We start from the raw sequence: 230686 nt of genomic DNA on the forward strand, positions 1-230686 counted from the left end.
CGGCGAGGATAAGTCCCATCATTTTGGTAATTACCATCATGACGTTGGTGCCGATTATTTTTACAATGCGTTCACCTGCAATAAAGAGGAGATAGGTGATATAACATATAAAAGCGTAAATAGCTATTACAATAGCCAGGTGTGTAAGATCTTTGGCGGCAGAATAACTCATGGAAGTAGTGATGGCGCCGGGACCAGCCAGCAGCGGCATGGCCAGTGGGGTAATGGCTACGCTGATGCCCTGATCTGCTTTTACAGTTTGCGCACCCAGTTTAGGATTTTCTGATTTAATCTCTTTTTCTCCGCGCACCATTTCATAACCAATCACAAAAACGAGTATACCACCCGTCACACGCAAGGCCGCCAATGTAATTCCAAATACATGGAAGATGAGTTTACCCGCTACACTAAAAACAAGAATGATGCAAAAGGCAATGAGCACCGACTTGGTGGCAATGTTGCGCTTTGCTTTCTTGTCCATGTTGGAGGTCAGCTCCATAAAAACGGGGATGGCAGAAATAGGATTGACGATTGCCAGTAATCCCATGAATACCGTTGTTGCAAATGCAATGTAATTATCAAATAATGCCATCATATCAGCAATATAATAAATTTTATTTACCAGCTAAATAAGAATTAAAGAATTCTTTTATGCCCGTAAACGGGGGAGCTGCCAGTTATTTCTTAAACTCACGAGTCGTATCCCGACTATAACGGCAACGGCTATACTTTTTGAGATATCTCCGGGGATACCGGTATAGTGACCGGCCAACAGGTATAAAATGCCACCTGCAATAGAGGCGGCAGCATATATTTCACGGGTAAAAAGAATGGGTTGTTCGCCACAGATGACATCACGGAGCAGCCCGCCGAAAGTACCGGTAATAACGCCTAACGCTACACATACGGGCATAGGTAACCCCGCAGCGATACCTTTGTTGATACCGGTGATGGTGAACAAGCCCAAACCAATGGCATCGAATGTACTGAGAAGGCGGGTGAGTTTTTTTACATAAGAAAAAAACAAAGCGGCAATAATGGCGGCTACTATAATAGCCGTGTTGCTTAACTCATCTGTCATCCAGGCAACCGGTGTTGCCCCGATTAACAGATCACGTATCGTACCGCCGCCGATGGCTGTAATAAAAGCCAGCGCCAGTAAGCCAATAACATCGTATGATTTATTGATAGCTGCTGTTGCGCCCGAAACAGCAAATGCAAAGGTGCCTAGTAATTCTAATCCCTGAATAAAGGTGAGCTGCATTCTCCTTGTCTTGATTTGCGGTCGAAGATAAGAATACTTTAAATCATCATATGAAAATTCTAGTAGTCAAAGGCAGACTCCCCACGCAAGGTGCGCTCAATCTGATCACTCAGATCTCGGCTAAATCCTTCTACTTCAATTTTCGGATGATGGTCCAGGTAAATAAGAAACCGCCCGGTTTCATTGGTCACCAGGTCATAAATATCTTCCAGTAAGGCACAAAGGAGTTTACGGGTAGTTTCCGCAATCAGCGCCAATGAGCTATCTTCGAATTGCAGGTACTCACGGTTTTTATAAGATAAGGCTATCTGAATCATAACTGATGGTTTTTCTGTAGGATTTAGTGGACCGGTTATTTTCTCGCTAACCGGTTGGTTTTCATTATTTAATTATTAATTCTAACATAAAAATAGAAAAAAAGAAATACATAAATTCCAACTAAAGGGTGATTTTTTATCCACATTGCCTAAAAAAAATAAAATATATAATATCTTCCGAAGTTAACCGCCGACACATCTACATAACCATTCTCATATTGTTGATTTTTTTTCTTTTATAATTTGGCTACCATTGCACATTATTCTTACATAATGAAGAAACTAACATTAGTCCTCGTTTTAATTGTATGCTACTATCTCCCTATGCAGGCCCAGCCAGGCAAGGGCATGAGATGGAGCCTGGATGGGAAGTCCTTCTACAAGGCCACTCCCTCAGGTATTGAGTCGAACCCTTTAACCGGGGAAGCTCCCACGGTGAAAATTCCTGCAGCCGCTTATCATGGCCTCGCTTTGAAGGATTTTTATTTTTCGGCAGATGAAAAAAAGATACTGCTGTACACCAATTCAAAAAAAGTTTGGCGCTATGAAACCCGCGGTGATTACTGGGTGCTTGATATCGCCTCCGGAAAATTGCAACAGCTGGGCAAGCAACAGCCCGCCTCTTCACTGATGTTCGCCAAGCTTTCTCCTGATGGAAGCAAGGCCGCTTATGTAAGCGGACATAACATTTTTGTAGAAGACCTGCAAACCGATGCCGTAACGCCTATCACCACGGATGGTACCCGCCGCTTTATTAACGGTACTTTCGACTGGGCCTATGAAGAGGAATTTGGTTGCCGCGACGGCTTCCGCTGGAGCCCCGACGGTAAAAGCATCGCCTACTGGCAAATTGATGCGACCAAGATCCGCGACTTCCTCATGATCGATAACACTGATTCTATTTATTCCTTCACCGTGCCCGTAGAATATCCAAAAGCAGGTGAAAGTCCTTCTGCCTGCCGCATTGGCGTTGCAGATATACAAACTGCTAAAACAACCTGGATGCAGGTTCCCGGCGATAATCAACAACATTACATTCCCCGCATGGAATGGGTGCCAGGTAAAAATACCCTTATCATCCAGCAGCTGAACCGCAAACAAAACCACAGCAATGTAATGTTGTGCGACGCTGCTACCGGTAAAACACGTACCCTCTACCAGGAATCAGACAGCGCCTGGATAGATGTGAAATCACGCTGGGACGATGATAACATTGCCGGATGGGACTTCCTGAAAGGCAATAAGTCGTTTATCTGGGTAAGCGAACAGGATGGCTGGCGTCATCTGTATAATATTAATACAGAAGATGGAAAAGCTACTTTGCTCACACCAGGCAACTATGATGTAATCAGCATCGCTAAAATTGATGAAGCGAATAACGTCATCTATTTTTTAGCTTCTCCCGAAAACCCTACCCAACAATATTTGTATAAGGTAGCTTTAACAGGTGGTAAAGCAGAACGTATTACCCCTGCTAACCAACCGGGTAGCCATGAGTATAAAATTTCTCCGTACGGCGCCTGGGCCCTTCATGATTTCAGCAACGCCTATACTTATCCGGTAAGTGAAAGCGTACAGCTGCCAGCGCACAAAAGCAGCAACAATGCAGTGTTGAACGCTATCACCAAATCGGCTGATGCTCCTAATAAGCCGGAATTTTTCCAGATCACTACGGTGGATGGTGTTACGATGAGCGGCTGGATGAGCAAACCGGCTGATTTCAACGCAGCTAAAAAATATCCGGTGGTATTTTATGTATATGGTGAACCTGCGGGTGCTACATCGCTGGATGCTATTGGCGCAGGCCGTAACTTCCTGTATGATGGCGATATGGCAGCAGATGGCTACATCTACGTCAGCATGGATAATCGTGGCACACCATTGCCTAAAGGCAGTAAATGGCGTAAATGTATTTACCGTAAAGTAGGACTGATCAACGCCAGAGATCAGGCGATGGCGACCAAAGCGCTGATGCAGAAATATTCGTTTATTGATCCTGAACGCACAGCAGTATGGGGCTGGAGCGGTGGAGGTTCTATGACATTGAACCTGATGTTCCAGTATCCGGAAATTTATAAAACCGGTATTGCTATCGCTGCAGTAGGCAACCAGCTTACGTATGATAACATCTACCAGGAACGCTACATGGGGTTACCGGAAGAAAACCGCGAAGACTTTGTAAAAGGTTCGCCTATTACTTATGCGCGTAATCTGAGTGGTAATCTGCTGTACATCCATGGTACCGGCGACGATAACGTACATTATCAGAATGCGGAAATGTTGTTGAATGAACTGATCAAATATAACAAGCAGTTCCAGTTCATGGCGTACCCTAACCGTACACACAGCATTTCTGAAGGTCCTGGTACTTTCCAGCACCTGTCTACTTTATATACCAATTACCTGCGCACGCATTGTGTGCCGGGAGCGAAATAAGCCATTAGCTTTTGGCAAAATGCCGTGAAGATCATTATATGTTGGTCTTCGCGGCATTTTGTTTAAAGCTAATCGCTAAAAGCTTACCTTTGCCTCCCTAAATAGAAAAATATGTCCAGGACGGGTATTATTGGTATACTGGCAGTGTTGCTGGTAATTGCGTGCACTTTTTTGCCGTGGTCTTATGTAGAAAGCAGGCATCTGACATTTACCGGTATGAATGGAGCCGGCTCCAATTACGGAGAACCAGGCAGGTTGAGTATCATTTTATCCGTATTGGCAATTGTTATTTTTGTGATAAAGAATAGATGGGTATCGAGGATTAACCTGTTTATTGTAGGGTTTCTGGTGGCGTGGACATTCAGAAATCTTTTGTTGTATTCCCGTTGCGAGATAGGGGAGTGTCCTCAACCGGGAATGGCCTTGTATGTATCACTGGGCGCTGCTTTGGTGGCATTTGCCTGCGTGTTGTTTACTCGCTCGCCTAAATGAGATAATAGTAATTGATTTTATATAGATGGTGTCAGGAGATTTTCCTGACACCATTTTTTATTTTCAGAAGATGGTTTTGTGCAGTATCCATGCGCCTGCCAGCACACCGGCGCCCATGATCCAGTAACGCAATACGATGGGTAAAGGACGTTGAGCGGTGATTCTGGCTTTTATAAAGCTAAAAGCAGTTAATCCCAGGAAAACCAGCATGATGCTGGTTTGTGAGGCAGCGGGGAAGTTTTCGTTGGAAAAATAAGGCCCCAGTGACAACGCACCACCCACCCAAAAAAAGAAGCCGGTCAGCAATGCATGTCGTATGGCACGGGAACGCTTAAACGTAGTTTCCACTACCTTTTCCTGCTCCAGTATCTGTTCCCAGGTTTGGGCATCTTTCTCCATTTCCTGTTCTATCTGAGCAATGGTACCTGCATTAATATCGAGCCGTTGTAGTTTGGATCTTTCCTGGTCAGATAGCAGGGCGCTGTCGTGTTGTGCATCCCCTTTATTAGCGTGGAAAGCGCCGATCATCACCAGTATGCCACCTATTGCCCAAATGAAAAGATGCAGCGTATAAAAGCTTTGCACTTCAATGGGAAATACCTGGATCACCTGTGTAGCAAAGAACAACAGGAAAAGCCCATCGGGAAAACCGATTAAAAAGTCTGTTTTCCATCCGGAACTCCGGATGGCTTTTTGTGATGCTATCATACTACAATAAACTAGCTGAAAGCCTGTTCCAGGCTTCTTTTGATGATCTGCACGCACTCAGCAATCTGGCCTTCGTTGATGGTCAGTGGTGGTGCAAATCGTATTTTATCTCCGTGTGTTGGCTTGGCCAGCAGGCCATTCTCTTTCAATGTTAAGCACAGATCCCAGGCGGCTTCCGGATCATCATGCTTGATGATGATAGCATTCAGTAATCCTTTACCCCGTATGGTGGTAATATAGGGAGATTGCAGATCCTGCAGACCTTTGCGCAGCAATGCCCCCATCGCGGCTGCATTCTCTGCCATTTTTTCGTCTTTGAGTATTTGCAGGGAAGTGATGGCTACTTTACAGGCCAGCGGGTTGCCGCCGTAAGTAGAGCCATGTTCACCTGGTTTAATGGTGAGCATGATTTCATCATCCGCCAGCACGGCGCTTACCGGTAAGGTGCCGCCAGATAAGGCTTTTCCGAGAATGAGAATATCCGGACGTACATTTTCATGGTCGCAGGCCAGCATTTTGCCGGTACGGGCCAGTCCTGTCTGGATTTCATCTGCGATAAACAATACGTTGGCATCCTGGCAATATTGTTTTGCTTTGGAGAGGTAGCCTTCATCGGGCACCATCACGCCTGCTTCTCCCTGTATAGGTTCTACCAGGAAGCCGGCTACATTTTTATCCTGTAACGCTTGTTCCAGCGCGGTTAAGCTGTTGTACGGAATCACTTCATAACCTGGCATAAACGGGCCAAAGTTATTGCGGGCAGTAGCATCAGTGCTAAACGAAATAACGTTCAGCGTACGTCCGTGGAAGTTATTGGAGCAGACAATAATTTTTGCTTTATTTTCCGGAATGCCTTTTACCATATAAGCCCAGTGACGGCATAGCTTCAGCGCTGTTTCCACCGCTTCCACGCCGGTATTCATCGGCAATACTTTATCGAATCMGAAATAGGCAGTTATGTATTGCGCATATTCTCCCAATAAATCGTTGTGAAACGCACGGGAGGTAAGGGTGAGCTTTTGCGCCTGAGCAATCAGGGTCGCAATGATTTTAGGATGGCAATGTCCCTGATTGACCGCAGAATATCCGGATAAAAAATCATAATAACGTTTGCCGTCCACATCCCATAAAAAAACGCCTTCGCCCCGGTCCAGTACAACCGGTAACGGATGATAGTTGTGGGCACCATACTGTTCTTCCAGCGCCAGGTAATGTTGAGACTTTTCGCTTATCGTGTAGGATGGTATCATAATAAGCCAAAAGTACGGGAAATTTATAGAAAGCCGAAAGCATAAAGCATAAAGCAAAAAGCTATTGCAGCGAGTGATTGAAGCGTATCAATATCCGCAGTGAGCACTCGCTGCAATAGCTTTTTGCTTTATGCTTTATGCCTTCAGCTTCTTTACCAGGTCGATATACTGCTGCATCGCCGCATCCTTGCCGGTACCTTTCAGTGCTGCCCACGCTTCATATTTGGCTTTGGCCACAAAATCAAATGGGTTAGCCGGGGGATCAATATCTACATCGCCGGTGCTGCCTTGCTTATACAAACTGTATAACTGCAACAAAATTTCATTGGAAGGTTTTTCCGCCAGTGTTTTACTGTCTGCCAGTGCCTGTTCGAACTGTTGAGTGAGTTCCATATTCGCTTAATTTTAAAATTTAACAAAACGGGTTAGTGCCTTCATTTTTCCCTTATGTCTATAAAGTTGAGCATTATAAGTTAATATATCAAAAAAAGCCGCTGGTCTTCTTCCTATCTCCCTAAAAACCAAACAACAAAACATAATCACTAAACCCATTAACTAATGAACTAATTTCAATACCTTTGCCCGCTGAAAAGGTTTCGTGTAGTAAATTTGCATCAGGCCTAAGGAACAGCAAAACATCATATGAAGAATATTCGCAATTTTTGTATCATTGCCCATATTGACCATGGTAAAAGTACCCTGGCAGACCGTTTATTGGAATTTACAAAGACTATTTCCGACCGTGATATGCAGGCGCAGGTACTGGACGACATGGACCTTGAACGTGAAAAAGGAATCACCATCAAGAGCCACGCCATTCAGATGAGCTACACCGCTAAGAACGGGGAAGAATATATTTTTAACCTGATTGATACTCCCGGTCACGTGGATTTCTCCTACGAGGTATCCCGCGCACTGGCCGCCTGCGAAGGCGCATTGCTGCTGGTAGACGCCGCCCAGGGTATCCAGGCACAAACCATCTCCAACCTTTACCTGGCACTGGAGAACGACCTCGAAATCATTCCTGTCATCAACAAAATTGATATGCAGGGCGCTATGATCGAGGAAGTAAAAGACCAGATCATCGAACTGATTGGCGTAAAAGGAGAAGATATCCTGCTGGCATCCGGTAAATCCGGTATCGGTATTGAAGAGATCCTGGAAGGTATCGTTAGTCGCATTCCAGCGCCGAAAGGTAGCAACGACGCACCTTTGCAGGCATTGATCTTTGACAGCGTTTTCAACTCTTTCCGCGGTATTATCGCTTACTTCCGCATCTTCAACGGAACCATTAAGAAAGGAGATAAAATCCGCTTCTTCAACTCCGGAGAAGAATACTTCGCTGATGAGGTAGGTATCCTGAAACTGGGATTAGCCCCCCAGAAAGAAGTCTCCACTGGCGACGTGGGATATATTATCACCGGTATCAAAAGCGCCAAAGAAGTAAAAGTAGGAGATACCATCACCTTATCCAACAACCCTTGTGAAGAGGGAATCAACGGCTTCCAGGAAGTAAAACCAATGGTATTTGCGGGTATTTATCCGGTAAATACAGAAGACTTCGAAGAGCTGCGCGAATGTATGGATAAACTGCAACTGAATGACGCCTCACTGACCTATGAGCTGGAAACCTCACAGGCGCTGGGCTTCGGCTTCCGTTGCGGATTCCTCGGTATGCTGCACATGGAAATTATCCAGGAAAGACTGGAAAGAGAATTTAATCAAACCGTGATCACTACCGTTCCGAACGTAAGTTTCATTGCACATACGACCCGTGAAGGTACCATCATTGTAAATAACCCGAGTGAAATGCCCGATCCTACCAAACTGGATAGAATCGAAGAGCCTTTCATCCGCGCGCAAATCATTACCAAACCCGAGTATATCGGTAACATCATGACCCTCTGCCTGGGCAAACGTGGTAACCTCCTTAACCAGAGCTACCTCACTACCACCCGTGTAGAGCTGATGTTTGAAATTCCGCTGACAGAAATCGTATTCGATTTCTACGATAAGCTGAAAAGCCAGACCCGTGGCTACGCTTCCTTCGACTATACGCCGATTGGTTTCCGGGATAGCGATATCGTAAAAATGGATATCCTCCTGAACGCTGATAAAGTGGATGCATTAAGTGCGCTGATCCACAGAAGCCGTGCACAGGATTTCGGTCGTAAGCTCACCGAGAAACTGAAAGAACTTTTGCCACGTCAGCAATTCCTGATCGCCATCCAGGCTGCTATTGGGGCTAAGATTGTGGCGCGCGAAAACATTAGTGCGATGCGTAAAGACGTAACCGCTAAATGTTATGGTGGTGACATCTCCCGTAAACGTAAGCTCCTCGAGAAACAGAAAGAAGGTAAGAAACGTATGCGCCAGATCGGTAACGTAGAAATACCACAGGAAGCATTCCTCGCAGTGTTGAAGCTGGACGATTAATACCGTTCTTCATTATATTTTTAATTAGCGAAGATGAAAGCGTAAATTTTGCTTTTATCTTCGCTAATTTTTTTTATAATCATTGATCAAAAACCAATCACCCATGCGTTCCTTAGTACTGACATTAACTATTGCCGCTTTATCATTTTCCGCAAAAGCCCAGCAATCAACAACTCCGCCTGCAGCTGACCAGGTAGTAAAAGAAGCCTGTACTGCAGCTACCAAAAAACATAAAAAAGTATTTGTGCTCTTTCATGCTTCCTGGTGTGGCTGGTGCCACAGAATGGATACCGCTATGAATGATGCATCTGTTAAAAAAGCATTTACAGATAACTACGAAATCCGTCATATCACGGTATCAGAAAACGGACCAAAGAAAGTACTGGAAAACCCGGGCGGTACTGAATTACTGGCGAAGTATCATGGCGATCAGCAAGGTATCCCTTTCTGGGTGATACTCGATGCAGATGGCTCTTTCATTGCAGATAGCCGCCTGGCCGATGCCAGTGGTAAACTGCAGAATGTGGGTTGCCCTGCACAAAAAGAAGAAGTCGATTACTTCGTGGGACTGCTAGAAAAAACCTCTAAAATGAAACGTGGAGAACTGGAAGCAGTACGTACCCGTTTTGCTAAAATAGCGCCACAAGCTGCCCATTAATCATGATCCACAGCAGGCAGGTAATACTATGAGGAGATGTGTTACCGTAGTCACCTGCCTGCTGCCGGAAACCACTCCCTATTATATCCTGCACGTTTTATCGCTATTTTTCTGATGGCATAAAAATTTGTGGCACGCGGATGGTTTTATAACTGGGTGAACTGTTTAACAGATCATCTGTTATACCCTTTAAACCTTACCGTATGCGAAAATGGCTCAGGATCTCCCTTATTACCTCCGGCGTATTGATAACCCTGCTGTTGTTGTTATTCCTCGGTATGACCTGGTACATTCATGCCAACAAAGCGAACTTCCTCAAGCAAATTACAGGGCAGCTTAACGAGCGGCTGAATGGTACTATCACCATCGAAGACATTGAACCTTCCGTGTGGAAAAGCTTCCCCAATGTATCTATCGGCCTCAAAAAAGTAGTATTGCAGGATAGCCTCTGGCAGCAGCATCACCATGCCCTGCTGGACGTTAACTATATTTTCGTACGGGTAAATACGTTATCACTGCTACGCAAGCACGTAGATGTAAATGAGATCACCTTACAGGATGGGAAAATCTATCTCTATACCGACACCTCCGGGTATTCCAATACCTATGTATTGCAAAACTCCGGGGGAGAGAAAAAGAAAAAAACAACTTCAAAAGATGCCAATATCGAACAGTTGACCCTGCGCAACATAAGTTTCATTATCGATAATCAACAAAAATTCAAACTATTTAACCTGGATATCAATCGCCTGGATGGGAAAATGAAGTCGACCGACAGCTCCATACAATTTACCATGCTGTCTGATATCCTGTCTAAAAGCTTCGCCTTTAATACCAACAAAGGCAGCTATCTGAAAAACAAAAAAATGCAGTTGAACCTGTCGGTCATCTTTAATAAACGCACTAAAATACTCATGGTTCCTTCCCAGGAAATCAGGATAGATGACCACCCGGTGCAGATTGCCGGGCAATTTGGATTTGGAGAAAAACCACCGCCTTTTCAGTTAAAAATCACGGCCAACCAAGTGTTGCTGCAGGATGCGGCAACCTGGCTACCGCCCAATATCAGTACCAAATTAAGCAACATTACCCTCACCAGGCCGCTGGATGCCGAGGCTAACCTCGACGGGCATATGAAATTCAGGGATACCCCCAAAGTGGTCATCACCTGGAAAACCACCAACAACGTACTGGTGACGACCATGGGAGAGTGGACCAACTGTAATTTCACCGGTAGATTTAATAACGAAGTGTTGCCCGGACAAGGACATACTGATGAAAATTCCTCGGTCAATCTTTTCCAGCTAAACGCTACACTGGCGGGTATTCCCATCAAAGTAGATACGATCCGGGTGGTAAATTTAAAGCAGCCATTATTACACGGACATTTCCGCTCAGATTTCCAGCTGGTACAACTCAATGACGCTGCGTCAGACGGACCTATTGTTTTCAAGTCAGGTAGCGCCAACCTGGATTTGTTTTATACCGGGCCTGTGTTGAAAGATGACAATACACCTTCCTCGCTGCAGGGTGTAGTAGCCGTAAAGCAAGGTGCATTTACTTATGGGCCCCGTAATTTATCTTTCCACAATGCCAATGCCACGCTGCGTTTCACAGGACAAGACCTGCAACTGGAAAATATACAGGTACAAACGGAAAAGAGTAGTCTGCAAATGGATGGCGCCATCAAAAATTTACTGAACTTATATTTTACTACACCGGATAAAATAGAACTCACCTGGAACATCCGTAGTCAACTGGTAGACCTCAATGAATTCAAGAGCTTCCTTGGTGTAAGGCAAAAGGCGAAGCCTACTAAAAGCCAGCAGCAGGCTAAAATGGGACGGGTATCCAGGCAACTGGATGTGGTGCTGGCTTCCAGCAATGTAAAGATGAATGTGCAACTGGATAAGGTCATCTATCAACGGTTTGCCGCGCAAAACGTAAAAGCTGGTGTGGAGCTCACCAATGAAGATATTTTGTTAAAGCAAATTGCATTGCAGCATGCCGGAGGTAGTATACAGATGGCTGGCACAATGCACCAGCAGGGGAATAATAATAATTTCAAGATAGATGCCACTGTGAGCAATGTAGGTATCAGTCAATTATTTTATGCCTTTAACAACTTCGGCATGACGAGTCTTAAATCGGATAACCTGAAAGGGAATGTGTCTGCTAAAGTAAATCTGAAAGGAAATATACTGGACAACGGTTCGCTGGCGAAGAATTCCTTATATGGGACTGTTAATTTTAACCTGAGAAATGGCGCCCTGATTAACTTTGGGCCACTGGCCGACATCGGTAATTTCGCATTCCGCAAAAGACATCTGGATAGTATCATGTTTGAAAACCTGAGTAATACCTTCCAGGTAGCCGGCAACAAAATCATGATTCCGCCTATGCAGATTGCGTCCAGCGCCATTAACATCGATGTAAACGGTGTATACGGCATTGATGGAGGCACTAATATTAACCTGGATATTCCGTTGCGTAATCCCGCCAAAGACGCGGATATTACCGATAAAGAAGAGAAACGCCGCCGTAGCCGTAAAGGGATTATTATCCATTTACGCGCGGTATCAGATAAAGATGGAAAGGTGAAGATTAAACTGGGAAAAGGAGATAAGGAAGTAACGGGAAATGCCACCGATATTGATACCGGAGATTAAAACGAATGAGGCCATGTAGTACAAAACTACATGGCCTCAATACTATAACTGATAACAACTATTGACCAACTGTCTGAAACGCCTGCTCCATATCGCCCTGGATATCACTGATATGTTCTATACCCAGTGAAACGCGCAACACACCTGGAGCTACACCTGCTTTTCTTTGTTCTTCTTCACTCAATTGCTGGTGCGTGGTAGTAGCCGGATGAATGATCAGCGTTTTGGAATCGCCAACATTCGCCAGGTGGTAAATTAACTTCAACGACTGTACGAATTTATCTGCAGCTTCCCTGCCACCTTTGATCTGGAAGCTCAATACGCCGCCAAAGCCGTTTTGCAGGTACTTCTGCGCCAATGCGTGGTATTTATTGCCAGGTAATCCGGGATAGTTCACAGAGGCTACCTGTGGATGCTGTTCCAACCATTGGGCCAGTGCCAGTGCATTATCAACGGTGCGTTGTACGCGCAATGATAATGTTTCCAGTCCCTGAATGAACAGGAAAGAGTTCTGTGGCGCTAATGCCGGTCCCCAGCTGCGTAAGCCGGCCACGCGTGCGCGTATGATATAGGCAATGTTACCGAACGGGCTGTGATCTCCAAATACTTCCCAGAACTTCATGCCATGGTAAGCTTCGTCTGGTTCACTGAATTGTTTGAACTTGCCATTGCCCCAGTTGTAGTTACCGCCGTCTACAATGATACCGCCAATGCTGGTACCGTGGCCACCAATCCATTTGGTAGCGGCTTCCACTACTACGTTGGCGCCATGTTCCAACGGGCGGGCCAGATAGCCGGCAGCGCCGAAGGTATTGTCTACCACCAATGGAATATCATGTTTGCGTGCAATGGCGCTTATTTTTTCAAAGTCAGGAATGGCAAACCCGGGATTGCCAATGGTTTCCACATAAATGGCTTTGGTGTTTTCATCTATCAACGCTTCAAAGCTGGCCGGGTTGTCAAGATCCGCGAAGCGGGCTTCTACACCAATGCGTTTGAAGCTTACTTTAAACTGGTTAAAAGTACCACCATACAGGTAAGAAGAGGTAACGAAGTTATCGCCGGGCAACAGGATATTGTGCAGGGCAATAAATTGCGCCGCCTGTCCGGAAGCCACTGCCAATGCACCAACACCGCCTTCCAATGCTGCCACTCTTTTTTCAAATACATCCGTGGTGGGGTTCATAATACGGGTGTAGATGTTGCCAAACTGCTTCAGCTGGAAAAGATCCGCGGCATGTTCTGCACTGTCGAAAGTGTAAGAAGTGGTTTGGTAAATAGGTACTGCCGCCGCATGTGTAGTGCCTTCCGGTTGATAACCTGCATGTACCTGGAGTGTGTCAAAATGTAATGGCTTAGTGGACATAACCTGTAAAATTTTAAGGTGGGGAATAAAAGTCTACAAATATAGTAGACTAATTTTAATAACAAAACTTTTTGTGAGATAATCGCAGAAGATATAAATATTAATGATATTTTGATACTTAAACCGCAATAAAACTTTTCATGTACAGTAGAATAATAGTGGCTTTAACGCTAATGCTGGCAAGTATTTCCGCCATAGCACAGTCTGATACACCTTTTATTTTCCGGATAAATCCTAACGTAGTGCCGTTAGACAATGCGGCCGAGTATCAGGATCTGCTGAAAAGTTTACATGGTTTTCTCAGTACCAAAAATGAGGATCTGCACAAGAATAACTATTGGCTTTTATCAGATTTTACTACTTATCCTGCCCCTTACAAGGATTTATATTATATAGAGATGAGCAGCAAATATCAGGATGCCTTGTTCTACAAACCAGTGTTGGTGGGTATTCAGGTACTTTCACCGGCAGGTAGCTATCTGCTGAGTCTGGCGTTTATTAGTCAGCATGAAAGCGATGCACCCGTGCTGCGCGCCATCTACCGCATTGCTGTAGTGAAAACACCGCAGGGATTCCGTTTTAAATATGCATTACCAGTGCTTACTGCCCATTGGAAAACGACCCGGATGAAGGAAGTTAATTTCGTGTATTCGGCTACGTTAGATTCCGCTGCAGCAGCGAAAACGGTGGCATTCAACCATGAACTGGCCCGTCGGTTTGGGGTGGCGCCGATTGCGTTTACATACTATAAATGCGTGGATCGCGGAGAGATGTATCGTATCCAGGGCTGGGATTATGAAGCCAGAGTGATGGCTGATACCACCGGGGGACTCGCAGAAGCCGACAGACGGATTGTCTTTAGCGGCAATAACAGCGAATGGTATCCGCATGAAATCGTTCACCTGTATATTAACAGTATTTACGCGGCTACCCTGAGTCCTGCTATCAGTGAGGGATATCCGACTTACCTGGGCGGAAGCGGCGGAAAATCACTATCCTGGCACCTGCAACACCTGGCCGGTTTTTATGCCCAACATCCCGAACGTAACATCATGGCCGATATGGAATCGGGCTACGATGTAAATCACCAAAGCACCGTGAGCTACGTAATAGGGGGGCTGATTTGCCAGCTTACGGACCGGCAATACGGCTGGAAAGGTGTTAAGAAATTATTAAGCGCCGGCAAACAATATGACGATTTCTACAAGGCGGTGGAGGGTTTGCTTGGGGTTAACAAAACTAATTTCAACGATTTTATCCGCCAACAATTTGCACCATACAATAAAAAATAATATCTTCGGTAGCTATATTTGCTCTTATCAATCGCTAAAATAGCTTTATGCTTTATGCCTTCAGCTTTTGGCTAATTTAAAAAATCGTGTTTCCGTGAAGAAGCACAGTTGACCAATGTTATTAACTATTACGACTAAACGTTACCCCGCCACTGACCTTGGCTATCTCCTGCACAAGCATCCCGCTAAAGTACAAACAGTAGAACTGACAGCTGGTAGTGCACACATTTTTTATCCTGAAGCTACAGATCATTCCTGTACAGCCGCGTTATTGCTGGACATAGATCCGGTGAAACTGGTGCGTCGCAACGGCGGAGGGCAGGATTTTGCACTGGAACAGTATGTGAATGACCGTCCCTATGTGGCCTCGTCTTTCATGAGTGCCGCCATTGCTCATGCATATTCTTCCGCTATGAACGGACGTTGCAAAGACAAGCCCCACCTGGTGGATGAGGCCATGCCCTTTGAAATCACGTTATCCGTTTTACCGGTAAAAGGTGGAGAACCTTTACTAAGGCAGTTTTTCGAACCATTAGGATACGAAATATCTGTACAATCCTATATCCTGGATGAACAATTCCCCGAATGGGGGCAGAGCCGCTACTTTAATGTTACGCTGCGTCATACATTGCCACTGAAAACCATTCTGAGTCAGCTATACATCCTGATCCCGGTTTGCGATAATGACAAACATTATTTCGTAGGCGGGCATGAAATAGAAAAGCTCATGGAAAAAGGGCAGGGCTGGCTGGATACCCATCCCAGCAAAGAATTTATTACCCGTCGCTATCTCCGGAATATCGGAACTCTGGCCAAAGAAGCGCTGGGTATGATTATGAAGGAAGAAGTGCTTCCGGCGGAAGTAAAAGAACCGAAGGAAAAAGTACGCCTGCACGATGTTCGCCTGCAAGCAGTGCGCGACCTGCTCCTGGACCTGGGCGTGAGTTCCGTAGCAGATATGGGATGCGGTGAAGGAAAGTTGCTACGCTTACTCATGGAAAAGGCAGCTTTTAAACGCATACTGGGCATGGATGTCAGCTATCATGCACTGGAAATTGCCCAGTCCAAATTAAAGATAGACCGCCTGCCGGAGCAACAGAAAGCAAGGATACAACTTATTCATGGCTCGCTGACGTACCGGGATAAACGCTTATCAGGGTTTGACGCCGGCGTATTGGTAGAAGTGATCGAACACCTGGATTTGCCGCGTTTACAGGCGTTGGAAAAAGTAGTGTTTGAATATGCCCGCCCGCAGCACATCATCATTACTACTGTGAATGCGGAGTATAACGTAATGTATGAGAAACTGGGAGCTGGCGCTTTCCGGCATTCTGATCACCGCTTTGAATGGACCCGTGCCGAATTCGAGGAATGGGGCAACCGTATAGCCGAACAATTTGGTTATATTGTAAACTACAGGCCTTTGGGTGAAGTAGATGAAGTATTGGGAGGACCCAGTCAACTGGCGCTGTTTAAAAGATAATTTATGAAAGAAGAGATATTAGCGAAAATAAAAGAACTGGAACAATTTCACCAGATAAAAATATTATACGCCTGCGAATCCGGCAGCCGCGCCTGGGGCTTTCCGTCGCCGGACAGCGACTATGACGTGCGTTTTATATACACCCGGCATAAGGATACTTATCTGAGCATCACCGAGCAACCGGATGTTATTGAACCGGAGATTGACGAGGTACTTGATTTAAGCGGATGGGATATCCGTAAAGGGTTGCAGCTTTTTCTGAAATCCAATGCCCCTTTGTATGAATGGTTGCAATCGCCTATTGTATACCAGGTGGCAACAGATTTGAAACAAGAGTTAACCGGTTTAATGGATAAATATTTTTCACCGCGGTCGGGTTGTCATCACTACCTGTCTATGGCCTATAACACGTTCACCAACGAACTGGAAGGAACGGAGGTGAAGGTGAAGAAGTACTTCTATGTGTTGCGTCCCATGCTGGCCTGTCAATGGATACTGGCCGGTAAAGGCGTTCCGCCGATGGAGTTTGCTACTTTGCGTACGTTGATTACAGATGCCGCCATACAGGCCGAAATAGATCACTTACTGGAAGTGAAAGTGAAATCAGACGAGCAAACCACTATCGCACCTGTACCCGCACTGCATCAGTGGATAGCAGGTGTGCTGGATCAATGTAAAGAGATGTCGCGTGAAATGCCGGCGGTAAGGAATAATACCACTGAGTTGGATGTGCTTTTCCGGAAATATATTTCGTATGACTTTTGAGGCATTGCAACAACAACGGGAATGCATCCTGCTGGAGTGTGTCAGTGGTAGTCGCGCCTATAACCTGCAGCTGCCCACATCTGACCGGGATATCAAAGGCATCTTCATATTGCCGCAAAAACATTTGTATGGAATGACCTACACCCCGCAGGTATCCAATCAAAGCAACGACGAAGTTTATTTTGAAATAAAACGTTTCCTCGAGTTATTGGAGAAAAATAACCCCAATATACTGGAGCTGTTAAACACCGGCGCCGATAACCAACTATACCGGCACCCTTTGATGGATCTGATAAAGCCGGCTGATTTTTTGTCCCGGTTATGTCTGGAAACATTTGCGGGTTATGCCAATATGCAGATGAAAAAGGCAAAGGGACTGAATAAAAAGATCAATCAGTCGTATCCTGCCGAAAGAAAATCCGTGTTTGAGTTTTGCTACGTTATAGCAGGTGGTCAGAGCGTATTGTTACGTGAATGGCTACACGAAAGGAACCTGCAGGCAGAAGACTGCGGACTGGCACGTATCCATCATTTCCGCGATGTATACGCGTTGTATCACCAGCAGCAGTTTGATGCCGGCGTTACTTTCAGAGGTATCTTTTCCGGTGCAGACGCCAACGATGTACAGCTGAGTGCTATTCCAGCGGGACCTGATCCATTGGCGGTTATGCAGTTCAATAAGGATGGTTATACGGTGTACTGCAAGGACTTTGCGGCTTATCATCAATGGGAAGCGCTCCGTAATCAGGAACGGTATCGTCATAACAAAGAACTGGGTGCGGATTACGACAGTAAGCACATGATGCATACTTTTCGTTTGTTAACGATGGCAGAAGAAATTGCCCAATATAAAGAAGTGCGTGTATTCAGACACGACCGTGATTTTCTCCTGCGTATCCGCAATGGTGAATTCACTTACGATGCGCTGATAGAAATGGCTACCCAAAAATTAGATCACATGCAACAGCTCTATGCAGCGTCAGATCTTCCGGATCATCCTGATCCGGCACTGGCAGAAGCGCTGTTGGTTAGAATAAGAGAAGCATATTATGGCTCGAAGAAATAGTAAATTATCACATATCTCTATACCAGAATTATCATTGGTATTATTAATCGGTCCTTCAGGGGCCGGTAAGTCCACATTTGCCCGTCAGTTTTTTAAACCGACAGAAATTATTTCCTCCGACGTATGCCGTGGGCTTATCAGCGATGATGAAAATAACCAAAACGTATCTGCTGATGCGTTTGAGCTGGTGCGCTTTATAGCTGCCAAGCGTTTAAAGCTGGGATTGCTCACCGTCATTGACGCCACCAACGTGCAGCCGGAATCCCGCAGGCAATGGGTGCAGCTGGCACGCGAATACCATGTGCTGCCTGTGGCTATTATATTGAACATGCCGGAAGACGTATGCCAGGGAAGGAATGACCTGCGCAGCGATCGCAATTTCGGCCGGCACGTGATCCCGCAGCAAATTGGTCAGCTGAAGCGCGGGCTCCGGAATCTGCGGGAGGAAGGCTTCCGCCAGGTGTTTGAGTTGCGCTCTCCGGATGATGTGGCGGCGTTGGAAACCATTACACGCTCACCACTTTATAACAATAAGAAAGACGAACACGGACCATTCGATATCATCGGCGACGTACACGGCTGCTATGATGAGTTATGCAACCTGCTGGAAACCCTCGGCTATGAAGTGGACCGGGAAAATGCCACTCTGATCAGTTCGCCACTGACTACTAACGCAGATGGATACACGCGATATCGTAAGCCCGTTTTTGTGGGGGACCTCGTAGACCGCGGTCCTAAATCGCCACAGGTGCTGCGTTTGGTGATGCACATGGTCAATAATGGATTGGGCTTATGTGTGCCGGGTAACCACGATGCCAAGTTGCTGCGCTACCTGAATGGTAAGAACGTGCAGCTCAGACATGGCCTGGAACAAACCGTTGCACAGCTGACCAGCGAAACACCGGAGTTCCTGGAGTCCGTGAAATCATTTATAGATGGGTTAATCAGCCACTATGTACTGGACGACGGCAAACTGGTAGTTGCCCATGCCGGCTTGAAGGAAAGCATGCAGGGACGCGGCTCGGGCGCTRTAAGAGAGTTTTGTTTGTATGGAGAAACTACCGGAGAAACAGATGAATTCGGATTGCCGGTGCGCTATAACTGGGCACTGGAATATAATGGCCGCGCCATGGTGGTATATGGGCATACACCTGTGCCGGAAGCGCAATGGCTCAATAATACCATCGATATCGATACCGGCTGCGTATTTGGAGCTTCTCTGACAGCACTGCGCTACCCGGAAAGAACCCTGGTATCTGTGCCAGCCCTCGAACAATATGCCGTGCCTGCGCGTCCTATTGGCTACAACGCCAACAGCGTACTGAGCGTACAGCAACAGTATGATAGCGTGTTAAATATCGAAGATTTCATCGGCAAAAGCATCCTGCAAACGCGTTATAGTCATAATGTCACCATCCGCGAGGAGAACAGTATTGCTGCGCTGGAAGTGATGAGTCGTTTTACGATTAATCCTAAATGGCTGATCTATCTGCCGCCTACCATGTCGCCGGCGGAAACCAGCCAGGAGGAAGGATTGTTGGAGCATCCGGCAGAAGGGTTGCAATATTACCGCGAAGCGGGTGTAACACAGGTGATTTGTGAAGAAAAGCACATGGGCTCCCGGGCAGTGGTGATTGTTTGTAAAGATGAACAAGTGGCGGAGCGTAGGTTTGGTGTTACCGGAGAAGGTAACGGAGTTATCTATACGAGAACGGGCCGCGCTTTCTTTGCCGACAAGCAGACCGAACAGGATTTTCTGGCGCGTATCAATGCGGCATTGATCAGCACCGGCTTTTACGACACCTTTGATACCGACTGGGTATGCCTGGATGCGGAGCTGATGCCCTGGAGCGCCAAGGCTCAGGCCTTATTGCGTGATCAGTACGCGGCTGTAGGTACCGCTGCCGGCAAGGCTCTGCCGGAAGTAGTATCAGCATTGAATCAGGCCATCAGCAATGGTGCCCCTGCACAGGCATTGCTGGAAAAATATACAGCGCGTCTGGAGCAAACCACTAACTATGTAAAGGCGTATCGTCAGTATTGCTGGCCGGTAGATTCCCTCAGCGACTATAAGCTGGCGCCGTTTCATATCATGGCCACGGAGGGGAAAACCTGGTTTGACAAGGACCATGAATGGCATATGTCGGCCATAAAGGATATTTGTGCCGGAGATGAACAATTATTGCTGGCTACGCCTTATCTCTTGGTGGATATCGGTAATGAAGACAGTGAGCAGGCGGCCATCAACTGGTGGCAGCAACTGACAGCCGCCGGAGGAGAAGGGATGGTGATAAAGCCATATACCTTCCTCAGCAAAGACGATAAAGGCCTCATACAACCCGCCATCAAGATCCGCGGTAAGGAATACCTGCGTATCATCTACGGACCGGAATATGATGCGGCCCAAAATCTGGAGCGACTGAGGGTGCGCAAACTGTCTGGCAAACGCTCCCTGGCATTGCGGGAATTTTCGCTTGGATTAGAAGCCCTGGAACGATTTGTAAATAAAGATCCGTTACAGCTGGTACATCAATGTGTATTTGGTATTTTAGCGTTGGAGAGTGAACCGGTAGATCCGCGTTTATAAAGAAACAATTGCGTTTAAACATCTTTCTACATTTAAAAATAAAACTATGAGAGCCGTAGCCGTATCAAAATTCAAAGACATACCAGTGGTCATGGATCTGCCGAAACCGGCTGTGAGACCGGGAACCGTCCTGATCAAAGTCGCCGCTGCCGGGATGAATCCCTTCGACTGGAAAATGGTTGATGGTATTATGGATAATGGGAAAACGCCACACCAGTTTCCATTAATCATGGGCGTAGATGGCGCTGGTACGGTGGAAGAAGTAGGAGAGGGCGTTACCCGCTTCAAGAAAGGCGATAAAGTATACGGACAATTTATTCATATGCCTATTGGTGAAGGCTCTTACGCAGAATACGCCATCGTACCGGAGAAATCAGGTATTACATTGGCGCCGGCTAGTCTTTCCGCCGCGGAAGCCGCTGCAGTGCCTACTTCCGGCATGACGGCCCAGCAATTGGTCGATAAACTGGACCTGCAGGAAGGGGATTCCTTACTGATTAATGGCGCTACTGGCGGCGTTGGCTCTTTCGCTGTACAACTGGCCGCTGCACAAGGCATTGTGGTGATTGCCACCGTTGGTGATGAAGCAGGTGCTGCGCGTATGAAGAAGCTGGGCGCCGCAGTGACCATCAATTACAAGGAAGCGCCACTGACAGAACAGGTGAAAGCAAAGTTCCCCGGTGGACTGGATGGCTTGATTGATATGGTGAGCGATGGCGCTGGTTTTACCGCTAACCTGGATCTTTTAAAATCAGGCGCAGGCGCATTGACCACCGTTTTTGTGGCAGATGAAGAAGCGCTTAAATCAAGAAACATTCATGGAGGTAATTTCGAAACCCAGGGTAGCGCAGCTTCGCTGGATACGCTGTCGCTGATGATAGACCGTGGTGCACTGAGTATTCCGGTGGAAGCAAAAATAACGCTGGAGGAAGCGCCTGCGGCAGTAGCATTGAGCCGGCAAGGAAAGGGCGTGGGCAAAACGGTTATTGTTATGCAATAAATAATGAATTGGTGCCGTAAACAATTGTTTACGGCACCAATCACTTTAAATATTTACCGTCGCCTTAAATATTTCGGCGCCATTATCTGTACTGATTTCATAAGTAGCCCCATACACCGTGAATACGCACTGTCCTTTTTGCAAAGCCAGTGTATCATCTCCTTTCACGGTAGCGTTACCACTGATAACAATTAATATTTCCGCTGCTTTTGCCTGGTGCTGGTATACCTTTCCCGCTGGAATATCAATCTTACTTACTTCAAAATCCGGTGCAGGAGAAGGGTAAATTCTCTCCAGTCCGTCTGCGCTGACATTGCCTTTAATGATATGTGGTTGTACGCMTTCGAAGCGGGTATGTTTCAGCAATTCAGGTACATCCACATGTTTTGGCGTTAAGCCACCACGCAGAACATTGTCTGAATTAGCCATCAGCTCTACATTCTGACCTTCCAGGTAAGCATGTGGAATGCCTGCATCCTGGAATACAGCATCACCGGCTTGTACCTGCATGATGTTGAAGAAGTAGATAGAGAAGATGCCCCTGTCAATTTTGTCCATGCTGCCCGGATCATTTAATACGGCGCGTGCGGCCCAGAAACCTGGATCTGTTTTAGACAAACGATTCGCTTTATAGTCAGGGATCATACGATCTGTCAATGGCCGGAGAATAATATTCACCAGCGATTGCGGCATCTCCATTACATTTTTATACAAACCGTAGTAACCTTCTTTTTCGTATATGCTTACCAGTGAGGTGAACTCCGGAATAGTAGTTAATACCTGTTGCAATTGTTCGTGTGGCAAGAAGCCATGCAGCAGGTAAAACTCGCTCAATGCCACCATAATCTCCGGTTTATGGTTGTCATCTTTATAGTTACGATTAGGGGCATTTAAAGGAATACCTTCTGCGTTTTCTCTCGCAAACCCTTTCTCTGCTTCGCTTTTCGTTGGATGCACCTGGATCGATAACATATCTTTTACATCCAGTATTTTAAACAGGAAAGGCAGCTCTTTAAATTTTTCCCATACGGCAGGGCCGGTAATATTGGCGGGGTCTTGTTGTATGAGTTCATTCAGGGGCAGTGTTCCGCTGGCAGTAGTGATGAGAGAGGGAGCACTAGGATGTGCGCCCATCCAATATTCTGCACTGGGTTGATCTGTAGGAGCAATGCCTAACAGCTCCGGAATGTATTTATATCCGCCCCATGCATAATGCTGTACTTTTCCTTCCAGTCTGAATACGTTCATATATGGTTATCTGTTTTACTTGTTAATTATCAGAGAATTGATAAATTTATATGCGTGCAAAAATAGGTGTTAAGTGGTACATTTCAGGCACCACTCGAAAAGTAAATATTTCCGGAGATGTATCATACTGATTGTTTGTTTTAATCTAACCCATATCCCTCATGGAAAATCATCTGACGCTGGGCCGGCAAGGCGAAAACATAGCACAGGCTTATGTTCAGCAGCATTGCACTTTGCTGCATGTGAACTGGAAATCAGGCCGCCGGGAAATAGATATCATCGCCACAAAGAACAATATCATTTATTTTATTGAGGTGAAAACCCGCCGTAGTGCACGCTTTGGCTGGCCGGAAACCGCGGTGAACTTTCGCAAGCAGGCACACATACAGGACGCTGCCAGTGATTATTTGTGTCAATTCCATTTACATCCAGCTGCTATCCGGTTTGATATTATTGCGATTACTTTTTCGGGAGAAACATATGAGCTGATGCATTTCCGGGACGTGTTTTAAGGAGCGGAAGGCAGAAAGCTGAAAGCAAAAAGCGATTAGCGCGAATGAACAAAGCGTACTTTATTAATATCCGCAATAATCATTCGCGCTAATCGCTTTTTGCTTTCAGCTTTCTGCCTTCCGCTCCATTAACCAGTTATTAACAAAAAAACGCCTGTATTTATTCTTTAATAAATATCATATACTATATCTTTGCACTGCTTTTAGAACCAGCCCCTGAGTTGTTATATACCCCCGGTATTCCGGTAGATTTCAGGTCATCATTTTTCTCTGAAAAAACTAATACACTGGTGTGTTCACCAATGTAGATGGTTTATTTATGCAGCAACAGAAAGTGAGCCGCCGGCAAAACCAGTAACAAATGAAGTGCAGGGAAATAGAAATTAATACAAATACGGCGTTTGTTTAACCACGGCATTATCGCCACTGAAACGCAAGATCGCAGAGAATTGCTTTCGGGAGTCAACATTTTAAAAAGCTCCGTCCAATGGGACGGAGCTTTTTAATTTTATAGCTTACCACAAACCGGTATAGTTGTGTGGTGTAATGGCTTTCAGTTCTTTTTTGAGGGCAGCGCTGATTTTCAGGCCATCCACAAATTTGTGCATGCTTTTCTGGGTGATCTGTTCACCGCCACGGGTCAGCTCCTTCAGTGCTTCATATGGCTGTGGATAGTTCTCACGTCTTAAAACGGTTTGAATCGCTTCTGCTACTACCGCCCAGTTGTTTTCCAGGTCGTCTTTCAACTTAGCTTCATTCAGGATCAGTTTACCTAATCCTTTCTGAATAGATTTGGTCGCCAGCAGGGTATGACCGAATGGCACGCCCAGGTTACGTAACACGGTGGAATCGGTTAAGTCGCGTTGTAGACGGGATATCGGCAGTTTGGCGCTCAGGTGCTCAAACAGGGCATTGGCCAGTCCCAGGTTACCTTCTGCGTTTTCGAAGTCAATAGGATTCACTTTATGCGGCATCGCAGATGAACCTACTTCATTCTTTTTGATCTTCTGTTTGAAGTAATCCATGGAAATGTACGTCCATATGTCGCGGCAGAAGTCCAGCAAGATGGTATTGATGCGTTTCAGGGCATCAAATTGCGCTGCAATGTTATCATAATGCTCAATCTGCGTAGTATATTTCATACGTTGCAGGCCCAGCGTGGTATTCACGAATTTCTCCCCGAATTTTTCCCAATTGATTTTAGGGAAAGCAACGTGATGCGCGTTGAAGTTACCAGTAGCGCCACCAAACTTCGCTGCAAACGGAATTTGTCCGAGCAGGTTTACTTGTCCTTCCAGTCGCTCTACAAACACCAGGATTTCCTTACCAAGAATGGTAGGAGAAGCCGGTTGTCCGTGGGTACGGGCCAGCATAGGCACTTTCATCCAGCCTTGTCCCAGTTTTTTCAGTTCCAGGATCATATTGGCCAGTGCAGGCATATACACGTGTTCAACTGCATCTTTCCAGAGGAGTGGGGTAGCGGTATTGTTCACGTCTTGTGAAGTGAGGCCGAAGTGTACCCATTCCAGTTTGTCTTCCAAACCGAGGTTTTTCAGTTCATTCTTCAGAAAATATTCCACCGCCTTCACATCGTGATTGGTAATTTTTTCTGTGTCTTTGATCAGTTGCGCGTTCTCGATGGTAAAGTCCTGGTAAATTTTACGCAGGGCAGGGAACTTGGCTTTGGGCAGCGTAAACAGCTTCTGCTCAGAGAGCGCAATAAAATATTCCACCTCTACCATCACACGGTAACGGATCAACGCAAATTCAGAAAAATAATTGGCCAGCTCGTCCAGTTGCTTGCGATAGCGCCCGTCCAGCGGAGAAATGGCAGTTAATGGTTGTAGTTGCATAATGTATGTATTCCAGTATTACAATTAACAGGTTTATCGGCTACAAGTTCTCTCTGAATCCCGATTTACAGGACAACAATTATTCATTTGGAACTTGTTAACCGGGATTTAGTTACTTTTGCAGCTTCAAAATTACTGAAATTGGAACGGAAAGTAAAAGTTGCGGCTGTAAGTTATTTGAATACGAAGCCTTTATTGTATGGATTCAGGAATCATCCGGTGATGGATATGATGGAATTATCAATGGATTATCCGGCTAAAATAGCCCAGCAGCTGATAGATGGGGAAGTAGACGTGGCGTTGGTCCCGGTAGCTATTATACCTAAATTAAAGGAATATCATATCATAGCAGATTATTGTATTGGCGCGGAAGGCCCTGTTGCATCTGTTTGTTTATATAGCGATGTACCCTTGAACGAAATTAAACGCATTTACCTGGACTACCAGAGCCGTACTTCTGTAGCCCTGCTCAAAGTACTGGTACGCGAACACTGGAAACTGGACGTGGAATTTGTGAATACCAGCGGAGATTACCAGGATAAAATTAAAGGAACAGACGCCGGACTGGTCATAGGGGATCGTGCCCTGGCCCAGCGTAAGGTGTCTCCTTATATATATGACCTGGCGGAACACTGGATGCGCTTTACCAGCTTACCATTTGTATTTGCTGCCTGGATCAGTAATAAACCGCTCCCGACTGCCTTTACCAAAGAATTTAATGAGGCCACCGGCATCGGTATTAAAAATATTCCTGCCGTAGTAGCAGAAAATCCTTACGACATCTACGATCTGGCTACCTATTATATCCATAATATCAGTTACCCATTCACACCCGCTAAGCGGCAGGGAATGCAACGGTTTCTGGGATATTTGCTGGAAGAGCAGAAAGCGTAAAGCTAAAAGCACAAAGCTATTGAAGCGATTGACCGGGGTGGATCTTGTTTTTCCTCCTTGATCAATCGCTTCAATAGCTTTGTGCTTTTAGCTTTCCCCTTTCGGCTTTTTTTAAGTATCTTCATGGTTCGCACTCTTTCTGCTTAAAAACAATCTACGCTCATGAAAATTGGTATCCTTGGAAGCGGTCCGGTAGGACTAACCCTTGGCAAAGGCCTTATTGAAACGGGACATGATGTGACGATTGGCACCCGCAACCCATCTCGGGAATCATTGCAGCAATGGATAAAAAAGCAACGCAAACAGGTCATGGCAGGGACTTTCAGACAGGCCGCCGAATTCGGTGAACTACTACTGATCTGCACCAGTTGGATCGGTACCAAAAAAGCCATTGAAGCTGCGGGTATCTGGAACTTTAAAACCAAAACAGTAGTAGACGTTACCAATCCGCTGGATGGCAAAGGACCTGATGAAAACGGACGACTGACCTTTACCATCGGCCATAATAACTCTGCGGGTGAACAAATACAAGCCTGGCTGCCACCAGATGCCAACGTCGTAAAGGCCCTCAGTTGTATTGGTCATGAAAAAATGTTGCTCCCCGAATTCAAGGAAGGGTCGCCCACTATGTTCATAGCAGGTAATAATAGAGAAGCAAAAAATGAAGTGACACAGTTATTGCATCAGATAGGCTGGACTGATATTGCAGATATGGGCAATATTGAAATGAGCCGAAGCATAGAACCCCTCTCTCTCTTATGGGCCGCCTATGGATTTTTAAATGATAGCACCGGGCATGCATTTAAGCTGCTCAAGAAATAAATAGGAATAAAAACAGCGAAGACCGTTATCAAATAACGGTCTTCGCTGTTTTATAAGGACTGATAACTATTTTACTTCTTTAGTGTGGATATAGAAGTTTTTATCTACCTCAAAAAGCTTCCGATCACTCAACGTGATATTGGAACTACGCCATAACGTTGTACCCGGATATATTAATTTATAGCCATTGTCGCTCAGCTTCACCTTTACCGGCATATTGAAATCCTTTACATCAGATACCCAGCGGTATTGCAGCTGTTGCCCGGCGAAACGGTATTCCAGCGTAGGGATGGTGGTGTGACGCAGGTATTGATCAAATACTTTGCTCAGATTCATCCCCACTGCGTTGCTCATATATTCTTCTATCTGCTGGGTAGTCACCGTTTGATGGTAAAATGTTTTATTGAGTCCTCTCAGCATTTGCCGGAAGGCTTCATCATTTTCCATGATCTGCCGGATGTTGTGGATCATGTTAGCACCCTTGTAATACATATCCCCGCTGCCTTCCGCATTTACGCCATAAGGCGCAATGATCGGCTCATCATTCCGGATATTTTTCCGGATGCCCTGCACATATTCCGTAGCCGCTTTAAGACCATATTGACATTCGGTGAACAGGGTTTCAGAATAATTGGTAAAGGATTCGTGTATCCACATATCTGCGAGGTCTTTGCTGGTAATGCTGTTGCCGAACCATTCATGCCCGCTTTCATGTATCACCAGGAAATCCCATTTCAGCCCCCAGCCGGTGCCGGAGAGGTCTGTGCCTTTATATCCCATCTTGAAGTTGTTGCCATAAGCCACCGCACTTTGGTGTTCCATACCCAGGAAAGGGGTTTCTACCAGTTTGTAGCTGTCTTTATAGAAGGGATATTTGCCAAACCAATATTCAAAACATTTCAGCATCGGCTTAACTACCTTGAAATGTTCCCGGGCTTTTTCTTCATTATAGTCCAGCACCCAGTAGCTCAGGTCCAGTTTACCGCCTTCGCCGGAGTAGCTGTCTTTTATTTCGGTGTAGTTACCAATGTTTAGTGCAACATCATAGTTGTTAATCGGGTTGCTTACATACCATATATAAGTATGCGTGCCATCGGGGTTGTCAACGGTTTTTTTCAGTCGTCCGTTGGAGATATCTATCAGATCATTGGGAACAGTTACGTTGATCGTCATGTCTTCCGGTTCATCGCTCTGGGTATCTTTATTAGGCCACCATACGCTGGCGCCCAAACCCTGTACGGCTGTGGCTACCCATGGGCGGCCTTTTTCATCTTTTGACCAAACTATACCACCATCCCAGGGTGCGTTCTTTGCCCGGTGTGGTTTGCCACTATAGAAAACAGTGATCTGTTTCTTTTTATCTTTTGTTTGTGGTGCTATGATTTTTATAAACCAGGCATTACTGTCACGGGTAAACGATAATGACTTTTTATCCTGTAACACACTATCGATGACCATCGGATATTGCAGGTCTATCTGCATAACGGAATCTGGTTTCAGTACTTTATAAGTGATAGTATTGAATCCGGAGAAGGTACTGTCGTCCATGTTCACCTGCACATGCAGGTCGTAGGTAGTTACATCCCACCAGGCCCGGGCGGGAGTAATAGTGCCTCTCAGCGTGTCCGCTCTGCTGAATTGGTGTTGGGCCGCTACGGTGAATGTTACCAGGAGGGCTATACAAAGCATTGTGATGCCGCGCATATTTATTCGTATATTTTAGCCTGAAAGATATTAATTTACTGCCAAATGAAAAGTTGTTATTGTCAGGCGGTTATAATCAGATGTTGGGTAGCCTTATTAGGGAGCTGGCTACTGTGGTCCTGTGGCAGTCCGGAGAAACAGCAGTTGTCTGTATTCCGCTACAACAGCACCAATAGTATTGCCAGTCTTGATCCGGCATTCGCTAAAAGTCAGGAAGTGATATGGGCGGTAAAGCAGTTATACAATACCCTGGTAGAACCAGACAGCAACCTGGTGATTCGTCCTTCGCTGGCGAAGCAATGGCGGGTATCAGCCGACCATCGCACCTATACGTTTGATCTCAGAACGGATGTTTATTTTCATGATAATGAAATTTTCCCCGGCGGCAAGGGCCGGCGAATGACGGCGCAGGACGTGGTCTATAGCCTGCATCGTATCATGGACCCCGCCACGGCTTCGCCGGGCGCCTGGATCTTTAACGGCAAACTTAGCGCCGATAGCGGTTTCCGGGCACTCAATGATTCCACTTTTGAACTAATCTTGTATCGCCCGTTTCATCCGGTGCTGGGCATCCTGAGCATGCAGTACTGTTCCATTGTACCGCATGAAGCCATTGAAAAATACGGGAAGGATTTCCGTAGTCATCCCTGTGGTACCGGGCCTTTCCGCTTTTTCCTGTGGGAAGAAGGACAGGCATTGGTATTGCATCGCCATCCACATTATTTTGAGAAAGATAGTACTGGCCACCAGCTGCCATATCTCGAAGCGGTCCAGGTCAGCTTCCTGGAAAGCAAAGCGGCGGAGTTCCTGTTGTTTCGCCAGGGTCAGCTGGACTTCATGAATGATATCGATGCCTCCTTTAAAGATGAGGTGCTCACTAAACAGGGCCGCCTCAGAAAGGAGTGGGAGGGTAAAATGGTACTGAATAAGCATCCTTATCTGAACACGGAATACCTGGGCTTTCTGGTCGACGAAGAGAATCCGTTGGTGAAAGCATCGCCTACTCACCTGAAAAAGATACGGCAGGCTATCAACTATGGTATCGATCGTACGAAAATGATGACGTACCTCCGTAATGGTATTGGCACCGCTGCCATGGCTGGTTTTGTACCAGCAGGGCTGCCATCATTCGATAGCAGCAAAGTAAAAGGGTATCCCTTTAACCCGGCGCTCAGCAGGCAGCTATTAAAAGAGGCGGGATATCCGCAGGGGCAGGGGCTGCCAGTGATCCGGCTATTGTCTATCCCTATCTATGCTGATCTGGCCAACTATGTAGCCAGCCAGTTACAGGAAGTTGGTATCCGTATACAGGTAGAGATTGTACAGAAAAGTTTGCTGCTGGAGCAAACGGCCAAATCGCAGGCGCTATTTTTCCGCGGCAGCTGGATTGCTGATTATCCCGATGCGGAAAGCTACCTGGCGATGTTTTATAGTAAAAACCCGGCGCCGCCCAATTATACCCGTTATAAAAATCCCACGTTTGATGTACTCTATGAAAAATCTCTGGAGGAAAACAACGACAGCCTCCGCTATGTGGCCTATCAGGCGATGGATAACTTGATTACTTCAGATGCCGCGGTGGTGCCGCTTTTCTATGATGAAGTGGTGCGGCTGGTACAACCGAATGTATCCGGGTTTTCAGGTAACGGTATGAACCTGTTGGAGTTACGCTGGGTGAAAAAACACTGAAATTTTAAATTAATTTAACATTTCATTGACCATAGGGGTTTCTTTTTTGTGTTTATTACCGTCTATTTAGCTTACCTTTGGCGCTTATTTGTCACTTACATTAAAAACAGAAATGACGGCGATCCTGATATTCTTTTGTGTGCATTGGTTCTTTTCCTTGTTCTTCCACACATTCTATCTACACAGGTATGCATCTCACCAAATGTATACTACCAGCAAATTCTGGGAACGTTTCTTTTATTTTAGCACCTGGTTTTTCCAGGGTTCATCATACCTGATTCCGAGAGCCTATGGCGTTATGCACCGCATGCACCATGAGTTCAGCGATACCGAACACGATCCGCATTCTCCACACTTCTTCAAAGATGTTTGGGGTATGATGGTACAAACCCGCAAAATCTACAATGGTTTTGTAATGCGTACCAATGAAGTAGATCCTAAATTCCTTGCAGAACCATTACCAGAATGGGATGCCATGGATAAATTCGGTGACCACAACATTACCCGTTTCCTCTGGATGGGAGCCTACGTTGCATTTTACGTAGTATTTGTACCAGCAGGCATGTGGTATCTCTATTTACTGTTGCCTATCCACTTCCTGATGGGACCCGTACAGGGCGCGATCGTTAACTGGTGTGGTCATAAATATGGCTATCAGAATTTTGATAACAGCGACCACTCCCGGAATACTTCTCCATGGGGTATCATCCTGATGGGAGAGTTGTTCCAGAATAACCACCATAAGTTCAAGGACAGTCCTAATTTCGCTAAGAAATGGTATGAACTTGATCCAAGCTACCAGGTAATGAAATTGTTGAACTTTGTAGGTATCATTAAGCTGAAACCAGCCATGATTACACCTGCACAGTTGAAGAACGCGAAAGCGGCATAGTACACCGTACAATCAATCTGTTACAATAAAAAAAGTGCCTTACCGTAATGGTGAGGCATTTTTTTTGAGCAGAAAGCAAAAAGCGTAAAGCAAAAAGCTATTGTAGCGAATGAAGAAAGCGTAATGTCCGCTCTGATCATTCGCTACAATAGCTTTTTGCTTTTTGCTTTTCGCTTTCTGCTATTTAATCGTTGCCAGTAACTTTTTGTTCAGCGTTACATAGTCATCGTTTTTAGCGGCAGTAGCCAGTTCGATCGATTTCTTTGCGGCTTCTTTTGCTACGGCTACATTTTTAGCCTTTGCATTGATACGTGCTTTCTGATACCAAACCCAGAATGCGTCAGGGCTTTGGGTAGTGGCTTCGTTGATCCATTCTACTGCTTTGTTCAGGTCTTTACCATTCTCAAAGTAGTATACTGCTGCCTGGTAGTAAGGCTTTTTATCGGACTGCATAGCTTCATTGATCTGAGCTGTGATTTTATCGTCGATATCAGCAGTGATGGTAACGGGTACTTTGGTTTTGTCCCAGCCGAGGGCCAGTACTACAGAATTGGAACGTACATTTTCAAAGCCGATGGTGAAGCTTTCCTGGGTGAAAGGAGCAGCTACAGGTTTTACCTGTACACGGGCAATATCATTTTCTGGTTTGTAGGCAGCAGGGCTGGTAACATCCAGGCTGCTGGTCAGAATGATGGTCCAGGATTGTGCGCCGGGAATAGACAGTAAACCATATTTACCAGCTTTCACGGCAACGCCGCCAAACTTAACATCTTCGCCGAAAGTGATGGTAGTAGCGCTGTTAGCACCGGTTCTCCATACTTTACCATAAGGTACGAGGTCGCCCATGATCACACGGCCGTTCTTCTGCGGACGGGAGTAGCTCAGCTCTATATTGGATAAAGCAAAGTCTTGTTTAATGGTTTGCGTTGGGCTGGGCGCAGGCATTTTAATGCCCTGTGCCAGGGTAGTGCCGGCATACAGCAGCAGCATCGCGCCTGCCGTAGCAGCAAAGGTTTTAATAGTTCTCATGATTAGGTGGGTATTTAAATCTATTCTATTAATCCGTTTCGGAAAGCGTACAGTACTAATCCAACGCTGTTTTTAACGTTGATTTTTTCTAATAATTTTTGACGGATGCCTTCTACAGTACGGGGACTCAGGAAAATCTGTTCAGAAATTTCCTGGGTGGTGAGCTCATTACAGATTAGTTTCAACACCTCCTGTTCCCGGTCATTTAATTGTATTTCATTTTTAAGCGTAGGCTTAAACTGTTGTTTGTTTTTGTGTAATACTTTTTTAAGAAGTGCCAGGTTTACATTTTCATTAAAGTAGAATCCTTTATCGTAGGTGGTGCAGATGGCTTCGTATATCTCTTCAGGTTCTGCGTTTTTCAGGAGATAGGCATTGGCGCCGTTTTCCACGAGATGGACAATGAAGTTGTCATCTTCATACATGGTGAGTATGATGATTTTTACATCAGGATATTTCTCTTTTACTTTAATGGTGGCTTCAATGCCATCCATATTCGGCATTTTAAGATCCATCAGGATCACATCCGGTTGTTGTGTTTCCATGATTTGCAACAGGTGCAGGCCGTCATCAGCTTCAAAGATGAAGCTGATATTTTCATATGGAGTAAGCGTGTTAATCACTCCACTGCGAAAGATTTTATGATCATCCGCAATAGCCACTTTTATGTGTGCCATAGGTGGACAGTTAGAAGATTTGCTATTATTTTATTGAGAATAAATTACTATAAGTCATGCCGTTACAAACACAACCGGATGGCAATTTAGTAATAAAACAACATAAGTATCAACTATTCTGTGTGGGCGCCTGATAATTCTCTACACTAATCGAAGCAATAGTTCCTTGTGGTGTTCTGGGAGTGAAGGTAATATTTCCACCGATAATATTCAGACGGCTTTCAATATTCTTGAGTCCCAGGCTGCCGGTTTTCTTGCGGGAATCGGCCATGGACGTAATCAGGGCCCCATTACCATCATCTTCCACGTTGATGGTCAACAGGGAAGGCGTGGTTTGGTAAGTGATCAGTATTTCAGTGGCCTGGGCATGTTTCAGGATATTATTCATCAATTCCTGCACCACACGGTATACGTTCAGGGCTTTTTCMCGGTCTACTGTTTGCCCGTTGCCAGCAGTTTTGAAGTTGATCTTTACCTGTTTGTTTTTGTTCATCAGGTTACAGAACGAATCCAGGGCGTGTGCCAGCCCAAGATTATCCAATGCCTGAGGGTGGAGGCTTTGAGAGATGAAGCGCAGCTGCTGAATAATAACGTCGGCAAATTCMTTGGTTTCTTTCAGACGTTCCGTTTCTCCATTGCCGGTTTTAAGTAGGGGAGCCAGTCCTCCGAGGTTAAGTTTTAATACAGAAAGTTGTGCGCCTACCTCGTCATGGAGGTCTTCGGCAATACGTTTACGTTCCTGTTCCTGACCCTGGAGGACTGCGATGAGGCGTTCCCGTTGTAGCTGAAGGTCTTTATCACGGATAACAAGTTTATGTTGGATAACCTGTTTTTGTTGTAACATGACCAATATAATCACAATGACGCCAAGCATTAACATTACTGTAGTGCCAATTACAATAATATCAACTGTCTGCATATCTCAATTTTTTAAGTTTTGAGAGGCCAATATACAGAAGAATCATGGCTATAATACCAATGATATTATTTATAGTAAGAATTGTTGAAATTATTCGGCCTCTGGGGTCTGGCGCTAAAACTTTTTGAAGTATGTTATAGCTGATGTTAAACAGGAATACAGTACAATAGTATAGGAAAATAGCGGAGTTATACCAAAATGCCGGTAGGGTGTCAATATATATGGAGTTTTCAATCAGTTCTTTATCATTTAACATCTGCCAAAAGAAGATAGCACCGTAAATGAGAATTACAATTGACTTTACACCAGCGGAGATAGAGTTATAGGTGTAAAATCCTTCAAACACAAAAATATCCAACACAAAAACGAGGGCAACAAAAACAGGCATTATTTTAATAATAAGCTGAATGGTTCGGTTTTTTATGCATGTAAGGTAAAATAGAGAGATGATTACAAACTGCGCAAAATGCATGAAATTAAAGAACAGCATATTATTCAACAGGAAATGACCCAACAGATCACTCCCTATGGCAAATATGATACTGCTGATAATATAGTAAAATATCCATCGGGATGGATGGTCTAACAGTTTGTATTTTAGAATGAAGGGGATCAAAATTAATAGTTCGATCCCCATCATAATATAATAACTGATCCAGAATAAATTATCCACGAGATTTCTTTATTATTATGGTCTTTTTCCTGAACAGTATTGTGGACATGGCACACCCTGATCAAGTATTAATGCCATTGTTTTGGCAACTGCGCCTGTCGCTGTTGGTGGTGTTTCAACTGGAAGAATATCATCTCCCTCTTCGTTTACTGCTACCAGCACCATTTTCTTCTCTTTCCGACCATCACCGTCAACATCTATTTTAATACCGTAGTAAATTCTAAGCGCTGTTGCACCAGGTTGATCCAATAACTCCAATATCTTATCCTTGCCAAAGCACATCGCTTTAACATGTGGTTCCATGGATTTCTGGTTTGCATGATCTGCATCATGATTGCCGGTAAGCTCATTCATTTCATCAAGTGAAATGTAGCCTCCTGTATCTGAGGCAATCGGCCTCTTGTAAGAATCGCTCATAGTGGGTAAGTTTTAGTTTGCGGTAAAATTATTATAAATTATTACATATACAAATATAGGAGGGAAGCCGCTCTAACACCAGTTGATCTTGTATTATTAACGCTGATTCAGTGTGCTGTTATGTTCTATCGTTTTTTTGCTACTCGCTGAAAATGAAGTAATCACGTAGACTTAACGTGAAAATGCGTATATATACGCATCCTCTCCGGAGCACTGACGTTATTTGAATGTAGCCATTGCGTTCAACAAGATAATATCCTTTAATATAGTTAACTGTTTGTTGGGAGATGATCAATTTTAGCTGTAGTCAACAGCTCCACGTATTTACTATAAGAACATGCGTAGTTCTACGCATTCCTTTTTTTCAGGTTTTAAACGCTTGACTGCTCCTTTAAACTTCTTAATCTTTGTATGGTCAACGGCTTAGTAGTCTATTGTCGTCAGAAAAGTTAAACAGTAAATTGGCCTTTCTACCTTGTTTGTCGTTTTGGATTAGTATATGCAGAATCATTTCATCGGGTGATGCTCGTTAACCCCTTTTTTTTTCTTACAAAAATAAAATTATGAGTTACCTATTAATCGGAAACATCTCTGCACTAATTTGTAATGATTGCATTGAGCCATTGGCCAACGCACGCATTCGCGTTTATCTGCCGGACATACAACAGCGGGCAGCTTACCAGCCTTCTGGTATTTTTAACGATATGAAACCCTTATCCGCCAAAGACGTGCTGATGAAAGCAGATCGGCTGCTGGCAGAAGCCACCCTGGATGATAAAGGGAATTTCACACTTAACTGGGAGGAAGTACATCTTTTCACGGAGCCACTGGAGCTGGATCTTTGCCTGGACCAGTTACCGGGAAAAAATGGTAGCCGGCAATCCCGCAATTTCCACCTCAGTAATGTGGTGCTACATTGGAAACGTAACAGTAACGGCTATGTAGGGGCATATGCGTATGTAATCCCCGCTGCCGCCTGGCATAATATTTACGCCAACGCTGGCGCCTGGGTAATTACCGGTGTAGTAAAGCCGTACCTCGGTGCTGCTGGACAGTCACAACTTAAAATAGAGGCCTACAATGCCCTCAACGGACAAATGATTGGGCAAGCCAATACAAATGAAGAGGGCCGTTACTTCCTGCATTTCTCCCGGCGGCACCTGACCAATGGAGTGATGCAAACCGTGATACCAGGCCGCAAAAACCTGGGACCAGATGTGTATTTTAAAGTTTACAGAAACGGACAAATGTTGTGGGCGGAAGATGAGAGAATGTCGCAAGCCCGGGACCGCCGGGATCTGGGACCCTGCAGCAATGTCAATATTATTTATAAACCCTCTAAGGTGAGAAGAGCTTCCAGCCAGATCGGTAGCTGGTTAAGCGACATGATCACCCTCACGGGCCCACGAAAAAAGAAGAGTGATAAATATCGTTTGCTAACCCACTACAGCTTATTGTAAAAGTGTATTGAAAGTTCGAAATTTTGTGTGTGTTGTTTGTAAATCCCTTCGTTAGTTTATATGTTCAGAGGTTGACCCACTTAAAAGGCAGAACACAGCTATCTTTCCCCGGATAGCTGTTTCTTTTTTACCCCTGTTAAAACCTTGGATGGAAACGTTGCAAAGTATCCCTTAAATATTCCCGGTCCAGGTGGGTATAGATTTCTGTGGTGGTAATACTTTCATGGCCCAGCATTTCCTGCACGGCCCGGAGATCAGCCCCGCCTTCCACCAGGTGGGTGGCAAAGGAATGCCGGAAGGTATGCGGCGATACATTTTTATTGATCCCGGCTTTTTTGGTGAGCTCCTTAATGACAAGGAAAATCATCACCCGACTCAGGGCGCTGCCGCGGCGGTTCAGGAACAGGGTATCTTCCTGCCCGTATTTAACGGGCAACTCTATACGAACATTTCTCCGGTAGATATCTATTTGTCGCATGGCATCTTTGCCAATGGGTACCATTCTTTCCTTGTTGCCTTTACCTATTACGCGGATAAATCCTACGTCCATATGCAACTGGGTAATCTGCAGGTTGATGACTTCACTCACCCGGAGGCCGCAGCTATACATCGTTTCCAGGATGGCTTTGTTGCGGTGTCCTTCGGCGGTGTCCAGTGGTATCTGGGCAATGATGCGTTCTATTTCTTCAAACGTGAGTACATCTGGTAGTTTGCGTAATACTTTAGGGGCTTCCAGTAGTTGGGTGGGATCTTCCTGTGCCATGTCTTCCAGGAGCAGGAACTTATAAAATGCTTTCAGACCGGAAATGGTACGGGCCTGGGAGGTAGCGGTCATCCCCAGTTGGGCAATCCATTGTACACAGCCCTGCAGTTCTTCCAGGGTGATGTCCTGGGGGCGGAGTTTCTCTTTACCTACCGCCATGAGATACTGCTCGAGTTTTTCTACATCCCGCAAATATGCTTCAATGGAGTGGTCGGACATGGACCGCTCTAATCTTAAATACCCTTTAAACAACTTCCGGAATGATTGCCACATAGAAGGGCAAGTTAGAAAGATTTAAGGTAAACAACGCCAACGGCTATCTGAAATGGTAATATTCCATCAGTATTTTCAGGGCAAAAACAGGGGAGTGGTTTTTATTTAAAGTGTTGCTACTGGTAAAGTAAAATAAATAATTGATAATGAATTTAGTAAGATGAGATAAAAATGGTGGTTTTCTGATTAAAAAAACTGCTTTTCATGGCTTTTTCCGGGCTCACATTTCTATTAAAAATCATGTGTTTACGACTATTTGGCAGGAGAACGCATTTGTTGAAGGTGTTGCTTTAGATAAATCTGTATAATGTATTATAAATCAATTAATTGAAGTGTATCTAAAATAAAAATGGCCGGCGTTTATAAGCGCCGGCCATTTTTCATCAGTGAAATGATGAGGACTAGAATTTTTCCAGACCGCTGAAGAAGAAGTTACCTTCAATAGCAGCGTTCTCATCAGAGTCAGAACCGTGAACTGCGTTACGGCCAATTGACTCTGCATATTTTTTACGGATGGTACCTTCTTCTGCATTTGCAGGGTTGGTAGCACCAATCAGTTTGCGAAAATCTTCAACGGCGTTGTCTTTCTCCAGGATAGCTGCTACGATGTGGCCGCTGCTCATGAATTCTACCAGTTCACCGTAAAATGGTCTTTCCGCATGTACTGCATAAAACTCACCAGCTTTAGCAGTAGATAACTGCGTCATTTTCATGGCTACGATGCGGAAACCTGCAGCGTTGATCATGTTCAAAATGCCGCCAATGTGCCCGTTTGCTACTGCATCAGGCTTGATCATAGTAAATGTTCTGTTGCTCATATAATGTTTAATTCCGAATTACAGATTAGGCCGCAAAAGTAATTACATTTTCTTTAGTGGTAAAAAATTTTGAAATTCTGCCTCAAATAAAGATCTTCGCACTTCGTTTTCTGTTTCAACCACTTGTTGTGATTGGAAATCAACTCTTAACATTACAGTTTTTTAATGAAGCCGATCGAGGAAATTAAGCCTTTGCTGGAAAGCCCTAAGAAAGTGGTAATCACGATGCATCAGAAGCCAGATGCGGATGCCATGGGATCTTCCTTAGCAATGTATCACTATTTAGTGCAGAAAGGACACCAGGTAACTGTAATCTCACCCACCAACTTTCCTGATTTTTTAAAGTGGATGCCCGCAGCTGATCTCGTTATAGACTACGAATCTTCTATGGACCGCGCCATCGAAGCACTGAAAGGTATTGACCTCCTGTTTTGCCTGGACTTCAATGCCCTTTACCGCACCAAAAATCTGGCCCCCCACCTGGAAAAACTGGATTGTATCAAAATCCTGATAGACCACCATCTGGAGCCACATCCCAATTTCGACTATGGGGTGAGTGATACCAGTGCCAGCTCTACCGCCCAATTAGTTTATGAAACTATATATAAATTGGGAGATGAGCAGTATATTAACCTCGAAATTGCACAGTGCATCTATGCCGGTACTGTTACCGATACAGGTTCCTTCCGCTTTGCATCTACCTCTGCTGCCGTACACCGTATGGTGGCTGATCTGATGGACAGAGGACTGCGCCACGAGGTGATTCATCAGGCGATCTATGACAATTTCCTGGAAAACCGCCTGCGCTTCCTCGGCCATAGCCTGTTGAACCGCATGGAGGTATTCTATGAATATAACACAGCGATGCTGGCTATCCCGTATTCAGATCTGAAAAGATTCGATCTGCAAACCGGGGATACGGAAGGACTGGTGAACTTCCTCCTGTCTATTCAAGGTATCAAAATGGCAGCATTGATCATCGACAGAAACTCAGAAGTGAAGTTGTCGTTCCGCTCCAAAGGCGATTTCGACGTCAATACCTTCGCCCGCAGATATTTCGACGGTGGTGGACACTTCAACGCATCCGGAGGCCGCAGCGTGGACTCACTGGAAAAAACCGTTGACCGGTTCATTAAGGCCGTTGAGGAAAACGAGGACCTGTTACAATAAGCTTTACATAACGTATTTCAACCTACTAATACAATCAAATGAAAAAAAACAATCAGTTATTAGTTGCAACTGCAGCTTTAGGCTTACTGGTAGCCAGCTGTGGTACTGGTGTTAAAAAAACACCGGGCGGTATTGAGTATATCGTTCACAAATCCGGCAGCGGCCCACAACTGAAATTGGGTGATACCGCCCTGTTGAACGTAACTCAACGGATCAATGATTCCCTGTTGGGTGAATCGCGTAAAATGGTTGGAGCTCCTATTCCAGTATTGGTGGATAAGCCAAAGAACAAGTTCGATCTGATGGAAGGTATCGCTCTCCTGCACGAAGGTGATAGCGCTACATTCATTATTCCATGGGATTCATTACCTGCTCAGGACCGTCCTCCATTTGGTAAAAAAGGAGATAAGCTGAAAATTACTTTTGCTGTAGAAGCTAAATACTCTGCTGCTTCTCAGAAAGAAAAAGATGAAAAGCTCATCAAAGAATACCTGGACAAAAACAAAATCAACGCTACTAAAAACGCTGCTGGTGTATACGTAGCTGTTACCCAGGAAGGTACCGGTAATGTGCCTAACGCTGGTGATACCGTTTATGTACACTACACAGGTAAACTGCTCAGCGGTAAAGTATTTGATTCCAGCCAGGATTCAACTATGCGCCCAGGTATGCCGTTAGAACCAATTAAATTCCCTATCGGTCGCGGTTTCGTGATCAGAGGTTGGGATGCTGGTTTAGCTGGTCTGAAAAAAGGCTCCAAAGCTACCCTGGTAATTCCTTCCGTATTAGCTTACGGCTTACAAGGTAGTCCTCCAGTAATTCCTGGTAACTCTATCCTGGTATTTGACGTACAGATGGTAGATATTAAACCTGGTGGTCCTGAAGTTGCACCTCCTGCTGCACTTCCTGCACCAGCTCCAGCTAAGAAAAAATAAGACAGCCATTAGCTTTTAGCTGATAGCCGTTAAAGATAAAAGGAGATCGGGGATTACCCCCGATCTCCTTTCTTTTTATAGCGACCAATAAAAAAGGAGATCAGGTCTATAACACCTGATCTCCCTTTATTATCTATCGGTTGATCTCCGCTGCATTTGCTAATAGCTAACCGCTAACTGCTAACCGCTATTCTCACGCATATCCGTCAATCAACACCTCATATAACTTTACTTTGAGGTCTTCCAGCGACACATCCTGGGTAAGCACCCCATCCATCGCATAAGACACGGTGCCCCGTTCTTCCGACACAATAATCGCCAGGTTATCACTATGCTCTGTAATACCCACGGCTGACCGATGGCGTAAACCAATACGGGTAGGCAGGTTGGGGTTTTCAGATACCGGCAGTATTACTTTGGCCGCCAGGATTTTATTACCCACTATAATCAGCGCGCCGTCATGTAACGGGCTGTGTTTCTCAAAAATACTTTCTATCAGCTTGGCACTCACATTCCCATCAATGGGGATACTGGAGGCGGAGTCGAACTTCAACCGGTAAGTGGTGGCAATCACGATCAATGCACCCGTAGAAGTGCTTTGCATCCGGCTTACTGCCACAATCAGTTCATTAATAATATTTTCTTCTTCTTTATAACTTTTAAACTTATCAGGCAGGAATAGCTTGGTCAGAAAACTATCCTTACTCAAAGGGGTCTTTTTACCCAGCACCAACAGAAACTTGCGTATCTCCGGTTGAAAAATGATAATGATCGCGATGATACCTACATTGATAAAGTTTTGTAAGATGCTGGTCAGAATCGGCATCTGCAATGCCCGGACCAGGAAATACGCGGCATATACCATCAACAACCCAACGAAAATATTGAAAGCAAGACTACCTTTTAATAAACGATATAATTGAATGATTAAAAAAACAACAATCAGCAGGTCCAAAATATTCAGCCAGCGAAACTCAACTCCATAAAATTGTATTACGTCCTTCATAGTTGTAAAAATAGCAAGATTTAATTAGCCTTTCATTTTCTCCATTATCCTTACTGCTTCCACAGCAGCTTTAACGTCATGTACCCTTAATATATGTGTACCCTGTTGCAGGGCAATAGTATTCAATACGGTGGTGCCATTCAATGCCTCTACCGGCGTAATATCCAGCAGTTTATAAATCATCGACTTCCGGGAAATGCCCGTCAGCACAGGTACGCCCAATATGTCTTTAAACAGGTGCAGGTTTTTCAGCAGCGTATAATTATGCGCCAGTGTTTTTCCAAAACCAAAGCCCGGATCTGCAATGAAGTCTTTGATGCCGGCCGCCCGTGCTACTGCCAGCTTTTGTTTTAAATAATCCAGTACTTCACTGACAACATCCTCGTAATGCGGCTGCTGCTGCATCGTTGCAGGCTTCCCCTGCATGTGCATTGCAATATAGGGCACCTGTAAGCGTCCCACTACCGGGATCATTTGTTCATCCATATCGCCTGCACTCACGTCATTAATAATAGCGGCGCCGGCATGTACCGTTTTTTCTGCTACAGCTGCGTACCAGGTGTCTATGGAAATAATAGCGGTTGGAAAGCGGTTCAATATAGCATGAATAGCTGGTAATAAACGATGTAATTCTTCATCGGCCCCAATTACTTCGGCTCCGGGTCGCGTGCTTTGTGCGCCCAGATCAAGGATGGTAGCGCCTTCTTCCAGGTGTTGCTTTGCTTTTTCTACTACCTGGTGCAGTTCATGCATACGGTTGCCTTCATAAAAAGAATCGGTGGTAACATTAATAATCCCCATTACCACAGGCGTAGAAAGCGATAATAATTGTCCCCTGCAATTAATAGCGGGAGCAGATAATGTATGGATATGGTCTGGTTTCATCTGATGATATTAAGCAGTTAGCGTGCAGGCGTTGTGCCTGATTCTCATATAGTTCAGGCCTTTTACCCGAAATTCTTTATTTTGCCTGCAAATCTATGAAGTTAAATCAATCATTTTCGAATTTAGGAATTTAGTGCTTTAATCCAATCATCAATTTGACTGCAACAGCACTGCATTTCACGTTCATCATTTTTAAAGAAGCATGAACAGGGATTGTCCTTATCTTCACAGATTACAATTAACCATTAAACTATTTTATGAAGATTATCCTGAACCTGTTGCGTATAATCGTTGGGGTGTTGTTCATTTTCTCGGGTCTTATCAAGGCTAATGACCCATTGGGCCTGAGTTATAAGATGGAAGAATTTTTTGAGGTATTACATCTTACCTTTTTGTCTCCCTATTCCCTGGCATATTCAATACTAATGAATAGCTTCGAAATAATTGCTGGTGTGGCATTGCTGGTGGGATATCGTATGCGCATCTTCTCCGTGTTGCTGCTCCTACTCATCATCTTCTTTACTTTCCTCACCGGGTATGCACTGTTCAGTGGCACCATCCGCGAATGTGGCTGCTTCGGCGATTGTATCAAACTTACTGCCACTGAAACTTTCTGGAAAGATGTGGCCCTGTTGGTGATGATCCTCGTGATTTTTATTTTCCAAAAACAAATTGAACCGCTGAAGGGCGCCGGTATCGTAGTACTGCTGGCTACCATCTTCTCCCTCGGTATTCAACGCTATACTTTGCAACATCTTCCGGTGTTTGACTGCCTGCCTTATAAAGTAGGTAATAATATTCCGGAGAAGATGAAACTACCACCAGGCGCTACGCCAGACGTATTTGAGATGGTGTTTATTTATGAAAAAGATGGCCAGAAGAAAGAATTTACCGCCGACAATTATCCCTGGTCAGATAGCACCTGGAAGTTTGTAGACCGTAAAGACAAACTGATAAAGAAAGGTAACGCTGAACCAGCTATCAAGGATTTCATCCTGACGGATCTGGATGGGGTAAATCAAACGCAGGCCATTCTTTCAGAAACCAAACCGGTATACCTGTTCCTGGTACAAAATGTACAAAAAGCAGGCAGCGGCTGGGATGAGAAAATAAAAGCGCTCCAAAACAAATGGAAAAATCAGGAAGTCGTAATATATGGCGTAACTGCTTCTACCAAAGAAGAAATAGCGGCCTTCAAACAACAACACGGACTGGAGTTTCCTTTCGTGCAAATGGATGGCGTAGCCATTAAAACGGCCGGTAGAAGTAATCCTTGCCTGATGCTGCTGGATAAAGGCACTATCAAAGGGAAATGGCATTATAACGACATTCCTTAAGAGCTATTAGCCGTTAGCTATTAGCTGTTAGCAAATGCAGCGAAGGATTTTGCTAATTTGCCAGCCGCTAAAAGCTAACTGCTAAAAGCTAACTGCTAAAATCTATCTATGCTTCGTTTCCTGTTGCGCAAATCTGGCTACGGCATACTCGTACTATTCGGTGTAGTAGTGCTGGTGTTCTTCCTGTTCAATGTATTACCCGGCGATCCAGCCCGGTTAACTCTTGGACAGCGGGCCGATGTGGCGTCACTGGAAAACGTAAGAAAAGAATTGCACCTCGACCAGCCGGTAGGGGTGCAATTTCTTTTTTATCTGAACGACTTGCTCCCCTTTGGAATACATACCACCAGTGAGGCAACAGAAAATCTGCACTATGTAACGTTGGCGCATATATCAAAAGAGAAAATACTGGTGCTGAAAGCACCTTATCTCAGGCGCTCCTACCAGGGGAAGAAGCCCGTTGGAGAAATTTTGATGGAAGCTTTGCCCGGTACCTTGCTGTTGGCGGTGGCCGCAATGTTATTCGCGACGATCGTCGGCGTGGCGATGGGAGTACTGTCGGCCGTGAAACAAAACACCTGGATGGATACAGGAGCTGTATTTGCCAGCGTAGCCGGTATTTCGGCGCCTTCTTTTTTTGCAGGCATTGTATTGGCGTATCTCTTTGGCTTCGTATGGAGCGATTATACCGGGTTACATATGACGGGCAGCCTGTTTGATATTGACCCATTCAAAGGCCGGGTATTAAACCTGCGCAACCTGGTGTTGCCAGCTATTACGCTGGGTATTCGCCCATTGGCCATCATTGTGCAGCTTACGCGCAGCGCCATGCTGGATGTATTGCACCAGGACTATATCCGGACGGCGTATGCCAAAGGATTGTCTAAATCACGGGTGATCTGGCGACATGCGTTGCCGAACGCCCTCAATCCCGTTGTTACTGCTATTACTGGTTGGTTTGCCGAATTATTGGCCGGCGCCTTCTTCGTAGAATATATTTTTGGTTGGAAAGGCATTGGTAAAGTCACCGTAGATGCCCTCGACAAATTCGATTTCCCCGTAGTCATGGGGGCGATATTACTCACAGCAGCCATTTTCGTATTAGTCAACCTGCTGGCGGATCTGCTCTACACGATCATTGATCCGAGAATTAAGCTGGATTAAGCACTTTCCCATCTCCCTAAAATATTTTTTTAATTTCTTGTAACATCCGCATTTTACAGTCGTCTTCTTTTCAAACGCACTATTCTGCATGTCACTAGACCGATTTCTCACACAGGTGGTTCCAGTCCGGCAAAAGCTTTACCGCTTTGCATTCCGCCTGTTGGGCAATGAGGAAGACGCGCAGGACATCACCCAGGATGCCCTTATGAAAGTTTGGGGTATGCAGGAGAAAATGGCGGAGTTGCAAAATATGGAAGCCTGGTGTATGCGGATTACCCGCAACCTGGCACTGGACAAAATCAAGTCCAGAAAGTATCGGCTGGCAGATGAGCTGGACCGGGCAGGGGAGCTGCCCGCATTGCAGCAACAGAGTCCACATGCCGCCGCAGAACAGAACGACGTCATGGAGAAAGTACATGTTGCGATCAATGGCCTGCCCGAGAAATACCGGACCATTCTGCAACTGCGGGATATAGATGGACATTCTTACCAGGAAATTGCCGACATATTGGATATAGACATGAATGATGTTAAAGTGAATTTGCACCGGGCCCGTAAAACGGTACGGGAGAAACTTCAAAATCAGCAGGTATATGGATTATAACAGGATTACTGCCATAGTAGAAAAGTATTGGGAGGGGGAAACAACCCTGGAGGAAGAAGCATTGCTGCGGGAGTTCTTCAGTACTCCTCACCCTGATTTACCGGAAGCGTTGCTGGAAGCAGCCCCCATGTTCCAATATTTCCAACAGGAAGCAGTGAGGGTATGGGAAGCACCACCGGCAAAGGTAGTGCCGCTATCGTCTTCGCCATTCCGCCACTGGATGAAGTATGCCGCCGTACTGCTGGTAGCTGTGGGGATCGGTTATGCCGTAAAGCAACAGGGCCACCGGCAAGAGGAAGTTACCATTGCCATGAAGCAACAGGAACTGAATGATCCGCAAAGAGCATTGGATGAAACCAAGAAAGCATTACAACTGCTGGCAAAGAACCTGAACAAGGGGACTTCCAAAATGCAAAAGCTGGCTTATTTCAATGATGCTACCGCGTTGGTAGAAGGAAAAGACTAACCACACCATTATAAAACCGGATATAAACAACGAAAAGATGAAACGATACCTTTTATTATTAATGGCGGTCTTTGCCAGCTTCCACCTCTCGGCGCAGCAGGGGAGCGTTATTGACCGCTTTTTCCAGAAGTACGAAAGTGACCGCAACTTCACAGTGGTCAGCATTACACCGAAGATGTTCAGCATGTTTGCTAAAGTAGATCCCGGTGATGCCGACGCGAAAAACATGATGCGGGTTATTCAGAAATTAAAAGGACTGCGCATCCTGGCCAAGGAAAATACGAAAGACGGGCCACGCCTGTACAAAGAAGCTGCGGCTTTTCTTGGCAGCGACTTTGAAGAACTGATGACGGTGCGTGACAAAGACAGCGACCTGAAATTTATGGTGAAGGAAAATGCGAAAGGGACCATCAGTGAGCTGGTGATGCTGGTGGGTAGTTCCAATGAGTTTATGGCCATGAGCCTCATCGGCGACATTGACCTCAACGAAATTTCGCTGATTGCCGGATCTGTAAATATCCAGGGCATGGATAAGCTGAAAAACATTAAGAAGAAATAATTTCAAAATTAACTGCCATGAAATCATTTATTATTGCTGCCGGTTGTGTCCTGTTATCCGCCTCGGCTGTGAGTGCGCAAGACAGATGTTTACGTGAATTCCGTAATAAACACAGGGCCGGCTCTGAAGTACATACTGTTTCTATGGGAGGTGTTAGCCTGAAACTGGCCGGCTGGTGCTTATCCTTTGCAGATGATGATGCAGATGCCAAAAGTGTGAAGCATGCGCTGAAAAATGTGCAGAAAGTAAAAATATACACCATCTCTAACGTGAACGGTAGTACGGTAAGCGGGGAAGATATTGCAGAACTGAAAAGCAACCTGCAACGCAATGAACATTTCGATCTGCTGATGGAAGTAAGAGAGAAAGGAAACCTGGTACACGTACTCAATCGGGGCAACGACGATGAGCTGGGTAATGTAGTAATGCTGGTGCAGGATCAATCAGATTTTGTGATTGTAAATCTGCAAACCACTTTAAAAATGTCCGACGTTAATAGCCTGATCCGTCAGTTTGCCTCCAACTGATCCCTTTTACCTGATCATCACTTCTTTTACAATGCTCTCTCCAAGCATTTCATTCACCAACTTGATGATCTTGTCTTTAGAATAAGTCAATTCCTGTTTTAATGGCGCCACTGTAGTGGTAACAATCAGTTTATGATCAATAAGCTGGATGCTCTGTGTGTAGCGCGCAATAGTTTTGCCCATTAATTGCTCCCAGTTATCCTGGATGCGTACCTCCATCAGGCGGGGTTTCATCCTGCTTTTGTTCATAAATTCCCGGAGTGCATCTCCAATACTCGTTGTTCCGTGGCGCATCCGGCAAAGCTAAGTTTTTTCAGGGATTTTTTTGCGCAAATGCGTAAAGAAGCAAGGCTTTTTTACGCATTTGTGTTATCACTATTTTGCGTAGTTAGGGAGTTGCCTACTTCAATGAGCTGCAACGCCTGGTCAATGCCCGCGAAAGCTTGCCGGAGGCGGTCGGCGTGGGTATCTGTAATAAATACCTGCCCGTAGTTATCGCTGGCAACCAGGGCTATGAGGCGGGTCACGCGTTCCTGGTCCAATTTTTCAAACACATCGTCGAGCAGCAGGAGCGGAGGGAATTTTTTATGTTGACGGATTACATCATATTGGGCCAGCTTCAGGGCAAAGAGGAAGCTTTTACGCTGTCCCTGGGAGGCGCTGGTTTTCATGAGGTGATCATTTAACAGAAAGGAGAGGTCGTCGCGATGAATGCCAGTGCTGGTGCGTTGCAGTTGCATATCGCGGTAGCGGGCATTATTCAGCTGCGTGGCATAGTCTTCTTCCTGCAGGGTACACTGGTATTGGATATTGACTACTTCGTGGGTGCCGGCAATATAATCGTACAGCTCCTGTACTTTAGGGATAAAGGTCTGAAGGAAGGCTTTCCGGGTTTCATACACTGGTACACCGTGCATCACCAATTGCAGGTCAAATACATCGAGGAGGCTATCCTGGTTTTGGCCGGTGGCCGCCATGTTTTTCAGGAGGGTATTCCGTTGTAATAATATTTTTTGGTAGATGATGAGATGATCGAGGTAGTCAGGATACAGTTGGGAGAGCAGGCTATCGAGCCATTTGCGTCTTTCTTCGCTGCCGCCGAGGATGATTTCTGCATCGTCGGGGGCAATCATTACCGCAGGGAACTGCCCGATATGACGGGAGAAGCGGTCGTACTTATCATCGTTGAGGCTGATTTCTTTTTTGCCTTCTTTTACGGTGCAAATGATTTTTTCTGCCTGTTGGTTTCTTTCGAGGTAGCCTTCCAGCCGGAAACCATTGGTTTGGTAGCGTACATTCTGGCTTTCATTGCTGGTAAAATAGCTGCGGGTGAAGCAAAGGTAGTAGATGGCGTCCAGCAGGTTGGTTTTACCGGCGCCGTTTCTGCCGGTGATGCCAACGATGCGATGACCGAAGGAAAACGTCTCCTGCGTGTAATTTTTAAATTGAACGAGCGATATTTTATTAATATAAAGCAAAGAAAAAGGTTATTTGTAAATAATAATATGCGAAAATTATCAATTGTATAACTGATAAAAAACCGCACTAATGGGAACTCCGCTGTGATTCCCTTGCAAATAAATGCAAAACTGTTTGAAATTGATGAATTTGCATAATTTAATAGGAATTGGAATTCATATTTATATTTTAGGATTTTCCTGTTATATTTGCGAACAAATTTAGAAAGAGTGCAAACTAAAACAGACGTGAAGACGAAATTCACCAAAGAGACATATCTGTACTGGTATGAATTGATGCTTTTGCTGCGCCGCTTTGAAGAAAAGACAGGCCAATTGTACGGGATGCAGAAAATCCGTGGCTTTTGTCATTTGTACATAGGACAGGAAGCAATTGCTGCAGGTGCGATGACAGCTACCAAGCCGGAGGATAAATTCATCACAGCTTATCGTGATCATGCGTTGGCAATTGCGAAGGGAATTTCCGCTAAAGCTTGTATGGCAGAACTGTATGGTAAAGCAACCGGTTGTTCGAAAGGAAAGGGAGGCAGTATGCACTTTTTCTCCAAGGAACATGGGTTCTTCGGTGGCCATGGTATTGTTGGTGCTCAGATAGGTACAGGTGCCGGATTGGCGCTTGCGGAGCAATACAAAGGAACAGACAACGTGGTGTTGTGTTTCTTCGGTGATGGTGCTGCCCGTCAGGGTATGCTTCATGAGACCTTTAACATGGCCATGACCTGGAAACTCCCTGTGATTTTCATTTGTGAAAATAACATGTACGCCATGGGTACTTCCGTAGAACGTACCTCCAACGTATTGGATATCTATAAGTTGGCCGATGCTTACGAAATGCCTGCCGATTCTATCGACGGTATGAGTTGCGAAGCAGTACATGATGGCGTGGAAAGAGCCGTAAAGCGTGCCCGTGAAAAAGGCGGTCCTACTTTACTGGAAATCAAAACTTACCGCTACCGTGGTCACTCCATGAGTGATCCGGCTAAATATCGTACTAAAGAAGAACTGGAAGAGTACAAAGAGAAAGATCCAATCAGCGAAGTACTCAGAGTGATTCAGAAAAATAAATGGGCGACCGAAGCTGAAATCGAAGCTATCAACGAACGCGTAAAAGTAGAAGTTGATGAGTGCGTAACTTTCGCAGAAGAGTCTCCATGGCCGAGCGATGATGAATTACTGAAAGATGTTTACATTCAGGAGGATTATCCTTTCATCGTTGACTAAAGCTTTTAGCCATTAGCAGTTAGCTTTTAGCTAATGCAGCGGAAATAGCATAATATTGTTATTCGCAGCATTAGCTAAAAGCTAACTGCTAATGGCTAACTGCGGTTTCGATACCTATTTAATAACTAAGCAATCAATCACAATTACACCTTTACAATGGCAGAAACTAAAGATAAAGCCACCGTGCCTCAACCTGCAAAAAATGATTTTGACCTGGAGAAATCCATGCACAAGGCAGAAGACTTCTTCTATAAAAACAAAAACGTTATTTCTATTGCCGTATTAGCAGTAGCAGTAGTGGTAGGCGGCTTCTTCGCCTATAACCGTTTCATTAAAGCACCAAATGAAAACAAAGCACAGGAAATGGTTTTCCATGCGCAAAACTACTTTGCAGTAGATTCATTCAAACTGGCACTGAACGGTGATGGTAATAATTATGGTTTCTTACAGGTAGCGGATAAATACGGTAGCACACAAGCTGGTAACCTGGCTAAATACAGTGCAGGCGTATGCTATATCCGTCTGGGTGAATTCCAGAAAGGTATCGACATGCTGAAATCCTTTAGCTCCAACGATCTGCTGCTCCAGCCAACCGCTTATGGTCTGATGGGAGACGCTTACATGGAACTGAATAAAACTAACGACGGTATCGAATCTTACAAGAAAGCCGGTCACTACAATGATAATGAGCTGACTGCCCCTGTTTACCTGTTCCGCGCCGGTTTGGCCCTGGAAAAAGCTGGTAAAGCACAGGATGCTGTTGCTATCTATAAAGAAATTAAAGAGAAGTTTCCGCTGACTAACGAAGGTCGCGAAATGGACAAGTACCTGGCAAGACTGGGTGATGTAAAGAACTAGCAGTTAGCTTTTAGCTTTTAGCAGTTAGTGTGCTTAGCTGACTGCTAAAAGCTAAAGGCTGGTAGCTTAAAGCTAAAAGAATATGTCCGATCACAATAAGAGCTTACTAAATGACGCTGGCATTCTCAACCTGGAGGATGCCAGTGTTGTTATGGTGTATACCGAATGGAATGACGCCATCGTGAATGAACTGGTAGCAGGTTGCGATAAAGCCCTCGACCAGTATCGTGTTACTAAAACAGAGAAAGTACTCGTACCCGGTGCTTTCGAATTACCTTACGCCTGTAAACAATATTGGGAAACCACCAAAGGCACCGGCAAACAGCCTGGCGCTATTATTGCTTTCGGTTGCGTGATCCGTGGCGAAACACCTCATTTTGATTACGTGTGTAAAGCAGTAACAGAAGGTATTCTTCAACTGAACCTTCAGTTACCCGTTCCTGTTATATTTGGCATACTGACAGTAGACAATGAACAGCAGGCATTAGACAGACTCGGAGGCGCTCACGGTCACAAAGGAGAAGAAGCCGCTATCACAGCGTTGAAAATGATTGCATTGCAAAGAAAGTTAGCCAACAGCTAACAGCTAAAAGCTAAAGGGCATATGAATGTACAGCTATTTATACCGTGTTTTGTAGACCAGTTGTTTCCGGAAACCGCCTTCAATATGGTGAAAGTACTGGAGAAACTAGGTTGTAATGTGATGTATAACACGGAGCAAACCTGTTGTGGTCAACCAGCCTACAATGCCGGATACCAGGATGAATGCAGAACAGTAGCCACCAAGTTTGTAAAGGATTTTAAAACCTTTGATTACATTGTTGCTCCCAGCGGTTCCTGCACCGGTTTTGTACGTAACTACTATGGGAAATTGTTTGATAACTCAGCTGCTCACAATGATGTAAAACTGCTGAAGAAAAATCTCTTCGAATTCACTGAATTCCTCACAGAAGTATTGCATGTAACGGACCTGGGTGCTACACTCAACGGGGTAGGCACTTACCACGATGCCTGTGGTGCGCTGCGGGAATGTGGTATCAAAGAAGGTCCGCGTAAATTACTGGAAAAAGTAAAGGGACTGGAATTGAAAGAGATGAATGATAGTGAAGTGTGTTGCGGATTTGGGGGTACTTTCTCCGTGAAGTTTGAACCCATCTCTATGGGCATGGGAGAACAGAAAGTCAACAATGCGCTGAACAGTGGCGCCGATTACCTGATTTCAACGGACCTGTCGTGCCTCATGCACCTGGATGGTTATATCCGCAAGCATGGCTCCAATGTGAAAGTAATGCACATTGCAGATGTACTGGCCAGCGGCTGGTAACGTGAACAGCTAAACGCTATTTATTATTACCCGAAAACTCTACATGATATGAACTATTGGTTGGTGAAATCGGAACCATTTAAATACTCCTGGGAACAGTTTGTAAAAGATAAAGTGACTTTCTGGGATGGGGTACGTAACTACCAGGCGCGCAACAACCTCAGAGGGATGAAGAAGGGCGACCAGGTACTGTTTTATCACAGTAACGAAGGCATGGAAATCGTAGGTCTTGCTACTGTAGCCAAAGAAGCTTACCAGGACCCCACCACACCAGATCCAAACTGGGTAGTGGTAGACCTGAAGCCCGGGAAAGCATTCAAAAAATTTGTGACGCTGGCAGAAATGAAAGCCGATAAAAGGCTGGCGAATCTGTCGCTGATCCGCCAGGGACGCTTGTCTGTATGCGATGTGAAACCGGAAGAATTTGAAGCCATTATGGAAATGGGTGGCATGAAAAAGTAAGTATTTGATTACATCATAAGCACGAAGGGTATCTTTCTTACAGGAAGGTACCCTTCGGTGTTTTTAGGAAGGCGGTTATGGAATTTTAAGAAGACGGACATCTTATCCCAAACTGCGCCATATGAAATATTCCTTTTTGCTGATGTTCAGCGCCACTGTATTGATTTGTGCCGGATGTAATAGTCGGTCTAAAGCACCCGTTTCGCGAAGTATGACAATTGCTGAAGTGAAGCCCCCTAATGAAGAAGCTTCAACGGATGAGAAAGAGCTGTTGGCAGCACCCGATGATAATAAATATACCGCCGCGGTACCCATCTCCCAAAAAATTATCAAAAATGGCAGGCTTTCTTTTGCTACCTCCGATTTCGATGCATGTAGAAGTCGTATAGTCGATACCGTTAAGAAATACGGGGGCTATATCGCCAATGAAAATCAGGCAAACGGACGTTTGCAATTGCGTAATGAGCTGGAAATAAAAGTACCGGCCGCAGTATTTGAACAATGCCTGGAAGCGCTGACAGGAGGCGCATCGCGGATAGATGAAAAAAGCATTACCTCTCAGGATATTACTGCGGAATATGTAGACATCGATGCACGCATGAAAGCGCGGCTGGCCGTAGAGCAACGGTATCTGCAGATATTGCAGCAGGCAAAAAAAGTAGAAGATATATTGGCTGTAGAAGCGCAGTTGAAAACTATCCGGGAAGATATAGAAGCAGCCAAGGGCCGCCTCCAATACATGGATCACCATGTGGCCTATAGCAGCATACAGCTTACTTATTATCAAACATTAGCCAATTCAGATCCGCAGGCGCCGGGATTTTTCCGGCAGTCGTGGTTATCCCTGCAGGAAGGCTGGAATGGTATTTTATCGTTTGCGCTGGGAATATTAACTGTATGGCCTTTGCTGCTTGGTATTGTTTTTCTTGTTATTTTTATAAGACGAGGAATAAGAAAATGGAAATTAAAAAAGGCCATTGCCCAAACCCCAACTAACGTAAACCTATAAACGAATTAACATGAAACCAAGATTGGTGGTGCTGACCGGAGCCGGCATCAGTGCAGAAAGCGGCCTCCGGACCTTCCGTGATACAGATGGATTATGGGAAGGCTATGATGTGTACGAAGTGGCCTCTCCGAAAGGCTGGGAAAAGAACCCGGCACTGGTACAGGAATTTTATAACGGTCGCCGTAAAGATGTAATGGCGGCCCTGCCCAACGCCGCTCATACCGGACTGGCGCAGCTGGAAGAAAAATTCGATGTACGGATTATTACCCAGAATATCGACGATCTGCACGAACGCGGCGGCTCCAGCAGTGTACTACACCTGCATGGAGAAATTTTCAAAATGCGCAGCGTGATCAACGATGAGCTGATCTATGATATCAGAGGCGATATCAAAATGGGCGACCTGGCCGCTGACGGCGGACAATTACGTCCGCATATTGTGTGGTTCGGGGAAGCGGTTCCGATGATTGAAAAGGCCGTACAGGAAGTACAGGCGGCGGATATTTTCGTGGTAATTGGTACGTCTTTGCAGGTGTACCCTGCGGCGAATCTTTTACAATTTGTAAAGTTCAGAACGCCTACCTATTTCATTGACCGTAAAATTCCGGTGATTGAATCCGGTGTGAACCAGTTCCGCATCGAAAAGCCCGCCACTGAAGGCGTACAGGAATTACTTCAACTTTTATAAAAAGAAAAACCTCCCCGCTCTGGGGAGGTATCACAAGTCCTTGGTGCCCGATAGAGTCCATCATAGGAAAACAATAACTTTCGCTTTATTCAAAGCTTTCCTCAAATCTGATATCGTACTCTTCTAATTCTTTTAGAACGGGGTTATAAATTTCCGGCATCACCGGTATTTGTAAGCCTGTAAGTGTTACTTTTTCCTGGAGTATGAGTTTTGCCATGATACCCAGTGGCAGGCCCACTGTTTTTGCCATGGCAGTATGTATATTGTCTTCACCCTGTACAATCATGTAACTATGCATCCTGGTGGCCATATTGCGGCGTTCGAACTCAATTTCATGCATCATTACAATCATGTCCTTGTCAGCCGGTTCCATTTTTAATTTGTTCTCTACGAGGAATTGTAGGATGTCCGCATTGGTTTGCTCCCCTAAATTTATGACATCTGTACTTAATAACCCCATAAATTTTAGCTGGCGGAGAACTTTCGATTTGGCGCTCACGCTCAGAAACTGGGCGATATTCTCTTCCGGGGTACCTGTTTGTTCCGTAATACGGGCGGTGGTCCATTGGGACCAGGTGAGGTGATCGGTGGCTATTTTAGTAGTGTCTTCCGTTAAACCCAGCTTTATCAGTGCATTCCAGCCTTCGCAGAAGTCGGGGTAGCGGAGAGTGGCGCGCATAAAGGTAGCCAGTTCTTCGAGTTTATACACTTCCATATAGCCGAGAGAGTCGCGGTTGGGGTAGAAGGCCAGTTTCCCTAAACCAGGTACCTGTATGGTTTTGGTATGGTCGAAGAGGTGTTCGTAGGCGACTTCTTTTACCTTTCCTTTTTCTTTATAGGTAGCGCCGGAACTGCCTGCCAACACAATGTTGCGGGCATTCCAGGACACTTTATACTGCCAGGGATTGTCGTTGCTATCCGGTGAAATCAGGCCACCACAGTAGGATTTAAAGGAAAATATCTGGCCGCCTTTTTTCTCAATGGAATGAATGAGTTTCATGGCGGACATATGGTCTATACCGGGGTCCAGGCCCATTTCGTACATAAAAAGCAATCCGGCTTTTTCTATTTCAGGCTGCAATTTTCGTACTTCCGGATCTATATAGGAGGCGGTGAGCAGGTTTTTTTTAGCTTCCAGGCAATCTTTTGCTACGAGGATATGCAGGGAGGCAGGCAGTAAGGAAATGACGAGATCCGTTTCCCGGATCAGTTGTAATCTGGCGGTATGGTCTTTAATATCAAGTGCCGTAGGCGTTGCGTAATATGATTTTCCTGTTTTGGACTTGATAAGCGACAGGTCGTGATCGGCTACGGTAACATGCCATTTTTGTCTGGGCGCATTTGTTAACAGATAATCAATCAGACTGGTGGCCGATTTTCCGGCGCCAAACAACAGTATGTTCTTCATGGTGTTCTTTAGAAAAGTGATTAAGAATCAGGGGAATAACAGCTCTTTTGATACTAATGTTCGAATTTAAAAGCCCATTCGGATTTATTCTTATTATATATATGTTTTCCGTTGATTCGACGTATTGATTTTCAGTTGGTTAGAAACAAATACTTTGCCAATATTTATATTCTAATATATTAAACCAGCTTAACATATTGCGGATAAATTAAAATCAGGGTAATTATCTATAACGTAAATGGAATATAAATGGTTGTCATTCATTGATTAAATCAATCATATATCGATCTTGCAATATAATCGTTAATCCCTATGGTCCTTTTTATTCACATTTCTTGATTTTTAGGTCAAAATAAGGGCTGAAATGGCTATATTTGCCTTTATCTGTTTTGAGCAGAAAAAACTGTAAATCAACACACAAAATGACAGAGCATACGGAAAATCAGCAGGAAGGGAGAATTGTCCAGATAAACATCGAGGAGCAGATGAAAACGGCTTACATAGATTACTCTATGTCCGTGATCGTTGGACGTGCCTTGCCCGATGTAAGAGATGGTTTGAAGCCTGTACACCGCCGTGTTTTATTCGGAATGAATGAACTCGGGAACCACAGTAACAAAGCCTACAAGAAATCAGCGCGTATTGTGGGTGAAGTAATGGGTAAATATCACCCTCACGGTGATGCTTCCATTTACGACACCATTGTACGTTTGGCGCAGCCCTGGAGTATGCGCTATCCGATGGTGGATGGTCAGGGTAACTTCGGTTCGGTGGATGGCGACATGCCGGCAGCGATGCGTTACACGGAAATCCGTCTGCAGAAGATTGCAGAAGCCATGTTGGAAGACATTGAAAAAGAAACAGTGGACTTCACCAATAACTTCGATGATACCCTCGAAGAGCCTACTGTATTACCCACCCGTATCCCCAATCTGTTGGTAAACGGTGCTTCTGGTATCGCTGTAGGTATGGCCACCAACATTATGCCGCATAACCTCAATGAGGTAGTGGATGGTGCGATTGCCTATATCGAAAACAGAGATATCACGATCGAAGAACTGATCAAACATGTAAAAGCACCTGACTTCCCAACAGGCGGTGTTATTTACGGTTTTGAAGGCGTTAAGCAGGGTTTTGAAACCGGTAGGGGCAGAGTAGTGGTAAGAGGTAAAATCACCTCAGAAACGGCTAAAAATGGCCGTGAAAAGCTGGTGATTTATGAGCTGCCTTATCAGATCAACAAAGCCGTGTTGCACCAGAAAATTGCACAGCTGGTAAACGATAAAATTATTGAAGGCATTTCCGATGTACGTGACGAAAGTGATCGTGAAGGGATGCGACTGGTAATTGATCTGAAAAGAGAAGCCATCTCTAATGTGATCATCAACCAGTTATTTAAATATTCAGAACTGCAAACATCTTATGGTATCAACAACGTGGCACTGGTAAAAGGCCGTCCGCGTATCCTGAACCTGAAAGATATGATTGCGGAATTCATCGACTTCCGTCATGAAGTAGTGGTAAGAAGAACCCGCTTTGACCTGCGTAAGGCAGAAGAAAAAGCACACATCCTTGCCGGCTACCTGATTGCACTGGATCATCTGGACCAGGTGATTGCCCTGATCCGCGCTGCGGCCACTCCGGAAGTAGCAAAAGATGGATTGATGAGCGAATTCGGATTGTCTGAAGTACAGTCGAAAGCCATACTGGAATTGCGTTTACAACGTTTGACCGGCATGGAACGCGATAAGATCCGCGCTGAGTACGATGAGATCATGAAACTGATCTCTTACCTGAAAGATGTACTGAACGATGAAGCTTTACGTATGAAAATCATCCGTGAAGAACTGGAAGAAGTGAAGAAGAAATTCGGTGACGAACGTAAAACAGAAATCCAGTACCTCGCCAGCGAAATGAGAATTGAAGATATCATTGCAGAAGAAGACGTGGTGATCACCATTTCTCACCTGGGTTATATCAAACGTACCTCTGCTTACGACTATCGTCAGCAGAAACGTGGCGGACGTGGCGCCATCGGCGGTAAAACACGTGACGAGGATTACATCGAACACCTGTTTGTGGCCTCTACGCACCATACCATGCTGTTCTTCACGGAAAAAGGCCGTTGCTACTGGCTGAAAGTATACGAAATTCCGGATGGAGAAAAGAGCGGTAAAGGACGTGCCATTCAGAATATGATTCAATTGCCGGCTGATGATAAAATCCGCGCTATCATTGATATCAAAGACCTGAGCGATAAGGACTTTATCAACAATCACTATATCGTACTTTGTACCAAGAAAGGTATCATCAAAAAGACCATGGTGGAAGAATTCTCCCGCCCACGTCAGAATGGTGTAAATGCCATCACTATCAATGAAGGCGATGAGCTGCTGGAAGCCAAACTGACGACTGGCGACAGCCAGATCATGATGGCCATTCAGAGTGGTCGTGCCATCCGCTTCCCTGAAGCAACCGTACGCGACACCGGTCGTGGTGCGATTGGTGTAAGAGGAATTGAGGTGGATAGCGACAACGACGAAGTGGTTGGTATGGTTTGTGTGAATAAGGAGGACGATCAGAAAACAATTCTGGTAGTGTCTGAAAAAGGTTTCGGTAAACGTACCAACATCGAAGAATATCGGATTACCAATCGTGGTGGTAAAGGGGTGAAAACCATCAACATCACGGAAAAAACCGGTAACCTGATTGCCGTCCTCGATGTAACGGAAAAACACGATCTGATGATCACCTGTAAGTCAGGTATCACCATTCGTATGGCCGTTGCCGATATTCGGGAAGCCGGTCGTGCCACACAAGGTGTGCGTTTGATCCGACTGGATGATAATGATGAAATAGCTGCTGTAGCACGCCTGGATGAACAGGAAGAAGAAGTAGAAATCCTGGAAGGCGAAGAAGGTAGTGAAAACGCCGCTGTAGCCACAGAAGATCAGGCACCTGATCAGGCATCTGAAGGAAATGATGCTGCTCCCGAAGAAGCGGACAGCAATGATGCCGAAACTAACGAATAACTAATCCAAGCAGGCAACTTACCTTGATAGACAAGCAGTTGCCTGCTTCTAATAAAAAGTATAGCCAGCTCTAGTGGTAACCCGGTTGCTGGTTGTATTATTATTTATTAGGAGCACCATACTCTTATTGTAATCAGCAACTAAAAAAACAAAAGCATGAAAAAATTATTGGTCTCTCTTCTCTTTTGCACGGCCGGTCTATCGGTAATGGCACAACGTGCAAAAGTTAGCAGTGCGGATGAGAACCTGAAGAAGCAGGATCTGGAAAAAGCTAAAGCGGATATTGACGCGGCGTTACAGAATGATAAAACCAAAAACGAGGCTAAAACATGGCTGGTAGATGGTAAGATCCTTGAGGCAATGGGCACCAAGCAAAAAAATGCTGCACTGGCAGGTGAAGCTTTTTCCGCTTTCAAAAAAGCGCTGGAAATTGATCCTAAAATGAAAGAGGCGGTTCTCGAAATGAACCAACCCCTGTTTAACGTATATGCTACCATCGCTAACGCTGGTTACGCTAACCTGAACGAACAGAAATGGGATTCCTCTCTCATCAACTTCAAACACGCCTTTGAAGTAGCTGACTTCTACAACAGCAAAAACTTAGGTGGTTCTATTCCTACCGATACTGCGCTCACTTTCTACGTAGGTTACGCTGCTAACCAGGCAGGCAAAAAAGATGACGCTTTCACTTACCTGAAAAAAGCAGTAGACCTGCAATTCAAAGGTGAACCAGCACTCTACGTTATCCTGGGTCAGCTGTACGAAGAAAAAGGTGATCAGGCTAACTGGCTGAAAACCATCGAAACCGCTAAAGCTGTATTCCCTAAGGATAAACGTTTTAACGATATGGAAATGGCTTTCTACAGCAAAACCGGTAAGACAAACGAATTACTCGGTATGCTGGAAAAGAAAATTGCCGATAATCCAAGCGATGAAGCTGCGGTACTGGACTACGCTATCCGTGTAGACAACCTGGCTAATCCACGCGATGAGAAAGGTAACGATGCTCCTAAACCAGCTAACTACGAAGAACTGATCGGTAAAGCCGAAGCAGCTTATAAGAAAGCGATCGAAATGAACCCTGCTGATGCTACAGCTAACTTCCAGCTGGGTGCACTGTACTTCAACCGCGCTGTTGTGTACAACAAAGATCTGAACGCACTGGATAGCAAACAACAGTCTTCTCCTAAAGCCAAAGAATTGCAGGGTAAAGTAGAAGGTCTGATGAACCAGGCATTGCCTTTCTTCGAAAAAGCGGATGCTGGTTTCACTGCGAAAGGCAGCAGCCTGGAGCAAAGCGACAAACAAACCTACGAAAGCTGCTTATATGCTTTGCAGAAGATCTATGCGATCAAAAACAACACTGCTAAAGTAGAAGAAGTGAAGAAGAAACTGGATGGGTTGAAATAATAGCACCCACTATACATATTTTGTAAAAGAGTCTGCCGCAAGGTGGACTCTTTTTTGTGGAGCATAAAGCAGAAGGCATAAAGCAAAAAGCTATTGAGGCGATTAATAAGAGCGAGTATACTAATTACTTATCCGCTTTTATTAATCGCCTCAATAGCTTTTTGCTTTGCGCTTTTAGCACCACAAAAAAATCCCGTCTACCTGAGGCAGACGGGACAAATAACTCAAACGCTGTATGGCTTAAATTATGCTTTTTTAGCTGCAGGTTTAGCTTCAGCTTTCTTAGCAGTTTTAGCAGCTTTCTTAGTAGTGTCAGCAGCAGGTTTTGCTTCAGCTTTAGCTTCAGTTTTAGCTTTTTCTTTCTTAGCTGGTTTAGCAGCAGGAGCTTGTGCGAAAGAAGCAGCAGAAATGCTCATTACCAGTACAGCGGCGATCAGGCTTTTTTTCATGATAATTGTCTTTTTAAATGATTAGATGATGAATGTTATTGTTATAATTTCTATTGTAAAAATACATCAGCCAGGCAGGTGTTAACGGCAGGTTTCGGTGAATCGGGAATTACTGTCGTTGAACAGGGAAAAATGTACGGTAATGTGTAAACGGAGCTAGAGTAAAATATTGATGGCCTCCTGTACAGCCTGTATACACAGGTGTTTCAGGGTATTAAACTGACCGGCTACTACCTGGGGATGGTAGTTGTTTTCCTGCAGCTTTTCCAGTGGTTCCAGGATAGGATAGAGGTGGGTTTCCAGTCCTATAAAAGATACCGTGGTTTTCAGGTTATGGGCGTTGGCACGAATGGCCGGGATGTCTTCTGCAACGACTGCTTTTTTAAGGAGCGACAATTCTTCCGGGAGCTGTGCAATGAATTGTTCCAGCATGGTTCTTTCAAAATTGAGGTTACCATTTGAAAGATCGTGGAGGTAGTGCATATTCAGCAGTTGTTGGGAAGTGCCGTTTTCATGCGCATGCACGGGTAGTTCCCGTGGGGGCAACTTGCCGATGTATACCTGGATCATCCGGTATAATTCGTCTTCTACAATGGGCTTCGAAATATATTCATTCATCCCCATCTGCAAACATTTCTCTCTTTCTCCTGCCATGGCATGGGCCGTCATCGCAATCACAGGGATGGTGGAATGCAATTCATTGCGGATGGCTTGTACTGCCGAGTAGCCGTCCATTTCCGGCATTTGAATATCCATCAGTACCAGGTCGTAATGCTGCTTTTCCAGGGCTTGTAAAACCTCTTTACCGTTATTGACAATTTTAAATTGCAGCTGCCAGCTACTGAGCAAATGGCGCAGCAGGTTCTGGTTCATTTTGTTATCTTCTGCCACCAGCAAACGTACATCCGGATGCAGGGGCAGCTGGTCGTTATCCGTGAAATAGGTATTCACTTCTTCCGACAGCGATTCCCCTAAAGTGTAGGGGAGTTCTACTTTAAAGGTAGCGCCTTCTCCGGCTTTGCTTTCTACTGAAATAAAACCGTTCTGTAATTCTATGAGTTGCTTTACAATGGTGAGGCCCAGGCCGGTGCCGCCGAATTTGCGGGTGGTAGAGGCTTCGGCCTGATTAAAGCGGTCGAAAATACTATGTAATTTGGAGGCGTCTATACCGATGCCGGTATCACTAACGGTAAACAATATACGCACTGAATTTTCTTCTGCCCAGATCTTGGTTACATGAATGCGAACTTCGCCTTCGTGCGTGAATTTAACGGCATTGCTGGTAAGGTTAATGAGTACCTGGGTCAGTCGCATTACATCTCCATATAAAATATCCGGTACTTCCTCATCAATGGTGACCGATAACTGGAGATGCTTTTCTTCGGCCTTGGGTCTGAACATGGTATTCACACCGTGCAGTACGCTGCGCAAGCTAAAAGAAGTTGCTTCTATGCGTATCATACCGGATTCTATTTTAGAAATATCCAGTATGTCATTGATGATTTCCAACAGGCTTTGTCCGGCATTTTCGATGGCGCCAACGTATTCTTTTGATTTATCGTTGAGTGGTTGTGCTTTCAGCAGATGTGTGAAGCCCAGCACGGCGTTCATTGGTGTACGGATTTCATGGCTCATATTCGCCAGGAACTGGTCTTTTACGGCGGCCAGCTTCTTTTCCTGTTGCTGTGAGGCATCGAGGGCTTCAATGAGTTGTTCCTGCCGGTGGATACGGCTGGTAATATATAAGAAAGCCAGCAGGCTGGTTAAGCAGGCAAAGAATACCAGTACGGTTCCCCAGCTTTGTGCTTTTTGGCCGCTGCTGTCGATCAGGTGGGTGGTGCGGTTTACTTCTGTTTGCCGGGTGGTATCCAGTTGCCGGATAATGCTGGTAATGGCTTCACCGAGTCGTTTCCCTTTCTGGTTATTGATCATTCTTTCAGCAGCCCATTTTCCATTGCTGTAAAAGGTATCCAATACCATCAGGTTAAAGTTGTTCTTCTCATCCACCAGATAATTGAGCTGGGTGAGGAGTTTTTCGGTGCTATCGTTTTTGATGATTTTATTAATCTCTTTGAGGTCGGCTTTGATGATGGCAATTTCTGCTTCGATGCCGGTAATATGGGTGGTATCCTGGGAAATAACGGCCCCGCGTACTTTGCTGTCGGTTTTGGCCATATTGGTTTGCAGCTTCTGCAGCTCATTTTTTACATTCAGTTCCTGCAGGAGTTGTTCGTTGCCTTTGATCAGCTTGCGGATGTTGTTGGAAGAATTAAACTGCAGCACAACAAATAACACCATTCCCGTAATGAACAGGCCGAGAAGGTAATATTTGATTTTTTTTGGCTGCATGACAGTTTAGTACATATAAACGCTGATATAGGAATGCCGGTTCATTAACGAAGGAATAAAAGTAGGAAATTATTCCGTAGTTCTTCAGACATTTAGCCTCAGAGCATCACTACTCTGAGGCTAAAGATCCTTACAATTCAATTCAGTAACGAATTGTGATTATTTTGCTTTTGGTGCAGCTGGAGTTGCAGCAGGTTTTGCTGCATGGTGATGATGATGTTTTTTATGAGCAGGAGCTTTCGCAGATGCTTCTTTCTTTACTTCTTTTTTAGTAGGTGTTGTTGTTTGAGCAAAAGATGATGCACTCATAAACAACATAGCTGCAGCGATGATAATACCAAACTTTTTCATGGTTGTATACTTTAATTAGTGATCAATTGTTTGACGACCTAAAGATACATCCACCTTACCCGTGGTTACACAACTTATGGCCCAACAGGCAGCAGCTATCGGTCAAAAAGGAGAAAGTGTCGTTGAGTTACAGCAGGTTCAGTTTATTATTCAGGGCGGAGCGGTATGCATCCGCCACTGGGATGGCATTCTTTTGAATAAGAATGGTCCCGTCTTCTATAGATTCGATTTTGTCAAGCGCTACAATATAGGAGCGGTGTACCCGCATAAATTTGCCAGCAGGCAGCTTTTCTTCCAGCGCTTTTAAAGTAGTATGGATGGCATGGAATTTCTGTGGTGTATTGAGTTTTACATAATCGCCCATGGCTTCCAGAAACAGGATGTCTTCTGTCCGGATTCTCTTTAACACGCCATTATCCCGGATGAAAACAAACTCGGTATCGGATACCTGTATTTCCCGGCTGGTGCTATCCATGATTTCCCGGGCTTTTTCGATGGCCTGAATAAAGCGGGCCGGTTGTACCGGTTTGATCAGGTAGTCGGCTACATTTAATTCAAAAGCTTCTACCGCGTATTCGGTTTTTACGGTGGTAAAAATGATCACAGGGCGTTTTTTGCCCAGGTTGCGGGTGAGCTCCAGGCCACTCATGCCTGGCATTTCAATATCCAGCAATAACAGGTCTACTTTCTCTTTCTGCAAAAGATTATAAGCTTCCATGGCGCTGCTGCATTCGCCCACTACCTGCAGTTGCTCTACATGGCTGGCAAGCTGCCGCATGGCCGTACGGGCCAGCTTATTATCATCTACTATCAGGCAATTCATGCGGCTAATTTAAGTACAAATCATAATATAAAATCATCTCAGCCGCAACTATGATGCAGTTTTTTTCGGGAGAGTTATACTTTTAATTTTTACATTTGTACACATGAGGTGGTTGCTTTATATATTTAGCTGTTACATACTGTTGCTGTCGTGCATGCCCTGCACCGACAACAATGGCATTACCAGCACCTCCAAAGCACCTGCTGCACTACTAAGCACCTCTCACCACCACGAATCATCGCAACCGGATTTTTGCTCTCCTTTATGTATATGCAGTTGCTGTAATGTACAGGTAACACCGGGTGCCCCTCTAACCGTTTATTTTTATGTACAACAAGCCGTCATCGACTATCCTGTGATGCCGGTTAATCCACTTCCTTCTTCCTTCGATAACATCTGGCAGCCGCCCCAGCTGGTTTAATACGGTTTTACGGAATGTTTTTGCTATGAGCATATCCGCATCACTATAAGATGCAGATATGGTTCAGGTACTTCATTTTTATTACTTATTGAATCAATCATGCTGGATAAGATTATTCGTTTCTCTGTGAGGAACAAATTGGTTATAGGTATCCTCACGCTTATATTAGCGGCTTGTGGTATCTACTCACTGTTACGCCTACCCGTAGATGCGGTACCGGATATTACCAATAACCAGGTACAGGTCATTACCCAATCGCCTTCTTTGGCCGCCCAGGAAGTAGAAAGGCTCATTACCTTTCCCATCGAACAAACCATGGCCGTGATCCCCGAACTGGCGGAAGTACGGTCTATTTCCAGGTTTGGGCTGTCGGTGGTGACGATTGTATTTCATGACGACGTAGATATTTACTGGGCCAGGCAACAGGTCAACGAAAAGCTGGGAGAAGCTAAAAGCAATATTCCACCAGGGATAGGTACACCTGAAATGTCGCCGATTTCCAGTGGATTGGGAGAAGTGTACCAGTATGTATTGCACCCGCAGAAAGGCTATGAAGATAAGTTCAATGCCCGGGACCTGCGCACTATACAAGACTGGTACGTACGGCGACAGCTGCTGGGTACGCCCGGTGTAGCGGAAGTCAATAGCTTTGGCGGTTTACTGAAGCAGTACCAGGTAACCCTGAACCCTGACAAGCTGCGTAGCTACCAATTGAGTATTGCCGATGTATTTAATGCCCTGGAGCGCAATAATCAGAATACCGGTGGCGCGTACATCGATAAAAAGCCCAACGCTTATTTTATTCGTAGCGAAGGGTTGATCGGCGGACTGGCAGACATAGAAAAGATTGTTATTAAGAATATTCCTAACGGACTGCCGGTATTGGTAAGAGATGTAGCTGCTGTGCAGATCGGCGATGCGGTGCGTTATGGGGCGCTCACCCGTAATGCCAGTGGAGAAGCGGTAGGCGGTATCGTGATGATGCTAAAGGGAAAGAATTCCAAGGAAGTAGTGGAAGCCGTGAAAACGCGCATTACGCAGATACAGAAAACATTGCCGCCGGGTGTGGTAGTAGAGCCTTTCCTGGACAGGAGTGAATTTGTGGGCAGGGCTGTGGGCACGGTACAGAAGAACCTGATAGAAGGTGCACTGATCGTGATTTTCGTGCTGGTGCTATTCCTCGGCAACCTGCGGGCGGGGCTGATTGTAGCCTCCGTTATCCCTTTGTCGATGTTGTTTGCAATCTCCATGATGTATTTGTTTGGCGTATCCGGTAATCTGATGAGCCTTGGTGCTATTGACTTTGGGCTTATTGTGGATGGTGCAGTAATTATCGTGGAAGCCACGCTGCATCACCTGGCGGGTAGAAACAAAACGAAAGGATTGCTGCGATTGTCGCAGGCGGAAATGGATGAAGAGGTATATGATTCCGCCAGTAAAATACGTAGCACAGCTGCCTTCGGCGAAATCATCATCCTCATCGTATACCTCCCTATTCTGGCATTGACAGGGATTGAAGGAAAGATGTTCCGCCCTATGGCGCAAACAGTTTCTTTCGCTATCCTGGGAGCATTTATATTGTCCCTCACTTATGTGCCTATGATGTCGGCTTTATTCCTCAGTAAAAATGGGAAGAATAGGGTCACCATTTCAGACCGGATGATGAACTTCTTCCAGCGTATATACGATCCCGTTATCCGGGGTGCATTACGTATAAAGGCTGTGGTAACAGGTACGGCCATCCTGTTGTTTGTAATAGCATTATTTGTATTTAGTAAGATGGGGGGAGAATTTATTCCTACCCTGGAAGAGGGCGATTTCGCCGTGGAAACGCGTTTGCTCACAGGTAGCTCATTGTCGGAAACCGTTGACAAAGTAAGCCTGGCTTCGGGGATATTAATGAAAAAGTTCCCGGAAGTAAGAGAGGTGATTGGTAAGATCGGTGCTGCGGAAATTCCAACGGACCCCATGCCAATGGAAGCTTGCGACCTGACCATTTTGCTCAAGCCGAAGAAGGAATGGACCAGCGCCCGTTCGCGGGAAGAGCTGGCGAATAAAATGCAGGAAGCACTGGAGGCGATTCCTGGTGTGAGCTTCGGCTTTAGTCAGCCTATCCAGCTTCGGTTCAATGAGCTGATTTCCGGCGTGCGACAGGATGTAGGAATCAAGATATTCGGAGAAGACCTGCCTACACTGGCGGGCCTGGCAGAAAAGATTGGCGCCATTGTAAACCGTACACCCGGCGCCAAAGACCTTTACGTAGAACAAACCGATGGGTTACCACAAATTGTGGTGACGGCCAACAGAGATAAAATAGCCCGCTACGGGCTGGACATTGCCACCATTAACCAGGCTATCAATACCGCATTTGCGGGGCAGAGCGCCGGGCTGGTGTATGAAGGAGAAAAACGTTTCGAGTTGGTACTCCGGCTGGAAAAGGAAAGTCGTCAGCAACTGACGGATGTACAGAATCTTTACATCACCACACCTTCCGGCAACCAGGTACCGCTGGCAGAAGTGGCCGACATTAGTATGACTACGGGACCTAACCAGGTACAGCGGGAAGATGCCAAACGTAGAACTATTGTAGGTTTTAACGTTCGTGGCCGCGATATTACCAGCGTAGTGGCAGACATTGAAAAAGCGATCGGCAAAGAGGTGAAACTGCCGGCAGGATACTTTATCCGTTATGGCGGACAATTCGAAAATCTGAAAGAGGCGAATCAGCGTTTATCCGTGGCCGTGCCTGTGGCCTTGCTGCTTATTTTCGGATTATTGTATTTCACTTTCCACTCCATCAAGCAATCGTTACTCATCTTTACCGCGATCCCGATGTCGGCCATAGGCGGGGTGTTTGCACTCTACCTGAGAGGATTGCCTTTCAGCATTTCCGCCGGGGTCGGCTTTATTGCCTTGTTTGGCGTAGCCGTGTTAAATGGTATTGTGTTGATAGGAGAGTTTAACCGGTTGAAGCAATCCGGCTTGACGGATCTGAACAGCATTGTACTAAATGGAACGGCTACACGCTTACGACCGGTGCTGATGACCGCCTTTGTGGCCTCGCTTGGCTTCTTACCGATGGCACTGGCCACCAGTGCGGGTGCGGAAGTACAGCGTCCATTGGCCACCGTAGTCATTGGGGGATTGATTACTTCTACCTTGCTCACCTTACTGGTATTACCTTGTTTATACCTCTATTTTGAAAAAGGGCTTTCAAAACAAAAGTTATGATGATCAGAATATTTTTCTTTTTACTGCTACCGTTTTCTGTGTTGGCGCAAACATCGCCCATTACGATAGAAACGGCTGTGCAGCAGGCGTTGCAGCAAAATAAAGGATTGAAATCTGCCGGCGCCTCTGTGGATTATTACCGCAAACTGGTGGGTACCAGCGGAGAATTGCCTAAAACGGAAGTGAGCCTGCAATATGGGCAAACCAATAGTTATGTGTCCAGTGACAATAACTATACGGTTTCTCAAACCATTCCGTTTCCTTCGCTGTTTGGCGCTAAGCGCCAACTCAATAATGCCCAGGTAGATAAAGCCGTGTGGCTGAAAGCAGCTACCCAAAATGAGCTGATTTACCAGGTGAAACAGGTATATGTGCAATTGCTGTATCTGCAGGAAGTAAGGGCATTAATTGTACACCAGGATAGTTTGTTTACAAAACTCGTACGCACCGCTGATCTCCGTTACAGAACCGGGGAAAGCAGGATGCTCGAAAAGATAGCCGCAGAGGGCCGTTTGAATGAAGTACGTAATACCCTGCGGCAGAATGAAGCGGATACAAAGATCTATATGGCCCGTTTACAGGCACTGTTAGGCGCCACCGGGGAGTTGACTATTACAGAACGCGCCATTCCGGAAGCCAATTTGTTATTGAGCAGCGATTCCGCAGCCGTGACTGCCAATCCGCAACTGCAATACCTGAAACAGGAAATTGCCATTGCCGAGAAGCAACAGAAAGTGTTCAAGGCAGCGATACTACCGGATATTACGGTGGGCTATTTTAACCAGTCGTTTATTGGCAACCCGTTGAATGCTTCCGGTTCACCTTTGGCCACTAATAGTAATCGTTTCCAGGGATTCCAGGTAGGACTGGCATTGCCGCTGTGGATGGGGCCCCTGAAGGCCAAAGTGAAAGCAGAGGAAAAGCTGCAACAGGTGGCCAGCCTGCGTTATGAAAATAATGTGGTGMAACTGCAGTCACAGTATGAACAGGCCGTACAGCAATTCGTGAAGAACCGCAATAGCCTGGAGTTTTATCAGCGTACTGCTTTGCCCAATATGGAATTGTTGTTGAAGCAATCAGAGAAATCATATAGCAGTGGCGACATTGGCTATGCTGAGTATTTCCTGAATCTGGAACAGGCCCTGGCAGCACAGCAAGGTTATCTGTTGGCAAGAAACGATGTAAAACAAGCGGAATTATACATGGCTTTCCTGGCTGGACAGCCGTAAGCCGCGCTGAATAAAGCCTTCACAGGCGGATGTCCAATTTATTTAAAACGATCCATTATGCAACTAGTTAAGAAATATATCCTGCTCCCTGTTATCACATTGGCCGCTGCTATGCTGGTAGTTTCCTGTGGTAGTAAATCTAAAGTCGGCGAAGCCGCGGATACCCATGATCACGAAGAAGAAACCGGTGTTGTTGAATTAACCGCCGAACAATTTAAGACGGTGGGAATCACCTACGGCAAATTGGAAAACCGCCAGATCAGTGGCGCCTTAAAAGTGAATGGGCTGTTGGATGTTCCACCACAGCAACAAGTGAGCATTGCCGTACCCATGGGTGGTTTTATAAAGCAAACGGAGCTTTTGCAAGGGATGCGGGTAAAGCAGGGAGAGGTAATTGCGGTACTAGAGAACCTGGACTATATACAGCTGCAGCAGGATTACCTGGAAACCAAAAGCCAGCTGGAATATGCCAACAAGGAATATGAGCGTCAACAGGAACTGTCGAAGGAAAACGTGAACGCGCTGAAAACCTTTCAACAGGCCAAGGCAACGTGGCAAACCCTGCTGGCCAAGGAAAATGGACTGCGCCAGAAACTCGGCATGCTGAACGTGAATATCCCGGCGCTGGAGAAGGGAAATATTCAGCGGACCGTGAATGTGGTGAGCCCCATCAGCGGCTACGTTACCCAGGTAAATGTAAACCTGGGCCAGTTTGTAACACCGGCGGATGTGCTGTTTCGGATAGTGAATACTGCGCATTTGCATGCGGAACTGACCGTATTTGAGAAAGATATTCCCAAGCTTAAAATAGGACAGCTGGTGCGTTTTACGCTGGCAAATGAAACAAAACAGCGGGAGGCTACCATCCACCTGATAGGCCGGGAAATCAGCCCGGAAAGAACGGTGCGGGTGCATTGCCACCTGGAGCAGGAAGATACGCAGCTGTTACCAGGTACTTATCTACAGGCACTGATTGAAACCGGCGGCGGGAATGTGAAAGCATTGCCAGATGCAGCTATTGTGGGTTTTGAGAACAAGTCGTATGTATTCCTGAAACAGCCCGGCTCCGATAGCACTTTCCATTTCAAGATGCAGGAAGTGCAGAGAGGCAACACCGAACAAGGATACACCGAAGTGACGTTACCTGCCAATGAATTGGATGCTGAAGTAGTAGTGACCGGGGCCTACGACCTGCTGGCCAAGATGAAAAACAGCGGAGAACATGAAGGCCATTAATACCCGGGGTTTCATCTCTTTAAAATTTAAATAATTTCATATATTTGAAATTATTAATTGATAAGAAGATGAATTATTTAAGATGGCCTATACTAGTGATTACACTGTTGCTCTGCCGGTTCGCAGTTGCCCAGGTGCCTGTAGTAACATTGGGACCTGCCTTTGAAGAACCAGGAGATGGTTGGGATAAGCTGATGCAGCTAAAGAACGGAAACACCGTGTACCTGCATTTTTCTAAGAAAGGAGGGCTGTCGGTATCTTTATACAACGCGCAGCGCGAGTTAATCGTTACCGATACCGTACATACGCAACAGTGGAACAGCAATGATCTTGAGTCGACCGAAATAGACGGCATCTATGAAATAAACGGGCAACCGGTGATCTTCCTGCAGCAATTGGTAAAGTATAACCCGGTCTTATACCGGTTGGTACTGGATGCCCAAACGGGCAAATTGCTGCGGGAAGATAAGCTGGGGGAGCTGCCTTCCGTACAGCATCGCAGTGTATTTGTGGATGATAACCTGGCCTCACATGATATTTATGTAGAGAAAGATCCCAACAGCGACTACTACGCCGTAGCCTTCTTTTCCGGCGCGGCGATTCAAAAAAACGATAGTATTCACGAACGTGTTCAGGTGCTGCATTTCTCACCTGCACATGAAATGATTCACCGGGGCTGGCTATACGTAGCAGATACTTCGTATAGCTATTTCAGTTATATCAATATGGCAGTAGCCGGCCGGGAACATGTATACCTTGGAACCGTTGCTTTCAATGCCAAACGTGGTGATGGAATTGCCGCACCCAAAGTCCTTTTCTCCATGTTGTCACCCGACTCCGTAACTTTTTCCCATCATGTGCTGGATTACTCTATTGGTGCAGGGAACGTAGGCGGATATATTCAAACAGTACCTGGCGCCGCATTGGTGCGGATGTTATTGTATATCCCCGCAAAGCAGAAGGAGGGCGGCAGCGGTATTATCCTGAATACTTTTCAGGCAGCCACCGGTAAGCTAAAGAAACATATGCAGCTGGCCTTTCCCGAGCTGGCCCGCAATGTAGAAATTAACCTGGGCTACAAGGAGCCGTATAAAGGTACACCACAACGGTTACTCCTAAACGAAGATGGCAGCAGCACATTGCTCATGGAAAATCTTTCTTTCTTTAAACAAGGCAATTCGCAAATCAATAAGCTCCATACCAATCTAGGTGATATTGGGATTGCCCAGCTGGATACGATGGGCAGAGAAAACACTACCATGGCGGTTTCCAAGTACCAGGTGATTACGGGGATGTGCGAGCCTTTTCAGCTGCAACGTCGTGCTAAAAGTGAATGGGTGTTCCGTAACAAAATTGCAGCGCTGAATACCAATACCTGGTTATCGTACGACTATATTTCGCGGCCCGCCGCCTCGTTTGTATTGTTCAACGACTACCTGCAATATCTTGATACCGGTGGGTCAGACAGGGTGCGTAAACCGCTGAAGTTTGCCGCAGATGCTAATTTCGTATGCTATCGTTTTTTTAACGGTAAAATGGAAAGACTTTATTTGTTTGGTATGCCGGAGGTCACCAAGGGATATGCGTGTATGATGGGAGCGGCGGATTATAATGCGCAGAGCGCGAGTTATGCGACGGTACTGGTTTCCCGCAAAGGAACAGAGAGAACCGCTCAAATCGCCTGGATAAAATTCTAAATGATAGCTTCCGCGTTGCTTCAATAACGGCAGCGCGGAAGCTATTACAACTCACTCCATCCTGCCGGTATTTCCCCCAGGCGGAATTGGTTCACCGCATTATGCGCCAGCCGCGTAGGCTCCGGCAAGCGATAGCCCCGTATGCATTGTTGTATAATATGCAGGCTTCCAGGAACATCCGTAAGATGTCCGGGAGATACAAAAATCGGTTTGACGTTATTTTTACTGCGTAGTACATTTCCCAGTACTTGCCCCTGCTTATCGGTGAGTGGCGTATAACTTCCTTTCTCTGGCGCCGGTTCTTCATAATTACCAAACAACTTTTTCTTAGCACTGCCAATGGTGGGCAGGTTGGTTAATACCCCGAAATGCGTGGCAATACCCACGCGGCGGGGATGCGCAATGCCATGGCCGTCTACCACCAGGATATCCGGTTTGATGGGCAGTTGCTCCCAGGCATCCAGCAGGGCCGGTACTTCCCGGAAGGCCAGAAAGCCGGGTACATAAGGAAACCGTACTTCTTTTTTTACGAGACTGTAGCCTACGGGCACGAGGGAAGGAAACTGTAACAACACAATACCAGCGTATACGGTAGTACTGAATTTATTGAAAGAAATATCCGCGCCGGCGATATAATTGACAGGATCAGTGTGCGGAACTATTTGTATCTGGTTTTGCATGTCCCGTTGAATGCGCGTGGCTTCCGGTACGGTGAGGTCATCATAGTTAATCATGGATATCGTTATTTAAAAGGCTACTCAGAACAGGGAGAGCTGATCTCCGCTTTGAGGTGTTGCTGGTTTTACCGCTTTCCCAAAAACGGTTCTGCCACCGTATTGCCAGGAGTTTTGACGTTCCTGTTCAATAACTTTTTCAAAATTGGCATTCGGCTCAAAGTCTGCTTCTATTTGCCGGGAGAGTACAGATAATTTCCGGATGGCATCTTTTTTTTCTGACTCACCCACTTTAGCCTTGTGCAGGGCGTCTTTAAGTGTCTGGATGGTTTCGTCATAAATGCGGGTGGGGACCGGAAAAGGATGGCCATCCTTACCTCCATGGGCAAACGAAAACCTGGCCGGGTCTTCAAAGCGGGAAGGGGTGCCATGAATGACCTCACTTACAAGCGTCAGTGATTGTAACGTTCTCGGGCCTACGCCTTCGAGCATCAGCAGGGCTTCAAAGTCGGCCGGATGCGTGTCATGCGCCAGCGCCAGCACGCTGCCCAGTCTTTTCAGATTTACATTTTCTGCTCTCACCTCATGGTGGGAAGGCATAATAAGGTGTTTAATCTCCGGCAGCAGGTCTACGGGCTTCTCAGTGGTGAGTTGCAGTATCCCTGCTTTGGTGCTATCGGCCAGGAGATCCGTCAGGTTGAGGATTTGTCCCTGGTTACGTCCGTATATAAAAGTGTGTGGTGCCGTGGTAAAGGACTTAAACGAGGTAGAATGCCAGTGATAGCGCCTCGCCATGCTGCTGGCGTCGTTCATGCCTTGTTGCACCACGGCCCATTCKCCCTCATCGGATAAAATAAAGGAATGCAGGTACAGCTGGAAGCCATCCTGGATAGCGGTGTTATCTACCTTTGCAGTGAGCTTACTGCTATATACCAGTTGATCGCCGGGAAGGCCTGTTTTATGTGCAATGGCGATGAGTTCTGCCGGGGTTTGTTTGCTATGCCGGCCTTTACCGCCACAGATATAGATACCCAGTTCTGCAGAACGGGGATTGATGGCTTTTTTAAGTGCGCCCATGACGCTGGTAGTGATGCCAGAGGAATGCCAGTCCATTCCTAATACACAGCCTAATGCCTGAAACCAACAGGGATCACTCAGCCGCTTTATCACTTCACCTTTTCCATAATCGGTTACAATAGCCTCTACAATGGCGCCGCCTAAAAGGCTCATGCGCTTTGCCAGCCAGGGTGGTACCTGACCATAGTGTAAAGGCAGATCTGCATATGATGGCATATTATTTCATTAAATACACTTTATAATGGGTTCGACTGCACCTGGTACTGGAAGATGCTTTTGTTCTGCAGCAAAAAGGCATCCAGTTGTTCCATTTTGCTGCGATGACCCCGCACCGCGTAATTTACCTCTATCATATTTTCCTTTCGCACCACCAGCAGTTTCCGGTACTTCAGCTGAAAGCTTTGTAGGATATTTTCAATATCGGTGTGTGGAAATTTCTCTTCATAAAAATATAAAGTGTACAGTCGTTTATCATTTATGGTGGCAATACTTCTTTCTACAAACTCCAGCAAAAACAACACTATTAACGAACCAGCGAGTGCTGCGGCTGCCAGCCAATACTGGCTCATACCTACGGCCATACCTATGGCCGCGGCAATCCAGATCGCTGCTGCGGTAGTAATACCGTCTATGGTGTAGTCGCCTTTGAAAATGACGCCTGCACCAATGAAACCTACGCCGGTAAGGATGTTGGAGGCTACACGGTCGGGCGAGGAGGGAAACCCCAGTTCTGCAGAGAGAATCGTAAATACCGCACTACTCATACATATCAGCGTCATGGTACGCATGCCTGCTGCTTTTCGTTTGTATTCTCTTTCAAGTCCCAGTAATGCTCCCATCACCAATGCGATCAATATCTTCAGCAATTGATCTTCTTCTATGATTTGCAAAACATGTTTCATGCGGTGGAAAATATATTGTTACAAATGTAAGGGTTGGCACAATTCTTTCCAGTAACAAAAAAGTAACAAACAATTAAAGTGTTTGTACCAAAAACTATAAAAGCAACGTTTAGTAACCATAAATTTATTTCGTAATGGAACCCATTTTTTATAAGACCTGTATCGTGTTATGCATCGCCGGTGTACTGAGTATCTTCCTTTTTTCATGTAGTGGTTCAAGAGAAGCGGGTCGTGAAGCTGATTCAGCTGCGGTGGCGATACCCAAGGTAGATAGTACCAGCGTTGTTCCGGTGGATACCACCAAAACAAAGCGGGATACCGCCCATTTATAAGTGGGCTGCCCAAATGCGGCGAGGAGCCATTTATCCCCGTGAGGGCTCTTCCCGGTGTGGTACAGGAACAGAAGATTCATCCAAAAACAGATCACGGCGTCCCTAAGCCCGTGATACAACGCCTCCGGATTTGTACGGTAAGTCCAAACCCGGAGGCGTTATAAATTTTTATCCCGCTTTTTCAATATATTTGATTCCTGTTCGTCTACCTCTATATAATCAAGCTATATCCGAAAAATGCAACATGAAAACGAGCTGGGAGCCTCCTCACCCAAACAACCCATTAAGCTGGCATCCCTGAGAAAAACATTCCGCCTGTTCCGTTATGTAAAACCTTACTGGCCCGAATTTGCACTAGGCTTACTTTTCCTCCTCATCTCCAGTTTAGCCGGATTGGCGTTTCCCAAACTGTTGGGCAACCTGGTAGATCCTGGCAGCAATGTAAACCTGATGAATGGCCTCAATAAAGCCGGCGTAATGCTGGTGGCCGTGTTAGTAGGACAAGCCATCTTTTCCTTTTTCCGTATAATATTATTTGTTAATGTAACAGAGAAGACCCTGGCCACCCTTCGCCAAACCATTTACAGTCACCTGATCCGCCTTCCCATGAAATTTTTTCTCGAAAGAAGGGTAGGTGAATTGAGCAGCCGTATATCGTCGGACATTTCCTTATTGCAGGAGACCTTTACCACCACCCTGGCAGAATTTATCCGGCAAATGATCATCATTGTTGGGGGCGTAGTCATTTTGCTGATTACTTCGCCCAAGCTCACCGCCTTTATGCTGGCCATTTTGCCGGTGATGATGGTGGCGGCTGTGTTCTTTGGGAAATTTATCCGCCGCTTCTCCAAACAGGTACAGGAGCAGGTAGCAGCTTCCAATACGGTGGTAGAAGAAACCTTACAGGGTATTTTGAACGTGAAAGCGTTTGCCAACGAGTTTTTTGAAATCGCCCGGTACCGGCAACGCACCAACGAAGCTGCCCGCATCGGTATGAAAAGCGGCAAGTATCGTGGCGCCTTTTCATCGTTCATCATCATGGGTATTTTTGGCGCGCTGGTAGCCGTTATCTGGAGAGGCGTTTCCATGGGTATGCCTACTTCGTCGCTATTATCCTTTGTATTGTATTCCCTGTTTATAGGTGGCTCCATTGCCGGACTCGCAGAGGTATATACCAACCTGCAAAAGAGTATTGGCGCTACGGAGCACCTGCTGGAAATCCTGGATGAACCAGAAGAAGCGATATCGCCGGTTGCGGAAATTGCACCGGAAAATCAGCTGGATGGTCAGATCAGCTTCCGTAATATCTCTTTTCATTACCCGTCCCGTCCGGATCTTACCATCATGAACAACGTATCGTTTGATGTATACGCTGATCAGAAAATAGCCCTGGTGGGGCCCAGTGGCGCCGGTAAAAGTACTATTGTATCCTTACTGTTACGGCTATACGATCCTGTAAGCGGTAGTATCCTGTTCGATGGAAAGGAAAGTACGGCGTTCCCTTTATCAGAATTGCGCGCTCAGATGGCCGTAGTGCCGCAGGACGTATTTCTTTTCGGTGGTACCATTGGTGAAAACATTGCCTATGGTAAGCCCGGCGCCTCTGTAGCAGAAATGGAGGCCGCTGCCAAACAGGCCAATGCCTGGGAATTCATACAGCGGTTCCCGTTAGGGCTAGAGACCGTAGTGGGAGAACGCGGCATCCAGCTTTCTGGCGGACAACGGCAACGCATCGCTATAGCCAGAGCCGTACTGAAAAATCCGCGGATACTCATTCTCGATGAAGCCACATCTGCGCTGGATTCTGAGTCCGAGCGACTGGTACAGGATGCATTGGATAAACTCATGGAAGGACGCACCTCTATTGTGATTGCACACCGGTTGGCCACCATCCGCGAAGCAGATAAAATCATTGTGCTGGATAAAGGACATATTGTGGAAGAAGGTACGCACAGTGAATTAATAGGACTGGATGGATTGTACAGAAGCTTGAGTGATATGCAGTTTAGCAGCTAAGCGGATTTTGTCTGTGGGCAGGATTAAACTGATTATACTGATTTCCTGATATTATTTTTGATTTTGTAAGATTTAAAAAGATAAGGGGAGATATAAGCATATACTTATATCTCCCCTTATCTTTTTAAATCAAAAAAGTAAAAATCAGTATAATCAGTTTAATCCTGCCCACAGACAAAATTCGCTCACATATACGGTTTCATCTCCTCGTCAATATCTTTCCGCAGGTCCATCAGTTTTTTCGCATAACCTTCCATCTGTATTTCATTGTCGGTGTGCGGAATCCATTTGGGTACTGAAATGGTTTTACCGGTATCGTCTACCGCGGCGAAAACCATGACACAGTGGGTGGTTTTGGTTTTCTGTTGTTGTCGTGGATTGCCTGCAAATACATCAATGGAAATATGCATGCTGGTGTTACCGGTATAAATGATGCTGGCGTTGATTTCTACCAGGTCGCCGATAGCGATAGGTTTGAAAAAGCGGATGCCTCCCACATATACGGTGACGGCGTAATTTCCGCTCCAATTGGCCGCACAGGTATAACCTGCCTGGTCAATCCATTTCATAACCGAGCCTCCATGTACTTTTCCGCCGAAATTTACGTCAGAAGGCTCGGCCAGGAAACGAAGGGTGATCGTGTGATAAATAGAGTCCATAACTGTTGTTTACGAACTACAAATTACGAATTAATAGCCATCACCGCCCCCCATATCGCCGTTGTTCTCTTTGGACTTATTATTTTTCCGTTTGAACAGATTCATATCCATTTTGCCAAAACGCCAGGTGGCATTCAATCTCAGCTCACGGGAAAGTCGTTTACGATAGTTTTCCTGCTCTGAAAAAGAGGTAGTGGTATAAGACAGGTTACGATCTGTATTGAAGATATCGTTAATACCGAGGGAAATGGACAAGGCTTTATTTTTCAGCATGTCTTTCTTAACCGCGGCATCCATAGACCATTTCGGTTCCCTTTCTCCCTGTGGTAAAATTTGTTTAGACTCATACTCTGCACTTACCTGGAACGTGAGATTCCATGGAAGTTTGGTGTTACTGTTTAACTTACCGAACCAGGTAATACCCTGGTTAGATAAATTGTTACCATTGGTACCGGTAGCATCAATTTTGGTTTGCGCCAGGTTGATGTTGGTAGTCAGGTCCCAGATTTTTGTGAGCTGACTTCTCAGCGTAAACTCCGCGCCATAAGAGTTCCGGGTGCTCGCATTGATAGGATAGGAGAGCAGTACATGCTGCGACTGTCCATTCAATTGCAAGGTGGTATCTACATAAAAATCAGTAATAGCATTGGTGGTATTACGATAGTATAAAGATACCAGCAGGTTGTGTTTATGTGCAAAGTCTTTCAGGTACGACAGCTCAAAAGAATTGGTAAACTCTGGTTTCAGATCCGGATTACCGGTGCTGGCGCTTTGTCCGCTGTAGTCGATGGTAGGTAACAGATCCCGGAACCATGGGCGGCGTATGCGGCGGCTGTAGTTCAGCTGTACTTCATGATCTCCTTTAAATTTCTGCGAGAGGAATATGCTGGGGAAAAGGCTTACCGGGTAGCTGATCTTATAGGAAGATTTTTCGCCCAGTCTTGTTTCTCCGTCATAATTAGATTGCTCCGCGCGTAAACCTACCTGGTAGCCGAAGTTATCTTTGGCGCCGGTATAGCTTACATAGCCCGCATTAATTTGTTCCTGGTAGTGGTAGTTATTGGAGAGGGCAGAATCCAGGGTGAAATCACCTGAAGGATAGTTCTGTCCGTAGGTATTTGTGAAGTTATCAAATCGACGGGTATTGCTGCGCAGCCCCATTTCAATTTTTGATTTTTCGGTCAGCGGCCTTACGTAATCTATCTGAGCGGTGAGATAGGTAGTTTTCCCTTCACCGCTACCATTGCGCAACTCCGGCTTTTTAGGATCATAAATCGGTTTGCCGGCCAGGTCGTGGTACTGGAGGGAGAATCCGGAACTGTTGTCGCCGGTGGCGTGGTTATACGTAAAATCAGCGGTCAGTTCTTCGCCTTCTTTTGCAAACGTATGCTTATATCCCAATTGGGTAGTGTAGTTACGGAAACCATTCAAGGTGTTGTCAATACCCGTAGCATAGCGTACTTTCTGGCGATTGGCATCCAGTTCATTGACGGTTTGTTCATTGTATTTATTGAAATTACCTCCGGTAATATTCTCTGAAATAGTAATGGTGTTGCGGTTATCGATGAACCAATCGAACCCGATGCGGCCTGTCTGGAATTTGCGATAGAAGTCGCCATCTTCCAGCTGTTCGGTATAGGTAGTAGTATCTTTACCTATATTTTTTCTGAACAGGCGGCTGGTCATAGGTGATTTACGATTACGGACATTGTAGTTGATGAAGAAGTTAAATTTTTCCTGGCGGAGGTTGAAGTCCACGCCACCGTTGGTGCTGCCGAGGGAAGAGGCGCCCGCATTAACAGATCCGTTGATACCTGCCTTTTTATTCTTTTTGAGTACGATATTTAAAATACCACTCATGCCTTCCGCGTCATATTTGGCGGAGGGGTTGGTGACCACTTCAATATTCTGAATGGCATCCGCCGGGATCTGATCCAGCGTCAGTGTAGACGGGCGCCCATCAATGAAGATGGTAGGCGTACCATTACGAACGGTCACGTTGCCATCGATGTCCACATTAACAGAAGGTACCTGTTTTAATACGTCTGTCGCGGTACCACCAATGCTCGACAAATTCTTATCTACGTTAAATACTCTTTTATCGATGGCCATAGTGAAGGCCGGCTTTTCGCCAACTACATTCACGGCAGCGAGTGATTTGACATTCGCTTTCAGCTTGATATTCCCCGCATCCAGGCTGGTTGTTTTAGCAGAAAGGGTAGCTGATTTATAGATCGTTTCGTAGCCAATGAAATTAATCTTGAGAATATATTTACTCAGCGCAATGTTTTCGAAACTGAAGTCTCCGTTAGTTTTGGAGAGCATACCGGTTTGCACAGACGAATCCGGACGGAGCAATGCCACAGATGCGTACTCAATAGGTTTGCCGGTTTGTGCGTCGAGCAGTTTACCATAAATGATTCCGGTGCTGGCCGAGGGGGCCTTGCCTCCTCCTCCTGGGTGTTGCGCCATAGTGGTAGAACAACATAACAATAGCCAGCCTGTAATTAGCGATACAATTTTTCTCATAATAGCTTCCAACAATTTATAGCGGGAGTAAAATTAGTTTTTATGTAGCAGGAAATGCCTTTTTTTGGGATGAAAGGTTGAATGGAATCCTCTACAGTCCGCTGTTTCAACTACAGAATTGAGCAGAATTGTTTGTGGTGGCAGGTTATGGAGTACGTGCGGAAAAAATACCCAATTGTTAATTAGTGTTAAGCTGGTTGTATATCCGGTGTAACGGCATGGACGCCAATATGAAGCATACGTTAAATTTTGTGGATAAAAAAGGGGCCAATACAAGTTTATCTTTTCCATTGTAACGGAGAGCAACGTATCTTTACAGCCCGCTGTTGCGTTATTTTAATTTTTTTATATGCATAAGGATTACCGACCGGACTGGGATATTTATACGTGTCATATTGAAGAAAGTCCAGCAGTAATAGGCCTTGACCTTGATCTGAGACGATTTGCGCCATTAAAGGAAAAGCCGAATGCCATATATATAACCGTGTATCTGAATCATCCACGTGAAGACGGATTTCCGCAAAACGATGAATTTGCCATCATGGGTGAAATTGAGGATAGTTTGGTAGAACAGCTACAAACTAAACTGGATGCGCATTTCGTTGGCCGTACTTTTTCCAATGGCGTACGTGATTTTTATTTCTATGCAGGCACTACTTTGCTGCATGATAAATTCATCGCGGATGCCATGATTGATTTCCCGAATTACCGCTATGACTATGGGGTGAAGGAAGATAATAACTGGGAATTATATTTCGATTACCTCTTTCCTGATGTATATGAATTTCAGCGTATACAAAACAGGAAAGTATTGCGCATGCTCCAACAGCATGGTGACGTTCCGGAAAAAGAACGCCCAATAGAACACTGGATACACTTCAGAACAGAAGAAGATAAAGTGGCTTACTGGGAACATATTAAAGAAAATGGCTTTACACTGGCCAGAGAAGATAAAACCGATAACCCGGAGTTCCCGTATAAATTATGTATTTCCCGCCCGGACAAAGCCAGCGAATCCATTATTGATAGCGTGGTGATGAGTCTCTGGGAACTGGCTCAACAGGTAAATGCTGAGTACGATGGTTGGGAAACCAGTATCGTAAAATAGCAGTTAGCTTTTAGCAGTTAGCTTTTAGTAAATGCAGCGAAGATAAACACTACCTGTTCTTCGCTGCATTTATTAAAAGCTATTTTTTTAACATGCCTGCAAGCAATGATATTGCAAACAGTATGAGGAAAATAAAGAACAATATTTTAGCGATACCAGCGGCGCTGGCTGCAATCCCACCAAAGCCGAAAATAGCAGCAATAATCGCTACGATAAAGAAAATAAGTGCCCAACGTAACATAAGCAATGCTTTTAAGGTGAACAATGTGAACAGCAATTGACGGTTAGTTATTTGTAACTTTCCTGTTGATTGTTCGTTCAATTAGCATTCCAGTTTTATTCGTTCAGGCGGCATTAGGTGTTTTAACTAAAAGCTATTGCTGTTGTACAATAATTGCTGTAGTTGCAATTTCATTTTTTTTCGATATAATTGTTGCCTGCTGCTAGCCTTGATGAACGATCTCAAAATATGGCCTACAATAACTGTCTTATGCTGGTTGATTAGCCTGCATTGTCCCGCGTTTGTATACGCCAGGGGGCAGCAGTTCCCGCACGCGGGAGATACGATCCCTCATAAGACGGGAGGTGGTTTGTTTAAAAAGATCGGGGAATACCGCGATTCTATCCGGAATAAAGACTATCGTCATACGCTGATTAAGCGCATTACCAAACAGGACGAACCCGCTCGCTCCAATGACAATGATAGTACGATCATTAAAAGTGAGGCATATTTTACCCCATTTGCGGGCAAAGTGATCAGAAATATCTACTATAGAAAGGTAAAGGTATTTGGTCCCAGCAATATCAATGATACCACCTTCACCTCCAGCATGAAATTAATTCATCTGGCTAACCGCCTGCATTATGACTCCAGGGAATGGGTCATCCGGCAATCGTTGTTTTTCAGGGAGGATCAAATGTTAGATCCTTTTGAGATGGCAGATAATGAGCGTTACCTGCGTAACAGGCCATTCATTCAGGATGCCCGGTTGTATGTGCGGAATTTGAGCGGTGACTCACTGGATGTGGAAGTAGTGACCAAAGACCTCTTTGAATACGGTGTAGATTTATCGCAGTTCAGCGCCACAGATATTCGCGCCAGTGTATCCAATAACGATTTGTTTGGTGCAGGCCAGGGACTCAAAGTGGGGATGCAATGGCGATCGGACTATTCTCCCACCTGGAATACCGAGGTACGCTATACGAAATATAACGTGTTTGGATCATTCATAGATATGAGTTTAGGCTATACCACGCTGAATAACTATGCCCAGCTGGATACGAATGCCTTTGAAGGAGCCGTTTTTATTAACTTCAACCGGCCTTTGTATCGCAATGCTGCCAAACTGGTAGGAGGGTTGTCTCTGTCTAAAAACTGGTCTATCAATATCAGGGGCGCCTTGCCCGCACCAGGTGACACCGCCTTCCGGGAATATAATTATTCGACGATAGATGGCTGGATAGGCTATAACTTTATCAATAACTATAAGCACGACGGTACCATTGGCCGAAAGCCCAATTTCGCCGTGCTGGCCAGGCACTATAATTTATCTTTCCAGCGAAAGCCGGACCAGGAGCGGTATAAGGATGACCCTATCTACAATAATCACCGTTTGTATCTTCTCGAGTTGCAAGCCTATCGGATTGATTATTTCAAAGCGCATTATTTCTTCGGCTTTGGCCGTACGGAAGATATTCCCCTGGGGTACAATGTCAGCGCCACCAGCGGATGGGAAAGCTGGAAGGGCCGGCGACGGCTGTATACAGGGATGGAAGCACAGAAATTCTGGATTACCCGGCATCAGGGGCTTTTCAATACGACTATCGGACTGGGTACTTACTGGCTGAGATCTACCACCGAAGATGCGGTTATGCATGCCAGACTGGAATATTACAGTCGCCTGATCAATATCCGTAAATCCCGGTTCCGGCAGTTTTTCAATGTCGATTATCTCAATAGTCCTGATCCTTTTTTTAATAAGCCGCTTAACATCAATATGGAATTCGGCATATGGGGCTACAAGAATACGAAGCTGAACGGTTTTCAACGTTTGAATCTCGGATCAGAAACGGTGTATTATAGTCCGCTTAAATTGCTCGGTTTTAAATTTAACTTCTTTACTTCCCTGCAGGGTTCTATGATCACTAATAATAGCGACGACCTGTTACGCAATCCCATGTATCTGGGTATTGGCGGTGGTTTCCGGATACGTAATGAAAACCTTTCCCTGAATACCATTAAAGTATCAGGTTATTATTATCCCAATGCACCACTCCCTATGAAGAAGTTAATGCTGGAAATCACCACCATCGTGGATTTCCGGTTCGATGTTTCTGCCCTGCGCGCACCTTCTGTGTTGAATTTCCGGTAAGCGAAACTTCCGTATTTTTAGGGTACTAAATTGATGGGTCATGGAATGGAAGAATGAATTTACCCGTACCCTTGGCATCACGTATCCGTTGATACAGGCGCCGATGTTAGGGATTACCACCCCTGCGATGGTAGCCGCAGTGAGTAATAGTGGAGGACTGGGATCTTTAGCGGTGGGCGGATTGCCCCCTGAAAAAGTAACCGCCCTGATTCGTGAGGTGAAAGCGCTGACACAACAGCCATTTGCGGTGAACCTGTTTACCTATGAGCCACCGGTTAACCCAGATCGTAAGGCGTTTGATGATATGCAGGAATTCCTGCATGGCCTTTTGAGGACCAATGGGATGACTGCTGCTCCCGTGATTTTTGAGGAGGCGCCTGTTTACTCCTGGCGCGACCAGCTACCAGTCCTKATTTCAGCCGGTATTAAATATGTGAGTTTTACTTTCGGCATGCCGGATGCAGCAGGGATTGCACTACTGAAGCAGCACCAGATATATTTGATGGGAACGGCCACGAGTGTGAAAGAAGCGGAAGCGTTGAACGCAGCAGGGGTGGATGCTATCGTTGCGCAGGGTATAGAAGCAGGTGGGCACCGGGGTTCCTTTTTGTCGGGAGAATTACCTCAGATCGGTACGATGGCCTTATTGCCGCAAGTAGTGGATCGTGTACGCATTCCCGTTATTGCTGCGGGTGGTATTGTGGATGGTCGCGGTGTAACAGCTGCAAAGACATTGGGCGCCAGCGCCGTACAAACCGGTAGTATTTACCTGCGGGCGCATGAAAGCGCCGCTGCGCCGGCATATAAAACAACACTGGCAGGTATAACGGAGACGGATACACTGCTTACCCGCGCGTTTTCCGGCCGCTGGGCCAGGATAGTTCGTAATACCCTGATCACGGAAGTGGAGGCTTCGGGATTGCCCGTGAATGAATATCCCTATCAGAATATACTTACACAGCCGATTCGCAAGGTAGCGCAGGAGCTGGGTAATGCTGCATTTATCGCTATGTGGGCCGGACAGGCAGCCGGAAAAGCCCGGGCCTGGAGTACTGCAGATATTTTTGCAGAACTGGTGCGTGAAACGTCGTTATTGTTGGCCTAGTAATCAATGCGGGTAAAAATCCCCGGGTAATCTTTCACGAGGTAGTGATCGTCGAAGGGAATCACTGCCGTGAAATCATTAGAGAGGTTATCGTATTGGTATTCGTGCGCACCCAGTTTGGTATAGCGCTGTTGTACCTGCTGTAATTCAAAATCGGGCAAATTGATATAAAGCATGTCGAGTACCTTGCTTTCGCCGGGTTCAAAAGACAGCCGTCTTACCGGCAACGTATTGGTAAAAGGCGTCAGCGAAATATCGATATCTATACAATTATCAAAAGCATCAATGTGGTTATTGTCTTTATCAAACCAATGCCCGTGCAGGTCTGAGGTGAGTCTTAGCTCCGTAGGGGCAATGCCCAGTTGCCGTATGTGAAAAGAAGACACCTGCCAGGTGGGGGTGATGCTTATTTCATAATGAATACAAAAAGGGCTGGTTGCTTTTACCCCATTTATACAGCCGCTGGCCAGCCAGCCATGTGTATTTTCCACCAGGGTGAAGTATTCTGTAGCGGTCCATTTTTCTGCCTGCCATATGATCGGATTCATGCACTATTGTTTTATCGTCGAAGTTTTTATTTTAATGATCACCAGCTTGGAGGTGGGGGTATTACTTTTGTCAGCTACGCTGTCTACCGGCACCAGCACATTGGTTTCCGGAAAATAGGTGGCCGTGCACTTTTCCGGAATAGAAAAGGATACAATAATGAAACCTTGTGCTACCCGCTCCGTTTGTCCGTGATAGTTATACAGGTCAACTACATCACCTGGGTGAAAGCCCGCCGCTGCTATGTCTGCGGGGTTCATAAATATTACTCTTCTTTCATGGTATACGCCGCGATAACGGTCGTCTAGTCCATAAATAGTAGTATTAAACTGATCGTGGCTACGGATGGTCATCATCATGTATTCATCGATGGCCAACGGTGTGGTAAGCACCGGTGCTACATGAAAATTGGCTTTTCCTGTGCCGGTATTGAATTGCCCTTTCCTGGCGCCGTTAGGCAAATAAAATCCGCCGGGATGCCGGACCCTTTTGTTGTAATCATCGAAGCCGGGAATGACTTTTTCAATAGCATCGCGTATACGGTCGTAATGCAACGCATAAGTAGTCCATGGAACGCGGGAAGTATCGCCAAACAATGCAGCAGCCAGTTCGCAGACAATAGCTGGTTCGCTTTTTAAATGAGTGGATACTGGCTCCAGGTTTCCTTTCGACATCTGGATCACACCCATAGAATTTTCGCAGGTCACAAATTGCTGTTCGTTTTGCTGCAGGTCTTTATCACTGCGTCCCAGGCAGGGCAGGATGAGCGCTTCTTTGCCGTGTACTACATGGCTCCGGTTTAACTTGGTAGAAACATGTACGGTCAGGTCGCAATTACGCAGCGCCTGTGCGGTATACAGCGTATCGGGTGTAGCCGAAAGGAAGTTGCCACCCATGGCGATAAATACTTTTGCCTGGTGTTGATACATCGCTTTAATGGCATTGACCACATCAAAGCCGTGTGCAGCGGGAGGTTCAAAGCCGTAGACGTCTTTTATTTTTTGGAGGAAAGCGGCGGAGGGCTTTTCATAGATGCCCATGGTCCGATCGCCCTGCACATTACTGTGGCCACGCACAGGGCAGGTGCCTGCGCCAGGCTTGCCTATACTGCCTTTCAGCAGTAACAGGTTCACTACTTCCCGGATAGTATCTACGGCATTTTTATGCTGCGTGAGGCCCATGGCCCAGCAGGCAATGATTTTCTTTTTACGGAACAATGCCTGTGCGGCTTGTTGTATCAGTTCGGGGGCTACGCCGGTTTCGGCCATTAACTGCGACAGGGATTGGGTTTTCAGGTGGGCGATATAATCGCTGTACCCCTGTGTGCTGGCCGCAATGAAGGCCTGGTCAAAAACAGTCCCCGGTGCGCGTTCTTCTTCCTGCAGCAGCAGCAACGACAATGCTTTCAGCAACGCCATATCGCCATTGATTTTTACCTGCAGGAAAATATCGGTGAGGTGTGTTTTTATATGGAGTACTCCTTTAACGGTTTGTGGATTCAGGAAATTCAGTAAACCGGTTTCAGGTAAAGGATTTACGGAGATGATGGTGGCGCCGTTGGCTTTGGCTTTCTGCAGTGCCGTCAACATGCGGGGATGGTTGGTACCTGGATTTTGTCCGAGGATAATGATCACCTCCGCTTCATGTATATCTTCCAAAGTCACCGATCCTTTTCCTATACCCAGTGATTCGCCTAACGCCACACCGCTGGACTCGTGGCACATGTTTGAACAATCCGGAAGATTATTCGTACCATATTCCCGGACCATCAGTTGATACAAAAAAGCAGCTTCGTTACTGGTTCTCCCGGAAGTATAAAAAATGGCTTCATTCGGGGATGCCAGCTGGTGAAGATGCCGGGCAATGAGCTGGTAGGCATTTTCCCAGGAGATGGGTGCATAATGGGTGGCGTCCGGCGCTAAGTACATGGGCTGGGCAATCCGGCCCTTTTTACCTATCTCATAATCCGTTAGCGCCCCCAGTTCTGCAATGCTATGTTGCGTGAAAAATTCCGGGGTGAGTTTTTTGGTAGTGGCTTCCTCCGCCACTGCTTTGGCGCCGTTTTCACAATATTCTGCGATACCGGATCTTTCATCATCGGGATCAGGCCAGGCGCAGCCGGGGCAGTCGAATCCATTTTTCTGATTCAGCATCAGGAGCGCTTTCATACCCCGCAAGGCATTCATCTCTTCCAGGATATGCCGCATGCTGGATACTACGGCGGGAAAGCCGGCAGCCACTGTTTTGGGAGGTCCCAATTTGATGCCGGTAAATCTGACCGGATTTTCTGCACTATCCTTGATCATGCGAGCTATTATTTTCTTCGAAACCAATTCGTTCCGGGTTACTGTAAATGTTGAATCGTTGTTCTTTTAAGAAGCCCAGCAACGTAATATTCCATTGCGTGGCCATTTTTACTGCCATGCTGGAAGGCGCGCCAATGGCGGCTATCACAGGAATACTGGCGGTGGCAGCTTTTTGTATCAGCTCAAATCCTGAGCGTCCGCTTAATAACAGCAAATGATTTTTTAAAGGTAGCCAATGTTGTGCCATTGCTGCACCGATGATTTTATCTACCGCATTGTGGCGGCCAATATCTTCCCGTAACAGGAGCAGGTTGCCGTGCTGATCTACGAGGGCAGCGGCATGCAATCCTCCGGTGGAGTCAAAGAGGGCCTGCTCGTGGCGCAACAGGGACGGCAAGCGAAACAGGAGGCCGGAGGAAAACAGCACGGGACTGTTGTTAACGGCAACGGCTGTATGAATATCGGCGGTGCTTGTTTTACCACAAACTCCGCAGGCTGCAGTAGCGGTAAAGTTGCGGGCCACATTCCCTAAATGGGCCACTATATTAGGTTTTAGGTGTACGGTGGCGATCTGGTTATCCTGCTCCGCAGACAGGTGGATGTCCTGGATAGCTTCCTGACCATTGATAATGCCTTCTGTGAAGAGGAAGCCGGCAGCCAGTTCTTTATCTTCACCAGGTGTGCGCATTGTCACCGATATATTCTGTTGGCGGCGGTTATGGGAAGGCCCATGTACCAGTCTGATTTCGAGTGGTTCTTCTGCGGCCAGGGCATCGCTGGTATCGGTAATACCAGCGGTGGCCACTTTTCTAACGCGGGTATGAACAACTGGGTTCGTCATACCCAAAATTACACTTTCACTATCATCTTACCACTGTTCTTGCCTGAAAATAATCCCAGTAATGCGGTGGGAAGTTCATCGAATCCTTCTACTACCGTTTCAGTATATTTTATTTTTCCTTCTTTCACCCAACCAGCTAATTGTTTTACCCCTTCACCGAAGCGGGTGGCGTAGTTGCCAATGGTGAAACCTTGCATTAAAATACTGCGGGTCACCATAATTGGCTGAATACGTGGGCCTACCGGCACTTCTGTAGAATTATACAAGGCAATCTGGCCGCAGAGTGGTACGCGGGCAAAGAAATTCAGGTGTCGGATGACGGCATCGGAAATATCGCCACCTACGTTGTCGAAATAGATGTCTACCCCATTAGGACAGGCAGCGGCAACGGCGGCATCTATATCCTGATTGCCTTTATAGTCGATGGCGGCATCAAAATTAAAGGTATCCGTAAGCAGCTTTATTTTTTCAGCGCCGCCGGCAATACCTACTGCGCGGCATCCCATGATTTTGGCAATTTGTCCTACTACAATGCCTACTGCACCTGCCGCGCCAGATACGACTACGGTTTCACCAGCTTTAGGTTTGCCGATATCCATCATGCCAAAGTAGGCAGTAAGACCAGGAACACCTAACAAGCCGAGGTAGTAGGTAGGAGGAATGCTATTATCTGTTTTCCGGAGATGACCAGCCGGGAAAATAGCGGCGGTTGCCCAGGGCAGGAAAGGCCTTGGTCCGCTACTCATCACTATCTCTCCTACGGTAAACTGGTCATCCTGGCTTTCTATTACTTCTCCTACACCGGCGCTTTCAATAGGTTCGTCCACCTGGAAGGGAGGGATATAGGAGCGGGCATCGTTCATACGGCCACGCATATACGGATCTACGGAAAAATAGAGCGGCTTAACCAGCACTTCGCCAGGCATCAGCTGGGGCAGGGTCGTTTCTACTGTTTTAAAAGTAGTGGCCGTGGGCATTCCCTGGGGGCGGGCGGCCAGCAGGATCTGTTTTATTTTCATATACAGCAGAGTTTATGCGTAAAAAGACAATGATTAGTTAACAGGTGGCAAAATGCTTTTGTTTAGTAACGGGAAAAGTGGGTGAATACATATGAAAAATGTACATTCGGGGTAAGAAACTTCACCATTTAAATTTAAAATCTACTTATGCGTCTTGATGATGAAGAAATGAGCGACAATGTCGAGAAACGTACTGGTGGCGGTATGCGCACCGTTGGTATCGGCGGCGGCATTGGCGGTATTATCATTATAGTACTGGCCATGCTCTTTAAACAGGACCCACAGCAGGTAATGCAGGCGGTACAACAGGTGCAGGGCCCCGGCCAGTCTACGGAGAAATCCGAGAAGCTGACGAAGGAAAATGCCAGTCCTTTTGAAATGATGGCCGCCAAAGTATTGAACAGCACCGACCGTGTATGGAAGGCGGAATTCCAGCAAAGGAGTAAAACCTATGAAACACCGCGGATGGTATCTTTTCAGAAAGGTACGGAATCTGGTTGTGGTTTCGCGGAATCGGCCATGGGGCCATTCTACTGCCCGGCAGACCATAAGGTGTACCTGGACGTGTCTTTCTTTGATGAGCTGGAGCAGCAGTTTGGGGTGAAGGGCGACTTTTCCAAAGCCTATGTAATTGCGCATGAAGTAGGGCACCACGTGCAGAATCTGCTCGGCATCAGTGGCCGGATGCAGGCGATGCGGTCCCGTTTGAGCGAAAAAGAATACAATAAATTGTCTGTGATGCTGGAACTGCAGGCCGATTTCCTGGCCGGCGTATGGGCTTACAAAGCTAACCAGATCAAGCCTTTCCTGGACCCGGGCGATATTGAATCCGGCCTGAATGCCGCCAGCGCGGTTGGCGACGACCGCCTGCAAAAAGCAGCCACCGGACAAGTAGTACCAGATGCCTTTACACACGGTACCTCTGAACAACGGATGTATTGGTTCAAAAAAGGGTTCCAATCCGGTGATGTGAAGCAGGGAGATACGGGGATTGGCCTTGGTAGCTGGTAAGGGCGGATATTGTCTTTGTATAGGATTAAACTGATTATATTTTTTTGATCAAAAGATTAGGGAAGATAGATGAACAATATGCTCATTTATCTTCCCTAATCTTTTTTATCTTCCTATATCTTAAAAACAAAAATCAGGTTTATGCTAATAGCATTTCCTTCGCCAGCTCTATCGTTCTTTCATCACCGGTATATTTCCCGCTTACATCCGACAGCTTTACCACAGGCGTCCACCGGGGGGCATCTTCAGGCAATGCCTCATACATTTTAATCACAATATTCAAGGCCGTTAATCCTACGTCATTCGTGAAATTGGTGCCAATTCCGAACGACATTCCTATTTTCCCCCGGCAATAAGCGGCAATATGGGCTACTTTTTCATAGTCCAGTCCATCGGAGAAGATGATTGTTTTACTCAGGGGATCTACACCTTTACCTTTGTAATGGGTGATGGTACGGTCTGCAAAGAGGATAGGGTCGCCGCTGTCGTGCCGTACCCCATCAAACAGTTTGGCGAATTTTTTATCGAATTGTTCAAAGAAAACCGGGGTGGTATAAGTGTCAGACAAGGCGATGCCCAGGTCGCCTCGATATACCTGGACCCAGTTCTCGAGTCCCAGCATATTGGCCATTTTAAAGCCGTATTTGGCGGCATGGAACATAAACCATTCATGGGCATGCGTGCCCACAGGTTTTACGTCATTTTTCATAGACAGGTGCACATTGCTGCTACCAATAAAACAACCTGTTCCATAATCTTTCAGGGTTTTCACCACCAGTTGATGCACGGCCAGGGAATGTCTGCGCCGGGTGCCAAAATCGGCGATGGTAATAGACATCTGTTTATAGCGCTCAATTTTCTCCCGGGTAATCCGGATCACTTCGGTATCGGATACGCGTTGCTGTCCGGTGAGCTGATAATAAAGTTCGCAGATGAGCGACATCAGCGGTACTTCCCATAAAATAGTACGGTACCAATAGCCTTCTACATGTACTTCCAGCTGATCTCCCAGTTGGGTAATCTGTACTTCCGCCGGATTATAGTGATAGCCCTGCAGGAAGTCCAGGTAAGTGGGATCGAGATAGGGGCAGGTAACGGCGAGATACGTTTTTTCATCCCGGGTAAGCCGCAGTTGCTGCATATCATTGACTGCTGCCTGTAATGCTTCCGCAAAACCGGGCGGGAAGGAGTGGTGTCCACGGTTAATGAAAGTATAACGTGCACGGGCCTTCGGAAATAACTTGATCACGCCATGCTGCATCGTGAATTTATAGAAGTCGTTGTCCAGGATGGAAGTAAGGATCATTTATTTGCTATTTAGATTCATAATATTATTATATTTTTGCGTCTGACCATATTGTTAGTTACCATGAAGAGTATTAAAGTAAAGTGGCCCCTTAACCCACAGGAAACCGTTCTGTACAAAGTAAATGCAGTTTATCTTAAAAATTCGTGGCAGGCAAAACAAGGTGCCATTTGCCTCACCAACGAAAGAATTGTATTTGAAAACAGACCCATGTTGATGTTTCTTTTATTCGGCGTTATCGGCTGGTTGATGACCCGGAACAAAAAGAGCCACGAGTTCGCCTTAGCGGATGTTACTAACTTCCAGAGAGGTAAACAGGGATTCAACAAGAAAGTTGCTGAATTTGAACTGATCGACGGAACTAAGTATCGTTTTGGGCTGACCGGTAAGTGGGAAGATTTTGATCTCGCTTACCAGAAAGCAATATTGGATGTACAACCGCTCTTTAGTGTTAAATAAGCACTTATAGTTTAGTACCGCAATATTTGCAGTAGTCCGCATTGTAGTCGTGTCCTTCACGCATACAATGCGGACAAATTCTGTGATCTACCTCTTCTTTATTGCGTATTCTGCTCATTTCTACGGTCACAATACCTGTAGGCACCGCAATAATTGCATAACCCATTATCATAATAATCGCGGAAAATGTTTGCCCCAATGGAGTGATGGGCGCTATGTCGCCATAGCCGACCGTTGTTAATGTTACCACCGCCCAGTAAACGCTTACCGGAATGCTGGTGAAGCCGGAGTTATGGCCAGATTCTATCACATACATAATTGCGCCAAGTACTACGGTCATCAGTCCTATGAAGAAAAAGAAGATGAATATTTTCCGTTGACTTTTCTGCAGCGCCAGGGAGAGCTGTTTACTTTCATTMAGGAAAGGTACCAGTTTAAAGATCCTGAAAATACGCATCAGGCGCAGGATGCGGATGGTGAGCAGGAAATGTGCGCCGCCGTAAAATGCTTCCACATAAGTAGGCAGGATACAAAGTAAATCCACAATGCCATAGAAGCTTTTCAGGTAAGCTTTTGGGCGATAGCTACACCAGATCCGGAATAGGTACTCTACGGTGAAGATGCCCGTGAATATCCATTCCAGTATGCGGAAAATGTCTCCATATTTTTGTTGTAACGAGGCCACACTTTCCATCATCACGATGGCCACACTCAGGAGAATAGCTATCAGCAGTATGATGTCAAATGCTTTGCCGGCGGGCGTGTCCGCCTCGAAGATAATGCGGTGCCATTTTTCACGGAAGGGGGAAAGTGATGGTGTAGATTGGTTAGTCATCCTGCTGAGTTATAATATTTAAACAAAAACGCTTTGTATATGTTTAGTGGACATTGTTATGTGAACAATTAGTGGCAGGTGCAACCGTTTTATATTTGCCGTACATCCGCCGCCCACGTTAAAACCTACAGCTAATTTATGACCAAATCTGACATCAGCGCAAAATTGCGCCTGAACATTGCCAGCGCAATTATTAGAACGCATACTGCCTACCGGTTACGGCTATTGAATGTTTTCATGAGAGCCGGACTGGATATTACACCAGACATGTATTTTATTCTACGTTATCTCTGGGGCGTAGAAGACGGCTGCCGACAGCAGGAATTGGCCGACAAAACAGGCAAAGATAAAGCCAGCCTTACCAAGTTACTGGATAATCTGGAAAAGAGACGCCTCGTAAAGCGCGCTGCTGATGAAGCTGACCGGCGAAGCAAGCGAATCTGGCTCACTGGCACGGGAAGAAAACTGAAGGAAAAAGTATATCCGTTGGCGTTATCGGTGGTGGAGCTGGCAGAGCAAGGTCTTTCCCGTCAGGAGCTGCAACAGGCACAGCATGTGCTGGAAACTGTTTACAATAATATTAAGCGGTGATCCGCCTCACTTTTCCTATCTTTAGCCTATGCTTACGGGTATATTAATCAACTTATTTGAGCGGGACCTCAGTAAACTGGAACAGGAGATCGCCGCATACGAGAGCGCTGAAGCCGTTTGGCAGGTGGCGCCGGGAATCACTAATTCCGCCGGGAATTTATGTTTACACCTTTGTGGTAATCTGCAACACTTTGTAGGCGCTGTACTCGGGAAAACGGGGTATGTGCGCAACAGGGAGCTGGAGTTCAGTGCGCGGAATGTGCCTACCCAGGATTTGCTGGTACTGGTGGGTAGTACCCGTCGTACGATCCTGACCGTAGTAGCCGGTTTAACGGCGGAAGACCTGGAAAAAGTGTACCCGGAGAAAGTCCTTTTTGATGGAATGACCACCGGGCATTTCCTGGTGCATCTGAGTACACATCTTAATTATCATCTTGGCCAGATTAATTATCATCGCCGTTTAACCCGGTAATTATTTCATGAGTAATTTCCTGCAGCGATTTGTTGGGGTGTACCAGCAGCTGAAATATTTTATATGGCCCTATGTCATCATTGTGGTGTTGGCACTGGTAATCCGGTTAGGGTGGAGCAGCCGCACGGGCACTTACTTTTTTATTAATGGGTTACATACGCCGGCAGGCGACTGGTTCTTTCCCTACATCACCGAGTTGGGCAGTACCAGTGCTGCGGTGTTAATCTGTTTGTTGCTGCTATTGATTAACAGGCGTATGGGGACTGTAATGGCCACTGCTTATCTGTTTACGGCTACGCTGAGTTTTACCATAAAAGCGTTGGTGGCATTCCCTCGTCCACATCGTTATTTTTCTGCGCGCTTACATGATATCTACTTTGTACCAGGCGTAGTTGTGCTGGACAATAGCCTGAGCTTTCCTTCGGGGCATAGTGTGTGCGCTTTTACAGCTGCCACCGTATTAGCTTATTATACCCGGAACAAATACTGGTCCCTGCTTTACCTTTTGCTGGCTTTGCTGGTAGCCTATTCCCGCATGTATATGAGCCAGCACTTCCTGGAAGATGTTAGCGCAGGATCTTTGCTGGGCGTATTTTTTTCGATGGTGTGGCTAAGTTTCTTTGGCCGCCGTGAAACGCCGTTGTCAGGACAATAAATCTCTTTTCGCTTCTATTGCCTGGATCAGGGAATCCTGGTGCTGCCGCAGCATGTCGTTATACAAGCTGGCGGCTGTTGTTACTTCCGGCTTCTTTTCCTTATACCAGACGGGAGTGGGAGTATATCTTGCCCATAATATTTCATAGCCGATGTAGATCTGGTATTTGCCTTCTCTTACATTATCGGTATGGCCTAAACGTCGTTCTTCTCCGGGGGCGAGATTTTCAATCAGGCGTGCCTGATGGGTGGTGCCCATGGTAGTGGTAATAACCTGGTCAACGGCTACTGTCATAAATTGTTTGTCAGACAGGTTCTTGACGCTACGCAGGTACCTGGATACCGTAAATACACTGTTGGATACACCCACAATTCGAACCGCCTGCAAGGCGTCTTCGCCAGCAATGGGCTTGAATTTCGTTTCCTTAAAATGGGTGCTGCGAAAACTCTGGGTTCTGAAATAGATATACCACATCAGGAAAAAGAGAAAAATAATTACCGGAACATACATATGATTAACAGCTTTTGAGGACGGGATTGTTGTGGCTTTCTTCAGCTACGGTTACAGGCAACAATACTTTAATTATCATTTTGATACTGCTAAAATAGACGGAATTATACATTGAACTGTAAATTCAATGTTAAAGAAAGTGGGATTATTTTACCTCTTTATAATAGTTTTTTATAAAAAGAAGTCATATTTTTGGTCGTTAACAAATGGATCACAAATTATTTCAACGGAAACCAGCAACTTTGCCCCATTGCCAAAAACAGGTGTTTGTAACCAGTCAACTTTAGGGGTTAACCCCCACATCGTCTATAATTAATGTCCCTTTTAATTTTTTAATGTGTTGCGTGAAACCCCGTTATTGTAACCGGGTATCAGCATAAGATTTTGTTGTCAGATAAGACAGATTAACGGGGAAAGAAGATAAAGCTTAGCCCGGCGCTGCGGAATTCGGGATTGTAATAAGGCATTACTACTTTGCTCGCAGTATGGTCGGTGTTTTTGAATAGCTTCCGTTGTATCCAGGGATATACCCAATAAGCCGCTTTCGTGCTTAATATGCCCATACCAGCACCCGCTACCACATCACTCAGCCAGTGTTTATTATTGTACATTCTAAGGGCGCCGGTGGCCGTAGCAGCAGCATAACCCGCTACGCCAATCCAGGGCGACACATCCTTGTATTCCTGCCGGAGGAATTCCGCAGAAGCAAAGGCGGTAGCCGTATGGCCGGAAGGGAACGACAGAAAATCTGATCCATCCGGGCGCTCTTCGTGGGTCCAGTGTTTGATACCCTCCACAGAACCAGCTGTAAGGATAGCAGAGATGCCCAGGATAATGGTCCGGTCCCGGAAATTATGTTTACCATGAATGCCCACAGCATTGAGGATATATACAGCAGCTACAGGGGAATATTGCAGGTAGTTATCTATTTGTGTCCGGAAGGTAGGATGATCTTCTTTTAATTCCGCTCTGGTACTGGTGTTCAAATCCCGCAGGGAAGGATTGGCAAGGGCTACAAAGCCATAGCCAATCATGACAGCAGGTACCGCGATTCCTGCAATGCTGCTATGAAAGCGCGCGTTGCTACTATATTTGGGGACAGCCGTAATTTGAATGGAATCTTTTTGAGATGGAATGGAATCCGTATCCTGTGCTTTTACACTATTGGAGCAGGTAAAGGCGCCTAATGCCAGTCCTGCTGAGAATATCATTTTCTTCATGCATCACTCCTTAATCTGCCAAAAATAGCGGCCAATTCTGAAGCAATTCTGTACTCCTCGCTATTCGCCACCCTTATCGATCCGGGGGAGGATCATCTCCGCTGTTTGCCGGGTATATTTATTGTGGAAGATGAAGGTAATGACCAGTCCAAGCAAACAACCGGCTAATACCGACAACACTCTTTCAACGGCCGTATCCCATACATGAGTGCCGGCTTCATGGGTCATTACGATAATAGTAGCTGCTAATGCCGTGCGCGTAGCTGCTTCCAGGTTAAGCAAATTGCAGATGACCACTGTAATGAATACCGCAACACACATCATCAGAATTAAGTGAGGATGTATCAGTATCAATAAAAAACCAACAATCCCACCCACTATATTCGCTTTAATCCGTGTAACCGCCAACGTTACTGCGTCCGATCCATCTGGCGATAATACCAGCATTACAGAAATCAGCACCCAGATAATGTCTTTGTAATTGGTAGCCCAGGATAGCCCCAACACTACCAGCACGCCGGTTACGCATTTTGCTGCGTAGGTCAGTACCCGTTTTATTCGCTGTATATCTGCCATGCTGCAATGATAGCAATTTATCATATATGTAGAGCAGGAAATAAAAATGTACTTTTGAGAAGAGCCGAATGCAGTCTTTATTCAACCAGTCTTCATATGAATTTAACCAAAGGAAGTTGCCTGTTAGTACTGATGCTGTCATTTTACGCCTGTATAAAAGAGGCGCCTGTTAACCCGGAAGCAGATATCGAATCATTTAAGATAGACCGCAAATACTTAACTGGCGACGTTTTCATCGACCAGATAAACGATAAAATTATTTTATCACTTACACCAGCCGCATTTGAAAGTGGCGTGAGGCCAGTTATCACGGTGTCGTCAGGGGCCACCATCGTGCCAGCATCCGGTGACTCACTGAAGTTTCAGGCGCCCGGCAGTGCTAAATATGTAGTGACTTCCGCCAATGGTAAAAACAAAAAAACATATACCGTAGAGATTAGTAATATTGGTGTATTCGCCTGGGACTTTGAAAGCTGGCTACTGAATGCGAAAGACAAATACCAGTATCCGGTGGAGATAGACAGTATTCTTGCTGATACCTCCCAGGCCTGGTCTTCCGGCAATCCCGGTGTAGCCTTGTCTGGTGTAAAGAAAGATCCGCTGGAATATCCATTGCGGGCTACTACCGATGCTTATCATGGGAAATATGCCGCTGAGCTGGTGACTCGTACCGGTACTGCTTTATCCAATCTGGTAGGCATCAAACTGTTTGCGGGCTCACTGTACCTTGGTGTTTTTGATCCGATGAATGCTTTAACAGCGCCATTAAAAGCCACACAATTCGGACAGCCCTATCTGGGTAAGCCTGTCCGTTTCACAGGATATTATAAATATACACCGGGAGATAAATACCAGGATAAGGCGGGAAATATCATACCGGGCATGAAAGACAGTTGTGCTATTTACGCCGTATTGTACGCTGGTACGCAGCGCCTGGATGCCACTAATATTCAAACATCTGACCGGATACTGGCCCGTGCCAGCATTCCGGATGGCGGCCCCAGAGCAGGTTGGACAAGGTTCGATGTGCCTTTTGTACAGGTACGCCCGTACACGGGGAATGATAAAATGATGATGGCCATTGTGGCGTCTTCCAGTAAAGATGGCGATACTTACAAAGGGGCCATTGGCAGTCGCCTGGTATTGGATAGCCTGCAAATTGTACAATAGTAAATTGTCCTGTTGGCGGATAAACATGGTGTCTGCTACATCTTTCGTACCTTCGCGGGGTTTTAACAAATCGAACGGAAAATGAATGTACGGAAACTATGTTATGTAGCGGCCACGGTGGGCGCGCTACAGTCCTGTATTAAGGATGCACCACTTAACCCGGAAGCAGACATCGAAACTTTTACACTAGCCCCCAATCAGGTCACCAGTGATGTTTTTATTGATCAGACAAAATCACAAATCCGCTTGTATCTGACAGATGAGGCATATCAGAAAGGAATCGCGCCAGTGATTAAAGTGAGTGCCGGGGGGCATGTATCACCTGCCTCTGGTGATTCCATCAAATTTAATGGAAGCAGTTTAAATGAATACCTGGTTACTTCTGCCACCGGTACAAAACGGAAATATACCGTAGAAGTAATCCAGACAGGTGTTTGGAAATTTGGATTTGAAAGATGGGATACCGTATCTGCTTCAGGTGCCAGCTGGAAATACGTGAATCCATTATCTGATGATGGTCGCAATATCTGGGCTTCTGGTAATATCGGTATTGCTATCACCGGTGTAACTGACATCAACGATTTTCCTTTACATGTTACCACAGATGCGAAAGATGGTAAATATGCGGCAGTGATGGAAACAAAGCCAGGTAATGCTATCTCTGCATGGATGGGTATTCATCTCTTTGCAGGCTCTATGTTCGTCGGCAATTTTGTAACAGATTACCTGTTGGAAAATCCGCTGAAATGCACCCAGTTCGGACAATTTTACGGAGGCATTGTCCCTAAAAGTTTTACAGGTGATTATAAATATCAGCCAGGTGCGCAGTTCATCGACAAAGATGCCAAGCCAGTTCCCGGGCAAATAGATGAATGTTCTATTTATGCGGTATTGTATACAGGTATTGAACGGCTCGATGCTACTAATATCCTGACTTCCGACAGAGTAGTCGCTACTGCTGTGTTGGCGGACGGTACTGCGAAAGCCGACTGGACCCATTTTGATATTCCGTTTGTTGCTGTCCCAGGTAAAAACGTATTGCCTGGCCAGTCTTTAATGTTGGCCATCATTGCTTCTTCCAGTAAAGAGGGAGATCACTACAGAGGCGCTGTAGGTAGCAAATTGATATTGGATAACGTTGAAATTGTACATCAGTAAAAGATTAATCAGAAACTATGAAAAGGAAAATATCAGGACTGGTGCTGGGTATGCTGATGGCAGCGACTACCATATTTGCACAGGATAACGGAAAGGAACAAACGAAAAATAGTGGTTTCACGCCAGGATTGGAACATCGTATTCTCGCAGGCTTCAATTTCGGCGCTACCACGCCCATTGGCTTTCCCAATACCATCCGTAAAGTAAACGGTTACTGGCCGGAATTCTCTCCTTCACTGGGGTATGAATTATCCTACCGGGCTACCAGGAAATGGGGCGCCGCTGTTGCCGTTAAACTGGATTACAAAGGAATGGGCACAAAAGATGAAGTACAGTATTTCCCAACCATTATTACTACTGAAGATGGTGGCCGTTTCCARGGAGATTTCTCCGGCAAAAACAAAACTATTGCACGTAATGCGTATGTATCATTCCCGGTGAGTGCGGTATTCACGCCTAACGACAAGTGGCGCTTTAACCTGGGCGGTTATGTTGCCTGGTTATTCAGCTCCAATTTCTATGGTACTGTTTCCGATGGTTATATCCGTAATGGCGGACCTACCGGTGAAAAGGTAATCATTACAGAAGCCAGCTTCGACTTCGGTAAAAACATGCGCACATTTGATGCGGGTTTGCAAGGTGGCGCTGCTTACCGGGTGGGTAAAAAACTCAGCGTGAATGGTAACCTGAACTGGGGCCTGCGTCCCATCTTCCCAAGTGATTTCCAGGGAATGTCGTTCCCTTTGTATAACGTGTATCTCACATTGGGAGTAACGTATAAGATATAGCGGAAAGCATAAAGCCGAAAGCATAAAGCTATTATAGCGAATGAAAAGAGCGGGTATTAATAATTTATCCGCTTTGATCATTCGCTATAATAGCTTTATGCTTTCGGCTTTATGCTTTCCGCTTCCTCAATATTTCGCTGGTTGACCTGCTTTTGGTATCGAGGCATTGATAAAAGCCCGGATATCATTATTCCCCGCTGCAAGATCATCTTTCCTTAAATACATCATATGACCGCTCCGGTAGCCACGCCAGGAGAGGCGGTCCTTTAAACGTCCACTGGGGTCCATCTGCCACATGCTGTATTTGGCATTGAAATAGTCGCAGGCGCCGTCGTAATAACCGGATTGTATCATCACATGCAGGTAGGGATTGGCTGCCATTGCGTCGCGGAGGTTAGCGCCGGTGTTATCGCCTTTGTTGTCCCACGGGAATACCTGACCAAACATCATGTATTTTAAATCGGTGCGGAATTTAAGTTCTCCTCTCAGGTAGATGTTGATGGCGGGGGTAAACGCATGTAGCCAGGACGTCAACTCTGCATTGTAGTCGGGGTTGTTACCTGCGTCTTCCCGGTCAATACCGCGGTAGCGGGAGTCCAGCCGACCTACAGTATAACCCTGATCCCGTAACAATTCTTTCCAGAAAAATCCCGTTGGTACGTCCAGGTTATGTTGCAGAATTACTTTCTCAGACAAACCGGAGTAGCGGGCCATTTTAGCCGCGATGTTTTTACGTTGCTGCTCGTCCAGGAACCCGCCCTGGCTGATAGCCGGGATCAGTTCACGAATAGTAAAGTCCTCTACTTCGGGTAGAATAGCGGTCAGGTCTTTCTGTTGCAGATCCGCCGGTAATGCTTTATGATACCAGGCGGTAGCGGCAAAGTAGGGCAGGCGCAGTGCAGCATCAACAGGACCGCTGCGGGCAATACCCAGCTCCGTAGGTGATACCAGGATGACGCCGTTCAGGTACATCCACTGTGCATTTTGCAGCTCCAGTGCCAATCCGGATACCCGGGTCGTACCGTAACTTTCGCCTATCAGGTATTTGGGAGATGCCCACCTGTTCTGGCGTGACACGAATGTATTGATCCACTCGGCCAGATAACGGATATCTGCATTCACACCGAAGAATTTCTCTTTGGGAACATCTTTCCCAATTAACCGGGAGAAGCCCGTGTTAGCCGGGTCTACATATAAAATATCAGCAATGTCGAGAATGGATTCGGGATTTTCGTGTATCCCATAAGGTTGTACCGGGTAGCCCTCTGCATCTATATTCAACAGGCGGGGACCGGTGTAAGCGATTTGCATCCATACGGAAGGTGTACCAGGACCGCCATTGAACGAAATGACCAAAGGCCGGGTGCTCCGGTCTTTCACATCTGTCCTTTCATAATAGGTGTAGAAAAGTCCGGCTAACACCTTACCATCCTGGTCCCACACTGGTTGTGTGCCCGCAATGGCTTTGTAAGGAATCTTCTGGCCTTTCACCGTTACATCGTGGTAAGTAGTCACGGTGGTATCCGGGTTAAGCGTTACCGACCAATGTGGCTGGAGATCTTCTTTCAGCGAGGGCGCTGGTGCCGCGGGTATCGCTTTCTTTTGTTGCGCCTGCACAGACGACAGGCTTACGATGCCTGCCAGCAGCAACGACAACATACATGGTTTGCTCTTTAAGTTCATGAAGCAGATCTTGATTGTCTTTCAAGATTAGTAAAACCCCCGATAAATGCAAACAAATTTATTTGAGCGGAAAGCAGAAAGCAGAAAGCATAAGGCTATTGTAGCGAGTGGACCAAAGCGAATATTATATCCGCTATAATCATCCGCTACAATAGCCTTATGCTTTGTGCTTTCTGCTTTCCGCTATATCTGGAAGTCGCTTGGCCTTTTGCCTACCAGTTTGTAAAAGGTATTACTGAAAGCGGAAACACTGTTGTAACCAATGTCCCATGCTATTTCATTGATGGTTTTCTGTGTTTCCAACAGGTATCCCATTGCTTTAATCATCCGGGCCAGTTTCAGGTATTGGAAGAAGGAAATATCCATGGTAGAGCGAAATAGACGGGTGAGGGTACGTTCACTGTAGTTGAATTCGTGGCCTACGCTTTCCAGCGACAACGGCTCTCCCAGGTTTTCCTGTATATACTTTAACACAGGCTGCAGCCGCGGGTTTTCTGTGGTCGGCAGGGTTATAGGCAACGGTACCGAACTGATTTCCGGCAACATGTTTTTAATGGCTTTGATGAAAATGAAACGTTTGTCGTTGGGCAACACATCGCCATCCCAGCTAGCAGTGTGCAGTATCATTTCCAGTAAAAGGTTGCTGACAGGGTAGATACCGGTTTTAGTATAAAACGGATCTTGTTGGTCTTCCGGTTCGCTGAAGAAATAAATGGTGCGGACAAAGTTGGCCGGATAGCGATGCTGAAAGTAATGTTCCACACCCGCAGGCACCCACATATAGTGGCGGGCAGGGAGGAAGTAGGTTTTATCTTTTGTGTACAAAAAAGCGGCCCCACCCTCAACATAGGTGAGCTGTCCTTTGTTATGTTGATGATAGGAAAAGTGATGTTCCGTTTTCCAGTGCCACACATACGCGGATTCCGGGATGGCATCAACGTCTTCCAATACCAGTTGTGGATTAATATCTTTCATTTGGCCGGATCTAACAATTTTATGGCAATTTATAGAAAATAAATTAACTAATAGGGTTGGAACTTTGCATCTTCATCACAATAGATATGTCTACAATTACTAATAAGTGGCTGGCCGGAACGGTGCTTTTAGCACTCTTCAGCATCCAGACAGCTGCTGGTCAGAACCCTGAGCAGAATACCCTAACGTTAACGGATGTATGGAAGAAAGCAGATGTATACAACCGGCAACTGCAAATGCAATATCTGCGCGTTCAGAGCATGGAAGCACGCACCAAAGCGGCCAAAGATGAGCGCCTGCCGGAAGTAAAAGCAAATGGCGTGTATGCCCGTGTTTCAAATCTGGCCATTTATGAAGATGGCCTTCTCAATGCACCTACACAATATCCGGTGGTGCACGGGTATTACCAGTTTGGCGCAGATGCATACCTCAACGTTTACAACGGCGGTAAAACAACCCGCGAAATCAAAGTCCGACAAACAGAAGCCGAGCTGGCCAAAGAACAGCAAAACCTTACTGGCACAGAGATACGCTATAAGGCAGCTTCACTTTACCTCGATGTATACCGGGGACGCATGTACGAAAAAGTGATGTTGCAGGACATCGCCGAACGCGAAAAAGAGCTGGATGAAATCCGGGAGCTGCATAAAAATGGGGTAGTCCTGAAAAGTGATTTACTCCGCGCCGAATTGAAATTATCAAAACAGAAGATGACGCTGCTTGAAATACGAAATGGCATCGCCATCGCCAACCAGCGACTGAATATTATGATAGGGCAGGCTGACAGTGTACAAAACCAGGTGGCTATAGATACGTTGCTGCTGCCGCAAACACCTGCACGCACCTACGAAGATTACCTGGCAGAAGCTTACGAGCATTCTTTTGCCTTTAAGATCTCTGAAAAAGAAACAGCACTGAGTGAATTGAAGCTGAAAGACGTGAAAAGCAATGTGCTCCCCAAAGTAGGGCTCTATGCCGAATACGCCTATACGTATCCGCAAATACTCTTTTATCCTTACTCCATCGCCTTATATGGTCTTGGCCAGGTAGGGGTTAAAGCCGGGGTACCCATCTCTGCATTATATCAGAACAAACATAAAAAGCAGGAAGCAAAGATCAACCTGGAGCGCCAGGAAATTGAACATGCGGATACCAAAGACCATGTCAGAGAAGACGTAAAAGCAGCTTACCTGCGCTACACGGAAGCACTGACACGCATCGGTGTAGCCAACGAAAATATTACACAGGCGAAAGAGAATTACCGGATTGTCAATAATACCTATTTCAATCAGCTGTCGTTACTGACAGACCTGCTGGATGCAGAAACACAACTGCTGCAATCCCGCTTCGACCTTACTACCGCGGAGGTAACKGCACAATTACAATACTATCAATTATTGAAAGCAACAGGCAACCTTTAATATATGAAGACGAACACAAACACCACTACGAACAAAACGGACAGACTTATTTCACGTATTACTACCATCATTGCATCTATTGTAGTGGTATGCCTGGCTATCTGGGGAATAAGGACATTGCTGTACCAGATGAAGTTTGAAGAAACCAACGACGCACAGGTAGATGAATATATTAACCCGGTAGTGGCAAAGGTGACCGGTTATATTGAGGAGATCCGGTATGAAGAAAATCAGGAAGTAAAAAAAGGGGATACGCTGATTATCATTGACAACAGCGAGTATGCCGCACAACAACAGGAAGCAGAAGCTTCTTTGTTAAACGCCAAAGCACAAGTGGGCATCCTGGAAAGCAATGTAACCACTACCGCTCAATCTTCCAAAGTATATCAGTCACAGATTGCGGCCGCCAAAGCAAAACTGACTCACCAGGAACAGGAATACGACCGATATAAAAAGTTGTACGACGTAGAATCAGCCACCAAACAGCAATTGGAAAGGGTAGAGGCAGCATTGGCCGTGGCCCGTTCTGACTATAATACAGCTATCGATGCATACCAGGCTTCCCTGGCTAAAATCAATGATGCCAAAGTACAGCAGAGCGCACTGGAAGCAGAAATCAAACGCAGAATGGCCGTGGTTACCAAAAACGATCTTAATGTTTCCTATACTATTATCACCGCTCCATATGATGGAAAGATGGGGCGTCGTACTATTCAGCCAAAACAGCTGGTACAGGCAGGGCAGGTGATGGCCTACATCGTAGATTGGGAAGCTGGTAAGTGGGTAGTCGCCAACTTTAAAGAAACACAAATCCGGCATATGCGTGTAGGGGAAACTGCGAAAATTGTAGTAGATGCTTATCCCGGAAAGAAAATTACCGGGAAAATAGAATCCCTGTCAGGTGCTACTGGTAGCCGTTTTTCGCTGCTGCCACCAGACAATGCCACGGGTAACTTTGTGAAAATAGCCCAGCGTATTCCGGTGCGCATCCGCCTCGACGGTTCTCCGGAGGAATTGAAATTATTATCTGCCGGTATGAACGTGAATGTTTCTATTGCAAAAGAACGTAAGTAATCATGGGGCAGGGTAAGCAAACATTTCGTTCCTGGGTGCCGGAATGGCTGATCCGGTTGACCATCTTCCTGGTGCTATTTCCAACGGTGATGTTGTTCGCATTGTCTACGGCTAACGTGAACGCCGCTACGGGATTTTATGGGGCAGAACCACAGGATATACAATTCTCCATGTTGGTGTACTATGCCGCGCTGGTGGCTTTTACACCAATGGAAAAACGCTTTTTCAGTCGCATTGCCACCAAAGAATATTTCCTGATTTGTATGGTGCTGCAGGTATTGGTGACTTATTGGTGCTATCATACCCGTGAAGTACCTGTGCTTTTCATTTGTCGCTTTTTACAGGGGATATTGAATTGTGGTGTCACCAGCATTTGTTTAACGTTGTTGTTCAGCCGCCTGAAATCGGAGCATGCCCGTGAAACAGGCTATGCCATCTTCTATGGGATGATTCTTTGTTCCGGATCATTGACCTCCCTGATTACAGCGCCTTTGGTAGATGATTTTGAATATAATGCCTTGTATAAAATGGTCATTTATTCGTTTGTGCCAGGAGCAGTATTGTTGTTGCTGTTAATGAACAGGGTACATTTGGTGCGCCGGGTACCGTTGTATCAGCTGGACTGGACCAGTTTCTTTTTGTACGCGCCTATGTTGATTATGCTGGGATACATCATGATCTATGGACAACAATACTACTGGTTGCAGGACCCACGCATCATAGGATGTATTATCGGGATCATATTGCTAACCATCACTTTCGTTGTACGACAGCTGCACCGCAAGCGTCCATTTATTAATATGGAGGTGTTTAAGTCGAGGGCATTTTTATTTGGGATTACGCTATTGGCGGGACTTTACCTGATTCGTGGATCTTTCAATATCACGACCAGCTTCTTTTCTACCGTATTGGGAATGGACCCCTTGCACACTTACGAGCTGCTGATTTACAATCTGATAGGGATTGTTATCGGATCTGTTATGTCAACACGGCTGGTGATCAACAAAAGGCCGCTGCAATTTATCTGGCTGGTCGGCTTCTTTGGTTTGCTGGTGTTTCATAGTGTGATGTATTTCCTGTTTACATCGGAAGCAGATCAGTCTACTTTTATATTGCCGTTGTTGATACAGGGCTGGGGAGCAGGGATGTTGTTAACGCCTATTGTGCTATTCATTATTTCTTCTGTGCCTGAAAGCATTAGTGTGTCTGCATCTACGGCAGGTGTATTTATACGATATACTTTCTTTGGATTGAGTACGGCGTTGATCAATTACTTTTCGCTCTACTTCACCAAAACACATGCAATGCGCTTAAGCGATGGCGTATCGAAGGTCGACAATGGGTTGTCGGAGCGATTGCATACTTACCAGGGGGCTTTGGAATCGCGGGGGCTCATGGCTGACCAGGCAGCAAAGCTGGCGCCGGGGCTGTTGGATAAGGCGATGCAGAAACAAGCCTTTCTGAAGTATGCGATGGATTATTATGAACTGGTGGCGATTCTGATTTTAATATTGATGTTGTTGATTGTGGCTACACCATATATCATTAATCGTACAGTCATTAACGTGAAAGCCAAGCAGCCAGCGGCGGCTACCATGTAATGTACGTGAGGGGAGTAGGCTCAGGAAAATTTTATTTTATCCCAGAGCTTACTCCGGACTACCTGTTCCAGCACCTGGTCGTGATAATTTCTGCTGATGGGAATGCGATGCGACTGTATGAAAATTTCATTGCCTTCAATTCCTTCTATTTGGTGGATAGCTACGATGTATGATTTATGTACGCGGATAAAGGCTTTCGGGTCCAGGTTTTGTTCCAGGTTTTTCAGGTATAGCAGTGTTACATATTTTCCTTTCCGGGTATAGATGGTGATGTAGTTCTGCATTGCTTCTACATATAGAATATCCTCAAAACAAATCTTCTCATACTTACTGCCGGATTTTATGAAGAAGTAATCCGCCGGTTTGGCGGCTGGTGGCACATCAACGGAGACGTTGGATTTGGTGAGCAGTTGATAATAATCTTTAGCCTTGTTTACCGATTGAAAAAAACGGTCAAACGTGATAGGCTTGAGTAAGTAGTCCAGCACATTTAGTTGAAATCCTTCCAGCGCATAAGTAGGAAAGGCTGTGGTAATGATGACCAGCGGCGGCTTCTGAACGATTTTAAGGAAGTCGATGCCATTCATTTTCGGCATCTGTATATCGAGAAAAATAAGATCGATGGGATGTTCGTCCAGTAACTTCATGAGTTCCACCGGATTTTTGCAAGTGCCTGTGAGTTGCAGAAAATCAATTTCCCTCACATAGCTGGCGAGGCCTTCTCTTGCCAGTGGTTCATCATCAATAATTACACAGTTCATCATCGGAGGTTATTTATAGGTGAAAGCTAGTTCGGGAGCAGCTGACTGTTGCCGCAGGGGCGTAAGCTGTAATGTCAGTTTTACGCTGAAGCTCGTGGTATCAGGTTGGATATCCAGCGCATATTGTCCTGGATAAATTAAGTCCAGTCTTCGTTGTACGTTTTTCAGGCCAATGCCGCCATAGTGAACCAGGTCCTGCTTTGTTTCCGGAGCCGAACTATTGGTAATAGTGACTTTCAGTTGTTGTTCATCCAGGTGTATGGCGATATATATCCAATTGGGCGCATCTGAATGTGTGGATACATGTTTGAAGGCATTCTCCACAAAGGTCATGAGTATGAAAGGGGCAATGAGCAGATGCCCTGTATGGGTAGCAGGGATATCTGTGGTTACCTCCATGTTGTGATTCTGTCTTAGCTTTTCCAGTTCAATGAAGTTTTCGAGGTAAGCGATTTCATTGCTTAAAGGAATTTGTTTGTCGTTGCATTCGTACAGCTGATACCTGAGCAGATCTGAGAATTTAGCCAATGAAGCGGAGGCCTTATCCGGGTTTTTATGGATGAGAAAAAAGATGGCATTAATAGAATTAAAAAGAAAGTGGGGATTGAATTGATACTTCAGGAAGTTCAGTTCCGTTTCCAGTTTTTCTTTCTCCAGCAGTTGTTGCCGTCTTTTTGTTTGCAGCCAGTTCCTGGTGAGAGCAATGCTCATGGCCAGCGTCATCACCGCCAACGTAGCCGGGAGTGCGGTGCCAAAGAACTGGTAGATGCAGTTAGCTGCGTTTGATCCGTATAGTTCCGTGACTGTTTTGCCTGCCACCGTTGCAGATAAATAATATCCGGGAATGATAAGGCAACTGGCGCATAAGATAGTGACGATGAGAGAAGTGATGTATATCGCAAACCGACCTTTCTCCAGGAAGCGGGGCATCAGGTAATACAGGTTGAAGTAAACAGCGGCGGCCTGAAATACAAGATAGAAAAGAAACTTGATGGTAAATGGAGATAAGAACATAGCGGTGGCAGCTTTTACCGGATTGCCAATGGCGATCGTCCACCAGAGGTAGTTGTAGGCTACCCAGAAAGGGAGGTGGTACAGCTTATACCTGAACACCCAATGTGTTGATTTACTATGTAATGACGTATTCATTTCATGTAATGATTTATCTGTACCGCCACCGGTATTGAAGTTACGTTAATCCGCAGGAATTTTCTCCACGCTATATGAATTCCTTAAAATAATTGACCAAATGCAGGCAGGGGTATACGACCGGAGAAACAGGTGCCTGGGAAGTGGAATGTAGGCAGACAGCGGTGTTTTAAGTCGTTCATCAATTATATTTCGCGGGTGGTCATTCTGATTTTTCGCCTGTTAGCGGCGCGCTTTTCTTTGTTGTATTCAGCTCCGTTCTCAAAAAAGAAAAGTATGAAAAGCAGGATGATTTATTTGTTGGTTTTTTGTCTTTCGCAATCCGCGCTGGCGCAGATAACAGGGAAGGTGGTAACAGCCGCCGGAGAGCCGGTTCCTTTTGCTAATGTGTTGTTATTAAAGGCATCAGATACCGCTGTTCTCAAAACCACTTTCACAGATCATGCAGGTAGTTACCTGTTTCCAGCTCCGGAACGTGGAAAGTATTTATTGCGTGTAAGCAGCATGGGGTATGAATCCTGGGAGTCGCCCTTATTTGAAATAGCCGGTCCGCGGGAGCAAAAAGAATTGGGTACGTCTTTGTTGAAAGTAGTGGCCACGCAGCTGGGAGCCGTTACAGTGCAGGCAAGTAAGCCATTGTACCAGCAGCAGGCAGATGGTATTGTGGTAAATGTAGAAAATAGTATTATGACGAAGGGAAGTACGGTGTTGGCTTTGTTGGAACGATCACCGGGTGTTGCTTTCGACTATCGCAATAACAGTATTTCTCTGAATGGAAAATCTGGTGTAGCTGTGATGCTGAATGGCAGACTATTAAGACTTCCATTGGACCAGGTAGTCAGTTTATTAAATGGGATGAGCGGGAATGATGTAGAGAAAATAGCGCTGCTAACAATGCCTGGCGCCAGTTATGACGCGGAGGGAAGTGCGGGCGTAATTAATATTATCACGAAGCGAAGTCATAAACCGGGCAGAAATGGCACATTGAGTTTGTCGGGTGGTTATGGCAAGGGCGAAAAAGGAAGCAGTAGCATCCGCCTGGCGGGAAATACCGCTAATACGAGTTTGGATGGATCATACTCGTTTTCTCATGACCGCACTTATAGCGATATGTTTATTGACAGCGACCAGGATATGCCTGCGTTGGGAGGCCAGATGAATGTGTTGGTATGGGATACCAGTAAGGTAGTAAGAAATACACATGATGTATCGCTGGGGATAGAGCGAAACATCAGGCCAGGTGTAAAGTTGGGTGGTAGTTTGTCTTTTAATAGCAGCATCGCATCTTCGGTCACTACTAATCGCTCCCGTTATCTGGTGTTACCTGATTCCCTGTTGCGTTACAATGGATCGGTACATAGCACAAACCGCTGGCGCAATGTCATGAGCTCCATCTACCTGGATAAAGAAATCCGGGAAGGGGAAAAAATCAATATAGATCTTGATTATCTCGGCTTCCGTAATAGTAGCCCTTCCGCCGTACAAAGTATATTTCTCAATAAGGACGATGCTGCTGCGGGAGCGGACGATCCGCTCTTTTCACCACAACAGCAAGGCTTTGCCAATACAACGATCAACGTAGGTGTGGTGAAAGTGGATTATGCGAAACCGTTGAATGAAAAATTCCTGCTGGCTGTTGGACTAAAGGGCAGCTACACCCGCAGCAGCAGTACGTCCGGCATACAAAGTCTGATTAATCACGAGTGGGTGGATAGAACAGAAACTTTCGAAAATGTATTGATGAAGGAGGCGATTGGCGCCGCTTACAGTACGGTTACGGCTTCCCTGCATCCAACGGTGACGGTGACATTGGGCCTCAGGTATGAGTACGCTTATACTCACATGATCAACCCGGTCACGCGTACGAATACATTGGAAAGAAGGCAGGGCGTGTTGTTTCCGGAAGCTACCATTTCGAAAAAGTTAGGGGAATCAGCCTCGTTGCAGTTGTCGTATAGCAAACGGATTAGTCGGCCGGCGTATAATGATCTTGCGTCCTACGTTATTTATAGTGATCCCACGGCGGTATACACTGGTAATCCATTCTTACAATCCACCATTACCAACAACATTAAAATAGGATATAACTATAAAGGGTATACGTTTTCGTTGTTGTTTAGCAGAGATGATCATCCAATTGCCAGGTATCAGCTGACTGAAAAAGCGGCGGGGAATCTGCTGTATGTATCTCCCCAGAATCTCCAATATCAAAACTATATCACGTTGCAGGCAAATTTGCCATGGAAGGTCACCGAGTGGTGGAGCATGAATTATAATCTGACCGGAGGACTCCGTCAGTTCAAACTGGATTATACGCGGAAGCCACTGGATAAAGCGTATCTGGCTTATATACTGAGCGCAACAGAGTCGTTTACGTTGCCGAAAAATTATGCGATCGAGCTGAGTGGTTGGTATAATTCATTGTCGTATGGAGGTTCAAGTAGGCGGCTTGGGGGCGATAAATCTTGGCGTCAAAAAAGAGCTGCCGCGTAATTTGGGCAGTTTACAATTCGCATGGACGGATGTATTGCGGACGGTTCATATTAATACGTATTACGGTACGTTAACGGAGGAAGCATTTGCCATAAAAAATCATGTGTCTATTCATACAGAATCTAATGCGGCAACGGTGATCAGGTTGACTTATACGAAATCGTTTGGCTCAGATGTAAAAACACGGACTGCTGGCGCCAGGGAGGAGGGCGATCGGATTCGCAAAGAATGATTTGCGTTGTTATTGATTTACGCAGGATGTGGCGCCGCTGTGAGATTTTCGAATTTGGAGGCGTGCTGACCGTGTAAGATTGAACTGAATAGAGATATCCATTCGAAGAAATGTGCGGCCGGACGGGCTTCGTTAAGCCGATTTCGGAGGCCGTAAATATGGGGTAGGTTATAAATGCTTTATGCTTTTAAATGGTAATTCTTTATTTAACATAATATAAATTATATGAATAATCCTGAACACAAAAACTCCACTGAAAAGTCTTTAAATGTCTGGGGGCTTTTTCTTATTGCTTAAGAATTTATGGCTTCTCAKGGCCTATAAGCTCTTGATTGGGGATCTTATTATTGGGTTGGTAAAAGGTATTATTCTCTCGCATCATACCCCCGAATCGCCTAATATCGACAAATTGAGAATTTCTTATTAGCATGTGCGTTTTTTTGAAGTGATGCGCCCCCTATTGTTGCGAGAATTTCGGCGGCGCTCCATCGCCTTCCACGTCTTTGGGATTTCTATTTGGGCGATTAACCAGGTATCTCATAGTTGCATCTATTAATGACCTATTTTGGGGTTAAATCATTGAAAATGAATGCGCTGAGAATCGCATGGAAAATTATTCCTTGCCGATTGCCCGGGATATTTCATTCTCAGCCCGCTTAAAACGCATGAAAAAACCGTTTGAAATGGGATGAGGTATTCATCTCATTTCAAACGGTTGAAGTGTTATCTAATCCAGATGGTCTGGAATAAATCAGCTACGTTTCACCGCGAGCATTTCAATTTCTATCAACATACCGTCAAGGGCTAAACGCGGTACTGGAATCAATGTATTCACGGGGAACTTTTTGTTGGTCCAGATCAGCGATGTTTCCTCACCGAGAATATGGAGTCTGTCTTCTGTGTGATCTACCACCAAAGTGGTTTGTTTTACCACATCCTGGAAGGTTAATCCCTGAGATGCCAGCGCTGTAGCCAGGTTAGCGAAAGCTTGTTTGACCTGCGTACGGAAATCATTGACCAGGTTACCGTCGGCGGTTTCGCCGCCTTGTCCGGAGATATATACCAATGTATGGCCCGCGGGTACCACGGCCATGTGAGAATATGCATTCGGTGTTGGGTCGTATAAACCCGCAGGATTGATCAGCTGCGGGGCTTTGATATCGTTTTCCATGCTATTGATTTTTTTATTTTATACCACAAAGTAACAGGAATCCGCAACATGAAATCCCATACAGAATACGATCATTCTCCCATAACAGTCACGTTTTAATGTGGTTCAATAAATTCGATGACTTCACCATCTAATCCGTATACGAGTGAATTATGGATGATCAAAGGCGGTTCCCCGAGATGAAGCTCCGCTGGCGGCACGCAGCTTGTAGCGCCCAACGCAATCGCTTCGTGATATGCCACTGTAGCATCTGTCACGGTAAGCGCAAAATGAAGCAGGGCGCCAGTTACAGGCGATTCCCCTTGTATAGCGCGGCGTCCCTGTGCGGGAATGTTGGCGTTTTTATCAAATACTTCTATATAGGCGTTGCTGCCTGGTATATTGAGTAGTGCGGCATATTCAATATTGAACTCCGGGAATGTCCAGCTGTGAAACAGCTGTAGTCCTAATCTTTCATAAAACCGGATGGTGGCTTTATAATCTTTTGCTTGTATGGCAATATGATGTATACCTATGATGCTTGTCATAAGTCAAAGGTAAAGCGAAGCCGAAAAATAAACGGGTACTAACAAAATTGTTAGTGCAACTTCCGTACTTCCAGTCGCTGTGCACCATAGATGCCCGAGTGTCCGCTGAAATAATACGCCGTAAAGCAGGCTATGGCGAAATACAATACATGGTCGGTACCAAATAATTCGATGCCCATCAAGGTACAGGCAATGGGTGTATTGGTGGCGCCTGCAAAAACAGCGATGAAACCAAGTCCTGCAAAGAGATCTACCGGAGCGCCCATCAGGAGGGCCAGTGTATGTCCCAGCGTGGCGCCTATGAAAAAAAGTGGGGTCACTTCTCCCCCTTTAAATCCCATTCCCAGCGTGATGGCCGTGAAAACCAGCTTCCAGAGCCAACTCCAGTCGTTTACATGGCTATTGGCATCGAAGGCAGCTAATATACTGATCCCATCGGGCGATTTACTGCTGACGCCTAAGCCCAGGTAATCCGTAGTTCCGGCGAGGTAACTTAATAATATAATGACTACACCACCTACCACTGGAATTAACCAGGGGATTTTAATATAGGCGTTGGCGTGATGCTTAATGCTATGCATCAACTTAGAGAATAAGGCACTGCTTAATCCAAAAGCCACACCTGCTACAATTACTTTGCCCAGGAGCCAGAGATCCAGATGAATAAAAGGAATGGCGGCAGTAAGGGGTTCTCCTATATAATGAATGGCATAATGCGTATGATGAATATTCCAGGCACTACAAACGATGTCGGCGAAAACGGCAGCAATTAAACAAGGTATCAGCGCATCATACCGCATCACGCCAATGGCCAGCACTTCCAGCGCAAATACGGCGCCTGTCAGCGGTGTGCCAAATACGGCGCCGAAACCTGCGGCGATTCCCGTCATCAGTAAAATTCGTATATCCGCTGCCGATAGTCCCAGCTTTTTCCCGATCAGGCCCGCCATGCTGCCCCCAATCTGTACGGCTGTTCCTTCCCGTCCGGCTGAACCACCAAATAAATGAGTGATAATGGTGGTGAGCAACACCAGTGGCGCCATTCGGGCGGGCACTCCACCACCAGGCTGATGAATCTCATCCATAATGAGGTTATTCCCCTTGTCGGCCTGTTTACCGCCAATACGATACAACCAATAAATGAGTACACCCGCCAGTGGCAAACCAAACAATAGCCACTCATGTTCCCAGCGTATATGCGTTACCTGATCCAGTAACCACAAAAATAAGGCAACCAGTGAGCCTACGATGATGGCGACAGGTATTACCAATACAGTCCAGCGCAGCAGCTGATAAGCTACTGTCAATTGTTCCAGCGAAGTTTTCAGTTTATTCATATCCTACAAATAGCGATGTGATATGGCAGTTGCTGCCATGCTAATATTTGTAGGCGCCATCAGACAGCCTATGGCTGACGGTTTGGATCAGGAAGACACCATTTCCTGTGTTATTCTCAAAAGTAGTGTTAATCTTTTAATAATCCAGCATAAAATGCAGCTCCCCATAAGGCGGACTTATCATTATTGACAATATGAATAGGTACGCTTGCCAGTAACTCCGCCATGCGATCACCCTGCATATAATGATGATAGAACTCTCCCGTTTCCAATAGCACCGCTATTTTTGGCGGAATCCCTCCACCCAGGAACAAGCCTCCGGTAGCCTTCATTTTTAATACCAGGTTACAGGATTCTCTGGCAAGATAACGCACAAATAATTCCATCGTTTTCACACAAACTGGTACCTTATCACTAATGGCAGCCTTACTGATTTCTGCTGACGGATCTCCGGCATTCATAGCGGTGCGCAGTTCGGTGGGTTCTTCCATTCCTTTTATATCTCTCAAAAACTGGTAAATATCATACACACCTGGTCCGCTGATCAGTCGTTCCCAACTTACAATATCATATTTCTCCTGCAGATAACGCAATAGCAGTATATCCAGGTCTGTTCTTGGAGCAAAATCGGTATGGCCTCCCTCCGTCGGAAATGGATGATGATAGGTACCATCCCAGTATAATCCCGCCATGCCCAAACCTGTGCCTGGCGCAATGATGGCCATATTTCCCGTATGTTCCGAGGCGCCCCGGTGTAGCGTGGTTAGCTGTTGAGGCGATAAAGTGGCCAGTCCATAGGCAGTGGCTTCCAGGTCGTTGATCAGGGCTACCCGTTGTATACCTGTGGTTTGGCGGATTTCATCTTCACTCAGTTCACGGGACAAATTAGTCAGCTCCACTTTACCTTTTACTACGGGACCAGCTACGCCAATGCATATACGCTGCGGTGGARTATCCTTGCTTTCACTGATAAAATGCTGGATGATCTCTGAAAAATTAGCATAATCGCGCGATGCGTATTTATGTTCCCGGATCATGTCCAGCTGCCCATCAGCACTGCTGAACAATGCGAGATTTGTTTTGGTACCTCCCAGGTCACCGGCCAATAAATAAGTGTTGGCATCCCCTGTTTGCGTTGGCGTCAGAAACTGAGGCAGATAATGCTGCTTTTTCAATGTTTGCATCGCTGTGGAACTTTATACTTAAAAATAAGGGTTTCCATTAAGATTGTAGAATGATATGTTTTGTTAATAAATGTAGACCGGCCTCCCCACCTGCCATTATTGGAATAGCTTTTGTTCCGCCATGAACAATTTCAGGTAAAAAGTGTAATTCAAAAAAATCGCAGGTTTTATGGAAAGACATACGTATCAGACAGGCATTATTGGCAACTGCGCGTTCCTGGCGCATGTAAACAAAAACACAAACATTGATTGGCTCTGCTGGCCCCGCATGGATAGCTCCTTTATTTTCGGCGGACTGCTGGACAAAAAAAAGGGAGGTGAATTCTCTATACTACCATCAGCCGATTACGCTACGCATCAATATTACCTCGAAAACACCAATGTGCTTTGCACGGAAATCAGCACTACAGAAGGGAGTTACCGCATTACCGATTTTGCGCCCCGCTTTCTGCAATACGAACGCTTTTTTAAGCCGCTGATGCTGATCCGCAAAATAGAGCCATTGGAAGGGTCGCMCCGTATTCAGGTAAAATGTACCCCAGTATGTGATTACGGTGCAGAAAAACTGCGACGCCTGCGAGGCAGCAGCCATATTGAATTTGGCGGCTGTGATGAAAATCTCCGCCTCACCACTAATATTCCAGTGAGCTATTTGTTCGATGAAGAATTCTTTGTACTCAACGATACCCGTTATCTCATTCTTACCTATGGGCATCCCCTGGAAGCACCACTGGCAAGCACTGCAGAGCGGTTTCTCCGCGAAACGATTGCCTACTGGCGCACCTGGATCAAACATTCTTCCATTGCCAATTATTTTCAGCCCTACGTGATCCGGGCTGCCTTAACCCTGAAAATTCACCAATATGAAGATACCGGCGCCATTATCGCCGCCAGCACTACCAGCTTACCTGAATTCCCCGAAAGTGGCCGTAACTGGGACTACCGCTATTGCTGGATGCGTGATACTTATTATGTAATCACCGCGCTGAATCACATTGGGCACTTCGAAGAAATGGAACGCTACTTCGGATACATTACGGATATCTCCTTCTCGGGCGACTTCCGCTACCAGCCACTGTACGGTATTACCGGTCAAAAAACGTTGTCGGAAACGATACTCCCCCACCTGGACGGTTACCTGGGGAATCAACCGGTACGGATAGGCAACCAGGCATACGAGCATATTCAGAATGATATATATGGACAGGTACTAATCTCGATGCTACCATTATATACCGACCACCGCTTCATTTTCTCTGAACGGAAAGACTCCGATCGATGGATAGAATTGCTGCTGAAGAAGATTGAGAAAACCATTGATGAAAAAGATGCAGGCATCTGGGAGTTCCGGAATATGGCTAACATTCACTGCTATACGAATCTTTTCCAATGGGCCGGTTGCGCCGCTGCTGAAAAGATGGCCCGCACCATTGGCAACGATGCCTTGCTGGAAAGAGCCGTGGCCCTCAAAAACCGGGCGGCCGCACATATTGAAAGCTGCTACGACCCGGTAAGAAAAGTATATACCAATGCAGCAGGCAGTCAACACCTGGATGCCAGCACGTTACAGCTTATCATGATGAACTACCTGGACCCGGCCTCTGAGCGTGCCCGTGACCACCTCATTGCCCTGGAGAAAGAACTGAAAACACCCGAAGGCTTATTTTATCGCTACCGTCATTCCGATGATTTCGGTAAACCTAAAACTACGTTTCTCGTATGTGCGTTCTGGTATGTGGAGGCACTCGCGTGTGTAGGCCGCCTGGATGATGCCCAACGGGAATTTGGCAAACTACTCCAGTACTCCAACCACCTATTGCTTTTCAGTGAAGATGTAGAAGCCGAAACCGGCAGCCAGTGGGGTAACTTCCCACAAGCGTATAGCCATGTGGGTTTGATGAACGCTGCTTATCGGATTGCCATGAAACTGGATGTACCAATATTTCTATAACTGTTTATCTTACCCGGGATTAATCAGTATAATCCCGGGTAAGACAATATACTATACTTCTCTGTTGCGCAATGTCCGCAGCAAATGTCGCACCTCATGATAACTTCTTAAATAGTACCTGGCGGCCGATACCTGACTACCTACTTTGATGGTAATCGCTTTGGTGGGTAAGGCTTTAAAGATGTCTTCATCAGTTACATCATCTCCCATGGCCATTATAAAATCATACTTCTTATGATTGAGCCAACTAAGGGCCGCTTTACCTTTATTTATCTCTACATTTTTTACTTCAATCACTTTGTCGCCGGGCAATACCTGTAATCCTTTTTCTACCGTATAGTAACGAAGGGTACTCATTAATTCGTTGGCGCGTAATTCGCCCAGGCCAGGTTCCACTTTACGGTAGTGCCATACCAGCGAATAGCTTTTCTCTTCAATAAAAGAACCGGGGGTACGATCTGTGGCTAGTTCCATGATGGGAAGTAATTCCTTCTTCCATTGGTCTGTTAAGCCAGGAAGCTGGTACCACTCTCCTTCTTTGGTTTTTTGCCATGCTCCGTGTTCTGCAATCAAGTCAAGCTTTAAATGCCCAAACCACTCTCCCAGCGTTTCATGATTTCTGCCGCTGATCATCACCAGGTCATTGCCTGGTATGCTGGACAGCTCCCGCAGCAGCTGATATAGGTCCGGGTCCGGTGAGGCCATATCTATATCGGGCTGAAAACCAACCAGGGTACCGTCGTAGTCCAGGAAGATGATACGCTTCCGGGTATTATAATATTGCTGCCGGATTAATACCGCCGTTTCCTGGTTCACGCGACGGGCCAGCATATTCTGCTGCATTTCATTTACTTCCTGCAGGCGGGTCATGAACAGCTTCACCCAGTGATGAATATTGAACTTCGCTACTACCGAACGCATTTGCTTCATGCGCCGTTGTTGTTCGGCCAGCGGCATGTTGAGGGCATCCACAATGGCCCGGGTAATGGCGCCAATATTATTGGGATTGACAATGATAGCGTCTATTAATTCTTTAGATGCACCGGCCATTTCACTCAGTATCAATACGCCATCGTTGTTACTACGACTCGCCACATATTCCTTGCTGACCAGGTTCATGCCGTCGCGCATGGGTGTAACGAGACAGATGTCCGCGAAATTATACAGGGCCGATAACGTTTCAATGGGAAAGGAACGATAGAAGTACTGGATAGGATGCCAGGTGAGCGTACGGAAGCGGGCATTCACATTGCCTACATACTTATCTATCTGGTCACGTAGCTCTTTGTATTGGGCAACTGTATCGCGGGATGGCACGACAATCATGTACAGTACTACTTTACCAATATATTCCGGATGTAGTTGCAGCAATAGTTCAAAGGCTTCCAGTCTTTGCAGGATACCTTTGCTATAATCAAGACGGTCAATTGAAAGAATGAGGCGGTCTTCCTGGAAGTTTTCCTTGAGACGTTGCAGCTGCAACTGTACCTCCGGGTCTTTGCCCATGCCGGCGTACTTATTATAGTCGATGCCCATGGGAAATGTTTCCACCACTATGGCCCGGTCGTTATAAGAAACAATATTCGCGGAGGTGTTAACCGGGAGTAATCTGTTGGCGGCGTTCAGAAAATGTCGTGTGTCATCGAAAGTATGGAAGCCCATGAGATCGGCGCCCAGCATCCCTTCCAGAATCTCCACGCGCCAGGGTATCAGCCGGAATAGTTCATAAGACGGGAATGGGATATGTTGAAAGAAGCCAATGGAGATCTCTGGCATTTCCATCCGTACCATTCCCGGTAATAATAATAACTGGTAGTCGTGCACCCAGATAATATCGCCAGGTGCGGCTACCTTCATAATAATATCTCTGAATTTTTTATTTACCTGGTAATAGGCATCCCAATGTGTTTGTTCATAGTGGGCATATACCGCCATATAGTGGAAAACCGGCCACAGTGTTTCATTGGAAAAGCCTTCATAAAAGTTGTTAATCTCATCTTGTGTCAGGAAAACAGGCATCAGGTTCATTTTGCGCAATTGCTTCGTCATGTTGTCCTGCTGCTTCGGGTCAGTGATTTCCTGTCCCGGCCATCCTATCCAGATGTTATTCCCTTCTCTGTAAATAGATCCGAGGCCTGTTGCCAGTCCTCCTTCACTGGGTTGTAAGGTATATTCACCGTTTGTTTCTGAGATCTTTACCGGTAGCCTGTTCGATACAATAATGGTCTTTCGCATAGTCAGTTTGTATAATCTATTAGCTAATTACATTCAGTTGAAGTAGCACTGTCGAACAAAAAATGCACCCAAAAGACTGGCATCAACACATATAAATAAACACAATACAACTATCCGCACCCTATTAACTACTTATCGGCGGCCCAGGGTCATCATCACCACCCCACTGATTACCACGGCGGCGGAAAGTCCTACCATAGGCGTAATGGCCTCATTGCCGATGGCCCAGCCGAGTAATAAAGCTACAATTGGGTTAACATATGCATAAGTAGCGGTAAGTCCCGGGGGCGCATTTTTCGACAACCAGCTATACGACGTATATCCTACCAATGAGCCGATGAGTACCAGGTATACATAGGCTTGCCAGCCTTCTGTGGTCATGGCGGGTAATGTATGAATAGCGCCGGGTTCAAATACAAGGCTCATCCCGAAAGAGAATATACCTCCGGCCAGCATTTGTATAGCTGTACTGGTGATTTGGGTAGGCATCGACAGCCGCTGTACCAGCAAGGTGCCTATAGCCCAGCAGATATTACCCGCTACTACCACCGTCACCGGCCATAAGGGGAAAGTCCGGGCTTCATGGTGAGCAAAAGGATTAAACAAGAGGAACAGTCCCGCAAAGCCGATGGCGATCCCGATCAATGTTAATCCGGATGGACGTTGCTTACTAAAAAAAGCCCAGTCCATTCCCATGATCCAGGCAGGCATAGCGGCCACCATGAGAGCCACGAGACCGGAGGGCATATAATGTACGGCCAGGGCAACGGTCGTATTCCCAATCCCAATCAGCGCGATCCCGATTCCACATGCTGCCAGCAATTGCCGGCGGTCAGGCCAGGTACGCTCCCGCCAGTAACCGAAGATTAACAACAGACTTCCTGCTGCCAGGAAACGCAGGGACGACAGGAAAAAGGGCGGCACCACTTTGGTCGCGATCTTCATCCCGAGATAAGTGGACCCCCATATAATGTATACGGCTAAAAGACAAAATATAAGTTTGGACGATAGGCTACTTTGCTGGTTCATGGTTTCTTTCTTTTGGTACGTTGATAATTCCGGGTTACTTTATCTACATCTCCACAGGTACTCATGCTGCACCATTTACGGGAGCCATTGCGACTCTTGTCCAGGAACAGCCATCCGCAGGCGGGGCATTCCTTTATCTGGGCCGGCTTTCCGGCGGTGTATAATTCCACGGCCGATTTCACCAGCCACCAGTAGACCTGCTCCAGTGCGGGGGCATTAAACTGCAATTTCCCTGCTGCCGTCAGTTCGATGTTGGCGTAGGCTTCCCCGATATAAGTATTGAACTGCATTAAATCAGCAGGCGCTGGTGATTTGCCTGCTATCATGACCGTAAATAGGCGATGTAATAGTTCCCGCAGCACCAGGCTTTTTTCAAAAACGACGGCTGCCTTCTGCGGATAATCTTTGGCCAGCCGTTCCAGGGTATGGATAATTTTGGGAGATAGGGCGCCGGTCCGGGCATACCAAAGCAACAAATCTTTGAACGTGCTCAGATAGTCGCAAGTGCCTACTTTTTTACGATTGTCGATCGTATTAACGAAATCCAGGCACAGGATGCCGCCGTCGAATCGAAGGGTAGAAATGGATTTGGAAACAGACATATCTCCTTGCTTTTAGTCGTACCCCACAAAGGTAAATCTATTTATTAACCAGTAAAACTTATTTTACCGGTTAATAAAAAAGTGATCAAAAACAAGGTATTCATCTACCTAAAACAACACTTAAATAGATGAGATATAATTAGATAAAAATCAATTTATTACAAAAACAAAAACAGCCCCGTTCGGAGCTGTTTTTTATAGACTATTGATAGTATTTTAAATGTTGGTGATGCACAGGAGCTATTGATTCCTTCGCATCCGGCTTAAAGATACATAAATCATTTTACATATACTTCAATAATTGCATTTGTCGGTCTTCTCGGGGCCAGAAAACTATCTACCTGATGATAGTGCACTTTCAATTCATCTCTCAATGCAAACGGGAAAAAGTTATTTAAACCGGGTGCATATTCGTAGATGATCAGGTCATAATAGTGACCTTGTACCTTCTGTTTGTAAATGGCCAACTGCTTGTTGAACATCCCCACACCGAGGTGATACCATAACGGACAATCAGGTCCGGTTTCCGGTTTATAAGGAATGGTCACCGCCAATGGTGTCAGCTCCGACATATTCAACACCTTCAGCTCCCCTTTTTGGTCTTTTACCACCGGCAGGTTCATGAGGCGATCCATTCCTTTCACCGTTGATTCAGGCATATATATTTTACGGAATGGCTTCAGATCTGAGAACACCCATTTTGAAACCGGCACATCGGTGCTATCACCCTCCAACATGAAGTTGTGCTTATTGACCACATTCTCGTGATTGGGATCGAGATGACGCGCATCCACCATTTCCGGAGCGGGGAACAGCCGGTCGGTAAAACGGCCCACATACTTCCACCAGGTACCTGACCACCAGAACAGCACCAATACGGTGGCTGCCAGCAGTGGCTTTACCTGATCCACATTGATCTGCAACAGGCGGCAGAGATAGGTGGCCACAAAGGCAAACGCGAAACTGTGGAAAAAGATATTGTTATCCGGTGGCGTATAACTGGTTACCTGAAAAATGGCCGCTTCCCCAAGGATACCCAGGGTCAGTAAAAAGAATAACACTTCTTTCCGTTGCTGCAACCAGGTACTCCATTGTTTAACACCAGCCACCAGGGAGAAGATCACCAATACCACCCAGAACTTGATCCAGTTGGAATTACCCAGAATTTCATCTGTAAAATCATTGAACGCCAGGCGGGAACTATGTGGCGCCTGACCATGGTTGAACCAATAGCCGAAGCCGGGCATCAACGGCGCAATAAAGATGACGGCTATTAACGCAAACATCCCTACGAAAATTGGCACGTCGATCCAGCGACGGGTCTGGAAACTATTATAAGCCAGGAAAAGCAGGCTTAACATAAAAGCCATGCCGCCGCCATCCTGCTTGGTGAAAAGAGACAGGAAGATAAATAATGCGGCCGCAGCCATCCATATATAGCTACGCACACGGCTATCCGAAAAGAAGGACTTGAAAAGAAAACTCAGTCCTACCAGTTCAAATACAATCACCGTATGATTATACCAGGGCCAGAAATTAAAGAAGGAGTAAGACAGCACAAACACCAGCACGGACAACAATCGGATACCCGGACGCACATCCAGACTTTTCAAAATAGACCGGAAAGCAAAGCCCGCCATGATATTCACGAAGACCTGCGCTTTTACCAGGGAAATCATTTCCGGTCCAAAGATCTTAAAGAACAGTGCAGGGATAATCCAGAATCCATATCCCAATGGTGATCCGAAATCCTTGAACGGAATCTGACCAGAAGAGATACGATAGGCTCCTTCCCAGGAGAGGAAAATATTTACCCGGTAAGGGAATGTTACGAACAAAGGCACCAGCGCCAACAAAATAATAATCAGACTTTCGGTAACGGTCCACTTCCGACCTTGCAGGGAAATACTTGGCATAGACGTTTGGGATTTGCTATAATAGTAATGCTCCGGTAACAGGAACGGGGGCAAAAGTAATCGAATAAATTGTATCTTGGCCCGTCAAGAATCAACTTTTTAGTTCCCCATGAAATACATCAAATTACTTAGGCCAAAACATTGGGTAAAAAATGCGTTCCTGTTTATTCCTCTTTTCTTTGCCGGAGAAATATTCAATACTGAGAAAATATTGCACTTGTTGATTGCCTTTGCCGCTTTCAGTTTGATCGCCAGTAGCATTTACATTCTCAATGATTACCAGGATATTGAGGCCGACAAACAGCATCCGGTGAAATGTAAACGCCCGCTGGCATCTGGGGCCATTTCAAAAACCAGCGCCTTATTACTTTTTGTGGTATGCGTGTTGGCCGGCGGCGCCATTGCCTCGTTGGTGAGCCTGAAGTTTATATTTGTACTGGGCATTTACTTCGTATTAAACCTCCTGTATTGTTTCGGCTTAAAGCATATATCTATACTGGACATCATGATCCTGTCGACAGGATTTGTGCTTCGGGTGAAGTCAGGTGGCATCGCTGCGGACGTGGCCATGTCCGAATGGCTGATGATCATGATCTTCCTGCTGGCCCTCTTCATGGCCATTGCCAAACGCCGGGACGACATCCTGATTAAGCAGGAACTGGGAAAGGAAATGCGGAAAGCCGCCAGCGGTTACAATATGGATTTCCTGAATGTGATGCTCGCACTGGTATCTGCCGTGATGATTGTATGTTATTTAATGTATACCATTTCCCCGGAAACGCAGGCCAGATTTAAAACTTATCGCCTTTATTACACCACGCTGTTTGTAATTGGCGGATTATTACGATATTTGCAAATAACCTACGTGGAGAACAATACAGGTTCTCCCACCAAAATCCTATATAAAGACCGTTTTATTCAATTGACCATACTCCTGTGGGTACTTAGTTTTTATGTATTAATTTATTTACCGACAGATAAAACTTTTTTTGAATAATGCAAAAGCGGTTATCCAACTGGGGAAATTACCCCGCAGTTGCCAGTGAAGAAAGTGCATTTACCCAGGAAGATCAACTCCGCCAATTTGTGGTGGGGAACTCCCAAATGATTGCCAGAGGCAATGGGCGCTGTTATGGCGATGCCTCATTGGGCAAGCATAGCATTTCCATGTTGAAGTATGATAAAATGCTTTCACTGGATACAACAAATGGTATTATAGATGTACAGGCCGGCGTAACGCTGGACCAGATCCTGGATATCATTGTTCCCAAAGGTTGGTTTTTACCAGTGACTCCTGGTACCAAATACATCACCGTAGGTGGTGCAGTCGCCTCTGACGTACATGGAAAGAATCACCACGTTGATGGTGCCATCTCCGGTCACATCATTGACATGGATGTATTAACCGGTTCCGGTGAAACCATCTGCTGCTCGGCTGATCAGCACAGCGACCTGTTCTGGGCTACCTGTGGTGGTATGGGCCTAACCGGTGTGATTACCCGTGTAAAGTTCGACTTAAAGAAAATCGCTACCGCTTATATCAAACAAACACAGCTGAAAGCCAGGAACCTGGAAGAGGTGATCCGCCTGTTCGACGAGTATAAGCATTACACGTACTCCATGGCATGGATTGACTGCCTGCAAAAGGGCGACTCCTTTGGCCGCAGCATCCTCATTGTGGGTGAACATGCGACCCCGGAAGAACTGAACGAGCAACAACGAAAAGCACCACTTACCCTTCCGGCTAAACGAAAACTGACTGTTCCGTTTAATCTTCCTTCTTTTGTGCTGAATACTTTCACCGTGAAAGCATTCAACTGGTTGTACTATAACAAGAACTATAAGAAGGAGATGCACAAGGTGATTCCTTACGAACCCTTCTTCTACCCACTGGATGCCATTCTTCACTGGAACCGGGGATATGGAAAAGCAGGATTTGTGCAGTACCAGTTTGTGGTGTCACTGGAGCAGAAAGAGGGATTGATTTCTATTCTTCAAAGAATCAGTGATAAGGGCTGGGGATCTTTCCTGGCGGTGCTGAAGGTTTTTGGTAAGCAGGATAGCCTCATCTCTTTTCCAATGGAAGGTTATACCCTGGCGCTGGACTTCCCCATCCGCAAAGGATTATTCGAATTCCTGGATGAGCTGGATGAAATTGTGCTRCAATATGGAGGCCGTTTGTACCTGTCGAAAGATGCGCGCATGAAGCCAGAAATATTCCGCAACAGCTACGCCAATGCGGCACGTTTTGCTGACATTGTAAAGCAGTATAATCCTGATCGCCGGTTTGAATCCCTGCAGTCTGAAAGATTATCTTTAATAAAATAGTTTTCCCCTGATTAACCAAACACCTCTCATGCCGACAGTTTTATTACTGGGCGCAGGTTCGGATATGGCTGTAGCCATTGCCAGAAAATTTGCTGCCCAACAATATCATATTCAATTAGCAGGCCGTCATACAACTGCGCTGCAAGCGCAGCAACAGGATCTGCAGGTACGTTATGGCGTTACTGCAAGTGTTCATGCGTTTGATGCCACCGATTTCAATTCCCATACTGACTTCTATGCTGGTTTGCCCGTGCAACCGGATATCACCATTTGTGTATTTGGCTACCTTGGAGAACAAACAAAGGCGCAGGACAACTGGGCGGAAGCAGCTGCCATTATCAACACCAACTACACCGGCGCGGTATCTATATTAAATGTCGTTGCCAACAGCTATGCCGCAAAGCAACAGGGTACTATTATCGGTATCAGCTCTGTAGCGGGAGAAAGAGGACGGCAAAGCAATTATATATATGGTAGCGCCAAAGCTGGTTTTACCGCTTACCTCAGCGGATTGAGAAATCGTCTTTTTCGTAGTGGCGTACACGTGATGAGTGTACAACCGGGCTTTGTTGATACCCGGATGACGCAACACTTAACACTTCCTCCCCTGCTCACTGCACAGCCGGAAGCAGTTGCCCAGGCTATCTTTAAAGCCATGAAGAAGAAAAAAAATGTGCTGTATGTAAAATGGCATTGGAAATATATCATGCTCATTATCAAATTAATACCTGAAGGTATTTTCAAAAAACTTTCACTGTGACCATTGCCTTTTTCGACTTTGACGGCACTATTACCAACAGGGATACACTCTGGGAAATCATCCGTTTCCATCGGGGCCGCGCCGCCATGTATGCAGGTATGGTGCAGTTGTTGCCCGCTTTGATACGATTTAAACTAAAGCTGATTCCGGCACAGGAAATGAAGGAGCAGGTGCTGGAATATTTTTTCAGGGAGATATCAGCCTCCGAGTTTGCTGCCGGCTGCGACAAATTTTGCAAGGAGCGTTTACCCCTGCTTATCCGCCCTCTCGCGTTGATGGCTATACGAAAACACCAGGCACAGGGACATCATGTGGTAGTGGTAACTGCCTCTGCGCAAGACTGGGTAGCCCCCTGGTGCAGGAAAGAAAATATTGTATGCTTAGGTACCCGTCTGGAAGTAAAAGACAAACTGATTACGGGTAAGATACAGGGTATCAATTGTAACGGCGAAGAAAAAGTACATCGCATCCGCCACGCGTACCGCCTGGAGAACTTCTCCGAGATCTATGCTTACGGCGACAGTGAAGGCGATCGCCCCATGCTGGCATTGGCACAACATGCGTACTTTAAGCCATTTCGTAACAGCTTTTAGCCATTAGCTTTTAGCTTTTAGCAAAATGCAGCGAAGATTAACATATCATGTTCTTCGCTGCATTTTGCTAAAAGCTAAAAGCTAATGGCTAAAAGCTCTCTTAAAAGTATACTGGAAAATCAGACCCAGCAAAACTACCAGCAAACAACCAATGGCATTCAGCCATAGAAACGACACCGTACCTGTCCAGTAAATGACCAGCACCACTATTTCCGAGATGATAGCCGCCCAGAAAGTAGCCGTTCCCCCTACCTTTTTCAGGTAGAAAGCTACCATAAAAATGCCCAGGATAACCCCGTAGAACCAGGACCCCAGCACATTTACCACTTCGATCAGGCTCCCCAGACTACCGGCAAACTGCGCCACCACAATACAAAACACGCCCCAGATCAATGTCCATAGCTTAGACATCTTCAGGTAGTGTTCTTCGTTGGCGTGTTCATTATATAGTCGCTTATATACATCTACCACTGTAGTGGAAGCCAGAGAATTCAATGCCGCCGCAATACTACCCCAGGCCGCCAGGAAAATAATGGCAATGAGCAGGCCCACCAGGCCTTTGGGTAAACTGTTCACCACAAAATGCAGGAAGATGTAATTAGTATCATTGGTATCTGCGGTAGGATCTGCTGATTTAATCAGGGTCAGCGCCGCTGTTCTTACCTCCTGCGACTTATCATCTGTTTGCTGTAACGCTTTTTTAGCACTGGCAATCTGGCTGCTGTTATCTGTTTCCAATGCTGCTGCCAGCTGCTTCACCTGCTGCTGTTTCAGCTGTCCCAGCTCACTGTATTTATCTTCCAGCTTCTTGAGCGCGGGACCTTGTTCCGTTTTGTGTACCCGTGCCAATTGCGCTTCATTAAAGAAGATAGGCGCTTTGAAATACAGGTAAAACACGAATACCAGCGCACCTATCAACAGAATCAGGAATTGCATGGGTACCTTCACCAATCCATTCATCAACAGGCCCAAGCGGCTTTCTTTCACAGACTTAGCAGTAAGATAACGCCCCACCTGCGACTGGTCTGTACCGAAGTAAGACAAGGCCAGGAAGAACCCTCCGATAATTCCGCTCCATATATTGTATTTATCTTTCCAGTCGAATTTAGTGACAATCACATTCAGCTTATCCATTTTACCAGATACCTGTAATGCTTCTTTGAAACCTATCTCCTTAGGCAGTAAATGTACTACCATCCAACCTGCGAGGAACATGCCCCCGAAAATGATCACCAGCTGCAACGTTTGCGTATAGGCAACCGCGCGGGTACCGCCCACTACGGTGTAGATGATGAGCAGTCCGCCCATGATCATATTGGTCCAGTAAAGGTTCCAACCCAACAGGGACGACAGAATAATAGAAGGTGCACAGATACTAATGCCAGTAGACAAGCCCCGTTGTATCAGAAAGAGCGAAGACGCGAGGGTACGCGTTTTCAGGTCAAACCGTTGTTCCAGGTATTCGTAAGCAGTATATACTTTTAAGCGGTGAAAGATCGGTACAAATGTAATACAAAGCACTACCATGGCTAAAGGCAGGCCGAAGTAATATTGCACAAAACGCATTCCATCAGTGTAAGCCTGTCCTGGCGCCGACACAAAAGTAATGGCGCTGGCCTGTGTACCGATGATTGATAACAGCACGATATACCAGGGCATAGACTGGTTATCCAGAAAATAGCTGTCCATGTTTCGTTGGCCGCGGCTTTTCCAGATACCGTATAGAATGATTATTGTGAGTGTGCTAATCAGCACGATCCAGTCTAAAGGACTCATGAAAACGTTTTGGTGAATAAATAGAACAATACGATCAGCAATAGCAGCCAGGCTATTACCAATACATACCAATACGTCCATGTTGGAAATAAAGGTGGCTTCTCTTCGTGTAGATTTTCTGACGCCATTGTATTATTCGCTTGATTTACTCCACATACTTCCTGTTAACAGCCCCAGTGCAATGCCTATTACCAATCCCACCTGCACCCGTTTGATAGAAAAGCCTATCAACAAGCCCAGGATGATACAAAATATAGCCGCAATTCTCAATCTGGGCCGGTTTTGTTCGTGTTTCTTACTCATGTTCGTTCAGTCCTCTATTTAACAGAAATCAGGTTTACAAATAACCGGTATGCACCAGGGACACCGGCGGGCAATTGCCTGAAAAAAGATATACCGGTATAAACGTAGCATCCTTTACCATAATGTGCCAACAAGGTGGAACCATCCAGTGGGGATTCTCCTTTGTCGTTCATGATGAAGAGCTTATCGTATGCTTTGTCGGCGTTGACAGTGTAATATAGTCCTCTTTCCTGCACCCAGCCGTTGAAATCTGTGTCGGTAATTTCATTGGGATAATGGAATACCGGGCTTTTCGGGTTGATGAAATGCACAGGTGCATTTTCATCGGTCACCCTGTTGCGGGAAAGGCTAAAGGGATAAGGTCCCAGGTCGTTGATAACGAGGGGGTCATTTACGTTATACTGAATCACCAGCTTGCCGCCGTTCTTCACATATTCCATGAGTTTAGGCTGCCAGTATTTCATACGTGCATTCACGTTATAGGCGCGTACACCGGCAATGATGGCATCGTACTGCTGCAGGTTACCGCTCATGATATCTTTTTCACTGAGTTCGGTTACATCATATCCTACCTGACGTAAGGAGGCCGCTACCATGTCGCCCGCACCGGGGATATAACCCAGGCGGTTGCCATTATGCTTCAGGTTTACAGATACCAGTCGCGCCTGAGCTGCGGGGAATAAGGTAATCAGTGGAATATGATCGTAACGGATCTGCTGCATGCTTTGCGTATATTCCTTACCGTTATTCTCCATCACTACCGTAAACGTATCTACGTGATTATCAGCAATTCCTTTTACCGGGTTGATATTAAAACGTAACTCTACCTCGTCGCCTTTTTGTGCAAGGGCGTAGGTAGCGTTGTTGTTGGCGGAGGTGAAACCGGCGGGTAACCGCAGGTGTACGGTACCTTTCACATTATCCGCCATGGCTTTTACTTTCACCGGAACGGATTGTGATTTGGTATCTGTAAAGATGTATACCTGGTTACTGAGGTCTGCTACTACCGGTGGTGCAATCACCAATGGTTGATAGATTTCTCCTTTTACCGGATCAGTGTATTTGTATTGTAAAGGACGGTTGATCGTGAAGTCCTGGTCGCCGATGCGGAGGCGAATGGTAGCCTGCAGCGCCGGAATATTTTCCGGGTTGCCTACCAGTAGCGGATCACTGAATACATACATGCCTACCGGATGGGCGGCTGCCAGCCAATACGGCTGCGATTCCGGCGTACCTGCTGGTATAGCCAGACTTTGGGAGATGCTGGTAAATTTATTGTAGGCCAGCTCCTGCTTGCCTGTTATATTAGGTTTGCCAGGGAGATCTATCTGTTCCAGAGATACTTTTACATTCCCCCGGTTGCGGTTGATCAGCTGCACGGTGGCTTCCATGTTATAACCCGGTACTACTGTAGGCGTAGTGCTATATGCTTCGGCCCAGATACCTGCGCAGGCGTAGATCAGCTGTTCCGTTTCTTTTAATTTGAGATTGCGCCAGTAGCCGTCGGGCAGCGCCTGGATGGCGCGGCGTATTTCCAGCAAAGCGGCAACAGAGGCAGAAGGATCTTCCATATTGTACGCAGCCAGTGCAGCGTCTACGAGGGCGCCTACTTTGCTACCGCCCGGAATCCTTGACCAGCTGGTGTTTACATCATCTAATAAGCTGTGTTTAGGCGTACTTCCTTTTATTGTGAGAAAGTATTCGGCCACACTGCCACGGGAGGCTGGTACACCAAAGCCCTGGCTTTTGTGCTGAGAGCGACTTTCGGCGGCTATTTCCCCGAAGCCTTTACCCAACAGCGGGTTAAAGCTTCCCACGTCCATTTTAAACTGGTCGTCGGAAGTGGTATTGATGCTGCCGAAGTTGAAGGTATTCCAGAGAATGCGTTTGGCTTGCCAGGGTTTCACCAGCGACAGCTGTTCCGGAAAGCGGCTGGGATCTGCAGCAGCCGTGTAGGCTTCTTCCGCCAGCATCGCTGAGGCGGTATGATGTCCGTGGCCGGCACGACTATCCGCTGGAAAACGACAGATGATCACGTCCGGTTGAAATTTACGGATCATGTATACCACATCTGCCAAAATCTTTTCTCTATCCCAGATGGTAAAGGTTTCCTGTGGATTCTTTGAGAAACCAAAATCCTGTGCATGTGTAAAAAACTGTTCTGCGCCATCAATGCGGCGGGCTGCCAGTAATTCCTGGGTACGGATGAGTCCCAGTAACTCGGCCTGCTCGTTCCCGATCAGGTTTTGTCCGCCATCCCCACGGGTTAAGGAAAGGTATCCGGTGCGGTATAGCTTCTCTTTCGCCAGGTAACCCAACAGACGGGTATTCTCGTCGTCAGGATGGGCGGCAATATACAATACGCTTCCAAGCGTATCCAGTTTTTTCAATTGCAGTTTAATATCAGCAGCGTTCCATACCGGCGAAGGTTGTGCCATGGCAGGAAATGCCCATGCTGATAATAAAATGATAATCAGGGCAGTGTAACGTCTTATAATCATTTGATGATGCGTGAATTTATGGATTGCCAAAAGTAGCAATTAATTGGTGGCAGGAAAGGAGAAATTGGTTGAGTGGTGGAAATAGTTGGTAAAATAAAAGTCCCGGTTGGACCAACCAGGACTTTATTTCTTCATAAGCAAAAAACCAACCAGCTGTAAAGCAAAAACCAATTATTAACAAAGGCGGTTTAGATTTATTTGTATCCTTCGTTCTGCTGGTTGCGAATATTGGGGTTAGCATCCAGTTCTCTTTGTGGAATGGGCAGTATCACTTTGGTACTGGGCCAGACCACGGGTATAATTTTATCACTTGCCAGATATTTGACAAATGACTGTTTGGTTCGTATTAAGTCAAATAAGCGATGTCCTTCAAAAGCAAGTTCCTTGCGCCTTTCCAACTGCACTGCATCCAGGAGTTCCTGCCCGGTAACGGTTACCGGTAAGGCATCGCGATCGGCACGTTGTGCCACGACATTCAGATCAGCCTGCGCTTCCGGAGCTTTCCCAAGGTGTGTCTGTGCTTCTGCACGGATCAGGTACAATTCTGCCAGTCGTATTACTTTAATACCTTCAGAGAAGGCTGACACATCACTGTATTTGGTGATCACATTCGCCGGATTCTCTCCGCCGTTCCCTGCTCTTTTACTCTTCTTCAAAAAGTTTCGCCGTACATCACCGCCTGCATAAATATTATATATATTGTTTGTCGCCAGCACATCACCATAGCCATCCTGACTGAATAAATACCCCAGTCCATCTGTACCTGCATTATCTACCGGCGTATTAATAATTTCAAAAATCGTTTCGCCGTTACCGGTCATTTTAAAGTTGCTCACCAGCTTATCTCTATCCAGCAGTGAATATTTCCCGCTGTTGATGACGTCTGTGGCTAAAGTAGCCGCCCCTGCCCAATCTTCTTTATAGAGTAGCACCCTTGCCAATAGCGCCTTTGCGGAATAGACATTGATTCTACCGGAGGCAAAAGCCGTGGTACCACTTTCTTCAAATTTGCGGATAGCCGTTCTCAGGTCGTTGATGATCTGCGCATAAGTATCTTTCATACTACTGCGGGAGGGCGACTGCACGGAATCTATATTCGTTACCGTTACAATAGGTACACCCATATGGGAAGCATCCGGCGTAAAATTGTAAGGCTGTGCGTACATCCGAGACAGATCAAAAAATGCAAGTCCGCGAATCGCATAAGCTTCTGCCACCAGTTGTTTTGCTTCCACACTATCTGTGGATGAAGGCAGCAGCGAAACATTGGGTCCTCTCGCAATCACCATATTCGCATTGGCTACCACACTATACAGCGTATTCCACGAATCGGTGGTATATACATCATTGGCGGTAACGATGTACTGGTCCTGATTACGATAACGGTTGCTGTTGATCACACTGATGAAACTATTATCGGACCGCAGATCTGGTAACAAGGGCATCGTACGGCCGTAGTAGTTAGCTCCCTGCATCAGGGAATACACGCCGCTTGTTGCAGACCTTAAACCTGGTAAATCCCTGATGGCCTTGCCTGTTTCCGCAGACTGATCTGGTTTTAAGTCCAGAAAGTCCTTGCTGCAAGCGGCAAAGAGGCCTGTCAGCAATATCATGATACCATATGTATACGTCTTCCGCATGAATACTTTAAAAATTTACATCCAGTCCTACCAAAAATGTTTTGAATACCGGTGGTCGTTGGTCGTAGTCCCCTGTTACAGGTACTTCCGGGTCCATCGTAAGGCGTTTATCTTTTATGTAAGTCCATAAGTTATTGCCCCGCAGGTATACTTTCACTTCATTGATATTCGCTTTGTTCAACCAGGTGGGTGACAGGCTGTAGGACAACATAATATCTCTCAGCCGGATGAAGCTGTCGTCATAAAGAAAGCGGGAAGATACCTGGTTGCTTAACCCCGATTGGGTTCCACCAAACACCACTTTAGGAACGCTGGTGATATCTCCCGGATGTTGCCAGCGGTTTTCGTAAGTAAGGCGTGACATTTTAGAGCCACCACCAAATCCTCCGCTGCCGTCTGATTCTGTAAAGGGTCCCCAGTTATCGTATACTTTATTGCCCCAGTTGTAGAAGAACTGGAAGCTCAGTTCAAAGCGCTTATAACTGAAGTAGTTGGTAATGCCCCCATAAAATTTCGGTAAGGCACTTCCCTGGTAAAAGCGTTGCGCTTCGCCGTAAGACTTGGTAGTACTGGATTTAGAAGCATCCTTATACCAAAGTGCTTCTCCGGTTTGTGGGTCTGCACCTGCGAAGCCAACCATATAGAACTGGTAAAAGTCTCTGCCCACTTCTCTTCTGAAGTTGAGGTCAGTGATCTGATTATCCAGCCGGGTGATAATATTTTTCAGCGTTGAGAAATTCACATCTGTACGCCATGAGAAATCATATTCTTTTTTCGCGATGATATTGCGGGAAGAAAGGGCTATTTCTATGCCGCTGTTTTTCATCTCTCCGTTATTTCTAAAAACAGTAGTAATACCATTTGCAGAAGATACCGGTACATTCAACAGCAACCGGGAAGTGGTTCTGTTATAGTATTCGATAGTACCAGACAGGCGATTTTTAAATACCGCGAAATCGAGGCCTACATTGAATGGCCTGTTTTGTTCCCAGGTGAGAAAGGAATTGGGGTATTGCGTGAGCACGTACCCCGGTTTCCCATCATAGTCATTTCCCGGGCTATACAGCGATAAGGCTGCATAGTTGTCAATAGCCTGGTTTCCGTTGCTGCCGTAGCTTGCTCTTATCTTTAATTCGTTAATGCCGGTGATGGGTTGCAGGAATGATTCCCTGTAAATATTCCAGGCGGCTCCCAGCGACCAGAAAGCGGCGCTTCTTCGTTCGCTGCCGAACCGTGAAGAGGCGTCTCTCCGTATGGAGGCTGTGAGATAATATTTTTGTTGGTAGTCGTAGCTGTTATTCAGAAACACGCCGGTCAATGAATTGGCGTTGGACACGGAAGTAATTTTCTCTGGTTTGGAAGCATCTGCCAGGGCTTCGAGTCCGGGGAGCAGGTTAGATGCTTCTGACGCGTTGCCGTTATTGGTAGTTTTCTGTGCTTCGTAACCAATGAAGGTATTGATGCCGTGGTTGCCCCAGCGCCTGTTGAATCGCAGGATATTGGTAGATACCCAGTTGTTCCACAGTGTATTATTGACCGATACCCAGCCATTGGTATTTCGTCCGTCTGCAAAGCCCGGTGCAAAAAAGAGATTGCTGTGGGCGTAGTTAAGATCGAGGCTGATTTTTGTTTCGAAAGATAAAAAATCAGTAAATGAGTATTTGGCGGCGGCTCCTCCCAGCAGGCCATATGTGCTACCTGTCCGGGAGTTTCCATTCAATATCGCTACCGGATTAAAGGTATTGTTATAACTGAAATCGTAGTTGCCGTCTTTGTTGTAAACCTTCAGCCAGGGCTGAATTCGGGCCAGTGAACGTACGGGATTACCCATGAGCCCCACGTCTGCCACCGCGTTGGCGCGTTGGTACGACAGGGATAAGTTCACATCAAACGATAAACGGTTGGTAGCCTGATTACTCAGGTTTAACTTGCCGGTCATGCGTTTATAGTCCACTCCTTTAAGGGCTGATTTGGAATCGTAGTATCCCCCGGAGACGTAAAATTTAGTTTTATTGCTACCGCCTGCGGCAGATAAATTTGCCTGTGTGTAGCTTCCATGGCGGGTAAGTTCATTGATCCAGTCCGTATTCACGGTAGTATCTACTCCACGGGCTTTTATTTCCCGTTGGAACCCTGCTTCTCCGGAGCCATCTGCTTTGTTGGCCCACCCTTCCCGCAACAGTACTAACATCTCTTTGGTATTAAGCGGATAGTTAGCTTTGGGAATGGTGAGTTGATTGCTACCTCTTTGTACGGAGGCACTGATCTTTGTTTTGCCCTGACTGCCTGTTTTAGTGGTAATTAATATTACCCCGTTGGCAGCGCGGGAGCCATAGATCGAAGCGGAAGCGGCATCCTTCAAAATAGAGATGGAGGCGATATCGGCACTGTTAATTCCTGCCAGGGAATTTACATTATAGTCGGTGAGATTGTCTGTTACTACGGGTACGCCGTCTACCACGTAAAGTGGCGAGCTACCTGCAGTAATAGATCCTATACCACGAATATGAATACTCGGTACGGAGCCGGGTTGACCGGAGCCGTTGGTAGATTGTAATCCTGTTACATTGCCTTGTAAGCTTTCCTGGAAGCTGCTACGGGGTGCTTTATCATACAATGAAGCATTTACCATAGTAGCTGATCCTGTCAAAGAACTTCTTGTTTGCACGCTGTAAGCCACTACCACCACTTCATTCAATCCTTTGGAATCATCTTTCAGCGTGATGTTGAAGTGGGTATGATTATTTACCGGCACTTTCTGTTCTTCATAACCGATGAAGGAACAAATCAACGTCGCTGTAGCGGGTGCTTCCAAATGAAACAAACCAGTTTCATCTGTGGTAGTACCTTTATTCAGGCCTGCAATACGCAAACTCACACCGGGTAATGGATGTCCGAAAACATCTGTTACCGTTCCGGATATCCGAATACCTGCGATCACTTTTTCTTCTGGTGTAATGGCCACCAGGTTAGCTGAAAGCTGTTTGAAAGTGAGACCGGTATTCTTCAATATTTTTTTCAAAATATCTTCAGTCAAAGCATTATTTACATCGATCGACACTCTGTTATTGGCTGGGAGCAGATCGTTGCGGTATACAAAACGACAACCGCTTTTCTTCTCGATCAGCTTTAACAGCTTGGTCAGTGGCAATGAATCTGCTTTGATGGAGATGCGACGATCCGTTTGACCGAAGACATCTCCCGTTATTTGCAAACAGGTAATAAGAATAATAAAGGACACCAGTTTCATTATCAGTACAACTTTTCCCTATGTTTTCAGACGCAAAAGGATTGCTTAATGTATGAATTTTTTCCATACATTTAGGTTGTAAAAGGTCATAAAACTACGACAGGACTACATTGCCAAGTGAAGCTAACTGCCGTTTGATCTCAACAAAAGGGGTAAATGTTTGCAGCATTTGCCCTTTTTTTATATGAGAGGTATCGATTTTCGTTTTTTTTCAACCGCCTATTGGGTAATAAATACGTCATTACCTGCTATCCGGCAATGGAATGATGTTGTAACCTTCAGCGCTTCCAGTACTTCCGGAAACGATTCATCTTTAAATGTGCCTGTAAAGTGGAAGCCTTTCAGCTTGTCGCTCAGATGTATCTGAATCCCATACCAGCGTTCCATTTTAAGGGCAATATCTTCGAATTTCTCATTATCAAATACCAGGTAATTATCTCTCCAGGCTGTTTCTGCCACCATATTATCCGGCTGGTTGCTATGGAGACTTTCCACCTTATAACCCGCTACCAGGTTAGGTTGGGTTAATTGGGCGCCCTCACCGTGCTGTAACACAATTTTCTGATTAGGCAACAGTTTCACACTGCGTTCCAGTCCGTCGTTCAAGGTTACTTCCACGGCGCCGGAGATCAGTGTTGCTTCTGTTGTTTGATCCTGCGTATAGGCTTTCACGTTAAATGAAGTACCTAATACTTTAATGCCCATTTTGGCGGTGCGGATATAAAATGGTTTGGCAACATTCTTTGCCACATCAAAGAAGGCTTCTCCTTCCAAAGTAACTTCCCGGTTGTCCAGGTTGTTCATATCAGGATTATAGGTTAAACGGCTGCCTCCATTGAGCCATACTTCGGTACCATCGGGTAATTGTGCTTTAGAGCGAACGCCGTCGCGGGTAAAGATGGCTGCCATCGCCCTGGCGCTGTTCTTCAGCGGCGATTTATTTGCCAGCAGGTATACGCAATAGCTACCCAGTAATAATACCAGTACGCTGAGTGCAGCTACAATTTTGCGGATACTGCGACCCGTTTTCTTCATTGGCAACTCTGCAGACGGCAGTATTACCGCCATTTTCTGGAGATGTTTTTCCAGTGCTGCATCTGTTCGCTGATTCCATTCTTCGCTATGCGCTGGCTGTGGCCAGTTGCTTAAAACGGAAAGTTTGTATCTCAGATCCGGATCTTTCTGCAACAGCTCTTCCAGCTCACGCAGTTCCCCCATCGTGGCTTCGCCCGATACCTTTCTTCCCATCAAAAGCCATATTCTTTCCTGTTCCATGTGTGATACAAAAGCATGATTATATAGAAGGACAAGCAGATTTTGAAAATCTACTACTCCAGCTAAAAAAAAATTTAAATTATTTTGTTTTGACGAAGGAGAGGTTAATTACCTCGCTGATTTTTTTGAGGGCCTGGGCCATGTGTACATCAATGGTATTCACAGAGATATCAAGGATCTGGGCTACTTCTTTGTATTTGAGACCATCTTCACGGATCAGTTTGAAGATCATTTTTCTTTTCGGAGGAAGGGCATTGACGGCGGCTTCTATTCTTTTGACCATTTCGCCGGAAATGAAGATTTGTTCCGGGGTGGCATTACTGACGCTGAAGTCCACTGCCAGCTCGTCTAAGCTGAAATGTTGGGTCCGGGCTGCTTTATTCAGGTAGTTGAGCGCAATATTTTTCGTGGATACATAAAGGTATACGCGGAGATTTTCTACCTGGAGCAGGCGCTCCCGGTGGTTCCAGACATTCATGAATACATCTGACGCAATTTCTTCTGCTGATTCCCAGGATTTAATGATAGAATAGGCAAACTGACTCAATGGCTTGTAAAATAACCTGAACAGTGCTTTGTAAGCCTGCTCATCGCCTAAAGAGGCCACCCGTTCCACCAGTAGCTGTATATTAGCTTCTTCCCTCAATGGTTTCTTTTTTGGTTGAAAGTTGATCCCTAAAGATAATACGGATTCATATTAAATTAATATTGTTTGAGATATTTTTTTATATAGTGTGTTTATTTATAATGCAATATGGCTGTTATTGCGTTACTTTTTGAACATAAAATATACGGCGCCGATGAGGAAGAAAAAGGACACGAGATAATTCCAGCGCAGGGGTTCTTTCAGGAAGGTAACCGCGAAGATGCTGAAAACAGTCAGGGTAATTACTTCCTGGATGGTTTTCAGCTGAAACCCGCTGAAGCCTTCCTGCATACCATAGCGATTGGCTGGTACCATAAAACAGTACTCAAAAAAGGCAATGCCCCAGCTGATCAGGATGACCTTCCAGAGCGCTACATCCTGATGTTTCAGGTGCCCATACCAGGCGAAAGTCATAAAGGTGTTGGAAATGGTAAGCAAAATGATGGTACGCATGAATATATCTAAATTTTCTGCCGCCAATTTACAGTTATCTGGGTTATTTATCCATACAAATAAAATACCATATAATAAAAGGGGCAAAAAAAGAGGGACCGTAGTGGGTCCCCCTGGATCAAACAAAATGGGTTTCCATATTGAATGATGTTGTGTTGTTGGTTGCTATTTCATTTTAATTCAGACTATTGCTCCAGTTTGATTTCGCCCAGATCGGTTGCCTTTCCGTCTTCTACCTTCACTTCTTTAATGATGGCATTTTTATAAGGGCTTTTACCAAGAATTGTAACGGTATAACTACCGGCTTTGGCAGCAGGGATGGTGAATGCACCCTGAGATACCGCGCCTTTTAATTTATCCGTACCATTAACGGCTTCTACTTCTGTAGCACCATCACCCGGCGTAATTTTACCAGTGATAGAACCACCTTCAACGGCTACACTTTTCAGGGAATCAGTACCCTGTAAAGAATCTACACGTTGCAGAGAATCAAATCTCATTAAAGAATCAAATCTCATTAAAGAGTCGGTACCCTTTAAAGAATCGAGGCTTTGCAGAGAGTCGATACTTTGCGCAGCATTCAATCCGTACATTCTCATAGAATCCAGGCGAACCAGGGAATCTACACCTGCTATTGAATCCACCATTGTGGCGGTGCTGTCAACAGACTTTACTGCAACTACGTCAGCACTTTTAAAAGCGGACATTCCTACGACCATTGTTGCTAATGCGAGCATTCCTACAATTGATTTTTTCATGGCATTCAATTTTTTGTATGGTTAAAATTTAATGATGACTCTTCTCCGGCCCTGACAGAAGTGCATGGTTTTTGATATATGCCCTCATCGTTGGCTGCCGTATAATAACAATACATCCAGATATTCACTTACCATTAGTCAAAGAAATGTTAAAGTGAAAAAAGAATAAGGAGCCATCTATGGGTAAGCGTTCGTAATTAGTAATTTTAAAAATTATCTTCGCACTACGGAAACAAATACAAAAGATCAAAAGCATGTTGCAATTGAGTAATGACGAAATAGTAAAAGGCATCCGGAGCAGAAATAAAGATGTATTTGAAGCTGTTTTTAAACAGTTCGCCCCTTCTATGTATAATATAGCGGTAAAGTATGTGAAGAATGAAGATGATGCGAATGATATGGTACAGGATGTATTCCTCAACTTGTGGAAAGGTGCGGAAAACGTGGATGAAAGAGCCCCTATTAATCATTACCTGGCGAGAGCAACCGTCAACACCTGTTTAAATCGCCTCAAAAAAGATCAACGACAGGAAGTATATACTAAAGAACAAATGCAGCGTAGCCACCCGGCAGACAATAATCATCAGCTGCTGGAACATAAAGAACTGGAAGCACAATATCATAGTGCGCTGGAGAAATTACCGGATCAATGTCGCCGTGTTTTTGAAATGAGTCGCCTCAAAGGCTTATCACMAGCCGAAATCGCCGCACAACTTAATATCTCCATTAATACCGTATATGCACATCTGACTACCGCATTGAAACGTTTGCGTGTAGACCTGATTAATAAATCCTGATCGTTTTGAAATTTTTTTTTCAGATCGCTTAGTGGTATCACATACACCGGTTGTATTACTAATAAGTAGCCATGAATAATCAAACAGACATAGATATAGTAGTCCGTTACCTGGAAGATCCGGAAAATGAGCAGTTCAAGCAACAGCTCAACGACTGGATACAGCAGGATGCTGGCCACCTGGATATTTTCCTGGATATGAAAGCTATGTGGCATGGAGATCCACTCCCCGCGCCTACGGCTTTTGATACCAATGGAAAATGGCAGGAATTGAATGCCATGCTGGACGAAGTGCCTGTTACCACAACAGCGACCCCTGCTACTAATAATAGCGGTCGCGTTATTAAAATGAAACGTCGCTACTGGTGGGCAGCCGCCGCTGTGCTGGCCATTGCCGGCACCTGGACCTGGCTGGGGCCCGGTGGTTACCAAACATACGCTACTGCACAACAACAGGATAGTCTGAAACTGCCGGATGGTACAATGATGTACCTGAACGCACATACGCAGGTACGCTATGCCCGCTCATTTGGAAAAGCTAACCGCCTAGTTAAAATAGATAAAGGAGAAGCGTTTTTTGATGTCACAAAAAATGATGCCCTCCCCTTCATCGTGAATGCGCCAGAAGTAGAAGTACAGGTACTGGGTACCGCCTTCAACGTAAAGGCAGCTAACAGCGGTGTAAAAGTATTTGTACAATCTGGTAAAGTAAGCGCCGCCTATAAAGGCACGGAGAAAAAAGTCATTCTCACCCCCGGTGAAGAAGCCTCTCTGAAGCGCAACGGTAGTGAAATTGACACCCGCATACACAAAAAGAATAATAATATCCTGGCGTGGAAAACCCGGACCCTCACTTTTGATGACACCCCGCTGAATGAAGTGGCGGAATCATTGGAAGATTTCTATCATGTTCAGATAAAGATCAGCAATCAGCAACTGGCTGATAAAAAACTGCTGGCTACCTTCCCCAATATGTCATTGGATGAGGTACTGGACATTATGAGAAAGACCCTGCAAATTAATATCACGCATAAAAACGACCTGGTAGACATCTACTAATACGCGCCTGACTCTTTGCTTATGCAGCATTTATTGCTACAGGCGCGTTGCTCCAAAACCAGGTTTGGGTGCGTGCCTGATTTTCTTTTTATTGTTATCCTGGTATTGGCCAACGCAGTTGCTATGGCCCAAAATCCTATTGCCCCTCCTAAGCGAATTACACTGCAAGTCAGCAATGCCAGCCTGAAGACAGTGATCCGGGAAATAGAAAAACAAACAAAATATACCTTCGCCATTTCTTCTGAAGAGCTGGAAAGTCGCCATGGAGTTAGTTTACATGTACATAATGCCAGGCTCACAGAAGTGCTTCCCAGTATCTTTCCACCTGCTAAGTATAAAGTAGAAATAAAAGACGGGCAGATTATTGTGATCCCGCTCAATGCCGTTGCTCCTGAAGTAGTACCCGTTCCCAACAACAATACAGACAACAACAAATGGCCGATCACCGGCCTGGTAACGGATGGTATACAACCACTCAGTGGGGTATCTATTCGTGAAAAGGGCAGCACCAATGGCACTGCCACCGCGGAAAACGGGACGTTTAAACTAGACCTGGCCAATGCGCAGGCTACCCTACAGGTGTCGCTGATTGGTTACGAAACCAAAGAGGTGTATGTACGGGAACGTAGAAACATTTCTGTGGTCCTGGAGCCGGACCTTCGTAAGCTCAATGAGCTGGTGGTGCTGGGATATGGCTTGCAGAAACGCGCCAACATTACCGGCGCTATTGCCCAGGTGGATGGTGTTCGGCTAAGAAGCCGTCCTGTGGCCAATGTGATGGCCGCCTTACAAGGTACCGCCACCGGCCTGGTAGTCACCCGCAGCAACGGACAACCGGGCCGTGAAGGCTTTAATATCCAGGTAAGAGGCGCCAGCTCCGCTTCCGGCAACACGCCTGTTATTATAGATGGTGTGCCTGGCTCTCTGGCGGTGCTGAACCCGGATGATATAGAATCCGTTTCTATTCTCAAAGATGCATCTGCTGCGTCTATCTATGGCGCACGTGGCGCCGGAGGCGTTGTACTGGTCACCACGCGTACTGGTAAACCGGGCAAACTGAGAGTAGATTTTAATACCCTCGCCGGTTTCGAAACACCCATCCGGCTTCCGAACCGGGTACCGTCATGGAAAGCCGCTGCGATGGAGAATGAAGCAGCACTTAATGCCGGTGGCGTTGCGCCCTGGGACCCATCGGAAATAGCCCTGATGCAATCCGGCAACCACTACGCCATCGACTATCAACGCCCGGACTATTATAAATACTATTACAATTTTGATCCTATAAAGGTGCTGACCAAAAGTAAAACAGGTGTTCAGAACTATAACATATCTGTTAAAGGCGGTGACAGCACCAACCAATTCTCTGTGTCCTTAGGATATTTCGGGCGGCAGGGACTTTTTGCCGTAGGCCCAGATAAAACACATCGGGTTAATGCGCGGGCCAATATGAACAACCGGCTCAGCAAACATGTGAGCCTCGAGACCCGCTTATCCTATGCACAAACCAATACCTTCTCCCCTTCCCAAACCGTGGAAGGCCCTAATGGCTTGCTGGCAGGCCTTTACAGGGGTCCTGGAAATGTACCGGTATACGTGCCCAACACCAATCATTATGCTTATGGCGCGGCGCCCGTTTATGCGATTTTAGAAAATGGCGGTGAACGCGATGAAAAAAATAATTACGCAGATGCGGTGTTCACAGTACGCATTGACAGTATCGTGAAAGGCCTTACCCTACGACTGGTATACAGTCCGCAGCAACATACCCTGCGGGATCACCTTGGAAGAAATACGATTGCCTTATGGAATCGGGTTGACACCGCTGCGCTGGTACAACCGGATAATTTCCTGCAGCAAAGCAAGCTGGTATCCAAAGGCGGCAACCTGCAACTATTGGGAGACTATGATCTCAAAAAAGAGAAACACTATATTCACCTGTTAGGAGGCTATACACAGGAAACGTATAACACCACGCAAAATACAGCCGCGGCCTACCATGTTCCAACGACAGATATTAACCAGGACCGGTTCTCTAACGCTCCCGAATATACGCAGTTGCTGGCGGCTTMCGGGTCTATGCAATCTTTCTTTGGTAAACTAAATTATAACTACGATAACCGCTACCTGCTGGAAGCCAACCTGATTGGCGCCCGGCTCACACAGTACAGCACTTCGTTTTCAGGTGGTACACAGTGGCAGGCGTTTCCCTCCTTCTCTGCAGGATGGCGCCTGAATAACGAAACGTGGTTTAACAATGCCCTGCCGTTTTTCAACGACTTTAAACTGCGCTGGTCCTGGGGCAGACTCGGGAATGTGAACAGCTGGAATAGTATTCCAAATGATGAGCGGCTACAAACTTTTTCTTTTGCTAACAACCGGCCTTTCCAACCCTTTGTGTATAAGAATCCGGTGATACAGGCGCAGGGATGGGAAAATATTTCCACTTATAATTATGGCTGGGATGCCACACTTTTCCGGGGACGGTTGACCATTGCGGCAGATTATTTTGTGAAGCGAAACCGGGACATGCAAATTCCAGTGTTAACGGCATCTACCATGGGTGCATGGCCTACGGGTTTTCACAGCGGAGAAATGAAAACCTGGGGCTGGGAAATMAATGCCGGCTGGCGCGATGATCGCGGCCCCTTTACCTGGTACATCAATGCCAACCTGTTTAACAGCCAGAACAAAGTGTTGCGCAACGACAATGTTGCACCACAGGCAGGCTGGAACCAGGGCATCGCGGGGTATCCCTACTCTTCCCTGTTTGGCTACCAGACGGAAGGCTACTTCCAAACGGCTAACGAAGTAAGCCAACATGCTTATCAAACTGCACAAACAGGCCCGGGCGATCTTCGGTATAAAGACATCAACGGCGATCATAAAATCGATAATGCCGACCTCGTATACCTGGGCAGTACTGATCCGCAATTCTCATATGGTATAGACGCCGGCTTTGCCTGGAAAGGATTTGACTTCTCTGTTTTCTTCCAGGGTGTGGCACAGCGTAAGGTGATGCCTGATCCCCGCTATAATATACCGTTTACCGGTACCTGGCAACAGCCCTGGGACATCAACCAGGACTACTGGACGCCCACACATCCGGATGCCCTGTTCCCCCGCTTGTATATGGACGATCAACAGAATACCGTCCCATCCTCGCACTGGGTAATGAACGGCGCTTACATCCGGCTTAAAAATCTGCAGCTGGGATATACCATTCCCCGCAGCTGGCTGCAGAAAATGAAGATTACCAATTTACGTGTTTACTTCTCCGGGCAAGACTTATGGGAAACCACTAAAATGAAAATAAAATATTATGATCCTGAACAGGCGGGTGGGTATAACGGGAACGTATATCCGTTTTTCCGCTCTTATACGTTGGGATTAGGAGTTAGCTTCTAGTGCAGGAGCTTTTATTTTTTGATAAATAAGATTAAAGAGAGAAGGGAAGATAGCTGCCAGACCGGCTTCTATCTTCCCTTCTTCTTTTTTTTATCTTTATAAAACAGAATACTATTCTGATTTCTTTCCTGCCAGTAAGTACAGTGCCGCCATACGAATTGCCACACCGTTTTCTACCTGTTCGAGAATGATGGACTGACCTGAATCAGCCACATCAGAATTTATTTCTACGCCGCGGTTAATTGGGCCGGGGTGCATAATCACAATTTCTTTATTCAGGCTATCCAGCAGCTGGCGGTTTACACCGTAAGCCAGCGAATATTCCCGGAGGGAAGAGAATAAAGGCGTGTTTTGTCTTTCCAGCTGAATACGCAATACGTTGGCTACATCACACCATTGCAGTGCTTCCCGTATATCATAGCTCACATTCACACCGAGTGCGGCGGCCATGTATTTAGGAATCAGCGTAGGCGGGCCTACTACCGTTACTTCAGCGCCCAGTTTCTTCAGGCAATAAATATTGGAGAGCGCTACCCTGGAGTGCATGATATCCCCGCAGATGGCGACCTTCTTACCTTCAACGCTACCCAGTCTTTCGCGGATAGAGAAGGCATCCAGCAATGCCTGCGTGGGATGTTCATTGATACCATCGCCCGCATTGAGGATAGGCACGTTGATGTGCTTGGCCAGGAAGTGCGGTGCGCCGCTGGCTGAGTGGCGCATCACCACCATATCCACTTTCATGGACAGGATGTTGTTCACCGTATCAATCAGCGTTTCACCTTTGGAAACGGAGGAACCGGAAGCAGAGAAGTTAACGGTATCTGCACCCAGCCGCTTTTCCGCTAACTCAAAGGAGATGCGTGTGCGGGTAGAATTCTCAAAAAATAAATTAACAATAGTTGTATCGCGTAGCGTAGGAACCTTTTTAATAGGCCTTTGTAAAACCTCCTTAAACTGGTCGGCTGTTTGAAAAATAAGCTCTATATCCTGGCGCTGCAGATCGCGAATTCCGAGTAAGTGTTTTACAGAAAGTGACATTAATGTGCAAATATAAAGGTTGAAATCTGAATTCTGAAATCCGGATTCGTATTAGTCAATTAGAATTACTTCGTCATTACCATCTCTTTCGTTCCATAATACCCTTACTTTCTGGGAAATCAGGGCGTCTATGGTCCGTCCGGTATAGTCGGGCTGAATAGGTAACTGTCTGCTGAATCGTCTGTCGATCAGCGTAAGCAGCTCTACCGAAGCAGGCCGGCCGAAATCCAGCATTGCATCCAGTGCCGAACGGATGGTGCGGCCTGTATACAACACATCATCTATCAACACTACCTTTTTATTTTCTATAGAAAAGTCAATGCTTGTTTCGCTGGGTACGTGTAACGTTTTGCTTTGATTAAAGTCGTCCCGGTAAAAGGTGATATCCAGTTTACCGTAGTCAATATGCGCGCCTGGTACCAATTTCAACAAGGTTTGATGAATTCTGCCGGATAAATAAATCCCACGTGGTTGCAATCCAATCAGCACCGTTTGTTCAAACTGTAAATGATTTTCTATCAACTGGTGACAAAGCCGGTCTATTGTGATAGCCATCTGCTTGCCGTTTAGTATGGTTTTCAAAACACAACGTTTTAGGTGCCAAAAATAATGATTAAATGCAACAGATAAAAAGCTGATTGTGAGAAATGCCTGATTAACAATCTAATATTTCATTTTGATGCCTGTTTTATCACTACGACAAAAGAAAAGGGCCAACAGGATATTCAGCTTCGTCAGTACCGTTGGGCGATCTTTAAAGTATTCTCTCATATGATAAAAAAGACATTTAGTTGGAGGCATTGTGCTAATCTTCGTAATTTAGGGTCCTCAATACTGTAAAGTATGCAACTTCTTAAGTCAATTATAGCTATGGCCGCTTTCTTTCAGCTCTGGGGCAGTAATGCAGACGCCCAAATTAAAACAGGAGATAAAATACCCGCCTTCTCTTTACAGGATCAAAATGGGAAAACCTTTGATGTTACTACTGTTTTAGGAAAACAGCCACTGGTAATTTATTTTTATCCGAAAGATGAAACCAGTGTATGTACCAAAGAAGCTTGTTCTTTCCGCGACTCGTTCCAGGACTTCCAGCAGTATGGCGCTATGGTAATCGGTATCAGTTCAGATGGTGTGGCGTCGCATAAAAGCTTTGCTACACATCACAACCTTCCTTTTACCCTGTTGAGTGATCCAAAAAATGAAGTGCGTAAACTGTTTGGTGTGCCTAAAACGTTTGTGATACCTGGCCGTGTTACTTATATCGTGGATAAGAAAGGCATTGTGGTACATGAGTTTAACTCCCTGCGTGATGGAGAGAAACATGTAACAGAAGCGTTGGCCGCTTTGAAGAAAATGCAATAACTATTTCTTTACCTCCTTTTGTTCCACTATTTTACCTGACGCTATAATCCGCCAGGTAGTATAAGTGCTGTCTATAGGCACAATGGAATCTGAATCAAGATCCAGATGAGACATCTCCAATACCTGGATGGTAGTGTCGTTGAGGAAATTCCGGGTGTATTCACTGATATAGTGGCCATAGTCGCCATCACATTCCATACTTAGCATCTTCCAGTCTATGGTTACCATGGATGCTTTGTCGATTGTTACCACATAATGATTGGCACAACCCTGTTGATCATTCCCCCAAAATGTAGCCAAAGCAAAACGTCTTCCTACGGGGAAGAATATACGAGAACCGGTAATTGTATTGGTGGAGTCCAATCCGGGAAGATGCCATCTGACTTGTTCCGGTGTTAACTCCAGTCCGTGCTGGATACTATCGAAGAAGGTATATGGCTCCGGGCGTGCAGGGAGGCTGATCTCTTTTGGAGCAGGTTGTTCGGACGGTATTGGCGCCTGGTTCGCACAGGCTGCCAGCGATAAACACAGGGCGGGATAATAAAATTTCATAGCATCTCAAGATACTATAAACGTCTTAAATCTCTAAACGAACTAATTTCTTCTTTCAGGGCAAACAATTGTATACCCCATATCAAGCCACGCACCAGTGCAAAAGCTACCAGGGCCAGGGAAAAGGAGACCTGCATAAAGCTGCCTTCCTCGCGGTTGGTGAGCGTTATCACGCGGATGAGGAATACTAAAGCTACTGCGAGGAAAATACCGGCTTTAACGCCGGTGGTACGCATCTGCTTACTGAAATACTCATTAAATCCTTTAACGGCGGCAATGCTGGCTTCTGGTTGAGTTACACCAGCAGCCAGGAGTCGTTGCTCCAGGTCGGCCACCCGACGTTGTTTATGATATTCTGAGAAATAAGTGGTAATGATCTCCGCCTGCGTAGTTTCCATGATACTAAAATGAGGGTGCAAGGTACAAAAAAGGCGATGGATATACATCCACCGCCTGCATATAAATCATGAACATTTACTAAGCTTCTTTCAGGAACGGATACCGGTAATCGGTAGCAGGAACGAAAGTTTCCTTGATACTTCTTGCACTCAGCCAACGGTAGAGGTTCAGCATAGAGCCGGCTTTATCGTTGGTACCGGAAGCGCGGGCGCCGCCAAATGGCTGCTGGCCTACTACTGCGCCGGTTGGCTTATCGTTGATATAGAAGTTACCTGCACTGTTTACCAGTTTGCGGGTAGCCAGTTCCACCGCATAACGATCCTGTGCAATGATAGCACCGGTTAATGCGTATTCGGAAGTGGTATCTACTACCTGCATGATTTCTTCAAACTTATCGGCTTCATATACGTGGATCGTCAGCACTGGGCCGAAGATTTCCTCGCACATGGTAATGTACTTAGGATCGGTGGTTTCAATGATGGTAGGCTCAATGAAATAACCTTCTGCTTTGCTGTAGTTACCGCCCGCAATGATTTTTACGGAAGGATCTTTCTTTGCATTATCGATGTATTGCGCAATTTTATCGAAAGAGCGTTCATCGATTACTGCATTGATGAAGTTGCTGAAATCTTCTGTGGTACCCATTTTCATGGTTTTCAGTTCGGCAACTAATTTTGATTTTATATTGTCAGCAAGATTGTTTGGTATGTATGCACGGGAGGCAGCAGAACATTTCTGGCCCTGGTATTCGAAAGCGCCACGGGCTAAGGCGGTAACAGCAATATCTACATCGGCTGATTTGTGAATGAGCACGAAGTCTTTACCACCTGTTTCCCCTACGATGCGTGGGTATGTTTTGTATTTGTGAATGTTTTCGCCGATGGTTTTCCACATAGTCTGGAATACGCCGGTAGAACCGGTGAAGTGGATACCAGCGAAGTGAGGATCTGCGAAGCAGATATCGCCGATGAGCGGACCGCCTGCATATACCAGGTTGATTACACCAGCAGGTAATCCTGCTTCTATCAGCACTTTCATGATGATCTGAGCGGCAAACACCTGTGTATTAGCGGGCTTCCACACTACTACGTTACCGCACATGGCTGCGGAAGTAGGCAGGTTACCAGCAATAGCGGTGAAGTTAAATGGCGTAACCGCGAGTACGAAACCTTCGAGTGGACGATATTCTACGCGGTTGTGAATGCCTGGCGCACATACAGGCTGCTGGCGATAAATTTCGCTCAGGAAGTGCACATTGTAGCGGAGGAAGTCGATCAGTTCACAAGCACTGTCTATTTCAGCCTGGTAAGCATTTTTGCTTTGACCGAGCATGGTAGCAGCGTTGATATGATAGCGATATTTGGTAGCTAGGAGTTCAGCAGCGCGTAAGAAGATGCCGGCGCGTTGCTCCCAATCCATATTAGCCCATTTTTCACGGGCATCCAAAGCGGCTTTGATAGCGGCTTTCACGTGGGAGGCCTCCCCCATATGGAAATGACCTAATTTGTGCTTGATTTCGTGCGGAGGGTGCAGATCTACCGTTTTACCGGTACGAATTTCTTCACCGCCGATGTACATAGGTATATCAGCTACTTCTCCCTTAAATGCGGCTAATTGTTTCTTTAGGGCAATTCTCTCAGCGGAACCTGGCGCATAAGACAACACAGGCTCATTGGCTGGCGCTGCGTATTCAAAGTATCCTGTATTCATTGTAACCTGATTTTATATTTGTTTATTTGGCTATTTATAGGCCTGGTGAAAATACCGGGACTGTAAACAACCAAATAAACAAACGACTACGTGTTTTGTTTCCGCAGCAAAATTAATGGTTACAAAGCCTAAAGGCTTAATAATAATTAGTAGATCCTTATTAATTATTGTCCTCTTCCTTCTGCATCATCAGGTAAGCTTTGATAAATCCGTTGAGTTCACCGTCCATTACAGGCCCTACGTTACCTACTTCAAAATCGGTGCGGTGGTCTTTGATCATTTTATACGGATGGAATACGTATGATCTGATCTGTGAGCCCCATTCGATTTTGCGTTTGTTGGCGTTGGCTGCATTTTTCAGCTCTTCTCTTTTACGGATCTCTTCTTCATACAAGCGCGACTTTAACATGGTGAGCGCCTTTTCGCGGTTCTCTCCCTGTGTACGGGCCTGCTGACATTCGATGATGATTCCGGAAGGGATGTGCTTCAATCGCACCGCCGTTTCCACCTTGTTTACGTTCTGTCCGCCCTTACCACCGGAACGATAGAATTCCCATTCCAGGTCTGCAGGGTTTACAGCAATCTCGATAGTATTGTCTACTAACGGATATACATATACGGAGGCGAAAGAGGTGTGCCGGCGCGCATTGGAGTCAAATGGTGAAATACGTACCAGTCGGTGTACCCCGCTTTCTGCTTTGAGGTGACCATAAGCAAAGTCGCCATCAAATTCCAGTGTAGCGGATTTAATCCCGGCACCATCCCCATATTGTGTATCAATTTCTGATACTTTCCAACCTTGTTTCTCTCCATACATGCGGTACATACGCAGCAGCATTTCGGCCCAATCCTGGCTTTCCGTGCCGCCTGCACCGGAGTTAATGGTGAGTACTGCAGGCATTTCATCTTCCGGCTGGTTTAAAGTAGATTTAAACTCCAGATCGTCCAATGCCACTACTGCAGCACCATACGCCTGTTCTACTTCTTCCTCGGAAGCTTCTCCTTCTTTGAAAAAATCGTTCAGGACCGCACTATCATCGATAGCCGCGTTTACCTGATCGTAAAGGTCCACCCAATATTTGTTTACCTTAATTTCCTTCAGAATCGAAGTTGCTCTGACGTTGTCGTCCCAGAAACCGGGCGCCAGGCTTAGTTGTTTGTCGTTTTCTATTTTAGCTAATCGGTCAGGTACGTTAAAGAAAACCTCCCAGGACATATAAACGGTCCCTCATAGCTTTAAGTTGCTCAGCTGTCATAGCTGGCAAATGTATGTAAAAATACAGATATCTGCTAATGTCGGCTAAGTTTGTTTTACTTGTCCATTTTAGCATAATATTTGCGCCATAACGCGGTAACCATGTCGCTAATATTACAAAAAGTGTTTATTCATTATGGTCAGCCATGAAACCCTCATTTTTAAGAACAAGTCTATCTTTAATACGCTCGGTTATATCCTCATGTTAACAGTCAATGTACTGGCAGTGGCCCTTCCCATCAATGGCAAAACCACCGCCCAGATTTCGGAGGAATATCCCAATCTTTTTGCACCGGCGCATTTCACATTTTTGATCTGGGGGCTGATCTATTTTTCTATTGGCGTATTTATTATTTACCAGCTCTGGCTGGCCTTCTCCAACAAACATCCGGATGCTTTATCCCGGCTGATGCAGAAAATGAAGGAATGGTTTCTCATCTCCTCCGTGGCCAATGCCTGCTGGCTTTTTGCCTGGCACTACCACCTGATTCCTGTTAGTGTAGTCATCATGTTTATACTACTCATTTCCATCGTGATCATTCACCTGAACTTTCGCATAGGCACGGTACCCGCTACATTACCTGAAAGATGGTTTGTCCATTTCCCTTTCAGTCTTTACCTGGGCTGGCTGGCCATTGCCACCATGGCCAACATCACTACCCTGCTGGTATACGCCGGCTGGGAAGGCAACCTGCACAATCAAATCCGCTGGACCATCGGCATGATTGGACTGGGTACCTTGTCCAGCATGGCCATGGTATTGCTTCGCAACAATATCGTGTACGCACTTGTTAGTGTATGGGCATTCTACGGCATCCTGGTGAAAAGAAAATCAATGGATATACTGGAAGAGAATGCCATTGTGCATAGCTGCATCATTGCCATCGGCATTATTGCCATCACAATTTCCTGGCAATTCTACAGGAAACAGAAATCCTGATACTAAAAGATTATTTTTGACGCGCATTTAATATATACACTACTATGTTTCCATCTACCAATCCAACTACCACCAAATCGTGGGATGCTTTAAAGAAACACGCTGAAGAAATGAAAAAGGTACATATGCGTGCCTTGTTTATGGAGAATAAAGAACGCTTTAGTCAATTCTCACTGCAGTTTGAAGACATCCTTTTCGATTATTCCAAGAATATTATTACTGAAGATACCCGCAACCTCTTATTAGGCCTGGCCAATGAATGTGGGGTGCCCGCCGCTATCCAGGCGATGTTTGGTGCAGAAAAAATCAATGTCACCGAAAACCGTGCGGTACTGCATACCGCCTTACGCAATACTTCCGACAAACCAGTGATGCTGGATGGCCGCGATGTAATGCCAGATGTAAAAGCAGTACTGAACAAAATGGATCACATCTGCCGGCAAATTCATTCCGGTGAATGGAAGGGATATACGGGTAAGCCTATACGTTATATTGTAAACATCGGTATCGGTGGTTCCGACCTGGGTCCGGTAATGGTAACAGAGGCACTGAAGCCTTACTGGAAACCTAACATCCAGACTTACTTCGTTTCCAATGTAGACGGTACACACATCGCTGAAACGCTGAAGAAAATAACACCGGATGAAACCCTGTTCCTGATTGCTTCCAAAACCTTTACCACGCAGGAAACCATGACCAATGCGCACACCGCACGCAGCTGGTTCCTGGAACATGCTGAAGACGAAAAGTTCATCGCCAAACATTTTGCAGCCTTGTCTACCAATGAAAAAGCAGTGACAGCTTTTGGTATCGATCCTAAAAACATGTTCGAATTCTGGGATTGGGTAGGTGGCCGTTATTCCTTATGGTCCGCTATTGGTTTATCCATTGCCCTCACCATTGGCTTCGACAACTTCACCGAGTTACTGGAAGGCGCACACGTAGTAGATCGCCACTTTGCTGAAACACCATTGGAACAAAATATCCCGGTGACCATGGCGCTCATCGGTCTTTGGTACGGCAACTTCTTTGGCAGCGCTACAGAAGCAATACTTCCGTACGACCAATACATGCACCGTTTTGCAGCTTACTTCCAACAGGGTAATATGGAAAGCAATGGTAAAACAGCAGATCGTACAGGCCATAACGTTAGTTATGAAACCGGGCCGATTGTATGGGGTGAACCAGGTACTAACGGACAACATGCTTTCTACCAACTGATTCACCAGGGTACACGTATAATCCCCTGCGATTTTATCGCACCAGCCATCAGCCACAACCCAATCGGCGACCATCATGTGAAGCTGTTATCCAACTTCTTTGCGCAAACAGAAGCACTGATGAATGGTAAAACAGAAGCGGAAGTACGTGCAGAACTGGAAAAGTCAGGCGCCTCTGCAGAAGAGCTGGCGAAGATTGTACCATCGAAAATATTCAGCGGTAATCGTCCTACTAACTCCTTCCTGCTCAAGAAAATTACGCCTCGTTCACTGGGCTCACTGATAGCCCTATACGAACATAAGATCTTCGTACAGGGAGTGATCTGGAATATCTATAGCTTTGACCAATGGGGCGTAGAATTAGGCAAACAATTGGCTAGTAAAATACTGCCGGAGCTGGAAAACAACAATGTGATATTGAACCACGATGCCAGCACCAATGGGCTCATTAATGCCTGGAAAGCTATGCGGACAGCATAAAGCATAAAGCGGAAAGCAAAAAGCCATTGAGGCGATTGATCAAAGCGAATATAATATACGCACTGGTCAATCGCCTCAATGGCTTTTTGCTTTCCGCTTTATGCTTTTACCTCAATAAAGAACCCCCGGAGAAATCCGGGGGTTGACAATTATTTTAAGTAAAAAAATTGAGTAAAAAATCTTACCATTTATCTACCTCATCTGAGCTATGTGAAGCTGGCGCAGCAACTGACGCCTCTACAGGAACTGCTTCAACTGCAGCTGGAGTGCGTACTTCCGCACCTTCTGCACCGTCTGCATCTGTTTCGTCCTGTTCTTCCTGCACATAATCATGGTTGTACGCATCAAAGTCGAAATCGGGCATCAATTCTGTTTTAACATAGTTGATGGTTTCGGTCAGTGCGTTCAGGAACTTGTTGAAGTCTTCCTTGTACAGGAATACTTTGTGCCTGTCATAACCATTGTCATTAAAACGTTTCTTACTTTCTGTTATAGTAAGAAAATAGTCGTTTCCCCGAGTGGTCTTTACATCAAAGAAGTACGTTCTTCTTTTGCCCGCTTTCAATCGTTTAGAAAAGATGCTATCATTGTTTCTTTCCTGTTGATTGTTGTTTTCGTACGCCACAGTTGATAGATTTAAGTGTTAACGAATCAAATCCTGTTACAATAAGAAACAAATATACTATTGTTTTACAAATATCAAAATATTTTTAAATGATTTTGAAAAATCATAAAACCAGCGTGTAACCGGCTTCCGTGGGGGATATACAAGCACATGATTGCTACTCAGTTACACTTTCCTCCTCTCCGGATTGCTGACGGTTATACAGATCTGCGTAGTAACCATTCAATGATAATAAATCACTATGCGTACCTTGTTCAACGATCTTTCCTTCGTCCAGAACGATGATTTTATCGAATTCAAATAGTGCAAAAATGCGATGGGTAATGATGATGGCCGTTTTGTTTTTCAGATAGGCATACAGGTTGCCTATGATCTCTTTCTCTGTGCGGGCATCTACGGCCGACAGGCAGTCGTCGAAAATGAGGATATCCGGATTCTTGATCAATGCGCGGGCAATGGAAATACGTTGCTTCTGTCCGCCACTCAACGTCACCCCCCGCTCTCCTATTTCCGTATCAAATCCTTCATTAAAGCCCAGGATATCTTTCTCTACAGAAGCCTGTCTGGCAGCGGTTTGCACCGTTTGCAGGCTGGCAGCAGGATCTCCGAAACGAATGTTATTGGCAATGCTGTCGGAAAACAGGAATACGTCCTGTGGCACATAACTAATCTGACTACGTAAGCTGGAGAGTTCCAGCTGTCGCACATCCAGATTATCTACCATCACTTTTCCCTTTTGCGGATCATACATACGGATGAGCAGCTGTGCCAGCGTGCTCTTGCCGGAGCCGGTACGACCAATAACAGCGACCTTTTGACCGGGCGCAATGTCCAGGTTGAAGTTACTGATAGCAGTGATACCGGTATGCGGATAAGTGAATGTTACATTCTCTAACCGCACGCCGCCCTGCAGCTTTGCCGGTTTGGCGCCAGGCAGATCCTTAATAACAGGCTCCTGCTGCAGAAATTCGTTTATACGTTGCTGTGAGGCAGCTGCGCGCTGTATCATAGCCGCTACCATGCCGATGGAGAAGAACGGAAACATGAGCATGTTTACGTAAATCACAAACTCCGCGAGGTTACCCACGGTAATATTACCATGTATCACCTGTATGCCCCCGATGAAGATAGTGAGTATCACACTCAACCCTATCATCAGCGCCATGGTAGGTTGAAACAAGGCATCTGTTTTCGCCAGGCTGATAGAGCTTTGCTTGTATGCTTCACTCGCTTCTTCGAAATGCTGTGCACTGGCTTCTTCCTGGATATAAGATTTGATGACGCGGATACCACTGTATGATTCCTGCGCAATGGAAGTAATATTTGATAACTGCGACTGTATCCTTTCACTTTTACGATGAATAATCCTGTTCACGTAATAAATCGTTAATGCCAGAAAAGGCAGTGGCGACAAGGTATACAGCGTCAACAGCGGATTCACCTGCAACATCAGGTAGACTATAATCACAATGAGAAACAGCGTACGGGACGCATACATAATGGCTGGTCCTACGTACATGCGTACCCGTGATACATCTTCGGTTATACGACTCATCAGGTCGCCGGTACGATGCATCTTAAAGAAATTCAGGTCCAGCTTCTGATAGTGCTGGTATATTTCATTCTTCAGATCGTATTCGATATGCCGGCTCATCACAATGAGTGTTTGTCTTTGCAGAAAAAGAAAGAATCCACTCAGCAATGCAAAGATCAAAATACTCACACCATAAAATGCAAGTACATGAGTAAAATCAGCGCGGAAGAAGCTTTTCAATGATGTATCACTCAGCAACCGGTATTCATCAATGTTATGAGAAAGCAGGTCAAATATCTGTCTGACCATAATGGGTTGGAAAACGCTGAATACAATAGATATCGCGGTAAACAACAATCCCAGGATCAGGCGCCATTTATTAGAGAGAAAATATTTATTAAGTGCGGCAAGGTGTTTCAATGGTTCGTCAATTTGCTAACAAAAATAAGGGATTTTGAGGAGCAGAAAGCATAAAGCCGAAAGCAAAAAGCTATTGACGCGAATGAACAAAGCGTAGTAATATTCGCAATGATCATTCGCGTCAATAGCTTTTTGCTTTCGGCTTTATGCTTTATGCTCTACTTTGCCACGAAGGAATTGAGTATTCCATCCAGTTGTGGCGCATATTTTTCTAATTCATCGGCGAGGGTGGTCATGGTAATGGCATACACAATATTACGTTTCACCAGAACGGTAACGATGATATTCAGCTTCGTACCGGTTTCCCGGTGTGTATACTGGCATTTCAACCATTTTGCCTTTACATCTGTAACGGTGCGTTCTCCGTCTTCCAGTTGCCGATAGCCGTCGAAATAATTTTGCATTTCCTGTTGGGTAGCTGCCATGTATTTATCTAACGAAGACCCATTTTTCAACTCCTGGGTAATAATATTTACATTGGCCTGAAATGCGCTACCTGCTTGGGCAGGAGCCATCATAAAGGTATATTCCACCCGGCTGATGACGGTATCTTTTTTACTCCAGCCTTCGGGTGTTTGTACAGAAAAGGTGCCGTTACCCGCATTCATGCCAGGCGCTTTCCCGGCCTGTTCCAGTATTTCAGCGCTGCTTAATTCTTTAGGAGATTTGGTGCCGTTGTTACAGGCGCTCATGCTTAACAAACAAACTGCCGCGGAGATCAATTGTATTTTCATCGTGCACAAAAGGGATAAAACTGCTCCGGTAGTAAGCTACCAGAGCAGTTAAAATGATTATAAACTTTTCAGTGCAGCTATAATTCTGGATTCTGCATCCGCAGCCGCAACTTCTTCTTTCACAAATTTTTGACCGGTAATGTTTTCGAACAGCTCGATGTAACGCTCGCTTACGCTGTTTACAAATTCGTCTGTCATTTCCGGTACCTGTTGTCCGTCTTTACCCTGGAAACCGTTATCCATCAGCCATTCGCGAACAAACTCTTTACTGAGTTGTTTTTGTTGGGTACCATTTTTCTGATTTTCTTCGTAGCCTTCTGCGTAGAAGTAACGGGAAGAATCTGGTGTATGGATTTCGTCGATTACGTAGATGGTATCGCCGATTTTTCCAAACTCATATTTGGTATCTACCAGGATCAGTCCACGTGCACTTGCCATTTCCTTACCTCTCTGGAACAAGGCGAGGGTGTATTTTTCCAGTTGTTCGTAGTCTTCTTTGCTTACCAGACCTTGTGCAATGATTTCTTCACGGGAAATATCCTCATCGTGTCCTTCATGTGCTTTGGTGGTAGGTGTAATAATTGGAGCCGGGAAGAAATCGTTTTCCTTCATTCCATCAGGCATAGTAACGCCACACAATACACGCTGACCGGATTTATAAGTTCTCCAGGCATGGCCGGTAAGGTTACCACGTACCACCATTTCCACCGGGAAAGTTTCGCATTTCAAACCGATAGTAACGTTTGGCAGCGGAGATGATTTTACCCAGTTAGGCATAATATCCTTAGTGGCTTCCAACATAATAGCAGCAACCTGGTTCAGCACCTGACCTTTGAAAGGAATCGGGCGCGGCAGTACTACGTCAAATGCAGAGATACGATCACTTACTACCATTACCATCAGCCTGTCATCAATGGTGTAAACATCACGTACTTTTCCTTTGTAAAAAGCAGTTTGACCTGGCAATTTGAAATTTGACTCTAACATGAATAAAAATTAATAATTAAAGAAGTAAATCACTGTTACGAGGTGCAAAAGTAATTAGGAATCACCTGAATTTCAGCGATTGTGTGATTTTTTTTATTGACCCGGATTTTTGTTTAGGGAGATGACTACCTTTTGTTGTTTGCTATTCAGCTGACATCCGACAACTGCCGGCTGTTGCTGGCGTACGGGCGAAGCAAGCCAATGATCACTTCATTTTCCGCGTAGGGCGTCAGGTATTCCCGGAACTGATCCGCTGCTGAGGTGTCGATGTGCGCCGGGATATAGCCCATCCCGTAAAAGCGGCCCTTCTCCATCAGGATACAGCTCTTTTCTTCCGGGTGGCGGCCTTTGTCAACGATGATCACCGAGGGCTGTTGTTCCTGGAGGAACGCTACAGCCGCTTTCATACGCTCATTGTAGCTGGCCGGAGCTTCCGCTTTCTCACAGGCGCCTTTGCAGGTGGCAGCGGTAACGCCGGCACAGGTCCCACTCCCCTTTTGCAGGAAGCATAATTTAGGACATAGCTCAAACTCCTTAATCAGGGAGCGTAACAGCCGGTGTCCGTCTATCAGCAAGTTAAAGCTGTGTACCGGATGCGAATACTTGCGCTTTTTCTCGATGGCCAGCCGGAGGTAGCCCTGCTGGTCTTCAAACAGGTAGAAGCCGTAGCGGAATTCCACCCGCTTCTGGGAATAGTTGAAAACAGGCCACAGGCGCTTGATTTCTACGGACTCCAATATGCAGGCCATCAGTTCTGTGGCCGTTTCCTGATGGGTAATACTATAAATGGTTCTCAGGAAATTTTGCCGCTGACGACTGGTGCTATGTCCGGTAAAATGGCTATTAACACGCTTCTTCAGATCTTTCGCCTTACCTACGTATACAATTTTTCCTTTCTGATCATGGAAGTAGTACACGCCAGGTCTGTCTGGCAGCGACTTTACCTGATCCGGTGGCAGGTTAGGCGGCAGGAATTGTTCTTTGGAGCCCACTTTCAGGGCGGCGGCAATATGTTTTTCATTATCATTGGCCAGTAAGAGGCCGAAGAGTTTTGTAGTGGCTTCCGCATCTCCGCCGGCGCGGTGGCGGCCATTCACGGGGATACCGAAATGCCGGCAGATGTTACCGAGACTGTATGATTTCAGGCCCGGGAATATTTTCCGTCCCAGSCGCACCGTACACAGCTTTTTGCATTGCAGGTCCAACCCTGCATTGCCCAGCTGGTGCTTGATAAAGGAGTAATCGAAATTAACATTGTGCGCCACAAAAATGCGGTCTTTCAGCAAATCGTACAGCAGTGGGGCAATCGCCTCAAAGGGCGGCGCTGTTGCTACCATACTGTTACTGATACCCGTAAGTGATTCAATGTAATAAGGAATGGGGATACCGGGGTTTACCAACGTCTGGTAATGCTGCGTAATTTCCTTTCCGTCATACAAGAAAACGGCGATTTCCGTAATGCCATTAGCGCTGGCATGGCCGCCTGTCGTTTCTATATCTACAATTGCATACATCCGTTACAAAGATAGGGATTGTTGTTGCTTATGCAAGCGCCTTAATCCGAGCAGCGCCAGCAAGGTATAAAAGGCGGATAATGCCAGCAAATGCAGCACAGATGGCACATTATCGGATATGGTACCACCGGTTTGCACTACAGACTCATAGAACCGGAGAAAGGGCGTGGTAGGCACCATCGACGATACCCATTGCAAAGGCACCGGTAAGGAATCGTATGGCCACACATAGCCGGCAATCAGAAATACCGGGTAGGTAGAAAAAACCATCATCTGAGCCGCTAACAACTGACTGGGAAACATGGTACCCAGCCAAATCGCCATGGGAATGAGGGTAAAAAAGAAACAGCCAAACGCCACCACCACGTCGGATACATGCCCGCGGAAAGGAATATTCAACGTTGTATAGTTCACCGTCATGAAAAAGAAAGCATAGCAACCAAACAATATCATATAAAAAAGTCCTTTTCCCCAGAGCGTGGCCGACAGGCTGCCACCACCCATGTTCACCATTTCCGGCACCTTTATTCTTTCCTTGTCCAATGCCATACTTTCCGACAGACCTATTAATAAGGTCTGCTGTAATATCAATGCCAGTAAACCGGGCAACAGAAAAGCACCGTAGCTGGAGCGGGAATTATACATCGGGCGGTAATCCAGGTTCACAGGTTGGGTTTCCCGCATGGCCATTTGTGTATTCATGCCCTGCATTTCGTTGTATTTTAAACGTACCCCTGCCCCCACTGTGAGTGCCAGCGCGGTAATCCCCCCGGCCAATTCGCTGGATGGCAGGAAGCGCGCAGCATTTACCGCTAATACAATATCTCCTTGCTGTAAAGCGAGCACTTTCTTTTGTACGCCATTCGGGATGTAAAGATAGCCCTGGCAATTGCCGTAATACATTTTCTCCTGGGCATCTTTCAGGTCTACCGCCCCCACTACTTCCACTATCTGCATTTTGGTCAGCTGTTGCAGGAAGGTGTGGGATAACTCACTTTTATCATCATCTGCCACCGCGAGGGTCACTTTTTCTTCTACCTTATAACTATATATACTCCCATAGAAAAAAGCATACAGGATAGGCGCTATCAGCAAAGTAAGCAACAGACTGTGATCTTTAGCCACCAGCTTCAGTTCCCGCAGGAACAACCGGATAATATGACGAAAAAAATCACGCATGCGCCAATGATAATTTATTCAACCTGCGTTGCAGGAATAACAGCGCCACCGGGAGGGTAACGATGATGTAAATGAATAGCTGTCCTATTTCCTTATATACATAATGTAATGGCAATGCCATAAAATACACTTTAAAAAATCCATCCAGGAAAGGCGTAAAAGGCATCAGCCACGCGTAATACTGATCATACCAGGGCATCGCCCAGCGGGGAAAAGTAAAACCGCTGAATACAAAAGCCGGGGAAGTATAGAACAGGCCCAGGTCGCAGGACACCATTACGTCACTCACAATGGCTGACACCATAAAACCAATACTGATACAAGCAATAATGAGCAGGGTAAAAAGTGAAAACAATGCCCAGGACCCGCCAATTCTTCCGCTGGCAAAAACCGGGTATACGATACATGTTACCAGGATATAATGCATCCAGCTTACGCTCAGATATGCCAATCCCTTTCCCAGCAACACATTGGAGGCAGAGCCTTTTGCAAGCTGATTCAACTCCGCCAGCGTACCGCGCTTCCCTTCCAGGTTAATCGTCAATATGGTCACCATAATGATCATCATCTGCAACGCCACGGCAATAAGGCCTGGCACCAGGTATTGCAGGTAACTGAACTGGGGATTATACAGTATATAAGAAGTTAGTTTGATGGGTTGTACCAACGCCATAGCCCTGCCTGCCGGCATACCTGTTTTCGTGAACTTTTGCAATACCACGCCGGAACCCGCCGTAATCAATACTTTGGCGGCATCCTTATAAATCAGTTTCGCCGTTACCACAGCCGCGCCGTTGGTATAAACGGTGATATACACCGGCTGACGGCTCTTGATGTGATCATCCATGCGAACCGGGAAATGAATGGCTCCCTGGATAAGCCCCCGCTGCATCATCTCTTCTACCGTGGCCTCATTGTGTACCTGTTGCGTAATATGAATACTCTCTGTTTGTTCCAGCATGAACGTAAACTGCCTCGATAAAGGCGAATTGGACTCGTCCCAGATCGCCACCGGCAATTCACGTGCAAACTGGTTTTTATAAATGTAGCCGTATAGGAAGCATACCAGTGCCGGCAATACCAGCAGCACCAGGTAATGTTCCGGGAGCGTGAGGATACGCTTCCATTCCCGGATAGTGATATGGGTAATGGTGCGCAGCATCATGGGAGGGTCATGGAGGCAGTCATGCCGGGGCGGAGCCCTTTGATATCGGTTTGACGAATGGGTTTCAGGTCTACCGTGAAGGTACGCAGCTCAAATTTTCCGGTTTCCTTTACCGGTACCCAGTTAGCAAATGTGAGAGATGGTGCTACTTTAGATACTTCTGCTTCAAAGTTTTCTGGATCGCAGCCTGGTACCCGCATATTAAACTTACTGCCCAGTGGAAAATCTTTCATATCATCCTGCCGGATATTATAGGTAATATGATAGGTAGCTGGTTTCTGTATGGTCATCAATGGATATCCGATGGCTACAATTTCGCCTTCTTCAATGACCATGGAAGTGATAATACCATCTGAAGGTGCATGAATGTATGTATTATCCGACAAGGCTTTAGTGAGTTCATATCCCTGTTGTGCCTGGCGAACAATTGCCTCCGCGGTGGTAATCAGTTCGGGGCGGCTGCCTTGTTGCAACATATCCATATTCAGTTTGGCCGTTTCCATTTCTTTTTTGGCCGCCTGTAGTTTAAAGTAAACCAGGTCTTTTTCCTGACCGGAAATCACCTCATCATCGAACAGGTTTTGCATACGCTGATAGGTTTTCTGCATCAGCTCATATTGGCGTTGAGTGATGTTATAGAGGTTATCGGCGGCTTTGATGGCTTCCGGGCGGGCTCCTTTCTGTAAAAGTGTAAGCTGCCCTTTCGCGGCGTCTATGGCCGCTTCTGCCTGATTACGAATGGCATTTATTTCGGTGGATCTGAGTACGCCCAGCAGTTGTCCTTTACGGATGGTATCTCCCTGTTTTACCAGCAGGCTATCGAGCCGGCCGGGAAATTCAGCGGCAACATCCACATAGTCTGCATCTACCATCCCAATTACTGACTTATCTGCTGCTGCAGGCTTCTTCGCAACAAAGAACAGTGCAATAATTAATACCGCAATGGGAATCAGCAGCGCCCAATAATTTTTTAATATGCCTTTCATGAATGATGCTGTTTATCTGTCAACGTAAGTAGCAAATTGTTCCGGTGTACCTACTACATTCCAATATTCTGCCAGTGCCAGGTAGTAGCCCATCACGGCGGTATAATAGATCTTCTGCATTTCTTCTTCCTGCAAAAGTGCGTCATTGACATCTTTTACGGACGACAACTGATTCTGCATCCGGTCGGTGACCAGTGTGGTGGTGACGCGGGCCTGTTGTCTGGCGCTGTCGAGGGAGGCCACATCATTTTGGAGAGCCTTCATCTTGTTCATGGCTACACGTAGTCGCAGTTCCAATGATGTTTTAGTATTGGCTGCGGCCATCTGTGCCTCTTCCACCAGCATTTTGGAGGCTTTGGTACGCTTATACTTCTGTAATCCATCGAAAAGATTCCACTGCATTTCCACGCCAACAAGCCATGGTGGGATCGTTACGGGTAAATCTTTCTGATATAGATTTAAACTGCCGATCGCAAATATGTTGGGTAACGCCAGTGAGCGGGAGGCTTTCAGGGCTACATTGGCGAGATCCGTTTTATTTTCCACCAAACGGTAGGTCGGGTTATTGGTGAGTTGCGTCATTTGCCCGTCGCCGGCAACAGGTTTCAGCTCATACTGCAGGGTATCTTCAATGATGATAGGCGTTTCCAGCGGCTGGCCCAGGAGGTTGTTCAGCTCCAGCAGCGCATTTTCTTTTTCCAGTTCGAGGTTACTGTACCGGCTGGTGGCCTGTATATAGGCTACCCTGGCCCAGTTGAGCAGATATGGGGGTAATATCTGATTATCTTTCAGTGAAGTAGCGTAATCGCGGTTCTTCTTAAACGCTTCTACAATCACTTCTTCATGTGCCATCATCGTATTGAGGTAAAGGATACGGATATACTGAGCGCCAATGGCGAAGTATAATCCCTTTTCGACTACCTGTTGATTGAATTGCCCACCTACCACCTGGGTACGTGCCAGCTGCTGTGCAGCGGCAATTTTCCCTCCCAGGTAAATGGGCTGACGCAATGCCAGCGCGGCGGTAAAGTAAGATTGTTTGGATAGCTCAGGGTTATAGTCCGGGTAAAAAGTATTGATAATCCCTTTCGTACCATTATAGATGACATCCTTTACACTTTGGGGAAGTGGCTGGCCGGTGATTTGTTGAAATACGGTATTGGCGGTATTTACACTTTGGGCAGATGATCCATTGACTACACCATCTTTTACCTGCTGCAGATTTATCTCCAGTGGTTTACCCAGGTAATTATATCCCGCCAGGAGATCCAGCTTCGGGTAATAGCTGCTGTTCTCTGCCTGTAGGTTGTATTCTCTTGCCTGTAAGGAGCGTTGGGCCTGCTGGATGAGGGTATTCCCATTCTTTGCGAGTTGATAACATTGTTTTAAGGTCAGCTGTTGCCCGTTCTGTTGTGCCCTCACATGTAATACAGTCAATAACGGTATTAAAAGCAGGTAGTATCTCATACGGTTCTCTTTTCATCAGGAAGGCGGCGCCAACCCCAACACCAACAAACAATATTTTATGAATAATGTTTAAAAATTATACATAATTTGATAATAAAGTACTTACCTGAAATTTGTTATCTTTAGTAGCTGTCATAAATAGTACATCAATTACGGCATTTGGTCCATTTTAGCCCTGCCTCTTTCAACCGACATTTGTGATAGCGAAGCACTAAACAATAAGCAGGAATACTTGTTAGAATATAGCCCTGCAGCGACTTACGCGGCAACGATCATTTCATTGATTCATTTTAAAATTACATTTACTTATGGCAAAACAACAATGGGCCGTAGACCTTAGTCACAGTGAGCTGGGATTCAAAATCCGCCACCTGATGATCACCAATATCAGTGGTAAATTTTACAACTTCAACGTAGAAGCTGAAACAGAAGAAGAAGACTTTATGACAGCAAAAGTAAAAGTAACCGTAGATGTAGATTCTATTTCTACGGGTAGTGATGACCGTGATAAGCACCTTCGTTCTCCTGATTTCTTTGACGTTAATACCCATCGGAACATCACATTTGTAGCTACCAAATATGAGAATATAGACAATGATGGCTCTTATGAATTATACGGAGATCTGACCATCCGCGATGTTACCAAAAACATTAAGCTTTCTGTAGAATTCGGCGGTGTGGTAAAAGATCCATGGGGCAATACCAAAGCAGGTTTTACCATCAATGGAAAAATTAACCGTAAAGATTTTGGTCTCAACTGGAATGCAGTTACAGAAGCTGGCGGCGTTATGGTAAGTGACGAAGTGAAAATAAACGGCGAAGTGCAGTTGATTAAAAAATAGTTGTTTGCATTTAGCTGTTAGCTACCCCATCGCTAACAGCTGAATCAACCGCTTAAAGATAAAAGGAGTAACTATGAACGACATAACAGGTATCCATCATGTGACGGCGATTGCTGGCAATGCTAAAAAGAATTATGATTTTTATACCCGGGTAATGGGGTTACGTTTTGTAAAGAAAACTGTCAACTTTGATGACCCGCATACTTATCATTTTTATTATGGAGACGAAACTGGTACACCTGGCACAATCCTCACATTTTTCCCCTGGCAGGATATTACGACGGGCCGCAGAGGCACACATATGGCCACCGAAGTGGGTTATTCCATTCCTGAGGGCAGTATTGATTTCTGGCTGAAAAGATTGGATAAAGAGAATGTTATCTATAATAAACCTTCTGCCAAATTCGGCGACATCTACCTGACTTTTATTGATCCTGACGGATTAAAAGTAGAGTTAACAGTACCGGAAAAAGCAGATAACAGACAGCCCTGGGTTACCAATGAAGTAACAGAAGCAAATGCCACCCGTGGCTTTCATCATGTTACCCTTACTTTGGACGACATACAACCTACGGCTGATTTGCTGGTATCTGTGTTCGGATATCAATTGGAAAAAAATCACACCAATCGCTACCGGTTTGCCCCGCCTGCCGGTGATACCGCCAACTATATTGACCTGGTAGAAGCCAAGGGGGAACCCCGGGGTCATGTAGCAGGTGGCAGTGTACATCATATTGCTTTCCGCATGAAAGATGATGCCATGCAAATGCATTATCGGCAACTGTTGGAAGACCGTGGCTTAAACGTCACGCCACAACTAGATCGCAAATATTTCCGTTCCGTATACTTCCGGGAACCGGGTGGGGTTTTATTTGAACTGGCTACCGATACACCGGGATTTACGGTAGATGAGCCGGCAGCAGAACTGGGTACCCACCTGATGTTACCAGAACAGTATGAAGCGCAACGGGAAGAGATTGTGCAAAAACTGATAAAACTGGACTGATATGCATTTCAGGCCAATACAATACATATTCCAGCCGGTTGACAACGGCGCCGCCTATACGTTGTTACTGCCAACCGCCAAATAATTTCAGTAAATTAAAGACATGGATCAGGAAGTAAAAGTAAGTTTATCAGGTCACCTCTACCAGGTATCTATTAGTGCAAGGGACCACCGCTGGCTGGGAGATGAACCGGAAGAAGTGGGTGGCGGAGATACAGGACCACAACCCGGAGAGTTATTATTGAGCAGCCTGGCTGCCTGTACAGCGATCACCGTAAAAATGTACGCCAACCGAAAGAAATGGCCCGTGGAAAATATAGAGATTGAGTTGCGCTACAACAGCGCCGCCAAACCTACTCCGCAAACCACCGTCATTGATATGGAGGTTCATTTTGTAGGCGATCTCACCGACGAACAACGGGCCAGATTGTTGGAGATAGCCCACTCCTGTCCTATTCACAAAGCTTTGACCAACCCTATTATAGTGAATACAAAAGCTGTTTAAACGATGAAAGACATCACCAAACACTACACCAACGGAGAAGTGACCATTGTATGGAAGCCCAATGTCTGTATCCATTCAGAAGTGTGCTTTCATGGTCTTCCCGCGGTATTCAACCCAAATCAAAAGCCCTGGATTCAGGCAGATGCAGCCACCACAGAACAGATTGTGGCACAGGTAAAACAATGTCCTTCCGGTGCGCTCACCTATTTTATGAACGCCGACGTAGCGGCAGAAGGCGGCGTAGCGCCTGAAATCACCGCGGAAAGCATTGTAGAACCAACGCCCAACGGGCCTTTGCTGGTGTATGGAAATATTATTGTGCGGGATGCCAATGGCAAGGAAACCCGTAAGAATAAGGTAACTGCTTTTTGTCGTTGTGGCGCTTCATCCAACAAACCATACTGCGATGGTACGCATACAAAAATCAAATTTTCGGACAAGTCCTGAGCTGCGGCAAAGGAATTGCCCAATACATCACCTACTTTAGCTACAACTTTATGGAACTCACTATTCAAAACAATACTGCCAAACATCAGTTTGAAACCGTGGTAGACGGCCACACCGCGCTGATTGCCTACACATTATTTCCCGGAGGCATTGCCTATGTTCACACAGAAGTTCCACCGGAACTGGAAGGCAAAGGCATCGCCGGGCAAATGGCCAAATATGTACTGGAGTATGCKCGGGAAAATCACCTGAAGGTAAAGCCATACTGTCCTTACGTAAATGCCTATATGAAAAGGCATCCGGAGTATAATGATTTGCTCTGAAGCAGAAAGCACAAAGGCGAAAGCAAAAAGCTATTGTAGCGGATAATGAAAGCGAGTATTATTAACTTAATCGCATCCGTCATCCGCTACAATAGCTTTTTGCTTTCGCCTTTGTGCTTTCTGCTCCTCCAATTTCGTAATTTCATTTTCTTAAAACTATCGCTATGGAACTATTAAAGTTTATCCAGCAGCCCTGGCATTGGTCCATATCCGGGCTATTGATAGGCCTCACGGTGCCGGTACTACTAATACTGGGCAATAAGGCCTTTGGTATTTCTTCTTCACTGCGGCATATTTGCGCTGCCTGTTTTCCGGCTAACATTTCCTTCTTCAAATACGACTGGAAAAAGGAATCCTGGAATTTGTTTTTTGTAGCGGGTATTTTGCTGGGAGGCTTTCTGGCAGCACATTATCTGCAGGATGGTCAGGATATACAAGTGGCAACGGCCACGCAACAACGACTGGCTACCTACGGCATACATGACTACAGTGCTTTGTTACCGCCGGAAATATTCAGCTGGTCGAATCTGTTTACCTGGAAGGGATTGGTCTTTTTTGTGCTGGGAGGCTTCCTTGTTGGGTTTGGTACCCGCTACGCTGGTGGCTGTACGTCCGGACATTCTATTATGGGGTTGTCTAATCTTCAATGGCCTTCGCTGGTGGCTACCTGCTGCTTTATGGCCGGCGGTTTCTTTAGTGCCAATGTATTGATCCCTTATTTCTTTAAATGTTTTCAATGATGAAGAATATTAAATTTCTGGTAGCAGGTGTTTTCTTCGGTGTGGTGCTGGTAAAAGCGCAGGTGATCAGCTGGTTCCGTATACAGGAGATGTTTCAGCTTACTTCGTTTCATATGTATGGTGTAATTGGCACTGCCGTAGTCACTGGTATTATTTCGTTGCAACTGATCAAACGGTTCAATATAAAAACGATTGCCGGCGAACCTATTAGTGTAGCGCCCAAAACATTTAACAAAGGTCAAATAATCGGTGGGTTGTTATTTGGTTTGGGATGGGCTATCACCGGTGCTTGTCCGGGTCCGTTGTTTGCGCAGATTGGTACCGGCTTCACGGTGGTGGGTGTTACTTTACTCAGCGCTATTGCAGGTACGTGGGTATATGGTGCGCTGAAGTCCCGCCTTCCTCATTAAAAAAAGCTTCAAGGAGCTGGCCCTTGAAGCTATCATTGCAATTCCCGTGATTCACTGAAAATCTGTTACGCTATTTTTTCAAACTGGTTTGAATGGCTTTGGCGGAATCCAGGTGCGCTTTTAAAGTTGGTAATGTATTACGGGCCCATGTTTTCAGATCTGCGTCCGTTACATTATCAGATGCTTTTTCAAATTCACTTACTACTTTTTCATGTCCCTCTACCATCATGTCGATGTAGTGCTTATCAAAGTCCTTCCCTGTTTTCTTCGCCATGTCATCCATGTGTTTTTTATCTTCTGTTGATAATTCTGCTGGTAATGTGATATTCTCTTTTTGTGCCAGTGCTTTCAGTTCATCACCAGCTTTGGTGTGATCATTCACCATCATGGTACCAAAAGATTTCACCTTTGGATTCTGTGCTTTCTCTTGCGCCAGTTTTCCCAACTCCACTTCATGCATATTGGCATTAGCCGCATCCACCGCAAATTGTGATGATTTCTCATCTACTGGTTTAACTACCTGATTGATATCTTGTGCACTGTCTACCGGTTTTTCATTTTGTGGATTCTTTGCATTGTTTCCACAGGATTGCGTCATCCACATGGCTAAAAATGTTGCTGACAAGACGAGGAGCTTCTTCATGATGTATTGTTTTGGGTTGGTAATACGTGTGTCTGTTTATACCAACTCACTTTGCAAAAACGGTACCCGGAAAAAGCGGCCTCACGGAAACACAATACCAGACAGCATTACAAAACAATACTTCCAAACTAGCGAGCACAAATTATTGTAGATGGTTTTCCCCACAGCGCGAAAAAAAACTGGTGACGCTGCCTGCATTTCTGCAAGCGACGTCACCAGTTTATGGGAAAGAAAATTAATTAGATTGTGCCAGCGAATAAATCACTATGATGGCGAGGATAATGATCAATATCAATCCTACGATCTTCATCCAGCTGTAAGGACGATCACCGGTTACTTCACCAGTGCAGGCATTTACCACAAAGTGATATAGCTTACCATTGTAGCGATAAGCACTGATCCAAACAGGGAGTAACAGGTATTTCAAGCCCAGGTTATTGTATTCCACATCATAGCTGTCGATGCTTTGTTCATCTCCCCCAATATCATCTCTGATCTCTTCGCGAATAACCGGGTCCATTCTTTTCTTGGCCACTACCAACGCCTGTTCCGCATTGGTTTGATAGATTTCAGCGCGGAAGCCACTCAGGTAGCGTCCATCATATTTTTTGAGCTGATCCAGTAGCCAGGGTTCCAGGATTTCCGCCATTTTCAAAGGCAGTGAAGGACTGGCAGATACCAATACATCGCGGAAGTTGTTATTTACCCTGCCGGAAGTTGGATACCATGCGGTATGTCTTACTTCCCGGGTACGGGTTTCTGTTCTTCCGTTTACTTCTTCTGTATAGGTTTCTGTGGTATAATAATATTCACCGCGTTGCCCCGAATACTCAGTATATGTATCCGTATCATAGCTCCAGTGAGGAATATACACCCCTTTCAATTGTTGTGAGGAGCCGTCTTTCACTTTCTTCACCATATCTGATGGTGCAAACCAGAGTTTACCCATCCAGGTTCTGAAATATTGCACGGCCTCACTATCTTTCACCACGAAGGGCAACACATAATGCGGCTGAAGAATAGCCGTCGTTTGCGCAGTATCCACTACCAGTGGCGACGCGCAGAACGGGCAGGAATCGGCCGTTACATTAGGTAGCATGGTGGTAGAGGCACCGCAACCGGTACACTTGACCACTACTGCCTCCTGCGTTGTTTCGGTATGACTTTGCTGATCTGCAATAAATTGCTCGTAGTCGACCGGCTGAATGGCAACCGGCAAGGTGGCTTCTTCGATCTGATTTACCGTACCACAGTATTCGCATTTCAGGCTATTGGTACCTGGTGCATAATGCAGTATTGCTCCGCAGTTTTGACATTTTAGTGAATTGACTGTTTCACTTGTTTTTTCCTCAAAAGACATAGGAATATTTTGGAGCGGCTGTAGCAAAGGACAAAGGATCTTGTGATAGAAGCGCTCTGGCATTTGCTACAGCCGGATCTTTAGTTTTATGGTAATGGTGGAGGCACGGTAGCTAATACCGGCGCCAGTTCTGGAACGGTAGATGCGGCAGACCAGGCGGCCATACCGGTTTTCCATACCAGTGTTTGTGCATTCAGACTACCCGCAGCGGCCAGTTGACGCAGTTGCTCCTGATCAAAAGGACCACTTTGTTTACCGTCTACCGCTACATAGAAAGGAGCGGCTGTTGGCAAAGGAGGTGGTGCGCCACCGCCCACGTTAGGCTGCTGATTATTATTTTGGAAGATGTTCCCTACTTGTCCCATCATGGCTGCGCCCATACCCGCGCCTAATCCTGCCGCAGCAAGTCCGCCACCGGAAGGATTTTCTGCTGCCTTTTCCATGGCATTTGCAGCCTGGAACTGTGAATATGCACCCAGGTTGCCCACGATGCCAATGCTGCTGCGCTTATCAAGTGCAGCTTCTACTTCAGGCGGCAGGGAAATATTTTCGATGAGGAATTTGGTCAGTTCCAGTCCCAGTTCATTAAACTCTGATCCGATTTTACCGGTGATCTGGGTGGATACTTCTTCATAATTGGCAGCCAGGTCCAGTACAGGGATTTTAGCTTCTGCGATGGCTTCCATACCACGGGATACCGCCAGGTTGCGCAATTGCTCGTTAATCCCTTCTACCGTGAATTCCGGATTAGTGGCAGATACTTCTTTCAGGAAAGAGCCGGGGTCTTTCACGCGGAAAGCGTAGCTACCAAAAGCGCGGACACGCAATGGTCCAAACTCCGCATCACGGAGCATTACCGGATTCTTGGTTCCCCATTTCTGGTTAGTGAACTGCCGCATGCTCACAAAGAACACATCAGCTTTGAAAGGGCTGTTAAAGCCATATTTCCATCCCTGTAATGTACTCAGTACAGGCATATTTTGTGTAGTCAGTGAATACATGCCGGGTTGAAAAACATCGGCAATCTTACCTTCATTCATAAAAACAGCCACCTGTGATTCACGCACAGTGAGCTTGGCATTCATTTTTATTTCATTCTGGTAACGGGGAAACTTCCACACAATGGTGTCTGTGGACGCGTCCGTCCACTCAATAATGTCAATAAATTCGTTCCTGAGCTTATCAAAAATTCCCATAGTAACAGGTTTTATACGCTGCCAATTTAAAGAATTATTTACTTGAAAAGCTATATCCTGCTAGTTATAATTTCGCCAATCTTTATTTCATGGCCATTTTTAGCCATTTTTCCAGAAGTCCGGGCCATGCTTCTGCAGCAGGATTACCAGGACGTAATCCGTACCCATGGCCGCCTTTGGGATAAAAATGTAATTCCACCGCAGCTTTTGCGTCCCGCAGGGCTCCTGCCATTACCAGCGCACTGTTACCATAGGGATCATCGGCGGTGGCAAAAAGGAACATGGGAGGCGTTTGGCTGTCTGGCTTCAGTTCCGGTGTCAATGTCCTGTTAGCTCCATTATCAAGATAAGCTGGATATAGCAGTACGCCGAAAGCCGGACGGGCAGAGAGGCTGTCGGCTTTATCAAATGGCGTATAGGTATGAACGTTATATAGTGTGGCGGCTCTTGCAGTAAGACTGCCACCTGCTGAAAATCCGAGCATACCAATCTTATCAGGTTGTACGTTCCATTCAGCGGCGCGGCTGCGTACAATACGCATGGCACGTTGGGCGTCCTGCAAGGCGCCGGCCTCTTTCTTCGGTACCCGATATTGCAGTACAAAGGCGGTATATCCCAGTTTATTGAGCCAGGCAGCTATTTCATATCCTTCCAGGTTAATGGCCAGGATGTTATAGCCTCCGCCCGGGCAAACCACCACGCCTACGCCGTTATTATTGGAGGCCGGAGCTGGAAATACTTCCAGCAGCGGATCAGTTACATCGGTTAAACGTGTAACGTTATTACTTCCATCTGCGGCGACTTTGGCCATCTGCTTTGCCGCAGGTTCCTCCGGTACGGTACCGGGCCAGAGGTGAATGGCTTGTTGCTGAGCGCTAATAGCGGTAGTTATTCCTATCATCGTGAATAAAATACAAAGTTGTTTCATAACTGGAATTTCGTGTAATAAAACAAATGTAATAAATGTTAGGTGCAGATAAAAGGGCAGCTTCCTGAACAGGAAGCTGCGTGCTCTTCTGACCACCAGGCATACAGGTCCTGGAGATGTTTTTATCGATTAACCGTTACATAACTTTCTATGTCGTTACCCCTCAAAAATGGGACAGCTCCCTAAAGAGGAAGCTGTGGCGCCAATCTGACCAACAGGATATGCAGTACCTGAAGGTATCCTTGCTTATGAAATTGAATGCTAACCGTTCTTTAATCGCTTAAATAGCTTCATATACTATTGTTAATGTACGTACCATATCATCATCCTCATCAAACTTTCCGGTAACAGTGATGGTCACCTTCTTATCACTGTTTTTCACCGCCTTGTAGGTGCCTTTGAAATCATCATCACCAAACCCTTCCAAAGTTCCATCGTCCTTCAATTTCCAGTTGAAGTTCCTTCTTTGAGTAGCATACGGACATATATCAGCGCCTTCGTCTGCCACGCCAGTGCCATCAGCATTGAACACTGTAAAGTTGTCTGCCAGACAAGGCATTTTCTGTAACATATCGATTACCAGCTGGCCGTCGCCAAAATCCATTCCCGGGTTTATAGTCATCACCTTCGTCTGCCATTTTTTTCCTACCAGGAAGGCGCCGTTAAGGCCGCCGTTTGCCGGCTCGTCTTTATGCTTTCTACATTGTGTAAAAAACAATACCGTTATAATAGCAACGAGGAATAAAGTGGCATCGCCAGCAAATCTGTTAAATACTTTTTTCATACTTTAAAATTAATGTGAAACAAAAGGGGTTAATGAGTGCAAAGCTATTGTGCTGGAGGGTTTCACATCTCAGTAGAAGTACTTAATCTGAAAATTGAGTAGTGGTTGGGAGGAAGGAATTTTACACCACGCCGTAAGACGTGGTGCAAATATAGGTCTATTATTTTACGCATTGCTGCCAGGCTTCTGCCATCAGTTGAGCGCCTGCCACACTGGGATGTACGCCATCACCGGTCCAGTAAACACCCGGGGCCGACTGTAGTGCTTTATCAAAAATGGCCTGATATGGAATGAAGATCGCCTGGTATTTATCTGCTATAGCCCGCGCTGCTGCACGATATTCGTCGAATGCAGGATACCATTTATCATCCACAGACTTTACGTTGCTTACGGCGAAAGGCTCTCCGATAATCAGCTGCACATCCGGCAAAGCAGCCATGGTACGAGATAACAGCTTATCGTAATCATCCTTGTAAGTTTGAACGGTGCCTTTGTAATTGTTATTGATGGTATGCCAATAATCGTTCACTCCCACCAGGATACTGAGTACATCCGGCTTGATAGCCAAACAATCAACATCCCAACGGTCGGCCAGCTGAAACACTTTGTTACCGCTAATGCCTTTGTTATAAATCTTCAGATTTTTACCGGCATGTTTGAGCAACAGTCCCGATGCCGCCATTAGGGCGTAGCCACTGCCTAAAGCAGCACTGCTGTTGGCTTCATCATGATCTCTTTTGCGACCGGCATCGGTAATGGAATCGCCCTGGAATAATACGACACCTTCTTTTTTGAGCGTTATTTTTTTAGGTTTCTCTGCGGCAACAGCGGCAGATACAATGCCTGGAATGCTGATAGCAGCAAGACTTCCCAGCGATACATTCCTGAGAAAGTTACGACGGTTAGATGAATTCATAACGGGAACTGATTAAGTGACCATTGCGGCTTACTCCGCAATCGGGCACTTAAACTATAAAAAAGATTTCACATTTTTCAGACAAAAGCGCTAAACCCGGTGATGGCCCGTCCTACAATCAGGGAATTAATTTCCTTGGTGCCTTCGTAAGAATAAATAGCTTCTGCATCCGCTACAAACCGGGCCACATTGTATTCCAGCAGGATGCCATTTCCTCCCATCACTTCACGGGCGCGACTCACCACATCGCGTGTACGCAGGGTACAAAAAACTTTCGCCAGCGAAGCATGCTCGTCTTTTAACTGGCCCGCATCCTGTATTTCGGACAATCGGTACACCATGGTTTGCATGGCCGTAAGATTGGATAACATTTCTACCAGGTGGCCCTGTATCAACTGAAAAGAGGCGATTGGTTTACCAAATTGTTCACGGGTACGGGTGTACGCCAGTGCGTTCTCATAGGCGCCGCGGGCACAGCCTACAGCTTCCCACGCCACACCTGCCCGCGTCATTTGCAGCACCTTGGCGGTATCTTTAAAGGAGTTGGCATTTTGCAGGCGGTCTGCCTCTGCAATGTGGCAATCTGTTAAGGTAATCAGCCCGTTTTGTACAATGCGCAACGCCATTTTATCATGAATCTTTTCTACGCTGAAACCAGGAGTATCTTTTCTCAGCAGAAAGCCTTTCACCTGGTTGTCATCCACATCCCTGGCCCATATCACGATCACATCAGCGAAAGTAGCGTTGCCGATCCACTTCTTCTGTCCATTTAATACCCAGGTGTCTCCTGTACGTTTAGCCGTAGTAGTTAGTCCGCCGGCGGTACCGGAGCCTACTTCCGGTTCTGTTAATCCAAAGGCGCCAATAAGGTTCAGCTGCTGCATGCCCGGTAGCCATTCTTGTTTCTGTGCTTCCGATCCCAGCATATAAATTGATCCCATGGCTAATCCGCTTTGTACCCCGAAGAAAGTAGCAATAGAAGCATCTACCCTGGCCATTTCCATGGCGATAATTCCCTCCATCAGAAACGAGCGGTTAGGGCAACCATAGCCTTCGTAGGTAACCCCGCAGATATTGAGTTCTCTGAACTTAGGAATAATTTCAAGGGGGAAGCTGGCTTTCAGCCAGTGCTCATTGACAAGCGGCTGTATTTCCTTTTCCATGAATGCCCGTACTTTCAACTGCAGCGCCCGGTCGTMGGCATTCAGTTTGCTGCCAAGGTCGTAGAAGTCGCCCTCAATAGGAGGCAGTGCTTTTTTGGCTCCTTTGCTGCTCAGCATCTTCATCAGGCCGTTCAGCTGGGTGTCGTCCATCTTTGCAACCGACGCCATTACTTTAGGAAGGTCTACTTTTTCAGAGAGTTTGGCCAGCATATTGAAATCGACGCTCTTCAACAGGTGGTACGCGTTTTTCAGTTTGGAGAAGGTTCCGGACATATTGCATGGTTTTGTATAAAAATACGGATTCACGCGGATTTTGTCTTGTGTGGGATTAGACTGATTTTTATTTTTTGGGTTTTAGAAGATATAAAAAGATGATGGGAGATAGCAGCAGAAATACCCGCCCCGATCTCCCATCTTGCTAAATGCTATAAAATATTATTCTATTACAAAATCCTGCTTCAATTTAATATCCTCTGAAGAGGCGCCGATCAGCACTTCGAATTCGCCGGGTTCTACGGTCCAGTTCATATTACGATCGAGTATGGCCAGATCATCAGGGTGTAGTACAAAAGAGCATGTTTTCTTTTCACCTGGTTCCAGGGAAACACGTTCAAAACCGCGCAGTTGCATTACATACGTGGTCACGCTACTTACTTTGTCTTTCAGGTATAACTGTACCACGTCATCGCCTTTTCGTTTACCCGTGTTAGTGATATCCACGCTTACATGAATATCCCCTTGTGAGGCTTGTTTCGTGGGCGTTACCACCAGGTTGCTATAGTTAAAAGTGGTATAGCTCAATCCATAACCAAAAGGATACAGGGCGCCGTTTACGCTCGTGTTGCCGTAACCGTTATTTCCTGAAGATGGTTGTCCGGCGTGAGATCCCGGCTTAAAGGGGAAGTTCAATTCTATTTGCCCGGTAGATTTCGGGAATGTAACCGGGAGGCGGCCACCGGGATTATAGTCGCCGAATAAAGCCTCCGCAATGGCGGTACCGCCCTGTGGGCCGGGGAACCAGGCTTCCAGGATGGCGGGCAGATTTTGCTGCTCCCAGTTAATGGTGAGGGGCTGGCCGTTGATCAGTACCGCTATCACGGGTTTTCCGGTGGCATGTAGTGCCTGCAGCAGTTGCAGTTGACGGCCGGGCAGCGATAAGCCGGTACGGGAAAGGCTTTCCCCTACTCTCTTTTCATCTTCTCCAACTACGGCAATGATGACATCTGCCTGTTGTGCTTTACTAACGGCATCGGCTATACTGGCATTTTCGGTACTGTCCAATGGTGTAGGAATCAGCTCTGTGCCAGGCCAGCCGGGATTTACCACATCGCAGCCCCTGGCGTAGCTGACGGTCATGTTTTTTCCGGCATGTTGGGTAATGCCATCCAGCACGGAAGTTACTTTATTGTTGGAGGGACCATAACGGCTCACCGCGTGTGTAGTGGCTGCTGCCAGTGGTCCGGTAACGAGAATACGCTGGATCTTTTGCGGGTTGAGTGGCAACGTTTCTTTCTCGTTCTTCAGGAGTACCAGCGACTCGCGATTCAGCTGTAACGCAAAAGCCTCGTCTGCCGCGGTGTGCACGCCCTTATCCGCCAGCTTTGCATCCGTGTAGGGATGATCGAACACGCCAAGGCGGAACTTTACCCTAAGCACGTCTGCTACCCGGCTATCGATGGTGGCCATGGACACCTTTCCTTCTTTCACCAGTTCCCGCAGCGGCAGGATGAACTGTTCTGGTGGCGTGAAATTGGTGCGTACATTTAATCCGGCTTCCACAGATTGTCTCACCGCGTCTTTATAATCGGCGGCTACGTGATGCTTACTGAAAAGGTATTCCACTGCTTCGCTGTCTGATACCACATATCCGGTAAAGCCATACGCTTGTCGTAGTAGCTGGGTAAGAAAATAATAGCTGCCGGTGATGGGAACGCCGTCCCAGTCGTTGTAGCTGCTCATYACGCCCATGGGATGGGCTTCCGTGATCACACGACGAAAAGGATACAGGTATATCTGGTGCATTTCCCTTGGGGCCACATGTGGATCGGTGCGGGCATCGCCATCGCGGCCACCTTTGGGAACGCTGTACACCGCGAAGTGTTTCAGGGTAGCGGCTACGCCTTCCTGCTGTACGCCGAGCGTCATTTGTTTTCCCAGTTCAGCTACAAGGAAGGGATCTTCCCCATAACATTCTACTACCCTGCCCCAGCGTGGATCGCGTGCGGGGTCCAGGATGGGAACATACACATTCGTATAGCCGAGTAGTTTAGCTTCTCTTCCTACAATATGTCCGGCGCGGCTTACCAGGTCTTTATTCCAGGTGCTGCCGATTCCGATCGGCGCACATAACGGMGTGGCGCGGTCGTGGCACAGGCCATGAATACCTTCATTGGTAAAGTCTACGGGTATGCCCAGCCGGGTGGATTCAATAAACCAGCGTTGTACGGTATTGATGGCGGTAGCATGTTTACTGTATGGAAAAGAGTATTCGGATTTAGCCCTTTTATTATAGGGTAAACTATTGAGTTCTTCATCGATGTTGGCGATACCGTCTTTCCATATTTCCTGTTTCCATGCGGGTGTTGGCATTTCATCTTTCAGCACACGGCCATAGCCATACAGGGTAGCCATCTGGCAGGTTTTTTCGTCCAGGGTCATTTGCGAGAGCAGGTCCTGGATACGTTGTTCAATGGGTTGCCTGGTATCTTCAAAAATATCTTTACGGCCATTTTTATTGAAGTCGATCCAGCCATCGTGGTAGATGGAAGCCGGTTGTTGGGCGGTGGCGGTGGTTACCGTCAGTGCGGCACCTATTATTCCCGTGATCAGTTGTTTCGTCCTATAGCTATACATTCCGGGCGTCTTTTTTTGATTAACAACGCCAATTTACCAGTCGTTGCAATGGATTGCAAAAATAATCCAAAACAATATCATGATTAGTTAAAATGGTACCGGCACAAAAAAAGGGTTGCACAGAACGAGATGCAACCCCTGGTTTTAAAAAACACAACTAAAAAAAATATTGCTATAAAAATATAGGCATGGCTGTTATGACTGATAACGCGGAAAAACGCTCGTCCCTCTATTCTTCTTTTTTAACAGCTATATTTGAAGTTGATAAATTACTACTGCTTAATTGGTTATTCTTTTCAAAAAGATAGTTACTTTCGCAAGGATCATTTCATATATATATTAAAATATCGTGAAGGTTAATGCTTACATCACCTTCTTACCAGGCATATAAAGAACTATTTCATTCACAGTATAATGACTTATGTAACTATGCCTATAGTTTTCTGAAAGACGATGCGGCTGCAGAAGATGTGGTACAGGAAACATTTATCAAGCTCTGGGAAAAACATCAGAACCTGATTGGTATACCAAATATAAAAGCTTACCTGTTCCGGGCAGTGCGTAATAACTCTATTTCCGCATTACGCAAACTGAATACCGAAGAAGCAGGCAACAAAGGTTTTGAGTGGATCACAGATAGTACCGACGATCCGGATGCCAAAGAGATAGAAAATGCCAGACCTTACTATGAGCAACTGATTTATGAGGCCGTCGCCAACTTACCGCCACAATGCCGTGAAGTATTTACCTGTTGCCGGATCAATGGGATGACTCACCAACAAACCGCAGTCAAGCTTGGACTTTCTGCTAAAACTGTTGAAAACTATATGGGGCGGGCATTAAAGCTGCTGAGGAAATACCTGCAGCAGTACGGATTGCCAGTCGGTATTCTTTTTTTATTGAAAATATTAATGCCCTGATAGAGGGTTGTCACACTAACGAGCGTTATCTAATTAGAGCACACTGCAATGTAACTATGGAGCATTTTGACACCTACCTGTATGAACTTATAGCTAAAAAGCTGGCTGGTCATTGTACCGAGGCAGAATCTGCCGAACTACAACAATGGCTGGATGCCTCACCTGAAAATCAGGCAGAGTTCAAGGCTTTAGCGACCATCTGGAAGGACAGTTCCAATGCCGCCATCGCTCCGCGACAATACAATACAGCGGCAGCCTGGGACAAAACCAGTCGGACTATTCAACCACCCGTTTCCCGGATTAAATCACTCTATACGAAATATGCTGCTGCAGCTGCCATTATAATGCTGCTGACAGGAKGCGCGTGGTGGCTGGAAAGTCGCTCTTCCCTGAAAAAACATGAACTGGCCGCTAATGACGGTAAAATAAAGAGCCTGGAGTTACCTGATAAATCTACGGTAACCCTGCGTCAGGGCGCCCGTATCCGGTACCTGAATGGCTACCATCACGATCAGCGGGTAGTAGAACTGGAAGGGGAAGCTTTTTTCGAAATCGCCAATGATCCCGGACATCCCTTCCTCGTAAAAACACCTAACCAATCCGTGATAGAAGTATTGGGTACCTCCTTCACTGTGCAAACAGGGAAAGACAGCACCGCAGTTATTGTTGCTTCCGGCCGGGTAAAACTGGGCCTGGAAGGTGATACGACAGCGCTTATCCTCGGCAGCGGACAAAAAGGTACCTGGGGAAATGGCCAGTTATATGCCGGCAATAACAACAATGTAAATTTTATTGCCTGGAAAACCGGTGTTTTGCAATTTAATGATGAATCACTTCTTGAAATATTGCCACAATTAGCCGACTTTTACGCAAAAGAAATCAGGATCGATGATCAATACCGTGAAACAGCCTCGCAGCAAAAAGCTACGATCACGTTCCGGAATCAGTCCTGTGATGATGTTTTGCATGAATTACAACTATTGCTTGGGTTTAAATACCAACAAAACGGCGATACGATCGTCATCAGCCAGTAATTTTAGTCGCTTTTTATACCTGCTTAGTTTTATTGTCTTGTTCTTCGCCGCTCCCCTGCAGGCGCAGAACAATGAAAGTGATTTGTTGCAACAATCCTATACGCCCCCGGCCAGGCAGGGCACCATCCTTTTTTTCATACAACATATTCAAAAAAGTACCGGAATCAGTATCTCTTACAGTTCCAGCTTTCTGCACCTCAATAAGAAAGTACAGCTAAATGGCACAGAACTTACCACTGGCGCCATTTTAAACACCATTTTACAGGGAACCGGTATCCAGGCCGCCGCATTAAACGGCAAAATATTTTTACTGCGCGAAAATTCGCAAACACAATATTATACCATCAGTGGCTTTGTAAAAGAAGCCAGCAGCAATGAGCTGATCATCAACGCGTCCGTATACGACCCGGTTACCCGGAAAGGCACGGAAACCAATGCTTTCGGGTTCTATAGCCTGCAGGTACCGGATTCCTGCCAGGGCGTTGTGTTTTCTCATGTAGGCTACCAGCCTGCATTCCAGCACCTCCCTCCTCCCGACGAAGGGCAGCTGGACATACACCTGGAGCCCCGTAGTATGCTGCAAACCGTGGTAGTAAAAGGCGAACATGAGGAGGTGGCCTCTCAGCAAAGCTATATCAATATGCCCGTGGGCTATGTATCCGGCTTTCCTGYCCTGCTGGGAGAAAAGGATGTATTGAAATCACTGCAACTGTATCCAGGTACCAGCAGCTCCCTGGAGAGTAGCGCCAACCTCCTGATCAGGGGTGGTGGTGCTGACCAGAACCTCTACCTCCTGGATGGCGTTCCACTTTACCATACCGGCCACCTGTTTGGACTCTTTTCTATCTTTAACGGAGACGCCGTAAAGGATGTATCGCTGTATAAAGATGCCTTTCCCGCACGATATGGCGGCCGCCTGTCATCTGTTGTAGATATCCGTACCAGAGATGGCGATATGAAAAACTGGCATGGTAGCTTTAAACTCAGCCCTGTATCCGGCAATATATTACTGGAAGGCCCCATTGTAAAGGACAAAAGCTCCATGTCCCTGTCGCTTCGGCGCTCACTGGTAGATGTACTGTATGGTAGCAGGTATCTTTCGGACTATGGCAAATATTATCTGTACGATATTAACTTCAAACTGAACCAGGTTATTAACGACAGGAACCGGCTGTACATCAGTTTCTATAAGGGGCAGGACAAAATGTTTATCCAGAGTTCCAACCCGGTGATACAGTTGTTTGACGACTACAACTTTGACTGGAGTAATATTACTGCGGCAGCCAAATGGACACGGGTAATCAGCCCGAAAGTATTCACCAACACCATTGCCACCTATAGCCGTTTTTATAATGTATTCACGCAAAATTCCATTATCCCGCTTTCCTTTTTCGACTCCCTTTTTGTAAAAGGTAAAGGCGTTTCCAGGGTACGGGATGTGGCCATTAAAAACGAAACAGAATACAATGTGAGTAACTGGCAACATATTTCTTTCGGAGGCAGTTATACGTATCACAACTTTGCCCCTACGGCCTATCATAACAATATTTCCGCCGGAGAAGCCCAGCAGCGAAAAGCGCCTATCTATTATATGTCGGAGTTTTCTGCTTATGGTGAAGATGAGCTGAGTTTATTAAATGACCGGTTGATCATCAGACCTGGCCTGCATTTCGGGGCGCTTGCACAGAAATCCTCATTTTACACCAGTTTGCAGCCACGCTTAATGGTGCGGTGGCAATTGCCGCAATCACAGTACATCCAGGTCTCGTTTGCAAAAATGACGCAGTTTGTGCATCAACTAACTACCCCGGTGATTAACTTACCTACCGATTTGTGGGTACCCAGCACCGAAAATATTAAGCCGGAGCATGCCTTCTCCTATGGCCTGGGCTATCAACGCCAATGGCAGGGCAATTGGCGATTCAATGTGAATCTATACTATAAACAGCTGAAAAATATTGTTACTACCAACACCGTGTTGAATATCTTTGATAACTCGGACCTGTGGGAGAAAAAAGTAATTGCCGGCAACGGATATAATTATGGCAGTGAATTGTTGCTGGAGAAAACACAAGGGCGACTCACCGGAATTTTTTCCTATACGCTTTCCTGGGCATGGCGGCAGTTTGACCGGATAAATGGTGGTAAGATGTATCCTTATAAAGAAGACCGGAGACATAATATTTCCCTGGCGCTGAAGTACCAGTTTAATCCTAAATGGACCATTTCCGCTACCTATAAGTTCGCCTCTGGTGCACCTTTTACCCTGCCGGTACAAATATTCCCGGACTTCGATTGGAGCCGGAATATCAAAGGATACCTGGATGAACGCTATTCACCCTTTTCTACCAGTCAGGTTAACTATCTCCCGTATATAGCCCGGCTAAATAACTACCGCTTAAACCCGGTACATCACCTGGATGTAGGCGCCACGCTCAGCCTGGGGGCCCAAAAACGTTTCCAGCACGTTATTACAGGTGGTATATATAACATCTATAACCGTAGTAATCCGTTTATTGTCAGCTTTGACCAGTTTTCTTATTTTGCTTTTGATGACATTTACCCGTTACAATTATACCAATACAGTTTGTTCCGGGCATTACCGTATCTGAGTTATACTTTCAAATTTTAATCATGAAGTACCTGTTGCTATTATTGCCGTTTGTGAGTGTGATGCTGTTTGGATGCGAGCAGGAACTTCCCTTGCCGCATACCCAAACTGCGCCACGGGGTGTTGTTTACGCGGAACTGGTGGCCAATGGTACGCCGGAAGTACGTGTAGGAAAAAGTAAGCCGGTGTCAGGTCCTTTTCTCGACAACAGCTTTCAGTTGGTAGAAAATGCCAAAGTGCAGCTGATGGATAAGAACGGGCAGCAACTGGAAATACTGTCGTATGTAAAGGATACCTCCAATGTAATGGGGCTTTACACGGGCAAAACCAAACTGGAAGCCAACAAAAACTATAAACTGCAGGTAGACATACCGACGCTGAAACCTATTACTGCTATGGCCACTATCCCTCCGCCCTTCCGGGTGGAGCTCCTGGATACGCTCCGCTCCCTCTTGAATGGGCGGCCGGTATTGCGTTTTCATCTTACCATATATCCGTTACCGGGAGTAAAACAATATGTGGTGATGGAGGCTTTGAAACAAACCGTTGATCTGGATACCTCGTTTACCTACCACGGAGTAAGGTACCGGAAAAGTGAGCAACCTGACTTATATGAGCTGGCCAAAAATTTGCCTGACGCCGCAGCGAAAAAGGATAGCTTTTATATGAACGACTATCTCCGCATTCCCTGCTATACACAGGATGAAAATGCAGATAATAACCAGGTGGGCGGTTTGAATGAGAACTATAACAGCATCCTCTTTACTCAATCCGGAAAACCACTCACTACTTATTTCTATATTAATGCTACCGCGCTCAGTGCAAATGCAGTAGAAGACATTTCTCCGGTGGGAAGAGTGCTGGTATACGTAAAATCCGTTTCCAAAGAGTATTATGACTTCCTGCTTACCTACGAAAAAGTGAAGCGTAATCCGGGGCTTAACAGCCTTATACAAGCCATACAGCTGCGGAGTAACACCCAGGGAGGATTGGGAGTGGTTGGAGGTAGTTATCAGAAGGTATATTATCTGTATTACGATAAGCTGTGAAAAAAAATTACGAATTACGAATTACGGCTTTGTGAGAAGACCATAGCGAATAGTCTTCGCGTTTACTATCTTCTCACAAAGCCGTAATTCGTAATTCGTAATTCGTAATTTTTTACTTCACTTCGTAAACATTGTCTCTTTTATTGATATCGGCTACCCAGGTGCTGCCCAGGATTACTTTTTTTATTTTTTTGGGAGATGAAAACGCGAGTGATACTGTTTTGTTTCCTTTCTCCCAGGCTGCGATGCTCCGATGAATTTTAGTGGTGGAGTTGTCGTCGAAGAAAACGGTGACATCAATGGGCACTGGTTTATTACCGATGGAGCGGATTTCTATGAGTCCTTCTTTCCCTTTCTGTGTTACTTTGCTGATGCCCAGGTCGGGATAGCCATTGTCGAAGAACCAGCTTTTCCAGAACCAGTCCATATTCTTTCCGGCGCCGGTATTCATGCAATAGAAGAAATCGTAAGGCTGTGGATGTTTTCCATGCCACTGGGCAATATAATGATGCAGGGCTTTGAGAAAAAGGCTATCTCCCAGCATATCTTTTACATACAGGTATCCCAAAGCTGGCTTAGGATAAGAATTAGTGACGTAGGCGTCTGTTGTTTGATTGGACGGCGTCGTGATTGGCAAATCAGCTGCCTTGCCGGCAATAAAATTGTAGGGAGCCATACCGTAATCGTCAACAATACTACTGTCTATACAGGGCGAAATAATCCATTCTCCGATAGTGGCCCAGCCTTCGTCCATCCAGGCATACAGCGTTTCGTTGGTACCCATATAAAAGGGGAAGATGGTATGAAATATTTCGTGGTCGGTGAGTTCAATGGCCTGGGCTTTATCTGCCAGGGGATTATCGTTTACCATCATGGGGTATTCCATCTGATCGAGTCCGTCGAACACGGTTTCATGATTGTATGGATAGGGCCATTTAGGGAAGTAGTGACTTATTTTATCTACTGTGATGCGGGCGTAGTGTATTACATCGAAGAAATCGGCGTGGGCGGCATTAAAGGCAACGTCAACGCGGGTACGTCGTTTCGTAGTGGCGTCTACTTCCACGCTGGTGGCGTTCCACAGGTAGTGGTTGCTAACGCCGATGGCAAAGTCGGTGACGTTGGTGGCTTCATAGCGCCAGGTCTGATTGCTGTTTTTATTCCGGGAGATGTTACCTGCCTTGATATCGTTACTATCGATCACAGCAATGATGTCATTACTTTTTTCGGCGGTAGCAATGCGTTGCACATATTTATCATTATACACCTCGCTGGTATTCTTAAGATCACCGGTAGCCCATACCTGGTAGTTGCCTGGTACGGTGATGGCTACACGAAAATCGCAGAAGTCGTTATAAAACTCCTGGGTACCTATGTAAGGAATCATGTCCCAGCCATTCACATCATCGTATACCGCGATGCGTGGAAAAAAGTAGGCGATGAAATAAGCGCCGCTATCAACCGCCCCGGTTCTGATATRTGTATTTTCAGTAAGGGTATAGGAAAAATCCAGGTCGAAGCGGGTGGTTTGTCCGGGGTACAATGCAGGGATACCCATTGGCATATTGGTACCGCGGGTAGCTCCTGGCAGGGGTTTATCCGTGCCATTCACTTTCATATTTTTGATGACAACCCCGTCTGTCAGATCATCGGGGGCAACCCCCATGCTTCTGATAGCGCCTTTTTGGAACAGGTTGGAAAACAGTTTTATATTAACCATGTTCAGGGTATCGGGGCTATTGTTGGTATAGCTGATTTGTTCGGTGCCTGATACCAGGTTGTTTGTAGGATCGAAAGAGACGCGGATATCGTATGTAGCTTTATTCTGCCAGTACTTGCTTCCGGGGGCGCCGCTATATGATCTGGTTTGCTGGTCATATGCCTTCCTGATGCTCAGAGGCATGTATAATGGGGTTTGTGCGATGGTTTGTTGCGCCGTTAGCAGCAGCAACAAAAAAATACAATATCTTCTCATAAGCTAAATAAAAGCGATCACATCAAATGTAGGGAATTAGTATGAAAATGCACGGCAGATGTGTGCGTTGGTCAGAAGGGCTGCCGGGTGGTATCAATAGGCATTTTCAGGGAGTCCGTTACAACATGGGCGCTATCAGTTAGTGCGGCGGTACTGTCGTTTCCGTGACTGTCTTTACCCGGTATTGGAATAGTTGGGCCCGTATGGCGGCGTTTGGCGGTATAGCCGGATACGTTGCCCTGATGTTGCATGTCTTTCATTGTCTTTTTATCAAAGAGATATTTGGGATGTTTCTCCGGCCGAAGTCCCCGGTCAAATTGCGCCTCTGCTCCTACAGCGGGCGCCTTATAAACCTTTTGGGAGGAATGACAAGCCAGGAGCACAACACAGGCTGCGGGTACCAGGTACTTCATGCAAATAAGTATGAGCGTGAGTATAGGCAAGGGAAAGGGGACACCGATATAACGTGACGAAATGGTTTTTATTATGATGAATATCCGATGAAAACAGCTGTCTGTCGTTCTATTTTGAAATTCGGGGCCCCTGTATTAATTTTAGCCTAAATTCGCCAGGTGGTCATGCCCTTGTTCTAACAATTTTTTATCTTTAACCGCTATTTCAATCCCGATGAAAACCCTCCCGCAGGAGAGTCACGGCTAACAACAAAGTACTATGAAAGTATCAACAACCAGCTTCCCAAGCGTTTTTGAGACCGCATTCGGAAACACAGAAAACTCAAGTAAGGATCTCCTCAATGGATTAAAAATTAAAAAGGACGATACCTGGTACCTGGTGGGTAACCTGGCCAAAAGAGGTGGTATCAATCCGGGGAGAGTCACCAATGCGGCTCCCTCAGAAGAGGATTACGAAATATTATTCAAAGCGGCTTTGTTGAATACGATTGATAAAGTGCAACAACCAATTGCGCTTACCGTTGGCTTCCCTTTCTCTACTTACAACATTTACAAAACGGCTGCCGAGCAGTTCCTGAGTAAAAGACATTTTCTGATTGATTACGATACCCAGACTTACAACACCAAAGGCTCTTTCAAAAAAGCCATGTTTGATATTGAAAAGTATGAGGTGATCCCGGAAATTGTGGGTGGTATTATTGGGTTAAAGAAAACCATCAATGAGCCTCAGCTGGACAACTTCATCGCCATCAGCTTTGGTTTTGGTACCATTGAAGGCGGTATGGCTACGGGCGATGGGTTGATTCACCGTACCTGTTTCAGCTCGCATGGTATTCGTTATGCTATTAACAACCTTACACGTGAGCTGAACCAGAAGCATTACCTGGAAATGAAAAACGAGCACCAGGTAGATGATGCCTTTATGAAAGGTTCCATCTTCACCAACCGTAAGCGCATTGATTTGCGTGATATGCGTAAAGGGGTGCTGACACAATATTACAAAGAGGTGGTATCTCCGTTGATGCGTAGTTATTTCACCGACCTGGATTTTGAAACCTGCGAAAAAATTTACCTGATGGGTGGCGGCGCACACTATCGTGAGCTGACCGATGCGTTTGTAGAAGAGTTCCGCGATTTTATCCCGGTAGAAGTAGCGCCTGAGCCGGAAAAGCTGATGAGCATCGGCTATMTTTACAACTCGCTGAGAATTTCAGATAATAAGCCACAACGCAGTGTAGGATTAGATCTCGGCAACTCCAGCTCTATCATCTCTACCTTTGACGATCAGATACAGCACACACCAACTATCACACCTAATCCGAATATCAATCCAAACCCGAATCCGAATCCTGTCACCCTCTAATTCTAACGCGTGATCAACGTCCGACATTTTTTCCGAAATATAATTGTACCCGGAGCTTTCCGTATTCCTAAAACCGTGTCCGTAAATGGCAGCATTGATGCTTCTGTTTCGGGACGGATTGATGGTCATGTGCGGGGCGATGTAAAAACCAGCGGCAAGCTGGTAGTGAGTGAAACGGCAAGTATACGTGGCCATATTTATGCTACCGACCTGGTGGTACACGGAAAAGTGTATGGCGATGTTTACATCAGTAACAAAGCACATATCAGCAACAAAGCGCTGGTAAAAGGCGATGTAAATGCGATGGTACTTGAAATTGAAGAGGGAGCGGTAGTAGAAGGCGCGATCCGTAAAAATGTACCTCCGGTACCCAAAAGCGAACCGCATCATACTGCCGGCGAAGCGGAAGAAGTAAAAACAGCAGCGCCTGCAGCAGTAGTTGCACCTCCGGAGGAAGAAGAACAAAACACCAGTTGGTTCTGATCCCTTCTTTGCCAACATATATCTTATTAAAAGGGCTGTTTCTACGAGAGAAACAGCCCTTTTACTTTATCGTTTATGACGCTTTAATAGCGCGGCTTTTTCAGGGGATCAAGCAGCTGGGATAACCCATTCATTTTAATCACCAGCATCGTTTCCAGGAGCATCCCCAACTTTCCCTGTGGGAATCCTTTACGTTGAAACCATTCCAGGTAACTCACCGGCAGGTCGCAGAGCACCACATCTTTATACTTACCAAATGGCATTTTCATCACTACCAACTGTTGCAATAACGCCGGATCAGGCTGAGTCATCTCCATAAATGCTGATTTAAGTTAAGCACGAATTTAAATTATAAATCGGTTTTCGCACGCTTCTTCGTATTTTGGAACTACGCAAAATACCTCCCGGATGAAAAATTACCTGTTCCTTGTACTCGCTATTTCCTTTGCCGGCTGTGTGCAGCCCGGCGGCAAAATCAGTCTTGCTAATGCCAATACAGTGGTGATAAAAGATCTCTTTGAAGCGTTTAATGCTCACGACTGGTCCCGTATGGCGGCTTGTTATAAAGATACTGCTACTTTCCTCGATCCTTCTCTCGGGCTGGGGCCTGTGCTACGTACCCGTGCACAAACGATCCAGAAGTACCAGGAATTACAGCAAATTTTTCCGGATGTGCGTGATGAAGTATTGACGATTTACGGCGATAAAAATCATATCACTGTCGAGTTTTTATCCACCGGTACAGGGCCTGATGGCAAAAAATGGCAACTACCTATCTGTACGGTGTTCACCGTTGAAGATGGTAAAATAGTGAGAGACAATACCTACTACGACAACAGTCATTGATTATTTTTTGAGCAATCCTCCGTTATCAAGTGCGGTGGAAACCTTTGCTGCGAAGGCTTTAGCAAAGGATTCCAGGCTATTTGGATTATACGTTTCCGATTGTCCGGACCAAACCAGTTTACCATCTTGTGAAAGATCATACAAGTTGCTTTCCAGGAAATAGGTTTTGTCGGTGGTATAATATCCGGGGGAGTATACGGAGTTGTACATGTAGCCATAATATCCCCAGAAGCGGCCATACCAGCCAAAAGCAGGATAAGGTGCATATACGGTGCCTGGCACATATCGGGATTCCGATTCTTTGTTTACCAATGACACGGTGAGTACCGCTGTATATCCGGCGGCTCTCATTTTATCGGCGGTAGCGGCTTTATCTGCTTCATTGCGCGGATCAAATTTCGGTGGAAAATACCCCAGGCCGCTGGCTGCTACAATGCCATGTTTTTTCAGGGCATCTACCATCCTGCCTTCTACCATTTGCTGCACATCCAGTTTGGATGTTACGGCTACCACCAGCATATTATGGAATCCTGCTGCCGGGGCTTCCGGTGCCTTCCAGGTGCCGGTCATATTTACGGTAGTGCCACATCCGCCCAATATACATAGCGCGCCTATGAGTGCTGCGGTGATGATTGCTTTCATACATGTTGTTTTTACTTACACCATAGGAGAACACGGGAAGCTAACAAAAGGTTCGTCGAGCAGAAGGCAGAAAACTACTGTAGCGAATGATTAAAGTGTATTAATACCCGCTGCAATAGCTTTTTATACTTTACCGATTATTACCGGGGATTTACCGGGAAACGGCGGCAGCCCGCCTCCCTCCTATTTATACCGCCTTTGAGCGCTGCTACATTTGTATAAAACAGCGTACAGATGTTCACGGCAACACTATCACTGATATCCATTTATCTGACCATATTACACCTGATTTATCATCAGGCTACCAGTCATACAGCATTGTTTCCTTTCCATCATGGTAAACAGCTGGCAATGCAGGAGCGCATGGGAGACATGCTGATTTCCCTGTTACTCTTCTTTCTGCCCTTGCCTGCTATATTATTGCACAGTCGTATATGGCTGAGCGTAACCACCTTCCTCACCGGTTTTTCGCTCGTGGAAGAATGGCATACCTGGCGTGAACTGTATGGCTGGAGCATAGAAAAAGCGTGGCAACAAACGGCTCTACTGGCTATTCGCCGCTAGCGCCCGTACGACGGGCACAGGCCACCCGGTAAAATTCATATCCTTTCTCCGCCCGTTGCGGCAGGTAGCGTTGCCGGTAATCTTCTGCTCCCAGATCTTCCATCAATGTAAAGTCAAATGCCTGTAAATAACCGGGCAAAGCGGCGGGCTCAAAACCGAATGTCCATTGTTCTTCCAAAGACGCTACATCCTGTAATAATTTCTCTCCACCATAAAATGCGGTTGGTTCATCCAGTACCTGCTGATGTACATAGGTAAAGATAACCGTGGAACCGGGTGCAAAGCGCTGTAAAAAGGTGAAGGTATTATCTATCGCTTCTTTATTCAGATAATTGGTTACCCCTTCCCAGATAATGGTGGTGGGCAAGGTAAAGTCGAAGTGATGAAGGGCGCTCAGCTGATCCAGGCTTTGTTTGTTGAAGTCGATCTGGTAGTAGTGTACACGGGGAGGTACCTTATGTGCCCTTAGTTTAGCCAGTTTATATGCAGCCGTGTTGGGATGATCAATTTCTACCACTTTAATATTTTCCAGGAAGGGTAAACGTAATCCACGAGTATCAAAGCCGGCGCCCAGTATAAATACCTGTTGTATGCCGTTGGTAACCGACTGCTGCAGGAGGTCATCAATATATTTCGTACGGGCGATACCGGAGGACAATGCACCTGGTATTTTTTTCCGGATAATCTTTTCTGCGATGGTTCTCCAGCCGGGGATACGACATAACCATACGCCTGTTTTCAATCCATTGTCGAGAAACCAGGTGGCAAAGCGATCGGTAAAGAGTCGTTCATTTTTGGGGCGGGTAGTTTCTATTGCTCTGAAAAGGGCCATATATTGGGCGGTTCTACTCGTCAGGTTAGCTTTCATGGAGCATATTTTATGTGGGACTATAGGTTTTGAAGAATAAATTTAACTAAAAAACAGGGACTCTCCTTTATGGCAAATGAAGTGATTTGTGCTGACAGCTGGCCTTTTTAGCTTTAAGAAAGCAGAAAGAAAAGTTCCTCGTGATCTATTTTGCGATAATTTCAAAAAATTACCTAATTTTAGAAAAAAATCTAAATTGCGTAGCTAAAATGAGCCACCCATTGAATATTGACAAATTAGACCTACAGATCATCTCGGAGATGTCAACCGATGCCGGGATCTCTTATGCCGAATTAGGAAAAAAGCTATTTGTTTCCGGCGGTACTATTCATGTACGCATTAAGAAGCTGCATGAAATGGGCGTCATCAAAGGTACCCGGTTACAGGTAAATCTGCGTGCCATTGGTTATGATGTGCTGGCCTTTATTGGTATTTACCTGGAGAAGAGTTCGCTCTATGAAAGTGTTGCCAAACAATTATTAAAGATTCCGCAGATTGTGCGGTTGAACTATACCACCGGCTCCTATAGCATGTTTGCAGAGATTATCTGTAAAGACAGCGGAGAGTTACGGAAAATTTTACAGGACGATCTGCAACATATCAAAGGTATTGAGCGGACAGAAACCATTATATCACTGGAAGAAAGTTTCTCCAGACCGATTAATGTAAGTGAAGTAATATAAAACCATCATCCTTCGATACAGGCGCTGCTTATAGATAGCAGCGCTTCTTTTATGTGCTGACGGGTCATGATAAGTAGTGCTATCAACGAAAAGTTAAAGTACGCCTACTGTTTTCTTCCCGCAAAATTTTATGCTAGCTTCCCGTAAATAATTTACTACGATATGAAGCTCTTTTTACTTCCTGTAGCAGTACTATTTTTGTTCTCCTGTAGACCAGTACCTCCAAAGTCTTATTACACGGGACTTTACCCTCTTCAAACTTACGACAGCTCCCGTCGCTTTGATGAAAATTTTCGCCCGGTAAAAATTGATTTATTCTATCCGGCCAGCAAAGTATCTGGTACTGACCCATTGAGCTTTGGTGAAATACTGGATATGGCATCCCTCCGGTTGGACTATCATTTGCCCAAAGACAGTTGTCACCTGGAGAGCCAGATGATTGCCGATGCCATTGCGAAGGAATGGAAGCTGGACAGCGCCGTACGGCTATTTCATTATAACACGGACATCTACGCGGCACCGCACCCGGGCAAGGATAAACGAAAATATCCTGTTATCATTTATGCAGCGGGAATGAATGGCAGCAGTTGGGAAAACATACTCCTCTTCCGCGAATTGGTGCAACAGGGCTATATCGTGGCGGCTGTAAGCTCTGTGGGGCTTTATCCCGGCTATATGACCGCTGCGGTGGACCTGGAGGAGCAGGTAAAAGATATCCTCTTTACCCGGGAACAATTAGCACAAGTGCCAATGGCAGATACTACCCGTGTGGGCCTGTTGGGTTGGAGTATGGGTGGCAGCGCCATTAGTAACGCAGCCATGCGACGTCCGGATTTCAAATGTCTGTTATCATTTGATGGTACCGAGATACATCGTTACGGCGGAGAAGCGGAATGGGATAAAGTATATAATGAAATAACGCGTGTACCAACTGTAGTACCACAAAAAATAAAGATTCCCTATTGCTACCTGAGTAGCGAACATTCGCCCAAAGTGGACTCTATCTATGATGTACAACGGCAAAGCGCTGCAACGCCTCAATACTTTATTAAATTCATGCATGCGCGGCACGAAGATTTCAGTGATATGATGGCTATCGCCATGAAGGTACAACCTGCTGTGGGTGATTTAGATCAGGGCCGGCAACGGGATATCCGGCGTCTCACGGGGTTGTTTTTCGACGAATATTTAAAAGGGAATACGCAAACAGGATTTGGGCATTATGCAGACTCACTGGTGAATACACAGCCTGCAAAATATAACAAGGAATACTGATTAGCTGTTAGCTTTTAGCAAAATGCAGCAGAGATATAAGCAAAGTAAAATAATATTTACGCTTATATCTCTGCTGCATTTTGCTAAAAGCTAAAACCCTATTCCTGCACCAACTTCCGCGCATCGCGGGTGCCGGCATACAGTTCATATTCGAGAAGGCGACAGTCGATGGTACTGTTATAAAATTCTATTCTGCGTTTGGCTTTCAGCCCTATTTTCTTGGCCAGTTCCAGGTTACCGGTGAATACGTAACCATGATAGCCGCCACATTTTTGTTTCATGAAATCACCGATGCGACCGTAGGTTTCTTCCAGTGCCTCTATTTCACCTAAGCGCAGGCCGTATTCTGGGTTCATATATACCACGCCAGCTACGCCTTCCGGCACTTCAGTGCTGGCAAAATCGCATACGCGGAATTCAATCATATCTTCAACGCCGGCGGCTTTTGCATTTTTGCGGGCGTTAACGATAGCCATGTCGCTGAGATCTGTGGCGATAATACGCAGGTCAGGTACTTCCGTGATTTGTTTTTCCAACAGGCCTCGTTCTTTGAGGTATACATCTTCCTTAAAACCCTGCAGGTGCATGAAAGCATAATTATCCCTGAACAATCCCGGACGGCTGTTAGTGGCTATCAGCGCTGCTTCAATGGCTACGGTGCCGGAGCCACACATCGGGTTGATGAACGGACTTTTGCGGTCCCATTTAGTGGCCAGGATGGTGGAGGCAGCCAGTGCTTCCAGCATCGGCGCCCGGCCGGGTATTTTACGATAACCGTGGCGGGCCAGGGAATCGCCGGAAGTATCTATAAATATTTCTGCGTTTTCATTTTTCCAGAACAGGTGAATAACGGCGCCGGTCAGCTCCGCTCCGGTAGAAGGACGTTTGCCTGTTTTAGCACGCATACGGTCTACTACCGCATCTTTCACGCGCAGGTTGGCAAACATGCTGTTGTTGATCGATTCATTCTGCACATTGCTGGTAATGGAGAAATAGCCATCCTCCGGCAAGATGGTTTCCCATGGGAAGGTATGCAGCTGACTGTATATTTCATCGCCATCCAGCGCCTCAAATTGCTTCAGGCTATAAAGTACCTGGCTGCCGCAGCGCAGGTTCAGATTCAGGCGGATACATTCATTGAGAGAAGCATTCAACCGTACACCGGTAACGAATGTTTCTTCCACAGTAAATCCCAGGTCTTTCACTTCCTGCTCCAGGAAGGGTGTCAAGCGCTTGTTACAGGTGATTGTAACGGTTCCCTTTGTTGTATATAATGACATAAGGCGGCAAATTTACCATTCTTTATGATAATCGCCTTGTATTCCTTATTTTAACGTGCACACTTATATCCCATACTCATATGCGACACTATATTTCTCTACTTTGGATGACGGTACTATATATACCGCTCCAGGCCCAGGTAAAGGCCACGCTGATCCGTCATGAATTGATAATGCCAAAGCCGGTAACCCCGTCCAGTCATGCTTCTACGATTGTTGCCCTGCCGGATGGCCGGTTGATGAGCGCCTGGTTTGGCGGCACGGAAGAAGGCAATAAAGACGTGGCGATCTGGGGTTCCGTTTATGAAAATCACCAGTGGCAGCCGCCGGTACAAATGGCCGATGGTATTATCAACGACCAACTCCGGTATCCTTGTTGGAACCCGGTATTATTCCGCACCAGGGCTAATTTGCTTTGCCTCTTCTACAAAGTGGGGCCTAGCCCGCGGGAGTGGTGGGGCATGGTCCGCTACAGCCGCGACAACGGCAAAAGCTGGTCTTCTCCCGAAAAACTACCAGACGGCATGCTGGGGCCTATTAAGAACAAATGTATTCAGCTGGCGGATGGACGCCTGTTACATCCTTCCAGCACCGAAAGTGTGAAGGGCAATATCTGGGTATCGCATATGGAAATCAGCGATAGCACTGGTCATCAATGGCAAACCGTTCCTGTTCCCTGTGATACGTTCGGGATTATTCAGCCCACCATTCTTCATCACGCAGATGGCCGTTTGCAGGCGTTGTTCCGCAGTCGCCAGAATGTAATTGCCAATAGCTGGTCGGATAACAATGGCGCCAGCTGGAGTACCGTTACCGGGTTATCTTTACTGAATCCTAATTCTGGTATTGATGCGGTGACCCGGCCGGATGGCTTGCAGGTGCTGGTTTACAACCCGACTATCAGTGGCAAAGACTGGTCTAATGGTCGTAATGAGCTACGGGTGGCTGTTTCAAGAGATGGTCTCCAATGGAAAGATGTATATGTGCTGGAGAAACATAAAAGTGGCGAATATAGCTATCCTGCTATAGTCGCCACCGCAGATGATTGGGTGCATATTACCTACACCGATAACCGGAAAAATATTATGGCGGTTACCTTACAACTGAAATAATCAGTTCCATATTTCATTGGCAGCCGTCAATATCACGGGGTCCTGGTCGGTGACCACAATCGTATGTTCATGCTGGGCTACGAAGCCACCTTTGTTACCTATCAGCGTCCAGCCATCCTTGCTTTGGTTGGCGAAAGACGAACTGGTAGAAATAAAGGTTTCGATAGCCACCACCGCATTCTTTTTAAAGCGGGTTCTGTTAAAGCGTACATAACAGTTGAGGATATCGTCCGGGGCCTCGTGTAAGCTTCTACCAACACCATGTCCGGCCAGATTGCGAATCACGGTATAGCCTGATTTCCGGGCTTCCATTTCAATCAGCTTCCCCACATCAGCTACACGGGTACCGGTTTTAATATGGTGAATGGCTTTATGCAAAATCGCCTTGGACGCGTCTACCAGGGCCTGATGCTGATGAATATCTTCTCCGAGAACAAATGATCCACCATTATCCGACCAGTATCCGTTCAGTTCAGCGGATACATCGATGTTGACCAGGTCACCCTCCTGCAATATTTTTTTCTCTGAAGGAATGCCATGCGCAATTTCATTATTCACGCTGATACAAGTCCAGCCGGGAAAGCCATAGGTCAGGCGCGGAGCTGATTTAGCACCGAGTTTTTTCAATATTTCTCCGCCGTATTCATCCACCTCGCGGGCGGTMATACCCGGACGGGTGTAATGTCTCATTTCCTTCAGCGTGATGGCCACGGCTTCACTCACTCTTTTCATGCCATTCAGTTCAGCTTCTGTAGTTATTGACATATCTTTTTTTATTAAAAGTACTAAAATAGCCGTTAGCTTACATCAATATGCCCCACTCGTCGTCACGCTCCGGATAGTCTTTAAAGCGTTCATCGCCGCCTCTGTCTTTCCAGTCGGAATCTATTACCAGTTTAGAACTGATACCTCCGCGTGGATTACAGATCAGCGTTATACGCAAACGATCGGCTTCGTACACTTCCATCATGTGATCATAGATGATGTTAATGAGGCGTTCATAAGACACGATGATATCACGCAGGTGATACACGTACAGCTTCAGCGACTTCAGTTCTATGATCTTATTCTTTGGATAGAAAGTGATATACAACTTCGCAAAGTCCGGCTGTTCGTGCATTCCGAGGAAAGTAAACTCCGGTACCTTTATCTTCATCTCATACTTTTCCTTAGAGGGGTTTGGCAGTCCTTTCAGGATTGTTTTATCGATGTGTTGATAGAGCTTCTTTGTCATAATAGGAAGGCTTGTGATTGATAGTGATCGCAAAAGTAATATCTCTCCTCCTCAATTCTTCCGGCAATCTACACAAGATAAGTTATTACTGGATATACTTTKGCGGTACTTCATCTGTGAGCCAAACGCCATTAGCAGATAAGTAAAAGGGAATTCCATCCCGATGCATTTGTCCGCTGCAAATGGTTAATATCTTAGCCACTCCTCTCCTGTTACCTACATTTTCGGCGGTGCCCAGGTTTTCGGAGAGATGTACATGGTGACGGTTCATTCTTTGCAGGCCGTTTGCCCTGATGTCTTTCATGAATTTAGGCACCGTGCCATGATAAAGGAATTCCGGCGGCATAGCTTGCGGGAGGTCCAGTGCTACTTCGATGGAATGTCCCTGGTTAGCACGGATGCGTGTTTTATCTTCGTTAAAAGCAAAGCGTTGCTTATCATTTTCTGTCACCACTGTTTCCAATGTTGCAAAGGTGAGGTGATGGCCATGCGCCTTGCATTGCTGCAGCAGCGTGGCTACATCTGCCCAGCCATGGTCGTCGAGTGTAAGTCCAATAGTTGCTGGATTATGTCTGAGAATAAGGCTCAGGAATTTACTGATTGATTTAATGTTCATGTTATTTCAGTTGATCCCTTGCAGTCATGAGCGCATAGCCTAACAGGTTATGCCCCCGCCACTGTAAAGGATTTTCTACGTGTGCGTTGGTGGCAGCCATGCCAATGCCCCAGATGCGGTCCAATGGGCTGGCTTCTACCAGTACACGATCGTATGTGTTTAGTAAAAAAGTTTTTAATGCCGGGTGTTGCGAGAATTTATGATAATTCCCAGCCACAACCAGGTCAAATTTATGAGCGTCCCAGATGGCGGGATCAAAATTTTTCACCTGTCGCCCCAGTTTTTTTGCCTGTGCAGGAGATCCCGCCTGCAGTACTTTTTCGAAGATGTCGGTGTCTCCGAAAAGTTTGGCTTTACCCGCCATCATCCAGTGTTCTGCTGTTGCGTAGGTATGATCATCCACTGTGAAGGCAGCTGGCCACCACTGACTAAAGCAACTCTGGGTAACACTACCGTCGGCGGCTGCCCGGTGGCCCCAGAAAAACAGGAATTTTATCTTCTCTTTGGCCTCATACTTAGCGATGAGCCATGGGTTATTATACGGCATGTGGTGCAAATTTATTTTTGAAAGCCTGTAGGTTATGCCGATGCTCTGATGTGTCGTACACGGCAAATACTACTTTTTCGAAGGCATTTTTAAATGTTTCATTCTCCAGGATATGCTGTGCAAACCAGTTGGCTATTTCAGCCGGATTGTTGCGAAACACGCCACAGCCCCAGGCGCCGAGGATAATGGTGGTTTGTTTATTTGCTACTGCTACCGACAAAACCTTTTCGATCCTGGCCAGCATTACGCTTTCTATTTCGTGCAGGCGATGCCGTTCGTTATTCTTTACGGCGCCGGCGTTAGCAGCAGGTGCGGTAATGATGGATACCTTGTAAGGTTCATCAATGAAGATATCTCTATCATCTCTGAAAACAGGCACCAATGGGGAATAAATCATGTTATCGGTGTACAAACAGGTATTGTTGGCGCGATTAATATCGTACATCGCCCTTTTGGAAATCAGCGAAGCGTATAGTCCGCTGGCCCTGGCCAATGCTTCTTCCTGTGCCTGTGCGCCTCCCAGGAATCCGCCTCCGGGATTTTTAGCAGAGGCAAAGTTGAGGCAGCAAACATGGCTGCGACCTTCCTCTACTACCAACCGGCGCGCTGCGGCGAAGGTGGTTTCATCGGTGACGGTGATATCAATGGGTCGAACCGGAGCTGCTGTCAGCACCTGATCTCTTTGGGCAAATACAGTATCAAAATCTTCTGGTCGGTAGTGAACAGTATTGGCAACGGTATATCTCAATGCAGCACTGATGTCTACAGCTTCTTGTTGTTGGTTTTGATAATAGCCAGCCTCTATAATATCCAGGGTTTCGTATGCTATCACCGCTCTGTGGCTTTTTTTCATATCGTTTTAGTTGTTATCAGGATTACGGGATAATAAATTGGGGTTAACTATTCCATAATAACTGAAGGGTCAAAAAATTGTTTACGTCAATCTGACGCAAAGTAAAGAAATATTTATTTATCTACCATATTTTTTTTCGGGAGATGGATAACGCGGGCGGGAAACGAAGGCGGAGAGCGGGTTACAGGTGGTATAAATACAAACGGCGTTTTCCGTGAAGAAAACGCCGTTATATAAGAATAATATGTATCAGCACTACTTACCAGGTGCGGGCGCTGGTGTTGCCGGCAAGTGCGAAGTGTCACTACCGCAACCACAAACGGCGCCGACAGGTTTCAGCTTTGCAACGGCATTAAGTAAAGAATCCACCTGCTTCATATCTTTTGCATTTTTAGTATCCACTGCTTTCAGGGAAAAACCAACGGTCTCCAATTCTTTCGTGAAACGATTAAACGCCTCCTTATCAGAAGGGGCCAGCGTAACGTTTAGCTGTTGGCTCAAACTGGTTTCGAAAACAGTGGTTCCGAAGAGTAGCACATCTTCTGATTCATCCGCTACTATAACATACGCCTTTCGTTTCTGTGGCAATGGGATCATGTCATCGGGTGTATAAAAATTATATTCATTGTTGCCGCCTTCCTTTAAAACTCCGAACAGATACGCTTTATCTTGCGGGATCACCATAAATACCTTGGTTTTTGCTGTAACGGTTCCCGTTACACGTACTATCAGCTTACTTTTCAGGTATTCGGGGTTACTGTCAAGCAGCAGGTCTATATTAAACCATCCGAAGGTATTTATCTCAAAGTTATAGTAACTATTATAAGTAACACTTTCGGCTGGCCGGAATTTGGAGCCGGGGTCATTTTCCAGTGGCAGCGGATCTCTATTTTGTACCGTCACGGATTTGCCGTTATCCAGCAACAAGGAATCTTTTTCATGCTGCAACTGCTTAACGGCGCTCAGATAGGCGCTACAACTGTCAACAGCATGACCTGCCTGCTCATAACCTGCCAGGTCTATCCGCTTGCTTTCATTTTCGATGTATGCCAGGAGGTCATGCATAGGTGCGCCTTTCAGGGTGGGAAATGCCGTCATCGCTGTCTGATTGTAGTCTTCGAACAGTTGATTGGCGTAGCAATCGCCGCTGGCCATTACTTTCATATTGTTGACGATATAGTCTTCCAGCCATTGATAGGAATGGCGGGCCGTGGTATGGAGTAACGGTGGACCAGTGAGCTTTTTATCAATCGCATGACAAGCAGCACAGTTTTGCTGGAATATCTTCTTTCCGGCATCCAACTGAGCAGTCTTTTCGTCCGGCACTAAATCCTTGGGATCGGTCCAGTTAATAGTGCTATCCTTGGTATATTCCCCCTTAAAGAGCTGCATACCTTTGGTGATAAAAGGTGTTGGCAGTTTTACCCCTATCGGTTTCACAATGGCGGCATCTGATTTATTGACCGGCGCTATATAAATCATACCACCACTGCTCAGTGGTTGCCCGTTGCTCTGCGTGTATAATCCTGCCTTCACAATGTCAGCAATCGAATAGGCTTCTTTTACTTCCAGCGCTACGGTATGCCCGGCTTTAGTACTGATAGCACCAGCTTTGATGTAGATGAGGGCCCCTTTGCTGGTTTTCAGCACCGTATCGCTCCGGATATCGACAGTAAAAACCTCGGATGGCAACCGTTGGGTAAGAGATTGGGGTTCATTACTACGGTTATTACAGGCGATACAAGCCAGTAACAGGAGACAGTACAGCAGGTATTTGTTCATAGATAGAGATATTCAGGATATAAAGATACATCCCGCTTACGGGTTCACCTTTGGCATTCCACACTTTTTTATCTTGATTAAAAAAAAACGTATAACCTGCAGGGTTAGTGTTAACTTAATAGTACCAAACCCATTGCCTCCGTGAAAACGGAATTAGGCCATCTTCCCGGCTCGGATGCCCTATAATTTTCCACCACGACATTAATATTAGCTATATCCTACCTAAGGCCATCGGTAAACATCGGTGGCCATTTTTTTGTTAACATAAGACACTCACTAAAAACATCATTCCATGCAGGTATTAATTGTATTAACATCGCACGATGAACTGGGTAATACTGGCCACAAAACAGGATTCTGGATAGAAGAATTTGCGGCACCTTATTATGTGCTGGCTGATGCCGGCGCAGACATCACCCTTGCCTCCCCTAAAGGCGGCCAACCACCTATAGACCCTAAAAGCGAGCTGCCCGAATTTCAGACGGCAGACACCACCCGCTTTAAACGGGATGAAGCCTTGCAAAAAAAGCTGGCACATACGGTGAAGCTAAACGAAGTAGATGCGGCTGATTACGACGCCGTGTTTTACCCGGGCGGTCATGGGCCGCTATGGGACCTCGCCGGTGATCCCAGCTCCATTGCATTGATCGAAGCCTTTTATCAGCAGCACAAGCCCATCGCGTTTGTGTGCCATGCCCCCGCCGCATTGGTAAAGGTAAAAGATGCACATGGCGATCCGGTAGTAAAAGGTAAAGAAGTAACCGGGTTTAGTAATACAGAAGAAGAAGCGGTGCAACTTACCAACGTAGTACCATTCCTGTTAGAAGATGAATTGAAAAAGCTGGGAGGTATATACAGCAAGGGGAAAGACTGGCACCCCTATGCCTTGAAAGACGGGTTACTGATCACCGGCCAGAATCCGGCATCATCGACGGAAGTAGCCAGGATATTAATGGAAACGTTAGCTTAATATACGGAGAGGGACTTCCATCCCTCTCCGTTTTTGCATAAAAAAAACACTACTTCGCTTTGTAAGCTTCATTCTGCTCCATATTGATATTTGCATTCATTTCTGATTGCGGAATAGGCAGAATGGTTCGTTTGTCCGTTTTATCAATCGCAATACTTCTACCAGAAAGAAATTTGGTAAAACTCAGTTTATTGCGGGTCAGATCAAACAGTCGATGGCCTTCAAACGCAAGCTCCTTGCGGCGCTCATCCAGCACAATTGTTTTCAGTGCATCGCCGGTAGCGGTAACTGGCTTCCAGTCAACATCTGCACGGCCACCTACTACATCCACATCTGCTGCGGCAAGTCCATCCAATCCTTCATTTGCGCGGGCTTCTGCGCGGATCAGGTATACTTCTGCCAAACGAATCACCCGCACAGGTTCTTCGTAATTAACATTGTTCGTGTATTTGGTAATCAGGTAAGCAGGGTTCTCTCCATTTTTACGGCTGCCTTTCGTGACAAAACTGCGTCTTATATCAGTGGCGGCGTATTTCTTGTACAGGTCTTCAGTGGCCAGCCCATCTCCATAACTACCCGACTGCCAGTAAAAGTTTACCAGCGCATCACTATCCAGGTTGTCGAGGATATTATACTGAATTTCGAAAATCGCTTCCACACTGTTCTGCTTCCTGGATTCCTCCACCATAGTAGCACGCGGCAGGAGGTTATATCCCCCTTTCGCAATCACATCGGTTGCCAGTGTGTCTGCTGCCACCCAATCACCTTTATACAGCTGGACTCTGGATAACAAAGCTTTGGCGCCATAGTAGCTCATTCTGCCACGCAGGGAAGATTTAAAACCTACGGGCGATTTAGGCATCAGACTCATGGCTTTGTTAAAATCGGCGATAATTTGTGTGTACACTTCTTTAGCCGTGTTACGTTTCGGCGAAATTACCTGGCTGTTATCGGTGCCACTTTTCAGCACCACCGGTACTCCCAGGTGGGAACCATCGGCCGTATAATTGTAAGGCAGCGCAAAAAAGCGCATCAGGTCAAAGTAAGCGAGGGCCCGCAGTGCATAGGCTTCACCGATAATAAACTGTGCCTCTGCTTTATCCGCCTCGGGATAATCATTCGCTTCCGCTTTTGCTATAAGCAGATTCGTGTTGACAACCACCCGATACAACTGTTTCCATAAATCACTGGCGGTACCATCCGTGGCATTCACAATGTATTGATCGTAGTTCAGATAACGTTTCTGGTTAACACTGCTTACAAATCCATTGTCACTCATCAGATCCGGCAGCACCATAGCATGACGGCCATAATAAGTCAGCGGTTGCATGAGAGAATAAACACCGGTAATAGCGGCGCGGGTTCCCGGCAGGTCTTTCACCACCAGATCCGCATCCGTTTGTTGCTGTGGATCTAAGTCCAGAAAAGTTTTTTTGCAGGACATCGTCAGCACAAGACCTGCTATGGCATATATATAGATTGACTTTTTCATGTTAGTTTAATTTGAAGATTAAAACCGGATATCGATTCCCAGTACAACTGTTTTATACATCGGTGCGTTTTGATCCGCCTGTCCATCAATACCCACTTCAGGATCAAAATTCATCCGTTTATCTTCTACATAGGTAAACAGGTTACTTGCTCTGGCATAGATGCGTACACCGCCCATGTGAGCAGCTTTCATCATATAAGCAGGCAGGTCGTAAGAGAGTGAGATATCGCGTAAACGGATATAGTTACCGCTATAAAGGAAACGGGTGGAACTGTAACCGCCAGACTGTGTGCCTTTATACACTACTTTCGGTACATCCGTTATATCGCCTTCCTGCTGCCAGCGATGCAGGTAAGTGTATCTGGGCAAGCTAGAGGCGCCATTCAATGGTGATGCACCGTCACCATTAGCATTAGATCCCCAGTTATCATAAATCTTGTTGCCGTAATTGAAGAACACCAGGCAGCTTAAGGAGATACCTTTATAAGTGAACGTGTTGGTTAATCCTCCAAAGAATTTGGGCAACGCACTGCCCTGATCGTATTGTACCGCATTACCATATACATTGGTGGTTTTTGTTTTAGTACCATCTGTATACCAAAGGGACTCTCCATTTTTAGGATCTACGCCGGCATATCCTTTTAAATAAATCTGGTAGAAGTCGCCGCCTACGTGACGATCATAGATATCAGAAAGAATAGGGCTATTTAAAGCGGTGACTTCATTCTTCAGTGTTGAGATATTAAAGCTGGTATTCCATGCAAAGCCATTGTTGCGGGATATAATGTTCTGCGTATTTACCTGGAATTCCCATCCGCTGTTTTTCATTTCACCAACATTTGAAAAATAGCTGCTCAGGCCATTAGTGGCGGAGATAGGCATATCCAGCAGCAGGTCGGTAGTTTTACGGGTGTAGTATTCTACGGTACCGGTAATACGATTGCTCAGTACGCCGAAGTCGAGGCCCACATTAAATGGTTTATTCTTTTCCCAGGTCAGTCTTTTATTACCATATCTCGAAAAGTAGTAGCCGGGGCTTTGGTTATAATCGGTATTGCTATAAAGTCCGCGGGACACGAAATCACCGATATCCTGGTTGCCATTTACCCCGTAGCTGGTGCGTAAACGCAGCTCAGACACCGCACGTACGGATTTCATAAATGCTTCATCTGCGATATTCCAGGAAGCACCTACTGACCAGAAGTTACCGAATCTGGTAGCGGTTCCGAAACGGGAAGAGCCGTCACGGCGCACAGATGCGCTGAGGTAATAACGGGATTTAAAGTTATATCCGGCGTTGGCGAAAATAGAATTCAGGGAGTTACCTGTTTCATTGGAGCCGGCAGCAGTAGCGATAGCAGCATTATCCATGGTATAAGTACCTGGCAGGAAATTTTGCACGGCCGCATTATTACCACCGGAGCTCACTTTCTGTGCTTCATACCCCAGGTAAGCATTGACACCATGTTCTCCGAAATTTTGATTAAAGCGGAGAATACTGGTATTCACCCAATTGAATGTTTTATAGGTAGCGTAAGATCCTTCTCCTCCATTGGTGCGTGCAGTGCCAATACCACCTTTATAAAACACCTGTGCATCATTGTAGTTAAAGTCAATGCTGGATTGATTTTCGAGGCTGAGTGATTTAGTGAAATCATACTTTGCACTGGCATTTGCTACGGCGCCATAGTCGGAACGAATGTTCCAGTTTTCTCTGACGATGGCCAGGGGATTGTATTTATTCAGGTAGCTCAGGTCGTAGGTGCCATCATTATTGAACACGCGTAACCAGGGCATATAGCGTTTATACATTCTTACCGGGTTGCCGTTGGAGCCTGCGTCTGGTTGATCACGGCGTTGACGGTAACTCAACTGTATCCCTAATTTAAAAGACAATTTATCGGTGGCCTTATTGCTGAGTTTAAAATTACCGGTGGCGCGTTTAAACTCGCTGCCTTCCAGTGCGGCCTTGCTGGTATAATAACTCCCGGAGCCATAGAACGTTGTTTTTTCTGTTCCGCCGCTGGCAGAGAGATCATACTGCTGAAACTGACCATTGCGTGTCAGCACATCAAACCAATCGGTATTAACGGTGGTATCGATGCCGGCAGTTTTAAGCTCCGACTGGAAATAGGCTTCGTCTTTCCCTGCATTCTTCACGCCTTCTCTCAGCAGGGTAATCATTTCGTTGGTATTGAGCGGATAGAGGTCTTTATTCAGTGTGACTTTATTGAATCCGAACTGGGAAGATGCATTGAATTTTGTTTTACCGCTTTTTCCTTTTTTGGTCGTGATCAGGACTACGCCGTTAGCGGCACGGGAGCCGTAGATAGAGGCTGCCGCCGCATCTTTCAACACGGTAAAGCTTTCAATATCGGCGCTATTGATGCTGCTTACACCGGTGGCAGCTAATGGAATCCCATCTACCACGTAGAGCGGTGAGCTGCCGGCGTTCACGGACCCCACACCTCTTACACGGATATCCGGCGCAACGCCAGGTTGGCCGGTGCCGCTGGTAGCCATTACACCTGCTACATTCCCCTGCAGATTTTCCTGTACCGAAGCCCTGGGAGAGCCTTGAAAAGCATCTGGTTTCAGGGTGGCAGCGGAGCCGGTGAAGCTCGAACGTTTTTGTGTGCCGTAGGCCACTACCACCACTTCATTCAACGGGTTGAGACCGTCAGGCAGCAGGAGATTCACCACCACTTCTTTGCCGCTGAGTGTAATGCTGGCCGAAGCTTTTTCAAAGCCGATGGAAGAGGCGACAATAGTATAATTACCTTCTTTTAGTCCTTTGATGACGAATATACCTTCTGCGTTGGTAGTCGCGCCCTGTGAGGTACCAGCAACATGCACCGTGGCGCCGGCAATCGGATTGCCTTTGGCATCGGTGACTTTACCGCGCACCTGGCCATCTTCCTTCACTACCGTGGTATTCACGGTGGCAGGCGTTTCCACTGCACCATTATAAATAATAAAATGATCGTTTACAATCCTGTAGCGTAGCGGTGTTCCGGCCAGTAATAAATCCAGCTGCTCCGAAATGGTACGGGTACCCTTCGGTATAGAAACGTTGTTGAAAGCGGCCACCTGGTCCTGGGTATAAATAAAACGCACTTCCGCGAGGCGTTCAATACGTGACAAGGCAGCATTCAAAGACTCGTGCTGCACACTTAAGGTAACTGTAGTTTTGGCCAGGCTTTGCCCTTTACCGGGAGCGGCCATTAACAATTGTGTGCTGGCAAAAGTGATGGCGGCAGCCATTACATTTAATCTCATAAATAGATTCAGTGTTCTTTGGTTGATAACCATTTTGGGATGACGGCGCAAAGCAGGGCCTTGCGCATTCGCCCCTGGCAAAAGCGTAAAATTTTGCATAAATTGCAATGGGTTTTAAGTGTTCTACATAAAGTATTTGAAACCTGTTAAGCAATCCTGGTAGCAGCCGGGGTTGCTTTTTTTCTTATATAGCTAATTATAACAGCATCATTTTTGTTTTTAAATTATTGACAATTACCTCCGCTAATGGTGACGATACTGTCTTGTATACTATAAGTTGATCCATTGAATGCACAGAGTATGGTAAGAATATCTTCCAGCGATGATTGATTTTTAAATGAGGTGGTAAACCTGCAATTCAACAATGCGGCCTGTTGAAAATTAATACGGATACCATATTGTTCCATCAGTACTTTGGCCGCTTCTTCATAGGTAACGTTATTAAATACGAGGTCTTCTTTCACCCAGTCTACTACAGGCGCCACATTAACCCCCTCCTCTTTCCGGTATTGCACCGCTAATTGGTCAACAGCTATTTGCTGATTAGATCCTATTTCTCCCAGTGTTTTACCATTGGCGGCGACCTGTACTTTTCCCTGTGTTACTGTTACGGTTATGGCGCTATCGCCTGGCAGCGCTTTGATATTAAATACGGTGCCCAATACAGTAGTAGCCACATTGCGGGTGTGTACAATAAAAGGCTGGCGGCTGTTGGCAGCAATGTCGAAATAGGCTTCGCCGCTGAGGTACACTTCGCGGGTATTTCCCGTAAAAACAGGTGGATACTTTAATTCACTTTGGGCATTGAGTAGTACCGCACTGCCATCCGACAGTTTGATAAAGCGTTTCTTCACCTTTCCGGTTTTGCCTGCCACAATGTTGGAGGTCACCGGTTTTCGGGGCTGCAGGAAATAAAAAGTGGCGCCTGCGCCTATCAGCAATATGGCTGCAGCGGCCGCCCAGCGACGAATAGGGAATATTTTCTTTCGGGTGGCCGTTGGTTGTTTGATCGTTTGCAACACCTGTTGGTACAGCACCTCATAGGCTGGCTGCATGCCAGCACTATCTGGCAGCTGATCCTCTTCTGTATCAAAGCTCTGATAGAACTTTTCAATAAGATAACGTTCCTCTTCTGTACACTGGCCATCCTGGTATTTTTGCAGGAGTTCGGCCAATTTTTCTCCGTTCATAAGGTGAATGTCTTTCTAACTAAACACATCAACCGCCAGTTACCGCCATTCGAATGGAAACTTTTTTTTGCGGCTGTCTGCCTACAGGCATTCGATTTCTCATTTTTTTTAAATACTTTTCCCCTGTGAACCTGTAATCCGGAGATGAATAATGCCTGACCTGACTGTAACATATGCCGACTTATCTGATGATCGCCTGCTGGCAGCGATGAAGCAGGATGATGAAACTGCTTTTAAAACACTGTATCAACGCTACATCGATGTAATGTACCGCACTGCCTATAAACGGCTACAGTCGATAGCTGCAGCCGATGATGCCGTACAGGAAGTATTTGTACGCTTTTATGAGCGCCGGCATTTACTGGATATCCGGCAGCCCATAAAGCCTTACCTGCTGGGCAGTTTAAAAAACCGTATCCTCAACGAATTTCGCAACCAGCTCATACATGCGGCGCACCATGCTAATATAGCCGCTACACAGGTCACCCACCAGGTGATACAACCGACCATAGACGGGAAAGCCCTGGAATGGCGTTTCCGGCAAACGCTGGCACAGATGCCGGATAAATGCCGGGAGGTTTTTGAACTCAGTCGTTTTGAACTACTCACTAATAAAGGCATTGCAGAGCGATTAGGCATCTCTGTTAATACCGTAGAAAAGCATATGGGCAAAGCGTTAGCCATCTTGCGAAAAGAATTTAATAGCCACGAGCTCCTTTTGTTAATATTATTTACGGGCTATAATTTCTTCGCCTGATTCATTATCTTTCTTTCCTATTGATACCTGTTGTACAGGACACCTATTTCTTGTTGTAAACCATTCCACGATTATGGAGCATTTTAACATTGCGCGCCGTCGTTTCCTGAAAGGCGCCACAGCCTCACTCGCATTGGCCGCTATTGGCGCCAGCGCACTCGATTTCATCAACCCGGACAAACCTTATCGCGTAGCGCTTATTGGTACCGGCTGGTACGGCAAAAGCGATTTATTTCGGCTCATACAGGTAGCACCCGTGCAGGTGGTGGCCTTATGTGATGTGGACAAGCAGATGCTACAGGCGGCGGGCGATATGGTCAGAAAGCGACAGACCTCCGGCGCCACGCCGAAGCTGTACACCGACTACCGTAAATTATTAGCCGAGAATGAGCTGGATATTGTATTGGTAGGCACACCGGATCATTGGCATGCCCTGCAAACCATTGCAGCCCTGCAGGCAGGTGCGCATGTGTATGTACAAAAGCCTATCAGTGTGGACGTAATAGAGGGAGAAGCCATGGTGGCCGCAGCCCGTAAATACAACCGGGTAGTGCAGGTAGGTACACAGCGAAAAAGCACCCCACATCTCATAGAAGCGAAAAAAAACATTGTGGATGCCGGACTATTGGGGAAGGTATCGCATGTAGAAATGTGCTGTTACTATCATATGCGAAATAACGGCAACCCGCCGGTACAGGCGGTACCGGAATACTTCGACTACGACATGTGGACCGGCCCGGCTCCGCTCCGTCCTTTTGATGGATTGCCACATGTCCGCTGGTGGCGCACTTTCATGGAATATGGCAATGGCATTATGGGCGATATGTGTATCCATATGTTCGACACCGTTCGGTGGATGCTGCAGCTGGGCTGGCCGAAACGCATCAGCTCCACCGGTGGTATTTACGTACAAAAAGAAGGCAAATCCAATATAACGGATACGCAGTCCGCCATTTTTGAATACGACAACCTCAACTGTGTATGGCAACACCGCACCTGGGGCACGCCGGCCGATCCCAAGTATCCGTGGGCGTTTAAGCTATACGGGGAGAAAGGCACGCTTGCTGCCAGCACCATGTCTTACGACTTTATACCCGAAGGCAATGGTACCCCTGTTCACCGGGATGTAGTATATGAAAAGGAAAAATACCCGGAAGACGTTACCGAGCCTGCTATTGAACTGAATGCAGCACCTGCTACCCGCCTGCACCTGCTTAATTTCCTGGGCGCCATTAAAAATGGTGGCAAGCCGGTGGCTGATATTGAAGAAGGCCATATCTCTACGGCCAGCTGTATTCTCGCCAATATCTCCCTGCAAACCGGCCGGCCGGTGGTATATGATCCGCATAAACGGATTATTACCGGTGATCCTGCTGCTACCGCCCTGTTACAACGCCCCTACCGCGGGCCCTGGGAGCATCCGCAGGTGTAAGGAATCACTGAGATAAGCGGCCATAAACTTATCATGAAATAATATATTTGATTATTATAAGTACACTTATTATATTTGCACTTATAAATAATTATTGACTTCAAAAACATACTTTATGTGGTCACAATCTCACACCATCGTTACAAAAGAAGCTACCAAAGAGCAAATGTGGAAACTGTTTGCGGACGTCAACAACTGGCATACCTGGGATAATGGCATTGAATATGCTAAATTGGATGGCCAGTTTGAACAGGGCAACTACTTCCTGCTGAAACCGAAAAATGGTCCGAAGGTAAAAATTCAGTTATGGGAAACAGTTCCTAACAAAAAGTTCGTGGACCTCACGCGTTTCCCATTGGCTAAAATGTACGGTGAGCACACGTTTGAAGAAACACCTGAAGGATTGAAATTAACGGTTACGATGAAGGTGTCAGGCGTGTTAGGATTTCTGTGGAAGAAAATAGTAGCACAGGATATTGTGAATCGTTTACCGGAAGAGATGGAAAACCAGGTGCGTGTAGCGAGCAAACTATAGTTATTTTTACCCGAAAAATAAGGGAAGATGAAAAAAGAAGATAATGCCTTTAGTACGCCCTCGGCTGAGGAAAGTCCTGGCTTTCTGCTATGGCAGGTAACCAGTTTATGGCAAAGAGAGATCCGGAAGGCCCTGGAAAAATATGACCTTACCCATTCCCAGTTCGTGCTGCTGGCCAGCATTATGTGGCTTACACAGCAGCACGAACCGGTGACGCAAATTCTGCTTTCCGCGCATTCCAAAATAGATCCAATGACCACGTCCACCGTGCTGCGCACCTTGCAAACAAAAGGATTGCTGGAAAGAAAGGAACATGCCACAGATACCCGCGCTAAAACAGTAGCGTTAACCGCAGCCGGAGAAAAGATTACACGGCAGGCGATCAAAGTGGTAGAACAATTTGACAAAGATTTCTTTGAACCACTGGGTACGAAAACAGGCGAGTTTAATCGTAAACTACGGATGCTGCTGGGGCAATGAGGTACGGCGGCGTTTAGTGGAGATGCTTCCGGATAACTGCTGTTAAAAGCAGTTCCGGAAATGTTTACTCCCTGATCACCTTTACCTGCGCCGGCGCTTTGATATCCGACTGTACTTTCCCATTAGCAAATCGTGTATGCTTTACCGTTACAATGCCATACGGCGTAGGGAACGTTCCCTCTGCAAACTGCAGATCTCCCAGGTGAGGCGACACCTTGATCACTTTACATCCGGGCGCAACAACGGTAATACCCAGCACATGTTCCGTGAGCCAGGGCGTGGGGCCGGAAGCCCAGCCATGGCAGAGGCTATGCCGGAATCCTTTGTAGCAGTAAGCACCATAATCGCCATGAATATCTTTTTGTCCGGGTTGTACAAGTGCATCAATGCGGGACGCATTGGGCAGCCAGTCCATATTAAAATCCTCCCAGAAAGTAGTAGCGCCCAGTTTCAACATGGCGCCCCAATAGGTACGGATATCGTTTAGCCCTCCCTGATAGTCGCCCGCTTTGGCCTTTGCCTGCAGCATATAGTAGCCGTAGAATGTAGAATAATCTTTTACGCCGCCCACCGATAAAATCTCTTTATTGATTTTTTCGGCAGGTACCAGTCCGGATAACGCAAGTAGCGCCGCGGCTTGTTTGGAGCCGTTGGCATCAGGAACATTTTTCTTCAAACGGGTAATAGCGGCTTCGCATTCCTTCACGGTAACGGCATCATTCAGTACTTTACTGAGTGATGCACCGGCATCCAACGTCATGATCATCATGGCTTGCAAACCGGCGTGTATGCCCGGTTTATTTTCGCTGGAAGGCCAGTCCAGAAAGCGGGTACCGTCCTGCAGATCTTCGCTGTTGTTCGCATCAATTTTACCACAGAGATGGTGCAGCAATCCCTTCAGATAGGCGGCCTGCTGTGTCAGATACGCCAGGTTACCGGTGTGTTGGTACCAGTCGCGCTGAATCAGCACCCACCACATAGAGTACGACACCATGCCATTCATATATTGCGGTAATGGCGTGATATCCCGCGACAAATCAAGACTGCGCGGCACTACTTCATTGTAGCCAAATACGGCGCTGATCGTAGACGTTTCGGGATGCATGTCGCCAATCCATACGAGGCGATCGCGCTTAATGCCATCCCACAGATAGTCCTGCATATTCAGGTGTACGGTATAAGCGCCGGTGAGCCATATTTGATTCAGCAATTCATCACTGCACTTAAACGAGCCCAGGTAAGGCAGGTCCCGATATACGAAGATGGCGCGTACTTCTTTGAGTTGCAGTGCTGCATTATCGTCCAGCAGGTCGATGCGTACGAAACGGAAACCCGTATTACCCACTTCCAGTTTACCCAGCCAGGGCACCTCTACCACCATATCTCTGACGGCGTGGTCATTGGTGGCGTTTTTACCGGGTTCAATATCACTCATGGCTTCACTCACCGATTCGCCGAATCGGATGCGGAGCTTGACTGGCTTCCCACTTTTATACATGCCGGTCACTATTTGTAAACCACCATGCAGCTCTTTACCAAAGTCAAACAACAGGCCAGGATGTACGGTAGTCGTGCTTTTCAAGACACACATATTTTGATTGGCCAGATCAGCTTGTCCGTTACCTGGTAGCAGGAAACGGGTGGCATTAGTAATATTGTCTGTTTGCCATATAATTTTTTCGGGAGATAAATACCTCCGCACGGTTGACGTAGATTGGACCGTGGCCATGCGGCTGCTGTCGAACACCGGCGGTAGCTGGGCCAGGGCAGGAACGCTTCCCAGCAGGATAACACTGAATTGTAACAGCCTTTTGTATATGCTCATGTGATGTAATGCTTGCGTGAATTAATATGACACCGCTATTAATTTTACCGGACCCAATAAGCCGGCCGATTGTAGGGTGGAATTCGGCGTATAGGGGTTTACGTTACTACATGTTGTACGTGCCTCTTTTGGTAGCTGACTATCGCCAATCAACCGGTTTACCCAGGTATTTACGACGGTGACAGTAAGCTTAGATGTTCACCTTCCCACTTTGATCGACAGCGGCCTTTTTCCGGAATAGCACAAAACCACTTTGACACGCTGCTAACGTTAACGGCACAACGGCATTCTTATCCGTCATGGTAAACTCAGGCAACTCACGGGTGACGCCGGTTACAGCGGTGGCGGCTAACAGCAGCCCCAACAACGTAGCCGATGATTTTGGCAGACTCCTCATGTAATTATTTTAAAATATCGTATAGTGTTCTCCGTTATACATAGCTTTCCCGCTGTTATTATTCATAACACGATATAAAACCTATCTCAAAATAGGAAATAGTATCAGTATAACTGTCCTGTACCTCCCTGTAAGAGCGGGTTATCGGGGTTCAGCATCCCCATACGGCCCATCCATTTCATCACGATTTGCATCCAGCCCTCAGCGGGTAGTTTCAGTACAAAGCCGTGGTCGCCTTCGGGATAGATATGCATTTCGGCCGGCACGTGCTGGTGGCGTAACGCCTGGTAAAACAGTAGTGTATTGTCGACGTCCACTACTTTGTCGTCGCCGGTGTGGAATAATATGGTAGGTGGTGTTTGTGGCGTTACCTGCCGGTCGTTGGAGTAATATTTAACAGTCAGTTCATCCGGACTTTCTCCCAGTAAGCGTTTGCGAGAACCGGGATGCGTAAGGTTCTTTTCCATGCTGATCACCGGATATACGAGGATCATAAAGTCGGGGCGCAGGTTAATTCCTGCATTGGCAGCCAGCACGGGGCGGTCAAAGTGAGTACCCACCGTAGATGCCAGGTGGCCACCGGCAGAAAAGCCCATGATGCCTACGCGGTTGCTATCGATGTTCCATTCTTTCACATGCGCCCGGATGAGTTTCATCGCCTCCTGTGCGTCCTGTAAGGGACCGCTACGCTTGTCTGTCATGATGTTATCAGATGGCAGGCGGTATTTAAGTACAAAGGCGGCGATGCCCTGTTTCACGAAGTATTCAGCGAAGTTTAATCCTTCTTTTTGCAGCACTACCCCTCCGTAAGCGCCACCCGGACAAATCAATACAGCCGTACCGGTAGCTTTCTCTTTTGCAGGTATAAATGCAGTGAGTGTAGGCACGCTGGTGCGCATCCGGTTGTTGTCCTTGTCGGTGATTTCTTCGTCTGGTGTAGCAATGCCACCAGGTGGCAAGCCAGGATATAAGGGCATCACGGTTTGTGCATAGGAAGCAAAGCTAACAAAGCAGCAAAAGATAATAATGAGGGCACGCATAATATGATTATTGGCAGTAAAAGTAATATAGTAAAAAGTCTATAAAGTTAAGTCATGCGTCACCGAATAATATTTTAATTCAATCAGGTTGTTGGGTAATGGCTGGCTATTCCAGGCAGCATGGATAGCGAGTGCTGCTCCCATGGCAGTAGCCTGCGCCATAGATGCAGCAAAGATTTCTATCTCTGGAAATAGTATTGCCAGCAAATTCATATAAATCACATTTTTACTGAATCCACCGTCCACGAATATACGTTTCACCGGCGCCCCGTTGAGCACTCTTTGTGTAGCGATATATTGTTMGTTGGCAATGTCCAGCATCAGTTGGTGATAGGCTTCGGTATCTGAAGAAAACGTGTGCAGTTCTCTTTGGCCGAATACGGACGCTTCGGATAACTGCGGGTCCGGGCGCTTCAGCAGGTGATCTTGTTTGTTGCGCTCTTTGAGTTGCCGGATAATACTCCCATCAAAAGTGATGTTGCGATAATGACCGGTATGTTGATTAAAATGTGCGGCGATCCGTTTTACCTGTTGTTCATGTTCATAACCGGCAAACAAGCGGGAAGCCTTCACGGGCTTGCCCTGGAAAGTGAGGTAGCATAAACAGTCGGCGGCCAGCTCCTCGTCGGTAAGCGGCGTTTCATTAAACGGATGTAAGCTGATGCACCAGGTACCCGTGGAAATCAATACAAAGGGTTCCTGGAAATTCAACAGGTATGGAATCAGTGCTGCAGAGCTATCATGCAAACCGGTGCCTACGGCATAGTTGTTCCCCGGAAAAGCAGCGGGCATCACGGCGGTAGACGATAAAAGAGGCGCCAGCTTTTCCAGCGCCCCCTCCTTTATTAACCACGTATGATAGCCTTGTTGTTGAAAGTCCCATAAATTGGTATGGCAGCCGATGCTGGTGATATCTGCACAGGCCACGCCCGACAGCAAATAGCTCATATACTGCGGCAAATGCAGCGCATACTTTACCTGCTGGTAAATGGCTGGCTGCGTGTATTTCAGCCGGTACAACTGCATCCCGGAATTGAGGCTGCCCAATACCGGCGAAGCGGTTTGCACCGAGAAATGCTTTTCTCCGCCGTAAGCCTGATAAAACTGCTCCCGTAAGGCAGCGGGATATTCTTTCAGGTAATTGTATAGCGGTGTTAATGGTCGTCCTTCTTCATCGATGTATACCAAACTGGCGCCATAAGTCGAAAAGTTAATCGCTTTGATCACGATATCTTTTCGGCGGAATACTTCTCTCAAAGAATCAAATACAGAGAGACGAAGGCTTTCCAGGTTTTCACAGGGCGCTCCATCTTCATCCACGGTTTCCGTAAAACGGGCGGTTCGTTCAAACACAAGCTGGTACTGCTCATCAAAAAGGAACAGTTTCTTGTTGGTTTTACCAACATCAAAGATGGCTATAACGGGAATTTCACTCATAACTACTTTTAAAATTACAGACCGGTGGCCATTACTTTATTACCTCTTTCCCGAATCAGTTGTTCTCTTATTTTTTCCGACCGGAATAATGTAAGTGGCTGTAAAGCGCCGCCAGCCTGCAGTCTTGCGGCTGCCACCAGTGGGCGTACATCCGTGCGAAAAGCTTGTTGCAGCACTTCCTGCGCCATTACCACATCGTTGTTTTGCTGGGCCGCATATAATTTTTTACGGTCTACCAGCAAGGCCTGCGCATAGCTGGTCATGATAGCTTCTACCGATTGCAGCAAGTCTTCCAGCGGGTCCTTCACATTATGCGACGCATCTATCATCCAGGCCAGATCGGTGTGGTGCGTCATGTTACGTGCATCCATGCCTTCCACCAGTTCATTGAAAATTAAAAACAGCTGGTATGGCTTGATACTACCTACGGTGAGGTCATCATCGCCAAATTTGGAATCGTTGAAATGGAAACCACCGAGTTTACCTTCCATGAGCAACAGCGACACAATCTGCTCGATGTTGGCATTGGGCAGGTGATGTCCCAGGTCTACGAGGGAATAAGCTTTAGGACCCAGCTTATTGGCGAATAGCAGCGACTGCCCCCAGTCGCCCACCGTGGTGGAATAGAAATTAGGCTCTGCGGCTTTATATTCCACAAAAATTTTCCAGTGGTCCGGCAGCGCAGCATAAATTTCGTGCAGGCTTTCCAGTGTGTTTTGAAATGCGTGCCGGAAATTCAGTTGTCCCGGAAAACAGGAGCCATCGGACAACCATACGGATAGCACATCCGAGCCTAACGCAACACCTAGTTCTATCACCGCAATATTATGTTCAATGGCTTGTTTGCGTACGTCTTTGTTCACATGCTGCAGGGAGCCAAACTTATAACTCAGTGCTTGTCCCGGCTGATCCTGGAAAGTGTTGGAGTTCATGGCATCGAAGCGCAATCCATGTTGTGCGGCCACGGCTTTGATATGCGCCGGATTATCCGGCACATCCCAGGGAATATGCAGAGAGATGGCGCCGCTGGACTGATTCAGCTGATGCAGTAATCCTACATCACCTATTTTTTCTTCCAGGCTGCGGGGCTCACCGCCGCCGGGGAAGCGCCCGAAGCGGGTGCCGCCTGTGCCGAGTGCCCAGCTGGGGATGGCTACCTGGAAGTCCATCAGTTGCTGCACGATGCCGGCAGCATTGGGGACTTCATCCGCCAGGTAGTTAAAAGCACGTTCATGTGCCGGCAACAATGCCTGGTTATGTTCATTTATTTTATAGGATGCTAATTGCATGAGGATCGTTTTTTTACGCCAATAAAATAGGGCTTTTATCTTACAAAAGCCATCGCTACGCCACCATCCACATTCAGTACGTTGCCGGTGGCTTTATTCAACAGTCCGCTTACAAATACGAAGCAGGCGTTGGCAATATCTTCGGGGACAATGATTTCGTTTAACAGGGTACGTTTGGCGTAGAATGCCGGTAGTTCTTCCACCTTCACACCATAGGCTTTGGCACGGCCTTCGGCCCAGGCGCCCGCCCATATTTTACTGTCGGAAATAACGGCATCGGGGTTCACCACGTTTACGCGTATACGATCTTTTCCCAGTTCTGCAGCATTCAGGCGGCTCAGGTGGAGTTGAGCAGCTTTAGCAGAGCCATAGGCCGCATTGTTGGGGCCAGACACGAGCGCATTTTTGCTGACAATATTCAATACATCACCACCGGTGCCTTGCTTACGGATAATGTCTACGCCGGTTTGCGTTACCAGGAATTGTCCTTTTACCAATACATCGTATAACAGGTCCCAGTCTTTTTCGGTGTGTTCTTCGAGTGGTTTTGAAATAGAGAGTCCTGCGCAGTTGACAATGATATCAACGCCACCAAAGGCCAGCACGGCGGTATTAAAGGTTTGATGAATCGACGCCGCATTTGTTACATCCAGCAGGTCTGCTGCGAATACATCTTTCCCAAATAATTTATTAAACTCTTCCGTGGCAGTAGCCAGGCGTTGTTCATCATTATCGTTGATCACTACTACGGCGCCTTCTTCTGCAAATTTTCTGGCAATGGCTTTACCGATACCGCCGGCGCTGCCTGTCACCAGTGCAATGCGGCCAGTCAGTGCTTTCGGCTTAGGCATACGTTGCAGCTTTGCTTCTTCCAGCAACCAGTATTCGATATTGAAAGCTTCCTGGCGGGGCAAAGAAGTATATTCCGAAATGGTCTCCGCACCTTTCATCACATTGATAGCATTGATATAAAACTCTGCCGCTACACGGGCGGTTTGTTTATCTTTCGCGAAAGTAAACATCCCTACGCCCGGATACAGGATCACTACGGGATTGGGATCGCGCATAGCTGGACTGTTCGGGTGTTTGCAGGTGTTGTAGTAATTCGCATACATTTCCCGGTAGGCATCAAAGAGCGGCGCCAGTCCGGCTTTCACCGCGGCTACGTCTTCCAGGGAAGCATCCGGGGCGAGGTTCAATACCAGCGGACTGATTTTAGTACGCAGGAAGTGATCCGGGCAACTGGTGCCCAGCGGTGCGAGGCGATCCAGGTCTTGTGAGTTGATAAATTCCAGTACGCGGGGGTCGTCTGTGAAGTGTCCCACCATTTTCTGCTGGGAAGAACAGTAACCGCGTAAAACCGGCGCCAAAGCAGCCGCCTGGACCTTGCGTACTTCCGGCGCCAATGAAGTGATTTTTGCGCCTCCAAATACCGGTTTTGTGCGGCCGGTATTTTCTTCGAGATAAGTGGCACAGCGTTCTATCACTTCCAGGGTATTGATATAGCTTTCGTAAGCGGTATCGCCCCAGGTGAACAGGCCATGAGATCCCAGCATAATGCCTCGGATACCGGGATTTTCATCGAGGCATTGTTTCAGTTGTAATCCCAGGTCGAAGCCGGGCTTCTGCCAGGGTACCCAACCGATGGTGCCGTTGAATAATTCCTGCGTGATTTTTTTCCCGTCTTTCGCGGCAGCAATTGCAATAGCGGCATCGGGGTGCAGGTGATCAATATGTTTGAAAGGGAGAAATCCGTGTAACGGGGTATCAATGGAAGGGGCTTTGGAACTGAGGTCGTAGATACAGTGATTAAACAACTCCACCATTTCATCTTCATGTGCTATGCCGCGGTAGATTTGCTGCAGGCTGCGGAGCCGGTCTACATATAGTGCGGCCAACCCATTTCTTTTCAGTGTACCGAGGTCGCCGCCAGAACCTTTTACCCACATCACTTCAACGGGTTCGCCTGTCAGCGGATCTTTGGCCATGGCTTTACAGGAAGTATTTCCGCCCCCATAATTGGTTAACCGCAGGTCAGCACCCAATAAATTGGAACGATAAATCAACAAAGCTACTTCATCGCCCGCCATACCAGCTGCTGTTGCTTCATCCCATAAATAACTGACATGCCTGAATGGCGTGGTAATTCTATCTAAAGACATACTATATAAATTTTAACGTTTAATTGGTTAATGAATTACCATATCCCACCAGTACAACAGAAAGAATGATGGTGAATATACCGAGGGAAATAGTAGCGAATGTTTTACTGCTGGCGTTCTTCCATTCCTTCAGCACAAATCCCCACATGCCGGAGATGAGGATAATAAAGGCCATGTGCAGTATCCAGGAACTGGCGTCATTACCCAGCTTACTTTCTCCCATACCATAAAAAAAGAATTGCAGGAACCAGGTAGTACCGGCAATAGCGGCGAACAGATAATTTTTTACCAGTGGTGTTTCCTTATTGGTGTAGTCGTTGAACGACTGATTTCTTCTATTGAGGATCATACACCAGGTAAAATTGGTGGTGAGCCCACCCAGCATGATGATCACAAAAATAACATTGTTTTTGAACAGGGGGTTCACGTTATTAGCCACGGCGGCCTCTCCCATGCTGCCACCCGCTGAAATGGCAAAGCTCATACAAGCGCTTAGTATACCGGAAATGATGGCAACGATCAGTCCTTTGCGCAGATTGAATTCCTTGATGGCGGCTGTTTTTTCTTCGTCCGACAGTTCCCGTTCCTTTAATACGCCTGCCCTGCCACAGATAGCAATACCAATCAGGCATACCACTACTCCCATCAATACATACAAGCCTTTGCTGGAATGTAACATGGCGCCGAAAGTATTGGGATCATCGGTAAAAAGTTGACGGTACACCGGTGGTATGAGCGCGCCAAAAGCGGAGCAGAATCCCAGGGCAACCGCCATCCCTAATGACATACCCAGGTAGCGCATCGACAACCCAAAGGTTAAGCCACCGATACCCCATAATACACCCAGGAAATAGGTCCAGAAAAGTACATGCCCCTGTGTGCTGCCAATAATATCCATAAAGCCGGGGACAGTTAGCCAGGCCGCCATCAGCGGCACCACCAGCCAGGAAAATATTCCGCCCACAATCCAGTAGCTTTCCCAACTCCAGCCCTTCACTTTCTTGTAAGGGATATAAAAACTTCCGGAGGCAAATCCTCCGATAAAGTGGAATAAAACGCCCAGTAAAGCTTGCATAACAAGTATGTAATTTGTAACGTGGAAAACTAATGTTTCATAAAAATAAAGCATGAATCATTTCAAACTGTCATGCACTGTCATGCTTCCAATATCCGCTACCAATTGTTGAATTAAATGACTATCATTGTCGGGAAAAGTTGCTGACAGCAAATTCCACGGGACTAACACCTATTGCGCATGAAACAACATCCGATTTTTAAATACCTGTTTATAGACGACTTCTCGGCCACTCCTAAATATTTCCAACTGGCCAATTCCATTATTAAAGCCATTGTAGACCAGAAAGTACAACAGGATGATATTTTGCCTTCCATCAATGAGGTTAGCTATGCATTTGAAATATCAAGAGATACCGCAGAAAAAGCCTACAAGTACCTCAAAGGCCTGGGGATACTGGGGTCTGTGCCAGGTAAAGGATATTATGTACAACATACTAATCTTGACCAGCAATACAAGATACTACTCCTGTTTAATAAACTGAGCGAGCACAAAAAAATCATTTATGATTCCTTCGCCGATAAATTAGGAGAACAGGCCAACATCGACTTTTATATTTACAACAGTGACTTCAGCCTGTTTAAAAAACTGTTGTCCGAAAACATACAGGAATATACGCATGTGGTGATCCTTCCGCATTTCCGCGAGCGCTGGGAGCATGTAGATGAAGTGATCAACACCATTCCCAAAGAGAAGCTTATTTTGCTGGATAAGAAGCTGAAAGGCGTTACCGGTGAATATGGCGCGGTGTATGAAAATTTTCAGGAAGATATTTATGGCGCCCTGGAACAAGCCATGGATAAGCTGCAGCAGTACCATACCCTGAAAATAATTTACCCGGAAAACACCTATTACCCGGAAGAAATTTATGAAGGGTTTGCGCAGTTCTGTCAGAATTATGCATTCAACAGTAAAAAGGTGAATGAAATTGAGATAGAAGATATCCAGCCGGGAGACGTATATATTAACCTGCGGGAAAATGACCTGGTGTTGCTGATAGAAAGAATTATTTCTCTGAATCTGCAGATAGGCAAAGATGTGGGCGTAATTTCCTATAATGAAACCCCGCTAAAAAAGTTCATCCTGAACGGCATTACCACTATTTCCACGGACTTCAAATGTATGGGAGAAATGGCGGCGCAACTGATCCTGGATCATTCCAGGGCACAGATTGAGGTACCGTTTTATGTGACCATGCGGGCGTCGCTATAACTATTTTCCTACCTTTGGGGCATTAAACGGAAAAATATGCAAACACCAGAAAAATCCAATGATCCGCTGCACGGGCTTACCTTAGAGAAAATAGTGACGCACCTCTATGAGAGTTATGGCTGGGAAGAACTGGGACAACAGATCAGGATTAATTGTTTCACGAGCAATCCATCGGTACAGAGCAGTTTGAAGTTCCTGCGTAAAACGCCCTGGGCGCGGCAAAAGGTGGAAGACTTCTACAAATATTCCCTGAGAAAAAATAAGTTGAAATAATGATCATTACGGGATGTTCGATTTCGAACATCCCGCCTCCAAAAACGAACATTTAACCCCACATACCACTTCCCTATCTCCTGAAAATCATAACGTTAACAAATGGCACCGCTTTAGCGGCCAGGTACACTTCCATCAAACCGTTGCCCATGTTTATCAGCTATCTAAAAACTGCCTATAGCATTCTCCGGCGAAATATCAGTTACACGGTGTTAAACGTAGCGGGGCTTACCCTGAGTATTGCTGCCTGCCTGATGATATTCCTGATTGTAAAGAATGAACTGGGGTACGACCGGTTTTATAAAAAGGCAGATCGTACGTACCGGGTAACGCTGCATGCACTGGATTATAATCCCAGTGTATCCGTGGCGGTAGCGCCTGCGTTACGCAACGACTTTCCGGAGCTGGAACAGGTAGCGCAATACTGGTACCTGGGAACCGGGTTGGTAAAAACAGGCAATACCCGGTATAACGAAAAGGGATTTGCTTTTGCGGACGCCGCCTTCCTGCAGATCTTTGATAACACCTGGCTGGCAGGTGATCCGCGTACAGCGCTATCTGACCCTAATGAGGTGGTGCTTACTGCCAGTATAGCAAGGAAATATTTTGGCGATAATGATCCTATGGGGCAGATCATTAACCTGGACAATGAGCATAATCTGAAAGTAACTGGCGTAGTGAAAGACCCTCCGGCCAATAGCAGCCAGCCGTTTATATTTCTTGTTTCATATGAAACCATCCGGAAAGATATGCTGGCCAATGCCAACTTCTATAACATTTCAGGCGCCAGCACTTATGTGCTGCTACCGGAAAAATACAATGCTGCGCAGCTACAAAGCAGGATGAAGGGCTTTATTACGAAAAACTGGGGCGCTGATATTGCGGCGGACGCTAATTTGTTGGTACAGCCCTTAAAAGAAATACACTTTGACCAGCGTTACCAGGAAAGCCCCGCCGCTCCTACCGCCAACAAAGCCACCTACTGGGGCCTGTTGATGGTGGCGCTTTTTATTATCCTCACTGCATGTATCAATTTCATCAATATGGCTACCGTGCAGGCAATACGCCGGGCCAAAGAAGTGGGCGTACGCAAGGTATTGGGGGCACATCGCGGACAACTGATCTGGCAATTCCTGTCTGAAACGGCCTTGCTGGTAATATTTGCAGTGGTGCTGGGCATTGCTGCGGCTACCCTGTTTCTTCCTGTCGTAGCCACCTGGATCGGTGTTCAGCTGAATGCCTCCGGCTTATTGCAACCATCACTTTTACTCACTATCGCCGGTATAACGGTAACGGTTATACTATTAGCGGGTGGTTATCCTGCATTTATACAATCCGCCTTCCAACCGGTCACTTCCCTAAAAAGCAATACCAGTGTAAGTATAAAGGGATTAGGTGTTCGAAAAATACTGGTAGGTACCCAGTTTGGTATTTCTCAACTATTAATTGCAGGCACCCTCATTGTTGGTTACCAGATGGATTTCCTGAAAAACCAGGACCTGGGTTTTAACAAAGATGCCATCATTTCTTTTCCCGTTCCGGATGGTAGCAAGCGGGATGTGCTGGAAGCGCAATTGCTGGCCAATCCCGGTGTAAAGCAACTCAGCTTTGCTTCCGGTCCGCCGGTAGGTGGGAGTAGCTATGCCGCATTTACCTGTCCGGCAGAAGGTTTGATCAAAGACGATGTCACCGAAAGAAAAGCCATAGATGAAAAATACCTGGACCTGTTTTCCATCAAACTATTGGCTGGGGAAAAGCTGCATAAAGGTTTGGAAGGAGATACGCTGCGCCAGGTATTGATCAACGAAACCATGCTGCATAAACTGCATATCCAGGTACCGGAAAAAGCGATTGGCAAAACGTTTTATATCAACAACGACGCCGTGATGATCAAAGGAGTAGTGCAAAATTTCCAGAGTGAATCGCGGTATAAGAAAAGCAGACCTTGTGTACTGCAATACAGGTCTGACCGGTTCAGCACCGCCTGTGTACAGCTGGCCTCCAAAGATATGTCAGGCACGCTGGCCCGCATTGATAAATCCTGGTCAGCGCTTTTCACCGATGAACTTTTTCAATACGACTTCCTGGACGAGCGTATTGCACGGTTGTACAAACAGGAGCAACGACTATACACCGCCTTCAAGCTGTTTTCTGCATTGGCTATCCTGATTGGTTGCCTTGGACTGTACGGCCTGGTGGCCTTTGCCGCGGTGCAACGCAAACGGGAAGTAGGCATCCGCAAAGTATTGGGCGCTTCTTTATTCCAGATTACCGGACTTTTTGCCAAAGAATTTATTGTACTGATACTGTTAGCCTTTTGTGTAGCGGGACCAGTAGCGTGGTTGGTGATGCATCACTGGCTGGATAATTTTGCCTATCAAACGCATATTGGGGGTGGTACATTCCTGATAGCGATCAGTATATCGGTGGTGATTGCAGGGGTGACCATTGCGTCACAGGCAATCAAAGCGGGGTTGGCGAATCCTGTAAAGAGTTTACGATAACCATAAAGCGCGGGTTGTGGACTTTTCCACCGCCCGCGATTACCACTTCACTTTCAGACCCATTTCTTTTTTCATCGTGAGCAATGCTTCGGCGTTGCCTTTGGCATCGTCTACCGGATGATGGGTATGCCGGGTTTTCCGGAGATGTTTAAACGTAGTAAAGGTGTCTTTCATCATACCTTTGTACAAGCTACCCAGGTTCTGAGAGCTGAATCCGAAAGGGTTTTCGCCCAGGAAGTGATGAAAGTACCAGCAGATAAACATCCAGTCGAAGCCGTTGTTGTCGCTGATAAACATAGGCCGGTCCCTGCTTACGGAAGCTATCCAGTTTTTAAAATTCAGCATCACGGTTGCCGGATCTTCGAACTGCAACGTTGCCTCCCGGGTGTGGCCGGATACCCCCAATGCCTCCGGAATAAATTTATCGGAAATGGGTTTCAACTGACCGTAAAAGGTCTGATTCAGCTGTTCATTGACGAGAACAGCGCCAAATGAGATCATGGAGTAGTCGCCCGGAATAGGTCCGTCGCTTTCCACGTCCACCATAATAAAAGCCATAAAATGGGTTTGTTTTTTTTGGGTTAAACAAATTTTTATTTCAGCCGCAAAGATATAATAATATTTTCCATATCTGCAAAATCAATGCAGTAGCACTTCTTCTTTGCTACAAAAAAGACTATCTTTTCCAAAAGTCTGGTATGAAATATTTCCTCGGATTGTTATTGGTGAGTGCACTGCTTTATTGTAATACGATCTATTCTCAGGTAGTTAATAAAAACACCATTCCGATTACCAAAATATGCAAGCAGATTGACGGAGATGCTTCTCTTCGGAAAGTAGCTTCCACCGGGGATTTATCCCGTTTACCTGCATATGGCAAGACCAAGGAATTAACAGGGTACTACAAAGACAGCACCCTTGTAAAAATGATTTTGAAGGGGCATGATAAAAACGGTAAGGAAACATTTGTTTACTACTATCATCATAATGCCCTTATTTACGTTTATAATGAGTATTTCGGCCCCCATTACAATGAAGCGGGGAAACGCGTCCCTAATGCCTTTGAAAGCAACTTCCAGGGCTATTATTACTTCAGGAATGGAAAATGGCTGGATGAGATATCCACTGGCCACAACCGGTTTGAAGACGACCAACTCGATTCAGGCAAGATACTACCCGCAGAGGCAAAGGAATGCAGACAGCTGCTTCCATAAAAGAAAAAGGCATCCCGGCTTTGCCAGGATGCCTTTAACGCCAAAGCGTTAACAGAGTCTTTTATGGAGCCCCCCTTTGATTAAACTAAATTAATCGCAGGTGTCCATGAATATTCTGTAGATTGCATGAATACCTCCTTTTCTTTGGTGAGTAATGAAATTACTGGAAAATATCCAGAAAAGAAAATACTACCACAAAAAAATTACTTATTGCTGCAGTGGAATGATATATTACTTCCCGCTTACCACGGGCAGCGCTATTTCATGGATCCTTTTTTCAAAATAATAAGCGCGGTCCATATTAGAAGAATTCGGTCCTATATTCTCCAACACCACAATACTGCTGCGGGTAGCCGGATAATAAAAGTTGATACCAATAAAACCGCGGTCCGGTAAAAAGCCGGTATGTCCAATTTCTGTTTTGCTGTCGTTGACCATCAAACCGTATCCTCCGCCCGTTTCACCTATTACCGGATGCTGCCGGGGCGCATAAACAGTGGTCATCGCCTTATACATGCTATCACTCAATATTTTGCCACTGTTCAACCATTCATTCCAGCGGGCCAGGTCCGGGGCGGTAGATACTACTCCTCCCGCTCCCAGTAAGCTTTCCGGGATGGGCTCCGTCTTTGCCTGTAGCTGCCCCTCTTGGTTTTCCTCATAACCGGTCATCGGTTTTATACGCGGAGGCACTCCGGAATTGGGCATGCTGTTTTGTTGAAACAGGTCTTTCAGTAATACCGCATATACTTTGCCGGTAACATGTTCCAGAACAGATTCCAGTAATACATATCCAAAATTGGAATAGGCCAGTTTAGCGCCGGGGGTAAATGCCAGGGGTTTGTCGTACCACACCACCCCTGCCGTATGATTCAGGAGCTGATGGATGGTCACGCTATCGGCCCAGGCGTCTTTTATAGCAGGCAGATAAGTACGCAGCGTTTTTTGCAGCTGAATATTTCCTTTTTCTACCTCCTTTAATACCAGCACTGCCGTGATTTGCTTGGACACAGACATAATAACAAAACGGCTATCCATGGTCACTGGTTCCTTTGTCTCCCGGTTAGCATATCCCATCGTTTTGGCATATAGCGTTTTGCCATTTTGTTTAATCAACACCACGCCGCTGAACTCCCGCACATTTTTAGCGGCCAGCAATGAATCCAGGCGGACGGGAAGGCTTTGCTGGGCTACGGCGCAGCCGCCAGCCAACACTAGTAATCCGGTAAATAATCTCCTCAGCTGTATCACTTATTTCTTTTTTAAAGCGGTAGCAATGGCTTTTTCTGCCAGTGGGCCCATCACGAGATAACCTTCCTTGTTAGGATGCACCCCATCATAGGTCAATTCTTTTTTCAATCCTTTTTGTTCATCTGCCATCGCGCTGTAGTAGTCGAGGTATACGCAACCATTTTTCGCAGCATATTCTTTAATCAGCTGATTCAGTTGCGCAATTTTAGTAACTGGGTCCAGTCCTTTGCGCCATGGATAATCATATGCAGGCAGTACAGACGACAACACTACTCTTATGCCATTGGCTTTTGCCAGTTCCGCCATAGATACGATGTTGCCAAAGATGGTGGGAACAGGCGTATAGCCGGTGTTTCCTGCGATATCATTGGTACCCGCCAGGATCACTACCACTTTAGGATGCAGTTCAATTACATCGGGTCGGAAACGAATCAGCATCTGTGGTGTAGTTTGACCGCTGATGCCTCTGTTGATATAAGGTTTGCCGGTAAAGAACTCCGGGTTCAGATTTCCCCAGCCGATAGTAATAGAGTTGCCCATGAAAACGACCCGCTGCTCGCCGGCTTTCGGAGCCTCCACTTTAGCGTTATCTTCCTGAAAACATTTCAGGCAGGCCCAATCCTGCTTCATCAGTTCCGAGTCTTTATCCTGTGCAAAAGCAGCGGTACCCAGCAGGGCAAACAATACCATTAATGGCCAACTTAATTTTTTCATTTTCATCTATCAGATTTTATAACGCGGTTAGCAGTTAAATGCGCCAGAAAAATAACGCTTTTTTTCTGGCATTACCAACCATCAATTTTTAAAGGTGTACTGTCAAGGGTCGGCGGCCATAAAACAGGACAGTGCAGGACAGTACAGGACGCAACAGGACAGGAATCTATGATACTTCGCCTAAATTTATTTCCGTTAAGCATCGCCGTTTCATCACACCTAATTCCACTTGTTATGATTAAAGTCTACATCCTTTGTCGTAAAGGATACACCGTTATGGCACGTTATGGCGTCACGTTTTTATTACTATTCTTTTGCCTGCCAGGCTTTGCGCAGGAAAAAAATAGCGTCACCGGACAAATAACTGATGCAGGTACCGGCGCTCCTCTTCCCAGCGTTACCGTTGGGGTTAAGGGCAGCAGCAAGGGTACTTTTAGTGACGCCAATGGCAGATACACCATTGCTGCCGGCACTGCTGATTCACTTGTTTTTAGTTTTATCGGGTACGTTTCCAAAACCCTGCATGTGGGTAATCGTACCAAAATCAGTACACAGCTGGAATCCAGCAACAAAGTACTCAACCAGGTAGTAGTAGTGGGTTATGGTACCCAACAAAAGAAAGATGTTACGGGTTCTGTGGGTATTGTTGCCATGAAAAATGTGAAAGACATGCCGATAGCAGGTCCTGATCAGGCCCTGGCCGGGCAGATTGCCGGTATCCAGGTAAGCACCTCCAACGGTATTCCCGGTGGTGGCCCACAGGTACAGGTGCGTGGCATTGGTGCTGTAGGCGCCGGCAGCCAGCCCCTGTATGTAGTAGATGGTTATCCACTGGCCTCATCTTCTGATCAGATATCTGATCCGATGAATGCCATTAATCCACAGGACATAGAGTCTATGGCGGTATTGAAAGATGCATCTGCCACGGCGATCTATGGTTCCAGAGGTGCAAATGGTGTAGTACTTATTACCACCAAACGTGGTAGCTCCGGTATTCCCACCGTGCAACTCTCCGCCAACTATGGCCTCCAGCAAATTCCGCAAAAAGGCCGGCCTAACCTGATGAACGGACAGGAATTTGCACAATTCAGAAAAGAAGCGATTGAAGACAACATCCGCTTCACTGAACACCGTGAACCTACCGATGCGGATATTCCGGAAATTTATCGTCACCCTGAACTGATCGGCGAAGGTACMAACTGGTTCAATGCCATTACCCGCGTGGCTCCTATGCAGGACATCAACCTTAGTGTAAGCGGCGGTACAGAGAAAATAAGAACCTATATTTCTGCCGGATACTACAACCAGGATGGTGTAGTGATCAACTCCGGGTACAAAAGATTTTCTGTCAGAGCTAATGTAGATGCCAACCTTTCTGACCGGTTGAAAATCGGTTTTAACATCGCGCCCTCTTATACCACCCGCAAAGGCAATACCAACGGGGAAGGCAGAGGCAACTACTTCGGTATCGCCAGTCCTATTGAGCCGATTTACAAACCAGATGGCAGTTACAATGCCTATATCCAGAGTCCGGGTACTTTCGGTTTGCCTAATCCGGTGATGTTCCTCAATGAGGTCATTAACCGCTCCAAGAGCACCCGTATTTTGTTCAACACCTACGGCGAATATGAAATTATTAAAAACCTGAAGTTTAAATCTACCTTTAACGTAGACTACCAGGAAGGTTCCGGAGAATATTTCCTGCCTTCTACGATCGGCGGCACCAACGTAGCACCCCCTACCATTCCTTCTGGTGGCTACAACAGCGGTAACTACCTGAACTGGCTAAACGAAAATACTTTAACCTATCAGTATAACACCAACAATGGTCATGCCTTCACCGGGTTACTCGGCTATAGCGTACAATCACAAAAAGAACAATATGGTGGCTTCAATGGCGCCAACTATCCTGACGATGATATCAAAACATTAAACGCCGCAGCTACCATCACCGGCGGTACTGATAAAACCGAATGGGCGTTACTGTCTTATCTCGCCAGGATCAACTATGCATATAAAGACAAATACCTCGCCACCGCCACCGTGAGAAGTGATGGATCGTCCCGCTTTGGGCCTGATAACCGCTGGGGCACCTTCCCTTCTGTGGCTTTAGGATGGCGTGTTTCGCAGGAAGATTTCATGAAGTCGTCCCGCATTTTCAGCGATCTGAAACTAAGAGTTTCCTATGGTTTCTCTGGTAACTTCAACATCGGCAACTACTCTTACATGAGTAACATCGGCACCAGTGATTATGTATTAGGCGGCGCCCTCGCCGGTGGCCGTGTAATGAACACCCTCGGCAACCCGAACCTGGGCTGGGAAAAAATGCGTGAATTGAATATAGGCGTTGACGTTGGATTGTGGAAAGACCGTGTTTACCTGACCATTGACGCCTACAAACGCAATACCCAACAACTGCTGTTAAACGTAGAAGTACCACAGTCGAGCGGCTTCTCTACCGTTACTGAAAACAAGGGGGATATGGAAAACAAGGGGCTGGAAATTGGTATCTCCTCCCGCAATATCGAAACCAAATYACTCACCTGGACCACCAACTTCAACATCTCCTTCAACCGCAATAAAGTGCTGGCATTAGGCAAAGACAATGCACCTATTTACTCCGGTAACTCCAGCGAAGGCAATCCTACCAACGTAAGTATGGTAGGCAAACCACTCGCGATGCTGTACGGATATGTATTTGATGGCATCTATCAAAATCAGGCAGAAGTAGATAAAGGCCCTGCCTTTCCAGGCGCTATCCCGGGAAATATCCGTTTTAAAGATATCAATGGCAATGGCGTCATTAATCCGCGGGAAGATTTCGCCATCATCGGCAATCCTTATCCCGACTTCAACTGGGGCTTAACCAACATCCTGAACTACAAAAAATTCGACCTCCGTGTACTGGTGGTAGGCTCTCAGGGAGCTGACCGTTTACATGCCACCAACGACTACAACGGTAACATCGATGGCGTATTTAACGTAAGAAAAGATGTAGCTAACAGGTGGAGGTCTGAATCCAATCCCGGTAACGGAAAAGTGCCTACTACCAATGGTTCCGGCCGTGGCAGGGTAATGTACAGAGATGTAAGTTCACTGACAGTAGAAAAAAACAACTATGCCTGGGTGAAAAATATTACCCTCGGTTATAGCCTGCCAAAATTTGGATTTGTACAGAGTGCCAGGGTTTACCTGAGTGTGCAGAATGCCATTCTGTTCACCCACTACAGTGGCAATCCGGAAGTAACCAACTACCTGGGTAAAGGCGGTAGCGGTGCGCTGGTACCGGGTATCGACTACTCCAGTTATCCGGTTCCAAGAATTTATACACTGGGTGCCAACCTCTCCTTTTAATTCAGTTCCTAAAAGTATAGCAACATGAAAACAAAAATATCTTTTATCGCGCTTTTAGCGATTGCACTGAATGGATGTAACCAGAT

The 230686-nt window shown here is 46.1% G+C and carries 205 protein-coding genes and 1 riboswitch (1 of these 206 cut by a window edge); of the genes, 96 read left to right on the top strand and 109 right to left on the bottom strand.

Going from position 1 to position 230686, the window contains the following annotated elements:
* The 3 genes from AC1DFM_RS19825 to AC1DFM_RS19835 all read right to left on the bottom strand — a co-directional run.
* Positions 1–595: MarC family protein (locus AC1DFM_RS19825; RefSeq protein ID WP_477078486.1), on the bottom strand; the 595-nt coding region annotated here is incomplete at its 3' end.
* A gap of 54 nt (positions 596–649) precedes the next feature.
* Complete coding sequence (locus tag AC1DFM_RS19830) at positions 650–1264, bottom strand: trimeric intracellular cation channel family protein (protein WP_477078487.1); 615 nt, start codon at positions 1262–1264, stop codon at positions 650–652.
* 59 nt (positions 1265–1323) lie between these two features.
* Positions 1324–1581, bottom strand: a complete 258-nt coding sequence (locus AC1DFM_RS19835; RefSeq protein WP_477078488.1) for a hypothetical protein — start codon at positions 1579–1581, stop codon at positions 1324–1326.
* A gap of 273 nt (positions 1582–1854) precedes the next feature.
* Here AC1DFM_RS19835 and AC1DFM_RS19840 point away from each other — a divergent pair, with 273 nt between their 5' ends.
* Positions 1855–4017, top strand: a complete 2163-nt coding sequence (locus tag AC1DFM_RS19840; protein WP_477078489.1) for a S9 family peptidase — start codon at positions 1855–1857, stop codon at positions 4015–4017.
* A gap of 111 nt (positions 4018–4128) precedes the next feature.
* The gene (locus AC1DFM_RS19845) at positions 4129–4509 is read left to right on the top strand and encodes a hypothetical protein (RefSeq protein WP_477078490.1); all 381 of its coding nucleotides are present in this window, start codon (positions 4129–4131) and stop codon (positions 4507–4509) included.
* 63 nt (positions 4510–4572) lie between these two features.
* On the opposite strand, the gene AC1DFM_RS19850 is transcribed toward AC1DFM_RS19845, so the two are convergent.
* From AC1DFM_RS19850 to AC1DFM_RS19860, 3 genes are all read right to left on the bottom strand, one after another.
* Entirely contained in the window at positions 4573–5217 is a 645-nt protein-coding gene (locus AC1DFM_RS19850) for a VIT1/CCC1 transporter family protein (RefSeq protein WP_477078491.1), read from the bottom strand.
* An 11-nt stretch (positions 5218–5228) separates the two neighbouring features.
* Positions 5229–6467, bottom strand: coding sequence for an ornithine--oxo-acid transaminase (rocD, locus tag AC1DFM_RS19855; RefSeq protein ID WP_477078492.1), 1239 nt, complete (start codon positions 6465–6467; stop codon positions 5229–5231).
* A gap of 135 nt (positions 6468–6602) precedes the next feature.
* Complete coding sequence (locus AC1DFM_RS19860) at positions 6603–6860, bottom strand: acyl-CoA-binding protein (RefSeq protein WP_477078493.1); 258 nt, start codon at positions 6858–6860, stop codon at positions 6603–6605.
* A gap of 249 nt (positions 6861–7109) precedes the next feature.
* On the opposite strand from AC1DFM_RS19860, the gene lepA reads away from it, so the two are divergent.
* The 3 genes from lepA to AC1DFM_RS19875 all read left to right on the top strand — a co-directional run bounded on the left by lepA (position 7110) and on the right by AC1DFM_RS19875 (position 12230).
* On the top strand, positions 7110–8903 hold the full coding sequence (gene lepA, locus AC1DFM_RS19865; RefSeq protein WP_477078494.1) for a translation elongation factor 4: 1794 nt from the start codon (positions 7110–7112) through the stop codon (positions 8901–8903).
* A 103-nt stretch (positions 8904–9006) separates the two neighbouring features.
* A complete protein-coding gene (locus tag AC1DFM_RS19870; protein ID WP_477078495.1) occupies positions 9007–9561 on the top strand; it encodes a thioredoxin family protein in 555 nt (184 codons plus the stop codon).
* Between the two features lie 203 nt (positions 9562–9764).
* Positions 9765–12230, top strand: coding sequence for an AsmA family protein (locus AC1DFM_RS19875; protein WP_477078496.1), 2466 nt, complete (start codon positions 9765–9767; stop codon positions 12228–12230).
* Between the two features lie 58 nt (positions 12231–12288).
* Here AC1DFM_RS19875 and AC1DFM_RS19880 read toward each other — a convergent pair whose 3' ends face one another.
* Complete coding sequence (locus AC1DFM_RS19880) at positions 12289–13596, bottom strand: O-acetylhomoserine aminocarboxypropyltransferase/cysteine synthase family protein (RefSeq protein WP_477078497.1); 1308 nt, start codon at positions 13594–13596, stop codon at positions 12289–12291.
* A 140-nt stretch (positions 13597–13736) separates the two neighbouring features.
* Between AC1DFM_RS19880 and AC1DFM_RS19885 the strand changes: the two genes are divergently transcribed.
* The 6 genes from AC1DFM_RS19885 (at position 13737) to AC1DFM_RS19910 (ending at position 21789) form a co-directional block, all read left to right on the top strand.
* Positions 13737–14888, top strand: coding sequence for a hypothetical protein (locus AC1DFM_RS19885; RefSeq protein ID WP_477078498.1), 1152 nt, complete (start codon positions 13737–13739; stop codon positions 14886–14888).
* A 115-nt stretch (positions 14889–15003) separates the two neighbouring features.
* The gene (locus tag AC1DFM_RS19890) at positions 15004–16371 is read left to right on the top strand and encodes a 3' terminal RNA ribose 2'-O-methyltransferase Hen1 (RefSeq protein ID WP_477078499.1); all 1368 of its coding nucleotides are present in this window, start codon (positions 15004–15006) and stop codon (positions 16369–16371) included.
* 3 nt (positions 16372–16374) lie between these two features.
* Positions 16375–17136, top strand: coding sequence for a nucleotidyltransferase domain-containing protein (locus AC1DFM_RS19895; protein ID WP_477078500.1), 762 nt, complete (start codon positions 16375–16377; stop codon positions 17134–17136).
* The gene (locus AC1DFM_RS19900; protein WP_477078501.1) at positions 17126–18202 is read left to right on the top strand and encodes a DNA polymerase beta superfamily protein; all 1077 of its coding nucleotides are present in this window, start codon (positions 17126–17128) and stop codon (positions 18200–18202) included. Before AC1DFM_RS19895 ends, AC1DFM_RS19900 begins: the two co-directional genes overlap by 11 nt.
* Complete coding sequence (locus AC1DFM_RS19905) at positions 18186–20789, top strand: polynucleotide kinase-phosphatase (RefSeq protein ID WP_477078502.1); 2604 nt, start codon at positions 18186–18188, stop codon at positions 20787–20789. The genes AC1DFM_RS19900 and AC1DFM_RS19905 overlap by 17 nt, the downstream gene beginning before the upstream one ends.
* Positions 20790–20835: 46 nt before the next feature.
* Complete coding sequence (locus AC1DFM_RS19910; RefSeq protein ID WP_477078503.1) at positions 20836–21789, top strand: quinone oxidoreductase family protein; 954 nt, start codon at positions 20836–20838, stop codon at positions 21787–21789.
* 45 nt (positions 21790–21834) lie between these two features.
* Here AC1DFM_RS19910 and manA read toward each other — a convergent pair whose 3' ends face one another.
* Positions 21835–23037 carry a mannose-6-phosphate isomerase, class I gene (gene manA, locus AC1DFM_RS19915; RefSeq protein ID WP_477078504.1) on the bottom strand — a complete coding sequence of 401 codons (1203 nt, stop codon included), beginning with the start codon at positions 23035–23037 and terminating at the stop codon, positions 21835–21837.
* Positions 23038–23198: 161 nt separating this feature from the next.
* On the opposite strand from manA, the gene AC1DFM_RS19920 reads away from it, so the two are divergent.
* Complete coding sequence (locus tag AC1DFM_RS19920; protein WP_477078505.1) at positions 23199–23549, top strand: YraN family protein; 351 nt, start codon at positions 23199–23201, stop codon at positions 23547–23549.
* Positions 23550–24064: 515 nt separating this feature from the next.
* Here the strand turns inward: AC1DFM_RS19920 and purB are convergent.
* Complete coding sequence (gene purB, locus AC1DFM_RS19925; protein WP_477078506.1) at positions 24065–25402, bottom strand: adenylosuccinate lyase; 1338 nt, start codon at positions 25400–25402, stop codon at positions 24065–24067.
* Between the two features lie 141 nt (positions 25403–25543).
* Here purB and AC1DFM_RS19930 point away from each other — a divergent pair, with 141 nt between their 5' ends.
* Positions 25544–26296, top strand: a complete 753-nt coding sequence (locus tag AC1DFM_RS19930) for a menaquinone biosynthetic enzyme MqnA/MqnD family protein (protein WP_477078507.1) — start codon at positions 25544–25546, stop codon at positions 26294–26296.
* A 162-nt stretch (positions 26297–26458) separates the two neighbouring features.
* The gene (locus AC1DFM_RS19935; protein WP_477078508.1) at positions 26459–27118 is read left to right on the top strand and encodes an NADPH-dependent F420 reductase; all 660 of its coding nucleotides are present in this window, start codon (positions 26459–26461) and stop codon (positions 27116–27118) included.
* A gap of 66 nt (positions 27119–27184) precedes the next feature.
* Here AC1DFM_RS19935 and AC1DFM_RS19940 read toward each other — a convergent pair whose 3' ends face one another.
* A complete protein-coding gene (locus AC1DFM_RS19940) occupies positions 27185–28822 on the bottom strand; it encodes a M1 family metallopeptidase (RefSeq protein WP_477078509.1) in 1638 nt (545 codons plus the stop codon).
* Positions 28823–28867: 45 nt separating this feature from the next.
* On the opposite strand from AC1DFM_RS19940, the gene AC1DFM_RS19945 reads away from it, so the two are divergent.
* Complete coding sequence (locus tag AC1DFM_RS19945; protein WP_477078510.1) at positions 28868–30511, top strand: ABC transporter substrate-binding protein; 1644 nt, start codon at positions 28868–28870, stop codon at positions 30509–30511.
* A 112-nt stretch (positions 30512–30623) separates the two neighbouring features.
* Positions 30624–31403 carry an acyl-CoA desaturase gene (locus AC1DFM_RS19950; RefSeq protein WP_477078511.1) on the top strand — a complete coding sequence of 260 codons (780 nt, stop codon included), beginning with the start codon at positions 30624–30626 and terminating at the stop codon, positions 31401–31403.
* A 180-nt stretch (positions 31404–31583) separates the two neighbouring features.
* Here AC1DFM_RS19950 and AC1DFM_RS19955 read toward each other — a convergent pair whose 3' ends face one another.
* From AC1DFM_RS19955 to AC1DFM_RS19970, 4 genes are all read right to left on the bottom strand, one after another.
* Positions 31584–32432, bottom strand: a complete 849-nt coding sequence (locus tag AC1DFM_RS19955) for a DUF2911 domain-containing protein (RefSeq protein ID WP_477078512.1) — start codon at positions 32430–32432, stop codon at positions 31584–31586.
* 20 nt (positions 32433–32452) lie between these two features.
* Positions 32453–33109 carry a response regulator gene (locus AC1DFM_RS19960; protein ID WP_477078513.1) on the bottom strand — a complete coding sequence of 219 codons (657 nt, stop codon included), beginning with the start codon at positions 33107–33109 and terminating at the stop codon, positions 32453–32455.
* Between the two features lie 109 nt (positions 33110–33218).
* Positions 33219–34028: a sensor histidine kinase gene (locus tag AC1DFM_RS19965; protein WP_477078514.1), complete on the bottom strand. Its 810-nt coding sequence runs from the start codon at positions 34026–34028 to the stop codon at positions 33219–33221.
* 688 nt (positions 34029–34716) lie between these two features.
* Positions 34717–35118 (bottom strand): hypothetical protein, encoded by a 402-nt coding sequence (locus AC1DFM_RS19970; protein ID WP_477078515.1) that lies wholly within the window; start codon positions 35116–35118, stop codon positions 34717–34719.
* Between the two features lie 563 nt (positions 35119–35681).
* On the opposite strand from AC1DFM_RS19970, the gene AC1DFM_RS19975 reads away from it, so the two are divergent.
* On the top strand, positions 35682–36578 hold the full coding sequence (locus AC1DFM_RS19975; RefSeq protein WP_477078516.1) for a hypothetical protein: 897 nt from the start codon (positions 35682–35684) through the stop codon (positions 36576–36578).
* Positions 36579–36714: 136 nt separating this feature from the next.
* On the opposite strand, the gene xerD is transcribed toward AC1DFM_RS19975, so the two are convergent.
* Positions 36715–37614 (bottom strand): site-specific tyrosine recombinase XerD, encoded by a 900-nt coding sequence (xerD, locus tag AC1DFM_RS19980; RefSeq protein WP_477078517.1) that lies wholly within the window; start codon positions 37612–37614, stop codon positions 36715–36717.
* Positions 37615–38015: 401 nt separating this feature from the next.
* Complete coding sequence (locus tag AC1DFM_RS19985; RefSeq protein WP_079471943.1) at positions 38016–38432, bottom strand: nucleoside-diphosphate kinase; 417 nt, start codon at positions 38430–38432, stop codon at positions 38016–38018.
* A gap of 165 nt (positions 38433–38597) precedes the next feature.
* Here AC1DFM_RS19985 and AC1DFM_RS19990 point away from each other — a divergent pair, with 165 nt between their 5' ends.
* Together AC1DFM_RS19990 and AC1DFM_RS19995 are read left to right on the top strand one after the other, a co-directional pair.
* Positions 38598–39602, top strand: coding sequence for a DHH family phosphoesterase (locus AC1DFM_RS19990; RefSeq protein ID WP_477078518.1), 1005 nt, complete (start codon positions 38598–38600; stop codon positions 39600–39602).
* 38 nt (positions 39603–39640) lie between these two features.
* The gene (locus AC1DFM_RS19995) at positions 39641–40537 is read left to right on the top strand and encodes an FKBP-type peptidyl-prolyl cis-trans isomerase (RefSeq protein WP_477078519.1); all 897 of its coding nucleotides are present in this window, start codon (positions 39641–39643) and stop codon (positions 40535–40537) included.
* Between the two features lie 193 nt (positions 40538–40730).
* Here AC1DFM_RS19995 and AC1DFM_RS20000 read toward each other — a convergent pair whose 3' ends face one another.
* Together AC1DFM_RS20000 and folP are read right to left on the bottom strand one after the other, a co-directional pair.
* Complete coding sequence (locus AC1DFM_RS20000; RefSeq protein ID WP_477078520.1) at positions 40731–41543, bottom strand: diadenylate cyclase; 813 nt, start codon at positions 41541–41543, stop codon at positions 40731–40733.
* Positions 41544–41567: 24 nt separating this feature from the next.
* Positions 41568–42428 (bottom strand): dihydropteroate synthase, encoded by an 861-nt coding sequence (gene folP / locus AC1DFM_RS20005; protein WP_477078521.1) that lies wholly within the window; start codon positions 42426–42428, stop codon positions 41568–41570.
* A gap of 257 nt (positions 42429–42685) precedes the next feature.
* Between folP and AC1DFM_RS20010 the strand changes: the two genes are divergently transcribed.
* From AC1DFM_RS20010 to AC1DFM_RS20035, 6 genes are all read left to right on the top strand, one after another.
* Positions 42686–43765, top strand: coding sequence for a BT_3928 family protein (locus AC1DFM_RS20010; protein ID WP_477078522.1), 1080 nt, complete (start codon positions 42686–42688; stop codon positions 43763–43765).
* A gap of 108 nt (positions 43766–43873) precedes the next feature.
* A complete protein-coding gene (locus AC1DFM_RS20015) occupies positions 43874–44929 on the top strand; it encodes an ABC transporter permease (RefSeq protein ID WP_477078523.1) in 1056 nt (351 codons plus the stop codon).
* Positions 44930–45017: 88 nt separating this feature from the next.
* Positions 45018–45533: an RNA polymerase sigma factor gene (locus tag AC1DFM_RS20020; RefSeq protein ID WP_477078524.1), complete on the top strand. Its 516-nt coding sequence runs from the start codon at positions 45018–45020 to the stop codon at positions 45531–45533.
* Positions 45523–45999 (top strand): hypothetical protein, encoded by a 477-nt coding sequence (locus AC1DFM_RS20025; RefSeq protein ID WP_477078525.1) that lies wholly within the window; start codon positions 45523–45525, stop codon positions 45997–45999. Before AC1DFM_RS20020 ends, AC1DFM_RS20025 begins: the two co-directional genes overlap by 11 nt.
* Before the next feature lie 37 nt (positions 46000–46036).
* Positions 46037–46558 carry a DUF4252 domain-containing protein gene (locus tag AC1DFM_RS20030; RefSeq protein ID WP_477078526.1) on the top strand — a complete coding sequence of 174 codons (522 nt, stop codon included), beginning with the start codon at positions 46037–46039 and terminating at the stop codon, positions 46556–46558.
* A 17-nt stretch (positions 46559–46575) separates the two neighbouring features.
* Positions 46576–47085: a DUF4252 domain-containing protein gene (locus AC1DFM_RS20035; protein ID WP_477078527.1), complete on the top strand. Its 510-nt coding sequence runs from the start codon at positions 46576–46578 to the stop codon at positions 47083–47085.
* A 6-nt stretch (positions 47086–47091) separates the two neighbouring features.
* Here AC1DFM_RS20035 and AC1DFM_RS20040 read toward each other — a convergent pair whose 3' ends face one another.
* Both AC1DFM_RS20040 and recF read right to left on the bottom strand, forming a co-directional pair.
* Entirely contained in the window at positions 47092–47379 is a 288-nt protein-coding gene (locus tag AC1DFM_RS20040) for a DciA family protein (protein ID WP_291924012.1), read from the bottom strand.
* 62 nt (positions 47380–47441) lie between these two features.
* A complete protein-coding gene (gene recF / locus AC1DFM_RS20045) occupies positions 47442–48563 on the bottom strand; it encodes a DNA replication/repair protein RecF (protein ID WP_477078528.1) in 1122 nt (373 codons plus the stop codon).
* A 228-nt stretch (positions 48564–48791) separates the two neighbouring features.
* Between recF and pdhA the strand changes: the two genes are divergently transcribed.
* The 7 genes from pdhA (at position 48792) to AC1DFM_RS20080 (ending at position 54125) form a co-directional block, all read left to right on the top strand.
* A complete protein-coding gene (gene pdhA, locus AC1DFM_RS20050; RefSeq protein ID WP_477078529.1) occupies positions 48792–49784 on the top strand; it encodes a pyruvate dehydrogenase (acetyl-transferring) E1 component subunit alpha in 993 nt (330 codons plus the stop codon).
* A gap of 156 nt (positions 49785–49940) precedes the next feature.
* The gene (locus AC1DFM_RS20055; RefSeq protein ID WP_477078530.1) at positions 49941–50642 is read left to right on the top strand and encodes a tetratricopeptide repeat protein; all 702 of its coding nucleotides are present in this window, start codon (positions 49941–49943) and stop codon (positions 50640–50642) included.
* A gap of 82 nt (positions 50643–50724) precedes the next feature.
* Positions 50725–51225, top strand: coding sequence for a 6,7-dimethyl-8-ribityllumazine synthase (gene ribH / locus AC1DFM_RS20060; protein ID WP_477078531.1), 501 nt, complete (start codon positions 50725–50727; stop codon positions 51223–51225).
* Between the two features lie 21 nt (positions 51226–51246).
* A complete protein-coding gene (locus AC1DFM_RS20065) occupies positions 51247–51966 on the top strand; it encodes a (Fe-S)-binding protein (protein WP_477078532.1) in 720 nt (239 codons plus the stop codon).
* Between the two features lie 48 nt (positions 51967–52014).
* Positions 52015–52428, top strand: a complete 414-nt coding sequence (locus AC1DFM_RS20070) for an EVE domain-containing protein (RefSeq protein WP_477078533.1) — start codon at positions 52015–52017, stop codon at positions 52426–52428.
* Between the two features lie 121 nt (positions 52429–52549).
* The gene (locus AC1DFM_RS20075) at positions 52550–53437 is read left to right on the top strand and encodes a DUF4349 domain-containing protein (protein WP_477078534.1); all 888 of its coding nucleotides are present in this window, start codon (positions 52550–52552) and stop codon (positions 53435–53437) included.
* Positions 53438–53447: 10 nt separating this feature from the next.
* A complete protein-coding gene (locus AC1DFM_RS20080; protein ID WP_477078535.1) occupies positions 53448–54125 on the top strand; it encodes an SIR2 family NAD-dependent protein deacylase in 678 nt (225 codons plus the stop codon).
* A gap of 85 nt (positions 54126–54210) precedes the next feature.
* Here the strand turns inward: AC1DFM_RS20080 and AC1DFM_RS20085 are convergent, their stop codons facing one another.
* Complete coding sequence (locus tag AC1DFM_RS20085) at positions 54211–55533, bottom strand: saccharopine dehydrogenase C-terminal domain-containing protein (protein WP_477078536.1); 1323 nt, start codon at positions 55531–55533, stop codon at positions 54211–54213.
* Positions 55534–55955: 422 nt separating this feature from the next.
* Between AC1DFM_RS20085 and gyrA the strand changes: the two genes are divergently transcribed.
* Both gyrA and AC1DFM_RS20095 read left to right on the top strand, forming a co-directional pair.
* Complete coding sequence (gene gyrA, locus AC1DFM_RS20090; RefSeq protein ID WP_477078537.1) at positions 55956–58565, top strand: DNA gyrase subunit A; 2610 nt, start codon at positions 55956–55958, stop codon at positions 58563–58565.
* Between the two features lie 156 nt (positions 58566–58721).
* Positions 58722–59975, top strand: a complete 1254-nt coding sequence (locus AC1DFM_RS20095; protein ID WP_477078538.1) for a tetratricopeptide repeat protein — start codon at positions 58722–58724, stop codon at positions 59973–59975.
* A gap of 245 nt (positions 59976–60220) precedes the next feature.
* Here the strand turns inward: AC1DFM_RS20095 and AC1DFM_RS20100 are convergent, their stop codons facing one another.
* The 4 genes from AC1DFM_RS20100 to AC1DFM_RS20115 all read right to left on the bottom strand — a co-directional run bounded on the left by AC1DFM_RS20100 (position 60221) and on the right by AC1DFM_RS20115 (position 63947).
* Positions 60221–60424: a hypothetical protein gene (locus AC1DFM_RS20100; RefSeq protein WP_477078539.1), complete on the bottom strand. Its 204-nt coding sequence runs from the start codon at positions 60422–60424 to the stop codon at positions 60221–60223.
* Between the two features lie 156 nt (positions 60425–60580).
* Positions 60581–62773, bottom strand: a complete 2193-nt coding sequence (locus tag AC1DFM_RS20105; RefSeq protein ID WP_477078540.1) for a hybrid sensor histidine kinase/response regulator — start codon at positions 62771–62773, stop codon at positions 60581–60583.
* Positions 62774–62932: 159 nt separating this feature from the next.
* Positions 62933–63124 carry a hypothetical protein gene (locus AC1DFM_RS20110; RefSeq protein WP_477078541.1) on the bottom strand — a complete coding sequence of 64 codons (192 nt, stop codon included), beginning with the start codon at positions 63122–63124 and terminating at the stop codon, positions 62933–62935.
* A gap of 127 nt (positions 63125–63251) precedes the next feature.
* Positions 63252–63947 carry a LytR/AlgR family response regulator transcription factor gene (locus AC1DFM_RS20115; protein ID WP_477078542.1) on the bottom strand — a complete coding sequence of 232 codons (696 nt, stop codon included), beginning with the start codon at positions 63945–63947 and terminating at the stop codon, positions 63252–63254.
* Positions 63948–64050: 103 nt separating this feature from the next.
* Between AC1DFM_RS20115 and AC1DFM_RS20120 the strand changes: the two genes are divergently transcribed.
* The 5 genes from AC1DFM_RS20120 to AC1DFM_RS20140 all read left to right on the top strand — a co-directional run bounded on the left by AC1DFM_RS20120 (position 64051) and on the right by AC1DFM_RS20140 (position 71761).
* Positions 64051–64368: a DUF6660 family protein gene (locus tag AC1DFM_RS20120; protein ID WP_477078543.1), complete on the top strand. Its 318-nt coding sequence runs from the start codon at positions 64051–64053 to the stop codon at positions 64366–64368.
* A 99-nt stretch (positions 64369–64467) separates the two neighbouring features.
* Entirely contained in the window at positions 64468–67599 is a 3132-nt protein-coding gene (locus AC1DFM_RS20125) for an efflux RND transporter permease subunit (protein ID WP_477078544.1), read from the top strand.
* Positions 67596–68828, top strand: a complete 1233-nt coding sequence (locus tag AC1DFM_RS20130; RefSeq protein WP_477078545.1) for a TolC family protein — start codon at positions 67596–67598, stop codon at positions 68826–68828. Before AC1DFM_RS20125 ends, AC1DFM_RS20130 begins: the two co-directional genes overlap by 4 nt.
* Positions 68829–68885: 57 nt before the next feature.
* The gene (locus AC1DFM_RS20135) at positions 68886–70064 is read left to right on the top strand and encodes an efflux RND transporter periplasmic adaptor subunit (RefSeq protein ID WP_477078546.1); all 1179 of its coding nucleotides are present in this window, start codon (positions 68886–68888) and stop codon (positions 70062–70064) included.
* A gap of 68 nt (positions 70065–70132) precedes the next feature.
* The gene (locus AC1DFM_RS20140; RefSeq protein ID WP_477078547.1) at positions 70133–71761 is read left to right on the top strand and encodes a hypothetical protein; all 1629 of its coding nucleotides are present in this window, start codon (positions 70133–70135) and stop codon (positions 71759–71761) included.
* A 44-nt stretch (positions 71762–71805) separates the two neighbouring features.
* Here the strand turns inward: AC1DFM_RS20140 and nfi are convergent, their stop codons facing one another.
* Genes nfi through AC1DFM_RS20155 form a run of 3 tightly spaced genes read right to left on the bottom strand, consistent with a single transcriptional unit; the run spans position 71806 to position 74414 of the window.
* Entirely contained in the window at positions 71806–72495 is a 690-nt protein-coding gene (gene nfi, locus AC1DFM_RS20145) for a deoxyribonuclease V (RefSeq protein ID WP_477078548.1), read from the bottom strand.
* Positions 72496–72519: 24 nt separating this feature from the next.
* Complete coding sequence (locus AC1DFM_RS20150; RefSeq protein WP_477078549.1) at positions 72520–73728, bottom strand: DUF763 domain-containing protein; 1209 nt, start codon at positions 73726–73728, stop codon at positions 72520–72522.
* Between the two features lie 20 nt (positions 73729–73748).
* Positions 73749–74414 (bottom strand): MgtC/SapB family protein, encoded by a 666-nt coding sequence (locus AC1DFM_RS20155; RefSeq protein ID WP_477078550.1) that lies wholly within the window; start codon positions 74412–74414, stop codon positions 73749–73751.
* Positions 74415–74548: 134 nt separating this feature from the next.
* Between AC1DFM_RS20155 and AC1DFM_RS20160 the strand changes: the two genes are divergently transcribed.
* Together AC1DFM_RS20160 and AC1DFM_RS20165 are read left to right on the top strand one after the other, a co-directional pair.
* Entirely contained in the window at positions 74549–74746 is a 198-nt protein-coding gene (locus AC1DFM_RS20160; RefSeq protein ID WP_477078551.1) for a hypothetical protein, read from the top strand.
* A gap of 237 nt (positions 74747–74983) precedes the next feature.
* Complete coding sequence (locus AC1DFM_RS20165; protein ID WP_477078552.1) at positions 74984–76762, top strand: ABC transporter ATP-binding protein; 1779 nt, start codon at positions 74984–74986, stop codon at positions 76760–76762.
* A 185-nt stretch (positions 76763–76947) separates the two neighbouring features.
* On the opposite strand, the gene AC1DFM_RS20170 is transcribed toward AC1DFM_RS20165, so the two are convergent.
* Positions 76948–77421 carry an acyl-CoA thioesterase gene (locus AC1DFM_RS20170; RefSeq protein WP_477078553.1) on the bottom strand — a complete coding sequence of 158 codons (474 nt, stop codon included), beginning with the start codon at positions 77419–77421 and terminating at the stop codon, positions 76948–76950.
* 30 nt (positions 77422–77451) lie between these two features.
* Positions 77452–79950, bottom strand: a complete 2499-nt coding sequence (locus tag AC1DFM_RS20175; RefSeq protein WP_477078554.1) for a TonB-dependent receptor — start codon at positions 79948–79950, stop codon at positions 77452–77454.
* A 349-nt stretch (positions 79951–80299) separates the two neighbouring features.
* Between AC1DFM_RS20175 and AC1DFM_RS20180 the strand changes: the two genes are divergently transcribed.
* The gene (locus AC1DFM_RS20180; protein WP_477078555.1) at positions 80300–81058 is read left to right on the top strand and encodes a DUF695 domain-containing protein; all 759 of its coding nucleotides are present in this window, start codon (positions 80300–80302) and stop codon (positions 81056–81058) included.
* A gap of 79 nt (positions 81059–81137) precedes the next feature.
* On the opposite strand, the gene AC1DFM_RS20185 is transcribed toward AC1DFM_RS20180, so the two are convergent.
* The gene (locus AC1DFM_RS20185) at positions 81138–81380 is read right to left on the bottom strand and encodes a DUF1328 family protein (protein ID WP_477078556.1); all 243 of its coding nucleotides are present in this window, start codon (positions 81378–81380) and stop codon (positions 81138–81140) included.
* 268 nt (positions 81381–81648) lie between these two features.
* Here AC1DFM_RS20185 and AC1DFM_RS20190 point away from each other — a divergent pair, with 268 nt between their 5' ends.
* The gene (locus AC1DFM_RS20190; protein WP_477078557.1) at positions 81649–83430 is read left to right on the top strand and encodes a hypothetical protein; all 1782 of its coding nucleotides are present in this window, start codon (positions 81649–81651) and stop codon (positions 83428–83430) included.
* Positions 83431–83470: 40 nt separating this feature from the next.
* The gene (locus tag AC1DFM_RS20195; protein WP_477078558.1) at positions 83471–84535 is read left to right on the top strand and encodes an NAD(P)H-dependent flavin oxidoreductase; all 1065 of its coding nucleotides are present in this window, start codon (positions 83471–83473) and stop codon (positions 84533–84535) included.
* On the opposite strand, the gene AC1DFM_RS20200 is transcribed toward AC1DFM_RS20195, so the two are convergent.
* From AC1DFM_RS20200 to AC1DFM_RS20215, 4 genes are read right to left on the bottom strand one after another with little or no spacing between them, the layout of a single operon-like run.
* A complete protein-coding gene (locus tag AC1DFM_RS20200; RefSeq protein ID WP_477078559.1) occupies positions 84532–85083 on the bottom strand; it encodes a putative glycolipid-binding domain-containing protein in 552 nt (183 codons plus the stop codon). The genes AC1DFM_RS20195 and AC1DFM_RS20200 overlap by 4 nt on opposite strands.
* 3 nt (positions 85084–85086) lie before the next feature.
* Positions 85087–87387, bottom strand: coding sequence for an FdhF/YdeP family oxidoreductase (locus AC1DFM_RS20205; RefSeq protein ID WP_477078560.1), 2301 nt, complete (start codon positions 87385–87387; stop codon positions 85087–85089).
* On the bottom strand, positions 87374–88228 hold the full coding sequence (gene fdhD / locus AC1DFM_RS20210; RefSeq protein WP_477078561.1) for a formate dehydrogenase accessory sulfurtransferase FdhD: 855 nt from the start codon (positions 88226–88228) through the stop codon (positions 87374–87376). Before fdhD ends, AC1DFM_RS20205 begins: the two co-directional genes overlap by 14 nt.
* A gap of 8 nt (positions 88229–88236) precedes the next feature.
* Positions 88237–89247, bottom strand: coding sequence for an NADP-dependent oxidoreductase (locus AC1DFM_RS20215; RefSeq protein WP_477078562.1), 1011 nt, complete (start codon positions 89245–89247; stop codon positions 88237–88239).
* A 147-nt stretch (positions 89248–89394) separates the two neighbouring features.
* Here AC1DFM_RS20215 and ypfJ point away from each other — a divergent pair, with 147 nt between their 5' ends.
* Entirely contained in the window at positions 89395–90258 is an 864-nt protein-coding gene (gene ypfJ, locus AC1DFM_RS20220; protein ID WP_477078563.1) for a KPN_02809 family neutral zinc metallopeptidase, read from the top strand.
* Between the two features lie 139 nt (positions 90259–90397).
* Here ypfJ and pncB read toward each other — a convergent pair whose 3' ends face one another.
* Positions 90398–91564 (bottom strand): nicotinate phosphoribosyltransferase, encoded by a 1167-nt coding sequence (gene pncB, locus AC1DFM_RS20225; RefSeq protein WP_477078564.1) that lies wholly within the window; start codon positions 91562–91564, stop codon positions 90398–90400.
* A gap of 63 nt (positions 91565–91627) precedes the next feature.
* Between pncB and AC1DFM_RS20230 the strand changes: the two genes are divergently transcribed.
* The gene (locus AC1DFM_RS20230) at positions 91628–92023 is read left to right on the top strand and encodes a hypothetical protein (RefSeq protein ID WP_477078565.1); all 396 of its coding nucleotides are present in this window, start codon (positions 91628–91630) and stop codon (positions 92021–92023) included.
* 4 nt (positions 92024–92027) lie between these two features.
* Here the strand turns inward: AC1DFM_RS20230 and AC1DFM_RS20235 are convergent, their stop codons facing one another.
* Positions 92028–92858, bottom strand: a complete 831-nt coding sequence (locus AC1DFM_RS20235) for an ion transporter (protein ID WP_477078566.1) — start codon at positions 92856–92858, stop codon at positions 92028–92030.
* Positions 92859–92996: 138 nt separating this feature from the next.
* Between AC1DFM_RS20235 and AC1DFM_RS20240 the strand changes: the two genes are divergently transcribed.
* From AC1DFM_RS20240 to AC1DFM_RS20250, 3 genes are read left to right on the top strand one after another with little or no spacing between them, the layout of a single operon-like run.
* Positions 92997–93449: a MarR family winged helix-turn-helix transcriptional regulator gene (locus AC1DFM_RS20240; protein WP_477078567.1), complete on the top strand. Its 453-nt coding sequence runs from the start codon at positions 92997–92999 to the stop codon at positions 93447–93449.
* Positions 93450–93477: 28 nt separating this feature from the next.
* Complete coding sequence (locus tag AC1DFM_RS20245; protein ID WP_477078568.1) at positions 93478–93921, top strand: DinB family protein; 444 nt, start codon at positions 93478–93480, stop codon at positions 93919–93921.
* 7 nt (positions 93922–93928) lie between these two features.
* Positions 93929–94576, top strand: a complete 648-nt coding sequence (locus AC1DFM_RS20250; protein WP_477078569.1) for a phosphatase PAP2 family protein — start codon at positions 93929–93931, stop codon at positions 94574–94576.
* Here AC1DFM_RS20250 and AC1DFM_RS20255 read toward each other — a convergent pair.
* The 3 genes from AC1DFM_RS20255 to AC1DFM_RS20265 all read right to left on the bottom strand — a co-directional run bounded on the left by AC1DFM_RS20255 (position 94565) and on the right by AC1DFM_RS20265 (position 96882).
* Positions 94565–95086 carry a hypothetical protein gene (locus AC1DFM_RS20255; protein WP_477078570.1) on the bottom strand — a complete coding sequence of 174 codons (522 nt, stop codon included), beginning with the start codon at positions 95084–95086 and terminating at the stop codon, positions 94565–94567. The two genes, AC1DFM_RS20250 and AC1DFM_RS20255, sit on opposite strands and share 12 nt — an antisense overlap.
* 404 nt (positions 95087–95490) lie before the next feature.
* Entirely contained in the window at positions 95491–96306 is an 816-nt protein-coding gene (locus AC1DFM_RS20260) for a phosphatase PAP2 family protein (protein WP_477078571.1), read from the bottom strand.
* A gap of 60 nt (positions 96307–96366) precedes the next feature.
* Positions 96367–96882 (bottom strand): FUSC family protein, encoded by a 516-nt coding sequence (locus tag AC1DFM_RS20265; protein ID WP_477078572.1) that lies wholly within the window; start codon positions 96880–96882, stop codon positions 96367–96369.
* 96 nt (positions 96883–96978) lie between these two features.
* Between AC1DFM_RS20265 and AC1DFM_RS20270 the strand changes: the two genes are divergently transcribed.
* From AC1DFM_RS20270 to AC1DFM_RS20280, 3 genes are all read left to right on the top strand, one after another.
* Entirely contained in the window at positions 96979–98052 is a 1074-nt protein-coding gene (locus AC1DFM_RS20270; protein ID WP_477078573.1) for a PCMD domain-containing protein, read from the top strand.
* Positions 98053–98133: 81 nt separating this feature from the next.
* Positions 98134–99210, top strand: coding sequence for a PCMD domain-containing protein (locus AC1DFM_RS20275; RefSeq protein WP_477078574.1), 1077 nt, complete (start codon positions 98134–98136; stop codon positions 99208–99210).
* A 17-nt stretch (positions 99211–99227) separates the two neighbouring features.
* Positions 99228–99998 carry a porin family protein gene (locus tag AC1DFM_RS20280; protein ID WP_477078575.1) on the top strand — a complete coding sequence of 257 codons (771 nt, stop codon included), beginning with the start codon at positions 99228–99230 and terminating at the stop codon, positions 99996–99998.
* Positions 99999–100124: 126 nt separating this feature from the next.
* On the opposite strand, the gene AC1DFM_RS20285 is transcribed toward AC1DFM_RS20280, so the two are convergent.
* Positions 100125–101681, bottom strand: a complete 1557-nt coding sequence (locus tag AC1DFM_RS20285; RefSeq protein WP_477078576.1) for a S10 family peptidase — start codon at positions 101679–101681, stop codon at positions 100125–100127.
* Between the two features lie 183 nt (positions 101682–101864).
* Positions 101865–102656 carry a helix-turn-helix transcriptional regulator gene (locus tag AC1DFM_RS20290; RefSeq protein WP_477078577.1) on the bottom strand — a complete coding sequence of 264 codons (792 nt, stop codon included), beginning with the start codon at positions 102654–102656 and terminating at the stop codon, positions 101865–101867.
* Positions 102657–102742: 86 nt separating this feature from the next.
* Between AC1DFM_RS20290 and AC1DFM_RS20295 the strand changes: the two genes are divergently transcribed.
* From AC1DFM_RS20295 to AC1DFM_RS20305, 3 genes are read left to right on the top strand one after another with little or no spacing between them, the layout of a single operon-like run.
* Positions 102743–104077, top strand: coding sequence for a TolC family protein (locus tag AC1DFM_RS20295; RefSeq protein WP_477078578.1), 1335 nt, complete (start codon positions 102743–102745; stop codon positions 104075–104077).
* Positions 104078–104080: 3 nt separating this feature from the next.
* Positions 104081–105151, top strand: a complete 1071-nt coding sequence (locus AC1DFM_RS20300) for an HlyD family secretion protein (protein WP_477078579.1) — start codon at positions 104081–104083, stop codon at positions 105149–105151.
* 2 nt (positions 105152–105153) lie between these two features.
* Positions 105154–106752, top strand: a complete 1599-nt coding sequence (locus AC1DFM_RS20305) for an MFS transporter (protein ID WP_477078580.1) — start codon at positions 105154–105156, stop codon at positions 106750–106752.
* A gap of 20 nt (positions 106753–106772) precedes the next feature.
* On the opposite strand, the gene AC1DFM_RS20310 is transcribed toward AC1DFM_RS20305, so the two are convergent.
* Both AC1DFM_RS20310 and AC1DFM_RS20315 read right to left on the bottom strand, forming a co-directional pair.
* On the bottom strand, positions 106773–107516 hold the full coding sequence (locus tag AC1DFM_RS20310) for a LytR/AlgR family response regulator transcription factor (protein WP_477078581.1): 744 nt from the start codon (positions 107514–107516) through the stop codon (positions 106773–106775).
* Between the two features lie 6 nt (positions 107517–107522).
* Positions 107523–108662: a sensor histidine kinase gene (locus tag AC1DFM_RS20315; protein ID WP_477078582.1), complete on the bottom strand. Its 1140-nt coding sequence runs from the start codon at positions 108660–108662 to the stop codon at positions 107523–107525.
* Between the two features lie 276 nt (positions 108663–108938).
* On the opposite strand from AC1DFM_RS20315, the gene AC1DFM_RS20320 reads away from it, so the two are divergent.
* Positions 108939–111155, top strand: coding sequence for a TonB-dependent receptor domain-containing protein (locus tag AC1DFM_RS20320; RefSeq protein WP_477078583.1), 2217 nt, complete (start codon positions 108939–108941; stop codon positions 111153–111155).
* Between the two features lie 983 nt (positions 111156–112138).
* Here AC1DFM_RS20320 and AC1DFM_RS20325 read toward each other — a convergent pair.
* The 4 genes from AC1DFM_RS20325 to glk form a co-directional block, all read right to left on the bottom strand.
* The gene (locus AC1DFM_RS20325) at positions 112139–112558 is read right to left on the bottom strand and encodes a RidA family protein (protein ID WP_477078584.1); all 420 of its coding nucleotides are present in this window, start codon (positions 112556–112558) and stop codon (positions 112139–112141) included.
* Between the two features lie 95 nt (positions 112559–112653).
* Positions 112654–113085 carry a VOC family protein gene (locus AC1DFM_RS20330; RefSeq protein WP_477078585.1) on the bottom strand — a complete coding sequence of 144 codons (432 nt, stop codon included), beginning with the start codon at positions 113083–113085 and terminating at the stop codon, positions 112654–112656.
* Between the two features lie 50 nt (positions 113086–113135).
* A complete protein-coding gene (locus tag AC1DFM_RS20335) occupies positions 113136–114422 on the bottom strand; it encodes a voltage-gated chloride channel family protein (RefSeq protein ID WP_477078586.1) in 1287 nt (428 codons plus the stop codon).
* Between the two features lie 43 nt (positions 114423–114465).
* A riboswitch (Fluoride riboswitch) is annotated at positions 114466–114537 on the bottom strand.
* Positions 114538–114550: 13 nt separating this feature from the next.
* On the bottom strand, positions 114551–115606 hold the full coding sequence (glk, locus tag AC1DFM_RS20340) for a glucokinase (protein ID WP_477078587.1): 1056 nt from the start codon (positions 115604–115606) through the stop codon (positions 114551–114553).
* 169 nt (positions 115607–115775) lie between these two features.
* On the opposite strand from glk, the gene AC1DFM_RS20345 reads away from it, so the two are divergent.
* A complete protein-coding gene (locus AC1DFM_RS20345) occupies positions 115776–117557 on the top strand; it encodes a glycoside hydrolase family 15 protein (protein WP_477078588.1) in 1782 nt (593 codons plus the stop codon).
* 51 nt (positions 117558–117608) lie between these two features.
* Here AC1DFM_RS20345 and AC1DFM_RS20350 read toward each other — a convergent pair whose 3' ends face one another.
* The 4 genes from AC1DFM_RS20350 to AC1DFM_RS20365 all read right to left on the bottom strand — a co-directional run bounded on the left by AC1DFM_RS20350 (position 117609) and on the right by AC1DFM_RS20365 (position 123339).
* A complete protein-coding gene (locus AC1DFM_RS20350) occupies positions 117609–119792 on the bottom strand; it encodes a bifunctional alpha,alpha-trehalose-phosphate synthase (UDP-forming)/trehalose-phosphatase (RefSeq protein WP_477078589.1) in 2184 nt (727 codons plus the stop codon).
* Between the two features lie 132 nt (positions 119793–119924).
* The gene (locus AC1DFM_RS20355) at positions 119925–120821 is read right to left on the bottom strand and encodes an EamA family transporter (protein ID WP_477078590.1); all 897 of its coding nucleotides are present in this window, start codon (positions 120819–120821) and stop codon (positions 119925–119927) included.
* Positions 120818–121423 carry a CGNR zinc finger domain-containing protein gene (locus tag AC1DFM_RS20360; RefSeq protein ID WP_477078591.1) on the bottom strand — a complete coding sequence of 202 codons (606 nt, stop codon included), beginning with the start codon at positions 121421–121423 and terminating at the stop codon, positions 120818–120820. Before AC1DFM_RS20360 ends, AC1DFM_RS20355 begins: the two co-directional genes overlap by 4 nt.
* A gap of 278 nt (positions 121424–121701) precedes the next feature.
* Entirely contained in the window at positions 121702–123339 is a 1638-nt protein-coding gene (locus tag AC1DFM_RS20365) for a hypothetical protein (RefSeq protein ID WP_477078592.1), read from the bottom strand.
* A gap of 109 nt (positions 123340–123448) precedes the next feature.
* Between AC1DFM_RS20365 and AC1DFM_RS20370 the strand changes: the two genes are divergently transcribed.
* The 4 genes from AC1DFM_RS20370 to AC1DFM_RS20385 are packed head-to-tail and all read left to right on the top strand — an operon-like array spanning position 123449 to position 127020.
* Entirely contained in the window at positions 123449–124336 is an 888-nt protein-coding gene (locus AC1DFM_RS20370; protein WP_477078593.1) for a decaprenyl-phosphate phosphoribosyltransferase, read from the top strand.
* Positions 124336–125667 (top strand): FAD-binding oxidoreductase, encoded by a 1332-nt coding sequence (locus AC1DFM_RS20375; RefSeq protein WP_477078594.1) that lies wholly within the window; start codon positions 124336–124338, stop codon positions 125665–125667. Before AC1DFM_RS20370 ends, AC1DFM_RS20375 begins: the two co-directional genes overlap by 1 nt.
* A 28-nt stretch (positions 125668–125695) precedes the next feature.
* Positions 125696–126427 (top strand): SDR family oxidoreductase, encoded by a 732-nt coding sequence (locus AC1DFM_RS20380; protein WP_477078595.1) that lies wholly within the window; start codon positions 125696–125698, stop codon positions 126425–126427.
* The gene (locus AC1DFM_RS20385) at positions 126424–127020 is read left to right on the top strand and encodes an HAD family hydrolase (protein ID WP_477078596.1); all 597 of its coding nucleotides are present in this window, start codon (positions 126424–126426) and stop codon (positions 127018–127020) included. The genes AC1DFM_RS20380 and AC1DFM_RS20385 overlap by 4 nt, the downstream gene beginning before the upstream one ends.
* An 81-nt stretch (positions 127021–127101) precedes the next feature.
* Here the strand turns inward: AC1DFM_RS20385 and AC1DFM_RS20390 are convergent, their stop codons facing one another.
* From AC1DFM_RS20390 to AC1DFM_RS20430, 9 genes are all read right to left on the bottom strand, one after another.
* A complete protein-coding gene (locus tag AC1DFM_RS20390) occupies positions 127102–128796 on the bottom strand; it encodes a sodium:solute symporter family protein (RefSeq protein WP_477078597.1) in 1695 nt (564 codons plus the stop codon).
* 132 nt (positions 128797–128928) lie between these two features.
* Complete coding sequence (locus AC1DFM_RS20395; protein ID WP_477078598.1) at positions 128929–129099, bottom strand: hypothetical protein; 171 nt, start codon at positions 129097–129099, stop codon at positions 128929–128931.
* A 14-nt stretch (positions 129100–129113) separates the two neighbouring features.
* Positions 129114–131600 (bottom strand): PIG-L family deacetylase, encoded by a 2487-nt coding sequence (locus AC1DFM_RS20400; protein ID WP_477078599.1) that lies wholly within the window; start codon positions 131598–131600, stop codon positions 129114–129116.
* Positions 131601–131794: 194 nt separating this feature from the next.
* Entirely contained in the window at positions 131795–133240 is a 1446-nt protein-coding gene (locus tag AC1DFM_RS20405) for a RagB/SusD family nutrient uptake outer membrane protein (RefSeq protein WP_477078600.1), read from the bottom strand.
* A gap of 7 nt (positions 133241–133247) precedes the next feature.
* Complete coding sequence (locus AC1DFM_RS20410) at positions 133248–136490, bottom strand: SusC/RagA family TonB-linked outer membrane protein (protein ID WP_477078601.1); 3243 nt, start codon at positions 136488–136490, stop codon at positions 133248–133250.
* A 219-nt stretch (positions 136491–136709) separates the two neighbouring features.
* A complete protein-coding gene (locus AC1DFM_RS20415) occupies positions 136710–137738 on the bottom strand; it encodes a FecR family protein (RefSeq protein WP_477078602.1) in 1029 nt (342 codons plus the stop codon).
* 106 nt (positions 137739–137844) lie between these two features.
* Positions 137845–138411, bottom strand: a complete 567-nt coding sequence (locus AC1DFM_RS20420) for an RNA polymerase sigma-70 factor (protein ID WP_477078603.1) — start codon at positions 138409–138411, stop codon at positions 137845–137847.
* Positions 138412–138534: 123 nt separating this feature from the next.
* Positions 138535–138864, bottom strand: a complete 330-nt coding sequence (locus AC1DFM_RS20425; RefSeq protein ID WP_477078604.1) for a DMT family protein — start codon at positions 138862–138864, stop codon at positions 138535–138537.
* 185 nt (positions 138865–139049) lie between these two features.
* Positions 139050–139622, bottom strand: a complete 573-nt coding sequence (locus AC1DFM_RS20430; protein ID WP_477078605.1) for a peptidase associated/transthyretin-like domain-containing protein — start codon at positions 139620–139622, stop codon at positions 139050–139052.
* Between the two features lie 254 nt (positions 139623–139876).
* On the opposite strand from AC1DFM_RS20430, the gene AC1DFM_RS20435 reads away from it, so the two are divergent.
* From AC1DFM_RS20435 to AC1DFM_RS20445, 3 genes are all read left to right on the top strand, one after another.
* Positions 139877–140419: an RNA polymerase sigma-70 factor gene (locus tag AC1DFM_RS20435; RefSeq protein WP_477078606.1), complete on the top strand. Its 543-nt coding sequence runs from the start codon at positions 139877–139879 to the stop codon at positions 140417–140419.
* Between the two features lie 71 nt (positions 140420–140490).
* On the top strand, positions 140491–141477 hold the full coding sequence (locus AC1DFM_RS20440; RefSeq protein WP_477078607.1) for a FecR family protein: 987 nt from the start codon (positions 140491–140493) through the stop codon (positions 141475–141477).
* A gap of 21 nt (positions 141478–141498) precedes the next feature.
* Positions 141499–144882 carry a SusC/RagA family TonB-linked outer membrane protein gene (locus AC1DFM_RS20445; RefSeq protein ID WP_477078608.1) on the top strand — a complete coding sequence of 1128 codons (3384 nt, stop codon included), beginning with the start codon at positions 141499–141501 and terminating at the stop codon, positions 144880–144882.
* Between the two features lie 111 nt (positions 144883–144993).
* Here the strand turns inward: AC1DFM_RS20445 and AC1DFM_RS20450 are convergent, their stop codons facing one another.
* The gene (locus AC1DFM_RS20450) at positions 144994–145923 is read right to left on the bottom strand and encodes an aspartate carbamoyltransferase catalytic subunit (RefSeq protein WP_477078609.1); all 930 of its coding nucleotides are present in this window, start codon (positions 145921–145923) and stop codon (positions 144994–144996) included.
* 51 nt (positions 145924–145974) lie between these two features.
* Positions 145975–146505, bottom strand: coding sequence for a bifunctional pyr operon transcriptional regulator/uracil phosphoribosyltransferase PyrR (gene pyrR, locus AC1DFM_RS20455; RefSeq protein WP_291924184.1), 531 nt, complete (start codon positions 146503–146505; stop codon positions 145975–145977).
* A gap of 261 nt (positions 146506–146766) precedes the next feature.
* On the opposite strand from pyrR, the gene AC1DFM_RS20460 reads away from it, so the two are divergent.
* On the top strand, positions 146767–147285 hold the full coding sequence (locus tag AC1DFM_RS20460; protein ID WP_477078610.1) for a peroxiredoxin: 519 nt from the start codon (positions 146767–146769) through the stop codon (positions 147283–147285).
* On the opposite strand, the gene AC1DFM_RS20465 is transcribed toward AC1DFM_RS20460, so the two are convergent.
* The 4 genes from AC1DFM_RS20465 to prfB all read right to left on the bottom strand — a co-directional run bounded on the left by AC1DFM_RS20465 (position 147286) and on the right by prfB (position 151202).
* On the bottom strand, positions 147286–147837 hold the full coding sequence (locus AC1DFM_RS20465; protein ID WP_477078611.1) for a hypothetical protein: 552 nt from the start codon (positions 147835–147837) through the stop codon (positions 147286–147288).
* A gap of 14 nt (positions 147838–147851) precedes the next feature.
* Positions 147852–148235, bottom strand: coding sequence for a hypothetical protein (locus tag AC1DFM_RS20470; RefSeq protein ID WP_477078612.1), 384 nt, complete (start codon positions 148233–148235; stop codon positions 147852–147854).
* 79 nt (positions 148236–148314) lie between these two features.
* Positions 148315–149946, bottom strand: coding sequence for an L-glutamate gamma-semialdehyde dehydrogenase (gene pruA / locus AC1DFM_RS20475; RefSeq protein ID WP_477078613.1), 1632 nt, complete (start codon positions 149944–149946; stop codon positions 148315–148317).
* Between the two features lie 160 nt (positions 149947–150106).
* A protein-coding gene (prfB, locus tag AC1DFM_RS20480; protein ID WP_477078614.1) for a peptide chain release factor 2 occupies positions 150107–151202 on the bottom strand; the annotation gives its coding sequence in 2 pieces (ribosomal slippage) (positions 150107–151141 and positions 151143–151202; 1095 coding nt in all).
* Between the two features lie 135 nt (positions 151203–151337).
* Between prfB and AC1DFM_RS20485 the strand changes: the two genes are divergently transcribed.
* Both AC1DFM_RS20485 and pgi read left to right on the top strand, forming a co-directional pair.
* A complete protein-coding gene (locus AC1DFM_RS20485; protein ID WP_477078615.1) occupies positions 151338–152141 on the top strand; it encodes a hypothetical protein in 804 nt (267 codons plus the stop codon).
* Between the two features lie 44 nt (positions 152142–152185).
* Positions 152186–153841 carry a glucose-6-phosphate isomerase gene (gene pgi, locus AC1DFM_RS20490; protein WP_477078616.1) on the top strand — a complete coding sequence of 552 codons (1656 nt, stop codon included), beginning with the start codon at positions 152186–152188 and terminating at the stop codon, positions 153839–153841.
* A 181-nt stretch (positions 153842–154022) separates the two neighbouring features.
* Here the strand turns inward: pgi and AC1DFM_RS20495 are convergent, their stop codons facing one another.
* The 9 genes from AC1DFM_RS20495 to AC1DFM_RS20535 form a co-directional block, all read right to left on the bottom strand.
* On the bottom strand, positions 154023–154466 hold the full coding sequence (locus tag AC1DFM_RS20495; protein ID WP_477078617.1) for a DUF3276 family protein: 444 nt from the start codon (positions 154464–154466) through the stop codon (positions 154023–154025).
* 157 nt (positions 154467–154623) lie between these two features.
* Positions 154624–156420, bottom strand: a complete 1797-nt coding sequence (locus tag AC1DFM_RS20500) for an ABC transporter ATP-binding protein (protein WP_477078618.1) — start codon at positions 156418–156420, stop codon at positions 154624–154626.
* A 158-nt stretch (positions 156421–156578) separates the two neighbouring features.
* Positions 156579–157154, bottom strand: coding sequence for a DcrB-related protein (locus AC1DFM_RS20505; protein ID WP_477078619.1), 576 nt, complete (start codon positions 157152–157154; stop codon positions 156579–156581).
* 57 nt (positions 157155–157211) lie between these two features.
* Complete coding sequence (locus tag AC1DFM_RS20510) at positions 157212–158141, bottom strand: phosphoribosylaminoimidazolesuccinocarboxamide synthase (protein WP_477078620.1); 930 nt, start codon at positions 158139–158141, stop codon at positions 157212–157214.
* Between the two features lie 146 nt (positions 158142–158287).
* The gene (locus AC1DFM_RS20515) at positions 158288–159655 is read right to left on the bottom strand and encodes an exonuclease domain-containing protein (protein WP_477078621.1); all 1368 of its coding nucleotides are present in this window, start codon (positions 159653–159655) and stop codon (positions 158288–158290) included.
* A 3-nt stretch (positions 159656–159658) separates the two neighbouring features.
* Positions 159659–160834 (bottom strand): ABC transporter permease, encoded by a 1176-nt coding sequence (locus tag AC1DFM_RS20520; protein ID WP_477078622.1) that lies wholly within the window; start codon positions 160832–160834, stop codon positions 159659–159661.
* On the bottom strand, positions 160827–161999 hold the full coding sequence (locus tag AC1DFM_RS20525) for an ABC transporter permease (protein ID WP_477078623.1): 1173 nt from the start codon (positions 161997–161999) through the stop codon (positions 160827–160829). The genes AC1DFM_RS20520 and AC1DFM_RS20525 overlap by 8 nt, the downstream gene beginning before the upstream one ends.
* The gene (locus AC1DFM_RS20530) at positions 161996–162985 is read right to left on the bottom strand and encodes an HlyD family secretion protein (protein WP_477078624.1); all 990 of its coding nucleotides are present in this window, start codon (positions 162983–162985) and stop codon (positions 161996–161998) included. Before AC1DFM_RS20530 ends, AC1DFM_RS20525 begins: the two co-directional genes overlap by 4 nt.
* A gap of 12 nt (positions 162986–162997) precedes the next feature.
* The gene (locus AC1DFM_RS20535; RefSeq protein ID WP_477078625.1) at positions 162998–164452 is read right to left on the bottom strand and encodes a TolC family protein; all 1455 of its coding nucleotides are present in this window, start codon (positions 164450–164452) and stop codon (positions 162998–163000) included.
* Positions 164453–164760: 308 nt separating this feature from the next.
* Between AC1DFM_RS20535 and AC1DFM_RS20540 the strand changes: the two genes are divergently transcribed.
* The 7 genes from AC1DFM_RS20540 to AC1DFM_RS20570 all read left to right on the top strand — a co-directional run bounded on the left by AC1DFM_RS20540 (position 164761) and on the right by AC1DFM_RS20570 (position 168725).
* Entirely contained in the window at positions 164761–165294 is a 534-nt protein-coding gene (locus AC1DFM_RS20540; protein ID WP_477078626.1) for a YceI family protein, read from the top strand.
* A gap of 73 nt (positions 165295–165367) precedes the next feature.
* Positions 165368–166300: a ring-cleaving dioxygenase gene (locus tag AC1DFM_RS20545; RefSeq protein ID WP_477078627.1), complete on the top strand. Its 933-nt coding sequence runs from the start codon at positions 165368–165370 to the stop codon at positions 166298–166300.
* A gap of 103 nt (positions 166301–166403) precedes the next feature.
* On the top strand, positions 166404–166805 hold the full coding sequence (locus tag AC1DFM_RS20550; protein WP_477078628.1) for an OsmC family protein: 402 nt from the start codon (positions 166404–166406) through the stop codon (positions 166803–166805).
* Between the two features lie 3 nt (positions 166806–166808).
* Positions 166809–167252 (top strand): (4Fe-4S)-binding protein, encoded by a 444-nt coding sequence (locus AC1DFM_RS20555; RefSeq protein WP_477078629.1) that lies wholly within the window; start codon positions 166809–166811, stop codon positions 167250–167252.
* Between the two features lie 50 nt (positions 167253–167302).
* Positions 167303–167575, top strand: coding sequence for a GNAT family N-acetyltransferase (locus AC1DFM_RS20560; protein WP_477078630.1), 273 nt, complete (start codon positions 167303–167305; stop codon positions 167573–167575).
* A 164-nt stretch (positions 167576–167739) separates the two neighbouring features.
* Complete coding sequence (locus AC1DFM_RS20565; RefSeq protein ID WP_477078631.1) at positions 167740–168315, top strand: YeeE/YedE family protein; 576 nt, start codon at positions 167740–167742, stop codon at positions 168313–168315.
* Complete coding sequence (locus AC1DFM_RS20570; protein WP_477078632.1) at positions 168312–168725, top strand: DUF6691 family protein; 414 nt, start codon at positions 168312–168314, stop codon at positions 168723–168725. The genes AC1DFM_RS20565 and AC1DFM_RS20570 overlap by 4 nt, the downstream gene beginning before the upstream one ends.
* Positions 168726–168795: 70 nt before the next feature.
* Here the strand turns inward: AC1DFM_RS20570 and AC1DFM_RS20575 are convergent, their stop codons facing one another.
* From AC1DFM_RS20575 to AC1DFM_RS20610, 8 genes are all read right to left on the bottom strand, one after another.
* Positions 168796–169368, bottom strand: coding sequence for a DUF4142 domain-containing protein (locus tag AC1DFM_RS20575; protein ID WP_477078633.1), 573 nt, complete (start codon positions 169366–169368; stop codon positions 168796–168798).
* Positions 169369–169603: 235 nt separating this feature from the next.
* Positions 169604–170728, bottom strand: coding sequence for a TFIIB-type zinc ribbon-containing protein (locus AC1DFM_RS20580; RefSeq protein ID WP_477078634.1), 1125 nt, complete (start codon positions 170726–170728; stop codon positions 169604–169606).
* Positions 170729–170814: 86 nt separating this feature from the next.
* A complete protein-coding gene (locus tag AC1DFM_RS20585; RefSeq protein WP_477078635.1) occupies positions 170815–171924 on the bottom strand; it encodes an SPFH domain-containing protein in 1110 nt (369 codons plus the stop codon).
* Positions 171925–172006: 82 nt separating this feature from the next.
* Positions 172007–172852: an alpha/beta hydrolase gene (locus tag AC1DFM_RS20590; protein WP_477078636.1), complete on the bottom strand. Its 846-nt coding sequence runs from the start codon at positions 172850–172852 to the stop codon at positions 172007–172009.
* 280 nt (positions 172853–173132) lie between these two features.
* Positions 173133–173636, bottom strand: coding sequence for a hypothetical protein (locus AC1DFM_RS20595; RefSeq protein ID WP_477078637.1), 504 nt, complete (start codon positions 173634–173636; stop codon positions 173133–173135).
* A gap of 160 nt (positions 173637–173796) precedes the next feature.
* On the bottom strand, positions 173797–174552 hold the full coding sequence (locus tag AC1DFM_RS20600; protein ID WP_477078638.1) for an SGNH/GDSL hydrolase family protein: 756 nt from the start codon (positions 174550–174552) through the stop codon (positions 173797–173799).
* A gap of 77 nt (positions 174553–174629) precedes the next feature.
* Positions 174630–175988 carry an acyl-CoA dehydrogenase family protein gene (locus AC1DFM_RS20605; protein WP_477078639.1) on the bottom strand — a complete coding sequence of 453 codons (1359 nt, stop codon included), beginning with the start codon at positions 175986–175988 and terminating at the stop codon, positions 174630–174632.
* Between the two features lie 162 nt (positions 175989–176150).
* Positions 176151–178568 carry a glycoside hydrolase family 3 C-terminal domain-containing protein gene (locus AC1DFM_RS20610; protein ID WP_477078640.1) on the bottom strand — a complete coding sequence of 806 codons (2418 nt, stop codon included), beginning with the start codon at positions 178566–178568 and terminating at the stop codon, positions 176151–176153.
* Between the two features lie 359 nt (positions 178569–178927).
* Between AC1DFM_RS20610 and AC1DFM_RS20615 the strand changes: the two genes are divergently transcribed.
* The 4 genes from AC1DFM_RS20615 to AC1DFM_RS20630 are packed head-to-tail and all read left to right on the top strand — an operon-like array spanning position 178928 to position 184182.
* Positions 178928–179488, top strand: coding sequence for an RNA polymerase sigma-70 factor (locus AC1DFM_RS20615; protein WP_477078641.1), 561 nt, complete (start codon positions 178928–178930; stop codon positions 179486–179488).
* A gap of 56 nt (positions 179489–179544) precedes the next feature.
* Positions 179545–180522, top strand: coding sequence for a FecR family protein (locus AC1DFM_RS20620; protein ID WP_477078642.1), 978 nt, complete (start codon positions 179545–179547; stop codon positions 180520–180522).
* Complete coding sequence (locus AC1DFM_RS20625; protein WP_477078643.1) at positions 180473–183154, top strand: carboxypeptidase-like regulatory domain-containing protein; 2682 nt, start codon at positions 180473–180475, stop codon at positions 183152–183154. Before AC1DFM_RS20620 ends, AC1DFM_RS20625 begins: the two co-directional genes overlap by 50 nt.
* A gap of 2 nt (positions 183155–183156) precedes the next feature.
* Complete coding sequence (locus AC1DFM_RS20630) at positions 183157–184182, top strand: DUF4249 family protein (protein ID WP_477078644.1); 1026 nt, start codon at positions 183157–183159, stop codon at positions 184180–184182.
* 112 nt (positions 184183–184294) lie between these two features.
* On the opposite strand, the gene AC1DFM_RS20635 is transcribed toward AC1DFM_RS20630, so the two are convergent.
* Both AC1DFM_RS20635 and AC1DFM_RS20640 read right to left on the bottom strand, forming a co-directional pair.
* Positions 184295–186157, bottom strand: a complete 1863-nt coding sequence (locus AC1DFM_RS20635; protein ID WP_477078645.1) for a M1 family metallopeptidase — start codon at positions 186155–186157, stop codon at positions 184295–184297.
* 71 nt (positions 186158–186228) lie between these two features.
* Positions 186229–186570, bottom strand: a complete 342-nt coding sequence (locus AC1DFM_RS20640) for a hypothetical protein (protein WP_477078646.1) — start codon at positions 186568–186570, stop codon at positions 186229–186231.
* A gap of 259 nt (positions 186571–186829) precedes the next feature.
* Here AC1DFM_RS20640 and AC1DFM_RS20645 point away from each other — a divergent pair, with 259 nt between their 5' ends.
* Together AC1DFM_RS20645 and AC1DFM_RS20650 are read left to right on the top strand one after the other, a co-directional pair.
* Positions 186830–187933: a ParM/StbA family protein gene (locus AC1DFM_RS20645; protein WP_477078647.1), complete on the top strand. Its 1104-nt coding sequence runs from the start codon at positions 186830–186832 to the stop codon at positions 187931–187933.
* Positions 187934–187942: 9 nt separating this feature from the next.
* The gene (locus tag AC1DFM_RS20650) at positions 187943–188416 is read left to right on the top strand and encodes a bactofilin family protein (protein ID WP_477078648.1); all 474 of its coding nucleotides are present in this window, start codon (positions 187943–187945) and stop codon (positions 188414–188416) included.
* Between the two features lie 83 nt (positions 188417–188499).
* On the opposite strand, the gene AC1DFM_RS20655 is transcribed toward AC1DFM_RS20650, so the two are convergent.
* Positions 188500–188733: a DUF3820 family protein gene (locus AC1DFM_RS20655; protein WP_291924249.1), complete on the bottom strand. Its 234-nt coding sequence runs from the start codon at positions 188731–188733 to the stop codon at positions 188500–188502.
* Between the two features lie 91 nt (positions 188734–188824).
* Between AC1DFM_RS20655 and AC1DFM_RS20660 the strand changes: the two genes are divergently transcribed.
* A complete protein-coding gene (locus AC1DFM_RS20660; RefSeq protein ID WP_477078649.1) occupies positions 188825–189262 on the top strand; it encodes a nuclear transport factor 2 family protein in 438 nt (145 codons plus the stop codon).
* Here AC1DFM_RS20660 and AC1DFM_RS20665 read toward each other — a convergent pair whose 3' ends face one another.
* On the bottom strand, positions 189263–189904 hold the full coding sequence (locus tag AC1DFM_RS20665) for a DUF4136 domain-containing protein (RefSeq protein ID WP_477078650.1): 642 nt from the start codon (positions 189902–189904) through the stop codon (positions 189263–189265).
* 234 nt (positions 189905–190138) lie between these two features.
* On the opposite strand from AC1DFM_RS20665, the gene AC1DFM_RS20670 reads away from it, so the two are divergent.
* Positions 190139–190468 carry a hypothetical protein gene (locus AC1DFM_RS20670; protein ID WP_477078651.1) on the top strand — a complete coding sequence of 110 codons (330 nt, stop codon included), beginning with the start codon at positions 190139–190141 and terminating at the stop codon, positions 190466–190468.
* Here AC1DFM_RS20670 and AC1DFM_RS20675 read toward each other — a convergent pair.
* Positions 190455–191336 (bottom strand): class I SAM-dependent methyltransferase, encoded by an 882-nt coding sequence (locus tag AC1DFM_RS20675; protein ID WP_477078652.1) that lies wholly within the window; start codon positions 191334–191336, stop codon positions 190455–190457. The two genes, AC1DFM_RS20670 and AC1DFM_RS20675, sit on opposite strands and share 14 nt — an antisense overlap.
* Before the next feature lie 209 nt (positions 191337–191545).
* Between AC1DFM_RS20675 and AC1DFM_RS20680 the strand changes: the two genes are divergently transcribed.
* The gene (locus AC1DFM_RS20680; RefSeq protein ID WP_089897409.1) at positions 191546–192019 is read left to right on the top strand and encodes an Lrp/AsnC ligand binding domain-containing protein; all 474 of its coding nucleotides are present in this window, start codon (positions 191546–191548) and stop codon (positions 192017–192019) included.
* A gap of 162 nt (positions 192020–192181) precedes the next feature.
* Positions 192182–193294 (top strand): prolyl oligopeptidase family serine peptidase, encoded by a 1113-nt coding sequence (locus AC1DFM_RS20685; protein ID WP_477078653.1) that lies wholly within the window; start codon positions 192182–192184, stop codon positions 193292–193294.
* 98 nt (positions 193295–193392) lie between these two features.
* On the opposite strand, the gene AC1DFM_RS20690 is transcribed toward AC1DFM_RS20685, so the two are convergent.
* Complete coding sequence (locus AC1DFM_RS20690) at positions 193393–194574, bottom strand: THUMP domain-containing class I SAM-dependent RNA methyltransferase (RefSeq protein ID WP_477078654.1); 1182 nt, start codon at positions 194572–194574, stop codon at positions 193393–193395.
* A 107-nt stretch (positions 194575–194681) separates the two neighbouring features.
* Here AC1DFM_RS20690 and AC1DFM_RS20695 point away from each other — a divergent pair, with 107 nt between their 5' ends.
* Complete coding sequence (locus AC1DFM_RS20695; protein WP_477078655.1) at positions 194682–195686, top strand: sialidase family protein; 1005 nt, start codon at positions 194682–194684, stop codon at positions 195684–195686.
* Here the strand turns inward: AC1DFM_RS20695 and map are convergent, their stop codons facing one another.
* The 6 genes from map to AC1DFM_RS20725 all read right to left on the bottom strand — a co-directional run bounded on the left by map (position 195687) and on the right by AC1DFM_RS20725 (position 200718).
* Entirely contained in the window at positions 195687–196451 is a 765-nt protein-coding gene (map, locus tag AC1DFM_RS20700) for a type I methionyl aminopeptidase (protein WP_477078656.1), read from the bottom strand.
* Between the two features lie 37 nt (positions 196452–196488).
* On the bottom strand, positions 196489–196920 hold the full coding sequence (locus AC1DFM_RS20705; RefSeq protein WP_477078657.1) for a preQ(1) synthase: 432 nt from the start codon (positions 196918–196920) through the stop codon (positions 196489–196491).
* 85 nt (positions 196921–197005) lie between these two features.
* The gene (locus AC1DFM_RS20710; RefSeq protein ID WP_477078658.1) at positions 197006–197536 is read right to left on the bottom strand and encodes an RNA 2'-phosphotransferase; all 531 of its coding nucleotides are present in this window, start codon (positions 197534–197536) and stop codon (positions 197006–197008) included.
* A gap of 1 nt (position 197537) precedes the next feature.
* Entirely contained in the window at positions 197538–198083 is a 546-nt protein-coding gene (locus AC1DFM_RS20715) for an NADAR family protein (protein ID WP_477078659.1), read from the bottom strand.
* Positions 198073–198936 carry a TIGR02452 family protein gene (locus AC1DFM_RS20720; RefSeq protein ID WP_477078660.1) on the bottom strand — a complete coding sequence of 288 codons (864 nt, stop codon included), beginning with the start codon at positions 198934–198936 and terminating at the stop codon, positions 198073–198075. Before AC1DFM_RS20720 ends, AC1DFM_RS20715 begins: the two co-directional genes overlap by 11 nt.
* A gap of 255 nt (positions 198937–199191) precedes the next feature.
* Positions 199192–200718, bottom strand: a complete 1527-nt coding sequence (locus AC1DFM_RS20725; protein ID WP_477078661.1) for a c-type cytochrome — start codon at positions 200716–200718, stop codon at positions 199192–199194.
* A gap of 292 nt (positions 200719–201010) precedes the next feature.
* Here AC1DFM_RS20725 and AC1DFM_RS20730 point away from each other — a divergent pair, with 292 nt between their 5' ends.
* Positions 201011–201688: a type 1 glutamine amidotransferase domain-containing protein gene (locus AC1DFM_RS20730; protein ID WP_477078662.1), complete on the top strand. Its 678-nt coding sequence runs from the start codon at positions 201011–201013 to the stop codon at positions 201686–201688.
* 49 nt (positions 201689–201737) lie between these two features.
* On the opposite strand, the gene AC1DFM_RS20735 is transcribed toward AC1DFM_RS20730, so the two are convergent.
* The 3 genes from AC1DFM_RS20735 to AC1DFM_RS20745 form a co-directional block, all read right to left on the bottom strand.
* Positions 201738–203180 (bottom strand): RagB/SusD family nutrient uptake outer membrane protein, encoded by a 1443-nt coding sequence (locus tag AC1DFM_RS20735; protein ID WP_477078663.1) that lies wholly within the window; start codon positions 203178–203180, stop codon positions 201738–201740.
* Positions 203181–203198: 18 nt separating this feature from the next.
* A complete protein-coding gene (locus AC1DFM_RS20740) occupies positions 203199–206459 on the bottom strand; it encodes a SusC/RagA family TonB-linked outer membrane protein (RefSeq protein ID WP_477078664.1) in 3261 nt (1086 codons plus the stop codon).
* A gap of 224 nt (positions 206460–206683) precedes the next feature.
* Positions 206684–207649, bottom strand: a complete 966-nt coding sequence (locus AC1DFM_RS20745; protein ID WP_477078665.1) for a FecR family protein — start codon at positions 207647–207649, stop codon at positions 206684–206686.
* A 151-nt stretch (positions 207650–207800) separates the two neighbouring features.
* On the opposite strand from AC1DFM_RS20745, the gene AC1DFM_RS20750 reads away from it, so the two are divergent.
* From AC1DFM_RS20750 to AC1DFM_RS20765, 4 genes are all read left to right on the top strand, one after another.
* On the top strand, positions 207801–208406 hold the full coding sequence (locus tag AC1DFM_RS20750) for an RNA polymerase sigma-70 factor (RefSeq protein WP_477078666.1): 606 nt from the start codon (positions 207801–207803) through the stop codon (positions 208404–208406).
* A gap of 73 nt (positions 208407–208479) precedes the next feature.
* Positions 208480–209838, top strand: a complete 1359-nt coding sequence (locus tag AC1DFM_RS20755) for a Gfo/Idh/MocA family protein (RefSeq protein WP_477078667.1) — start codon at positions 208480–208482, stop codon at positions 209836–209838.
* Positions 209839–209953: 115 nt separating this feature from the next.
* Positions 209954–210373 carry an SRPBCC family protein gene (locus AC1DFM_RS20760; RefSeq protein WP_477078668.1) on the top strand — a complete coding sequence of 140 codons (420 nt, stop codon included), beginning with the start codon at positions 209954–209956 and terminating at the stop codon, positions 210371–210373.
* A gap of 27 nt (positions 210374–210400) precedes the next feature.
* The gene (locus AC1DFM_RS20765) at positions 210401–210853 is read left to right on the top strand and encodes a MarR family winged helix-turn-helix transcriptional regulator (RefSeq protein ID WP_477078669.1); all 453 of its coding nucleotides are present in this window, start codon (positions 210401–210403) and stop codon (positions 210851–210853) included.
* Positions 210854–210917: 64 nt separating this feature from the next.
* Here the strand turns inward: AC1DFM_RS20765 and AC1DFM_RS20770 are convergent, their stop codons facing one another.
* The 7 genes from AC1DFM_RS20770 to rhaT form a co-directional block, all read right to left on the bottom strand.
* Complete coding sequence (locus AC1DFM_RS20770; RefSeq protein WP_477078670.1) at positions 210918–212678, bottom strand: alpha-L-rhamnosidase-related protein; 1761 nt, start codon at positions 212676–212678, stop codon at positions 210918–210920.
* Positions 212679–212868: 190 nt separating this feature from the next.
* Positions 212869–213075 (bottom strand): hypothetical protein, encoded by a 207-nt coding sequence (locus AC1DFM_RS20775; protein ID WP_477078671.1) that lies wholly within the window; start codon positions 213073–213075, stop codon positions 212869–212871.
* 104 nt (positions 213076–213179) lie between these two features.
* A complete protein-coding gene (locus AC1DFM_RS20780) occupies positions 213180–214115 on the bottom strand; it encodes an alpha/beta hydrolase (protein WP_477078672.1) in 936 nt (311 codons plus the stop codon).
* A gap of 39 nt (positions 214116–214154) precedes the next feature.
* Positions 214155–215552, bottom strand: a complete 1398-nt coding sequence (locus AC1DFM_RS20785; protein WP_477078673.1) for an FGGY-family carbohydrate kinase — start codon at positions 215550–215552, stop codon at positions 214155–214157.
* Between the two features lie 14 nt (positions 215553–215566).
* Positions 215567–216841, bottom strand: coding sequence for a sugar isomerase (locus AC1DFM_RS20790; protein WP_477078674.1), 1275 nt, complete (start codon positions 216839–216841; stop codon positions 215567–215569).
* A 35-nt stretch (positions 216842–216876) separates the two neighbouring features.
* On the bottom strand, positions 216877–219003 hold the full coding sequence (locus AC1DFM_RS20795; protein ID WP_477078675.1) for a bifunctional aldolase/short-chain dehydrogenase: 2127 nt from the start codon (positions 219001–219003) through the stop codon (positions 216877–216879).
* A gap of 19 nt (positions 219004–219022) precedes the next feature.
* Entirely contained in the window at positions 219023–220078 is a 1056-nt protein-coding gene (rhaT, locus tag AC1DFM_RS20800; RefSeq protein ID WP_477078676.1) for an L-rhamnose/proton symporter RhaT, read from the bottom strand.
* A 180-nt stretch (positions 220079–220258) separates the two neighbouring features.
* On the opposite strand from rhaT, the gene AC1DFM_RS20805 reads away from it, so the two are divergent.
* The 3 genes from AC1DFM_RS20805 (at position 220259) to AC1DFM_RS20815 (ending at position 224067) form a co-directional block, all read left to right on the top strand.
* Positions 220259–221290 (top strand): GntR family transcriptional regulator, encoded by a 1032-nt coding sequence (locus AC1DFM_RS20805; protein WP_477078677.1) that lies wholly within the window; start codon positions 220259–220261, stop codon positions 221288–221290.
* Positions 221291–221326: 36 nt separating this feature from the next.
* Entirely contained in the window at positions 221327–221563 is a 237-nt protein-coding gene (locus AC1DFM_RS20810) for a VF530 family protein (RefSeq protein WP_477078678.1), read from the top strand.
* 149 nt (positions 221564–221712) lie between these two features.
* On the top strand, positions 221713–224067 hold the full coding sequence (locus tag AC1DFM_RS20815; RefSeq protein ID WP_477078679.1) for an ABC transporter permease: 2355 nt from the start codon (positions 221713–221715) through the stop codon (positions 224065–224067).
* A gap of 39 nt (positions 224068–224106) precedes the next feature.
* Here AC1DFM_RS20815 and AC1DFM_RS20820 read toward each other — a convergent pair whose 3' ends face one another.
* Entirely contained in the window at positions 224107–224625 is a 519-nt protein-coding gene (locus AC1DFM_RS20820; RefSeq protein WP_477078680.1) for an exonuclease, read from the bottom strand.
* Between the two features lie 140 nt (positions 224626–224765).
* Between AC1DFM_RS20820 and AC1DFM_RS20825 the strand changes: the two genes are divergently transcribed.
* Complete coding sequence (locus AC1DFM_RS20825; RefSeq protein WP_477078681.1) at positions 224766–225281, top strand: hypothetical protein; 516 nt, start codon at positions 224766–224768, stop codon at positions 225279–225281.
* Between the two features lie 231 nt (positions 225282–225512).
* Here the strand turns inward: AC1DFM_RS20825 and AC1DFM_RS20830 are convergent, their stop codons facing one another.
* Positions 225513–226532: a serine hydrolase domain-containing protein gene (locus AC1DFM_RS20830; protein WP_477078682.1), complete on the bottom strand. Its 1020-nt coding sequence runs from the start codon at positions 226530–226532 to the stop codon at positions 225513–225515.
* Complete coding sequence (locus AC1DFM_RS20835) at positions 226533–227246, bottom strand: SGNH/GDSL hydrolase family protein (RefSeq protein ID WP_477078683.1); 714 nt, start codon at positions 227244–227246, stop codon at positions 226533–226535. It abuts the gene before it with no gap.
* A gap of 234 nt (positions 227247–227480) precedes the next feature.
* Here AC1DFM_RS20835 and AC1DFM_RS20840 point away from each other — a divergent pair, with 234 nt between their 5' ends.
* Complete coding sequence (locus AC1DFM_RS20840) at positions 227481–230600, top strand: SusC/RagA family TonB-linked outer membrane protein (RefSeq protein ID WP_477078684.1); 3120 nt, start codon at positions 227481–227483, stop codon at positions 230598–230600.
* Positions 230601–230624: 24 nt separating this feature from the next.
* Positions 230625–230686 carry the start of a RagB/SusD family nutrient uptake outer membrane protein gene (locus AC1DFM_RS20845; protein ID WP_477078685.1) on the top strand. It continues 1420 nt past the right edge of the window, so the window shows 62 of its 1482 coding nt (coding positions 1–62); it begins with the start codon at positions 230625–230627; its stop codon lies beyond the right edge, outside the window.

The organism is Chitinophaga sp. 05T412 (genome assembly GCF_056396465.1).

What these genes read in the sequence shown, in the direction of transcription:
- AC1DFM_RS19955 (WP_477078512.1), bottom strand. Translation starts at nt 32,432, where the DNA reads ATGAGAACTATTAAAACCTTTGCTGCTACGGCAGGCGCGATGCTGCTG.
- AC1DFM_RS20510 (WP_477078620.1), bottom strand. Translation starts at nt 158,141, where the DNA reads ATGTTAGAGTCAAATTTCAAATTGCCAGGTCAAACTGCTTTTTACAAA.
- AC1DFM_RS20570 (WP_477078632.1), top strand. Translation starts at nt 168,312, where the DNA reads ATGATGAAGAATATTAAATTTCTGGTAGCAGGTGTTTTCTTCGGTGTG.
- AC1DFM_RS20585 (WP_477078635.1), bottom strand. Translation starts at nt 171,924, where the DNA reads ATGGGAATTTTTGATAAGCTCAGGAACGAATTTATTGACATTATTGAG.
- AC1DFM_RS20755 (WP_477078667.1), top strand. Translation starts at nt 208,480, where the DNA reads ATGGAGCATTTTAACATTGCGCGCCGTCGTTTCCTGAAAGGCGCCACA.
- AC1DFM_RS20740 (WP_477078664.1), bottom strand. Translation starts at nt 206,459, where the DNA reads ATGAGATTAAATGTAATGGCTGCCGCCATCACTTTTGCCAGCACACAA.
- AC1DFM_RS20290 (WP_477078577.1), bottom strand. Translation starts at nt 102,656, where the DNA reads ATGAAAGATATTAATCCACAACTGGTATTGGAAGACGTTGATGCCATC.
- AC1DFM_RS20215 (WP_477078562.1), bottom strand. Translation starts at nt 89,247, where the DNA reads ATGAAAATAAAACAGATCCTGCTGGCCGCCCGCCCCCAGGGAATGCCC.
- AC1DFM_RS20330 (WP_477078585.1), bottom strand. Translation starts at nt 113,085, where the DNA reads ATGACAAGCATCATAGGTATACATCATATTGCCATACAAGCAAAAGAT.
- AC1DFM_RS20200 (WP_477078559.1), bottom strand. Translation starts at nt 85,083, where the DNA reads ATGAATCCGATCATATGGCAGGCAGAAAAATGGACCGCTACAGAATAC.
- AC1DFM_RS20135 (WP_477078546.1), top strand. Translation starts at nt 68,886, where the DNA reads ATGCAACTAGTTAAGAAATATATCCTGCTCCCTGTTATCACATTGGCC.
- AC1DFM_RS19870 (WP_477078495.1), top strand. Translation starts at nt 9,007, where the DNA reads ATGCGTTCCTTAGTACTGACATTAACTATTGCCGCTTTATCATTTTCC.
- AC1DFM_RS20175 (WP_477078554.1), bottom strand. Translation starts at nt 79,950, where the DNA reads ATGAGAAAAATTGTATCGCTAATTACAGGCTGGCTATTGTTATGTTGT.
- AC1DFM_RS20010 (WP_477078522.1), top strand. Translation starts at nt 42,686, where the DNA reads ATGAAGATTATCCTGAACCTGTTGCGTATAATCGTTGGGGTGTTGTTC.
- AC1DFM_RS20035 (WP_477078527.1), top strand. Translation starts at nt 46,576, where the DNA reads ATGAAATCATTTATTATTGCTGCCGGTTGTGTCCTGTTATCCGCCTCG.
- AC1DFM_RS20140 (WP_477078547.1), top strand. Translation starts at nt 70,133, where the DNA reads ATGAATTATTTAAGATGGCCTATACTAGTGATTACACTGTTGCTCTGC.
- AC1DFM_RS20320 (WP_477078583.1), top strand. Translation starts at nt 108,939, where the DNA reads ATGAAAAGCAGGATGATTTATTTGTTGGTTTTTTGTCTTTCGCAATCC.
- AC1DFM_RS20080 (WP_477078535.1), top strand. Translation starts at nt 53,448, where the DNA reads ATGAAACCAAGATTGGTGGTGCTGACCGGAGCCGGCATCAGTGCAGAA.
- AC1DFM_RS20725 (WP_477078661.1), bottom strand. Translation starts at nt 200,718, where the DNA reads ATGAACAAATACCTGCTGTACTGTCTCCTGTTACTGGCTTGTATCGCC.
- AC1DFM_RS20095 (WP_477078538.1), top strand. Translation starts at nt 58,722, where the DNA reads ATGAAAAAATTATTGGTCTCTCTTCTCTTTTGCACGGCCGGTCTATCG.
- AC1DFM_RS20430 (WP_477078605.1), bottom strand. Translation starts at nt 139,622, where the DNA reads ATGAAAAAATCAATTGTAGGAATGCTCGCATTAGCAACAATGGTCGTA.
- AC1DFM_RS20730 (WP_477078662.1), top strand. Translation starts at nt 201,011, where the DNA reads ATGCAGGTATTAATTGTATTAACATCGCACGATGAACTGGGTAATACT.
- AC1DFM_RS20365 (WP_477078592.1), bottom strand. Translation starts at nt 123,339, where the DNA reads ATGCCAAGTATTTCCCTGCAAGGTCGGAAGTGGACCGTTACCGAAAGT.
- AC1DFM_RS20250 (WP_477078569.1), top strand. Translation starts at nt 93,929, where the DNA reads ATGAGTAATTTCCTGCAGCGATTTGTTGGGGTGTACCAGCAGCTGAAA.
- AC1DFM_RS20015 (WP_477078523.1), top strand. Translation starts at nt 43,874, where the DNA reads ATGCTTCGTTTCCTGTTGCGCAAATCTGGCTACGGCATACTCGTACTA.
- AC1DFM_RS19845 (WP_477078490.1), top strand. Translation starts at nt 4,129, where the DNA reads ATGTCCAGGACGGGTATTATTGGTATACTGGCAGTGTTGCTGGTAATT.
- AC1DFM_RS20750 (WP_477078666.1), top strand. Translation starts at nt 207,801, where the DNA reads ATGCCTGACCTGACTGTAACATATGCCGACTTATCTGATGATCGCCTG.
- AC1DFM_RS20540 (WP_477078626.1), top strand. Translation starts at nt 164,761, where the DNA reads ATGGCAAAACAACAATGGGCCGTAGACCTTAGTCACAGTGAGCTGGGA.
- AC1DFM_RS20450 (WP_477078609.1), bottom strand. Translation starts at nt 145,923, where the DNA reads ATGTCACTTTCTGTAAAACACTTACTCGGAATTCGCGATCTGCAGCGC.
- AC1DFM_RS20120 (WP_477078543.1), top strand. Translation starts at nt 64,051, where the DNA reads ATGAGGTGGTTGCTTTATATATTTAGCTGTTACATACTGTTGCTGTCG.
- AC1DFM_RS20370 (WP_477078593.1), top strand. Translation starts at nt 123,449, where the DNA reads ATGAAATACATCAAATTACTTAGGCCAAAACATTGGGTAAAAAATGCG.
- AC1DFM_RS20410 (WP_477078601.1), bottom strand. Translation starts at nt 136,490, where the DNA reads ATGAAACTGGTGTCCTTTATTATTCTTATTACCTGTTTGCAAATAACG.
- AC1DFM_RS19990 (WP_477078518.1), top strand. Translation starts at nt 38,598, where the DNA reads ATGAAGCCGATCGAGGAAATTAAGCCTTTGCTGGAAAGCCCTAAGAAA.
- AC1DFM_RS20590 (WP_477078636.1), bottom strand. Translation starts at nt 172,852, where the DNA reads ATGAAACAACTTTGTATTTTATTCACGATGATAGGAATAACTACCGCT.
- AC1DFM_RS20415 (WP_477078602.1), bottom strand. Translation starts at nt 137,738, where the DNA reads ATGGGAAGAAAGGTATCGGGCGAAGCCACGATGGGGGAACTGCGTGAG.
- AC1DFM_RS20775 (WP_477078671.1), bottom strand. Translation starts at nt 213,075, where the DNA reads ATGAGGAGTCTGCCAAAATCATCGGCTACGTTGTTGGGGCTGCTGTTA.
- AC1DFM_RS20325 (WP_477078584.1), bottom strand. Translation starts at nt 112,558, where the DNA reads ATGGAAAACGATATCAAAGCCCCGCAGCTGATCAATCCTGCGGGTTTA.
- AC1DFM_RS20205 (WP_477078560.1), bottom strand. Translation starts at nt 87,387, where the DNA reads ATGATCAAGGATAGTGCAGAAAATCCGGTCAGATTTACCGGCATCAAA.
- AC1DFM_RS20165 (WP_477078552.1), top strand. Translation starts at nt 74,984, where the DNA reads ATGCAACATGAAAACGAGCTGGGAGCCTCCTCACCCAAACAACCCATT.
- AC1DFM_RS19975 (WP_477078516.1), top strand. Translation starts at nt 35,682, where the DNA reads ATGAGTTACCTATTAATCGGAAACATCTCTGCACTAATTTGTAATGAT.
- AC1DFM_RS20110 (WP_477078541.1), bottom strand. Translation starts at nt 63,124, where the DNA reads ATGAAAAAGTTTGGTATTATCATCGCTGCAGCTATGTTGTTTATGAGT.
- nfi (WP_477078548.1), bottom strand. Translation starts at nt 72,495, where the DNA reads ATGATTAACTATGATGACCTCACCGTACCGGAAGCCACGCGCATTCAA.
- AC1DFM_RS20525 (WP_477078623.1), bottom strand. Translation starts at nt 161,999, where the DNA reads ATGATGCTGCGCACCATTACCCATATCACTATCCGGGAATGGAAGCGT.
- AC1DFM_RS20180 (WP_477078555.1), top strand. Translation starts at nt 80,300, where the DNA reads ATGCATAAGGATTACCGACCGGACTGGGATATTTATACGTGTCATATT.
- AC1DFM_RS20745 (WP_477078665.1), bottom strand. Translation starts at nt 207,649, where the DNA reads ATGAACGGAGAAAAATTGGCCGAACTCCTGCAAAAATACCAGGATGGC.
- AC1DFM_RS20670 (WP_477078651.1), top strand. Translation starts at nt 190,139, where the DNA reads ATGTTCACGGCAACACTATCACTGATATCCATTTATCTGACCATATTA.
- AC1DFM_RS19920 (WP_477078505.1), top strand. Translation starts at nt 23,199, where the DNA reads ATGGAAAATCATCTGACGCTGGGCCGGCAAGGCGAAAACATAGCACAG.
- AC1DFM_RS20240 (WP_477078567.1), top strand. Translation starts at nt 92,997, where the DNA reads ATGACCAAATCTGACATCAGCGCAAAATTGCGCCTGAACATTGCCAGC.
- AC1DFM_RS20555 (WP_477078629.1), top strand. Translation starts at nt 166,809, where the DNA reads ATGAAAGACATCACCAAACACTACACCAACGGAGAAGTGACCATTGTA.
- AC1DFM_RS20615 (WP_477078641.1), top strand. Translation starts at nt 178,928, where the DNA reads ATGCTTACATCACCTTCTTACCAGGCATATAAAGAACTATTTCATTCA.
- AC1DFM_RS20685 (WP_477078653.1), top strand. Translation starts at nt 192,182, where the DNA reads ATGAAGCTCTTTTTACTTCCTGTAGCAGTACTATTTTTGTTCTCCTGT.
- AC1DFM_RS19910 (WP_477078503.1), top strand. Translation starts at nt 20,836, where the DNA reads ATGAGAGCCGTAGCCGTATCAAAATTCAAAGACATACCAGTGGTCATG.
- xerD (WP_477078517.1), bottom strand. Translation starts at nt 37,614, where the DNA reads ATGTGGCAATCATTCCGGAAGTTGTTTAAAGGGTATTTAAGATTAGAG.
- AC1DFM_RS19840 (WP_477078489.1), top strand. Translation starts at nt 1,855, where the DNA reads ATGAAGAAACTAACATTAGTCCTCGTTTTAATTGTATGCTACTATCTC.
- AC1DFM_RS20270 (WP_477078573.1), top strand. Translation starts at nt 96,979, where the DNA reads ATGAATTTAACCAAAGGAAGTTGCCTGTTAGTACTGATGCTGTCATTT.
- AC1DFM_RS20070 (WP_477078533.1), top strand. Translation starts at nt 52,015, where the DNA reads ATGAACTATTGGTTGGTGAAATCGGAACCATTTAAATACTCCTGGGAA.
- AC1DFM_RS19875 (WP_477078496.1), top strand. Translation starts at nt 9,765, where the DNA reads ATGCGAAAATGGCTCAGGATCTCCCTTATTACCTCCGGCGTATTGATA.
- AC1DFM_RS20155 (WP_477078550.1), bottom strand. Translation starts at nt 74,414, where the DNA reads ATGAAACATGTTTTGCAAATCATAGAAGAAGATCAATTGCTGAAGATA.
- AC1DFM_RS20285 (WP_477078576.1), bottom strand. Translation starts at nt 101,681, where the DNA reads ATGAACTTAAAGAGCAAACCATGTATGTTGTCGTTGCTGCTGGCAGGC.
- rhaT (WP_477078676.1), bottom strand. Translation starts at nt 220,078, where the DNA reads ATGCAAGCTTTACTGGGCGTTTTATTCCACTTTATCGGAGGATTTGCC.
- AC1DFM_RS20720 (WP_477078660.1), bottom strand. Translation starts at nt 198,936, where the DNA reads ATGAAAAAAAGCCACAGAGCGGTGATAGCATACGAAACCCTGGATATT.
- AC1DFM_RS20100 (WP_477078539.1), bottom strand. Translation starts at nt 60,424, where the DNA reads ATGAAAAAAAGCCTGATCGCCGCTGTACTGGTAATGAGCATTTCTGCT.
- AC1DFM_RS20580 (WP_477078634.1), bottom strand. Translation starts at nt 170,728, where the DNA reads ATGTCTTTTGAGGAAAAAACAAGTGAAACAGTCAATTCACTAAAATGT.
- AC1DFM_RS19970 (WP_477078515.1), bottom strand. Translation starts at nt 35,118, where the DNA reads ATGAGCGATTCTTACAAGAGGCCGATTGCCTCAGATACAGGAGGCTAC.
- AC1DFM_RS20705 (WP_477078657.1), bottom strand. Translation starts at nt 196,920, where the DNA reads ATGACAAAGAAGCTCTATCAACACATCGATAAAACAATCCTGAAAGGA.
- ribH (WP_477078531.1), top strand. Translation starts at nt 50,725, where the DNA reads ATGTCCGATCACAATAAGAGCTTACTAAATGACGCTGGCATTCTCAAC.
- AC1DFM_RS20575 (WP_477078633.1), bottom strand. Translation starts at nt 169,368, where the DNA reads ATGAAGAAGCTCCTCGTCTTGTCAGCAACATTTTTAGCCATGTGGATG.
- AC1DFM_RS20780 (WP_477078672.1), bottom strand. Translation starts at nt 214,115, where the DNA reads ATGCGTGCCCTCATTATTATCTTTTGCTGCTTTGTTAGCTTTGCTTCC.
- AC1DFM_RS20470 (WP_477078612.1), bottom strand. Translation starts at nt 148,235, where the DNA reads ATGGAAACTACGCAGGCGGAGATCATTACCACTTATTTCTCAGAATAT.
- AC1DFM_RS20380 (WP_477078595.1), top strand. Translation starts at nt 125,696, where the DNA reads ATGCCGACAGTTTTATTACTGGGCGCAGGTTCGGATATGGCTGTAGCC.
- AC1DFM_RS20640 (WP_477078646.1), bottom strand. Translation starts at nt 186,570, where the DNA reads ATGAAGTACCTGGTACCCGCAGCCTGTGTTGTGCTCCTGGCTTGTCAT.
- AC1DFM_RS19900 (WP_477078501.1), top strand. Translation starts at nt 17,126, where the DNA reads ATGACTTTTGAGGCATTGCAACAACAACGGGAATGCATCCTGCTGGAG.
- AC1DFM_RS20530 (WP_477078624.1), bottom strand. Translation starts at nt 162,985, where the DNA reads ATGAAAGGCATATTAAAAAATTATTGGGCGCTGCTGATTCCCATTGCG.
- AC1DFM_RS20260 (WP_477078571.1), bottom strand. Translation starts at nt 96,306, where the DNA reads ATGAAGAAAATGATATTCTCAGCAGGACTGGCATTAGGCGCCTTTACC.
- AC1DFM_RS20425 (WP_477078604.1), bottom strand. Translation starts at nt 138,864, where the DNA reads ATGCGTACCATCATTTTGCTTACCATTTCCAACACCTTTATGACTTTC.
- gyrA (WP_477078537.1), top strand. Translation starts at nt 55,956, where the DNA reads ATGACAGAGCATACGGAAAATCAGCAGGAAGGGAGAATTGTCCAGATA.
- AC1DFM_RS20735 (WP_477078663.1), bottom strand. Translation starts at nt 203,180, where the DNA reads ATGAAAAAGTCAATCTATATATATGCCATAGCAGGTCTTGTGCTGACG.
- AC1DFM_RS20265 (WP_477078572.1), bottom strand. Translation starts at nt 96,882, where the DNA reads ATGGCAGATATACAGCGAATAAAACGGGTACTGACCTACGCAGCAAAA.
- AC1DFM_RS20315 (WP_477078582.1), bottom strand. Translation starts at nt 108,662, where the DNA reads ATGAATACGTCATTACATAGTAAATCAACACATTGGGTGTTCAGGTAT.
- AC1DFM_RS20695 (WP_477078655.1), top strand. Translation starts at nt 194,682, where the DNA reads ATGACGGTACTATATATACCGCTCCAGGCCCAGGTAAAGGCCACGCTG.
- AC1DFM_RS20395 (WP_477078598.1), bottom strand. Translation starts at nt 129,099, where the DNA reads ATGAGTAAGAAACACGAACAAAACCGGCCCAGATTGAGAATTGCGGCT.
- AC1DFM_RS20535 (WP_477078625.1), bottom strand. Translation starts at nt 164,452, where the DNA reads ATGAGATACTACCTGCTTTTAATACCGTTATTGACTGTATTACATGTG.
- AC1DFM_RS20065 (WP_477078532.1), top strand. Translation starts at nt 51,247, where the DNA reads ATGAATGTACAGCTATTTATACCGTGTTTTGTAGACCAGTTGTTTCCG.
- AC1DFM_RS20300 (WP_477078579.1), top strand. Translation starts at nt 104,081, where the DNA reads ATGAAGACGAACACAAACACCACTACGAACAAAACGGACAGACTTATT.
- AC1DFM_RS20690 (WP_477078654.1), bottom strand. Translation starts at nt 194,574, where the DNA reads ATGTCATTATATACAACAAAGGGAACCGTTACAATCACCTGTAACAAG.
- AC1DFM_RS20040 (WP_291924012.1), bottom strand. Translation starts at nt 47,379, where the DNA reads ATGCGCCACGGAACAACGAGTATTGGAGATGCACTCCGGGAATTTATG.
- AC1DFM_RS20760 (WP_477078668.1), top strand. Translation starts at nt 209,954, where the DNA reads ATGTGGTCACAATCTCACACCATCGTTACAAAAGAAGCTACCAAAGAG.
- AC1DFM_RS20765 (WP_477078669.1), top strand. Translation starts at nt 210,401, where the DNA reads ATGAAAAAAGAAGATAATGCCTTTAGTACGCCCTCGGCTGAGGAAAGT.
- lepA (WP_477078494.1), top strand. Translation starts at nt 7,110, where the DNA reads ATGAAGAATATTCGCAATTTTTGTATCATTGCCCATATTGACCATGGT.
- AC1DFM_RS19945 (WP_477078510.1), top strand. Translation starts at nt 28,868, where the DNA reads ATGAAAAGTTGTTATTGTCAGGCGGTTATAATCAGATGTTGGGTAGCC.
- AC1DFM_RS20665 (WP_477078650.1), bottom strand. Translation starts at nt 189,904, where the DNA reads ATGAAAGCAATCATCACCGCAGCACTCATAGGCGCGCTATGTATATTG.
- pncB (WP_477078564.1), bottom strand. Translation starts at nt 91,564, where the DNA reads ATGATCCTTACTTCCATCCTGGACAACGACTTCTATAAATTCACGATG.
- AC1DFM_RS20335 (WP_477078586.1), bottom strand. Translation starts at nt 114,422, where the DNA reads ATGAATAAACTGAAAACTTCGCTGGAACAATTGACAGTAGCTTATCAG.
- AC1DFM_RS20255 (WP_477078570.1), bottom strand. Translation starts at nt 95,086, where the DNA reads ATGTATGTTCCGGTAATTATTTTTCTCTTTTTCCTGATGTGGTATATC.
- AC1DFM_RS20170 (WP_477078553.1), bottom strand. Translation starts at nt 77,421, where the DNA reads ATGGACTCTATTTATCACACGATCACCCTTCGTTTCCTGGCCGAGCCT.
- AC1DFM_RS19940 (WP_477078509.1), bottom strand. Translation starts at nt 28,822, where the DNA reads ATGCGCGGCATCACAATGCTTTGTATAGCCCTCCTGGTAACATTCACC.
- AC1DFM_RS19960 (WP_477078513.1), bottom strand. Translation starts at nt 33,109, where the DNA reads ATGGCACACATAAAAGTGGCTATTGCGGATGATCATAAAATCTTTCGC.
- AC1DFM_RS20770 (WP_477078670.1), bottom strand. Translation starts at nt 212,678, where the DNA reads ATGAGCATATACAAAAGGCTGTTACAATTCAGTGTTATCCTGCTGGGA.
- purB (WP_477078506.1), bottom strand. Translation starts at nt 25,402, where the DNA reads ATGCAACTACAACCATTAACTGCCATTTCTCCGCTGGACGGGCGCTAT.
- AC1DFM_RS19985 (WP_079471943.1), bottom strand. Translation starts at nt 38,432, where the DNA reads ATGAGCAACAGAACATTTACTATGATCAAGCCTGATGCAGTAGCAAAC.
- AC1DFM_RS19890 (WP_477078499.1), top strand. Translation starts at nt 15,004, where the DNA reads ATGTTATTAACTATTACGACTAAACGTTACCCCGCCACTGACCTTGGC.
- fdhD (WP_477078561.1), bottom strand. Translation starts at nt 88,228, where the DNA reads ATGACGAACCCAGTTGTTCATACCCGCGTTAGAAAAGTGGCCACCGCT.
- AC1DFM_RS20030 (WP_477078526.1), top strand. Translation starts at nt 46,037, where the DNA reads ATGAAACGATACCTTTTATTATTAATGGCGGTCTTTGCCAGCTTCCAC.
- AC1DFM_RS20655 (WP_291924249.1), bottom strand. Translation starts at nt 188,733, where the DNA reads ATGGAGATGACTCAGCCTGATCCGGCGTTATTGCAACAGTTGGTAGTG.
- AC1DFM_RS20440 (WP_477078607.1), top strand. Translation starts at nt 140,491, where the DNA reads ATGAATAATCAAACAGACATAGATATAGTAGTCCGTTACCTGGAAGAT.
- AC1DFM_RS19850 (WP_477078491.1), bottom strand. Translation starts at nt 5,217, where the DNA reads ATGATAGCATCACAAAAAGCCATCCGGAGTTCCGGATGGAAAACAGAC.
- AC1DFM_RS20350 (WP_477078589.1), bottom strand. Translation starts at nt 119,792, where the DNA reads ATGCGAAAGACCATTATTGTATCGAACAGGCTACCGGTAAAGATCTCA.
- AC1DFM_RS20545 (WP_477078627.1), top strand. Translation starts at nt 165,368, where the DNA reads ATGAACGACATAACAGGTATCCATCATGTGACGGCGATTGCTGGCAAT.
- AC1DFM_RS20020 (WP_477078524.1), top strand. Translation starts at nt 45,018, where the DNA reads ATGTCACTAGACCGATTTCTCACACAGGTGGTTCCAGTCCGGCAAAAG.
- AC1DFM_RS20025 (WP_477078525.1), top strand. Translation starts at nt 45,523, where the DNA reads ATGGATTATAACAGGATTACTGCCATAGTAGAAAAGTATTGGGAGGGG.
- AC1DFM_RS20520 (WP_477078622.1), bottom strand. Translation starts at nt 160,834, where the DNA reads ATGCGTGATTTTTTTCGTCATATTATCCGGTTGTTCCTGCGGGAACTG.
- AC1DFM_RS20245 (WP_477078568.1), top strand. Translation starts at nt 93,478, where the DNA reads ATGCTTACGGGTATATTAATCAACTTATTTGAGCGGGACCTCAGTAAA.
- AC1DFM_RS20125 (WP_477078544.1), top strand. Translation starts at nt 64,468, where the DNA reads ATGCTGGATAAGATTATTCGTTTCTCTGTGAGGAACAAATTGGTTATA.
- AC1DFM_RS20310 (WP_477078581.1), bottom strand. Translation starts at nt 107,516, where the DNA reads ATGATGAACTGTGTAATTATTGATGATGAACCACTGGCAAGAGAAGGC.
- AC1DFM_RS20275 (WP_477078574.1), top strand. Translation starts at nt 98,134, where the DNA reads ATGAATGTACGGAAACTATGTTATGTAGCGGCCACGGTGGGCGCGCTA.
- AC1DFM_RS20505 (WP_477078619.1), bottom strand. Translation starts at nt 157,154, where the DNA reads ATGAAAATACAATTGATCTCCGCGGCAGTTTGTTTGTTAAGCATGAGC.
- folP (WP_477078521.1), bottom strand. Translation starts at nt 42,428, where the DNA reads ATGAAACCAGACCATATCCATACATTATCTGCTCCCGCTATTAATTGC.
- AC1DFM_RS19935 (WP_477078508.1), top strand. Translation starts at nt 26,459, where the DNA reads ATGAAAATTGGTATCCTTGGAAGCGGTCCGGTAGGACTAACCCTTGGC.
- AC1DFM_RS20075 (WP_477078534.1), top strand. Translation starts at nt 52,550, where the DNA reads ATGAAATATTCCTTTTTGCTGATGTTCAGCGCCACTGTATTGATTTGT.
- AC1DFM_RS20820 (WP_477078680.1), bottom strand. Translation starts at nt 224,625, where the DNA reads ATGGCTTTTATTATGGTGGACGTGGAAAGCGACGGACCTATTCCGGGC.
- AC1DFM_RS20105 (WP_477078540.1), bottom strand. Translation starts at nt 62,773, where the DNA reads ATGCAGCCAAAAAAAATCAAATATTACCTTCTCGGCCTGTTCATTACG.
- AC1DFM_RS20355 (WP_477078590.1), bottom strand. Translation starts at nt 120,821, where the DNA reads ATGAACCAGCAAAGTAGCCTATCGTCCAAACTTATATTTTGTCTTTTA.
- pgi (WP_477078616.1), top strand. Translation starts at nt 152,186, where the DNA reads ATGTTTCCATCTACCAATCCAACTACCACCAAATCGTGGGATGCTTTA.
- AC1DFM_RS20230 (WP_477078565.1), top strand. Translation starts at nt 91,628, where the DNA reads ATGAAGAGTATTAAAGTAAAGTGGCCCCTTAACCCACAGGAAACCGTT.
- ypfJ (WP_477078563.1), top strand. Translation starts at nt 89,395, where the DNA reads ATGCGTCTTGATGATGAAGAAATGAGCGACAATGTCGAGAAACGTACT.
- AC1DFM_RS20600 (WP_477078638.1), bottom strand. Translation starts at nt 174,552, where the DNA reads ATGAATTCATCTAACCGTCGTAACTTTCTCAGGAATGTATCGCTGGGA.
- AC1DFM_RS19860 (WP_477078493.1), bottom strand. Translation starts at nt 6,860, where the DNA reads ATGGAACTCACTCAACAGTTCGAACAGGCACTGGCAGACAGTAAAACA.
- AC1DFM_RS20715 (WP_477078659.1), bottom strand. Translation starts at nt 198,083, where the DNA reads ATGCCGTATAATAACCCATGGCTCATCGCTAAGTATGAGGCCAAAGAG.
- AC1DFM_RS20680 (WP_089897409.1), top strand. Translation starts at nt 191,546, where the DNA reads ATGAGCCACCCATTGAATATTGACAAATTAGACCTACAGATCATCTCG.
- AC1DFM_RS20305 (WP_477078580.1), top strand. Translation starts at nt 105,154, where the DNA reads ATGGGGCAGGGTAAGCAAACATTTCGTTCCTGGGTGCCGGAATGGCTG.
- AC1DFM_RS20835 (WP_477078683.1), bottom strand. Translation starts at nt 227,246, where the DNA reads ATGAAAAAATTAAGTTGGCCATTAATGGTATTGTTTGCCCTGCTGGGT.
- AC1DFM_RS19880 (WP_477078497.1), bottom strand. Translation starts at nt 13,596, where the DNA reads ATGTCCACTAAGCCATTACATTTTGACACACTCCAGGTACATGCAGGT.
- AC1DFM_RS20790 (WP_477078674.1), bottom strand. Translation starts at nt 216,841, where the DNA reads ATGCAATTAGCATCCTATAAAATAAATGAACATAACCAGGCATTGTTG.
- AC1DFM_RS20550 (WP_477078628.1), top strand. Translation starts at nt 166,404, where the DNA reads ATGGATCAGGAAGTAAAAGTAAGTTTATCAGGTCACCTCTACCAGGTA.
- pruA (WP_477078613.1), bottom strand. Translation starts at nt 149,946, where the DNA reads ATGAATACAGGATACTTTGAATACGCAGCGCCAGCCAATGAGCCTGTG.
- AC1DFM_RS20160 (WP_477078551.1), top strand. Translation starts at nt 74,549, where the DNA reads ATGGAACCCATTTTTTATAAGACCTGTATCGTGTTATGCATCGCCGGT.
- AC1DFM_RS20675 (WP_477078652.1), bottom strand. Translation starts at nt 191,336, where the DNA reads ATGAAAGCTAACCTGACGAGTAGAACCGCCCAATATATGGCCCTTTTC.
- AC1DFM_RS20115 (WP_477078542.1), bottom strand. Translation starts at nt 63,947, where the DNA reads ATGAATTGCCTGATAGTAGATGATAATAAGCTGGCCCGTACGGCCATG.
- AC1DFM_RS19885 (WP_477078498.1), top strand. Translation starts at nt 13,737, where the DNA reads ATGTACAGTAGAATAATAGTGGCTTTAACGCTAATGCTGGCAAGTATT.
- AC1DFM_RS19995 (WP_477078519.1), top strand. Translation starts at nt 39,641, where the DNA reads ATGAAAAAAAACAATCAGTTATTAGTTGCAACTGCAGCTTTAGGCTTA.
- AC1DFM_RS20485 (WP_477078615.1), top strand. Translation starts at nt 151,338, where the DNA reads ATGGTCAGCCATGAAACCCTCATTTTTAAGAACAAGTCTATCTTTAAT.
- AC1DFM_RS20465 (WP_477078611.1), bottom strand. Translation starts at nt 147,837, where the DNA reads ATGAAATTTTATTATCCCGCCCTGTGTTTATCGCTGGCAGCCTGTGCG.
- AC1DFM_RS20360 (WP_477078591.1), bottom strand. Translation starts at nt 121,423, where the DNA reads ATGTCTGTTTCCAAATCCATTTCTACCCTTCGATTCGACGGCGGCATC.
- AC1DFM_RS20085 (WP_477078536.1), bottom strand. Translation starts at nt 55,533, where the DNA reads ATGAAGAACATACTGTTGTTTGGCGCCGGAAAATCGGCCACCAGTCTG.
- AC1DFM_RS20815 (WP_477078679.1), top strand. Translation starts at nt 221,713, where the DNA reads ATGTTTATCAGCTATCTAAAAACTGCCTATAGCATTCTCCGGCGAAAT.
- AC1DFM_RS20055 (WP_477078530.1), top strand. Translation starts at nt 49,941, where the DNA reads ATGGCAGAAACTAAAGATAAAGCCACCGTGCCTCAACCTGCAAAAAAT.
- AC1DFM_RS20595 (WP_477078637.1), bottom strand. Translation starts at nt 173,636, where the DNA reads ATGAAAAAAGTATTTAACAGATTTGCTGGCGATGCCACTTTATTCCTC.
- AC1DFM_RS20460 (WP_477078610.1), top strand. Translation starts at nt 146,767, where the DNA reads ATGCAACTTCTTAAGTCAATTATAGCTATGGCCGCTTTCTTTCAGCTC.
- AC1DFM_RS19895 (WP_477078500.1), top strand. Translation starts at nt 16,375, where the DNA reads ATGAAAGAAGAGATATTAGCGAAAATAAAAGAACTGGAACAATTTCAC.
- AC1DFM_RS20795 (WP_477078675.1), bottom strand. Translation starts at nt 219,003, where the DNA reads ATGTCTTTAGATAGAATTACCACGCCATTCAGGCATGTCAGTTATTTA.
- AC1DFM_RS20810 (WP_477078678.1), top strand. Translation starts at nt 221,327, where the DNA reads ATGCAAACACCAGAAAAATCCAATGATCCGCTGCACGGGCTTACCTTA.
- AC1DFM_RS20400 (WP_477078599.1), bottom strand. Translation starts at nt 131,600, where the DNA reads ATGATTATAAGACGTTACACTGCCCTGATTATCATTTTATTATCAGCA.
- AC1DFM_RS20390 (WP_477078597.1), bottom strand. Translation starts at nt 128,796, where the DNA reads ATGAGTCCTTTAGACTGGATCGTGCTGATTAGCACACTCACAATAATC.
- AC1DFM_RS20565 (WP_477078631.1), top strand. Translation starts at nt 167,740, where the DNA reads ATGGAACTATTAAAGTTTATCCAGCAGCCCTGGCATTGGTCCATATCC.
- AC1DFM_RS19950 (WP_477078511.1), top strand. Translation starts at nt 30,624, where the DNA reads ATGACGGCGATCCTGATATTCTTTTGTGTGCATTGGTTCTTTTCCTTG.
- AC1DFM_RS19830 (WP_477078487.1), bottom strand. Translation starts at nt 1,264, where the DNA reads ATGCAGCTCACCTTTATTCAGGGATTAGAATTACTAGGCACCTTTGCA.
- AC1DFM_RS20630 (WP_477078644.1), top strand. Translation starts at nt 183,157, where the DNA reads ATGAAGTACCTGTTGCTATTATTGCCGTTTGTGAGTGTGATGCTGTTT.
- AC1DFM_RS19835 (WP_477078488.1), bottom strand. Translation starts at nt 1,581, where the DNA reads ATGATTCAGATAGCCTTATCTTATAAAAACCGTGAGTACCTGCAATTC.
- AC1DFM_RS20825 (WP_477078681.1), top strand. Translation starts at nt 224,766, where the DNA reads ATGAAATATTTCCTCGGATTGTTATTGGTGAGTGCACTGCTTTATTGT.
- AC1DFM_RS20000 (WP_477078520.1), bottom strand. Translation starts at nt 41,543, where the DNA reads ATGAAGGACGTAATACAATTTTATGGAGTTGAGTTTCGCTGGCTGAAT.
- AC1DFM_RS20405 (WP_477078600.1), bottom strand. Translation starts at nt 133,240, where the DNA reads ATGCGGAAGACGTATACATATGGTATCATGATATTGCTGACAGGCCTC.
- AC1DFM_RS20805 (WP_477078677.1), top strand. Translation starts at nt 220,259, where the DNA reads ATGAAACAACATCCGATTTTTAAATACCTGTTTATAGACGACTTCTCG.
- AC1DFM_RS20660 (WP_477078649.1), top strand. Translation starts at nt 188,825, where the DNA reads ATGAAAAATTACCTGTTCCTTGTACTCGCTATTTCCTTTGCCGGCTGT.